Origin of the sequence: Streptomyces sp. NPDC090798 (assembly GCF_044768965.1) — a bacterium.
GTDB lineage: Bacteria > Actinomycetota > Actinomycetes > Streptomycetales > Streptomycetaceae > Streptomyces.
Map to the genome: position 1 here is coordinate 446338 of NZ_JBIVXA010000001.1, position 224610 is coordinate 670947.

Here is a 224610-nt window from a genome sequence, read left to right on the forward strand (position 1 = left end):
ATGATGACGACCTGCGGCGGCAGCATCATCATCGAGATGACCAGCATCAGTGACAGGTTCCGGCCCCGGAAGCGGAACTTGGCGAGGGCGTACGCGACGGGGATCGACGACACGACCGTCAAGGCGGTACCGGCACCGGCGTACAGCAGTGTGTTCTTCCACCAGGTGAGGAAGCCGGGGGTGTCGAAGACCTTCTTGTAGTTGCCCCACTCCCAGGTGTGCGGGATGAGATCGCGGCTGAGTGCCTGCGAGTCGCTCATCAGGGAGGTCAGGAAGACGAAGACGAAGGGGAGGACGAAGAAGAGGGCGGCGGCGACGCCGAGGGAGTGGATCGCGACCCACTCCAGGAGGGCCTTGCGGCGGGCGGTGCGCTCGGCGGGCGAGACCGGGGCCCGCAACTCCACGGGCTTGTCGAGTACTTGTGTCATGGGTGTCAGTCCCCTGCCTGGATGAGACCGCCCCGGCGCCGCATCAGGAACGCGGTGAACACCATGGACAGGGCGAAGAGCACGAGCGCGACCACACAGGCGGAGCCGTAGTCGAAGCGCTGGAAGCCGAGGTTGTAGACGAGCTGCGGCAGGGTGAGCGTCGACTTGTCGGGGTAGCCGGGTTCGAACTGCGTACCGGCGCCCTGGATGACGCCCGACGCGACCTTCCCGGCGATCAGTGGCTGGGTGTAGTACTGCATGGTCTGGATCACTCCGGTGACCACGGAGAACATCACGATCGGCGAGATGTTCGGCAGCGTGACGTACCGGAACCGCTGCCAGGCCGAGGCGCCGTCCAGCTCCGCCGCCTCGTACTGCTCCGTCGGTACGTCGAGCAGCGCGGCCATGAAGATGACCATCAGGTCGCCGATGCCCCACAGGGCCAGCAGGGTGAGGGCCGGCTTGGACCAGCTGGGGTCGTTGAACCAGCCGGGGGCCGGGATGCCGACCTTCTCCAGGACCGAGTTGACCGGTCCCGTACCGGGGTTGAGGAGGAAGGCGAAGGCCATCGTCGCGGCGACGGGCGGGGCGAGGTAGGGGAGGTAGAAGAGGGTGCGGAAGACACCCGTGCCCGTCTTGATCTTCGTGATCAGCAGGCCCACGCCTAGTCCGAAGACGACCCGCAGGGTGACCATGACCAGCACCAGCCACAGGGTGTTGCGCAGCGCGGGCCAGAACAGCGGGTAGTGCTCGAAGACGTAGGTCCAGTTCTTCGTCCCGCTCCACGTCGGCGGTTTGAAGCCGTCGTAGTGCATGAACGAGAAATAGACGGTCGAGATCAGCGGATAGGCGAAGAAGACCGCGAAGCCGATCAGCCACGGCGACATGAAGGCGAGGGTGCGCAGCGCCGATCGGCGCCGCTTCGAGGCCAGTGTGACGGTGCTCATGTCCGTGCCCGTCTGCTACTTCGCCTGCGCGATGTCCGTGTCGATCTGCGCGGCGGTCTTTTGCAGACCCGCCTTCAGATCCTTCGCCTTGCCGCTCTCGTAGTCGTATCCGAACTGCTGGATCGTCACGAGGTAGGTGCCGCCGTTGATGGACGCGGGAGTCGTCGTCGAGTTCGGGTTCGACGCGATGTCCAGGAACGTCTTGAAACGCGGGTCGTACTTCAGCTTCGGCGACTTGAGCGCGGCCAGTGTGGAGGGCACATTGTGAATGGCGTTGGCGAAACCGACCACCGCGTCCGTGTCCGTGGTCATGTATTTGACCAGTTCCCAGGCCGCGTTCTGCTTCTTGCTGGTGGCCGCGATGCCCGCGATGGTGCCGGTGATGTAGCCCTTGCCGTACTGGTCGGCCTGGTCGTCGGGAACGGGCAGCGGGGCGACGCCGATCTCGAAGTCCGGCTTGGCGTCCTCGGCCATGCCGAGCCGCCATTCGCCGTCCAGCTGCATGGCGACCTGGCCGGTGTGGAAGGGGTGCTTGGGGCCCCATTCGTCACCGAGCTTGGAGCGGTACTTCTCCAGCTTCTGGTAGCCGCCGAGTTCGTCGACGAGCTTCTTCTGGAGGGTGAATCCGGCGGTGAACGCGGGGTCCTTGGCGAGGTTCGACTTGCCGCTGCTGTCGAAGTACGTCGGGGAGAACTGGCCGAAGTAGTGCTCGGTGGTGGACTCCCAGCCGTGGTAGTTCGGCATGAAGCCCAACTGGGAGTAGGAGTCGCCCTGGGAGACGGTGAGCTTCTTCGCGTCCGCCTCGAATTCGGACCAGGTCTTCGGGGGGCCGGCGATCCCGGCCTTCTTGAATTCGTTCTTGTTGTAGTAGAGGCCGTACGCGTCACCGAGCAGCGGCACCGTACAGCGGTTGCCGTCGAACTGGGTGTACTCGTTCATCGCCTTCGGGAAGGTCGTCGCCGGGTCGATTCCCGCCTTCTTGAAGAAGGGGCTGAGATCGACCAGCGCACCGGAGGAACAGAACTTGCCCACGTTGTTGGTGGTGAACGAGGAGATCACGTCGGGAGCCTTGTCACCGCCGGAGCGCAGGGCCTGGTTGATCTTGTCGTCGGTCACGTTGGCGACGATGTTGACGTGGATGTTGGGGTGCGTCTTCTCGAAGCCCGCGACCAGGGCCTTCACGCCCGCGATCTCTCCGGGCGCGCTCCAGGCGTGCCAGAAGTTGATCGTCGTGTCCTTGGAGGCGTCGTCGCTCGCGCCCGAGGACGACTGGCCGGTACAGGCGGTGGTGAGGAGGGCGAGCGAGGCGGAAGCGGCGAGAGCAGTGGCGACTTTCCTGGATATTCCGGGCATGACGGGGTCTCCCTAGGGCAGGGCGGCGGTGGTGGTGTTCGCGGGACGGTTCGCGGGACGGGGAAGTCGGTCGAGGGGTGGGGCTCAGCGGGAGGTGTCGAAGACCTCGTCGCGGGTGGCCGCCAGCGCGCTCTCCAACGCGCCGCGCAGCACGGGGTGTTCGTGTACGTCGCCGACCACGAGGCGCGGTCGGGAGGCGGCCAGCTCCTCCAGCTCGGCCTGCACCAGGGTGCGCAGTGGTTCGCCGCCGGCGGTGAGCGAGGCGCCGCTGAGCACGACGAGTTCGGGGTCGAGCACGGAGACGAGTGAGGCGAGACCGGTGGCGAGACCGGTCGCGTACGTCTCCAGGAGCCGCAGGTGTGGCCCCTCGTTGATGCGGGCGGCCTGTGCGACGAGGGCGGCGGCGACCTCGGCGTAGGGCCCGGTCGGCACCGGCTGGATGCCCAGCTCGCGGGCGAGCTGGGGAATGGCCTGGGAGCCGGCCAGCTCCTGGTAGCCACCGCTGTTGGCCTTGGTTACCTGGCGTACCAGGGGTGCGCCGGGCACGGGCAGGAAGCCGACCTCGCCCGCGCCGCCGGTCCAGCCGCGGTGCAGCCGCCCGCCGAGGACGAGGGCGGCGCCGAGGCCGCCCTCGTTCCACAGCAGTACGAAGTCCTCGTGTCCCCGCGCCGCCCCGAGCCGCTGCTCGGCGATGGCCACCAGGTTGACGTCGTTCTCGTACTCGACGGGCATCGGCAGCGCGGCCGCGAGCTCGTCGAGGAGGCTGGGGGAGTGCCAGCCGGGCAGGTGGGAGGCGTACCGCAGGCGGCCGGTGTTGGGGTCGAAGGCGCCGGGTGTGCCGATGACGAGCCGGTGGACGTCGCCGCGGGCCAGCCCCGCCGCCTTCACCGCGCCGTCGAGGGCGTCGGTGACCTGCCGTACGACGGGCTGCGCGGGGCGCCGGCCCGGGGTGGGCAGCTCGTACTCGCCCACGGTGCGGCCGGTGACATCGGCGACGGCGGCGAGGATGCGCTCGGGCGTGACGTCCAGGCCCGCCGCGTGGGCGGCCCTCGGATCGACTGCGTACAACTGGGCGTTGGGACCGGGCCGCCCCTCGCTCGTGCCGGTGGCCAGCACGAGTCCGGCGGCCTCCAGCCGGGCGAGGAGCTGGGAGGCGGTGGGCTTGGACAGCCCGGTCAGCTTCCCGATCCTGGTCCGTGAGAGCGGTCCGTGCGCGAGCAGCAGATCGAGGGCGGCGCGGTCGTTCATGGCGCGCAGGACGCGCGGGGTGCCCGGCGTACCGGCGGATCCTGCCATGTTTGTCGACACCTGCCTTTCAACTGCCCAGTCGCTCAGCTTCCCAGGGTGGCCACGGGGAAGTCCACTGCAAGATCATTGTTAGGAAAGTTTCCTATTGGTGGGAGGAAGGTAGGCCGCGGGCCCTGGGGCCGTCAATGGCGGGCGCCGTCGGGCAATCAACTCGTTACCTGGATGGGGTGGTGGAACCGGTCATCTCTTGGGGGCCTGTTTCGTGGGAGTTCCTTGGGGTTCATGGTGTGTGATGTGCAATCCCATGACTGGCGCTTGGCGTGACGAGCTCGGCTCAACCGGCGCGGCGAGCGGTCGCGGAAGGGAAGGCGCGCCGCGTACGGGCGAACTGGCCGTCGGCGCCACCCGCGGCGCCGTCACCCAGCGGCGCGGCGATCCTTACGGTGCCCCTCGCGGCAAACTCACGCCCGAGAACGGAAAGTGGCCCGGGGAAACGGGTCCGCGTACGCGAGCGACACCCCCGTCCCTCTGTCCGATCCCTCCGGCCTGTACGAATGCCGCAACGGCCGTTCGATGAACTACGACGTCCACGGCAACGCCCGGGGCGACGGAGCCTGGTGCCCCAGCGCCAACGACCCCTACTGCCCCGGTGGCAGCTCAGAGGTGGGCCAGGCGGCCCAGGCTGTCGGGGAGGCCGAGGCCCAGCACTCCCGGGCCCAGCAGCAGGTCAGCTCGGCGGCCAAGGTGCTGGTCGAGACCGTCAAGGACATCCTCGGCGTCAACGCCGCGATGGACTGCGACCTCTTCGGCGGCCTCAAGGAGGGGCCGAAGAGAAGTGAGGCAGCCAAGTGGTGCGCGCTCGTGCCGCTGGTTCCCGGCGGGCGTATGAAACGCACCCCGCAGCGAACGAGTCCGCCTGCTGCGGGGGCCGGATGAGGCCTGGGGACTGCCTCGGGCCCGTCTACTTCACGTCGACGTAGTCGCCCGTGGTCGCGGCACCCGTGGTGGTCGTGCCCGCGAAGCTGTAGCGGTACGAACCGTCGGCTGAGGCCTTGATCGTGGTGGTCAGGGCGCCCTTGGAGCCGGAGGTCACCGTCTTGACCGTCTTGTAGGCGGTGGCGCCCCTGGCCTTGAACTGGAGGGCGACCGATGGCGTAGGACGCACCGGACGCCGTACCACGACAGCTCAGCCACGAGCACTCCCGGACGCCGGCCCGGCGACCCCGGCTGTCTGACACACCGCGAGCTGCCTCAGCCCTCCAGGAACGGAGCCGTCTCAAGGATCGGGGAGCACCGGTACGCCGTACGACCTGGGGAACGGCGTGAGCGTTCACTCGAGCGAGCGTGCTGAACCGTTACGACGGTCAAGGTGTCGTACAGGCGAGGGGCGGCTCCCGGAACACCCGGGAGCCGGCCCCTCTCACGTACGGCCGCGGCCTACTTCGGCGTGGTCGACGGAGCCGAGGCGGGGGCCGGGATGGGGGCGGTCGCCTCCGACTGGGGGGAGGCCGGGTTGCCGAGGACCGACGGGGCCGCCACCGCGGCGGTCGGGTCGATGGGCTCCTCCTCCGGGGGCACCGTGGCGCCCCCGACGATGCGGATGTCCGCGGCGTCGAAGGCGCGCTTGACGCGCCAGCGGAGTTCGCGTTCGACGGAGAGGGACTTGCCGGGCATGGTCTTCGCCGAGAGGCGGACGACCATCGAGTCGAGCAGGACGCTGTCCAGGCCGAGGACCTCGATCGGGCCCCACAGGCGCTCGTTCCAGGGCTCTTCCTTGGTCATCGCCTCGGCGACCTCGTTCAGGACGGACTGGACGTGGTCCAGGTCCTCCGAGGAGCGGACCGTGACGTCGACGCCGGCCGTGGCCCAGCCCTGGGAGAGGTTGCCGATGCGCTTGACCTCGCCGTTGCGGACGTACCAGATCTCGCCGTTGTCGCCGCGCAGCTTCGTCACGCGCAGGCCCACCTCTATGACCTCGCCGGAGGCGACCCCCGCGTCGATCGTGTCGCCGACGCCGTACTGGTCCTCGAGGATCATGAAGACGCCGGAGAGGAAGTCCGTGACCAGGTTGCGGGCGCCGAAACCGATCGCCACACCCGCGACACCGGCGGAGGCGAGCAGCGGGGCCAGGTTGATCTGGAACGTGCCCAGAATCATCAGCGCGGCGGTGCCCATGATCAGGAAGGACGCGACCGAGCGAAGGACCGAGCCGATCGCCTGCGAGCGCTGCCTGCGGCGCTCGACGTTCACCAGCAGGCCGCCCAGGGCCGTGCCGTCGACCGCCTGGACCGTGCGGGTCATGCGATCTATGAGCTTGGTGATAGCCCGCCGCACCACCACTCTCAGTACCCCTGCGATCACCAGGATCAACAGGACGCGCAGACCGATCGCCAGCCACGTGGACCAGTTCTGCTCGACCCAGCTGGCGGCGTTGGTCGCGCTCTGCTGGGCGTCCTGAAGCGTGGCGGTCGTCGGGTCCGTCGTCGCCGAGGGGGACGGCGACGGGGTGGACCCCGAAGCCAACAGGGCGGTCAAGAACACGGCAGGTACCTCCAGGGCGTAGCGGTCCGCCCGCGGCTCGGGGACATGTGAGGGCAGCGGCGGGCAGAACCACCACACTAACGGGGCATCGTGTGTGGATCGTTGCAATGTTCGGGGGAGAGACCGTACTCACCTGGGGATGAAAGAGGGTGTGGTCGAAAACACTCCCAGCCCGTTACCGGGACATGGTGGCGCTTCCACCAGGCAAGAGGGGAGACTGACTGCAGATCGTCCCGGCGCGAGCCACGCGCCGCCGGCGTACAAGGAGGCATCCGTGCCGCATGTCCTGGTCCTCAACGCGTCGTACGAGCCACTCGGCGTCGTACCGCTCCGCCGCGCGCTCGTCCTCGTCCTCGAGAACAAGGCCATCTGCCTCGAGGAATCCGGCGCCTTTATGCACAGTGCAACCGTTACTGTCCCCGCACCCAGCGTGGTCCGGCTGAAGAGGTTCGTACGGGTCCCTTACCGGGGGCCCGTTCCGCTGACCCGTCGGGCACTGTTCGCCCGCGACGGCGGCCGGTGCATGTACTGCGGTGGCGTCGCAACCAGCGTCGACCACGTCATCCCGCGCTCCCGCGGAGGTCAGCACGCCTGGGACAACGTGGTGGCGTCATGCCGCCGCTGCAACCACACCAAGGCCGACCGCCACCTGGTCGAGATCGGCTGGCGCCTGCGCCACAAACCCGCCCCGCCGACGGGGCTCGCCTGGCGCATCATCGGAACGGGGCATAGGGACCCGCGCTGGCTGCCCTACCTGCAGCCGTACGGCGCGGAGGATGCGATGGCCCGGATCGACGGCATTTCCGCCTGACGATCCGGGCCTTTGTGTTCCCCCGGCCCCGGTACCGGTGGTCCGCCCCGTGGCCCCGCGTCAGCCGCGGGGCCTTTCGGGGCGGGCGCCGCGCACCGCGTAGAGTGCCGCGCCCAGCACGTAGAGTGCGAGGGCGGCGGCCCAGGCGCCGGTCTGTGGGCCCGTCTGCATGGGCCAGGTGAGGATTGTCTCCCCGCTCATGCGCGGCGAGGCGGCCGACAGGTACACGGCGCTGAAGTACAGCATCGTCGGCATCCAGCTCGCCCGGGCGCCGAACACAACCGCCCCGGCCGCCGTGATGCCGACGGCGCCCAGTGTGTTGCGGACCATCCCCGCCGAACCGAACACCTGCGCTTGTCCCGGTACGGCGAGCGCGAGCACCGTCGCCGCGAGCGCGGTGAGGACCAGCAGATGAGCCAGGCGCCTCGGCCACCAGGGGCGTACGGCGGTGTCGTCCAGGTCCCGCGCGTACGAGTGGAGGCTCAGCCCGATCGCCGCCGAGGCCAGCAGCGGTGCGAGGGAGAGCAGCGGGACCCTGCGGTACGGGTCGAGGAAGGCGTCCGGGCGACCCGCCACCCAGAGGGTGAGAAGGGCGGCGCAGGCGAACGCGGCCAGGGTGGTCGGGATGGCGCGGGAGCGGGCGTACAGGGCGAGGGCGGTCGGCGGGGTGACTCTGCGCGGGGAGTTCACAGGGACGGGACCTCGCTCGGGTTCGGGTCGCAGTCGTGGGCCGTGGCGAAGTAGCGGCTGAGCAGGGAGCGGCGCTCGTCGTCGGTCAGGGCGGCGAGGTGCGCGTACGCCTTGTCCTCGGCACGCAACTTCGCGAGTTCCTTCGTGTCACCCCGCTGCCGGGCCGAGGCGGCGGAGCGCTCGCGTATGTCCTTCTGTACGGAATTCGGGGCCAGCCAGCGCAGTACGGCCTCGTCGGTGACCCGGATGCGTGCGGACGGCGACTTCTCGCAGTCCGGGCGGACCAGTACCACGGCGGCCTGCCAGACGTACCACTCCGGATCGGTCACCTTGCCGCGGACGGACCACCAGCCGATCGGGGTGAGCATCGGCAGTTCCGCCTCGTCCTTGTGCGGGCGGCGCGGCAGGTCCTCGAAGCGGACCGGCAGGTTCTGCACCCCGTTCAGGCGGCCGGTGAGACCGGACAGCACATGGGTCACCTCCGGCAGCATGCCCGGATGGACGGCACTGACGCAGACACGCGGGGTGGTGGACTCGTCGCACACCTGGCGGTGGGCGAGCGGGTTGTCGCGCAGCATGCCGTCGCCCGTGTGGACCAGGAGGGCGGCGGCGCCGAGCGCGGCCGCGAGCGGCAGGAGCGCGGTGGCACGGCGGTACGCGACAAGGGCCACGGCCGCGGCGGCGGCGAGCCCGGCCGGCCACAGGGCCGATACGAGCGGATACCACCAGACCGGGACGTCGTCGTCGCCGACCAGGCTCAGGTAGGCGGGGGCGAGGTTGTGGAAGCCCGACTCCGAGAGGCCGAGGGTGCCGTACAGGACGTATCCGCAGATCGCGAGCGCGGGAGCGGTCAGCCGCCAGGGCAGCAGCCGCCCGGCCGCATGGCCGAGCAGCGTGCACGCGGCGATCGAGAGCGCGGCCCCGGCGAAGACGGTAGGAACCGGGCCGCCCGCCGACGCGTACGGCGCGCAGGCGAGCAGCGCACCGGCCACCGCCACGAGATATGCCGCCGCCAGCCAGCAGGCGAGCGGCAGGGCGGCCGTCAGGAGCTGGGCGAGCGGGGTACGAGCGGTCGAGGCCCGCAGTTCCGTCATCCGCAGCCGCCGCTCCCGTCCGCCCTGCCATGCGCCGGCCGCGAGCGCGAACGGAACGCCGATCACGCCGGCCGCGGTGCTCAGCTTGCCCGTCGTCACACCCCAACTGCCCTGCCACTGCGCCGACGTGGCGGCGAGCGTCCAGGCGAGAGCGAGCAGCAGTGCCCCGGCCGCCCAGGGGGTGAACCCGCGCAGGGACTCGACGCGAAGGGGGTGGGGGGCGGAACCCGTCCTCCGGGCGGGCGCCTCCCGGGTCGGTGCGCTCATCCGGGGGCTTCCGTGGAACGGGGACCGGGGGCGCTCTTCGTCGGACTGGGGGTGCGTGGTCGGCGCGCGCTCCCCGTCGGGCTGGATGCGTACGTTCACAGGGCGACCCCCGTCGAGGCGCGGTGGCCGCGCAGGACCGTGGTGTAGCCGCGCTCGATCGCGTTGCCGTCGGACTCGTGGCCGTCGGCGCCGATGGCGGCGAGGGCCTGGGGTGTCCCGCGGTAGGCGACGTCGCCGGCCTCGATCAGGGTGACGTCCGTGCAGGCCGCGGCCACGTCCTCCACCAGGTGGGTGGAGACGATCACCGTGGCGGTCCGGCCCAGCTCCCGCAGCAGCGCCCGGAACTCCACGCGCTGCTCGGGGTCCAGACCCGCGGTGGGTTCGTCGAGGAGCAGGACGCGGGGGTCGTTCACGATGGCCTGGGCGATGCCGACGCGCCGGATCATGCCGCCGGACAGCGTTTTGACCTTCGCGTCGATACGGTCGGCGAGCCCGACCCGGGCGACAGCGTGCTCGACCGCGGCCGGGGCGGCAGCGGCCGGTACCTCTTTCAGCCAGGCCACGTAGGCCACGAACTCCCGCACTGTGAACCCCGGGTAGTACCCGAAGTCCTGCGGCAGATACCCCAGTTCGCGCCGGACCGCACTGCGCTTGTGCCGGTGACGGAGGTCGTTGCCGAGCATCCGCACCCGGCCCGCGGTGGGCTCCGCGATCGTCGCCAGGACCCGGATGAGGGAGGTCTTGCCCGCGCCGTTGGGGCCGAGCAGACCGTGGACGCCGGGACCGAAGTCCAGGTCGACGGCGTCCAGCGCGGTGGTCCTGCGGTGTCGCACGGTCAGCCCCGAGACTCGTATGGAGGCGGTCGCGGTGCCCACGCCGTCGTCCGTCATCGAAGTTCCGGGCATACCAAGGGGGTTCACATCGTCTCCAGACGGTCGTACGCGGAACGGCGCGCGGCGAGGAGGAGGGCACAGAGCGCGGACGCGGCCGCCCAGCCCCACTGGGGCGAGGCGCCGGTGAAGTAGAGGGAGAGCTGCTGTGCGAGACGGGCCGTCAGGCCGGGCTCGGGGACCGTGAGGAGGGGCGCCGCGAGCGCGAGCAGCCAGCCGCCGCCGACCACCGCGGAGGCGGTACGGCAGCCCACGTACCCGGACAGCGCCAGCGTGGCCAGTGTCAGGGCGAGCCCGGGCAGCAGCCAGGCGGCCGCCGCGGGTGCCTGCGGCAGGCGCGGGTCGGTGGCGGGGAGCAGCAGCCCTGCCACCGTCAGCAGCGGCACGCTCACCGCGAGCACGGCGGCCGTCCGCATCAGCACCAGCCGCAGGCCGCCGGAGGGCGACGTCGCGACGATCTCGTGCAGTGGATCGGCGTGCCGCCCGTACGAGAGGGCGACCCCCACCAGGGGCACGAGCGGAGCCACGGCCAGCAGCAACGGCCGTGTGCCGTCGAACCCGCCCCCGTAGGCGAGCGCGAGCGCCCCCACGGCGACCAGCGCGACGGCCCCCGCCCAGGCCCCGCGCAGGGCGGGCCCGGCCGCCCAGAGGATCCGCCCGAGCCGCCCCCCGACGGCTCGGGGGCGCCTAGAGGCGGCGGGTACGGGGAGTGCGATCGGTACGCCTGGTACGGGGGGTGCGGTCGGTACGGCGGCGGGGGCCGGCGCCGATTCGAGTACTGCCGCCAGCACCGAGTCCCGCACCTCTGCCAGCACCACCCCCGCCGCCCCCTCCCGGGCCGCGCGCGAGACCCGCGCGGCGCACGTGCCGCAGCCTTCGAGGTGTTTCTCCAGGGACCACGCGTCCGTCTCCGGAAGGGAACCGTCCGAGTAACGGGCGACGACTTCGTCGGACGCGTGCCAGCCGGTCATGCCGTGCCTCCCAGCAGCGAGGGGTCCCGGAACGGGGCCGAGGGCGGATTCAGGTGCGCGAGCGCCGCGCGCAGTTCCACGCGGGCGCGCCTCGCCCGGGTCTTGACCGTGCCCTCCGGGATACCGAGCAGCCGGGCGGTCTCGCGGGTGGTCAGCCCGTCGACGACCGTGGCCCGCAGCACCTCGCGGAGTTCGGGCGAGATGCGGTCCAGGGCCGTACCCACGTCCCCGTACTCCAGGCCCGTCAGCACGCGCTCCTCGGCGGAGGGCGCGGGCACGGGCGCCGCGTACTCGACGCGCTCGGCCCGCTCCTGCACCCGCTGCGCGTCGACGAGCCGTCGCGCCGCGATCGTCCACAGCCAGCCGCCCGCCTCCGCGCCGCGGTGCGTGGCCGCCGACCGCCACACGGCCACGAAGGTGTCCTGCAACACCTCCCGCACGACCTCGGGATCGTCGCACCGCCGGGTCAGCCGTGTGTGCAGCCACCCGGCGTGCCGGTCGTACAGCGCGGCCATCGCCGCCGAGTCCCCGTCCGCCACGGCCCGCAGCAGCGCCGCGTCCGTCACGTCCTCCCGGTGGCCCCCCATGGGGCGGAACAGTCTCACACCCTGTCTATCGGCCTTCGTGAGCCCATCGGTTCACACCACGGCACATTGCTTCACGGCAGTCCCGAGCCGTCCCGAGCCGTCCCGAGCCGTCCCGAGCCGTCCCGAGCCGTCCCGAGCCGTTCCGTACGCCACGTCCCGCGCGTCGCGTCCCGCACGCCGGCACTCGCGCGTGTCCGCGCGCCGTGCGGAGCGCCCCCGCGCCGGGTACGGTCTGTGACCGAACGCACCTTGTCCGTCCTGGTACGTCTGCCCCGGCGCCCGCTGGGTAGAGCTGCGATAACCCGCTTCCAGCCGTACGACGACAAGGAGTCCCCCGTGGCCGCATCGGCACACCTTCTGCTCTCGGCCCTCTCCAAACGCCCGACGGATCCCTCCGTCGAGCCCCACGTGTGCGTCTTCAGCGCCGAGGGCACCTCCGCCGAACTGCCGCTGACCAGCGAACCTCCCCTCCCCGACGCCGAGCCGCTGACCAGCGAACCGCCGCTGGCCGACGCCGCGCACCTGACCAGCGAGCCCGTCTCCACCGGCGCCGCCACGGACACCTCGGGGGTATAGATGGCGCCCAGCCCGCCCGCGGAACCCTCGCCCGCCGACCCCCCGCCGGCCGGCCCTCCCGACCCGCACGCACCGCTGGCTCGGCTGGCCGCACTGCACGGCGTCGCCACCTCCTACAGCCCCTCCCCGGCCCGCACGGTCGCGGCCACGGACACCGCGGTCGTCGCGGCCCTGGCGGCGCTCGGCGTCGACGCGAGCACCCCGGACGCCGTCCGCACGGCCCTCGCCGACCGGGAGGCCGAGACACGGGAGCGGCTGCTGCCGCCGACGGTGGTGTGCTGGGGCGGCAGCCCGCCCGCCGCGCTCGCCGGACTGCCGGCCGGTACCAGGCTGCGCATCACCACCGAACAGGGCGAGACCCGCGCCGCCGCCGAGCAGCTCCCGCCCGGCGTCCACACCCTGCACGCCACCGCCCCCGACGGCCGCACCGCCGAGGCCCACCTCGTCGCCGCCCCCGCCCGGCTGCCCGCGCCGCCCGGACGCACGTACGGACTCCTCGTCCAGCTCTACTCCCTCCTCTCCCGGCGTTCCTGGGGCATGGGCGACCTCGGCGACCTCGCCGAACTGACCGCCTGGGCCGGCCGGGCGCTCGGCGCCGGATTCGTGCAGGTCAATCCCCTGCACGCGGCCGTACCCGGCGCCCCCACCGACCCCTCCCCGTACCGGCCCTCCTCCCGCCGCTTCCCCGACCCGGTCCATCTGCGCGTCGAGGACATCCCCGAGTTCGCCTACGTCGACGACCCGGGCCGGGTCGGGGTGCTGCTGGAGCGCGCCGAGCGACTGCGCGCATCCGTGCTCGACAAGGGCGCGTTGATCGACCGCGACGCCGTGTGGGAGCTCAAGCGCGAAGCGCTGGAACTGGTGTGCCAAGTACCGCTCGGGCCCGGCCGACGCGCCGCCTACGTCGACTTCCTCGCCGAGGAGGGCGAGGCGCTGGAGGACCACGCCACCTGGTACGCGCTCGCCGAGGCGTACGGCCCCGAGTGGCAGCGGTGGCCGGTGGGCCTGCGTGACCCGCGCTCACCCGAAACCACCCGCGCCCGCGGCGAGTTGATGGACCGCGTCGACTTCCACAGCCGCCTCGCCTGGCTCACCGACGCCCAACTCGCCACCGCCCAGCGCTCCGCGCGCGACGCCGGGATGGCGGTGGGCCTCGTGCACGACCTCGCGGTCGGCGTGCATCCCGGCGGAGCCGACGCCTGGGCGCAACAGGAGTACTTCGCGGCGGGCATGTCCGTCGGCGCGCCCCCGGACGCCTTCAACGCGCGCGGCCAGGACTGGGGCCTGCCGCCCTGGCGCCCGGACCGCCTCGCCGCCTCGGGCTACGCCCCGTACCGCCGCCTCCTGCGCGCCCTCCTCCGGCACGCGGGCGCCCTGCGCATCGACCATGTGATGGGCCTGTTCCGGCTCTGGTGGGTGCCGCAGGGACAGCCGCCCACCGAGGGCACGTACGTCCGCTACGACGCCGAGGCGATGCTCGCGATCCTGACCCTGGAGGCCTCGCGGGCCGGGGCCCTGGTGATCGGCGAGGACCTCGGCACGGTCGAGCCCGGCGTGCGCGAGACGCTGCACGAGCGCGGGGTGCTCGGCACCTCGGTGCTGTGGTTCGAGCGGGACTGGGACGGCGACGGCAAGCCCCTGCCCCCCGAGCGCTGGCGCCCCGACTGCCTGGCCACCGCCACCACCCACGATCTGCCGCCCACCGCATCCCGGCTCACCGGCGACCACGTCGAACTCCGAGACCGGCTCGGCCTGCTCACCGGTTCACTGGAAGACGAGCGGACCGCGGCCACGGCGGACACGGGGGAGTGGCTGGCGCTGCTCGCCCGCCTCGGGCTGCTGCACGGGGCGGGCGACGCGGGTTCGGCGGTGTCGGAGGAGGCCGAGATCCAGGCGGTGCACCGCTTCCTGCTGCGTACTCCGGCCCGCATGATCGGCGTGTGGCTCCCGGACACGGTCGGGGACCGGCGACCGCAGAACCTGCCGGGCACGTGGGACCAGTACCCGAACTGGCGGCTGCCCATCGCCGACGCGGACGGCCGCCCGGTGACCCTGGAGGAGCTGGCGGCCTCGCCCCGGCTGTACGCGCTGATCGAGGTGCTGCGGGGGCGTGACGGAGGCGTGTGAGCCGGGCGTGCGGGCCGGGGTGAGATCTCCGTACGGCACCCCGGGCGCGCGACTCATTCAGGTGTTCGCTACGTTTGCACCGTGGACAAGAAGAACGCCCTGCGCGCCGGCGCCCTGGCTTCCGGTACGACGCTGATGATGCTGCTCATGTCGTCCCCCGCGCTCGCGCTGACCCGAGACGACGGTGACGACCCCGGCACGGGCCTGAGCGTGATCCAGACGCTCGGCCTCTACGTCGCGACGCCGATCGTCCTGTTCCTGGTCATCGCGGGTCTCGTGATGGTCCTGGACAAGTCCGACAAGCAGCCGAAGCGGAGCTGATTCCGGCTCGCTTCCCGGAGCCTCGGCAGCGCGCCGAGGTCTGGATCCTTCTCGATCGAGGGAGTCCGCGCACCCACCGGGTGCGGGGACTCCCTCGACGTGTTTTCGGAGTCCCTCGGCGTGCTTCCGGGGGAGCCTCTTCGGGGCCCGTCACGGATGCGGCGCCGTGAGATACCGCTGCACCGTCGGTGCCAGCCACGCCACGACCTCCTCGCGGGGCAGCGCGACGGCGGGCGGGAACCGCAGGACGTAGCGGGCCAGCGCCATGCCCAGCACCTGTGAGGCGGTCAGCGCGGCCCGTGCCGGTGCCTGCTCCGGGTCGGGGCACACGCGCAGCGCGACCGGCATGAGCTGGTCCCGGAAGATGCCCTGCATGCGCTCGGCACCGTCCGGATTGGTCACGCCGACCCGGAGCAGCACGGTGAGGACCTCGTTCTCCTCCCAGAGGTCGAGAAAGTGGCCCACCAGGACGCGGCCCACCTCGTGCGGGTCCAGCCCGTCCGGGCCCGGCAGCCGCAGGTCGACGTCGAGGACCGCGGCGAACAGTCCTTCCTTCGAGCCGTAGTACCGCATCACCATCGACGGATCGATCCGCGCGTCCTTGGCGATCGCGCGGATCGTGGCGCGCTCGTATCCGTCGGCGGCGAAGCGTTCGCGCGCGGCGGTGAGGATGGCGGTGCGGGTGGTGTCCGAGCGGCGGGCCGCGGGGGACTGGGCGGGTGCGGGGAGTTCCATGTCGGGCATGCCAACAACCGTAGGCCAACAACTGTTGACAGTCCAGAGTGGTCTCTCTATGTTGGTAAACAAGCGTTGGCCAACAAACGTTGACCAGCAAACGTTGACCAACGGGTGTTGGCATCAGGAGGCCGCCATGAACGGCAGGACGAACGGCAAGGTGAAAGGCACCACCGCGTCCCGGAGTGTGATCGTCGTCGGCGCCGGTCCCACCGGCCTCCTGCTGGCCGGGGACCTCGCCACCGCCGGAGTCCCCGTCACCCTCGTCGAGAAGCGCCCGCACAAGATCAGCAACCTCTCCCGCGCCTTCGTCCTGCACGCCCGTAGCCTGGAGCAGCTCGACGCCCGCGGTCTCGCCGACGAGCTGGAGGGGCACGGCCGGACCGTCGACCGCATCCGCCTCTTCGGCCGGCTCTCCGTCGCCCTCGACACGCTCCCCTCCCGCTTCAACCACCTGCTCGTGATCCCGCAGTACGAGGTGGAGAAGGTGTTGGAGCGGCGGGCGGTCGAGGCCGGGGTGCGGTTCGTGTACGAGACCGAGGTGACCGGACTGCGCCAGGACGCGGCGGGCGTCACGCTCGAACTCCGGGGCGCGGACGGGGAAGCGGGGGAGCTGGCGGCCGCGTACGTCGTCGGGGCGGACGGGATGCGCAGCGCGGTGCGTGAGGCGGTGGGGCTGCCGTTCCCCGGGAAGTCGGTCATCCGGTCCGTCGTCCTCGCCGACGTCCTGCTCGCCGAGGAGCCGGAGTCGATCCTCACCGCCAACGCCGTCGGCGACGCCTTCGCCTTCATGGTGCCCTTCGGCGACGGCTACTACCGTGTGATCGGCTGGCACCGTGACCGCGACGTCCCCGACAGCGCGCCGCTCGAACTCGACGAGGTCAAGGAGATCGTCCGGCTCTCCCTCGGCCGTGACTACGGCATGCACGACGCCCGCTGGATGTCCCGCTTCCACAGCGACGAGCGCCAGGCACCCGCCTACCGGGTCGGCCGGGTCTTCCTCGCCGGTGACGCCGCCCACGTCCACACCCCGGCCGGCGGGCAGGGCATGAACACCGGCCTCCAGGACGCGGCGAACCTCAGCTGGAAGCTCGCGCTGGTCGTCAACGGCCACGCGGACACGGACCTGTTGGACACCTACCAGGCCGAGCGCCACCCGGTCGGCAAGGCGGTGCTGCGCAGCAGCGGCGGGATCGTCCGGCTCGCGATGGCCAAGCACCCCTGGACGATGGCGCTGCGCTCCGCGTTCACGACCGTCCTCAACGGCGTCGGCCCCATGGGCCGGAAGGCAGCGGGCCAGATCACCGGCATCGGCTTCGCCTACCGGGCCCCGCGCGGCTCCCACGCCCTCGTCGGCACCCGCGTCCCCGATGTCGCCCTGAAGGCCGGCCGCCTCTACGAGGCCCTGCGCGGCGGCCGGTTCGTCCTCGTCGCACCGACGGCGGCCGCCCGGGCGTACGGCCCGGACGACCTCCAAGGCCGCAAGGACCGTCTCACCGTGGAGAGCTGGGCGAGCGACCGGCGTACGACACTGCTGGTGCGGCCCGACGGATACGTGGCGTGGGCCGCCGAATCCCCCGACGCGGCGGCCGTCGAGACGGCGTTGGCGGCGGCGCTGGGTGACTAGGACCCGCCTTCGGCCAGGGTCCGTCTTCGATCAGGGTCCGTCTTCCGGGGGGGGGCCGACGCCCGCGACCCCAACTCCGGTGACATGCTCCCCGCCCCGAGGGAACCGGGGTCCGGAGCGACGTACTCGGCCACGACGCGGCGTGTGGTTGCATCCGCGGAGAGAACCCGACGCTGCGGCCATCGGCCGCGGCTCCCTGGTCAAGATTGAGGAGAAGCAGCTCTCTTGGTTCCGACGAATCGCACGTACCGGCCGTGAGCGCGTTCCGGATGTACCTGAGGGTGGTCAGCGAGTCCCCGCAACCGGAGGAGATCTCCGCGCGGCTGGGGACCGGGCCCGCGAAGCGACCGCGATCGGCAGGGCCGCAGGCGCCCCGAGTCGCCGCCGCGCGCGCATGCGACCTGGATCCGGCATGTCTGGGCCGTGGGCGGGTCCGGGCGGCCGGAGGATCTCGAACCGGTGGTCCTCGGCTGGGAGATGGAGTTCGCCGCGGCCCTGGGGCGGCTGGCCGGCTCCGGGGCCGCCGATGTCTCCCTGGTGGTCGTCCAGGAGCTCTCCGATCCCGAGGACCCGCGGCAGAAGGGCATCTTCCTGGGCTCGGCCCTGCTGGCCTGGCTGGCCGAGGCCGGGGCGTCGTTGGACATCGACCAGTACGTGTACCACGACTGCGACGACCAGCGGGGCGACCGCGACCCCGGCCACGATCCATCATCTGATGATCTTTGAAGACGGACCCTGGATCTCAACCCGTGGGTTGAGTCGGAAACCCACCCTCGTTTCCACCCTGGAGCCGAGGTGGTTCCGTGTCGTGAAGCGCAAGCTCATGGGCATGACGACGACCGATTACGTGATCTCCGCGACCCTCATCCTCCTCGTGATCCCGCAGATCCGAGGCGTCCGGCAGACGCTGCACAATACGCTGCTGCCGCTCGTGGCCGTCGCCGCCGCGGCCGCCTACTACCTCAAGTCCTTCCCGACCCAGGGGCACGACCTCCGACTCGACGTCGTCGGTGTCGTCGTCGGCGCGGTCCTGGGTATCACCTGCGGTGCGTCCACCCGGCTGAGCCGCGCCTCGGACGGCACCGCGTTCGCCCGCGCCGGGATACTCGCCGCGCTCCTGTGGATCGTCGGCATGGCCTCGCGCGCCGGATTCGAGTACTGGGCCAGTCATGGCGGTTCCGGGAGCGTGGCCCGGTTCAGCCAGGACAACCTGATCACCGGTTCCGCCGCCTGGACCGCCGCGCTGCTGCTGATGGCACTGGCTCAGGTCCTGGGCAGGCTCACCGTGATACGCGTCAGGTCGACCCGGGTCGCCACGGCGAGCTGAGGCCCTGCCGGGCCGACCTCGGCGGCCCGTCCGAGGCTCTAGGTGCCGGTGCCCGTCAGCAACTCGCGCAACAGGTCGGCCAGTTGAGCTGCTCGTTGCTCGTCGAGGTGGGCCAGGGCCGCCGTCTGGACGGCGAGCCCCGCGCCGACGGCCTCGTCGATGAGCCGAAGCCCCTTGTCCGTGAGCGTCACCTGGAGTCCGCGCCGGTCGTGCGGGTCGGGGGAGCGCCGTAGCAGCCCCGCGCGTTCCAGCTTGTCCAGGCGCCCGGTCATTCCGCCGGTGGTGAGCATGAGCGTCGCCGAGAGCTGCCGGGGCGAGAGGGTGTACGGGGCGTCCGAGCGGCGCAGGGTCGCGAGCACGTCGAACTCCCCGCGCGAGATCCCGAAGGGCGCGTACGCCTTCTCCATCCGGTCGCCCATCGTGCGGGCGAGCCGGAAGACGCGGCCGAAGACCTCCATCGCGGCGGTGTCGAGGTCCGGCCGGACGGTGGCCCACTGCTCGATGATCGCGTCGACGGGGTCCTGGGGCGGCTTCATGGGGGCGAGTATCCGCCGGGGGGTCGATCGCCCGCAAGAAAGTAGATGCCGAGGAAGTAGATGACGAAGAAGTAGATGATGGAAAAGTGGGTGACGAGAAAGTTGCTTAGCTCTAAGCTACTTTTCGCTGACCTACTTTGGAATCGGGTGCCCCCATGGCCGCGAACGCGAACCGTCCCGCCCTCATAGCCCTGACCGCGCTGGCCCCCATCTCCTGGGGCAGCACCTACGCCGTCACCACGGAGTTCCTCCCCGCCGACCGGCCCCTGTTCACCGGGGTGATGAGAGCCCTGCCCGCCGGGCTGCTGCTCCTCGCGCTGGCCCGGGTGCTGCCGCGCGGCACCTGGTGGGGGAAGGCGGCGGTGCTGGGCGCGCTGAACATCGGCGCCTTCTTTCCGCTGCTGTTCCTCTCCGCGTACCGGCTGCCCGGCGGCATGGCGGCAGTCGTCGGTTCGGTCGGGCCGCTGTTCGTCGCGGGCCTCGCGGCGCTGCTGCTCGGCGACCGCCCGACCCTGCGGACGCTCCTCACCGGTATCGCCGCGGCCCTCGGTGTCAGCCTCGTCGTACTGAAGGCGGCGGGCGCGCTGGACGCGGTGGGCGTCCTCGCGGCGCTCGCCGCGACCGCGTCGATGTCCACCGGCACGGTGCTCACCAAGCGGTGGGGCCGGCCGGACGGGGTCGGTCCGTTGGCGCTCACCGCCTGGCAGTTGACGGCGGGCGGGCTGCTGATCGTCCCGGTCGCCCTCCTCGTCGAGGGCGCGCCGCCCGCGCTGGACGGCCGGGCGGTCGGCGGATATCTCTACCTCGCGCTGGCGAACACGGCGGTGGCGTACTGGCTCTGGTTCCGGGGCATCGGCCGGCTCAGCGCCACCCAGGTCACCTTCCTCGGCCCGCTGTCGCCGCTGACCGCGGCCGTCATCGGCTGGGCGGCGCTGGGGCAGGCGCTGACGCCGGTGCAGGTGGCGGGGATGGTGCTGGCGTTCGGGGCGACGGTGCTCGGCCAGGTCGGGCCGCGTGGGGGACGGCCGGCTCCGGCTGGATCGTTCAGTTCTCCTGAAAGGAATGGTCGAAAAGATTCGATGGACGTGACGGTTCCCGCCTTGCGACGGTAGTCGGGCCCCCGGGGACGCGGTCCCCGCCGGTGACCGCCCGCAACGGCATGTGGTCGCGGCGGTGCGGCGCGGGGCGGAGGACGGCGCGGCGGTGGGGCGGGTGCTGGAGGCTTTGCGGGAGGCGGCTGCGGGGCTGGGGGAGTGGCGATAACGTCACGTCGTCCGCGCGTGACGTAATTCCCGGATTCCCGGAGGTTCCTGTGGTCGACGACGTGTGTCCTGGCTGCGGGAAGCCGCTGGCCGGGCGGACCGGGCGCAAGGGGCGGAGTTCCGTGTACTGCTCGGCCGCCTGTCGGCAGAGGGCGTACCGGGAGCGGCGGGCGGCGCCCTCGGACACCGCCCAGGGGCTCATCGAGGAGGTCGGGCGGCAGGTCCGTGAGCTGGTTCCGGCGCCGCCCGCCGTTTTCTACTCCGGGGTGAGCGAGCTGGCCACCTCCGTGGGACGGTTGCGGCGCATCGCCCGGATGGCCCGCGACACGGCGGCCCCCGTCACGGCGCCCCCCGTCACGGAGGAGCCCGTCATGGACGAGTCCGGCGCGGCAGATCTCGTCACGGCAGGTCCCGTTACGGAGGTGGCCCTCGCGGAGAGCGACTTCGCCGCGCTCGTCGAGTCGTACGGGCGCGAACTGCGCGTGCACTGCTACCGGATGTCGGGCTCGTACGACGATGCCGAGGACCTCGTGCAGGAGACGTTCCTGCGGGCCTGGCGGGCCCGGGACGGGTTCGCGGGGCGGGCGAGCGTACGGACGTGGCTGTACCGGATCGCCACCAACGCCTGTCTGGACTTCCAGCGGCGCACGGCGCGCCGCCCGCAGCGGTACGAGCCGCTGCCCGGGATGAACCACGGCGCCGCCGAGCCCCCGGCCCGCATCACCTGGCTCCAGCCCTACCCCGACGACGACCTGCCCTCCACCGAGGAGCAGCCCGACGCGCTCGCCGTCTCCCGGGAGACCATGGAGCTCGTCTTCCTCGCCGCGATCCAGCATCTGCCGCCCCGCCAGCGTGCCGTCCTCGTCCTGCGCGACGTCCTGGGGCTGGCCGCCGCGGAGACCGCCGCGGCCCTGGACATGACCGTCGCCTCGGTCAACAGCGCGCTGCAACGGGCCCGGCCCACCCTGCGCGACCACCTGCCCCGCCGGCGCGCCGACTGGACCGCGGAGGCGGACGTCCGCGAGCGCGAGATCCTGGCGCGCTACATGGCCGCCGCCGAACGCCTCGACCTCACCGAGGTCGCCACCCTGCTCAGCGAGGACATCACACTCACCATGCCGCCGAACCCGTTCTGGTTCGTCGGCCGCGAGGCGCTCGTGGAGTTCCTGTCCGTCAGTCTCGACCCCGCCTCCCCGATGTTCCTCGGCCATTGGCGCCACCTGCCCGCCCGTGCCAACGGGCAGCTCGCGGCCGGGGGGTACGTCCGGCGCCCGGGTACGACCGTCTACCGCGCGCAGGTCCTCGACGTCCTCCGTGTCGAGGGCGACCGGATCGTGGAGATCACCTCCTTCGAGCCGCATCTCTTCCCGGCGTTCGGACTGCCGCTGCGGCTGCCCGCCGACCGATGAGTGAGAGACGGCGCGTACGTCTGCATGACCGACTCGTACGGCCGACTCGTACGGGCCGCGCCCACGACCCATCTCACGGAGGTTCACCATGCTGCTCACCGACAAGACCGCGGTCATCTACGGCGCCGGCGGATCCATCGGCGGCGCCGTCGCCCGTACCTTCGCCCGCGAGGGTGCCCACGTGCACCTCGTGGGGCGTACGGCGGCGACGCTCGACGCGGTGGCCAAGGACATCGAGGCGGAGGGCGGCCACGCCGTGACGGCGGTCGTCGACGCGCTCGACGAGGCGGCGGTCGAGGCGCACATCGCGTCGCTGGACGCCGTCGACATCTCCTTCAACCTCGTCACCCGGGGTGATGTGCAGGGCGCCTCGCTGCTCGACATGCCCGTCGACGACTTCGTACGCCCGGTCGTCACCGGTATCCGCGCCAACGTCGTCACCGCCCGCGCCGCCGCCCGCCGCATGGCCGAGCGGGGCTCCGGCGTGGTCCTCACGCTCAACAGCGGTTCGGCGCACGGCAGTCCGATGATGGGCGGGACGGGCCCGGCCGACGCGGCGATCGACACGCTGGTACGGAACCTGGCGATGGAACTGGGGCCGCGCGGGGTGCGGGCCGTGGGTCTGTGGGCGGCCGGCGTGCCCGAGACGCTGACCCGCGAGAAGCTCGCCGCGGTCGACAGCGGCATGGCCCTCGACGAGAACGCCCTCCAGGGACTGCTCGCCAACCTGGCCGGAATGCGCATGACCCGCCGCAACCCCACTCTCCCCGAGATCGCCGCGACCGCCGCCTTCCTCGCCTCCGACCACGCGGGCGGTATCACCGGCACCTTCGTCAACGTCACCGGCGGGATGTTCCCGGGCTAGGACGACCGGCCAGGACGACCGGCCAGGACGACCGGCCAGGACGACCGGCCAGGACGACCGGCCAGGACGACCTACTAGGACGACCGACGGCCGCGGCGGTCGCGCCACCACGTGCGGGCCCACAGCACATGCACCCCGCCGAGCGCGACCACGACGGCCGTCGCGTCGAGACGCACGGCGGCGGAGTTGCCGGGGCCCAGGTGCGCCACCGCGCGGGCGAACAGCGTGACGTCCGCGGGCAGGGTGACGGTCGCCAGGAACGCGAGACACAGCGTGGTACCGACGACGAGCACCACGCTGTACACGCGCACCGCCCGCCGTTCGTGGGCGGGGAGTTCGAGGCTGGGATCCGGGGCGGTGGTACGGCGCAGCGCCCGCCGTGCCGCGTACTTCGTGTACGCCACCCCGTCCCCGTACAGATCGCGGCAGCGCGTCAGGTCCTGGAGCACGAAGTACAGGTCCGTACGCATGAAGACCATGAGCTGGAAGGGGAGGGGGAGCAGGGCGAGCAGGGCGACCGCGGCCAGGATCCGGCGGGGGGTGCCGTGCGTGGCGCCCGCGGCGAGGGCGGCCAGGGAGGCGACAGTGAGGTTGGTCGCGATCCCGGCGAGGTAGGCGGTCAACCGGTGGCGGCGCGGGGCGAGTTCGATGCCGCTGATGTCCGTCTGCATGACCAGGAACTGCAGGCGCGTGCCGAGGCGCATCCGGCCGGGCACGCCGGTCGCCCGGGCGGTCACCAGGTGCGCGCACTCGTGGACCAGCAGGAGCGTCCAGCCGAAGCCCGCGCCGAGCGCGATCACCGCGCTGCCGTGCGGGCTCCACAGGAGGGTGTGGTAGCCGAGGGGAACGGGTGGGCGGGTGAGCAGGGTGGTGGTGATCAGCAGGGCGATGAGGACGGGCAGGACCGGGCTGAGCGCCCAGCGCACATGGCGCGGCCTGATCCGGGCGAGCGTCGGCTTCGGCGGGGGTGGCGAGGGCACTTCCCGTCCGTCCACCTCGGCGACGAACCCGAGGTCCACCAGCGCCTCGACGAAATCGGGTACGTCGATGTCGTCGCCGGTGGTCTCCCGCAGCCGCTTTCCGACCTCGGCGGTGCTCAGCCCCTGCCCGAGCAGGTCCAGTGCCCGCTTGCCGACCTCGGGCAGCGCGACGAACCGGCCTGTCGCCAGCCGGCCGACGATCCACTCGTCGCCGTCGGGGCGGGAGTCGAGGATGTGCAGACGTACGTGGTTCACGTGTGTTCCCCGGCCGCGCCGGCGGATCCGCCCGCGCCGCTCGCCCCGCTCGCGGGTCTGTCGCCGCACGCCGGGCAGTCGGGCCGCCGGGGGAATCTCTGCAGCACCGGGTCGCCCGGAAGCATCAGGTTCATCCCGAAACGGAAGCCCGGGTCGAGGGCGGGGACGCCGGTCAGCAGGGCCAGGGCCGCGTGGGCGAGCAGTCCGCCGGACAGGCCCGCGGTGACCGCGGTCGCGGGGTTCCACGGCAGGTGCGGGGAGGCGACCTCGTCGTCCTGGCCGGGCGCCAGGCGCAGCTCGCGGCGGGCCACCTCGCCGGCCCGCAGACACTCCCAGCAGGCACCCCGGCCGGGGACGTGGACCCCGGCCGTCACCAGGGGGCCGCGGTAGCCGGCGTCGACCCAGGGCAGGTCCGCGGCCAGACAGACACGGTTCGCCCAGCGGCGGATGTCGTCGGGACGGTCGGCGGCGAGGACGAGAAGGTCGTAGGAGTCCCGCGACGGGTACGGGACCTCGGGCGTCCCGGCCTGTTTCGGCTGGCTCGGGGCTCGGGACGGTCCGGCCTGTTTCGGCTCGCTCGGGGCTTCGGGGGCCCCGGCCCGTATCAGCTGTGCCAGGTCCGCCGGGTGCCGTATCTCCCGGCGCTCCCCGGTCACCGTCACGTCCGAGTTCAGTGCCCGCAGGGTGGCGAGCGCTGCCGTCACCTTCGGGTGGCCGAGGTCGGACTCGCGGAAGAGGGGCTGGCGGTTGAGGTTGGACAGCTCCACCACGTCCGGGTCCACGCAGTGCAGATGGCCGACCCCGGAGGCGACCAGGCTCTGCGCGGCGTACCCGCCCGTGCCGCCGACGCCGACCAGCAGCACCCGGGCCCGGCGCAGCCGGAGCTGGGCGTCCCAGGGGCTCGTCCGGGGGCCGAGGTCCATCCAGCGCAGCAGCGGCACACCCCGGCTGTAGCGCAGCCGTTCCCGCTCGGAGACCGGCACGGGCGCCGCCGCGTCCTCCACGAACCCGGCGTCGAGCAGGTCCGCCATCGCCTGCCGGGCGTCCTCGGGTGTGAGGTCGGGAAGTTCGGGATGCGCCCGCAGCACCTCGCCGACCACCGCCGACGGCTCTCGCGTTCCGTCCATCGTCTCGACCAGCGTCCAGACCCAGCCCTGCGGGTCCTCGATCTCGGCGCCGATGCCGTGGATGACGCTGCCGATGCGGACGTTGCCGTCGATGGTGCGGTACGGCCGGTGCTCGGGCTTGATCCGGGGCCTGCGGAGCGTGTCGACCGGCACCGTCACCAGGACCCCTTCCCGTTACACGTACATGCCTTGACACTCTGGTCCCCCGAGCCGAGCCTTGACAAGACGCGGTCGGCGATCGCGCCCGCAACGCTCAACGTCCCTATTGGCGAGAGGAGTTGGGGTGCCCACCAAGATTGTGATCCGCCCGTTGGACAAGAAGGAGACCACGGGCGACAGCAGCGGAGGCAACGGCGGCTGATCCGCTTCGCCGGGCAGGACCCAGGCAATGCGACGACAGGACCCAGGCCACCGCGGAGCCCACACAGAGAGGGGGCCACATGGCCGCCAAGATCGTGATCCGTCCGCTGGACAAGAAGGAGACCACCGGGGACAGCAACGCGAACGGCACCTGACCGGAGCACGGCATGCGGGGAACCCCGTATCCCACCCGCGGTGAGCTGCCGCGGCCCCCGGCACGTCCTCGGATCGCCCACTTCCCGCCGCGCGCGAGCTCATGGACATCGGACCGGACCTCACGCGCGCTCACACGCCCTCACGCGAGCCATGCGAAAGGGGGCCCCGGCACAACGCCCGGAGCCCCCCACTCACGTACGACCGACTACGCGGACGCCGCCGCCGCGTCCGCCGCCTGGGCCTTCAGCGCGCGCTCGACCCCGGAGCGGGACTCCGAGATCAGGCGCCGCAGGGCCGGGGTGGGCTCGGCCGAGGCCAGCCACGCGTCCGTCTTGGCGAGGGTCTCCTCGGAGACCTGGACGGACGGGTAGAGACCGACCACGATCTGCTGGGCGATCTCGTGCGAACGGGCGTCCCAGATGTCCTTCACCACGGAGAAGTACTTGTCCGTGTACAGGGCGAGCAGTTCGCGCTGGTCGGTCTGCACGAAGCCGCCGATCACCGCTTCCTGCACGGCGTTCGGGAGCTTGTCGGACTCGACGACCGCGGACCAGGCCTCCGCCTTCGCCTCCTCGGTGGGACGCGAGGCCCGGGCCGTCTCCGCGTGCCGCTCACCGGCCGCCGTCTTGTCGCGCTCCGCCTCGGCGCCGATCTCCGCCTCGTCGTAGCGCCCGACCGCCGCGAGCCGCTGGACGAACGCCCAGCGCAGCTCGGTGTCGACGGCGAGGCCCTCGACGGTCTCCCGGTCCTCCAGCAGGCCCTCCAGGAGGTCCAGCTGCTCCGGCGTGCGGGCGGTCGCCGCGAAGGCACGCGCCCAGGCGAGCTGGTGGTCGCTGCCGGGCTCGGCGGCGCGCAGGTGCGCGAGCGTCGCGTCCGTCCAGCGGGTCAGCAGTGCCTCGCGGGCCGTCGGGTCGGCGTACAGCTCGATCGCCAGTTTCACCTGGCGCTGCAGCGACTGCACGACACCGATGTCGGACTCCTTGCCGATGCCCGACAGGACCAGGGACAGGTAGTCGCGGGTGGCGAGCTCACCGTCGCGGGTCATGTCCCAGGCCGAGGCCCAGCACAGGGCACGGGGCAGGGACGACTCGAAGTCGCCGAGGTGCTCGGTGACGAAGGCGAGCGAGTCCTCGTCGAGGCGGACCTTGGCGTACGACAGGTCGTCGTCGTTGAGCAGGAAGACCGCCGGGCGGCGCTTCCCGACCAGCTCCGGTACGGCCGTCAGCTCGCCGTCGACGTCCAGCTCGACACGCTCGTCGCGCACCAGTTTGCCGCTGTCGTCGTCGAGGTTGTAGAGGCCGATCGCGATGCGGTGCGGGCGGAGGGTCGGCTCACCCTTGGCGCCCTCCGGGAGCGCCGGAGCCTCCTGACGGATCGCGAAGGAGGTGATGACCCCGTTCGCGTCGGTCGTGACCTCCGGCCGCAGGATGTTGATGCCGGCGGTCTGGAGCCACTTCTCCGACCAGGTCTTCAGGTCGCGCCCGGAGGTCTCCTCCAGGGCGCCCAGCAGATCGCTGAGGCGCGTGTTGCCGTAGGCGTGCCGCTTGAAGTACGCCTGCACGCCCTTGAAGAACTCGTCCATGCCGACGTACGCGACGAGCTGCTTCAAGACGCTCGCCCCCTTCGCGTACGTGATGCCGTCGAAGTTGACGAGGACGTCGTCCAGGTCGTTGATCTCGGCCATGATCGGGTGGGTGGAGGGCAGCTGGTCCTGCCGGTAGGCCCACGTCTTCATGGAGTTGGCGAAGGTCGTCCAGGAGTGCGGCCAGCGCGACTGGGGGGCGTAGGCCTGGCAGGCCGCCTCGGCGTAGGTGGCGAACGACTCGTTCAGCCACAGGTCGTTCCACCACTCCATGGTGACCAGGTCGCCGAACCACATGTGGGCCAGCTCGTGCAGGATCGTGGCGGCCCGCACCTCGTACGCGGCGTCGGTCACCTTCGACCGGAACACGTACTGGTCGCGGATCGTCACCGCGCCCGCGTTCTCCATCGCACCGGCGTTGAACTCCGGCACGAAGAGCTGGTCGTACTTCTTGAACGGGTAGGCGTAGTCGAACTTCTCCTGGAACCACTCGAAGCCCTGCCGGGTGACCTCGAAGATCGCGTCCGAGTCGAGGAACTCGGCGAGCGAGGGCCGACAGTAGATGCCGAGCGGCACGCTCTGCCCGTCCTTCTCGTACACGCTGTGCACGGAGTGGTACGGCCCGACGATCAGCGCGGTGATGTACGTGGAGATCCGCGGCGTCGGCTCGAAGACCCAGGTGTCGTCCTTGGGCTCGGGCGTCGGGGAGTTGGAGATCACGGTCCAGCCGGAGGGCGCCTTCACGGTGAACTGGAAGGTGGCCTTCAGGTCGGGCTGCTCGAAGGACGCGAACACCCGGCGCGCGTCCGGGACCTCGAACTGGGTGTAGAGGTAGGCCTGCTGGTCGACGGGGTCGACGAAGCGGTGCAGGCCCTCACCGCTGTTGGTGTACGCGCAGTCGGCCACGACACGCAGGACGTTGCGGCCCTCCAGGAGCCCCGGAAGCTCGATCCGCGAGTCCTTGAAGACCTCGGCGGGGTCGAGAGGGTCCCCGTTCAGGGTCACCTCGTGAACGGCGGGAGCCACCAGGTCGATGAAGGTCTGCGAGCCGCTCTCCTCGACGTCGAAGCGCACCGTGGTAACGGACCGGTAGGTGCCGCCCTCCTGCGCGCCCGAGAGGTCGAGATCGATCTCGTACGAGTCAACGGTGAGCAGCTTCGCCCGCTGCTGCGCCTCTTCGCGGGTCAGGTTTGTGCCAGGCACGCGGTCATCTCCTCGTTATGTGACGGTTGCGTCATCCTTCCATGGGACCTGCACGGATGCGATGTCCGTTTCCCGCCGGTACCAGGCACGCGCGGGCGCGAGCCTGGAGACATGACGACGCACACGACGACGCACTCGACGGACGCGACGACGGACATGACGACATACGCGACGACATACACGGCACGTCCCATCGACCCGGCGGTCCTGAAGGATCTCCGCACAGCTGACGATGCGGGCCGTCCGATGGTTCCCTTCGCGGACGAGGAGGGCGGGGCGCCGCTGCGCTGCTGTCTGCGCCGCAGCGAACCGGGGGAGCGGATCGCCCTCGTCTCCTACGCGCCGCTGCGCCGCTGGGCCGCCGGGACAGGCGTCGACCCGGGCGCGTACGACGAACAGGGCCCGGTCTTCGTCCACGCCGACGACTGCCCGGGCCCCGACCCGCACGGACGTCCCTTCCCGGGCGCCCACCGCACGGTCCGCCGCTACTCCGCCGAGGGCCACATCCTGGGCGGCCGTCTGGTCGAGGACCCCGACGCCTTCGACGAGGCCTTCGCGGAGGCCTTCGCCGACCTCGAGGTGGCGCTCGTCCACGTACGGGCCGTGGAGTACGGGTGCTTCCTCTACGAGGTGCGGCGGGCGTGAGAAGGGGCGGTCACCGTGCGGTGACCGCCCCCGGGGCACGCGGTAGGGGTGTCAGCCCTTGAGCTCCGCCGCCACCAGCTCCGCGATCTGGACCGCGTTCAGTGCGGCGCCCTTGCGGAGGTTGTCGTTGGAGACGAACAGGGCGAGACCGTGCTCGGCCGTCTCGTCGGTGCGGATGCGGCCCACGTAGGACGCGTCCTGTCCGGCGGCCTCGAGCGGGTTCGGGATCTCGGAGAGGGCGACGCCCGGGGCGCCGGCCAGCAGCTCGGTCGCGCGCTCCACGCTCAGCGGACGCGCGAAGCGGGCGTTCACCTGGAGGGAGTGGCCGCTGAACACCGGGACGCGGACACAGGTGCCGGAGACCTTGAGGGCGGGGATCTCCAGGATCTTGCGGGACTCGTTGCGGAGCTTCTGCTCCTCGTCCGTCTCGTGCAGACCGTCGTCGACGATCGACCCCGCGAGCGGGAGCACGTTGAAGGCGATGGGGCGCTTGTAGACCCCCGGCTCGGGGAAGTCGACCGCGCCGCCGTCATGGGTCAGCTTGTCGGCGTCCGCGGCGACCTTCAGTACCTGGCCGTGCAGCTCGGCCACGCCCGCGAGGCCGGAACCGGACACCGCCTGGTACGTCGCGACGACCAGCGCCTCGAGCCCCGCTTCCTCGTGCAGCGGCTTCAGGACCGGCATCGCGGCCATCGTCGTGCAGTTCGGGTTGGCGATGATGCCCTTGGGGCGGTCCGCGATCGCGTGCGGGTTCACCTCGGAGACCACCAGAGGCACCTGCGGGTCCTTGCGCCACGCCGAGGAGTTGTCGATCACGACCGCGCCCTGCGCGGCGACCTTCTCGGCCAGCGCCTTGGAGGTCGCGCCGCCCGCGGAGAACAGCACGATGTCCAGGCCGGAGTAGTCCGCCGTCGCCGCGTCCTCCACCGTCACACCGTCGAGCACCGTCCCGGCCGAACGCGCCGAGGCGAACAGCCGCAGCTCCTCGACCGGGAACTCCCGCTCGACGAGGATCCTGCGCATGACCGTGCCGACCTGACCGGTGGCTCCGACGATTCCGACCCTCACGGCGACTCCCTTAGCGTGCGTTTTACGTGGTCCAGCGCTTCCATCATGCGTCTGACCCGTGCCCGCGTGTCCAATCCTTTGCTCGTGGCGCCCGAGGAATGGGACGCGTCCGCCCTTCGGTATCCGTTCGGCATCCGAAAGAAAACCGTCCGTCGGCCGTCGGGGACCGCAAGCCGTACGGCGTGGGCGTCCTCGCGGCCCCCGGGCCGGTGTGACGTACGACTCTTTGGCGTGCGGCCGAACGTTTTGGCCCGCACCGGCGTCGTAGGGGAAACGCGGGAGGGGAGGGGCGGAGTGCTGCGCAGAAAGGCACGCCGTGCCCAGGGGGCGGACGATCCCCTGGACGCGGCCCAGGAACGCCGGGTGCGGGCGGTGCTCGCGCTCGGTGGCGTACCGCAGGCGGACCTGCCGGACGGGGTGCAGCAGGTCCGCCTGCGGTTGCTGGAACGCGCGGCGAAGGGGGACGAGGCACCGCGTGACGTGTCCGCGTGGGCGGCGGTCGTCGCCTCGAACCTGGCGATGGACTGGCACCGGGCCAAGCGGCGCCAGGAGCGGCTCGGTGAGCGGCTGGCCTCGCTGCGGCAGCCCGCGGACGCCCGTGACGAGGACTCCAGCGTGCTCTCGCTCGCCGTGGCGCAGGGCCTGGACGAGCTGCCCGACGCCCAGCGCCAGGTCCTCGTCCTGCGCTTCTACGCCGATCTGTCCGTGCGCGGGATCGCCGAGGAGCTCGGCATTCCGGAGGGCACGGTCAAGAGCAGGCTGCACTCGGCGGTCCGCGCTCTGCGCGCCCGCCTGCACGAGGACGAGGTGGTGTGACGTGGCCGAGTATGAGGGAGTGGACGCGCTGTTGGCCGCGATCACTGACGAGGCTCTGCCCGAAGGGGCAGGCGACGACCCGGAGTTCATGGCCGAGCACCGGTCGGCGGTGGCCGATGTGGCACTGCTGCGGGAGCAGTTGGCGGTCATCGGGGACGCGTTGGCGGACCGTGCGGAGGAAACGAAGCCGGTCCCGGTACGGGCCCCCAGGAAGCGCACCCGCCGCCCCGAAGGCGCCCCCAGGAACCGCGGGCGCCGTCCCCTAGCCCTCGTCGTGGGCACCCTCGCCGTGACCACCGTGGCCGCGATGGTCGTCGGCATGGGCTGGCTCCTCGCGCACAACGGGGGAGGCGCGTCGGAGACCAGCGGGGCCAAGGCGGCCGACAGCGGGAGCGCGGGCGGGGGGGCCTCGCTCAGCGCCCCTGGTCTGGCCTGCGCCCGGCTCGTCGCGGAGGGCACGGTCGCCCACGTCGAGCCGCTCCCCGGCACCACGGAGAACCGGATCACCCTCCACGTGGACCGCTACTACAAGCCGGAGAAGGGGAAGGCCGAGGTCGTCCTCGTACTGGAGGCGGAGGTGGCTCCCCGGCCGCGCGAGGGCGAGCGCGTGCTCGTCGCCCTCCACGACGACCCGGCGACACCGACCGGCTGGACCACGGGGGCGAAGGCCATCGCCGACGAACGCGCGTGGATCGTGAAGGCGCTGCCCGAGTCCCGCACTCTCACGTGCCCGTGATGAAGGCACGTGCCCGTGAAAAAGGCACGTGCCCGTGAAAAAGGCACGTGCCCGTGAAAAAGGGCGGGCGCCCGTTCCCGGACGCCCGCCCCTGCCATCGATCAGCCGGTTGCTACGGCGTGACCTTCTCGATCTTCACGCTGCCGAGGCCGGCGGCCGTGCCGCGGGCGTTCACCAGCTGGACCCGGCCGAAGAACTCGCGTCCCTCGGGGGCCGGCGCGGCCGCGGTGACCTCGCCGGAGACCGTCGCCGTACCGCCCGTGGCGAGCTTCACCGGCGCCGACTCGTCGACCTTGACCGAGCCGAGCGCGGAGGAGAAGAACACGTCACGGTAGTCGTACGCGGTCGAGCCCGACGGGACCGAGTAGCCCACGACCTTGATGGTGTACGTACCGGCGGCGGGGTTGGGGATGGAGACCGCCTCCTCCGAGTCGCCGTCCGCGGACTGCGCGACCTGCTTGCCGGCGGAGTCGTACACCGTCAGGTCCAGGTCGGCGGCCGTGTCCGAGACGTTGCCGATGGCGACGTCGAGCGACGCGGCGCCGGCCGGCACGTCGACCGTGCTGGTCTGGGTGGCGCCGCCCGCGATGGTCGGCCGGGCCGTCTTCGAGGAGCCGAGCGGGCCGCCCTTCAGGGTGCCGTCGAGCGCCGCGAAGCCGTTCGTCACCTTCCAGGAGGCGGTGACCGGCGTGCCGACCTTGGCCTCGGGGACCGTCACCACGGCCGGGTCGAAGGCCGCGCCGAGCACGGTGGCCTCCAGCTTGTACGGGTTGTCGAGCAGCGGCGAGGTACGGCGCGCCTCGACCTCGACCTCCCAGACACCGGGCTGCGGGTCCGCGTACGAGCGCACGTCGGGCTTGCAGCCGTTGGTGTTCGGGTAGTTGCTGTAGCAGTACGGCGTGCCGGTGTCCTCGACCGGGACACCGTAGGGGTGGATGGAGATGAACCGGGTCTGGCTCAGGTCCTTCAGCCCGCCGATCGCGACCTCCAGCGCCTTCGCGCCCTCGGGCACGGTCAGGAAGTACGACCGCGTGCTGTTGCGCTGCACCGAACTCGACGCGGAGTAGCTGTACTTGAGCGGCGTGGAGACCACGACCGTCGTCAGGATCTGCTTGTCGAGGCCCTCGGTCCGCGGGTCGTCGACCTCGAGGATCGCGCTCTTGATGCCGGCCGAGGAGGCCTTCGCGGCGACCTTGACGGTGACCGGCTTGTTCAGCTCGAGCTTGACCTCGTCGGAGCCGACGATCCTGAAGGTGTCACCGGCGTTGTTCTCGAAGTGCAGCTCGTGGCGGATCGCCTTGTCCGGGCCGGACGTACGCGTGATGGTGATCTCGTACGACTTCTTCACGCCGACCTCGAGGCCGCCCTCGCGGTCGTAGAGGCCGGTGCCGAAGCCCGGGGTCTTCAGGGCGTAGTCGATCGCGGTGTCGACCGGGGCCTTGACGGTGTAGTCGTGGGCGGTCACGTCGTCCTTGATCGACTTCCACGCGTCCACGATGTTGATGAGGCCCGCGCCCTCCTCGTACGCCTGCACACCCTTGATGTGGTGGGCGGTCGAGGTGAGGGCCGTGCGCAGCTTGGCGGGCGTCAGGGCGATGCCCTTCTGCTTGGCGGCGCTCAGCAGCAGCGCGGACGCGCCGGCGGCCTGCGGGGAGGCCATCGAGGTGCCCTGGAGCATCGAGTAGCCGGCCGGCAGGGAGTAGCCGGCCTGGGCGACCGGGGAGCCCGGCAGCCAGGTCTGCGTGGTGTTGATCGCGGCGCCGGGCGCGGTCAGCGTCGGCGTGAAGCCGCCGTCCTCACGCGGACCGCGCGAGGAGAACGGCATCATCGCGTACTTCTTCTCCACGCCGGAGCCGTAGTTGGCGGCCCAGGTGTCCTTGGAGATGGACGCGCCGACCGAGATGACCTTGTCGGCCAGGCCGGGGTCGCCGATGGTGTTGGCGCCGGGGCCGGAGTTGCCCGCGGAGATCACCAGCTGGACACCGTAGGTGTCGATGAGACGCGTGTAGAGCTCGGAGCGCGCGTTGTTGCCGTCGTTGAGGGCCGGCAGACCGCCGATCGACATGTTCACGATGTCGACGCCGTGGTTGACGACGAGGTCGATCATGCCCTCGGTGAGCGCGACGTTGGTGCAGCTCGGGCCGAACACGCAGGCGCGCGACGAGACGATCTTCGCGCCGGGAGCGGCGCCGTTCATCTTGCCGCCGAACAGGCCGTTCGCGGAGGTGATGCCGGCGACGTGCGTGCCGTGCTCGCTCGCGATCAGACCGATGTTGACGAAGTCGGCCTTCTTGCCGACCCAGGTGCCCCCGTAGGGGTCCATCGGCACGTCCTTGCGGATCTGCACGACGAACGGCTGGCTCTCGACGACGTCGGTGGCCGGGTTGTCGGTCCCGAAGTGACCGATCTGGTAGCCGTCCTTGTACGGCTTCATCGCGGTGTCGTCGCTGAAGTCGTGGTTGTTGTTCACGTCGACGGTGACGGTGCCGGCCGCCGGGTCGTACAGGACGCCCCACGAGTCGGTGGTGTCGCCGTCACGGTTCACGTCGCCCGCGGCGTCGCCGCCCGCGGTCGCGGACTCCTTGAACGTGCTGATCTCGTACGAGCCCGCCGGGGACGTCCAGCTCTGGCCGCCGTAGCTGAAGGCGGGGCCGGAGACCGCGCTGACCATGGGCCGCCAGCTCAGGTCGTTGTCGAGGATCGGGTCGGTCGAGGTGACCCAGTCGACGATCTTGCGCTCGCCGGTGGTGGTCTTCTGCAGCGCCGGGTGGCTCAGGTCCACACCGGAGTCGAGGATGCCGATGGTGACGCCCCGGCCGTCCGCCTTCGGGTTCTTCTTCACGAAGTCGACGGCGCCCGTCTCGAAGGACGGGTTGTAGGGGTTCTCGGCTGGGGTGTTCTTGTCGGGCGCGGCGTAGGTCTTCGTGGCCTTCGAAGAGGCGCCCTTGACCGTGTCGGCGCTCGGCGTCGGGTCGTCGAGCGCGATGTCCTGGCGCAGGTCGATGCCGTGCACCGAGGTCAGCTTGGTGGCGGCGGCGATGGCCGCGTCGGCCTTGGCGGTCGGGACGGTGGCCCGGACGTAACCGACCTTGTCGTACGTCTGGCCGACGGAGCCGCCCTTGACCGCGTCCATCTCCTGGGCGACCTGCTCGGTCTGCCCGGGAGCGGTGGCGATCATCATCGTGACGTTCTTGGCGCCGTCGGCCTTGGCCTCGGCGAGAAGGTCCGCGTCGTCCGAACCGAGCTTGGCGCTCGCGGACTTGGTGCCCGGGTCGGGCGTGGCGGGTGCGTGGTCCGCGGAGAAGGCCATGGGTATCGGCCCGGCCGCGGAGAGCGCGGCCACCAGGCCCGCGGCCACGGCGATGCGGGCCACGCGTCTCGCGCCCGATATCGGTGCGCGCTGAGGATCGGTCATCAGCATCCCTTGTAGGTAAAGGAACGAGCGTGGAGTGACCGGTCCCGACGTTCCCACGGGACGCGATCACATCAGTCCGGTATGTGAACCCGGATGACCGCTCAGCTTTACCTAAGGGGCAGTTGTTTGGGGAGAGTTGACCGGGGCGGGATGGAGCCATGGCGTACTTCCGCCATACGCCATGACGGTCAAAGCGCACTATGACAGGACATTGACAAGCAAGGTCAATCAATCCCCGGTCGCCCGGCGCCCGCTCCCGGCCGCTCAGGCCTCCCGTGTGCGCGCGTAGTGGCGGGACGCCTTCGCGCGGTTACCGCAGGCCGCCATCGAGCACCAGCGGCGGGTGCCGTTCCGCGAGGTGTCGAAGAAATGCAGGATGCAGGTGTCGTGGGCGCAGCGGCGGATGCGGTCGGGGGCGGTGGCGAGCAGTCCGAGGTAGTCGCGGGCGGCGAGCCAGGCGGGTCCCCAGGAGGGGTCGCCGAACTCCGCCTCCTCGCCGGGTCCTTGGCCGGTCAGTGTCACGCGGACGCGGCCGTGCGCGAGGACGGCGTCGATCCGGGCGGCGGCTTCCTCCAGGGTGCCGTCGACGGCCGAGCGCAGGGCGTCGCGGGCTTCCCGTACGTGCAGCAGTACGGCGTCGTCGGCCGGGAAGTCCAGTCCGTTCGCCGCCAGCCAGACCGCCAGGCCCTCGGTGTCCGTCAGCAGGTCCCGCGTCACTCCCTCGCGGTTCCAGCGGGTGTTGAGCAGGTCGAGCGAGACCGGCTCCCCGGTGAGCGGACGCGGATCGGCGGTGGTGGACATGAGGGGCTCCCATCAGTGCTAACCGCTCAAGAGTAGGTCACTGGTTGACGCCTTTCACCCTAACCCTTAATGTCAATGACAACGGTTAGCCCTTCTGTGGGGCGGCCAACGGCAGACGGGACCGTCATGACCTTGCGCACCGGCCACATCGGCCTGAACGTCACCGACCTTGACCGCTCGCTCGCCTTCTACCGCGACGTTCTCGGCTTCGGAGTGATCGCCGAGGGCAAGGAGGAGGAACGGCGCTACGCGTTCCTCGGCTCCCTCGCCGGCGACGGCCGCCCGGTGCTCACCCTCTGGCAGCAGGCACAGGGGCCGTACGACAAGGCCCGCGCCGGCCTGCACCACCTCGCCCTCGAAGCGGACTCGCTCGACCAGGTCAGGGAGTACGAGACGGCCTTGCGCGAGTACGGCGTCGACTTCGCGTACGAGGGCGTGGTCGCCCACCGTGAGGGTTCGGCGTCCGGCGGTGTCTTCTTCCACGACCCCGACGGCACCCGGCTCGAGATCTACGCGCCGAGCGGGGCGGAAGAGGCCCCGGTGCCGTCCGCCACCGCCCCCACCTGCGGTTTCTTCTAGGGGTCAGGGAGAGCGGGGCGCGTCATGACGTACCACTTCGGCTCACGGGCCGTACAGGACCGGGTGGGTGTGCGCGAGGTCGCCGACCATGTGGGGCGATCCGTCGGACAGGGCATCCGCCCCGTGGCCGCCGCCTTCCTCGAACTCCAGCCGATGCTGGTGCTGGGCGCGGCCGACCCGGCGGGCGGAGCGGTGTGGGCCTCGCTGCTCACCGGCGAGCCCGGGTTCGTGCGGGCGACGGGCGTCCGGCAGATCTCGGTCACGGGCGGCGGCCTGCGCGAGAGCGACCCACTGGCGCGGGCGCTCGCGACCCCGGGCACCTCCGTCGGCACGATCGCGCTCGACCCGCGCACCCGACGCCGAATGCGCCTCAACGGACGGGCCCGCCCGACCCCCCGCGGCTTCACCGTCGAGGCCGACCAGGTCTTCTCCAACTGCCCGAAATACCTGCAGAAGAGGGAGTCGTACGAGAAGGCCGAGCGTCCGCCCGGCACGCCCCGCCGGTCCGCCGGACTCTCCGCCGGGCAGCGCCGGTTCGTCGAGTCCGCCGACACCTTCTTCCTGGCCACCGTCCACGCGCACGGCGCCGACGCCAGCCACCGGGGCGGCAACCCCGGTTTCGTCCACGTCACTTCACCGCACGAGCTGCACTGGCGCGACTACCCCGGCAACTCCATGTTCCTGACCCTCGGCAACCTGGAGACGGATCCGCGGGCGGGGCTGCTCTTCCTGGACTGGGTGTCGGGGACGGTGCTGCAACTGACGGGCACGGCGCGCACGGAGTACGCGGCCGACGGGGAGCGCACGGTCGGCTTCACCGTCACCGAGGTCGTGCAGACGCCTGCCGCCAGCCCGATCCGCTGGTCGCCGCCGGAATACTCACCGGCCAACCCGTCCCTGCCGTAGGCGACTTGCCCTGCCCTGGTGCCGTAACGTCTGGGCATGCCGAAGCAGTTGAGGGTGGCGGCCTACGCCGTATGTGTGCGGGACGGGCGGATGCTGCTGGCCCGCTGGGTCGCGGGTGACGGAAGCAGGCGGTGGACCCTGCCCGGCGGTGGCATGGACCACGGCGAGGACCCCTACGACACCGTCATCCGCGAGGCCGAGGAGGAGACGGGCTACGCCGTAGAGCCCCTCGCGCTGCTCGGCGTCGACTCCGTACTGCGTTCGCACCCGCGCCGGCTCGGCTCGCCCAACGACTTCCACGCCCTGCGGATCGTCTACGAGGCCCGCGTCACCGGCGGCGAACTCCGCCACGAGACGAACGGCTCCACCGACATGGCGGCCTGGCACCCGCTCGACGAGGTACCCGCCCTCGACCGGGTCGCGCTGGTCGACGTGGGGCTGCGGCTGTGGCGGGAACGACCGCCCCTCGGCCGCGTCGGCTCCGAGGAGGCGGGGCGGTAGCCACAGGGGACCTGGCGGGGAACTGGTCCCCTACCCCGGAAAATGAACACGGAGTGACCGCGTCCCGGCCGTTCGGAGAGGGGCGGTGGACGCGCAGGGTGCTCCAAGATCCACGTACGGTGATCGGCGTCGGCAGTTGCCGCCTCGTTAACGTCCAGGTCACCCACGGTGCCAACGATCCAGTGTGAGCGGGGAGTTACCGCAACGAACCCCCCGCGACCACTGCCGACGCGTTCGCACTCGGGGAGACCGCGCCATGTCGCGCATACGCTCTGTCGCCACTTCCGCCGCCATGAACCGCCGTACCCTGCTCGCCGCCACCGGGGCGGTGACCCTCTCCGCGGGCATCGGCTATGCCCTGCGGCCCGACGCCGAGGCGCACGCCGCCACCACCGGCACCGGTGAGTCGGCCGTCGCCGTGTCACTCCCCCACTCTCGGCTTCGCTCGAGCGGGGGGACCCCCGCGGCACCCCTCGCTCCCTACGAGCGCGGCACCACCCTGGAGAGCGTGGCCGCGCCGCGCTCCGGCTCGGGCGGCTACCGGCGGCTCGGTGACGGCCCCGCCTGGAAGCGGGTCGTACGCGGCGACCTGGCCGCTGCCAAGTCGGGCCGGGCCGACCGGCGCACCGCGCTCGCCGCGTTCGTGCAGTTCACCGACCTGCACCTGATCGACGTCCAGCACCCGCTGCGGCTCGAGTACCTGCGCACGGGCGCCGCGAACGCCTGGCGCCCGCACGAGTCGCTGACCGTGGCCGGCGCCGTCTCGCTCGTCGAGCGGGTCAACGCGCTGCGGGGCGCCCCCGTCACCGGCTCCCCGCTGCACTTCGTCATGACCACCGGCGACAACACGGACAACAACTCCAAGACGGAGCTGGACTGGTTCCTGAAGGTCATGAGCGGCGGCCGGATCAGCCCCAACAGCGGCGACCCGCGCCACTACGAGGGCGTCCAGAACAGCGGCCTCAAGCTGTACTGGCAGCCGGACGCGGCCCTGCGCGACGCCGACAAGCAGCGCGGCTTCCCGCACCTGCACGGCTTCCTCGCGGCCGCCATCCGTGAGCTGCGCAGCCCCGGCCTCGGCCTGCCCTGGTACTCCACGGTCGGCAACCACGACGCGCTGCCGCTGGGCTGTTACCGGCACGGCGACTCCTTCCTCGCCGAGTTCGCCGTCGGCGGCAAGAAGCTGATGACGCTGCCCGCCTCGGCGAGCGTCGCGCTGCGCGCCGCCATCAAGAACGACAAGGACCCCAAGGGCACCCAGCTCAGGGACCTCCTCAAGACGCACGCGCGGGAGCTGCGCCCGGTCACCCCGGACGAGTCGCGCGCCCCCTTCACGCCCGCCGAGTACCTCAAGGCGCACCTCGACCCCGCGCACACCGGCCCCGGCCCGATCGGCCACGGCTACTCACAGGCCAACCTCGCCGCGGGCACCCAGTACTACGCCTTCCGCATCTCCGACGACATCATCGGCATCAGCATCGACACCACCGACCCGGGCGGCCACTACATGGGCTCCATCGGGACGACCCAGCTGCGCTGGCTGGACAAGACGCTGAGCGACAACAAGGACTCGTACGCCATCGTCTTCAGCCACCACACCAGCAAGTCGATGACCAACCGCCGCACCGACCCCGCGCACCCGAGCGACAAGCGCCACGGCGGCGAGGACGTGGTCGCCACGCTCGCCAAGCACCGCAACGTGCTGGCCTGGGTGAACGGCCACACCCACAAGAACGAGATCATCGCGCACTCCGCGCCGGACCACGGCTCCTTCTGGGAGATCAACACCGCCTCCCACGTCGACTTCCCGCACCTCGCCCGCATCATCGAGGTCGTCGACAACAAGGACGGCACGCTCTCCCTCTTCACCACCCTCATCGAGTCCGCGGCCCCGCACCGCACGGACTTCTCCGACCTCAGCCAGACCGGCCTCGCGGCCCTCTACCGCGAGCTCGCCTACAACTCCCCGGGCCGCAGCACCGAGCTGGCCGGCGCCTCGCGGGACCGCAACGCGGAGCTCGTACTGAAGAAGGCCTGAGGAAGCCCGAAGAACGGCCGAAATCCACTCAACTGGCATACAGGCGGGCAACCTTCGCACCGGCCCGCCGAGTCACTCCCCCCGACCAGGTTCACCGGTGAAGGGGGAACGGCATGTCAGTGCGTACGGGACTGGTGGCGGCGACGGCGGTGGCGCTCGCGGCCGCTCTGGCGGGGCCGGCGGTGGCGGCTCCCGCCGGGGCCGGCCACCACGGCGCGACCCGCGGCGCCATGGACGCCGCGGTGAAGGCCGGAGTGCCGGGCGTGACGGCGACGGCGCGGGACACCGGCGGCACATGGTCGGCCACGGCGGGCGTGGGCGACGTACGCACGCTCGCGCCGCGCGGCACGGCCGACCACTACCGCGTGGGCAGCATCACGAAGACGTTCGTGTCGACGGTGCTGCTGCAACTGGAGGCGGAGCGGCGGCTGTCGCTGGACGACACGGTGGAGAAGTGGCTCCCGGGCGTGGTCCGGGGCCACGGCCACGACGGACGCCGGATCACCGTCCGCCAGCTCCTCAACCACACCAGCGGCATCTTCAACTACACGGCGGACGACGACTTCGCCCGCACGTACTTCCTCAAGGACGGCTTCCTCGAACACCGCTACGACACGAAGACACCCGAGCAGCTCGTGGCGATCGCGATGACCCACCAACCGCTCTTCGCGCCGGGCGCGTCCTGGAGCTACTCCAACACCAACTACGTGCTGGCCGGCATGGTGATCGAGAAGGTGACCGGCCACTCCTACGCCGCGGAGATCCGCCGCCGCGTCATCGAACCGCTCGGCCTGCGCGCCACGTCCGTCCCCGGCACCAGGACGACGCTCCCACGGCCCAGCAGCCACGCGTACTCGAAACTTGCCCGCACGACGACGGGCCCGACGTACGACGTCACGCGGCTCAACCCCTCCCTGGCCTCCTCGGCCGGGGAGATGATCTCCGACTCCGCCGACCTGAACCGCTTCTACACGGCCCTGCTGGGCGGCCGGCTCCTTCCGCCGAAGCAGCTGAAGGAGATGAAGACCACGGTGAAGGCCGACGAGATCCCGGGCGCCCGCTACGGCCTGGGCCTCATCGACCGCAGGCTCAGCTGCGGGGTCCATGTGTGGGGCCACGACGGCGGCATCCACGGCTCGACGTCCTCCGCCGTGACGACGGCGGACGGCCGCCACTCGCTGGCCTTCAACTTCAACGGGGACTGGTCGGGGGACAGCGACGCGGTGATCGAGGGGGAGTTCTGCGACAAGTAGGTCCCTGAACGGCCTCCTTGACACAGGTCCGAGCTCGACGTTCCCCGCGGGCGCACACACGAGGAGGGGCCGCCGGATCGCCGACGGCCCCTCCTCTCCCCTCCTGATACCGCCCCGGTCCCTCACTACCGGGGCAGGACCACGACATACGCCGCCGGATCCCGGTCGTTCGCCGCCATCAGCGCGGTGCGGACCACCGCCGCCTGCTGCTCCATCGCCTCACGCAGCTTCCGCGGGGTGACGTGGACGACCGTGATGCCCAGCCGCTCCAGGTGCTCGCGCTTGCGGGCGTACTCCGACCAGAGAGCGTCGTCGTCCAGCCCATGGCCTTGCCCATGTCCTTCCCGATGTCCCTGCCCCGGCGCCCGGGTGTCCAGCTCCACGGCCACCGCCTGCTCGGGCCAGTACGCGTCGAGGCCGCCCAGGTGCGGCCCGCCCGGCAGGCGCAGATCGACGTTCCAGACCGGGTCGGGCAGGCCGTACTCCCGCACCATCCGGTAGAGGCGGTCCTCCGCGATCGCCCGGCCCTCCGCCAGCAGCGAGTCCACCGCGTCCACCACGTGCGGCCGGCTCAGCAGCCGCGCCTGCGTCAACTCACGTACCACCGAGGCCGGTTCGCAGTGCCCGGCGCGCACCGCCTCCGTCAGCAGCCGCCGTACAGCGCCCGCGTCCGACAACTCCGCCACCGCGTCGGCGAGGGCGCGCGGCACCGGGGCGACCGGGACACCCGTGAGGTACGAGGGGGCGGGCAGCGAAGGCGTACGGACGATGTGGGCGCAGCCGTGCGAGCGCAGCCGGCGCAGCCGGGGGACCAGGACGTCGATCTTGTCGAGGGAGGTCAGCGGGGGCGCCGAGGTGAACCCGTGCAGGGTCAGCGCCGCCAGGCCCGTGATCAGCGCGTCCGCGTACGGCCGCGGGGCGTGCGGCTCCTCGGCGCCCGGCTGGACGGGGATGCCCGGCGCCGGCTCGACTGCGGGGGTGCGGCCCGCGAACAGCAGGACGGCGTGCAGGCGTTCCTCGGAGGTGGGCGGCCCCGGGTGGAGGAGGAAGACGCCGGGGAGGATCTGCTGCCAGGGACCGCCCGGCCGGCACTGCTCGTTCGTGTCGGCGGCCGTGACGCCGTGGGTGCGCAGCTGAGCGGCGGTCAGGACCCGCCGCTGCGTGTGGGACAGGTGGCGGAGGGGGCGGGGGGAGAGCGGGGTGTTGTGGTTCATGACCGGGGGTTTCCCGCGCCCGATCCGTCCCCTAACCGCTGTTACACGCCCGTCGACAAATCCGGACAAGCTCGTCCTAAAGTACGGACGTTCGACTGCCGAAAGACGCTGGTCCGGATCGGGGTTACGGGGCCCGGTGCGCGGGTTCGGTAACGGGGCCCCGAGCGGCCGCATGGGCGACCCGGGGCCCCGTCACTCCCGGCCGTTGTCGCTACGAGCCCGCCGCCGTGTCGCACGTCTGCCCCCGCAGGGTGCGCGCCAGGTCGTCCCGCGCCTCCAGGACCAGACGGCGCAGAGCCGGTGCCGCGTCCTCGTGGGCGGTGAGCCAGGCGTCCGTCGCGTCCAGGGTCTCCTGGGAGTCCCGCAGGGACGGGAACAGGCCCTTGACCACGTCCATGCCGATCTGGATGGACCGCTCGGCCCAGACGCGCTCGATGGCCGCGAAGTACTTCGCGGCGTAGGGATCCAGCAGCTCCCGCTGGGAGGGCTGCGTGAAGCCCGCGATGGTCGCCTCGACCAGCGCGTTGGACAGCGCGTCCGACTCGACGACCTGCGCCCAGGCCTGGGCCTTGACCGCCGCCGATGGGCGGGCGGCGAGGCAGCGGACCTGGTGGCGCTTGCCGGAGGCCGTGTCGTCGCGGGCCAGTTCGGCCGCGAGAAGGGACTCGTCGGCGACGCCGTGCGCGGCCAGCGGCTCCAGGAACGCCCAGCGCAGCTCCTGGTCGACGTCCAGGCCGTCGACCTTGGCGCTGCCCTCGAGCAGGTGCAGCAGCAGCTGCAGATCGGCCTGGTCGGAGGCGACCGTGGCGAAGAAGCGGGCCCAGGTCAGCTGATGCTGGCTGCCGGGCTCGGCGAGCCGCAGCTCCTTCAGGGCGCCCTGGGCGAGGAGCCGGCCGCCCTCCGCACGCCAGTCGGGTGCCGCGTAGTGGACGAGCGCCGAGTGCGCCCAGGCGTGCAGCATCTGCAGGACGCCGATGTCGGACTCGCGGCCCGCGAAGCGCAGCACCAGGCCCACGAAGTCCCGGGCCGGCATCAGCGCGTCCCGGGTGAGGTTCCACAGCGCCGACCAGCACAGCGCGCGGGCGAGCGGGTCGGTGATGTCGCCGAGCCTCTCGCGCAGCGTGGCCAGCGAGTTCTCGTCGAAGCGGATCTTGCAGTACGTGAGGTCGTCGTCGTTGACGAGGACCAGCTCGGGGGCGTCCGCGCCGACCAGCTCCCCGACCACCGTACGGGGGCCGTCGACGTCGACCTCGGCACGGGCGTACCGCACCAGGGAGCCGCTGACGTCCTCACGTCGGTACAGGCCCACGGCGACGCGGTGCGGGCGCAGTTCGGGGTGCGACTCGGGGGCCTCCTGGAGCACGGCAAGCTCCGTGATGCGGCCCTCGGCGCTCAGGATCACCTGCGGGGTCAGGGAGTTCACCCCGGCCGTCTGGAGCCACGCCCGCGACCAGGTGGCCAGATCGCGCCCGCTGGTCTCCTCCAGCGCCGACAGCAGATCGCCGAGGCGCGTGTTGCCGTACGCGTTCCGCTTGAAGTAGCGGCGCGCGCCCTCCAGGAACGCGTCCTGGCCGACGTACGCGACGAGCTGCTTGAGCACGCTCGCCCCCTTCGCGTACGTGATCCCGTCGAAGTTGAGCTTGGCGTCCTGGAGGTCGCGGATGTCGGCCGTGATGGGGTGGGTGGAGGGCAGCTGGTCGGCACGGTACGCCCACGCCTTGCGGCGGTTGGCGAAGGTGATCCAGCCGTTCTCGAAGCGGGTCGCCCCGACCAGCGCGAACGCGCCCATGAAGTCGGCGAAGGACTCCTTGAGCCAGAGGTCGTCCCACCACTCCATGGTGACGAGGTCGCCGAACCACATGTGCGCCATCTCGTGCAGGATGACGTTGGCCCGGCCCTCGTACGACGCCTGTGTCACCTTGCCGCGGAAGATGTACTCCTCGCGGAAGGTGACGAGCCCCGGGTTCTCCATCGCGCCGAGGTTGTACTCGGGCACGAACGCCTGGTCGTACTTCCCGAACGGGTAGGGGAAGTCGAAGTGGTCGTGGAAGAAGTCGAGCCCCTGCTTGGTCACCAGGAACACGTCGTCGGAGTCGAAGTGGGGCGCAAGCCCCTTGCGGCACATCGCGCCGAGCGGGATCTCCAGCGTCGTACCGTCGTCGAAGGTGCGCGCGTAGCTGTCCGTGACGTAGTGGTACGGGCCCGCCACGAACGCGGTGATGTACGTGGAGATCGGCTCGGTCTCGGCGAACTTCCACACACCGTCGACGAGTTCACCGACGCCGTTGCTCCAGACCGTCCACCCCTCCGGGGCCCGCACCTCGAAACGGAAGGGGGCCTTGAGGTCCGGCTGCTCGAAGTTCGCGAAGACGCGCCGGGAGTCGGCGGGCTCGTACTGGGTGTAGAGGTAGACCTCGCCGTCCTCGGGGTCGACGAAGCGGTGCATGCCCTCGCCGGTGCGGGAGTAGGCACACTGCGCGTCGACGACCAACTCGTTGTCGGCCCGGAGGTCCTCAAGCCGGATGCGGGAGCCGTCGAAGACCTCGCCGGGGTCCAGGTCCTTGCCGTTGAGCGAGACGGAGGTGACGCTCGGTGCGAGCAGATCGGCGAAGCTCGCGGCGCCGGGCTCCGCGCAGCGGAAGCGGATCGTGGTCACCGAGCGGAACGTGCGCGGCTCGGCCTCGATGTCGCCCAGGGCGGAGCGCAGGTCGAGGGAGACCTCGTACCCGTCCACGGACAGCAGCGCTGCCCGCTCCTGGGCCTCGTCGCGGGTCAGATTCTCACCGGGCACGGGCGGCACTCCCTCGGGGCGTCACGGAATGGACGTGGATACTGCGGAACGGATGTCCGGCATCCGACGGCGGATACGGCTGGACAGGAGCGATCCTGCCATGTGCCCCTGACGCGGGACACCCGGGAACGAGGCGGGACACCCGGGAATGAGGCGAGCCGCCTCCGGTGTTGCTGCGGGAAACACCGCTTTCCGAGGAGAACCATGCCCGAGACCGCGTCCCCCAAGACCCCCGTCGACTTCTGGTTCGACCCGCTGTGCCCCTGGGCCTGGATGACCTCGCGCTGGGTGCTCGAAGTGGAGAAGGTCCGGGACATCGAGGTCCGCTGGCACATCATGAGCCTCGCGGTCCTCAACGAGGACAAGCTGGACCAGCTGCCCGAGGAGTACCGGGACATGCTCGCCACCAAGGCCTGGAAGCCGATCCGGGTGGTCACCGCCGCCTGGCAGAAGCACGGCGAGGACGTCCTCGGCCCGCTCTACACCGCGCTCGGCACCCGCATCCACAACCAGGGCGAGGGCGCGACCATCGAGGCGATCGCGGGCGCGCTCGAGGACGTGGGCCTCCCGGCCTCCCTGCTCGACTACGCCGACCAGGAGGACTTCGAGTTCGACGCCGAGCTGCGGGCCTCCCACAAGGAGGGCATCGAGAAGGTCGGCCAGGAGGTCGGCACCCCGGTGATCGCGCTCCCCGGCGACGACGGCGAGCAGATCGCCTTCTTCGGCCCGGTCGTCACGCCCACCCCGAAGGGCGAGGCCGCGGCCAAGCTGTGGGACGGCGCGCTGCTGGTCGCCTCGACCCCCGGCTTCTACGAGATCAAGCGGACCCGCACGAAGGGCCCGGACTTCAGCAACCTGTAAGGGCCACCGGGAGTCATTCCGGCTCGGGCATCTTCTGGGGCGGGTCGAACGGCTTGACCCTCGATGCCGTGCGGATGTTGCGGCAGTCGAAGTCGGTACGGCCGCAGATCCAGTAGTCGTCCACATAGGCGTTCGGCTTCTGGAGATTCGCCAGCTTGCGGATGATGTCCCGCTCCCGGTCGTCCCGGGGCTGGCGGTGCGGCTGGTAGGACCCACACGTGTAGCAGGGGTACGTCATTTCCCTCGGCATCCCGCAACGATGCCCCGGAAGCCCGCATACCGTAAGGCCCCGTGAGGCTCCTTTCCGCTCCTCACGGGGCTGCCGGACAGACCCGGACGGCGGGCTTCCGCCGGAGCGCGCACGCGAGCGCGGCCCGACCGGAATACTGGCGGGTCATGAGTACGACGAACATGACCCACAGCGCCGTGGGTCCCGCAGCTTCAGTGAGCACGACCCTGCTGCTCGCCCGGCACGGCCGGACCGTCTGGCATGCCGAGAACCGCTACGCCGGATTGAGTGACGTCCCCCTCGCCGACGAGGGCCACGCCCAGGCCGAGGCCCTCGGCCGCTGGGCCGCCGCGCACCCCGTGGACGCCGTCTGGACGTCGACCCTCTCGCGCGCCGCCGCCACGGCCGAGCCCGCCTGCCGCGCCCTCGGTCTCACCGCGCACCGCGAACCCGCCCTGCGCGAATGCGACTTCGGGGTGGTGGAGGGCCGTACCCTCGCCGAGTTCGAGGCCGAGAACCCCGTCCGGGCGAAGGCGTTCCGGGTCGACCCGGTGTCGTACCCCTTCCCGGAGGCGGAGGACCCGCGCACCGCGGCGGCCCGCGGAGCGGCCGTCCTGCGCCGGATCGCGGCCGCGCACCACGGCGAACGCGTCCTGGTCGTCGCCCACAACACCCTGCTCCGGCTGGTGCTCTGCTCGCTGCTGTCCATCCCGCTGGGCGAGTACCGCAGGGTCCTCCCGCGGCTGCGCAACGCCGCGATCACCGAACTTCGCATGACGGACGGCGCCGCCGCGCTGCTGTCGCTCAACGTGCCCTGCGCGTGACGCGAGCCGTGTACACAGGAGGGCCCCCGCGAGTCACGTCCTCGCGGGGGCCCTCCTTCTCTCCGCCTGCCACGTGAAAGGTGAGAAGACGATCACGAGCAGGACGTTTCATACCTGCCTCAGGGGGTCGGCAGCAAGACGTTCGCGCGGGACCTGGCCGCCTCGTGACGCCGGGCCACGTCCTGCCAGTCGACGACCTGCCACATCGCGTCGATGAAGTCGACCTTCTGGTTCTTGTACTGGAGGTAGAAGGCGTGCTCCCAGGCGTCGAACACCAGGATCGGCACCGAGCCCTGCCCCACGTTGCCCTGGTGGTCGTAGATCTGCTCGACGACGAGGCGACCGCTGAGCGGCTCGTAGGCGAGGACGCCCCAGCCGGAGCCCTGGGTGGTCGCGGCGGCCTTCGTCAGCTGCGCCTTGAACCCGGCGAAGGAGCCGAACGACTCGGTGATCGCGTCCGCGAGCTCCCCCACACCGTCCACGGCGAGGGGCTCACCGCCGCCGTTCCCGGTCATGTTCGTCCAGTAGACGCTGTGCAGGATGTGGCCGGAGAGATGGAAGGCCAGGTTCTTCTCCAGGCCGTTGACCGCTCCCCACGACTCCTGGTCACGCGCCTCGGCGAGCTGCTCCAGCGTGTCGTTGGCTCCCTTCACATACGCCGCGTGGTGCTTGTCGTGGTGCAGCTCGATGATCTCGGGGCTGATCACGGGTGCGAGCGCGGCGTAGTCGTACGGCAGCTCAGGGAGTGTGTAAACGGGCATGGCGGGGTCCCCTCCGGCCTCGTAAGACCTTATTGCACATAGGTTGCAACTGCACGTTAGCAACAAGAAGGCCCTCGTGTGCATCACACGAGGGCCTCAGGCGGAGCGGGAACGGTCGAAACGGCCGGCCGGAACGGTCGGACGATCAGCGGGCCGCGCGGGCCCGCTGCCACACGTATCCGACGGCCGCCAGGAACAGCGTCATCCCGCCCGTCGAGTACAGCTGCACCCGGGTGTCCGGCTGCCGGGCCATCAGGATGAAGATCGCGGCCATGCCGGCCAGCGCCACCCAGGTCAGCGCCGGGAACAGCCACATCCGCACGACCAGCTTCTCCGGTGCCTCGCGCTCCACCCGGCGCCGCAGCAGCAGCTGGGAGACCGCGATGAAGATCCACACGACCAGGATCACCGCGCCGATCATGTTCAGCAGCCAGGGGAAGACGTCGTCCGGCCGCCAGTGGCTCAGCAGCACGCACACGAAGCCGAAGACACAGGAGACGAGCACCGCGACGCGCGGGACCCCGGCCGAGACCTTGCCGAGGGCCTTCGGGCCCTGGCCGCGCTCCACCAGCGAGTAGGCGATGCGCGAGGAGCCGTAGATGTTGGCGTTCATCGCCGAGAGCAGCGCGACGAACACGACCACGTTCATCAGCTGACCGGCGCCCGGGATGCCCAGGTGGTCGAGGGCGGCGACGTACGGGCCCTTCTCGACGACCTCCTTCGAGTCCCAGGGGACCAGCGTGACGATGACCGCCATGGAGCCGATGTAGAAGAGCGCGATGCGCCACATCGCCGTACGGACGGCGCGTGCGACGCCCTGGACCGGGTTCTGCGACTCGGCCGCCGCGATGGTGACCGTCTCCAGACCGCCGTACGCGAAGACCGACGCGAGCAGACCGACGACGAGCCCCTCGCCGCCGTGCGGGAGGAAGCCGCCCTGGCCGGTGAGGTTCGAGGCGCCGGGGGAGTCCGTGCCGGGGAGCACGCCCGCGACGGCCAGCACACCCAGGACCAGGAACAGGCTGATCGCGCCGACCTTCAGCGCGGCGAACCAGAACTCGAACTCGCCGAAGTTCTTCACTGCGGCGAGGTTCGCGACACAGAAGACCACCATGAACAGGGCGACCCAGGCCCACTCGGGCGTACCCGGCAGCCAGCCGGTGACGATCTTCGCCGCCCCGATCCCTTCGAGCCCCACGGCCGTGCAGAGCAGCACCCAGAAGGACCACCCCGCGGTGAAGCCCGCCCACGGTCCGATCGCCCGCTCGGCGTGGGCCGAGAACGAGCCCGAGGACGGATACGCGGCGGACATCTCGCCGAGCATCCGCATCACCAGCATGACCAGCAGGCCGGAGACCGCGTACGCGATCACGATCGACGGTCCCGCGGCGGCGATCCCCGCGCCGGACCCGACGAAGAGACCGGCGCCGATCACGCCGCCGAGGGCGATCATCGACAGATGGCGCTGCTTGAGGCCGTGGGAGAGCGGGGCGTGCGGGTCGGGAGCGGTGGGCGGGGTGTCGAGGGTGGTGCGGGACATGAGAGCGGGTGGTCCCTTACGTGCGAGTGGGCAAAATCGCCCACAGTCTGGGCAGCCTCTCCGCTCAGGGGGAGAGGCTGCCCAGAATGCGGACACCCACGGTACGGAGCGTGAGACTTCCTTTACTCGGCTCCCTCACTCGGCCACGGACGTGCGGTGCGTGTCACTCGGCCACGGACGTGTAGTGCGAGGCGTCGCCCTCGATCGAGTAGCTCTCCTTGCCCTCGATGCCGACCGGCACGTCACCGGCGACGGTCACCCGGTGCAGGCGGCGCGGCCGGCCGTCGTAGTTGTCGACCGCGTAGTGCTGGGTGATCCGGTTGTCGAACAGGACCAACTGGTTCGGGGACCAGCGCCAGCGCAGGATGTTCTCCGGCCGGGTGACGTACGACTGGAACAGGTCGAGCAGCTTGCGGGACTCGCCCACCGACAGCCCGACGATCCGCTGCGCGAACCCGCCGATGAACAGCCCGCGCTCGCCGGTCAGCGGATGGACCCGGACGACGGGATGGGCCGTACGGAACTTGATGGACGTGAACTGGGCGCGCTGGGCGGCCTGTTCCTCGTCGATCTGCTCGTCCGGCACCGTGTAGTCGTAGTCGTTGGTGTGCTCGGCCCACAGGGTGTCGGCGAGCGCGCGCAGCGGGGCGGGCAGGTCCCGGTAGGCGCCCGCCGAGCTGGAGATCAGCGTCTCGCCGCCGTACGGCGGGATCGTGATGCTGCGCAGGGTGCTGGCCTGGGGCGGGTTGAGGACGAAGGTCACGTCGGTGTGCCAGTGGTTGGCGCGCCCGCGCTCGCTGTCGACGGGGAGCACGTTCGGGGCGCCGTCGACGGCGGCCACCGTCGGGTGGGCGGTGGTGAGGCCGCCGAAGTGGCGGGCGAAGGCCTGCTGGCCCTCGTCGTCGAGGTGCACGTCGTCGAAGGCCAGGGCCTTGTGGACGTTGAGGGCCTCGCGGATCGCGGTGACCTGTTCCTCGTCGAGCGGCTTGGAGATGTCTACGCCGGAGACCCGTGCGCCTATGTTCGCGGTGACCTTGCTGATCTCGATGGACATGCGGGGTCCTTTCAGACGAGAGCGGGCTGGAGGTACTGGTTGGCGGGGCGGGGGAGGCCGTAGCGCTCCCGGAGGGTTTGGCGCGGTCCGTACTCCGTGCGGAGCAGGCCGCGGGCGCGCAGGATCGGGACGACGTGGTCGACGAACAGACCGAGGCCGGAGGGAAGTACGGCGGGCATGATGTTGAAGCCGTCGGCGGCGCCGCGCGTGAACCACTCCTCGATCGCGTCGGCGACCTGCTCCGGCGTGCCGGCGAAGGTGAGGTGCCCGCGCCCGCCGCCCAGCCGCCCGATCAGCTGCCGTACGGTGAGCCGTTCGCGGCGGGCGAGTTCGACGACGAGGGTGTAGCGGCTCTTGGCGCCCTCGATGACGTCCTCGGGAGGCAGGTCCGCGGGGAGCTGGGCGTCCAGCTCCAGGGTTCCGGGCTCCAGTTGCAGCAGGCGCTCCAGACGGTCCACGCCGTGCGTGTACACGATGTGGTCCTCCAGGACCCGCTCGTTCGCCCGCGCCTCGGCCTCCGTCGAGCCGAGCACCGGCACGATGCCGGGCAGCACCTTGATGTGCTCGGGGTCCCGACCGGCCGCCGTGGTACGGGACTTGAGGTCCGCGTAGAAGGCCTGGGCGTCGGCGAGGGTCTGCTGCGCGGTGAACACCGCCTCCGCGTAGCGCGCCGCGAACGTCTTGCCGTCCTCGCTCGACCCCGCCTGCACCAGCAGCGGGTAGCCCTGCGGCGAACGGGGCACGTTGAGGGCGCCCTCGACACTGAAGTACGTGCCCTGGTGGCGCGGCGGGTGGATCTTGGCGTCGTCGCCCCACACGCCGGCCGCCTTGTCGGCGACGATCGCGTCGTCCTCCCAGCTGTCCCAGAGTTTGAGCGAGACGTCCAGGAACTCGGCGGCGCGTGCGTACCGTTCGGCGTGCGCGGGCTCGGCGTCGAGGCCGAAGTTGCGGGCGGCCTCCGCACCGGCCGTGGTGACGATGTTCCAGCCCGCCCGGCCGCCGCTGATGATGTCGAGGGAGGCGAACTTGCGCGCCAGGTTGTAGGGGGAGTTGTAGGACGTGGACGCCGTGGCGATCAGGCCGATGTGCTCGGTGGCCGTCGCCAGTGCGGTGAGCAGGGTGAGCGGTTCCAGGGCGCCGGCCGGGCGCTGGGCCAGGTTGCTCCACAACTGGGGTCCGTCGGCGAGGAAGAGGGAGTCGAAGGTGCCGCGTTCGGCGATCCGGGCCAGCTCGACGTAGTGGGCGAGTTCGACGTGGGCGTACGGATCGCTCTCCGGCAGCCGCCACGATGCCTCGTGATGGCCGGTGTTCATCAGGAAGGCGTTGAGGTGGAGCCGGCGGGCCTGGTGGGTCTGGCGGGTCATGCGTGGTCCTCCGTCACACCGAGGGCGGCGAGGAGGCGCTCCCGGTATTCACCCAGTACCGGCTCCCGGTAGGAGCGCGGGTGGGGGCGGTCGATGGTCAGGTCGAGGCCGATCCGGCCCCGGTCGAGCACGAGCACCCGGTCGGCGAGGACGATCGCCTCGTCCACGTCGTGGGTGACCAGGAGCACCGAGGGGCGGTGGCGCTCCCACAGCTCCCGGAGCAGCACATGCATCCGGATCCGGGTGAGCGCGTCCAGTGCGCCGAACGGCTCGTCGGCCAGCAGGAGTTCGGGTTCACGGACCAGCGAGCGGGCCAGGGCCGCGCGCTGTGCCTCGCCGCCGGACAGCTCGTTGGGCCAGGCGCGTTCGCGGCCTTTCAGGCCCACCTCGGCGAGGGCTTCGCGGCCCTTCTCGGCCGCTTCCTTGCCGTTCGTGCCGAGCAGCACGTTGTCGAGGACCCGCCGCCAGGGCAGCAGCCGGGAGTCCTGGAAGACGACCGACACCCGCTCCGGGGCGGCGAGCCGGCCGCTTCCGACGACCTCGTGGTCCAGGCCCGCGATGGCCCGCAGCAGCGTGCTCTTGCCGGAGCCGCTGTGCCCGAGCAGGGCCGTGAACTGTCCGGGCGGCAGGTCGAGGTCGATGTCGTCGAGGACGGTACGGCCGTCGAACGACCGTGTGAGACCCCTGAGTCGGACGGCGGGGGCGGCGGTCAGCTGCTGAGTGTGCGGCGCCATGACAGCACCCTCCGTTCGACGAGACGGACCGCGCTGTCGGAGACCAGGCCGAAGACGCCGTAGATCAGCAGGCCGACCAGGATGACGTCCGACTGGCCGTAGTTCTGGGCCTGGAACATCATGTAGCCGAGGCCGCTGGTGGCGTTGATCTGCTCCAGGACCACCAGGCTCAGCCAGGAGCCGGTCACCCCGAGGCGCAGCCCCACGAAGAAGCCGGGCAACGCGCCGGGGATCACGATCTGGCGGATGAACCGGAGCCTCGACAGGCCCTGGACCTCGGCGAGTTCGACGTAGCGGTGGTCGATGCCGGACAGCGCGGCGTGCAGGTTGAGGTAGATCGGGATGTAGACGACGATCGCGATGATGGCGATCTTGAAGGTCTCGCCGATGCCCAGCCAGAGGATGAACAGCGGGATGAGGCCCAGGGTCGGGATCGCCCGGTTGAGCTGCACGGTCCCGTCGATCAGCGCCTCGCCGATCCGGCTGAGCCCGGCGGCCAGTGCGAGGACGACACCGGCGGTGAGGCCGAGAGCGAAGCCGTAGGCCGCGCGCTCCAGGGAGGTCAGCATGTCCGTGGGCAGCGTGCCGTCCGTCCACAGGTGGCCGGTGGTCCTCAGGACCGTCCAGGGCGCCGGGATCGCACCCGGGTCCAGCTGTCCGGCGGCGGAGGCGGCCGCCCACAGGGCGAGGAAGAGGGCGGGGCCGATGAGCCGGGAGGCGGGCAGGCGCTTGCCGGGAGCGAGGCCGCGGCGTCGCCCGCGCCGTACGGCAGGTGTGTCCTCGGCTGCGGTCACCGGCACGGCGGTCGTGGTGGTCGTCATGGCCGTCACTTCCGGTACTCCGCCGGGACGGCCTTCGCCGCGATGCCCTCGAAGCGCCGGTCGAAGAGCGAGCCGACCTTGAACGCCTTCACGAAGCCGCCCTCGGCCAGCAGATCGGCGGTCTCCTGCTCCCACTTCACCGCCTCGTCCCAGCTCGGCGGGAAAAGCGGCTTGTTGGCGAGCTCGGTGATCGACCGGGCCTGCGCGAGCGTCAGGTTCTGCGTCTTGACGTAGAACTCCTCGTTCCAGGCGTCCGGGTGCTCGTACGCCCACACCTGCCCCTGCGCCCAGCGCGGGATGTACGCGGCGACGGCCGCCGCCTTCGCCGGGTCGGCCAGCACGGAGGTGGGCGCCCACAGCAGGTTGAGCAGGTCGACCACGTCGGTGGTGATCGCGCGGGCGCCCTTCGACTCGTACTGCTTGAGGTACGCCGGTGCCTGGCTGTTGGCGAGCGGGGCGATGTCGACCTGGCCCGACTGCAGGGCCGTGAAGAACTGGTTGCTGGTCAGCGGGACCAGCTTCACCTCGTCGTACGCGAGCCCGGCCTCCTTCAACGCCCTCAGCAGGACGACGCCTTGGGCCTGACCCTGGGAGAACGCCAGCTTCTTGCCCTTGAAGTCCGCGACGGCGCGGATGTCGCTGCCGGGCTTGGTCGCGAAGAGATAGTTGGGTTTGCGGGTGACGTCGATCGCGACGATCTTGGCGTCATAGCCCTGGTAGTGCGCCTGGATGGGCGGGATGCCCGCGTTGTTGGCGACGTCCAGGGACTTGGCGCGGAAGGCGTTGATGACATCGGGCCCGGCGCCGATGTTCACCCAGCTGGAGACGGCGAACGGCAGGTCGGTGAGGCCCGCGAGCTTGAACTGGAGCTGCTGGACGTTCTGGTACGAGGCGATCTTGAGGCTCGTACCGGAGGGGACCTTGGCGGACAGCGGGGCGGACAGGGACCCCTTGGACTTGCTGTCGGCGGCACTGGCCCCCGCGCAACCGCTCAGTCCGGCCGCGGCGGCCACGCCGAGCAGGGAGGACAGGAACAGCCGCCGGTCGACACCGGGCGCGAAAGGGGACGACGAAGGAGACAGTGGTGGCATGGGAGGACTCCGGGGATCCAAGTGGCGGAAATGCGCGCGGAATTCCGGGCAGGGGAATTCGCCAAGGGGAGGGAAGTGAAAGAAGCGAAATACGCGCGCATGAGGAAGAGCGGGAGGCGCGCGCCGAAGGCGCGGCAGAGGAAACCGGGTGACCGCCGACGCGCCAACGCGTCAGCAGGTCACCACATCAGCGGGCCGACACTTCAGCGGGCCGACACATCAGCAGACCGGCACACCGGCAGGTCAAGGCGTCGACGCGGCAGTGACCCGGCGTCAGCAACAACGCGTGCGTGCGACCCGCATAAGGTCGACGACGCGGCACTTGGTCAGCGGAACCTGCACCCGCGAGCTGCTCATGAGAAGGATGCTCCTGTCCCCGTACGACCGCTGTCAACATTCCGAGTTTCTGAATTAATTCGTCCCCGGTGACAGGCTCAGCGGATCCCGGTACACCACGTCGAGTGCCACGGATCCACCCGCCACGGCGAGTACGGATTCCGGAAAACTCGTCGGCAGGACGGAAGCCGCCCGGTCCGCACCCACCTCCGCGCGCAGCGCCCCGAGGCAGTCCTCCCGATGCACGGTCCCGACCTCCGCGACGACGACCGTGTCCGGGTTGAGCACGTCGAGCAGCAGCCGGGCCGCCCGCCCGACCGTCCGGGCCCGCTCCAGCAGCAGACGTACGGCGACGGGGTCGCCGTCGGCCGCGGCGCCGACCACGTGCATCGGGTCGGCGACGGTGATGACCCCCGCCTCCAGTGCCCGCCGGCACAGCGTCCGCTCGCTCAACTCGGCCTGAAGGCAGCCGGTCCGGCCGCAGTCGCACCGCTCCGAGCCGCCCGGCAACGGCAGATGGGCGATCGCCCCGGCCTGGGAGCGGGGGCCGTGGTGCACCTCGTCGTGGGTGGCGAAGGCGGCGTCCACCACGTTGCCGACGAACAGGTGCAGCACGCTGCGGCTGCCGCGCGCCCGCCCGAACAGCCGCTCTCCGTTGACCAACGCCCGCGCGTGCCCGTCCACGTGGACCGACAGCCCGGTCCGCGTGCCGAGCGCGTCCCGGACGTCGACGTCACGCCAGCCGAGCAGCGCGTGCTCCACGATCGTTCCGGAGTCGCGGTCCACCCAGCCGCCGGCCGCGACGCCGACGCCGAGGGGGGTGCGGCCGGGGTGGTCGGTGAGCAGGGCGGCCAGCCCAGCCGCGGCGTTCGCGAGTACGCGGCCGGGCTCCGTGCCGTCGTCGTGGGCGAGCCGTCGCTCCGTGACGACCCGGCCGCGCAGGTCGAGCAGGGCGACGGTGGTGTACGGGACGGCCACGTGGACTCCGCCGACCACGAACCGGGAGTCATCCAGGTGGATGGGGACGTGGGGACGTCCGACGCCGTTCGACTGCCGGGGCGTCGGAGCCTCCCGGATCAGGCCGAGCGCGGTGAACCGGGCGCAGTAGTCGGTCACCGAGGCGGGGGAGAGGCCGGTCAGCCGGGCGACGGTGCTGCGGGCGACCGGGCCGTGTTCCAGGACGGAGCGCAGGATGACGCTGGCGCTGGTGCGGCGGCGGTCGCCGGCGCTGGCGCGGTGGGGTGTCGTGGGCGGGGAGGGGGCCAGGGAGGTACGAGGCATGGCGCTTCCTAGGGAGCGAGTCCGAAACGGTCGCGTCTCGGCGAGCCGGATGCGCTCCGCCCGCCCTACCCGGGGCGACAGGTGGCGGTGCCCTGGCGTCGCAGATCGACATAGCGACGCGACGCGAAGTTCTCAGCCTGGGCAACCATGCCCTGAAGGGTAGGTCTTACCCCCGATTCCGGCCAGAGGAGCCGTCCCTCGCCCGCCGGCCGACCCGAGGCTTTCAGGGGCGCGGGGAACCGCGCGACCAGCCCCTATCGGCCCGCAGCCGAACAAAGACGCCCAGCGGGGCGAATTGGTGGGACCCTACAGCCCGCGCTCGAACCTCCCCGTTGACAAAACCATCCCACCTCAGTGACCAGCATCACGCCCCGATAGGTGTACGCGGCCTCCTTTGTAAGGGCTCCACCAAGCCCCGGATCCCCGCTTTGTCGATCGCACACGGTGATCCGCCCGCCTCCCTGGGATAGCGTCACCGTGTCCCGACCCCCCGTCACCGCCGGAGTCCCCATGAGCACCGCTGCCGTCACCCCCCGCCAAGGCATCCGCCCCGGCGAGGTCCTCGCCGACCTGCTCCCGGCCTCCCGCGTCAGGGACATCACCCTCGTACTCGGCGGAGCCGCCCTCACCGGCCTCGCCGCCCAGATCTCCCTGCCCGTACCGGGCTCCCCGGTCCCGGTGACCGGCCAGACCTTCGCCGCCCTCCTCGTCGGCACGGCCCTCGGCGCGGGCCGCGGCTTCCTCTCGCTCGCGCTCTACGCCCTCGTCGGCATGGCCGGCATGCCGTGGTTCGCCGACGGCGGCTCCGGCACCGCCGCCCCGTCCCTCGGCTACATCCTCGGCATGATGCTCGCCTCCGCCGCCGTGGGCGCCCTCGCCCGCCGCGGCGCCGACCGCTCGTTCCTGCGCACGGCGGGCACGATGCTGCTGGGCGAGGCGATCATCTACGCGGTCGGCCTCCCGTACCTGGCCGCCGCCACCGGCATGTCGCTGAGCGCGACCCTCGCGGCGGGGTTCACCCCGTTCCTGATCGGCGACGCCCTGAAGGCGGCGCTGGCGATGGGCCTCCTGCCGACCGCCTGGAAGTTCCTCGACCGCTGAGGCCGTAGTCCCCTCGGAAGAGGTTCGCAGTCCCCTCGGAAGAGGCAGAGGTTCGCCGGGTCGTACTCCGACTTCAGCCCGGCGAACCTCTTCCGCGTTCCGGGTCCGTACAAGCCGCACCGCACTGTCCCCGCTGTCCCCACGTCCCCACCGTCCCCGTAGTACGTGTGCGTGCGCGGAAGGCGGCCCGGGACGCCGCGCACATGGCGTCCCGGCCCCTGGTCACGTCACGACCGCGGCTGTCGGCGAGGCCGCCGCTGGGCCCACCACATCCCCGCCGCCCCGACGCAGACGAGCGCCGCCCCCGCCGCCCCGAGCGGCAGAAGGTCACTCCCGGCGCCGGTCCTGGGCAACTGGTCGCCGCCGGGTGTCACCGGCTTGTTCTCGGTGTCGAGCAGCAGCGGAGTGGCCGGGGCGTTCGGCGACGGGTTCGTCGTACCGAAGGGCACCGGGCCCTGCTGCCAGAACGTCTTCTTTCCGTCGCTGTCCTGCACCGGCAGACAGATCTTTCCGGTCTTGCTCAGATCGAAGGTCGCGGCGACGGCGTACGACTGCGACTTTCCGGCCGCCAGATTGCCGACATCGCACACGAATCCACTGTTCGAACCCTTGGGCAGATCCTTGTCCGCCATGGCGGAACAGCCCTTGACGTTCTTGACCTGTAGGCCGTCGAATCCGACCACCAAAAGCCGGATCTTTCCGCTTTCCTTGGTTCCCTCATTCTTCACCGTGGCGGTCAGCGCCGTTTCGTGCGAGCTGTTGTCCACCGAGATCTTCTCGGGCAGCAACGTGGTCAGCTTCACGCCCGCCGACGCCGGGTCCATGGCCTTTCCCCCCTTGCTGCTCCCCGGTCCCTGGTCGTCCGCGACGGCGGTGAAGGAAAGGATCATCACGGCCGAGAAAGATGCCGTGAGCAGCGATCCCGCGATGGTCGTCGTGTGACGAGAACTCATGTTCGCCCCCCTTGGCTGCGCCTGAATTCGCAGTACTTGAAGAGGTACCACAAGATTTCTCCGCACTATGCTGGTACGGCATGAAGTGTGACCATTGTGTTTCTGTTGTGGCGGACGATTGTGGCGGGTGTTGAGGGGGTGCAGGGGATTGACGGGGAATACGACTGGCGGTGCTCCGGGATTATTGGTGACGGGTCGATATCGGCTGGCCGAGAGTATTGGCCAGGGGGGAATGGGACGGGTGTGGCGAGCCACCGACGAAATGCTCGACCGGCAGGTCGCCGTCAAGGAAATGCGCATCGACGGACTCGACCCGGAGGACACCCGAACCCGCCGCGAACGCACCCTGCGCGAAGCCAGGGCCACGGCCCGGATCGACCATCCCAATGTCGTGCGCATCTACGACGTCGTGGACCAGGGCGAGCGGCTGTGGATCGTCATGGAACTCGTCGCCGGCCGCTCCCTCGAACAACTCGTGGTCGAGGACGGCCCGCTCGACCCGCCCGCCGCGGCCCGCATCGGGCTCGAACTGGTCGCGGCGCTGCGCCAGGTGCACGCCGGGGGAGTACTGCACCGGGACATCAAGCCGGGCAACGTCCTGGTCGAGCGGCGGGGCCATCGTGTCGTCCTCACTGACTTCGGCATCGCCGCGCTCCAGGACGCGGAGGCGCTCACCATGGTCGGGATGTTGGTCGGCTCCCCGGACTACATGGCACCCGAGCGTGTCTCCGGACGCCCCCAGGGCCCGCCGTCCGACGTCTGGTCCCTGGGGGCGACGCTCTGTGCGGCCCTCGGCGGCCGCTCTCCGTTCTCCCGTTCGACCACCCTGGCGACGTTGCACGCGGTCCTGTACGAGGAGCCCGAACTTCCCTCCACCGTCGGTGACCTGGGGGAGATTCTGGCCGCCCTGCTGGAGAAGGAGCCGTCGACCCGACCGGGTCTGGCGGAGCTGGAGACGGCGTTGCGCCCGATCGCGTTCTCCCGACCGGAAGAGACCGAATCCCCGGAAGCGGGGCTCGTACCCGACCCCGCGGCGGGAACACCGGAATCACCGGGAGCGCCAGAGACGCGGGAGACATCGGGAGCGCCAGAGGCACGGGAGTCACCGGGAGCACCAGAGACACGGGAGACACCGGAAACGGCAGAGACACCGGATACACCGGATGCAGTGGAGGCATCCGAGACGCCAGAGGTGAGAGGGACGGCTGAAGCTCCGGATGCACAGGTGATGCCGGAGACACCGGAATCCGCGCCGCCCCCCGTCCCCCCGTTCCACCAGGAGTCGCCCACGCGCGCGCTCCTGGACGTGGGCCTCATACGCGCCGCGCAACACCCCCCGCTCCAGCTGCACCCCGAACCGACCCCCGAAGCGACCCCCGAGCCGGACTCCGAGCCGGACTCCGTACAGGACGCCATCCCGGAGCCCGCCCCCGCACCCGATCCAACCCCCGACCCCCCACCCACGCACACTCCCGCCCCCGTCCCCGCCCCCGAAGCCACGCCCACACCCGCCCCCAAGCCCAGCGCACCCCCGCCGCTTCCCGAACCCCCCTCCCTCGCCACGCACACCACGGTCTCCCGCGCGGTGGTCATGCCGCCGGGCGAACTCCCCGGCCCCGCCGTGCCCTCCGTCCCACGGCGGCGCCGGATGGGCCTGGCCGCCGCCGGTGGCGTGGTGATCGTGGGAACCGTCGTCGGGCTCGTTATGACGCAGACCGGCGGCTCCTCCCACGACACGACCGGCGCATCCACCTCCACCTCCACCTCGACTTCGGCCTCGACCTCACCATCGGCCTCGTCGACGTCACCGAACTCCGCGCAGACCTCATCCGCCGGCCCCTCCTCCCCGCCCCCCACCGTCGACGGCACGTCACGCCCGCCGAGCCTGCCGGCGGGCGCCCGGAAGGAGGCCGGGCTGTATGCGTGGGTGCCGCCGCAGGGCTGGCAGCGGGTGGCGCAGAGCGGTTCCGAGGTGCACTACACCTCGCCCGACCGTGCGCAGGAGATCGTGGCCAACGCGACCCCGGCCCGGGGTGACCTGCTGGCGCAGTGGCAGCAGGCGGAGGTGGACACCAGCAAGGGCCTGAACTACCGCCGGATCCGCCTGGAGCGCACCACGTTCCGCGGCGCGCCCGCGGTCGTCTGGGAGTACACCGTCACGGCCAAGGGCCGGCTCTGGCACGTCCGACTGCTCGGCTTCCGCTCCGGCGGCACGTCGTACGAGATCAGCACCTGGTACCACCCCGACATCGAGGCGACCGCGCTCCCCGTCTACGACGAGGTCAAGAAGAGCTTCACGCCCCTGTGAACGGGGAGGGGCCCGGCGGCAGCTGCCGCCGGGCCCCTCCCCGTTACCGATTCCGCCGGATTCCGCGTCCGCGTGCTCAGGCCTCCGACGTGGCGTCGACCGGCTCCCCGGCGGCCACCGGCGCGCCGACGTCCGTGGGCTCGGTCGCCGCGGCGCCGCCGAGCTTCTGCTTCACGAGGGCGATCGCGAGCACGATCGCGGCGACGAGCAGCGACAGCAGTACGGTCTCGCGTCCGTCGTGTTCCGTGTCGGTCAGCATGTAGCCGAGGACGAAGACGATCAGCGCGGCCGTCGCCCAGGTCAGGTAGGGGTACAGCCACATCTTCACGACGAGCTTCTCCGGCGCCTCGCGCTGGATGATCTTCCGCATCCGCAGCTGCGAGAAGCAGATGACCAGCCAGACGAACAGGGCGACCGCGCCGGAGGAGTTGACCAGGAAGAGGAAGACCGAGTCCGGGAACTTGTAGTTGAAGAAGACGGCGACGAAGCCGAAGACGACCGAGACGACGATCGCGGCCATCGGGACACCGCGCGAGGTGGTCTTCGCGAACATCTTGGGCGCGTCGCCGCGCTCGCCGAGCGAGAACGCCATCCGGGAGGCCGTGTAGAGCCCGGAGTTCAGGCAGGACAGCACGGAGGTCAGCACGATGAAGTTCATGATCTGACCGGCGTGCGCGATGCCGAGGGAGTCGAGGGCGGCGACGTAGGAGCCCTTGTCCTTGATGGAGGGGTCGTTCCACGGCAGCAGGGACACGACGACGAGGATCGAGCCCAGGTAGAAGACGGCGATGCGCCAGATGATGCTGTTGGTGGACTTGGTGACGGCCCGCTGCGGGTCCTCGGACTCACCGGCGGCGAGGGTCGCGATCTCGCTGCCCATGAAGGAGAAGACGACCAGGAGCACACCGGTGAGGATCGCGCCGGGCCCGTGCGGCAGGAAGCCGCCGTGGTCGCTCAGATTCCCCAGGCCGGCCTTCGGGGCGTCGACACCCGGCAGCACGCCGAAGATCGCGAGCGCGCCGACGATGATGAACGCGCCGATCGCCACGACCTTGATCCCGGCGAACCAGAACTCGAACTCACCGTACGAGCCGACGGAGACCAGGTTGGTCGCGGTGAGCACGACCATCACGATGAGCGCCCAGCCCCACTGCGGTACGCCGGGCATCCACCCTTCGAGGATCTTGGCTCCCGCGGTCGCCTCGACGGCGAGCACGACCACCCAGAAGAACCAGTACAGCCAGCCGATCGAGAAACCGGCCCAACGCCCGAGCGCGCGGTCCGCGTGCGCGGAGAACGAACCGGAGGTCGGGTTCGCGGCGGACATCTCGCCCAGCATTCGCATGACCAGCACCACGAGCGTGCCGACGAGGGCGTAGGAGAGCAGGATTCCGGGGCCCGCGGTGGCGATACCCGAGCTGGAGCCCACGAAGAGGCCGGCTCCGATGACGCCGCCAATGGCGATCATGGTCAGATGACGGTTCTTGAGTCCGGCCTGGAGGCCTGAACCGGGTTCTCCGGGGCCTCCGTGGCCGCTTGCGGCCTTTGCGGGGGTCGGCTGCGAGGTCATGAGGGGGATTCCTTTGCGCCGGGTGAGCAGATTTCCGTACGAGCGGTGTACGGACCCGAGCGAGTCCTTGTAGGGACCCTGTAACGAGCCGGTCCAGTGAATCGGAGGCAAAGGAATTCGTGAACCTTTGAATCCAGATTGTTACTTGAGGTTTCCTTGAGGTTTGTAGCCTTGCTCACAGTTTTCGCTGGCGGCACCCGGCGAGGCCGATCCGAAACAGCCGTGTCACACTCGGACCATGCGCGTGTATCTCGGCTCCGATCATGCCGGTTTCGAACTCAAGAACCACCTCGTCGAGTGGCTCAAGGCCGCCGGGCACGAGCCCGTCGACTGCGGGCCCCTCATCTACGACGCCCAGGACGACTACCCGCCGTTCTGCCTCCGCGCGGCGGAGCGCACGGCGGCCGACCCCGAGGCCCTCGGCATCGTGATCGGCGGCTCCGGCAACGGGGAGCAGATCGCGGCGAACAAGGTGGACGGGGTCCGTGCCGCGCTCGCCTGGAGCGAGGAGACGGCGTCGCTGGGGCGGCAGCACAACAACGCCAACGTGGTGGCGGTGGGTGCGCGTATGCACTCCGAGGAGGAGGCGACGAAGTTCGTGGAGGTCTTCCTCTCCACGCCCTTCTCCGGTGACGAGCGTCACATCCGCCGCATCGACATGCTCTCGGCCTACGAAGAGACGGGCGACCTCCCGCCCATCCCGCCCCACCACCCCCAGCAGTCCTAGGCTTTCCGCCCACACCCCGGTCGGCATCTCCAGCCTGTCCGGCGTTTGAGGACTAGGCCGTTCAGGCCGATGCGGGAGGTCCGGGCGGAGCCCTGCGGGGGTCCAGGGGCGGTAGCCCCTGGTGGGGTGCAGGGGCGGAGCCCCGCGGGGGGTTTGGGGGCGGTAGCCCCCGGTGGGGTTGAAGGGGCGGAGCCCCTGGGGATGGGACGGGTAGGGGCGGCGGGGGCGCAACAAGTCCCGAGCCCCGAGCCGTCCGCACCGTAGAAGACACCGCTGCACGAGGAGGACCCCGTGCCCGAGGGGCACACGATTCACCGGCTGGCCGAGGACTACGCGGCCGCATTCACCGGCGGCCCCACCCGCGTCACCAGCCCCCAGGGCAAGTTCACCGACGCCGCCGCCCTCCTCGACGGCACACCCCTCGAACACGCCGACGCCCACGGCAAACACCTCTTCCTCGGCTTCCGCGCCGCAGACTGGGTCCACATCCACCTCGGCCTCTTCGGCAAGGTGAACTTCGGCGACGCCCCCGCCCCACCCCCCACCGACACGGTCCGCCTCCGACTCGCGAACGCCACGTCGTACGTCGACCTCCGCGGCCCCACCACCTGCGCCCTGATCACGGACGACGAGAAGCGGGCGATACACGCCCGCCTCGGCCCGGACCCCCTCCGCGCCGACGCGGACCCGTCGGCGGCGTACCGCCGCGTCTCCCGCAGCCGTACGACGATCGCCGCGCTCCTCATGGACCAGAAGATCATCGCGGGCGTCGGGAACGTCTACCGCGCGGAAGTCCTCTTCCGGCACGGCATCGACCCGTACCGCCCGGGGAAGGACATCACCCCGACGCGGTGGGACGCGATCTGGACCGACCTGGTGGCACTCATGCGCGAGGGCGTCCGCAACAACCGCATCGACACCGTCCGCCCGGAACACACCCCGGAGGCCATGGGCCGCCCACCGCGCGTGGACGACCACGGCGGCGAGGTGTACGTGTACCGCAGGGCCAACCTGCCCTGCCACATCTGTGGCGGCGAGATCCGCACCGCCGATCTCGCCGCCCGCAACCTCTTCTGGTGCCCGACCTGCCAGAAGAGCTGAACCGGGATCTCCCCAGGGGGGCTAGAACCCGTGCGGCAACCAGGGCGCGACCGCCGACGAGAAGCCCACCGAGGCCTCCATGAGCGTGCCCTGCCGCAGCTCCCGCACCCGCCCCGCCGCCGCGAGCGAGGCCAGGGACACCCCGCCGAGATACGCCGCCCCCAACTCCCGTACGGACAGCGCGAGATCGGCGGCGTCCGACGTACGTACACAGGTCGCGCCCTTGGTGTCCCCGGTGAGCCGCCAACGCCCCTCGTTCCAGGGGCAGAACACGTCCTCCACCTCGAACACCACGTCCACCGGCGCCTGATACGTCCGCGCCTCCAGCGCGGCACCGACGTCCACGAGCCGCACGTGCAACGCGTCCCGCATCCGCACCGCGCACCGGCGGATGTCGGACACCATGTACTGCCATGCCTCGTCGACAGGGCGGCCGAGGGCGTGCACCGTGGACGTCAGATCGATCTCGAAGAGGAACCGCCACAGCGCCGCGTGCGCCGCCGGGTCGAGCGCCTCCAGCTGGTCGAGGCGGACGGTGAACCCGGCCCCGCGGTGGTCACCGTCCCGCTTGATCCGGTACCGGGCGTAGCCCACGACCTCGTCGTCCCGCTCGGCGACCACGCACTGCAACGGCGACGCGCCGTCCCGCTCGCTCTCCGGATCGAGCAGCATCGCCCGGTCCCAGCCGGGCCGCCGCGCCAGCATGCCGGGCCGGCGCGGGACCAGCCGCGCGTACACCGCCTCGCCGGCGTCGAGTACGTCGGCCGGCGCGGCGTACCGAAGGCGTACGTCATCGGTGCCGGGCGGTACGGACAGGCGTACCCGGGTCGTGTCGATCTCGACGTTGTACTGGTGGGTCGCGATGCCGTAGCCGAACCGGCCGTAGATCACCGGCTCCGACGCGGTCAGCACGGCCAGCGGTTCGCCCCATGAGCGGATGTCGTCCAGCTGCCGCCGCATCATCGACCTCAGCAGCCCGCGCCGCCGGTGGGTGGCCGCGACGCTCACCATCGTGATGCCGGCGGCCGGTACCGAGGCGCCGCCGGGGACGGTGACCCGGAAGGAGAACGCCCCCGCGGTGCCCACACACTGGTCGCCGTCCCAGATCCCCAGGGAACGGTCGTACTCTGTGAGCGCGTTCATCATTTCGCGCTCCTCGGACGACTCCGGTACGCCCCCGAACGCGCGGAGCAGACTGTCGTACCACGTGTTCCACTCGGGCTGCCGCAGCACCCGCAAGTCAGTCGTCATACGCCATGCCTACCAGGGCAATGCGGTACGAGCGAGGGAATTTCCCCCACCTCCGGAGGCGCCGTTCACTGTGATGTTGAGCGCTCGGACGGGGGACAAGTGGGACCTCCCGTGCCAAGCACCTGGTCCGATGGATAGGGTCCCGAACTAATGGCAGCAGGACGAGCGCGGCGCGCGGAAGCCGAGACGTTCACGGCCCGGTTGAAGAAGCAGTGGCACCGGGCTCGCATCGGCCTGCGCAGATCCGCCGTCGACTACTTCCGCGGTGACGGTTCGGACTGGATCGCACTGGCCGGTCTGCTGCTGACCATCCCCGTGATCGCGGCCACGACACTGATGAACTCGGTCTGGTGCTCCCCGGCCGCGCTGGTCCTGCCGATCGTCGCGGGCGGCCTCCTGCTGCGCCCCGCCAGCCTGCTCGGCCTGTACGCGGCCGCCGCCACCGCGCTGATAGTGGAGTCCGTGAAGCTGGGCCCGTACACCGAGGGCCCCTCCCGGGTCACCCCGGGCGTGGTCCTGGTGGTCGCGGCCTGTGGCTTCTTCGGTCTGCTGATCGCCCAGTTCCGCAGCCGGGTCGGCGTGCCCTGGCGGCGCGGCGGCACCATGCTCTTCGACCTGCGCGAACGCATCCGGGTGCAGAGCAAGCTGCCGAGCCTGCCGCTGGGCTGGCACCGGGAGATGGCGTTGCGCCCGGCGGGCGGTCAGTCGTTCTCGGGGGACTTCGTCGTGGCCGCACGTACGAACAGCGGCCGAACCCTCGAAGTCGTCCTGACCGATGTGTCCGGAAAGGGCATGGACGCGGGGTCGCGCGCCCTGCTCCTCTCCGGGGCGTTCGGCGGTCTCCTGGGATCGCTCCCACCCCACGCCTTCCTCACCGCCGCGAACGGCTACCTCCTGCGCCAGGACTGGGACGAGGGCTTCGCCACGTCGATCCACCTGGTCCTGGACCTGGACTCCGGCGACTACGAACTCTTCTCCGCCGGACATCCGCCGGGCCTTCAGCTCAGCGCGGGCAGCGGGCGCTGGGAGGAGAAGGCCGCGGAGGGTCCGCTCCTAGGGGTGTACGACGGTGCCCAGTTCGACCCCGTCAAGGGTTCCCTGCGGCCCGGGGACGTCCTGATGCTCTTCACGGACGGTCTGGTGGAAACCTCCGACCGGGACATCGTCGAGGGCATCGACCGCCTCACCGGCGAGGCCGACCGCTATGTCGCGGGCGGTTTCCACGGCGCCGCGTGGCACCTCATCGAAGCGGTCGCCAAGGACGTCAACGACGACCGGGCCCTCCTGCTGATCTGCCGAGAGGGCCCCACGGCGACCCGCTGACGACGGCCCTGAGCTCGGCCGCGGGTCACAACACTGCCGATGATGAAGGGGCTGACCGGGAAGGGACCGTACATTCCGCCCCTTTTGTGCGGGTCCTTCGCCGGGGTGGTTGTGGTGGTTGTCATGCTCGGTCTGACGGTGGTCACCGTCCCCGCCCGCGCGGCGCTGCGGCGGGAGACACTGGAGGGGTGACGCAGACTCTCCTGACCCTGGCCGAAATAGAGGCCCTCGCCCGTACGGCGCATGCCGCCCAGACCGACAAGGCGGGGCGGCCGTACGCCGAGCACCTGCAGGCCGTCGCGGACGGGGTCCGTGAGCGCGGGGGCGACGACGAGCAGATCGCGGCGGCCTGGCTGCACGACGCCGTCGAGGACGACGTGCTCTCCGAGGACTGGCTGCGCGAGGCCGCGCTGACCCGGCGGACGAAGGACATCGTGCTGGCGCTGACCAAACGAGAGGGAGAGCACCCGGAGTCGTACGCGAAACGCATCCGTACGACCCCCGGTGCTCTCGTGGTCAAGGCGTCGGACCTGGCGCACAACGCCGATCCGGCCCGGCTCGCGGTCCTCGACGAGCACACCCGCGCGCGGCTGACCAAGAAGTACGCCGCGATGCGGGCGCTGCTCGGACTGCCGCCCGGCTGACGGTGACGATGCCGGGTTGACGTTGGTTGCTCCGGATTGACGCTGGTTACGCCGGGGACTTGGTCCGTTCGCGGGCCAGCTCCGTGGCGTCCCGCTTGAACGCCCACTCCATGCTGGGCTCCATCGCGAAGCGGAAGACCCGCCGGACCGGCGCCGTGCACAGCAGGGTGACGGCCGCGCCCGCGACGAGCGTCACGAAGATCTCGCCGAGCGGTTGGTGCAGCCACTTGTGGTCGAACCAGCCCCAGTAGCCGCCGCCCTTGACCAGGAATCCGTGCAGCAGATAGCCGTACAGCGTGCCCGCGCCGAGCGCCGTGAACCACATCCTGCGGCGCGGCACCCAGGCGAAGAAGCACGCGGTGAGCACCAGCGAGCAGCCGAGGAGGGCGAGCACCATGACGGGGCCGACCCACCAGGGGACACCCAGCTCCTGGGCGCTGTCGCGGTGGTAGAACCAGCCGGGGTTCATCCGCGGTACCGCCCACCAGCTCACGGCCAGCGCGGCGGCGAACACCGGCACCGACAGGATGCGCACCTCGCGGCGGCGCACCAGCTGGAAGTGCTCGGGCTTCATGCACAGGCCCAGCACGAAGAACGGCAGGAACTGGAGCGTCCGCTGCAGATCCAGGTCGTCACCGATGGACGGCGAGGTGGTGGCGAGCATGGCCACGAGGAGCGCGAGCGGAAGCGGCCAGCGGACCAGCTTCCACAGCGGCGTCGTCAGCCGCCAGATGAACAGCGCGCACAGGAACCAGGTGAGGAACCAGGGGTCGAGCAGGCTGACCGGCAGCGACGGATCGTCGTCGGCCCAGCGCTTGAAGAGGACGTACGCCACTTCGAAGACGACGTACGGCACGGCGACACCGGTGACCAGCCGCTTCAGCCGGTCGGCGCGCATGTCGAAACTGCGGGAGAAGTAGCCGGAGATGATGATGAAGGCCGGCATGTGGAAGGCGTACACGACCATGTAAGCGGCTTCGAGGACGCGGCTTTGACCCTTCAGGGGCTCCCATGCATGGCCCATGGCCACGAGCACGATGGCCAGGTACTTGGCGTTGTCGAAGAAGGCGTCACGCGGCTTGCCGGGCTGGGTGGCCGTTGCCGGGGCGGCGGTGGTGGCCGTGGCGGTGGCGGCCGTGGGGCCGGCCGGCTTCGAAGTCCGGTCGGACGGCAGGCTCGGGGCTGAGCGCGGGGTCGGCACTCCCTCCATCGGCCGCTCTGCCGGGGGGAGCGGCGTTCGACGGGGCCCGTTCGGGTGGAGCGAGTTCGTCACGGACCCTCCCACCAGGAACCGCGGGAAGCGGAGGGGGCGGGGGAGACGATCCAGGACCTTGCTGCTCTTGCGGGGGACGGGGCGGCGTGGAACATCTGAGGCACCCTAGCGTTGTCTGTGTGTCTTCGTAAAACTCCTGGCGTTATTCCTGCTTATCACGTGTGAGTTCGTCCGTGAGTAACGTTTCGAGTACCCCGGATTTGAGGATTACCCCTTACCGCATACGGCAGTTATGGCGCCGTTCTGTCCGCATTCGTCATGACTAATTGGCGCATAACACTCGCGGGCGACTCTGGTGAAATGTCCAGTCTTCGGCGTCTTCGAGGTCATCTTCCGGGCACCCTCCGAGGCTTCTTCGCCGCGCCTGTGGCAACAATTCGAAATTCCTGCGAACGGGGTGTGTGGACAGGGCAACGATCCCTCGGAATTTCCCATGCGGGCGCACGGTCGAATTGCCGTACGGGGCCGCGCAGTTGGTCTGCCCCTGGGTGGTGGGGGAGTGTGGCTTCCGGGCGCCCCCGACCGACGATGTGTCACCTGCGGCATACGGGGGCCGGGTTGGTGGCACGATGGTTCTGGCGGGGGTGTGCGGGGCTGCACCCCCGGGCCGGGAGAGCGGACCGACCGTAGGGTGTGATCAGTTGTGGCCATCTCGCTGTCAGTGGTACTGCTGTTGGCGATCATCCTCGTGGTGCTGATCCGAGGGGGATCGATCAAGGCGGGGCCCGCCATCGTCGCGGTGCTCTTCGGCTTCTTCCTCGCGTCGACCGGAATGGCTCCGTCCATCCAACGGTTCCTCGACTCGATAGCGCAGACGATCAACTCGATCAGTTTCTGATCCCTGGTTCTGATCTCCGGGCGGGACGGGCCGGTGCCTTCACCGCCCCCATTCGCGGACGCGGACCCGACGGCCGCGCCCCGGGCCGACCGCGCTCTCGTTGGCGGGACGGAAGTGGATCGTTGCGGCACATCTGAGGCAGATGGGTGGTTCGATCCATGACGCGTCGTCGGGCTCGGGGTCGGGCCGCGCGGTGGCTGCGGCCCCACCGACTCAACCCATTGGCGCGGAAGCCCCGTTGGTCCCCTGTCCTGCCGCACCAGCGTGTCCCGGTCGGCCTGGGGTACCTCGTGCGACGTTCAGCCACAGGCCCCGGTCGGCCATCCACGGGCGAAGCAGCCCAAACCTTGGCCGATGGGCTACAGCCAGGGCATAACGCCCTACTGTCGTCGACATGACGGAGCCAGTGGCAAAGACGCACCCACGCGAGAACAACCCGGGCGCGGCGCGCTTGATCGCTCTGTCCGACGGCATCTACGCCATCGCGATGACGCTGCTCGTCACTCCTGGCCGAGTACGCCTCCCAGCCCGAAACCGTCGCCCTCTACGCGGCTGCCATGGCCGCGATCCATGCGGTGCGCGCAACCCTGCTGCCGCTCACGCGACGCCAAGTGCACCCTTCGCCGGCATCATCCGCCGCCGCGGCCCGGCGCCGCTTCACCGCCCAACTCAGTGAACTCTCCGGCCCGGGTCTGAGTGCCGTGTCCGGCGAGACCCGCCAACCGGCACGCGCGGCCACACATGCCCGGACCACTACCCCGAGGAAGCTGCCGGCGCATCCCGCAGGGTGGTTTTGCCCCCTGCCTCAAGGGCACACGACCAGTGAGACTGTGCGGAGGTGCCGAGATGAGTGCCGGAGAACGAGCCAAGGCAAAGGCCGAACAGGTCGTCGGAAAGACCGTGCGGAAGGCGGCCCACGCGGTGCACAAAGAGACCCTCGCAGCGAAAGGCGCCGCACTCGAAGCACGGGGCATGATGCGGGGCGCGAAAGAACGGTCCAAGAGCTCCTTCAAGAACTGACAAGGTCACGGCATCGGCGCACTCGTGGACGTGTTCCCTCGGGTCTGCCCGGGGCGACTGCTGGCCGGAGCCGGCGGAATGGCCCTGACCAGGTAACTCTGTCTGTCCAGGCCGGCCGCGTGTGCTCAGCTCTGGAAAGCCCAAGGGGCACGAGGGGGACACGCGGGACGGATCGGAGTCCCGGAAAGCGATCAGGGCCAGGCGGAGGAATGAACCTCCGACCTGGCCCTGAGCCGTGCAGAGCGGGCGACGGGAATCGAACCCGCGTAGCTAGTTTGGAAGACTAGGGCTCTACCATTGAGCTACGCCCGCACAGAGAGCGCCGCAGGTCAGTGACCCCGGCACAGGAGGCATCGTAGCGGGTCGCACCCCATCCCCGCACACCCCGCTCCGCGAGCCCGCGGACGCTCGTGAAATGCGGCAACCTCGCTGTCTCCGGGCATGTACCCTACGTGTCGCACCGACGGGGTGTGGCGCAGCTTGGTAGCGCGTCCGCTTTGGGAGCGGAAGGCCGTGGGTTCAAATCCCGCCACCCCGACCACCAGCCGGTTCCGGCGACACGTCAGCCACGGATCAGGCGAGAGAACAGACGCCCCACGGCCGATGGCCGGGATCGGAAGATCGCCTTTTGGGGCGTGTACCGCCTGCGGTTACTATGCAGGTTGCGCGCCCGTGTGTCTGCACTGTTACGTCTCTCAAGGGCCGCGAATCCGCTGAGGCTCTGCCTGATCTCGGCAGAAACAAACAGCAGAACCCCGCAGCAGTACCCCCAAGAAGTCAGCCACAAGGAGACCGAACCGTGAAGAGCGCCGTGGAGAACCTGAACCCGACTCGGGTTCGGCTCACTGTTGAGGTGCCCTTCGAGGAGCTCAAGGACAGCCTCGACGCGGCGTACAAGAAGATCAACCAGCAGGTCACGGTGAAGGGCTTCCGGAAGGGCAAGATCCCGGCGCGCGTCATCGACCAGCGGTTCGGTCGCGGTGCCGTGCTCGAAGAGGCCGTCAACGACGCGCTCCCGAAGTTCTACACCGAAGCGGTCAACGAGGCTGAGCTGAACGTCCTCGGCCAGCCCGAGGTCGACATCACGGAGCTGAAGGACGGCGAAACGCTGAACTTCACCGCCGAGGTCGACGTCCGCCCGACGATCGAGATCCCGGACTACTCCGGCATCGAGGTCGAGGTCGACGCAGTCGAGGTCGCCGACGAAGACGTCGAGAAGGCCGTCGAGGAGCTCCGTGAGCGCTTCGCGTCCACCTCGCCGGTCGAGCGCGCCGCCCAGGACGGCGACGTCGTCACGATCGACCTGGAGGCCAAGGTCGACGGAGAGGTGCTGGAGGACGGCGTCGCCTCCGACGTCTCCTACACCATCGGCTCCGGTGAGCTGCTGGACGGCATCGACGAGGCCGTGAAGGGCCTGGAGGCCGGTGGCGAGGCCACCTTCGCCTCCGAGCTCAAGGGCGGCTCGGCGGCCGGCAAGGAGGCCGAGGTCACCGTCAAGGTCACCCAGGTCGCCGCGCGCGAACTGCCCGAGCTGGACGACGACTTCGCGCAGCTCGCCTCCGAGTTCGACACCCTCGACGAGCTCAAGGCGGACAGCCGCAAGCGCCTCGAGAACATGAAGCAGTACGACCAGGCCACGCAGGCCCAGGAGCGTGTCCTGGAGAAGCTGCTCGAGCTGGTCGAGGTCCCGGTCCCCGAGAAGCTGCTCGAGGACGAGATCAACACCCGTAAGCACAACCTCGAGCACCACCAGCTCGGCCAGATGGGCCTCGACCTCGGGAAGTACCTGGAGATCCAGGGCAAGACCGAGGAGGAGTTCGACGCCGAGACCAAGGAAGCGGCGATCAAGGGCATCAAGACCCAGTTCGTCCTGGACGAGCTCGTCAACAAGGAGAAGCTGAACGTCAACCAGGAGGAGCTCACCGAGCACCTCATGCGGCGTGCGGCCTCCTCCGGCATGTCCCCCGACCAGTTCGCCCAGGCGGTCGTCGAAGGCGGCCAGGTCCCGATGCTGGTCGGCGAGGTCGCCCGCGGCAAGGCCCTCGCGGTCGTCGTCGAGGCCGCCACGGTCAAGGACACGAACGGCGAGGTCGTCGACCTCGACGACGAGGAGGACGAGACGGAGACGGCCACCGAGGTCGTCGCCGAGGTCACCGACGGTGACGAGGCTTCCGAGGAGAAGCCCGAGGCGTAAGCCCACGGCGCTCCAGCAGCTGTACGACGGCCCCCGGGGACATTTGTGTCCCCGGGGGCCGTCGGCCTTCAGGGGCGCGCGGAACCGCGCGTTCAGCCCCCACAGGGCCGCAGACGCGTCTGCCACGGACGGTCCATCGGCGGGTGTGGCTTGTGGTGGGTCGCTCGCGCAGTTCCCCGCGCCCTTGAAGGGGTGCGGGGCCGCCGAACGCCCTGTCCAACCCAGCGGAGCGCATGCGCTCACAGCGAACAGTTCCTTCTGCGGGATTCCCCGGAGGGACCCGCGCGTTAGGGTCCATGAATACGAGGGCAGGGGAGTCCCCGAAGCCGCCCCGGGCGGTTGTCGCACCGGGGTCCCACGCCCCCAGCAGAAGACGTGAGACGGCCCGGCGCCGTCGTAAGACGAGCAGGTGGATACGTGACGAATCTGATGCCCACAGCTGCCGGCGACCCTATCGGTGGTGGCCTCGGCGACCAGGTCTACAACCGGCTGCTCGGCGAGCGGATCATCTTCCTCGGCCAGGCGGTCGACGACGACATCGCCAACAAGATCACGGCGCAGCTGCTGCTCCTTGCCTCCGACCCGGACAAGGACATCTACCTCTACATCAACAGCCCCGGCGGGTCGATCACCGCCGGCATGGCGATCTACGACACCATGCAGTACATCAAGAACGACGTGGTGACGATCGCCATGGGCATGGCGGCCTCGATGGGTCAGTTCCTGCTCAGCGCGGGCACCCCCGGCAAGCGCTTCGCCCTGCCGAACGCCGAGATCCTGATTCACCAGCCCTCGGCCGGCCTCGCGGGCTCCGCGTCGGACATCAAGATCCACGCCGAGCGGCTGCTGCACACCAAGAAGCGGATGGCCGAGCTGACCTCCTTCCACACCGGTCAGTCGGTCGAGCAGATCACTCGTGACTCGGACCGTGACCGTTGGTTCGACCCGATCGAGGCCAAGGAGTACGGCCTCATCGACGACATCATGCCCACCGCCGCCGGTATGCCGGGCGGTGGCGGCACCGGGGCGGCGTAAGCCCCTCAGCGCCCCCCAGGGCGGCGCGTGGCCCCTCTGCCGCTCTCCGGGCACACCCAGTGCCCCGGAGCGGCGCAGACGGCCCTCCAGCGCCCCCAGCCGTACCGCCTCAGGCTCTTACAGGCTCTTCAGGAGACACAGTGAACGACTTCCCCGGCAGCGGCCTCTACGCCCGCACGCAGGCCGAGTACACCGGTCCTCGTGCGGAGTCCCGCTACGTCATCCCGCGCTTCGTCGAGCGCACCTCGCAGGGCGTGCGTGAGTACGACCCGTACGCGAAGCTGTTCGAGGAGCGCGTGATCTTCCTCGGCGTGCAGATCGACGACGCCTCCGCCAACGACGTCATGGCGCAGCTGCTGTGCCTGGAGTCGATGGACCCCGACCGTGACATCTCGGTCTACATCAACAGCCCCGGTGGCTCGTTTACGGCCCTCACGGCCATTTACGACACGATGCAGTTCGTGAAGCCCGACATCCAGACGGTCTGCATGGGTCAGGCCGCCTCGGCCGCCGCGATCCTGCTGGCCGCCGGTACGCCGGGCAAGCGCATGGCGCTTCCGAACGCCCGCGTGCTGATCCACCAGCCCTACAGCGAGACCGGCCGCGGCCAGGTCTCGGACCTCGAAATCGCGGCGAACGAGATCCTCCGGATGCGTGCGCAGCTGGAAGAGATGCTGGCCAAGCACTCGACCACGCCGATCGAGAAGATCCGCGAGGACATCGAGCGCGACAAGATCCTCACCGCTGAGGACGCGCTCGCGTACGGCCTGATCGACCAGATCATCTCCACCCGCAAGATGAACAATTCCGCGGTCGTCTGACGTATCGCTGTATCGTCTGCCGCTCGTCTGTCGCCCGTTGGCGTGGTTCACGACAAAGTGAACCGCGCCAAGGGGGGCCCGAACGGGGGGCTCGGCAAGGTACCGTCGGACATAAGGCAGCACCAGGAGCCGCTGGACCTAGGCGTCTCCCAGGCGAAGGGGAAGCACACCGTGGCACGCATCGGTGACGGCGGCGATCTGCTCAAGTGCTCGTTCTGTGGCAAGAGCCAGAAGCAGGTCAAGAAGCTCATCGCAGGCCCCGGTGTGTACATCTGCGACGAGTGCATCGATCTCTGCAACGAGATCATCGAGGAAGAACTCGCGGAAACGAGCGAGGTCCGCTGGGAGGAGCTCCCGAAGCCCCGCGAGATCTACGAGTTCCTCGAGGGGTACGTGGTCGGCCAGGAGTCGGCCAAGAAAGCCCTCTCGGTCGCGGTGTACAACCACTACAAGCGGGTCCAGGCCGGTGAGAACGGCGGCGGTCAGAACCGGGACGACGCCATCGAGTTGGCGAAGTCCAACATCCTCCTGCTGGGCCCCACGGGCTCCGGCAAGACTCTGCTCGCCCAGACGCTCGCGCGCATGCTCAACGTCCCGTTCGCCATCGCCGACGCGACGGCGCTGACGGAGGCGGGGTACGTCGGCGAGGACGTCGAGAACATCCTGCTGAAGCTCATCCAGGCGGCCGACTACGACGTCAAGAAGGCCGAGACGGGCATCATCTACATCGACGAGATCGACAAGGTGGCCCGTAAGAGCGAAAACCCGTCGATCACGCGAGACGTGTCCGGCGAGGGCGTCCAGCAGGCGCTGCTCAAGATCCTGGAGGGCACGACGGCCTCCGTTCCACCCCAGGGCGGACGCAAGCACCCCCACCAGGAGTTCATCCAGATCGACACGACGAACGTCCTGTTCATCGTGGGCGGCGCCTTCGCGGGCCTGGAGAAGCTCATCGAGTCGAGGGCGGGTGCCAAGGGCATCGGCTTCGGCGCGACGATCCGCTCCAAGCGCGAGCTCGAGTCCAAGGACCAGTTCGAGGCCGTCATGCCCGAGGACCTGGTGAAGTTCGGCATGATCCCCGAGTTCATCGGCCGGCTGCCCGTCATCACCTCGGTCCACAACCTCGACCGGCCGGCGCTCCTCCAGATCCTCGTGGAGCCGCGCAACGCGCTCGTGAAGCAGTACCAGCGCCTGTTCGAACTCGACGGCGTGGAGCTGGACTTCGAGCGCGAGGCCCTGGAAGCCATCGCCGACCAGGCGATCCTCCGCCAGACCGGCGCGCGCGGCCTGCGCGCCATCATGGAGGAGGTCCTCCAGGCGGTGATGTACGAGGTTCCCTCGCGCAAGGACGTGGCGAGGGTCGTCATCACGGCGGACGTCGTCCTGTCCAACGTCAACCCGACGCTGATCCCCCGTGACGCCCGCGGTCGCGGCCCGGGCGAGCAGAAGACGGCGTAGGCGGTACGTATACGCGAAGAGGGGCGCTCGGCGGATGTCGTCGAGCGCCCCTCTTTTTTTGCCGTACGAGGTACGGGCGCGCACTGCCCGTACCTCGTTGGGAAACGCTAAGCAGCCCATCATGTCCGACGCGAACAACCGTATCCTCGCCGAGGTGTGCGATCGGCCCGCTGAGTCCCGTCGGGTGCGGCAACGCGCTGGCCTCGCGTCTGATCCACCGTGCGCACGAGCAGCAGGGCTGGTGTTGCCGAGCACAACACCCCGTATGCGGCCGAACCGACCTCTGACCGCCGTGACGGCGCGATCGTCGTCACCGCCGATCCGGAACGCTGGAAGGGCCTGCCCGTCCGGACACTCGACCTCACTTGCAGGGCTTCGCAGGAGCAGGAGGGGGTGTGGGCTTGGCAGCCTGGCGCGTGCCCGCCGACTTCACGCCGGAGAAGCGCTTCCGCATCGACGAGATCAAGCGGGAGATGGTCGATGCGGAGCGAGGCCATGAACTCGCCCCTCTGCGCAAGGCTCAGGGGATGACGCAGGTCCAGGTGGCCAAGGTGATGGGTGCGACGCAGGGGCGCATCAGTCAGATCGAGCGCGAGGGCGCACGCCTCTCTCCGGCACGCACGATGGTGTTATCGGGGGGCGGAACCACGATGCGCTGTTGTGCTCTCCGGCGCGCAGCGAGGGCACTGGCGCGACGGGAGACGCGCGGGGCTCTCCAGGATCAGAGCTGCTCCGTAGCCCGCCCGTACGGTGTGGACCGGCCCCCCAAGTCTGGCCGCCGTCGCGTGACACTCGTCATGTCATTCGCGACTGGCCGTCCCGTCTCATGCCGACTCCTCCGCCCCATGCTCCTCGCTCCGGTGGCGGCGAAGCTCCAGGTTGGCGTCCGACATGCCGCTGTAGTTCCTGGCGGATCTCGTGCCGTCCTTCGCCGGACTGGTCGCGGATGGAGAGATCACGCCAGGTTCACGACAAATCCTAGAATCGGACTCTGTCTCATGATCTGGCACCACCGACCGCATCGGTCATTCGTTCGCATGACCGGTGAGCTGAAAACGGGAGGGTGCTACATGAAGATGCACATGATCAAGCGGGTTCTGGTAACGGCAAGCGCCGACCAGAGCCGCTGCGTGAACTACATAGGTGACCACGGCTACTTGGTTGGCCCCAAGGTTAAGGGAGCATGCAGCCATGCCGCTTGGCATGCGGGTAGCGTGGTGGCGAACCCGGCCTGCCTCTCGGGGCAACGGCAGAGTGGCAGGAGTGGGGGCGCCTGGCAAAGCTTGCCGGGCGCCCTCATCTTGGTTCAGCGGTTACTTTGCGACGCGCACGTCGTTGCGGAGCTTGGCGGCGAGGGACGCCACGTCATCGATCGAGCCCCCGTTGCCGGCGGCCAGGCCGGCGAGGCTGAATGCCGACACCTGCGCGACGGTGCTGTGGTCGCCCCAAATGCAGAAAGGCACCCTGATGGTCTTCGCGGCGCCGGCGCTAGTGGACGACGAGCTGGTGTTGTCGATCTGGGCCACCTGGCACTTCATGATGCCGTTGGAGAAGCCTGACGGGTTGACCGTCTCCGGGCTGCCGAGCAGCTTGCCCTTGGTGCTGTCACCGCTCTGGTCCTTCTCGGACTCCGACTTGACCTTGGCGAACATGGCGTCCACGGCGGCCTCGGGGTCGTCGATGGTGCCGTAGACACCCTTGAAGGACAGGCTCTTCTGGGACAGGCCGGTGCCGTTCGTATAGCTCCCGTTGGCACCCTTCGCGTTCTTCACACCGAACTTCTGGAAGTCCGCGACATCGCTGTCGCTGAGGGTGTCAGAGGAGGATTCGCTTTCCGCCTTCTTGTACGTACCGTTGATCACCGTCGCCTGCGCGACCAGCTTGTGCGGGCCGTCGTCCGCGACCGAACCGCTGCCGCTGCCACCGCCGATGACGAGGTAGGCGGTCACGGCGATCGCGGCGACGACCGCCACCGAGCCGATGATGAGCGCCGTCTTCTTCTTGCCGCCGCCGGGCGCGGGCGGCTGCGGGGCGCCGTAGGGCTGCTGGCCGTAGGGAGGCTGCTGGCCGTACGCGGGCTGCTGACCGTACGGGGGAGTCTGCGGCGGGACGCCCTGGGGAGCCTGCTGGGGGTAGCCGTAGCCGGGCTGCGGAGGAGCCTGCTGCGGGTAGCCGTAACCGGGCTGGGGTGCCTGCGGCGGCTGGCCGTAAGGGCCCTGCTGCCCCGGCTGACCGTACGGTCCGGGCTGCTGGGGCGGCCCGCCGTACGGGCCCGGCTGGTTGTAGCTCATCTCTGGGTTCCCCTCCAGATGCTTATGTGTTCCTGACATCTTGACGGAAGGGCGAAGGGTGCGAGACACGTGGGGTCTATTGATGCCTAGTTGTTGACAGGCTGTTCCAGATGTTCGACGTACTGGTCGAACTTGGCGCCCGACCGACCCGCCCCGCACCCGTGCGGGGCGTAGGCGTGTAAGGAAAGGGGGGATGGCAAGAGAGAATCCTGTTTCGGGACACGGTCGCGGCACCTCTAAACTGACCCCGTGACCGAGAACTCTCAGCAGCCGCCATCAGAGCCCACTCCCGAACTGCCGACCCAGTACGCGCCGGCCGACGTAGAGGGGACGCTGTACGAGCGCTGGGTAGAACGCGGTTACTTCGAGGCGGACGCGAAGAGCGACAAGCCGCCCTACACCGTCGTCATTCCGCCGCCGAACGTCACGGGCAGCCTGCACCTCGGGCACGCCTTCGAGCACACCCTCATCGACGCCCTGACCCGCCGCAAGCGCATGCAGGGCTACGAGACGCTGTGGCAGCCCGGCATGGACCACGCCGGCATCGCCACGCAGAACGTCGTCGAGCGGGAGCTGGGCAAGGAGGGCAAGTCCCGCCACGACCTGGGCCGGGAGGCCTTCGTCGAGCGCGTCTGGCAGTGGAAGGCCGAGTCCGGCGGACAGATCTCCGGCCAGATGCGCCGCCTCGGCGACGGCGTCGCCTGGTCCCGCGAGCGCTTCACCATGGACGAGGGCCTGTCCCAGGCCGTCCAGACCATCTTCAAGAAGCTCTACGACGACGAGCTGATCTACCGCGCCGAGCGCATCATCAACTGGTGCCCGCGCTGCCTCACCGCCATCTCGGACATCGAGGTCGAGTACCAGGACGACGACGGCGAGCTGGTCTCCATGAAGTACGGGGAGGGGGACGACACGATCGTCGTCGCCACCACCCGTGCCGAGACCATGCTCGGTGACACGGCCGTCGCCGTGCACCCCGACGACGAGCGCTACAAGCACCTCGTCGGCAAGAACATCCGCCTCCCGCTCACCGAGCGTTTCATCCCGGTCGTCGCGGACACCCACGTCGACCCGGAGTTCGGCACGGGCGCGGTCAAGGTCACCCCGGCCCACGACCCGAACGACTTCGAGATCGGCCAGCGCCACAACCTGCCGAACATCGCCGTGATGGACGAGCACGCGGTCATCACGGTCCCGGGTCCGTTCCAGGGCCTGGACCGGCTGGAGGCCCGCTCCGCCATCGTCGCCGCGCTGCGCGCCGAGGGCCGGATCGTCGCCGAGAAGCGGCCGTACGTCCACTCGGTCGGCCACTGCTCACGCTGCAAGACGACCATCGAGCCGCGGCTGTCCATGCAGTGGTGGGTCAAGGTCGGCCCGCTCGCCAAGGCCGCGGGTGACGCGGTCCGTGACGGCCGGGTCAAGATCCACCCGCAGGAGATGGAGAAGCGGTACTTCGACTGGGTCGACAACCTCCACGACTGGTGCATCTCGCGGCAGTTGTGGTGGGGCCACCGCATTCCGGTCTGGTACGGCCCGAACGGTGAGGTCGTCTGCGTCGGCCCCGACGACGAGGCCCCGACCGGCGAGGGCTGGCACCAGGACACCGACGTCCTCGACACCTGGTTCTCCTCCGGCCTGTGGCCCTTCTCGACTCTCGGCTGGCCCGAGCAGACCGAGTCGCTCGCGAAGTTCTACCCGAACTCCGTCCTGGTCACCGGCTACGACATCCTCTTCTTCTGGGTCGCCCGGATGATGATGTTCGGCCTGTACGCGATGGACGGCACCCCGCCGTTCCACACCATCGCCCTGCACGGCATGGTCCGCGACCAGTTCGGCAAGAAGATGTCGAAGTCCTTCGGCAACGCGGTCAACCCGCTGGACTGGATGGACAAGTACGGCTCGGACGCACTCCGGTTCACGCTCGCGCGCGGCGCCAACCCCGGCGTCGACGTCCCGATCGGCGAGGACTGGGTCCAGGGCTCGCGCAACTTCGCCAACAAGATCTGGAACGCCACGCGCTTCGCGCTGATGAACGGCGCGACGGTGGAGGGCCCGCTGCCGGACGCCTCGGAGATGTCGGCGACCGACCGCTGGATCCTCTCCCGTCTCAACGCGACGGTCGCCGAAGTCGACGCGCTCTATGACGACTTCCAGTTCGCCAAGCTCTCGGACGTCCTGTTCCACTTCGCGTGGGACGAGGTCTTCGACTGGTACGTCGAGCTGTCCAAGACGACGTTCATGGCGGGCGGCGAGCCGGCGAAGGTCTCCGGGCGTGTCCTGGGCGAGGTCCTCGACGTCACCCTGCGCCTCCTCCACCCGATCGTCCCCTTCGTCACCGAGACGCTGTGGACGACGCTGACCGGCGGCGAGTCGGTCGTCATCGCCGAGTGGCCGACCGACTCCGGTTTCCGTGACGCGGGCGCCGAGCGTGAGATCGAGACGCTTCAGCAGGTCATCACGGAGGTCCGCCGCTTCCGTGCCGACCAGGGCCTGCAGCCCGGCCAGCGCGTCCCGGCCCGCCTCACGCTGGACGGCACCGCCCTCGCCCCGCACGAGGCGGCCATCCGGCAGCTGCTGCGGCTGCAGCCGGAGGGCGAGGCCTTCGCGGCCACGGCGACGCTTCCCGTCGCCGGGGCCACGGTGGCGCTCGACCTCTCCGGCACGATCGACGTCGCGGCCGAGCGCAAGCGGCTCGCCAAGGACCTCGCCGCGGCGGAGAAGGAGAAGGCCCAGGCGAACGCCAAGCTCGGCAACGAGGCGTTCCTCGCCAAGGCGCCGGACCAGGTCGTGGACAAGATCCGTACACGGCTCGCCAAGGCGGACGAGGACATCGCCCGCATCCAGGCCCAGCTGGAACGCCTCCCGGAGGCGTAAGGGCTCTGCCGTAGGTGAACGAAGGCCCCCGGGACCCGTGCGGTCCCGGGGGCCTTCGACGTCTGTGGTCTGCGGGTGGGTGGGGGCTGGGGGCGGAGCCCCCGGGGATGGGACGGGCAGGGGCGGCGGGGGCGAGAGACCCGGGGACGGTTCGGCTCCGTAGACTGGCAGCGTGAGTGAGCTCCCCCCGCACGACAGCAGCGAGCCAGCCGAGCCGGACCCCAGCGACCCGCATGGTCTCTTCGACGAGATCATCGCGGCCGAGACCGACCGCGACCCCGACCTCGCGGTGATCGAGGCCGGCAGCCGTACCCTCCGCGCCCAGGGCGCCGACGCGGGCCGGCAGGCCGACGTGCCCACGCGCCCGGCCGACCCCGAGGTCGACAAGGCGCTGCGCGAGGTGGAGGCCGAGCTCGCCACCCGCTGGGGCGAGACCAAGCTGGAGCCCTCCGTCGGCCGCATCGCCGCGCTGATGGACGTCCTGGGCGAGCCCCAGCGCGCGTACCCCTCGATCCACATCACGGGTACGAACGGCAAGACCTCCACCGCCCGCATGATCGAGGCCCTCCTCGGCGCCTTCGACCTGCGCACCGGCCGGTACACCAGCCCCCACGTCCAGTCGGTCACCGAGCGGATCAGCCTCGACGGCGCCCCGATCTCCGCCGAGCGGTTCATCGAGACGTACAACGACATCAAGCCGTACATCGAGATGGTCGACGCCCAGCAGGAGTACCGGCTGTCGTTCTTCGAGGTGCTCACCGGCATGGCGTACGCCGCCTTCGCGGACAGCCCCGTCGACGTCGCCGTCGTCGAGGTCGGCATGGGCGGCAGCTGGGACGCGACCAACGTGATCGACGGGGACGTCGCCGTCGTCACCCCCATCGACCTCGACCACACCGACCGGCTCGGCGAGACGCCCGGCGCGATCGCCACCGAGAAGGCCGGCATCATCAAGCAGGACGCGACGGTGATCCTGGCTCAGCAGCCGGTGGACGCCGCCCAGGTGCTGCTGAAGAAGGCCGTGGACGTCGACGCGACCGTGGCCCGGGAGGGCCTGGAGTTCGGGGTCGTCGCCCGGCAGGTCGCCGTCGGCGGGCAGCTCATGACACTGCGCGGGCTCGGCGGGGAGTACGAGGAGATCTTCCTGCCGCTGCACGGCCCCTACCAGGCGCACAACGCCGCCGTGGCGCTGGCCGCGGTCGAGGCGTTCTTCGGCGTCGGCTCGGCGCACGCCCAGCGGCTCGACATCGACACCGTGCGGAAGGCCTTCGCCTCCGTCACCTCGCCGGGCCGCCTGGAGGTCGTACGCCGCTCGCCGACCGTCGTTCTGGACGCCGCGCACAACCCGGCGGGCGCCCGTGCCACCGCCGAGGCCGTGGGCGAGGCCTTCGACTTCAGCCGGCTGATCGGGGTCGTCGGCGCGAGCGGTGACAAGAACGTACAGGGGCTGCTCGAAGCCTTCGAGCCGATCTTCGCCGAGGTCGTGATCACCCAGAACTCCAGCCATCGCGCGATGGACGCCGACGAGCTCGCCGGGATCGCCGTCGAGATCTTCGGCGACGATCGGGTGCAGGTGGAGCCGCGGCTCGACGACGCGATCGAGGCGGCGATCACGCTGGCCGAGGAGGAGGGCGAGTACGCGGGCGGCGGCGTTCTCGTGACCGGCTCCGTCATCACCGTCGGCGAGGCCCGACTGCTCCTGAGGAGGGGCTGACCGCTGTGCGTACGCTCTGTGCTTCCACTCTGATCGGCGAGTTCTTCGTCATCGGCTTCGCCGGGCTCGTCGCCATGAAGGATCCCGATCTGTCCATGGCCACGGTGTGGACCGTCAGCGGGATCTTCATGGCGATGAGTGTGCTGCTCTGCGGGATGATCACCCGGCCCGGGGGTGTCCAGCTCGGCTGGGCCCTGCAGATCGCGCTGATCGCCAGCGGGTTCGTCGTGGGGTCGATGTTCTTCCTGGGGGCGATCTTCGCCGCGCTGTGGTGGGCCTCGGTGCACTACGGGCGGAAGATCGACGAGGCCAAGGCGAGGTTCGCCGCGCAGGCGGAGGCCGGGGGAAACGCGGCGTAGGCGTTTCGCTCCCCGCCCGCCAGGCCGCCCCGCGGCCAAATCACTCCGGGCGGGCGGGAGATGCGGGGCGCGGCCCCCGCCCGAGGGGCGCGGGGAACCACGCGCTCAACCCCCACCGGCCCGCAGCAAGACTCCACCTGCCCGCCCCACCCGCCGCGGTAGACACTCCGCCCACCCGCCCCACCCACCCGCAGCCGAAGACCTCGAAGCCCCCCGTCCACCTGACTCTGCGTGACACCCACCCGGACACGCCCTGTAGCCTCGGTCACCCGCACACTTGTGACCCGAAGGAGCCACCACCGTGAGCCAGCGCACCCTCGTCCTCCTCAAGCCCGACGCCGTACGTCGCGGCCTGACCGGCGAGATCATCAGCCGTATCGAGCGCAAGGCCGGCTGGCAGATCACCGCGCTGGAGCTGCGCACGCTGGACCAGGACACGCTGGAGCAGCACTACGGCGAGCACAAGGGCAAGCCGTTCTACGAGCCGCTGGTTGAGTTCATGGCGTCCGGCCCGGTCGTGGCGCTGGTCGTCGAGGGCGAGCGGGTCATCGAGGGCGTGCGCGCGCTCGCCGGGCCCACCGACCCCATCGCCGCCGCCCCCGGTTCCATCCGCGGCGACTACGGTGTGATCGTCCGCGAGAACCTGATCCACGCCTCCGACTCCGAGGAGTCCGCCGAGCGTGAGCTGAAGATCTTCTTCCCCGGCCGCGTCTGACACCTCCTGGCAGCCGCGTCCGACGCCGCGTCCGACACCTCCTCGCAGTCGCGTCCGAGTCACTTCCCGGACACTTCCAAGTCGCGTCCGAGCCGCCGTCCAAGTCGCGTCCGGGCCGCACAGACATCACGATTCCAAGATGTTCTTGTAACGGCTTGCAAAGGCTTGTAAAGGACTTACGTCCCGGCCCGATGCCTGATCGGGGACGGCCGTGGAAATTCCGGCCGTCCCGCGGCATATGCGTGCCGATCGGGGGAACGCGTGCCCCCGTTGGGCCGTCTCCACAAGCGAGGCGGCGCCACGCATGCTGACAATGGCGAAGACCCTCGCGCAGTGTTCGTGCAGGCGCGTCTACGATGGAGACCTTCACGTCACTGCACCCACCTCGCCGTTCCTAAAAAGCCGTCAAAGCTCCGCTTGGGAAGGCCAGACGAATCCTGATGGGGAACTCAATGTCGTTCATCGGCCGTGACATGGCTGTCGACCTCGGGACCGCCAACACGCTGGTGTACGTCAGGGGTCGCGGGATCGTACTCAACGAGCCGTCCGTCGTCGCGATCAACACCAACACCGGTGGCATCCTCGCGGTCGGCGCGGAGGCGAAGAAGATGATCGGGCGGACCCCCGGCAACATCGTTGCCGTGCGCCCGCTGAAGGACGGTGTCATCGCCGACTTCGAGATCACCGAGCGCATGCTCCGCTACTTCATCCTGAAGATCCACAAGCGGCGCTATCTCGCCCGTCCCCGTGTCGTCGTCTGTGTGCCCTCGGGCATCACGGGCGTCGAGCGCCGTGCCGTCATCGAGGCGTCGTCCCAGGCCGGCGCCCGCCAGGTGCACATCATCGAGGAGCCCATGGCCGCGGCCATCGGGTCCGGCCTGCCGGTCCACGAGGCCACCGGCAACATGGTGGTGGACATCGGCGGCGGCACCACGGAGGTCGCGGTCATCTCTCTCGGCGGCATCGTCACCGCCCAGTCCATCCGCGTCGCGGGCGACGAGCTGGACAACGCGATCATCCAGCACATCAAGAAGGAGTACTCGCTCCTTCTGGGTGAGCGGACGGCCGAACAGATCAAGATCACGATCGGTTCGGCGTACGACCTCGACAATGACGAACACACCGAAATCCGCGGCCGGGACCTCGTCTCCGGACTGCCCAAGACCGTTGTCATCTCCGCGGCCGAGGTCCGCAAGGCGATCGAGGAACCGGTCAACGCGATCGTCGACGCCGTGAAGACGACGCTCGACAAGTGCCCGCCGGAGCTGTCGGGTGACGTGATGGACCGCGGCATCGTTCTGACGGGTGGCGGAGCGCTGCTGCGCGGCCTCGACGAGCGCCTGCGCCGCGAGACCGGTATGCCGATCCACATCGCCGAGGATCCGCTGGACAGCGTGGCGCTCGGCTCCGGCAAGTGCGTCGAGGAATTCGAGGCGCTCCAGCAGGTTCTGGACGCCCAGCCGCGCAGATGAGGTAACTCTTCGATTCCGCCGTACGGGATGATCGCCTCTCGTACGGCGGATCGTTGATATTGAGGCATAAGCTCCCCCATAACACCCTTGGGCGTCAGCACTCGCTCGGGGTGCGTTCCTGTTGACCTGTTCGGATCCGACTCCGATCCATTCCGGCTCCGACTCCGACTCCGACCCATTCCGACGAGGAAGGCACGGCCGCCGCACGTGAGGGACACACGAGAGAGCCGGCTGCTCCTGGTGCTGCTGATCGCCATCGCGTTCGCTTTGATCACGGTGGACATCCGCGGTGGACAGGACTCACCGGTCCAGGGTGCCCGCCAGGCCGCCGCGGCGGTCTTCGGCCCGATCGAGAACGGGGTGTCCTCCGCGGTCGACCCCGTCGGCAACGCGATCGCCGCGGTCCGCGACTCGGACAGCCGACACGATCGCATCGCCCAACTCGAGCACGACAACACGGCGCTGAAGGCCAAGCTCGGCAGTGACGACCGCAATCGCAGCCGTCTGAACCAGCTCGACAAGATGCTGAAGACGGCCGGCGCCGGCCAGTACGGCATCAAGGGCGCCGAGGTCATCGCCATAGGAGCCGCCCAGGGCTTCTCCTGGACCGTGACCATCGACGTCGGCAGCCACGACGGCATCCAGCGCGACATGACGGTCCTGAACGGCGACGGGCTCGTCGGCCGCGTCACCACCGTCGGCCCGGACACCGCCACGGTGCTGCTCGCCAACGACCCCGATTTCACCGTCGGTACGCGGATGGAGTCCAGCGACGAGCTCGGCTTCGCCTCCGGTCAGGGCGACCGCCCGCTGCGGGTGGAGATGCTCAACGGCAAGGCGAAGATCAAGAAGGGGGACCGTCTTGTCACCTTCGGCTCGCAGGCCGACAAGCCCTTCGTGCCCGGTGTCCCGGTCGGTGTGGTCTCCCGTGTCGACCCGTCAGGCGGCGACCTGACCCGCACGATCTACGTCACGCCGTACGTCTCGTTCTCGAAGCTCGACATCGTCGGTGTCGTCGTCGAGGCCCCCCGCAAGGACCCACGTGACACGGTGCTGCCGGCCAAGCCCAAACCGACGCCCACGCCGACCGTGACCGTGACGGTCACCCCCTCGGCGTCCGAGCCCGTCACCGGCCAGACGCCGTAGGAGCTGAATCCCCATGCGTTTCAATCGGATGCTGCTCTCCGCCACCCTGGTGGTGGTCGCCCTGGTGATCCAGGTGAGCGTCCTCGCCCGTCTGCACCTTCCGGGCGCCGTCCCGGACCTCGTCCTGCTCACCGTGCTGGCCCTCGCCATGGTCTACGGCCACGTCGGCGGCGCCCTCATCGGCTTCGCCGCCGGCCTGCTCGCCGACCTCGCCCCGCCCGCCGACCACGCCGCCGGGCGCTACGCCCTCGTGCTGTGCGTCATCGGCTATCTCGCGGGGCTGGCGAAGCCGGACAACGGCCAGCTCAAGTCGGCGACCGGCCCGATGGCCGTGGTCGTCGCCGCCGCGATCGGCTCCACCCTCCTGTACGCCGGTGTCGGCGCCCTCGTCGGCGACACCGCCGCCCGCCATGTGGGCCTGGGCAGCCTGCTGTTCACGGCCGCCCTGTACGACCTGCTGCTCGCGCCGTTCGTGGTCCCGGGGCTGATGGCCCTGGCCCGGCGCTCCGAGAGCAATCCGCTCGCCGACAGCAACAGCGCGAAGGCCGCCGACGTCTCCTCGGGCTGGCTGGCCTCCGGCACCGGCCTGCGCATCGGCAGCCAGCGCGGCCACCGGGTCAAGGCCGCCCGCGCCCGCGTCGCCCGCGCGGGGCGCATCAAGGGGGTCAAGCGTCTGTGAGCGCACGTCAGTTGACCGACCCCGGGGTCAAGGCCCCCAGGTTCGCCGTGTACTCGTATGACTTGTATGACTCGTACGCATGTGGCGCCCCGTACGCACACGGCTCGCGCGCCCGTGTCCCGTACCCACTCTGAGAGGGGGAGGCAGCACCAGTGACCAACATTCCCGAGACCGGCAGGACCCCACGGGTACAGATCCGACTCGTCGTCATCCAGATCCTCGTCCTCTCCCTCCTCGGCACCCTCGGCGGGCGTCTCTGGTACCTCCAGATCCGCAACGGCCAGGAGTACGCCAAGGAAGCCTCCGGCAACCACGTCCAGCAGGTCGTCCAGCCCGCCGTACGCGGCTCGATCCTCGACGCGCGTGGGGTGCCGATCGCCGACAACGAGACCCGGCTCGTGGTCTCCGCCTCGCGCACCGACCTGCTGAAGATGAAGGACGACGGCAAGGCGGTCCTGACGAAGCTGGCCGGCGTGCTGGACATGAAGCCCGAGGACGTCATCCAGAAGGTCCGGCTGTGTGACGCGAAGACGCCGCAGCCCTGCTGGAACGGCTCCCCGTACCAGCCCATCCCCATCACCGACGAGGCCACCGCCAAGCAGGCCCTGCAGATCCGTGAGCGCTCCGAGGACTTCCCCGGCATCAGCGCCGAGCCCGAGGCCGTACGCCGCTACGCCAGCCCCGGCAAGGCCAACACCGCTCAGGTCCTCGGCTATCTCTCGCCCGTCACGGACTCCGAGATCACCCAGGCCAAGGACAGCAGTTCGCCCTACCTCCGCTCCGACCAGGTCGGCCGCTCCGGACTTGAACGCCAGTACGACAAGGAGTTGCGCGGCAAGGCCGGCGTCACCCGTTACGAGGTCGACAACCTCGGCCGCGTGATCGGCAAGGCCAAGAGCGACGCGGCCCAGTCCGGCTCCAACCTCGTCACCAGCATCGACTCCCGCGTCCAACGGGTCGCCGAGTACGAGCTGGACACGGCGATGAAGGCCGCCCGTCAGCAGTTCGACAAGATCACCGGCGAGAACTACAAGGCCGACTCGGGCGCCGTCGTGGTGATGGAGGCCAAGACCGGCCGGATCGTCTCCATGGCGTCCGCCCCGACGTACGACCCGAACGCCTGGGTCGGCGGCATCTCCGCCAAGGACTACAAGGACCTCACCGGGAAGAACTCCGACTACCCGCTGCTCAACAGGGCCATACAGGGTCAGTCCGCGCCCGGTTCGACCTTCAAGGTGGTCTCCACGGCCGCCGCGGTCGAGGCCGGCTACGAGTGGGACGGCGGCTACCCCTGCACCAGCTCGTACTCGGTGGGCGGCCAGGTCTTCAAGAACTTCGAGGGCGAGAACTTCGGCCCCATCTCGCTCGGCCGGGCCCTCGAGGTCTCCTGCGACACCGTCTTCTACGGCCTCGCGGACAACGAGTGGAAGAAGGACGGCGGCATCAACCCCAAGAAGGGGGAGCCGAAGGACTACTTCTTCAAGGCCGCCCACCAGTTCGGCCTCGGCAAGGAGACCGGAGTCGACCTGCCCAACGAGGTCACCGGCCGCGTCCCGGACCGCCAGTGGAAGCAGAACTACTGGAAGGCCAACAAGGACGTCTGGTGCAAGACCGGCAAGAAGGACGGCGACTACGTCCAGAAGATCGCGTACGAGAACTGCCTCGAGGGCAACAAGATGCGCGAGGGTGACGAGATCAACTACTCCATCGGTCAGGGCGACACCCTCGTCACCCCGATCCAGGAGGCCATGATCTACGGGGCGCTCGCCAACGGCGGCACCATCCACACGCCGACCATCGGCAAGGCGATCGTCAGCGCCGACGGCAAGACCGTCCAGGAGATCAAGCCCAAGGTCAGCGGCAAACTGCCGATCAGCAAGGCCACGCTCAAGGGCATGAACTCGGCCCTGGAAGGCGTCGTCACCCGTGGTACCGCGGCCTGGAAGTTCGGCGGCTGGCCGCAGGACAAGATCGCGCTGCACGCCAAGACCGGTACCGCCGAGGTCTACGGCAAGCAGACCACGTCCTGGTTCGCCACGTACACCAAGGACTACACGGTCGTCATGACCATCGCCCAGGCCGGTACGGGTTCCGGCGCCTCCGGTGAGGCCGTGCGCAACATCTACAACGCGCTGTACGGCGTCCAGGCCGACGGTTCCATCGACAACTCGAAGGCCCTCCTCCCCACCCCCCAGAAGGGCCTCCCGAAGATCCAGACGGACGGTTCGATCGACACCCCGGAGATCTCCAAGGACCCGGTCAAGGACCTCCAGGCCAGCGAGTCGCCCTCACCCGGGGCCACCGACCAGCAGCTGCCCGCGGGCACCACGCCGTCCCCGACGGCCAGTAACCGGAACACCCGAAGGCGTACGGACCGTCCGAAGAAGCGGCGGGGGACGAGGATCCTGACATGACCGGAGCGAACAACTTCTCCGTCTCCGGCTACGGCCCCGCCCGCGGCGGGATGTCGCGGCTCTTCGCCCGTGACTCCCTGGCCCGCCGCCTGGACTGGCCGATACTGCTCTCGGCCCTCGCGCTCTCCCTGATCGGCTCGGCCCTCGTCTACTCGGCGACCCGCAACCGCACCGAGATCAACCAGGGCGACCCGTACTACTTCCTCATCCGCCACCTCATGAACACCGGCATCGGCTTCGGCCTGATGGTCGGCACGATCTGGCTGGGCCACCGGACCCTGCGCACGGCGGTCCCGATCCTGTACGGCCTCTCGGTCTTCATGATCCTGCTGGTGCTCACCCCGCTCGGCGCGACGATCAACGGTCAGCGCAACTGGCTCGTCGCGGGCGGTCTGTCGCTCCAGCCCGCCGAGTTCATCAAGATCACGATCATTCTGGGCATGGCGATGCTGCTGGCCACCCGGGTGGACGCGGGCGACAAGCAGTACCCCGACCACCGCACGGTGCTGCAGGCGCTGGGCCTCGCGGCCGTCCCGATGATGATCGTGATGCTCATGCCCGACCTGGGCACGATCATGGTCGCGGTCATCATCGTGCTCGGTGTGCTGCTCGCCTCCGGCGCCTCCAACCGCTGGGTGTTCGGTCTGCTCGGTGCCGGTGCGCTGGGCGCGGTGGCGATCTGGCAGCTCAAGATCCTCGACGAGTACCAGATCAACCGCTTCGCCGCCTTCGCCAACCCCGACCTCGACCCGGCAGGCGTCGGCTACAACACCAACCAGGCCCGTATCGCCATCGGTTCCGGCGGGCTCTTCGGCACCGGGCTGGGTCACGGCTCCCAGACCACGGGCCAGTTCGTCCCGGAACAGCAAACGGACTTCGTCTTCACGGTCGCGGGCGAGGAACTGGGCTTCGTGGGCGCCGGCCTGATCCTGCTCCTGCTGGGCGTCGTCCTGTGGCGGGCCTGCCGCATCGCCCGCGAGACCACCGAGCTGTACGGCACGATCGTCGCCGCCGGCATCATCGCGTGGTTCGCCTTCCAGGCCTTCGAGAACATCGGCATGACCCTGGGCATCATGCCGGTCGCGGGACTTCCCCTGCCCTTCGTCTCCTACGGCGGTTCGTCGATGTTCGCGGTGTGGGTGGCGGTGGGGTTGTTGCAGTCGATCAGAGTCCAGCGCCCCATGTCGGCGTAGGCCTCCGGCGGTTGGGCGGGAGGGGGGTGCGCTGGTGGCTGGGGGTTCCTTGTCCGCGGGTGGGTGGGGGCTGGTCGCGCGGTTCCCCGCGCCCCTGATCCGGGGCTGCGCCCCTGGCTCCGGGGGTTTTTCGGCTGCGGGTGGGTGGGGGCTGGTCGCGCGGTTCCCCGCGCCCCTGAAAGCCCTGGGCGTCCGGTGTTCGAGGGGTGCCCGATCCAGCCCCACCCGCCCGCCCACCCACCCGTCCCGGCCACGCCATTCACCCCGGCCCGCAGCCTCAAGTCCGTCCGGGCTTGAGGACGAGGCGGCTGCTGCCCCACCCACCCGGCCCGCGTCTTCAGCCGGTTCGGTGTTTGAGGACGAGGCCGGGGGCCGTGCCCTTACCCGCCCCCATGTCTAACCCGCCCACCCGGGCCCGCGTCTTCAGCCGGTTCGGTGTTTGAGGACGAGGCGGGGGGCCGTGTCCCCACCCGCCCTCATGTCCTACCCGTCCACCCGGCCCGCATCTTCAGCCGGTTCGGTGTTTGAGGATGAGGCCGGAGGCCGTGCCCTTACCCGTCCCCATGTCCAACCCGCCCGCCCCGGCCCGTATCACTCAGCCCGTCCGGCGTTTGAGGACGAGCCCTTCGGGCGATGCGGGGGTCCAGGGGGCGCGGCGCCCCTGGCGGGGGTGAGGGGGCGGAGCCCCTGGGGATGGGACGGGTAGGGGCGGCGGGGGCGAGATCCGGTCGTTCACGGAGGTCCCCGACGGGGCTGGTACTGCCATCCCGGCCCGACAGCCACTAGATTCAGTTCATGGCGGACACCAAGCGCGAAATCGAGCGAAAGTACGAGGGTCCCCCGGCCGGCGGCGACGCGCCACTCCCGGACCTGACCGACGTCCCCGGAGTCTCGCGCGTCATCGACAAGGGCGTAGCCGAACTGGACGCCACCTACTACGACACGGCCGACCAGCGGCTCGCCACCGCCTCCCTCACCCTCCGCCGCCGCACCGGCGGCGACGACGCGGGCTGGCACCTCAAACTCCCCGTCTCCGAAGGCGTCCGCGACGAAATCCGCGCCCCGCTCTCCGACACCGTCCCCGAAGACCTGACCGCCCTCGTTCGCTCCCGCATCCGCGAGGCCGAACTGGTCCCCGTCGTACGTCTCCTGTCGGCCCGCGACATCCGCCACCTCGTCGACGCCTCCGGCACCCTCCTCGCCGAGGTCAGCGTCGACCGCGTCCGCGCGGAGCGCCTCAGTGGCGGCGCGGGCAGCGCGGAATGGACCGAGATCGAGGTGGAACTCGCCGACGACGGCGATCCGGCCTTCCTCGACAAGGTCGAGAAGAAGCTCCGCAAGGCGGGCCTCAAACGCTCCGCCTCCGCGTCCAAACTGGCCAAGGCACTCGACGAAACGGCCTCCCGAAAGTCCGCGAAGCCGGAGAAGCCGGAGAAGGCAGGCAAGGCGGGGACGACCGGCAAGATCGCTGACGCGTCGAAGGCGACGACGGCCGCGAAGCCCGAACCCCCCGATTCGGCCCCGCGCACCGCCGGCGACCACGTCCTCGCCTACGTCCGCACCCAGCGCGACGCGATCGTCGAGCTGGACCCCGCCGTCCGCCGCGACGTGCCCGACTCCGTGCACCGTATGCGCGTCGCCACCCGCCGCCTCCGCAGCACCTTCCGCTCGTACGGCAAGATCCTCGACCGCACCGTCACCGATCCGATCGGCGTCGAGCTGAAGTGGCTCGCCGCCGAGCTGGGCGTCGACCGCGACCAGGAGGTCCTCACCGAGCACCTGACAGCGGCGCTCGACGAACTCCCCTCCGACCTGGTCACGGGCCCCGTCCGGGCCCGTGTGAGCACCTGGTCGGAGGCCCGCCGCTCCGGCTCCAGGCAACGCCTGATCGCCGTACTGGACGGCAAGCGCTACCTGGACCTGCTGACGACGCTGGACACCCTGGTGGCCGGACCGCCCCTGCTGGAGGCGGCCTCGAAGAAGCCCGGGAAGGTGATCGCCAAGGCCGTACGGAAGGATTTCAAGAAGGTCGCCGGCCTGGTCGGCGACGCCCTCGAGCTGCCGCCCGGCTCCGAGCGCGACCTCACGATGCACGACGCCCGCAAGAAGGCCAAACGCACGCGCTACGCGGCCGAGGCGGCCACCCCCGCCCTCGGCAGACCCGCCGCCGACCTGGTCAGGTCGATGAAGTCCCTGCAGACGCTGCTGGGCGACCACCAGGACAGTGTGATGGTCCGTGGAGCCCTGCGGGAGCTGGCGACCGAGGCGCACGAGGCCGACGAGAACGCGTTCACGTACGGGGTGCTGTACGGCCGCCAGGAGCAGCGCGCGGCGGCGGTGGAGGCGGCGCTGCCGGGGGAGTGGGAGACCATCGAGGACAAGGGCGCCGTCTGAGGCGTACGGGGGCGGGTCCCGGCCGCGTTAGTCTGGATGGTCACCCCTGTCAGTACCTCCCAGCTCACGAAGGTTCGCGAGATGCCTGCCGAAGCCGCTGTATCGGTGTTTCCACAGCTCGAAGCTCTGCTCCCGCATGTGCAGAAGCCGATCCAGTACGTCGGCGGAGAGCTCAACTCCACGGTCAAGCCCTGGGAGACCTGCGACGTCCGCTGGGCGCTGATGTACCCGGACGCGTACGAGGTCGGACTGCCCAACCAGGGCGTCATGATCCTCTACGAGGTACTGAACGAGCGTGAGGGCGTCCTCGCCGAGCGCACGTACAGCGTCTGGCCGGACCTGGAGGAGCTGATGCGTGAGCACCGGGTCCCCCAGTTCACGGTGGACAGCCACCGCCCGGTGAAGGCCTTCGACGTCTTCGGACTGTCCTTCTCCACGGAGCTGGGCTACACGAACATGCTGACGGCGCTGGACCTGGCCGGGATCCCCCTGGAGTCCAAGGACCGCACCCTCGACGACCCGATCGTGCTGGCCGGCGGCCACGCGGCCTTCAACCCCGAGCCGATCGCCGACTTCATCGACGCGGCGATCATCGGCGACGGCGAGCAGGCCGTGCTCGACATGACCGAGATCATCCGGGCCTGGAAGGCGGAGGGCCGCCCGGGCGGCCGTGAGGAGGTCCTCTTCCGCCTGGCGAAGACGGGCAACGTCTACATCCCGGCGTTCTACGACGTCGAGTACCTCGCCGACGGCCGGATCGCCCGTGTCGTGCCCAACAAGTCGGGCGTCCCGTGGCGCGTGTCCAAGCACACGGTCATGGACCTCGACGAGTGGCCGTACCCCAAGCAGCCGCTGGTCCCCCTGGCCGAGACGGTCCACGAGCGGATGTCGGTGGAGATCTTCCGCGGTTGTACGCGCGGCTGCCGCTTCTGCCAGGCGGGCATGATCACCCGTCCGGTGCGCGAGCGCTCGATCACGGGCATCGGCGAGATGGTGGAGAAGGGCCTGAAGGCGACGGGCTTCGAGGAGGTCGGCCTCCTGTCCCTCTCCTCCGCCGACCACTCGGAGATCGGCGACATCGCCAAGGGTCTGGCCGACCGCTACGAGGAGGACAAGATCGGTCTGTCCCTCCCCTCGACGCGTGTGGACGCCTTCAACGTCGACCTGGCGAACGAGCTGACGAGGAACGGCCGTCGCTCCGGTCTGACCTTCGCGCCGGAGGGCGGCTCCGAGCGCATGCGCAAGGTCATCAACAAGATGGTCTCGGAGGAGGACCTCATCCGGACCGTCTCCACGGCGTACGGCAACGGCTGGCGCCAGGTGAAGCTGTACTTCATGTGCGGCCTGCCGACGGAGACGGACGAGGACGTCCTGCAGATCGCCGACATGGCGATGAACGTGATCGCCGAGGGCCGCAAGGTCTCCGGCCAGAACGACATCCGCTGCACGGTGTCCATCGGCGGCTTCGTCCCCAAGCCCCACACCCCCTTCCAGTGGGCGCCCCAGCTGTCCGCCGAGGAGACGGACGCCCGCCTGGAGAAGCTCCGCGACAAGATCCGCGGCGACAAGAAGTACGGCCGGTCCATCGGCTTCCGCTACCACGACGGCAAGCCCGGCATCGTCGAGGGCCTGCTCTCCCGCGGTGACCGCCGCATCGGCGCCGTCATCCGCGCGGTCTACGAGGACGGCGGCCGCTTCGACGGCTGGCGCGAGCACTTCTCGTACGACCGCTGGATGGCCTGCGCCGAGAAGACCCTCCCCGCCTTCGGCGTGGACGTCGACTGGTACACCACCCGCGAGAAGACCTACGAGGAGGTCCTCCCCTGGGACCACCTCGACTCCGGCCTCGACAAGGACTGGCTCTGGGAGGACTGGCAGGACGCCCTCGACGAGACGGAGGTCGAGGACTGCCGCTGGACCCCGTGCTTCGACTGTGGCGTCTGCCCGCAGATGGACACCAGCATCCAGATCGGCCCGACCGGCAAGAAGCTTCTGCCGCTGACGGTCAAGAACGCTGGCCCGGCGCCGGCATCGAGCGGTCACTCTCACTGACGCTGGGCACTCGATCGGATGATTGGGGTGCTGGCGGGGGCTGGCGAGGACGAGGTGACGGCTGCACTGTCCGCGGCGGACGCCTCGGCTCCTCGCCCGTCGGCGCCGTCAGTGCCCCTTCGGACGCCGCTTTCGGGCCCTGAGGCATCGCTACACATCGCCTCTGAGGTGGAGTGGGTATGAGGTCCGTATCGGCTTGTGCGTGACTGTGTGTCGTGAGCCCCCTTTCTCACCGGGAAGGGGGCTCGTTGACGTCTGGCGGCACGTGAGTTCGTGGGCTTTGACGCTGCGGAGTGCCCCGCCGGGGTGGCCGGCCCGCCGAGACAGCGATCCGATGAGGTGACAGTCGGATCGGTGGGCAAAATCCCAGGGCTTACGCTCCCGGGCATGACCAAGTTCTACGCCACTGTGTGTCTGCCGCCGACCGCGCCCCGGAAGGTTCCGCAGGCGGTAGCTGCCACCATGGCGCCCTATGACGCCAACCTCACCGAGGAATGGAATCCGGTCGGCCACTGGGACTGGTGGGCCATCCACTCCAGCCCGGGCAATGCCTACCTCGTGTTGCCTCCGCACGACGGCGACCGCAGGCTCGTCACGGCCTCAACCGTGCCGCGCAGGAAGGCCAAGCTCGATCGCCTCGGGCCGCTGGAATGCTACGGCGGGCCTCGGGGTTTGCTGGACTTCGACGGTATGCGGGAACGAGCGGCGCGCACGCATGACGCCCTGCTCTCCGCTTGGACGGAGCTGACGGCGATACACCCGCCGGCCCGCCCGCTCGCCGACTTCCTCGCTCGCCACGAGGCCGATTCTGAGAGGTACTCCCCGGCAGACGCCAGGAAGGAGCATCTGGCCCAGCCGCTGGTGCAGGACGTGGCCCAGAGGGCCGTCGCGGGAGACCCGCACTTTGATACGTCGTTCCTGCTCAACGACCCAGTCGCGTACTTCGCGCAGGAACATGAGGAAGCCCGGCTGTGGTCGGTCCGGTGCGCCGTGCCCGGCTTCGCCTTGGTCACCCTTGACGGCTCGTGGATGGACGCGGACACAGACGGCTACTGGGAACAAGCCAACCGTTACCTCGACGGCCTCGACGCCGAGGCCATCGTCCTTGACCTGCTCTGTCACTCTTGAGTAGGCAGCAACTTGCAGGTCAAGTGGGCTGGTGTGCGAACCGCGAAGTCGCCCGCTGACCTGACCGACGATCTTCACGAGAGTCGTCCGCCCGTGACCAGCCCGAGTATCCCGAAGCCGACGCACACCAGCCCACTTGACCTGCGGCTTTCACGATGAACACCACTCATTGCTGCCCCGGCACATCGCCCGGGCAGCAATGAGGTCGGTCGAAAGGCCGACTTACCGCTAGTCGGTGAACTGAGGGTCCTTCTTCTGGTTGTAGATCTCCGCGCCGGATGCGTTGTAGGCATGCACGTAGGGGCTGGGGCCCACATAGTGCGGGCCGGGGGCGTTGGTGGAGAGAGCCGCCGCGTAGACGAACGCGCCGCCTGCCATGACCGCCGGGTACTGCTTCGGGTTGTCGCCGTAGCTGATGGTGATCTTGGCAATGTCGGAGGTGTAGTGCCCGGCGCCCAGCATGAGGTACTGCCCCTTGCCGGCGGGCTCGCGGTTGGAGTCGAAGTACTCGATCATGTGACCGGTGCCCCACAGGCGATTGTTGATGAATGTGGGCGGGGAGTCCTGGCTGTTGCCCTTGTCGCCCTTTGACTCGCATTGCACGTACTGATCGGCTGAGTCGACGGCGATGACCACGCCGTCCCCGTCCTGCGAGGCGATGGGTGCGCGGACCGCGACCACCGCGTGGAATCGCGATGCATCCGAGCCCAGGCAGGAGGCCAGGATCTTGGCGACGGTCCCGGCGTCGATCGGCGTCGTCCTCCCGCTGGTGATGGAGAATGCGCCCGGGGCGGAACTCGCGCTAGCCGAGGACGACGCGGAGCCGGCTCCGGCCGACGTGGAGCCGTGCGTTGTGCCCGGACTCGGTGACGCGGCGGTGTTCGTCGGGTTTCCGGCGGGGTCGGCGAGAAGCGGCTTGGCATCCCCTATCCCGCTGAAGACGGCCACGGCCGCGACGCTCATCGCCGCAACGCCGGTGGCGACGCCCAGCGGCACTCCCCACCTGCGTCGCAGCGAAGCACGGTTGTTCTCTGGGCCGATCTTCATCAGCAACTCCTCTCGGGTCCGCCGGTGGTTCGGCAGATCACGATCGGAAGGAGCCGCAGGAATGCCCTGCGTGTGATTCATCGTGCGACCTCTTCCGCATTGACGGGATTCTTCGAACTGAATGACGCCGGAGCCTCAGCTCCGCCAACGAGGTCGCCCCCCAGCCTCCGCCGCGCCCGGTGCAGTCTGGACTTCACGGTTCCGACCGCCACCCCCAGCGTTGCCGCAGCCGCCTGCTGATCCAGGCCCGACCACACGCAGAGCTCGACGACATCGCGTTCGTGGCGCGGCAGCCGAGCCAACGCCCGGTGGATTTCCGACATGCGACGCTCGTCGTCGACCAGGCCGGCGACACGGTCCGCGTGGTCGCCCACCGGCTCGTCATGCGAGACGAGCCGGCGCAGCAACGCCTCGGCCCGCCTCAGCCGCCGCCTGGTGTTCGACAGCAGGCGGTCGGCGATGCCCAGCAGCCACGGCAAGGCCGAGTCGCGGTCCAGCACCGTCTCCGCTCGCCGACGCCAGGCGTGCAAGAACACGGTCGACGTGAGGTCTTCAGCTTCGGACCAGTCGGCCGTGCGCCGGAACAGGTGGTTGTAGACGGTCTTCCCATGACGGTCGAACAACCGACCGAACGCCTCCCGGTCGCCGTCGACGGCCCTCGCCCACAGCTCTCGGTCAGATGTCCCTCCGACCGGTACGGCGGGACCAGCATCGTTCAGTTCCATGCTCTATACGTGTCCGGCAACCGGCCGGAGGTTCCCGCTGAGCCGGCTCCGCTTTGACGGACGGATCTGGCCCTGCTGTGAAGACACGTCCTCAGTCGGTATCGGGCTGCCGATGACGGGGGCCTCGCCGGTGCGACGGCCCCACTGCGTCTGCGGCACCGGGCGCGACGGGTCAGAGTCGGGGACTGCGCGGGCGAACGGAATCAGCAGCACCGCCCGCCCCGCCACCTGCGCTTTCACCGGAGCCGCCGCGACGGCGGCCTCCACCTCGATGCGGTCCTGCGCGGCCGGGCGGTGCGGCACCCGCTCGGCGATCACCAACTCCTCGCGCTCGGAGCAGACCTTGTCCACGCGCTTGCCCAACTCCTCGGCGAGCGCGTCAAGCTCGCTCCGACGGGCGGTGATCCGCTCCAGCTCCCGCACCCCGTCCCCCAGAAACCCCGCATCGTTCCGACTCGGCTACGGATCGTAGGCCGCGGCCTTGTGGCCTGCGCAGGGGAACTCCGAACCGCCCCAGCCCGCCAGACAGACGATCTCCCTGCGCTGTTGCGGAGGGGAGTGCCCCGGCGTTGGAATCAAGTGTGAGGCACTTTGGCGGCGCCGAGTCCGCCGGCCGCCCCGCTCCCGGGACGGGGTCCGGCCGGAAAGGGCTCAAGAACGACGCCCTGGGCATGTTCTCCTCGGTGGCCATGGGCCTGGCCTCCACCGGCCCGGCGTTCAGCCTTGCCGCCACGCTGGGCATCATCGTGGCCGGGGTCGGACTGCAGGCCCCGATCGTCACCATGCTGGCGTTCCTCCCGATGCTGCTGGTCGCGTGCGCCTTCCGGGAGCTGAACGCGAGCAACGCCGACTGCGGGACCACCTTCACCTGGGCCACCCGCGCCTTCGGACCGCGCACCGGCTGGATGGGCGGCTGGGGCCTCATCGTCGCCAACATCATCGTCATGGCGAGTCTCGCCGAGGTCGCCGCCGCCTACGGCTTCCGGCTGGTGGGCCTGGACGGACTGGCGGAGAGCCGGCTGTGGACCACCGTGGCGGGCATCGCCTGGATCGCCGTGCTGACCGCGATCTGCTACGTCGGCATCGAGTTCTCGGCGGCTGTCCAGCGCTGGCTGCTGTGCCTGGAAGTGGTGATGCTGATCCTGTTCGCCGTCGCCGCACTGGTCAGGGTCTACACCGACCCTCCCCCGACGGCGATCCAGGTTTCCGCCTCCTGGTTCAACCCGTTCGAGGTGCCCTCGGCAACGGCGCTGACCTCCGGCATCCTCGCGGGGGTCTTCATCTACTGGGGCTGGGACACCTCATTCGCGGTCAACGAGGAAACCGTCGACAGCACGTGCGTCCCCGGGCGCGCCGCGGTCATGTCCACCGTGCTGCTCCTGATCTTGTACGGGCTGGTGTCCACTTCGGCGCAGGCGTTCGCGGGAGTCGGCCCCTCGGGCATCGGGCTCGGCAACGCGCACAACTCGGACAATGTGTTCTCCGGACTGGGCGACGCCGTGTTCGGGAGCGACGGCACGGGGCTGCTCCTGTCGAGACTGCTGATCCTGATGGTGCTGACCTCGGCGTTGGCCTCCGCTGAGACCACCATCCTGCCGCTGGCCAGGACCGTCTTCTCCATGGCGGTCCACAAGGCCGTCCCCGCCCGGTTCGCCCGGGTCCACCGCAGGTTTCTCACCCCGACCTGGGGAACCGTCGGCATGGGCGCGGTGTCGATCGCCTTGCTGGTCCTGTTGAAGTCGTTCAGCCATAACGTCCTGGCCGACTCGATCGACTCGGTCGGTCTCGCGATCGCGTTCCAGTACGGACTGACCGGCTTCGCCTGCGTCTGGTACCACCGCAAGGTCCTCACCCGCAGTGCCAGAGACCTGGTCTTCAAGGGCGTGTTGCCGGGGCTCGGCGGGCTGATCATGCTCCTGTTGTTCCTCTACGCCGCCTTCGTCGTCTACGCGAACCCCGGATACGGCATCACCAGCGTCGACCTGCCGCTGATCGGCAGGACCGGCGGCGTCACGGTCCTGGGCCTGGGCGCCCTGCTGCTCGGTCTCCTGCTGATGCCACTGGTCACCCGTGGCCATGCCGTAGCCCTCAAACTCCAGCGGAGCCTGCTTCCGGGCCGGCTGCCGCCGCACGCCGCCGTTGACGCGGCGAGCCGCTACCTGCCTGCCGACAGCGGGTCCGGGGTGGGCGGCGACTGGTACGACGTCATCCCCCTGTCGGGCACCCGGGTCGGCCTGGTCGTCGGGGACGTGCTGGGTCACGGCCTGCGCGCCGCGGCCACCATGGGCCGCCTGCGCACGGGTGTACGCGTGCTGGCCCGGCTGGACCTGAGCCCGGACGAGCTCCTGTCCCGCCTGGACGACCTGGTCGAGCAGACCGCGCACGAGCGCGGAGCCGGCCAGGGCCCGGGCAACCTGAGGCCGCAGGCCGACGAGGCCCTGGGCGTGACCTGCCTGTACGCCGTGTACGACCCCGTCTCGGGGAAGTGCAGTCTGGCGCGGGCCGGGGAGTCGGTGCTGGTGGTCGTCGAACCGCACACGGGTGTCGTCGACCATCCGGAGCTGCCCCCCGGACCGCCGCTGGGAATCGGTGGTCTGCCCTACCAGAGCACGGATCTCGAGCTCCCACAGGGCAGTCTCGTCGCCCTCTTCACGGGCGGCCTCCTCCAGGCGGCCGACGCCCGCGACGCCGGGCTGGCGCTGCTGTCCCGGGTCCTCGCCGACCACCGAGCGTCCCTCGAAGAGCTGTGCGACCGGGCCGTGACCACCCTGCTGCCCGGGGCCGTGGACGAGGACGCGACCCTGCTCCTCGCCCGCACACGCCTGCTCGACCGGAACCAGTTCACCCAGTGGGAACTGCCCCCGGACCCGGCGGCGGTGGCCACCATCCGCACCGCCGTCGGCAAGCAGCTCCGCGACTGGGGTCTGGACGACCTGACGTTCGCCAGTGAGCTCATCGTCAGCGAACTGGTCACCAACGTCATCCGCTACGTCGGCGGCCCGATCCAGGTACGCCTGATCCGCGACCGGACCCTGATCTGCGAAGTCTCCGACACCGGCCACACCACGCCCAATCTGCGGCACGCCGCGAACGACGACGAGGGAGGCCGGGGTCTGTTCATCATCGCCCAGATGACCCACCACTGGGGCACGCGCTACACACCCACCGGCAAGACGATCTGGACCGAGCAGGACCTGCCGCCGGCGGACGGCCGATAGCACTCCCGGCCAGGCGGCAGCGCACGTGGCGACGCCCTCCGACCGCGCCGGCCTCGCGCCGGCCGCGCCGGCGTCCCATGCCCGAGTCCGACTCCACGGAAAGACGCCTGCCGTGAGCGCTGCCGGCCCGCGCCCGTCCGTACCGTTCGTCGGCACACCGAGTGGTGCGGCCCGCGACCAGCGGACACCGTCACTGAGGTGAGCCGGCCGTAACGGAAAGGACAAGATCGCGCGTGGCGTGATCGACTTGCCTACCCTGCCTGGCATGGGCGGGATCGATGTGGCCAACGGAGTTGTGGGCGCCGTACTCGGGATGCTGTGTGCGGTGCTGTTCCAGCAACCGTTGCAGGACGGCTGGTTCAGGCTGCGCACTCGCTCCACCCGCGCGGTGCGCGGCCTGCGGCAGCGGGAGGAGTCCAGTCCCGCGTGGAGGACCTTCTCCCTGGGCCCCCTGCACACGTCTGCCCTGATCGTGGAAGGCGACGGCGAGTCGTCCATACCCGCCGAAGCCGTCCATGTCCAAGTGCTCGACCCGGAGATCGAACTGCCCTCGGACATGGACGGCTGGCGGACCGAGATCGAGGGGGAGAGCGAGCGTTTGCGGGCGGAGGGGCGGACTCCGATCTGGAACGGTCCCCGTTACGCGGTCGAGTCGTTCGGCGTCTCGCGCACCGCTCTCGAAGAGCAACCCGTAGTCCACCTGAGGCTCCGCCCGACGGACTACTACACCTTTCTCGCCGCTCAGCAGCTCGACCGCCGACTGGCCGACGGGACAACCCCCCGTTCCCGCTATCTCACGCCGGACGATCCGCTGCGGGCACCCGCGTTTCTGCAGTGCAGCTTCGCCGTGAATGTGGCGGTGGTGACCGCCGACGACCTGCTGGTCGTCAGCCGGCGCAGTGACCGGGTCCGTATGGCCCCGGGTGTCTGGAACTCCTCTGTCAACGAAGGCATGTCCCGGCACATCGACTCGTCCGGCAGGAACGCCCCCGAAGTGCACGCGGTGGCCCGGCGCGGCATGCGGGAGGAGCTGTCCCTCGAGCCCCACGAGTACGCACTGGAGTTGCTTGCCTTTGTGCTGGACGTCGACAAGCGCCACTGGAGCGCCCACTTCTACGCCAGGCTGAAGGACTTGACGCGAGAAGGCCTGCAAGCACGTATGAGCCGAGGGGTCGCGGATCGGTGGGAGCATCAGACCATCGATTACGTGCCTTTCCGCCCCGCGGCAGTGGCCAAGTACATGCTGCGGGCGGATCGGATCCACCGCTGGGCCCCTCTAGCGCCCGCCCTGTTCCACCTCGCCCTGGTCCATGTCTACAGCCGCACGCCGGTCGAGAGAGCGGAGGCACAGATCATTCGGCGTATGTAGTACCCGGGGTCCTTGCAGAGAACCCCGGGCACCTCGTCCTACGTGCTGATGGCGGACTACGTAACAATGCTGGACTACGTAACAATGCCGGACTACGTACCGATGCCGGACTACTTGCTGACGGCGAAGCGCATCAGGGCGTGCTCGTCACCCTGCTTGATCTTCCCCGTCACATTGATGACCTCGAGCTTCCAGCTGCCGTCGACACGAACGGCCTTGGCCACGGCGCACCCGTTGTCCTGGGTGAGCATGCTCGGCCAGATGTCGGCGACCTGCTGAGTGGTGCCGCCGGTCGCGTCGTACACCTTGAAACTGATGTTGCGGGCCTTCTGGAAGGAACTGCCCTTCTTGAAGGCGGCGGCGATGAACACGATCGACGTGATGTTGGGCGGTATACGGGCGAACTCGACCGTCAACGTCTCGTCGTCGCCCTCCCCGCGTCCGGTCTGGTTGTCACCGCTGTGGACCAGGGAACCGTTGCCCATGGGGTCGAGCGAGTCGAGGCCTGCCAGGCGTACCGGGTCCATGCCCTGCATCGCGATGGCGATCAGGTCCAGGTCGGTGCCGGTCTTGCGGCGGAGTACGCCCATCACTCCACCGCTGCTGCCCGCGGTGGGATCCCAGGACACTCCGATGGACAGATGGGTGACTCCGTCCAGATCCGCCGGGCCGTCTTCTTTGGTGAGCGTAATCATGCGTGGATCATCCTCTTGGAGACGGGACTGCGACAGGCAAAGTGTGCACGGAGCTCCCGGTGTTCCCTCGGCAGGGGTCCCTTCATAAGCGGACAAGGGGACACATGAGGCACTGATCGCCGACTAGAGTCGTGTGATCACTGCTGGTTGTGGGGCCGGGGCGGTGCGGTGGCAGGGCGCCGAAGTTCCGGGGGAGGGCCTGTAGAGCATGAGTCGTCGCTCCAGTGGGTTGGTCGGTATCTGGGCTGAGGCACAGCGTCAGCAGCAGCGCCAGTTGGCGGCGCAGTCCAGACAGCAACGGGATCGGGAGCGACAACAGCGCGCGCTCCAGAGGGAGTTGGCACGCGGCCAGCGGGAGCAGCGGGCGGCCTACCGGCAGCAGCGGGAGGCCGAGGCGCGGCGGCGGACCGAGGAGTTGGAGGCCCGGGTCGCCTCCTTGCAGGGCTTGCTGGCCGCCGGATGCCGGGCGCCCGCGTTCCGGGCCGCCATGCTCACCCGTTCCCAGCGGGTCGAGCCCTTCGCTCCGGGGCAGCTGGCGCATCCGACGCCCATGCCCGACCCGAACCACTACCAGGCCCAGAGTGGTTGGGGGCTCGGCGCCGCCCGCCGCGCCCAGGCGCAGGCGGACGCTCGGGCCCGCTTCGAGCGCGACTGGGGGGCCGCGCAGGCGGCGGAAGCCCGTCGGCAGCAGCAACTGGCGGCCTACCAGAGGGAGTACCAGCGGCGGGCCGAGGCCCAGCAGGCGGAGGTCGGCCGGCACAACGCCGCCGTGTCCGAGATGGCGGCGGCGCTGCGCGACGGCGACCCCGACGCCACGGTGGAGTACTTCTCCGCGGCCCTGTACGCCTCCTCCGCATGGCCCGAGGACCTGCCCCGGCAGGTTTCCGCGGCCTACGACCGGGCCGCACGCCAGCTGGTGCTGAACTGGGAGCTGCCCAAGTACGACGTCGTCCCCGAGGTGAAGTCGGTGCGGTACATGCCCACCGCCGACCAGGACAAGGAGACGCCGCGGCCGGCGGCGCAGAGTCGGGCCCTGTACCGGGACGTACTGGCGCAGTGCGTTCTCCTGGTGCTGCACGCGCTCTTCGCGGCGGACGAGTCCGGGGTGCTGGAGTCGGTGGCGCTGAACGGGTTCGTGGACGACCACGATCCGGCGACCGGCAGGGAGGCCCGGATCTTCCTGGCCACCGTCATGGCTCCGCGTGCCGTCTTCGCGCGATTGCGGCTGGAGCAGGTCAACGCCGTCGACTGTCTGGTGGACGGGCTCCGGGGGCAGCTGTCGGCACGCCCCGACCAGCGTGCGGCGGTACGTCCGGGCCGGCACCCCGAGGACGTCGGCGACGGCGTCGTCACCCACGGGGGCGGCCACGGGGGTGCGCAGGGATCGGACCTGGACGGTCCGGACCTGGACGAGCCCGATCTCTACGAGATGGATCCGATCGCCTTCGAGGCGCTGGTCGCTGAGCTGTTCCGCGCGATGGGCATGCGGGCGGTGACGACCCAGCGTTCGAACGACGGCGGTGTGGACGTCGACGCGCTGGATCCGACCCCGATCCGCGGCGGCAAGATCGTCGTCCAGGTGAAGCGCTATCGCAACACCGTGCCTCCGACCGCCGTCCGGGACCTGTTCGGCACGGTCCAGGACGCGGGCGCCAACAAGGGGGTTCTCGTCACGACCTCCGGCTTCGGTCCGGGATCGCACGCCTTCGCCGACGGCAAGCCCCTGGAACTCGTGTCGGGCGGCGAACTCGTCGACCTGCTGCACCGCCACGGGCTGCGCGGGCGTCTCGGAAACGCCGGCCGCCCGGTTCCCGCTCCCCGAACGCCGGAAGCGGTGGACGAGCGGGGCGAGAGGGGCGAGCGGGACGGCGCGGACGACTGGAACAGGCTCGGCATGTTCTGGACCGGCCAGGTCGCCCTGGACGTGTGCGCGCTCGTCTGCCACGGCAACCGGGCCCTGAGCGACGACCACTTCGTCTTCTTCAACAACCCCCGGACACCCGACGGAACGGTCCGGGCGCTCGCCGCCACCGCACCGGACAAGGCGGCCATCCGGGTGTCCTTCGACGCCCTGCCGGAGCGGGCCGACCGGCTCGTGCTCGTCGCCGCGGTCGACCCGGAGGCCAATCCCGGAGCGGATCTGTCCGGCTTCACCGAGGCGGGCATCCGGCTGCTGGACCGATCCGGGACCGAGCTCGGCCGACTCGACGTGTCCGACGGCCGCGCCCACGAGACCGCGCTGGTCCTCGGGTCCTTCCGCCGTCGCGCGGGCGGCGACTGGGACTTCGTGGTCGGCGGCAAGGGATATACGGGCGGCCTGGAAGAGCTCATCAGGGAGTACGGCATCGAAGTTGACTGACACCTCGCCACTTCGCCCACCCGGCCGACCCGCGCGAAACCGTACGCGAGAGCGCCGCCCTGTGAGTCAGGTCACACAGCGACATCGTGCGGGCGCGATGAATCGGGGCGGGCGGCGCGGTCTTCCTGTTGTAAACCCGGAGCGTGACAGAGGAGATGAGTCCCGTGCGTATCGTCATCAGCGAGTTCATGAGCCTGGACGGCGTCGTGCAGGCCCCGGGCGGCCCGGACGAGGACACCGAAGGCGGCTTCGCCCACGGCGGCTGGTCGCACCCGTTCTTCGACCCGGAGGTGGTGGGCGGGTTCTTCTCCGACGCGCTGGCCAACGCCGAGGCACTGCTGTTCGGGCGCCGCACCTGGCAGTCGATGGCCGCCGCGTGGCCCGAGCGGGGCGGTGACCCGTTCGCCGACCGGATGAACGCCATTCCGAAGTACGTGGTGTCCGAGACACTGGCCGACACGGCGCTGACCTGGAACAACACCACCCGTATCGCCGGCGACAAAGCCGTCGGCCGTATCCGGGAACTGCGCGAGAGCGACGGCGGGGACCTGCTGGTGATGGGCAGCCCCACGCTCGTACGGACCCTGCTACGCGAGGGCCTGGTCGACGAGCTGCGGCTCGTGATCATGCCGGTGCTCCTCGGCGGCGGAAAGACGATCTTCCCCGACGACGGCGCGCTGCGCACGCTCGAACTGGTCTCGACGGACACCAGCGGCACGGGAGTGCACGTGTGTGTCTACCGGCCGGCCGACGCACGGTAGACCGGGAGGACGGCGCGACCGCCAGGAGTTTCGATCGGGAGCGCAACCGGCCTCAGGGGTGTGCATCCAGATGGCGCCCTGATGCGTCTACGTCGGTATGGATCTGGAAAAGTCGCCTGCTGAGCGACCCGCAGTACCGGCCGAGGGGTGCCTCACGGTCGCGATCCGCCTGCCCGTGCGGATCGTCGTCCTCGTGCTCGTCGTGCCGGTGCGCATGCTGTGGGACGCCCTGGTGGTCGGCGGAAGGTTTCTGCGGGACGCCGTGCTGCGCCCCGTGGGGCGGGTGCTCCAGTGGGTGGCGTGGGCGGTGTTCGTCTGGCCGTGGGTGACGCTGTGGCGGTACGCCGTGGTGCCGGTCGGAAAGGCGCTGGCGTGGCTCGGGTACATGCTGCTCGTCGTGCCCGCCGTGTGGATGTACGAGACGGTGCTCACGCCGGTCGGACACGCGATCGCCTGGGTGGCGCGGGGCGTCGGCGGCGGGCTCATGTGGGTCCTCCGCGGTGTCGTCGCCGGGTTCGCCTGGGTCCTTCGTGGCATCGGCGCGGTACTCGCCTGGGTGTACGCCCGGGTGCTGACCCCCGTCGGGCGGGCCGTCACCTGGCTGCTCAGGGGCCTCGGGACCGGGTTCGGGGCGGTCGCGCTCGGGGTGTACCGGGTCGTGGCCTGGCTGGTCCGCCAGCTGATCGTCGTACCGGCACTGTGGTTGTACGAGTGGGTCCTCGCCCCCGTCGGACGGGCGATCGCGTGGGCGGCGCGCGGGGTCGGATGGCTCGTACGGATGATCTTCACCGGGATCGGCGCCGCGCTCTACTGGACCCTGCGCGTGCTGCTCGTGCTGCCCGCGCTCGCCCTGTGGCGCTGGGTGCTCGTGCCGGTCGGACGGGTCCTGGCCGTCGCCGCGCGGGAGGTCGGGGACGCGCTCGGGCACGCCTGGCGGGTGGCCGGACACCTTTCGCTCGCCGTCGGCCGGTTCCTCGGACGACTCTTCCGGTGGATCTTCGTGGAGCCCGTGCGCTGGGCGTACCGCAGCGTGCTGACGCCGGTCGGACACGTCGTCCGGGACACGCTCCTGCGGCCCGCCGCCGAGGCCGCGCGCGGCGTGGGCCGCGTGACCCGGCAGGCCCTGGCCGCCGCCCGCGAGTCGGCCCGGCAGACCCGCGCCGACATCCGCCGCATGCTCTTCGGCACGCCCCGGGAGACCGAGCGGGTGCCCCTGGCGAAGGTTCCGCGGGAACCGGGAGCCGCCGGGACACGTACTCTAGGTAGCAGTACGACCGCTCTCACGAAGGACTGAACGACACTGGGCAAGCGACAGCCCGAAGGCCCGCCGCCCGCACCCGCGGTGCAGCGCATCCGACTGCGCTACACCAAGCGCGGCCGCCTCCGGTTCACCAGCCACCGTGACTTCCAGCGCGCCTTCGAGCGTGCGTTGCGCCGTGCCGAGGTGCCGATGGCGTACTCGGCGGGGTTCACGCCGCATCCGAAGGTGTCGTACGCCAATGCCGCACCCACCGGTACAGGCAGCGAGGCGGAGTACCTGGAGATCGCGCTCACCCAGACGCGTGACCCCCAGAAGCTGCGTGAGCTCCTCGACGAGTCGCTGCCCGACGGGCTCGACATCATCGATGCGGTCGAGGCCCGCACGTCGGGTCTCGCCGACCGGCTCACCGCGTCCGTGTGGGAGCTGCGCCTCGACGGCGTGGCGCCCGAGGACGCGGAGCGCGCGGTCGACGCCTTCACATCGGCCGACACGGTGGAAGTCCAGCGCAGGACCAAGAACGGGATGCGCACCTTCGACGCCCGCGGTGCCGTGGCGAGCCTCGAGGCGCACAGTCCGCAGGCCGATAGGCCGACCGACCAGCCCTGTGCGATACTGCGCCTGGTTGTTCGGCACGTGACGCCTGCCGTACGACCCGACGACGTCCTGTCCGGTCTTCGCGCCGTGGCCGACCTGGCGCCGCCGGTCGCCGCAGCGGTGACCAGGCTGGCGCAGGGGCTGTTCGATGAAGAGACCGGCACGGTGACCGACCCGCTCGCGCCCGACCGCGAGGCAGTCACGGCCGCCCCAGCCGATCGCACAGGGGCCGCCGAAACTGCCGCCGCGAAGGCGTCGGCGTAAGGAAGGTCCCGCGTAAGGACGGACGTCGTAGCGCCGCCCTCGGATCCGGGAGCCACCTGGGTCGGGCAGCGCACCGACCAGAAGACTTTCGCCAGGCCGTACGCACACATGGCGTACGGAACCGGCGAGACAGGACACAGAGAGCTCCCGTGCGGCGCCCGCGCCCCGGACGGCGGCACCGCGCATCGCGCGAGCCGCGGACGTCACCGGCACTGCCGGACCAGGCGCGGCGCCCGGGAGCCTGACGGGAGATCCACCCGCATGCTCGAGCCGACCGAACCCACCGAGGGTTCCGACAACAACAACACTCCGAGCGACACCCTGCCGCCGCGGCGCCGCCGCCGTGCGGCGTCGCGTCCGGCCGGCCCGCCCACGGGCGCGGCCGAGTCCCAGTCCGTGGCCGAGACCACGGCTCCGGCCATACCGCCGGTGGCATCCGCCGAGGCCATGGCATCCGCCGAGGTCGTCGAGGCCCCCGAGGCTCTCGAGACCGAAGAAACCCAAGACACTGAAGAGACGGTGGAGGAGGCGGTGGCTCAGGCCGCTGCCGCCGAGCCGGTCGAGCCCGCCGAGGACGCCGCTCCGCGCCGTACGCGGCGCCGTGCCACCCGCCGGGTGTCCGCGCCCGCCGGGGCGCCGGTGACGGCAGGGGCCGCGGAGAGCGTGGCGCCCGCGTCCGCCGAGACCGAGGCCCGGGTCGAAGAGGCCCCCGCTGCCGAAGCGGCCCCCGCCGTCGAGGAAGAGGCGGCGCCCGCCGCCCGTCCGCGTCGTCGTGCGACCCGTCGCGCCTCCGCGCCCACCGGTGCGCCCAAGGCGGCCGAGGCCGCTCGGACTCCCGAGGCTCCTGAGGTCACTGAGACCCCTGAGGCCGTCAGGGAGCCCGTCGAGGCGCAGGCCGAAGAGGCCCCCGCCGCCGAGGACGCCGCACCCCGCCGCACCACCCGTCGTCGCGCCACCCGGCGTGTCTCCGCGCCCGCCGGTGCGCCCGAGGGCGACGCCGCCGACGAGCGTGTGGAGGCGCCCGTGACCAGCGAGACCAGCCCCAGCGAGAGCAAGCCCGCCGCCGAGGCCGAGACCAAGCCCGCGGCCGAGACCAAGCCCGAGGCCGAGGCCGAGACCGCCGAGGACGGCGCCCCGCGCCGGACCCGCCGCCGTGCCACGCGCAAGGCCGCTGTCGGTTTCTCCGCCCCCGCGCCGAAGGAGGCCGAGTCCGGGCGACGGCCCGCGCGTCCGGCCGTCGCCGTGTTCCAGGCGCCCGTGTTCACCGAGCCGATGTTCCAGACGCCGGAGCGGGCCGCCGCCGCGGCTGCCGCCGAGGCGGCGGAAGTGGCCGCCGAGACCGCCGAGGCCCCCGCGCCCGAAGAGGTCGTCGAGGCACCCGTGGCCGTCGAGGAGGAGACCGGCGGACGCCGTCGTCGTCGCCGCCGGACCGTCGAGGAGGCGCCTGCGGCCCCGGCCGCGGAGCCCGTCGACGAGGCGGAGGAGCCCGCTGAGTCCGCCGAGGACGCGGAGGACGGCGTCGAGGACGACGAGTCCGAGGAGGAGTCCGCGGGCTCGCGCCGCCGCCGCCGTCGTGGTGGCCGTCGCCGTCGCCGCGGCGAGTCCGCCGAGGCGGACGGTGAGGCCGGTGACGACGAGTACGCCACCGAGCAGGCCGCGCAGGACGCCGAGGACACCGCCGAGCAGGCCGAGGAGGACGCCGAGGAGGCGGACGAGCGCGACGAGCCGGGCGGTTCCGGCTCCAGCAGCAGCCGTCGCCGCCGCCGGCGTCGTCGTCGCGCCGGTGACGCCGGTCCCGAGTCCGAGGCCGGCGAGAACGACCCCGAGCGCACGGTCGTCAAGGTCCGCGAGCCGCGCGGCAAGAAGGACGAGCACCCGTCCGACGAGGTGCAGTCCATCAAGGGCTCGACCCGCCTCGAAGCCAAGAAGCAGCGCCGTCGTGAAGGGCGCGAGCAGGGCCGCCGTCGCGTTCCGATCATCACCGAGGCCGAGTTCCTGGCCCGCCGTGAGGCCGTCGAGCGCGTGATGGTCGTCCGCCAGAGCGGCGAGCGCACCCAGATCGGCGTCCTCGAGGACAACGTGCTCGTCGAGCACTACGTCAACAAGGAGCAGTCGACCTCGTACGTCGGCAACGTCTACCTGGGCAAGGTCCAGAACGTGCTGCCGTCGATGGAGGCCGCCTTCATCGACATCGGCAAGGGCCGCAACGCCGTGCTCTATGCCGGTGAGGTCAACTTCGAGGCGCTCGGCATGGCCAACGGGCCGCGCCGCATCGAGAGCGCGCTGAAGTCCGGCCAGTCGGTCCTCGTGCAGGTCACCAAGGACCCGATCGGCCACAAGGGCGCCCGCCTCACCAGCCAGGTCTCCCTGCCCGGCCGCTACCTGGTCTACGTGCCCGAGGGCTCGATGACCGGCATCAGCCGCAAGCTGCCCGACACCGAGCGCGCGCGCCTGAAGACCATCCTCAAGAAGATCGTCCCCGAGGACGCGGGCGTCATCGTGCGCACCGCCGCCGAGGGCGCGAGCGAGGACGAGCTGCGCCGCGACGTCGAGCGCCTGCAGGCGCAGTGGGAGGACATCCAGAAGAAGGCGAAGAACGGCGGCAGCTCGAACGCGCCGTCGCTGCTGTACGGCGAGCCGGACATGACCGTGCGTGTCGTCCGCGACATCTTCAACGAGGACTTCACCAAGGTCATCGTCAGCGGCGACGAGGCGTGGGAGACCATCCACGGGTACGTGTCCCACGTCGCGCCCGACCTGGCCGACCGCCTCTCGAAGTGGACCTCCGAGGTCGACGTCTTCGCGACGTACCGCATCGACGAGCAGCTGATGAAGGCCCTGGACCGCAAGGTCTGGCTGCCCAGCGGCGGTTCGCTGGTGATCGACAAGACCGAGGCCATGGTCGTGGTCGACGTCAACACCGGCAAGTTCACCGGTCAGGGCGGCAACCTCGAAGAGACCGTGACCAGGAACAACCTGGAGGCGGCCGAGGAGATCGTGCGCCAGCTGCGGCTGCGCGACCTGGGCGGCATCGTCGTCATCGACTTCATCGACATGGTCCTCGAGTCCAACCGGGACCTGGTGCTGCGGCGCCTCCTGGAGTGCCTGGGACGCGACCGTACGAAGCACCAGGTCGCCGAGGTCACCTCGCTGGGCCTCGTGCAGATGACCCGCAAGCGCGTCGGACAGGGCCTCCTGGAGTCCTTCTCCGAGACCTGCGTCCACTGCAACGGCCGTGGCGTGATCGTGCACATGGAGCAGCCGACCTCCGTCGGAGGCGGCGGCAAGCGCAAGAAGCGCGGCCGTGGTGGTGCCGAGCAGGTCCACGAGCACGACCACGAGCTCGAGCACACGCACGAGATCGCGGAGGAGCCGGAGACGGTCGAGAGCGAGGCCGAGGTGGCCGCCGAGGTCGCCGCGCCCGTCGCACTGGTCGAGTCGGAGTTCCAGCCGGACGAGGAGCTGTACAGCAGCGCCGCCGAGGCGGAGGCCGCGGCTTCCCGTGGCGGCCGTTCGCGGCGCCGGGCGACCCGGCGCGCGTCGGCTCCCGCGGGTGCGCCGAAGGCCGAGGAGCGTGCTCCCCGGGGCCGCCGTGAGGAGCGGGCCGAGCGGACCGAGCGGGCTCTGACGTCCCGTGAGGACGCCGAGTCCGTGCCGGTCGCGGTCGAGGACCCGGTCGTCGAGGCGCCGGTCGCCGAGGCTCCCGAGGTCACGCCGGCTCCCGAGGCCGCTCCGGCCCCCGTGGCCGCCGTACCGGAGGACGAGGCCGCTCCCAAGGGCCGTACGCGTCGTCGTGCCACCCGCAAGGTGTCGGCTCCGGCCGGTTCCCCGAAGGCGGCGGAAGAGGCCGTGGTGACGGTCACGGAGCCGGTCGCGGCGCCCGTGCCCGAGGCCGCCGCCGAGGTCGTCGAGCCGCAGCCCGAGCCGGTCGCCGAGAGCGCCGCGCCGGCTCGCCCGCGTCGCCGCGCCGTCCGCAAGGCCACCGCGCCCACCGCGTCCGAGGAGGCGGCCGTCGTGGTCGTCCCGTCGGCCTCGGCGGAGCCGGCCGAGGCGGTCGGGTCGTCGGCCGAGACCGCGGTCGAGACGGACACCGAGGCCGCGGCCCCGGCCAAGAAGACGGCCGCCCGCAAGACGGCCAAGAAGGCGACGGCCAAGAAGGCCGCCACCAAGAAGACCGCTGCTGCCAAGAAGACGGTCGCCAAGAAGGCCACGGCCAAGAAGGCGACCGCGAAGAAGACGGCCGCCAAGACCACCGCGAAGAAGACCGCGGCGGCCGAGCGGCAGGACCGTTCGACAGTCTCGGCGACCACCGAGGACTGACGCGGAACCGGCGGAGGGCCGACGAAAGTCGGTCCTTCCGCGGCTCCGACAGCATGACGGCGGCCCGGTTTGACCCCTCAAGCCGGGCCCCGTAACCTAGACCGTCGGCGTGTCTCCTGACGCGCCGCACCCCCGTAAACCTCTTCCTCCCGGAATTCTGCGTGTCGTGCGTGTTCGCATGCCGTGCGCTCCGGGAGAGGCCGCTCGCGCAGCGCGTGGCTGGACTGCGGGGTTCCGTTCCGAGCGAGAGAGAGATCCGCGTGTACGCCATCGTGCGCAGCGGTGGTCGCCAGCACAAGGTTGCTGTCGGCGACATCGTTGAGGTTGACAAGATTTCCACTGCCAAGGTTGGCGACACGGTCGAGCTCTCGACCCTGCTCGTTGTCGACGGCGACGCCGTGACCAGCGACCCCTGGGTCCTTGCCGGCATCAAGGTCCAGGCCGAGATCGTGGACCACCACAAGGGCGTCAAGATCGACATCCTTCGCTACAAGAACAAGACCGGTTACCGCCGTCGTCAGGGCCACCGCCAGCAGTACACGGCGATCAAGGTCACTGAGATCCCCGCGGCTGCGAAGTAAGGGACTGAGGAGAGATGGCACACAAGAAGGGCGCATCGTCCACTCGGAACGGTCGCGACTCCAATGCTCAGCGGCTCGGCGTGAAGCGCTTCGGCGGTCAGGTCGTCAACGCCGGTGAGATCCTGGTCCGCCAGCGCGGCACCCACTTCCACCCGGGCAACGGCGTCGGCCGTGGCAAGGACGACACGCTGTTCGCCCTTGACGCCGGTGCGGTGGAGTTCGGTACCCACCGTGGCCGCAAGGTCGTGAACATCGTTCCGGTCGCCTGACCGGTTCTTTCGCGAGGCGGACCTCACTTCCCGTACGGGAAGCGGGTCCGCCTTTCGCGTGTTTTGAATAGAAGCGGCTCTGTGGCATACAGGGCTGCGCAGGACTTTCGTACGTAACTGGAGGCACATCCCATGACCACCTTCGTGGACCGCGTCGAGCTGCACGTCGCCGCGGGTAGCGGAGGCCACGGCTGTGCCTCCGTACACCGGGAGAAGTTCAAGCCGCTCGGCGGCCCGGACGGCGGCAACGGCGGCCGGGGCGGTGACGTGATGCTGGTCGTCGACCAGTCCGTCACCACGCTGCTCGACTACCACCACAAGCCGCACCGCAGCGCCACCAACGGCAAGCCCGGTGAGGGCGGCAACCGCTCCGGCAAGGACGGGCAGGACCTGATCCTGCCGGTGCCGGACGGCACGGTCGTGCTCGACAAGGCGGGCAACGTCCTCGCGGACCTCGTCGGCCACGGCACGTCGTACATCGCCGCGCAGGGCGGTCGCGGTGGCCTCGGCAACGCGGCGCTGGCCTCGGCCCGCCGCAAGGCGCCCGGCTTCGCGCTGCTCGGTGTCCCCGGCGACTTCCAGGACATCGTCCTGGAGCTGAAGACCGTCGCTGACGTGGCCCTCGTCGGCTACCCCAGCGCCGGCAAGTCGTCCCTCATCTCCGTCCTGTCGGCCGCCAAGCCGAAGATCGCGGACTACCCCTTCACGACTCTCGTCCCCAACCTGGGCGTGGTGACGGCGGGCGAGACCGTCTACACGATCGCGGACGTGCCCGGCCTCATCCCCGGCGCCAGCCAGGGCAAGGGCCTCGGCCTCGAGTTCCTCCGCCACGTCGAGCGCTGCAGTGTGCTGGTCCACGTGCTGGACACGGCGACCCTGGAGTCCGAGCGTGACCCGGTCACCGACCTCGACATCATCGAGGAAGAGCTGAAGCAGTACGGCGGCCTCGGCAACCGTCCGCGCATCGTCGTCCTCAACAAGATCGACGTGCCCGACGGCAAGGACCTCGCCGAGATGGTCCGCCCCGACCTGGAGGCCCGCGGCTACCGCGTCTTCGAGGTGTCGGCCGTGGCGCACATGGGCCTGAAGGAGCTGTCCTTCGCCCTCGCCGAGCTGGTCGGCACGGCGCGCGCCGCCAAGCCCAAGGAGGAGGCGACCCGGATCGTCATCCGCCCGAAGGCGGTCGACGACACCGGCTTCACCGTGGTCCAGGAGGAGGACGGCCTCTACCGCGTGCGCGGCGAGAAGCCCGAACGCTGGGTCCGCCAGACCGACTTCAACAACGACGAGGCCGTCGGCTACCTCGCCGACCGTCTCAACCGCCTCGGCGTCGAGGCGGAGCTGATGAAGGCGGGTGCCCGCTCGGGCGACGGCGTCGCCATCGGCCCCGAGGAGAACGCGGTCGTCTTCGACTGGGAGCCCACCGTCATGGCCGGCGCGGAGATGCTCGGCCGCCGTGGCGAGGACCACCGCCTCGAAGCCCCGCGGCCCGCGGCGCAGCGCCGCCGCGACAAGCAGGCGGAGCGGGACGACGCGGAGAAGGAGTACGACGACTTCGAGCCCTTCTAGGCCGACGCTCGGTTGCGGGTGGGTGGGGTTTGTTCGCGCAGTTCCCCGTGTCCCTTTTAGGGGCGCGGGGGACCGCGCGATCTTTTTGGGGGTCCGGGGGCGGAGCCCCCAGGCAGGGAGGGGACGGGTAGGGGCGGCGGGGGCGTGGAGAGCCGGTGGCGTCCCTGCCGCGACGGTTCGCCCCTTCGCTTGTTTGTCATGCTCTTGCCGAATTCCGTTCAGCGGGCGGGCCACTGCGGCGTGTGAGCCTCCCGGTGTCCAAGGGGCCACCGACGCAGGGGAGTTCACCGATGACCGGAACCGTCTCGCGCGATCGACGCCGCTTTCTCACCGCCGGTGCCGCGGCCCTGGGCGCCGCGGCGACCAGCCAGTTGTGGCTGCCCGGCACCGCCCGCGCCGCCGAACCCCCGTTGCCCGACGGGGTGTTCACCCTCGGCATCGCCTCCGGCGACCCGCTGCCCGACGCCGTCGTGCTGTGGACCAGGCTCGCCCCCGACCCGCTGAACGGCGGCGGCATGCCCGACCGCGTGGTACCGGTGGAGTGGGAGATCGCCGAGGACGCCCGTTTCGGAAAGCCGGTGCGGCGGGGCGTCGCACAGGCGCTGCCCGAGTACGGGCACAGCGTCCACGTCGACGTCCGCGGACTGCGCCCCGACCGCGCGTACTGGTACCGCTTCCGCGCCGACGGCCGGCTCTCGCCGACCGGCCGCACCCGCACCGCCCCGCACCCCCACAGCTCCGGCGGCACGCTGCGCGTCGCGCTCGCCTCCTGCCAGAACTGGCAGAACGGCTACTTCACCCCGTACGCCGACATGCTCGCCCAGGACCCCGACCTCGTGCTCTTCGTCGGCGACTACATCTACGAGTCCGCGCCGGCGGCGACGGCGGTCCGCCGGCACGAGGGCAACGGGGAGCCGTACAGCCTCGTCCAGTACCGCAACCGCTACGCGCAGTACCGCACCGATCCGCACCTCCTGGCGATGCACGCCGCCGCGCCCTGGGTGGTCACCTTCGACGACCATGAGGTCGACAACGACTTCGCCGGGGAGATCCCGCAGGACCCGGCCAAACAGTCGCACGACGCGTTCGTGGCCCGGCTGACCGCCGCCTACCAGGCGTACTACGAGCACATGCCGGTCCGGGCGACCGCTGTGCCCGACGGCCCGCACATCCGGATGCACCGGCGGCTCGACTTCGGCCGGCTGGTGCGGCTGAACGTCCTGGACACCCGGCAGTTCCGCAGTGACCAGGCCACCACCCAGGCGGGCGCCGAGGACCCCTCGATGACCATGCTCGGCGCCGAGCAGAAGGCCTGGCTGCTGCGCGGGCTGCACCACTCACCGACGCGCTGGAACCTGATCGCCTCGCAGATCATGATGGCCGAGACCGATTTGCAGATCGGCCCGGGCAAGCTCTGGTTCTACGACGCCTGGGACGGCTACCAGGCCGAACGCAACACGCTCATGGGGGAGTTGGCCACCGTGCGCAACCCCGTCGTGCTGACCGGGGACCGTCACCTCACCATGATCAGCGACCTCAAGAAGGACTTCGCCGACCCGGAGTCCGACGTCGTCGGCGCCGAGTTCGTCGGGACCTCCGTCTCCAGCGGCGGTGACCAGGACCAGGTGGCCTTCCACAACGAGTGGGACCCGCGGATGCCGGACAACCCGCACTGGAAGTTCATCGACGCCCACCGCGGCTACCACCTCTTCGACATCCGGCGCGACGGCATCGACGCCACCGTCCGTGCCCCGGAGACCGTGCTGCGGCCGGACGCTGCGTCCAGCACGCTGACCCGGCTGCGGGTCGACGCGGGGAAGCCGGGCGTACGTCTGGTCTGAGCAGCGCTGTTCTGGGACTCCTGGGACTCATGTGAGTCCCAGGACATTCTCAGGTAAGGCTCAGGTAAGAGATTTAACCTCCGTTGACCATGGAGACCGACTGTTCGCATCACGACTCGGCGGCCCCTGAGGCGGAGACCGGCGAAACCGCCCCGAAGAGGGCCCCCACGCCGCTGCCCCCCGGCACCCGGCTGCTGCACATCGGCCCGCACAAGACCGGGACCACGTCGATCCAGGGCGCCATGTTCGCCGCGAAGGACGCGATGGCCGGGCACGGCGTCGACTTTCCGGCCCACAGCAGGCACCCGATGGAAGCCGCCCTCGCGGTCTGCGCCCGGCCCGGGATGATGGGCGACGCCAGGCCCACCGAGGGGCACTGGAAGCGGCTCACCGACGCGGTGCACGCCACCGGCGGGCGCACCTCCGTGGTCAGCAGCGAGTTCTTCGCCGACGCGCCCGACGACGAGGCCATCGCCCGGATCGTCGACGACCTCGACCGGGGTCGGGGTCGGGGCCGGGGCCGAGTCCATGTCCTGGTCACCCTGCGCCCGCTGGCGAAGATCATGCCCTCGCAGTGGCAGCAGTACGTGCAGAACGGTCTGCGCATGGGCTACGAGGACTGGCTCGAACACATGCTGCGCAAGGCCCCGTACGAGAAGCCCAATCCGAGCTTCTGGCGCCGCCACCGCCATGACCGGCTCGTCGAGCGCTGGGTTCGGGTCGGCGGCGTCGAGAACGTCACCGTCGTGGTGGTCGACGACCGCGACCGCGACGGTCTGATGCGCACCTTCGAATCCCTCCTCGGCCTGCCCGACGGTCTCCTGGTACCGGTGCCGGAGACGGCCAATCGCTCGCTCACGCTCGCCGAGACCGAAATGCTGCGGAAACTCAATATGGAGTTTCGCGGCAATGGGCTGCCCGATGAGCTGTATTCCAAGATGGTGCGCGGCGGCGCCGTCATGCATATGAAGAACGCCTGTCGCCCGGCCCCGGACGACGCGCGGATCACCACACCGCGCTGGGCGCTGGAGGCGGCTGCCGCTATCGGCGCGGAGATGGCCGAGCGGATCGCCGCCATGGGCGTACGGGTGCTCGGTGACCCGGCGTTGCTGTCCGTCGTACCCAGCGTCGCGAGCGCCGAGGAGACGGGGTCGCCGCGGATCGATCCCGAGGTGGCGGCCCACGCGCTGTACGGGGCGCTCGCCGTGGCTGCCGCGACTCCCGCCCGTCCCCCCGCGCCCGGGCGCTCGGTTCACCAGACCCCGTCCAGGGAACTCGTCCGGGTTCTCGGTCACCGGGTCCTCAAGCGTCTGAAGCGGGCGTGAAGAGCGCACGTAAAACGTGTGCAGTTACTCACAGCAAATCCGGACAATACGGTTCGGGATCTCGGAAGTCACCCGCATGCAAGGTGAATAACCGGTTGCGCGCACATAAGCAGCAGAGGGCGCTCACCTTGCATGGCAGTAACGGAAAGTGGGAGCATTCCCAAGTTCCCTGTCGCCCCAAGGTAGGTCACCTGTGTCTGAGCACTTTGCCAAGCCCCGTACCACCGCAGTGATCCTGGCCGGCGGCACCGGTCAGCGCGTGGGTCTGTCGATTCCGAAGCAGCTGCTGAAGATCGCAGGCAAGGCGGTCATCGAGCACACGCTGACCACCTTCGAACAGGCCGAGTCGATCGACGACATCATCGTGCTGATGGCTCCCGGTTATGTGCCGGACGTCGAGAAGATCGTGGCGAAGGCGGGGCTGAAGAAGGTCACCAAGGTGATCGAGGGCGGCTCGACGCGGAACGAGACCACCGAGCGCGCGATCGCCGCGCTCGGCGAGGGTCTGGCCGAGGGCGAGGACGCCAACGTCCTCTTCCACGACGCCGTGCGCCCGCTGCTGTCCGAGCGCGTCATAGACGACTGCGTCACGGCCCTGGAGCGTTACCAGGCCGTCGACGTCGCCATCCCCTCCGCGGACACGATCATCGTGACCCGCACCCACGGCGAGGACGGCGAGTTCATCACCGAGATCCCGGACCGCTCCCGGCTGCGCCGCGGCCAGACGCCCCAGGCGTTCAAGCTGTCCACGATCCGCCGCGCCTACGAGGTCGCGGCCGGTGACCCCAACTTCCAGGCCACCGACGACTGCTCGGTCGTCCTCAAGTACCTGCCGGACGTGCCGATCCACGTCGTCGCGGGCGACGAGTACAACATGAAGGTCACCCAGCCCGTCGACGTCTTCATCGCCGACAAGCTCTTCCAGCTGGCCTCCACCGCCGCCCCCGAGCAGGCCGGCGAGGCCGCCTACCGCGAGCTGCTCAGCGGCAAGACCGTGGTGGTCTTCGGCGGTTCGTACGGCATCGGCAAGGACATCGCCGAACTCGCCGAGGGCTACGGCGCGAAGACCTACGCGCTCGGCCGCTCGACCACCGGCACCCACGTCGAGAACCCGGAGGAGGTCGACGACGCGCTGTCCACGGCGTACGCCGAGACCGGGCGCATCGACTACGTCATCAACACCGCCGGGGTGCTGCGCATAGGCAAGCTCGCGGAGACGGACAACGCGACGATCGAGGAAGCGCTGAAGGTCAACTACCTGGCCCCGGTGCAGATCGCCCGCTCCGCGTACAAGTACCTCGCCGAGACCAACGGCCAGCTGCTGCTCTACACCTCCAGCAGCTACACCCGCGGTCGCGCCGAGTACAGCCTCTACTCCTCCACCAAGGCCGCCATGGTGAACCTGACCCAGGCACTGTCCGACGAGTGGGCCGGCGACGGCATCCGCGTCAACTGCATCAACCCCGAGCGCACCGCGACCCCGATGCGCACCAAGGCCTTCGGCCAGGAGCCCGCGGGCTCGCTGCTCTCCTCCGAGGCGGTCGCGCGCACCTCGCTCGACGTCCTCCTCTCCGAAATGACCGGTCACGTCATCGACGTACGCCAGCAGGACCCGACCGCCGGCGCCGGACAGGCCTCCGGATTCGAGGCGGCGCTGGCCAGCGTGCTGGACCGTCAGGACGGCGTGGCATAATTAGCACCCATTAGTTTTCTTGGAATTCAGGCCTCTGAGTCTGCGCGTTTGCCGCGTATTCACAGAGGCCTGAGTCCGTAAAATTCCCGGATTGTCCGCGATCGCCCGCAAGGCCCTTTTCGTTAATCAAGCAGTAACAAAACCGGCATACACCCCTCAAGAGCAGGTTTATCCGTGATATCCACCGCTATACGCGTTGCCCGGGTGGGCAGTGCGGCCGAGCTGGCCGCGGCGGCCCTCATGATGCTGGGCTTCCCCTGCCTGATGCTGGCCGCGCTCCTCCCGAGCGTCGGTGCCTTCGCGGCCACGGCCGCTGTGACGTACCTGGCGGACCACTATCTGCACCGGCGCGGCAGCTACCTGATCAACCGCCTCAGCAAGGTGCGCGCCGGTCTGTCCATCAGGTTCCTGATCCGACAGCTGCTGCTGGTCCTGCTGCTCGCACGCCTGGACCTGTCCGACAGCATGGTCTTCTACGCGGCGATCGCGTGCTTCCTCGCCTTCTACGGCTTCCAGGCGCCGCACAGCGCGCTGATCACCCTGATCCGGCTGCGCCGCAAGATGCCGGTCGCCACCCGCAACGTCGACCTGGCCTCGCGCATCCGGATCCCGGACGCCCCGCCGCGCGCCCTGCTCAACCGGGCCGCCGAGAAGATGCTCCACCTCGACCTGCTGGCCGTCGCCGGCGTCCTCGTCACCGGGGCCACCGACACCAACGTGTACGGCTTCGCGGGCATCGCGGCCACGCTGGTGCTGGCCTTCGTCTACGTCGTCGCGCTCGTCCCGTACATCCGCGGCAAGAAGACCCCGCCGAACGCGGACACGGTCCTTGCGGCGGTCGACGGCTGGCTGCGCGAGTACCGCCCGGAGACGGTGCTGTACTTCTCGGGCTCCAAGGACTCGGCGTACCAGGTCAACATGTGGCTGGAGACGATGGAGCAGCTGGACACCCGGCCGCTGATCATCCTGCGCGAGCGCGCCATCCTGGAGCGCATGGCGCCCACTACGGTGCCGGTCATCTGCGTGCCCGGAGGGGTGCACCTGATGAACATGGACCTGTCCACGGTGCGCGTCGCGCTGTACGCGGCCAACGTCGGCAAGAACATCCACATGCTGCGCGTGCCGACCATGAAGCACGTCTTCATCGGCCACGGCGACAGCGACAAGCTGGCCAGCGTCAACCCGTTCAGCAAGGCGTACGACGAGGTGTGGACCGCCGGCCGCGCGGGCCGCGACCGCTACGCCATCGCCGACGTCGGTGTCCGCGACGACGACATAGCGGAGGTCGGCCGCCCGCAGCTCGCCCCGATCCAGACCTGGCAGGGCGTGCCCGAAGGACCCCGTGGCGCAGCCGCCGACGGACGCTGCCCCACCGTCCTGTACGCCCCCACCTGGGAGGGCTGGGACGACAACCCGGGCAACACCTCGATCCTGCTGGCAGGCGCGAATATCGTTCGTCGCCTGGTGCAGGCCGACCCGCCCGTCCGCGTCCTCTACAAGCCGCACCCGTTCACCGGCACCCGCAGCCCGCAGGCCAAGTCCGCGCACGAGAAGATCGTCGCGCTGGTCGAGAAGGCGGCCGCCGAGCGCGCCGCCGACCCACGCTTCACCGTCGACGCGGCGGCCCGGTCCGCGGCCAAGGCGGAGCTGGTCCGCATCGAGGCCCGCATCGAGAAGCTGACCGGTGTCACCGAGAGCGGTGACGAGGCCGAGGCCACCCGCGACGGCATGGTCGACACGGCCGCGCACGCCGAGGTCGCCCGGCTGCGCGCCGAGTGGAACGACGCCTACTGGCGCTCGTTCGGCAGCTGGGAGCACCGGGTCATCACGGGCGCCGAGCCGCGCCTGTACGACTGCTTCAACGTCTCCGACGCGATGGTCTCGGACATCTCGTCCGTGGTCTCCGACTTCATCGCGAGCGGCAAGCCGTACGCGGTCACGGACTCCGCGGAGCTGGGCGTCGAGGAGTTCAAGCGGCAGAACACGGCGGTGCGTGCCGCCGTGATCCTGTCGAACTCGGCGAGCGAGCTGGGCGAGCTGCTCGCCCAGGTCACCGACCCGTCCTCGGACGCGCTCGCCGTCGACCGCCGGGAGCTGAAGGAGTATCTGCTCGGTCCCGACGAGCCGGCGTCGATCGACCAGTTCAACGCCGCGGTGCGCGGCCTCGCGAAGAAGTCCCGGGCGCGCAACCTCGGCCAGGAGACCGGTGCGTCGGCCGCCGCCGTGGAGCTCGCGAACGGAGTTCCCGGGCAGCGGAAGGCCTCGGCGGACGAGACGGGCGGCGCGGCCGTCAAGGGCGGATCCACCGCTTGAGCCACCCCTGCTGATCCACTTCGCCGCACCAGTGACAGGGCCCGGCCCCGAGGAGCACCCTCGGGGCCGGGCCCTGTCCCGTTCCCCGTAAACCTGTGAACCGCATCACATTTGGGGTTCAGTGAGGCAACCTCCTAGTACTTTCAACCGTCTTTGAGGTAGCCCTTGAGCTGATACGGGGGAAATGTTCGGATGACAATGGAGAAACGTGACCGTGACGCAGCCTGATGTGAGCGTGATCATCGGGGCGTACGAGGCCATGCCCTACCTGGTCAAGTGCCTGGAGTCGGTCGAGGCCCAGACGCTCGACCCCGCTCGTATCGAGGTCATCGCCGTCGACGACGGGTCGAAGGACGGTACCGGCGAGTACCTCGAGGAGTTCGCGGAGCGTGCGGCCATGGCCGTCACGGTGATCCGACAGGCCAACTCCGGCGGCCCCAGCGGCCCGCGCAACGTCGGCCTCGACAAGGCCCGCGGCCGGTACGTCTTCTTCCTCGACGCCGACGACTACTTCGGTCCCGAGGCCCTGGAGCGCATGGTCGCCATGGCCGACGAGCACGGCACGGACGTCGTGCTGGGCAAGGTCATAGGCGTCAACCGCAACGCCCCCAAGTCGATGTGGGGCAAGAACCAGCCCCGCACGGACGTCTTCTCCTCGCAGATCAAGTTCACGCTCAGCGCGCAGAAGCTCTTCCGGCGCGAGCTGCTCACCCGGCACGACATGCACTTCGACGAGTCGCTGAAGACCGGCGAGGACGCCCTCTTCACGATGGAGGCCTACCTCCGCGCCGACGGTGTCTCCGTGGTCGCCGACTACGACTGCTACTACCTCGTCGGCCGCGACGACGGAAAGCACGTCACCAAGAGCGGCAGCTACACCCTGCGCTTCGACTCCGCCCGCGCCCTGATGAGCCTGATCGCCGAGCACGTGCCCGCGGGCAAGCGCCGCGACGGCCTGATGGTCCGCCCCTTCCTCGTCACGCTGCTGCCGCAGTTCGGCCCCGTCTTCCTCAGAGACGACGAGGAGGTCAGACAGAACAAGCTCACGCTGGGCAAGCCGCTGATCGACGCGTACTGGACCGAGGGGGTCGCCGACCGCCTCAAGGTCAACGAGCGGCTCCGGGTGAACCTCGCCGGTCAGGGCCGGGGTGACCTGCTGGTGGACGTGCTGGACTTCATCAAGAAGAAGAAGGCGCCCACCCTCCACGTGGACCCGCGCAGCCGCAAGGCCTACCTCGCCTACCCGCACTTCCGGGACAAGGCGGCGCCGCTCCCGGACAGCTGGTTCATCCCGACCTCCCGTGAGACGGTCACCATCGAGAGCTTCAAGTTCGCCCCCGCCGCCCACTTCCCGGGCATGCGCACCGCCCGCAAGATGGCGCGCAAGGTCCTCGGACCGCGCCGCGCGGGCTGACGAAGACGCCCGTTCCACGGCCCTCAGGGCCGTGGAACGGGCGTTTCGGTGAACCGTCCGGCCATCAAGGCCGCCGATGAGGGCTGCCCGAGGCCGGTGAGGGCTACTGGCGCCCCGACTGCAGAGCCTTCCGCAGCGGGCGCCCCACCGCTCGCCGGGCCATGCGGTAGACGGAGCGCTGCGGCGCCGCAGCGCCCGTCGGCTTCGCGGCGGTCCTGCGGGCCTTGTCGAGTTCGCGCTTGAGCTGCGCGTTGTCCGTGGACAGTTCGCCGATGCGGGTCTGGAGCCAGCCGAACCTGCTGGTCAGCGAGGCGACGTCGGCGTCGTTCCAGGGGCGGATGCCGGCCGGGAAGGCGAGTGAGCGCAGCCGCTTCTCGTGGGCAGCGCCCCCGTCGCCGTGCGTGAACGTGTTCTCCAGGCCGTTGCGCTCCAGGAAGCCCATGAAGCGGTCGAAGCGCTCCTGATGGCCCCCCGTGAGCGCGCCGAAGTCCGCCTCCGCGTACAGCTCGGCCGGGTCGAGATCCTGCGGCAGCGCGTTGATCCTGCGGTGCGGGATGCCGAAGTAGCGGCACAGCTCCAGCGTGCGGGAGTCGCCGCACAGCACGGTCGCGGGCGTACCCGCCAGCAGCGCCGCGATATTGCCGTGGATGCGGGAGCCGAACGAGAAGTCGAAGTCCCGCAGGTCGTCGATCCAGGTCACCGGGTCGATGTACACACGGACCTTGTCCTCGCGGTACATGGGGTGGTCCGGGTGCGTGGGCATCGCGGTGACCGAACCGTTCGGATCCGACAGGTCGCGCCAGTGCAGCTGGCGGGCGTCAGAGAGGTTCTGCCCGACGAACCGCAGGTGGGGGTAGCGGGCATGCGCCCGGCGGATGACCCCGTCCAGGCCCTGGGACTTCACCGCACTGTGCGAGCCGTTGATCGCGACCCGGGACTCGGGACCGAGCGCGGGCGCGTTCTTGCGTACGTCGAGCTCCCTGCCGTACATGAACATCGACGGGCAGCCGATGACCTCGACATCACGGAAGCCCATGTCCTTCAGGTACCGCTCGGTGAACTCGCCGCGCACCCCGATGGACGCGCTGCGCTCGAGCACCGCGGCGACGAACTCCCGGACGGCCGGTTCCATGGGCTTGAGCCTGGCCGGGTTGTAGTCCAGACCGGTCTGCGCCCCGATGCCCGGCACGACCACCGGGATCTTCAACTTGCTGATGAGCTGCGTCAGCCGCCTGAGCTGGGGCTCGAACGAGGGCCGGAACGCGTTGGCCAGCGGAACGACGAAGGCGTCGTACTCCTCGTTGATGCGGCCCGCGGCGGCGACGTTGGTACGGATGCCGTTCGACACGACCTCGGCGCGAGGCGTCTCGAGGATCTTGTGCGCGGCGTCGCTGAAGATCAGGTTTCCCGCGTTGGTGGCGATGACGTCCTGGTGGAGGGCCTGCTCCACAGGGACGACGTCGTACGGGCTTTTCCCTGATCTCAGGAGTATGCGCTTCACCGGATGAACATTAGATGCCACATTGGTCAACTTATCTTTGCGTCATCTTTAAGTTCTATGAGGAACCTGCACAACCTTTTTTGCATACGCGGGACGTGAGCGAGTGGCTACGCGCTGGTGATCATGGGGGGCCTGGCGCCGTCCGCAGACTGGACCGACGGGCGCCGCCCCCGCCCCTTCGCGTAGATTGCCGGGCGGGACCGACGCGAGGGGACACACCGCAGGTGGCAGGGCAGGTGACTGGGCACATGGCAGGCCAGGTGGCAGGGGCGAGGCAGGCCGTGGCAGGGGCCCACAGAATCGTCGTCAAGGTGGGTTCCTCGTCGCTGACCACGGCCGCGGGCGGACTCGACGCGGACCGTGTCGACGCGCTCGTCGACGTTCTCGCCAAGCACCGCAGCGGCGGCGAGAAGGAGATCGTCCTCGTCTCGTCCGGCGCCATCGCAGCCGGCCTCGCCCCGCTCGGGCTGCGCCGTCGCCCCAAGGACCTGGCCCGGCAGCAGGCCGCAGCCAGCGTCGGCCAGGGCCTCCTGGTCGCCCGCTACACCGCCTCCTGCGCCCGCCACGGCGTCCGTGTCGGCCAGGTGCTCCTCACCTCCGACGACACCAGCCGGCGTGCCCACCACCGCAACGCCGCCCGCACCCTCGACAAGCTCCTCGCGATGGGCGCCCTGCCGGTCGTCAACGAGAACGACACCGTCGCCACGGACGAGATCCGTTTCGGCGACAACGACCGGCTCGCCGCGCTCGTCGCCCACCTCGTACGGGCCGACCTGCTGGTCCTGCTCTCCGACGTGGACGGTGTGTACGACGGCGACCCCAGCAAGCCCGGCACCTCGCGGATAGCGGAGGTCCGCGAGCCGCGGGATCTCGCGCACGTCGACATCGGCAGCGCGGGCAAGGCGGGCGTCGGTACCGGCGGCATGGTCACCAAGGTCGAGGCGGCCCGGATCGCGGCGGCAGCGGGCATCCCCGTGGTGCTCACCTCCGCCGTGCACGCCGCCGAGGCCCTCGCGGGCGGGGACACCGGCACGTACTTCCACCCCACCGGCAAGCGCTCCGCGGACCGGCTGCTGTGGCTGCAGCACGCCTCGACCCCCCAGGGCGCGCTCGTCCTGGACGACGGGGCCGTGCGCGCGGTCGTCGACCGGCGCACCTCGCTGCTGCCGGCGGGTATCGCGGCCGTCGAGGGCGACTTCACCGCGGGCGACCCCGTCGAGCTGCGCGACAGCACGGGGCGGGCGGTCGCGCGGGGCCTGGTGAACTTCGACGCCAAGGAGATCCCCCAGCTCATCGGGCGCTCGACCCGCGAACTGGCCCGCGAGCTGGGCCCGGAGTACGAACGCGAGGTCGTACACAGGGACGACCTCGTGCTCCTGCATCCGTAAGACGCCTGTTCCGCACCACCTCTGAAACAGCTGTCCAGTGCACCCGTAAAAGGCCGATTCCGAGGCCCCTGCCGGGGGACGTTGGGTAAAAGCGCCACACGGCGGCTCCCCACCTGCTCAACTTTGTTGCGGGGAGACCCCGATGCAGTACGACGATCACAGACCATTCACGGACCATTGCGGACCATTGCGGACCATTGCGAAAAGGAGGCCGTCGTGAGACGAGTGCGCCCTGGGGCGGCGACGTCCCGCGGCGGTGCCGCCTCCCGGGCGGGTGGTCCGGCTTCCCGCGCGGCGGGCGAGGAACGGGCCCTGACGAGCGTCGCGGCGGGTGACACCTACGCGGGTGAGGAGCCGGCCGACCAGCCCCGGCTGTGGCACGTCACGCTGAGCGTCTCGGGTGGCGAGGCCCCGCTGAAGGAGGTCAGGCGGGCCCTCGAACAGCTGGCCCACGACCACCCGTTCCTGCTGACCAGCCGTTACGCCAACGACCACGCGGAGATCCGCTACTGGGAAGAGGCCCGCGACTTGCACGACGCGGCGGCCGTCGCCCTGCGCCTGTGGGGCGAGCACCGCCAGACCGCCAAGCTCCCGCCCTGGGAGATCGTCGGCCTGGAGGTCGTCGACCGCGAGACGTACCATCAGCGGATCGCGGAGGGATATGGGCCCCTTCCGGCCACTCCGGTCGGAGTCCATCCCTTTTGACCCTGTCTCGGGGTGTGGGACGGCCGCTGGACGGGCCCGTCCGGCGCACTACCCTTCCGATATGACCACGCTCTCGCCGTACGACTCGATGTCCCCGGTCACCGAGGCCGCCTACCGCGCCAAAGCCGCCGCCGCCGATCTCGCGCCCCTGCCGCGGGCCGAGAAGGACGACGCGCTGCTCGCGATCGCGGACGCGCTGGAGGTCCGTACGAGCGAGATCGTCACGGCCAACGCCAAGGACATCGCGCGCGCCCGCGAGGCCGGCACCAGTGAGACCGTCATCGATCGGCTCACGCTCACGCCCGAGCGCGTGCGTGCCATCGCCTCGGACGTGCGGGACGTCGTCTCGCTGCCCGACCCGGTCGGCGAGGTCGTGCGCGGCTCGACCCTCCCGAACGGCATCGACCTGCGCCAGGTCCGCGTCCCGCTCGGTGTCGTCGGAATCATCTACGAGGCCCGCCCGAACGTCACGGTCGACGCCGCCGCCCTCTGCCTGAAGTCCGGCAACGCCGTCCTGCTGCGCGGCTCGTCCTCGGCCTTCGAGTCGAACACCGCCCTGGTCCGGGTGCTGCGCGACGCCGTGGGGGGCGCCGGACTGCCCGCCGACGCCATCCAGCTGGTGCCCGGCGAGGGCCGCGAGTCGGTGCGCGAGCTGATGCGCGCCCGCGGTCTGGTCGACGTCCTCATCCCGCGCGGCGGCGCCTCGCTGATCCGCACGGTCGTCCAGGAGTCCACCGTCCCCGTCATCGAGACCGGCACCGGCAACTGCCACGTGTACGTCGACGCCAACGCCGACCTCGGCATGGCGATCGACATCCTGATCAACTCCAAGGCGCAGCGGCCCAGCGTCTGCAACTCCGCCGAGACGCTCCTCGTGCACCAGGACATCGCCCCCGAGTTCCTGCCGCGCGCCCTGGACGCCCTCGCGGACGCCGGGGTCACCGTGCACGCCGACGAGCGCGTCCTCGCCTACGCCAAGGACTCCAAGGCCACCGTCGTCGAGGCCACGCCCGAGGACTGGGAGACCGAGTACCTCTCGTACGACATCGCCGCCGCCGTCGTCGACTCGCTCGACCGGGCCGTCGAACACATCCGGCTGTGGACCTCCGGCCACACCGAGGCCATCGTCACCACCTCGCAGCAGGCGGCCCGCCGTTTCACCCAGTTGGTGGACTCCACCACGGTCGCCGTGAACGCCTCTACGCGGTTCACCGACGGCGGCCAGTTCGGCTTCGGCGCCGAGATCGGCATCTCCACGCAGAAGCTGCACGCCAGGGGTCCCATGGGGCTGCCGGAGCTGACGAGCACCAAGTACATCGTCACGGGAGACGGGCACATCCGGCGCTGAGCCCGCGCTCCGCGTGAGGCGCGTCCCGTCAGCGTGAGCCGCGTCTCGTCAGGCGGATGAATTTCCGTACCGTCTGCCCAAAATGACCCCCCAGGTCTACTCTGGATCCGTGCCGGAGGACGTGGGGGGCACGCCGTTCCCTGACGGCTGGGAGCCCGACGACGACCGCGACCGCGGGGGTGCGGACGAAGAGTTCGCCTCCGTGGTCTTCGACGAGGACTTCGTACGTGCGGCGGTGATCCACGAGCCGACCGCCGTCGAACGCCTCCTAGCAGCCGCGCAGGCCCGCGCGGAGGCCTCAGAGGCCGAGGCGCGCCGGACGCGCTCCCGGGGTGCCCGCGGCGACGACGAGCGCTACGAGGACGGTTTCGGGCCCGACGGTCCTGACGATTTCGACCATGACCCGGACCTGGACGACCTCGACGACACCGAGATCCTCGAAGGCCGCTACGGAGCGCCGGGCTCGTACGGCAGATACGGCAGGGCCTACGGGAAGCAGGCCCGCTGGCACCGCCCCGTCGCCTGGGTGCTCGCCCTCGTGATGGGCGTCGGCATGGTCGCCCTGGCCTTCACGGCGGTCTACCGGGGGGCCTCCTCGGGCCGCCAGGACCAGGTCCCGCCACCCGCCTCCACGGGCCTCGAACAAGGCCAGGACAAGGTCACCGGCACCAGCCCCTCCGCTTCGGCCGACTACTCCAACCCGGCCGTGTCGGCGTTCCCCCGGACGCCCTGACACCCACGGCGCCCGCGCCGCCCCCGACGGCCCTTCGAACACCCTGGCGATCCCGGCGGTGCCCGGCGATCCTGGTGAGAACCTGTCAGAAGTTGTCGTGTACCACGGCGTTTACCTGAGCCCCCGGAGACCTACCCTGAAGGTATGGGCGGGCCTGGAGACCCACCTGAGGGGACACCCGAGGGCGCTCCCGCTGGTGGAGAGGACGAGTACCGATCCGTCGTCTTCGACGAGTCGTTCGTCCGTGCTGCCCGCCTCCAGGAGTTCTCCGCGCAGGAGCGGATGGCCGACCACGCCCCGGCCGTACGCCGCCGCCCCACCCTCCAGCGCGGTCTGCCCCGGCAGGCCCTGATCCTGGTCCTGCTGATCGCCGTCGCCTTCGGCACCGCGATCTACATGGGCGTGCGGCACCCGTACCAGACCCCGGTCGCCCAGCCCCCCGAACCGCTGCGGATGACCGTCATACCCCTCGCGCCCCAGACCGCCGTGCCAGGGGCCACGAGCGCCGAGGAGCTGTACGCGCACAGCCCGGCCGCCCAGTTCGCCGTCGGCGCCGACGGCATCGCCCTGCCCGCCTACCGGCGCACTTCGCACTTCTCCGACAGCCAGGTCGTGGCCGCCCTGACCACCGCCAAGGACTACCTCGTGAAGTCCTCGCTCGACCCGGAGGTGCTCACGGGCGTCACCAACCGGCCCGTACGGATCCTGCTCGCCCCCCAGCAGCTCGACCAGTTCGACCAGAGCTTCGACCACCCGGCCGCCGACGGCCGGCACGCGCCCACCGGCTGGCTGGTCCGCTTCGACCCCACCCGCGCCCAGCTCGCCGACTCCAGGATCAGGGTGCAGGGCACCCTGCAGGCCGCCGAGTTCGACTCCAGCACCCTTGAGGTCGTCGCCGACCACACTTTCGTGTACGCCCTGAAGCCGGCCGGCTCGGACGCCAAGGCGAAGGCCTCGCTGTTCACCGTCCGGCGCGAGCTGCAGTTCCGCTTCGACCGTGACGACCTGCGCATGCACCAGGCCGAGGTGGTCGTCTCCTACGTCCAGGCCGGACCGCTCGCCTGCTCCGAGGACTCGATGACCCATCTGCACCCGCTGCTCGCGGGCCAGACGGCGAAGGCGGGCGGCCCGGCCGGCACCGACCCTTACGCGACGGGCAGCGCGACGGCACTGTGCGGCTCACTGGCGACGAGTTCGCAGCCCAAGGTCTGACAGCCGAGGATCTGACAGGCGAAGAGCTGGTCTGTCGGTCGAAGGTCTGACGGTGGCCGTCGCGTTCCCGGCTCCCCTGCGTGTCAGTCGTCGTCCTCGGGGGTGCTGTCCCGGGGCGGCTGGTCCTTCGGCGCGGTGTGGTCGTTCGGGGCGGTCTCGTCATTCGGCGCGGTCCGGTCCTTCGAGGCGGTCTGGTCCTTCGGGGTGCCGCCGGCGAAGCCCCCGAACCCGCGCCGCACCCGCCCGCCGAGGTCACCCGCGCCCCCCGCGATGTCGCTGACCAGCTTCATCAGTGGGTCCTTGGAGTTCTTGACGTCCGTGGCGTAGCTCGCCGCCGACTGCCGGAAGGAGTCCGAGACCGAGGTGTCCCCGTCCTCGCTGCGCCGCGGATAGTGACCGTCCATGATCCGCTGGTAGTCGCGGGACTCGGCCCACTTCTTCAGCTCGGCGGCGCGCACGGTGGTGAAGGGGTGCGTGCGGGGGAGGGTGTTGAGGATCTTGAGCACGGAGTCGCGCAGGTCGCCCCCGGCCTCGTACTCCTCGGCCTGCTCGAGGAACGCGTCCACGTTCATCTCGTGCAGGTGATTGCCTCCCGCGAGCTTCATCAGGCCGCGCATCGAGGCCTTCAGGTCCTGCCCGACGAGGAGCCCGGCCCGGTCGGCCGACAGCTCCGACTTGCGGAACCACTCGCGCAGCGCGGTCACGATCGCCATGATCGCGATGTTGCCCAGCGGGATCCAGGCCACCCGGAGCGCCAGATTGGTCAGGAAGAGCAGGATCGTGCGGTAGACGGCGTGGCCGGAGAGCGCGTGACCGACCTCGTGCCCGACGACGGCCCGCATCTCCTCCTCGTCCAGCAGCTCGACGAGCCCGGTCGTCACGACGATGATCGGCTCGTCCAGGCCGATGCACATCGCGTTCGGCTGCGGGTCCTGGGCGACGTACATCGGCGGGACCTTCTCCAGGTCCAGGATGTAGCAGGCGTCCCGCAGCATGGTGTTGAGGTGCGCGAACTGGGCGTCCGAGACGCGCACCGAGTCGGACAGGAACAGCAGCCGCAGGCTGCGCTCGGGCAGCAGGCCGCTCAGGGCCTTGAAGACCGTGTCGAAGCCGCTGAGCTTGCGCAGGGCCACCAGGGCCGAGCGGTCCGCCGGGTGCTCGTAGGTGCGCGAGGAGATCCCCTCGAAGCGCCTGCGCTGCCTGCTCGGCACGTTCTCGTGCCCGTTCCCCTGCCCGCTCTGCTGGTGGCCGTTGTCGGACATGTGTTCCCCCATGTGCGTCTGAGTGCCCTTTGTGCCCCCAAGGCACGGCCCAGCCTAGGCGGAGATACCGTGGACGGGCAGTACAGAGAAGGAGTCCATCACCATGGAGCACATCCCCGCAGCCGCCTGGCTCACCGAGGCCGCGAGCGCGGCAGACAAGCAGGGCCCGGGCAATCTGCTCCGCGTCGTGCTGATCGTGATGATCGTGGGAGTGGGCCTGACCGCCTGGTTCCTGCTGCGCGGGTACAAGCGGGACGACTGACGCGGGTACAGGCGGGACGGCTGACGCGGGTACAAGCGGGACGACTGAGGCGTGTGCCGGCCGGGGAGGCCTGAGCAACGGGCGTCCCCAACGGCGGAGTCGGCGTGATCGCGACCGAGGCCCCCGCATACGATGGGCCGACGTCTTTATCCCGCCCACACCGGATAGGTCCTGCCGAGATGAGCTTCCACAGCACCGCTGCACAGTTGGTCACCGTTGCCGCCGAGGGCGAGCAGGGGGGCAACCACGAGAGCCTCAGTCCGTTCCTGACCGGCGGTGGCGCGCTGTTCGTGCTGCTCCTGCTGCTGTGGATCACCACGCGTTTCAACCGCGACCGCTGAGCCTCTTCGGCCGTTCTGAGCCGTCCCGGGGACCCCTGTCGGGCGGAGCCCGTCGACCGGGCCGGTAGGGTCTGCACGCATGGGAGAGCAGGACATGCCTACCGGTCCGGTGAGTGACACGGCGAGCGGCGCCGTCGGCGGCGCCGCGGGTGACGCGCTCGGCGGCCCGGTGAGAGACGGGGCGAGCCGGCTGACGGCCGGCCCCGGGAACGGCCCCTCGAATCCGGGCAAGCGCCGCCTCGGCGTCATGGGCGGAACGTTCGACCCGATCCACCACGGGCACCTCGTGGCGGCCAGCGAGGTCGCCGCGCAGTTCCACCTCGACGAGGTGGTGTTCGTACCGACCGGGCAGCCGTGGCAGAAGTCCGACCGGAAGGTCTCACCGGCCGAGGACCGCTATCTGATGACGGTCATCGCCACCGCCGAGAACCCGCAGTTCTCGGTGAGCCGCATCGACATCGACCGCGGCGGCCCGACCTACACCACGGACACCCTGCGCGACCTGCGCGCCCTCAACCCCGACACCGATCTCTTCTTCATCACCGGTGCCGACGCGCTGGGCCAGATCCTCACCTGGCGGTACGCGGAGGAGCTGTTCTCCCTCGCGCACTTCATCGGAGTCACCCGGCCCGGTCACACGCTGACCGACCCGGGCCTGCCCGAGGGCGGCGTCTCGCTGGTCGAGGTTCCCGCGCTGGCCATCTCCTCCACAGACTGCCGTGCGAGAGTCGCCAAGGGCGACCCCGTCTGGTATCTGGTGCCGGACGGTGTGGTGCGCTACATCGACAAGCGCGAGCTGTACCGCGGCGAGTGAGGCGAGTGAGCCGAGAGGGGCACCGGTGAACGACCGATACGACGGATACGCGGGCGGCGACCCGTACGAGCTCGTCGGCTACGACGAGTTCGGGCAGCCTGTGTACCGGCAGGTGCCGCCCCAGCAGCCCCAGCAGGGCTACGACCCGTACGCACAGCCGCAGCAGCCCCAGCAGCACCAGGGCTACGGCTACGACCCCTACGCGACCGGCGCGGGGGGCTATGACACCGGTCAGCAGCAGCCCGTGTCCTCGTACGACACCGGTCAGCAGACCGCGGTCCCCGCCTACGACCCCTACGACCCGTACGGAGCCGGCGCGCCCGGCGCCGCCGGGACGACGACGTCGTACGACCCCTACGGGCAGACGGCACAGACGGCGCAGTCGGCGCACACGGGTCAGGCCGGGCAGGCTGGTCAGGCCGGGCAGACGGGGCGGGCCGGGCAGACGGGGCGGGCCGGGCAGGCGGGCCGGTCCCGGAGCGGGACCGGCGCCGCGGGTACGAGCACCGGGCAGCAGCCGCGGGTCGCCGAGCAGACCGCCTACATCCCGCAGCAGGCGCGCCCCCCGGAGGAGAACGAGCCCCGGGCCGACCGGGACTACCGCACCGAGCAGTTCGCCTTCGTCGAGGAGCAGGAAGCCGAGCCCGAAGACGTCATCGACTGGCTCAACTTCACCGAGAACCGCACCGAGCGCCGCGAGGAGGCCAAGCGCCGCGCCCGCAGCAGGGTCGTCGCCCTGGTTGTGGTGCTCGCCCTGGTCGTGGTCGGCGGCGTCGGCTACCTCTGGTACGCGGGGAAGCTGCCCGGCACCTCCTCCGGCGGCAAGTCCGCCGCGACGACGGCCACGGGTGCCCAGAACCGCGATGTGATCGTCGTCCACCTGCACAACACGAAGGGCGGCGGCACCTCCACGGCGCTGCTCGTCGACAACACCACCACCAAGCAGGGCACCACCGTCCTGCTGCCCAACTCCCTTGCCCTGACGGACGACAGCGGTTCGACGACCACGCTCGCCAAGTCCGTCGGCGACGACGGCTCCTCCGGGACCCGGGACGCGATCGACACGGTGCTCGGGACCGACATCCAGGGCACCTGGCGCCTCGACACCCCCTACCTCAACAACCTCGTCGACCTCGTCGGCAACATCGACCTCACCACCAACGCCGATGTGCCGGACCCCGATGCGAAGAAGAAGGGCGGGGAGCCCCTCGTGAAGAAGGGCGAGAACCAGACCCTCAGCGGCAAGATGGCCGTCGCCTACGCCACCTACCGGGCCTCCGGCGAAGCCCAGAACGCGCAGTTGGAGCGGTTCGGGCAGGTCATGCAGGGCGTGCTGCGCAAGCTGTCCTCGGACAAGCAGGCCGCGACCACCACCGTGCAGACCCTGGCGCAGATCCTCGACCCCTCGCTGACCGACCAGGACCTCGGCGCCTTCCTCGCCAAGCTCGCCGACCTCGCCAAGGGCGGCGACTACAAGACGGCACTGCTGCCCGTGCAGCAGGACGGCACCCTGAGTGAGAGCGCCACCAACAGCGTGGTCAAGGACGTCCTCGGCGGCACCGCCAAGAGTCCCGCCGCCGGCGCCGCGGTCCGTGTCGGTCTCAAGAACGCCACCGGGAGCAAGGACGCCACCGAGAAGGCCCGCGTCGTCCTGGTCAACGGCGGCTACACCTTCCTGGACTCCGGCACCGCCGCCACCGCCCAGAGCGTGTCCCGGATCACGTACACCGACGCTGCCAGGAAGAACGACGCCATCGAGGTCGCGAAGACCCTCGGCCTGCCCACCAGCGCCGTGAAGAAGGGCAGTGGCTCGTCCAACGCGGACGTCTCGGTGGTCCTCGGCCAGGACTACAAGGTGACCACCTCCACCGGGTGATCACGGTGACCACTCCCCTGGGCGATCACGAGGAGTGGTAACGGGTGACCCTCCGGAGTGGTCGGCCCCACGTTCCGGGGCCTCCGGGACGTGGCCACGGAAACGCGTGGGGTGCCGTCGGCGGTCCGTGAGACCCTTGAGTCATTACTGACCGCCGACGGAAAGCCGCGTAGTGACCGCCACGGACCGCTCCATCGAGCTCATCACCACCGCCGCGCAGGCGGCCGCCGACAAGCTCGCGCACGACATCATCGCCTACGACGTCAGCGACGTTCTCTCGATCACCGACGCCTTCCTGCTGGCGTCCGCCCCCAACGACCGCCAGGTCAAGTCGATCGTCGACGAGATCGAAGAGCGGCTGAACAAGGAGCTCGGCGTCAAGCCGGTGCGCCGCGAGGGCGACCGCGAGGCCCGCTGGGTACTGCTCGACTACGTCGACATCGTGGTGCACGTGCAGCACAGCGAGGAGCGTGTCTTCTACGCTCTGGAGCGGCTGTGGAAGGACTGCCCGGAGCTTGACCTGCCCGCCGACGCCAAGGCCACCCGCGGCAAGGCCGCCGAGCACGCCAAGCTGCAGGCCGAGGAGGACTCCGCCGAACTCGGGGAGCTGCGGTGACCGCGGCGGGGGCCGAGGCGGCCAGGACGTCCGTCACGGGTGACGCTCAGGGGCAACGGCAGCCGACCGTCGCGGGCGTCGAGGCCGGGACGAAGCCGGGCCGCGGTCGCCGCATCATCCTGTGGCGGCACGGCCAGACGTCCTGGAACGTGGATCGCCGCTTCCAGGGCACCACGGACGTCGAGCTCACCGAGACGGGCCTCGGCCAGGCCCGCCGCGCCGCCCGGCTGCTCGCCTCGCTGAAGCCCGACGCGATCGTCGCCTCGGACCTCCAGCGCGCCGCGAACACGGCCGCCGAGCTGTCCGCGCTCACCAGCATCGACGTCATCCACGACGAGGGCCTGCGCGAGACCTACGCGGGCGTCTGGCAGGGGCTGACGCACGAGGAGATCATCGCCCAGTACGGCGACGAGTACGCCGCCTGGAAGCGTGGTGAGCCGGTGCGCCGCGGTGGTGGCGAACTGGAGACCGAGGTCGCCGACCGCGCCGCCCCCGTGGTGCTGCGCCACGCCGACAAGCTCCCCGAGGACGGCACCCTCGTGGTGGTCAGCCACGGCGGCACCATCCGCACCACCATCGGGCGCCTGCTCGGCCTGGAGTCCCGGCACTGGGAAAGCCTCGGCGGCCTCTCCAACTGCTGCTGGTCCGTCCTCGGAGAGGGCGCGCGGGGCTGGCGGCTGCTGGAGCACAACGCCGGCACACTGCCGGAGCCGGTGCTCGGCGACGACGACTGAGCGGCCCCCTGTCCGGTCCCGGGGGCCAGGCGGGACCGGATTTCACTTTCTGGCAGGTCGCAGGCTAAAGTTCTTCTTGTTCGCCCCGCCGGGCGGGAAGAACACAAGGGGCTATAGCTCAGTTGGTAGAGCGCCTGCATGGCATGCAGGAGGTCAGGAGTTCAATTCTCCTTAGCTCCACAATCAACTCTCTTGAGTTGTCAAAGATCAGCACAGATCAGTGATGAGAATCCCGTTCCCTTCGAGGGGCGGGATTTTTCTCTTGTCTCCCAGGTTGTCTCATGTCCCCCAGGTTGTCGGTGACATGGGCGACATCGGTCCCCGGGATGCCGTGGCCGCCGCGAGTGACGGTGGCCACAACCCCTCCCGCCGCTCTCGCAGAACCGCCAGCCCCTTGCGCGCCTTCTCGTCGTCCGGTGCGTAGGCGACGATCCGGCACTCCGGCATCCCGTCGATGGACAGCGACACTGAGGTCATCCGCAGCTCGCCCACCGCCTCATGGCGGAACGTCTTCACGCGCGGTCCCGGCGGGAGGACGTCACCGCCCGCCCACAACTCGGCGAAGCGCGTGCTGGCGGCCGACAGCCTGCGTATGTAGTCCTCCCAGGCGGGCTCGCCGACATGTCTGCCGTACGCGGAGCGCAGCGTCGCCACCATCAACGGCAGTTCGCTGTCCAGGAACACCACGGGGCAGCCGGGCTCGGGCACGGTGAACAGGGTCCACAGCACGTTGGGAACGCCGATCTCGAGCGTCTGCGGCACGAAGAACAGGTCGCGGTAAGGGGGGTTGGCGGCCAGGATGTCGTACCGCGAGTTGTAGACCGCCGCCGGGCGCGGATCGAGGGCGTCGATGATGCCCTGGATCTCCGCGCTCACGGTCTGCGCGGGGAGCTCCGCCTCGGACTCGTAGGGCACTTCGGCCAAGTGGTACAGATGCTCCCGCTCGGTCTGGTCCAGGCGCAGGGTGCGCGCCACCGCGTCCAGGACCTGAGGAGAGGCATTGATGGGGCGGCCCTGCTCCAGCCATGTGTACCAGGTCACACCGACCCCGGAGAGCTGCGCGACCTCTTCGCGGCGCAGCCCCGGCGTACGGCGTCGCAAGCCCGGGGGCATCCCCACGTCGGCGGGTGTCACCCGCGCCCGCCGGCCGCGCAGAAAGCCGGCAAGCTCCGGCCTGCGGCGCTGTGTCGTGTTCATCGGCTTCACTTCCCCCGTCTTCCATCGTCCGCGCCGAACCCGTCCGCTGCCAGGTGCTGTCAGTACCAGCATCGGCGGGCTCTCGGCACCCGTATCCGGCCGCCGCCAGGCTCGAAGCCATGACGACGACAACCCCCGCGGGCCCAGGTCCCGCAGCGGATTCAAGTCCTGCGACCAGTAAAGCCCCCGGCACTGACAATCGCGCCGGACGGCTGCTCGCGGTCGTGCTCACAGCCCAGTTCATGGCACTGCTCGACGTTTTCATCGTGAACGTCGCGGTGCCCACGATCGGTTCCGAACTCCACGCGTCCGGCGCCGGAATGCAGTTGGTGGTCGCCGGATACTCCATCGCGTACGCCGTACTGTTGATCACCGGCGCGCGCCTCGGCGACCTGCTCGGCCACCGCCGCGTCCACCTCGCCGGGCTCGCGCTGTTCACCGCGGCCTCGCTGGCGTGCGGACTCGCGGGGGGAACGGGGGAGTTGATCGCCTTCCGGCTGGTGCAGGGCGCGGGCGCGGCCGTGATGATCCCGCAGGTGCTCAGCCTGATCCAGCGCCACTTCACCGGCGAGGCCCGGGCCCGTGCCCTCGGCGCGTACTCCGCCGTCGTCGCGACCGGCGCCGCGGCCGGACAGGTATTGGGCGGCGTCCTGGTCAGCGCCGACCTGTTCGGCACCGGCTGGCGGCCGGTGTTCCTGGTCAACGTGCCCGTGGGCCTCGTACTCCTGGCCGTCGGCCGCCGCGTGCTGCCGCGGGACGCCCCCGGAGCCGTGGAGCGCTCACGCGGCCTCGACCTGTCGGGCCTCGTCCTGCTCGGCGCCGCCGTGTCGCTGCTCACCGTGCCGCTCGTGCTCGGTCAGGAGGAGGACTGGCCGCTGTGGTCCTGGCTGTCGCTCGGCGCGGCCGCGGTCCTCTTCACCCTTTTCTGTCTGTACGAGTCCCGGCTCGCCCGGCGGGGTGGGGCGCCGCTGATTTCACCCCGGGTGCTGCGCCACCCCGGCATGGGCCTCGCGGTCTTCCGCCTGCTCGCGGTGATGGCGGTCAACGCGGGTTTCCTGTTCGCTCTGACCCTGCACGTTCAGGGCGGCCTCGGGTACAGCGCGCTGCGCGCCGGACTCACCTTCGCGCCGACCGCGGTGGTCTTCGGCCTGGTCGGTCTGACCTGGCGCAACTGGCCGGCCGCTCTGCAAGGTGTCCTGATCCCGGCCGGCTTCGCCGTCGCCGCCGTTTCCGTGGCCGGCGTCGGAGCCGTGCTGAAGGGCGGGGGTGACGGCGGTCCCTGGCTGTACGTGGCGTTCGCGGGTATGGGGACCGGCCTCGCGCTGGGCTTCAGTCCCACGCTGACCAGGGCTCTGGCCACGGTACGGGCCGAGGACGCGGCGGACGCCAGTGGACTGCTCGCGACGGTCGCCCAACTCGGTCAGCTGATCGGTGTCGCGGCCTTCGGCACACTCTTCTTGAACCGACTTGAGTCACTTGGCGCTCCTGGGGCGTATACCTCTGCGGACGCGCTCCTCACGTGCACGTATGCGCTGGCCGCGACGGCCACGTCGGGTGCCGTGTCCGGACTGGTACGAAGGCGTCGCTGACCGTATTGCTCCGGCCGTGGCAGAATCAAACGGCCGGAAGGGGGCGCGGCCCGACGGGAGGGAGAAGCGATGCCTGCGAGCATCATCGAGGAGGTCGACGATCTCCTCGATGTGGCACAGACACGTAGAAGTGCCACTCTCCACGGCTGTCCTTCCTGCGGATCGGTCCACGTCGCCCAGGTCCTCGGCGACAACGGCGGGATCTCCTACGTGTGCACGGCCTGCGGCCACAGCTGGAGCTGATCGATGGGTGCACACAGGCGGAAGTGCGATTGGTGCGGCAGTGGTACGCCGATCGTCCGCGACATGGAGCCGGTCAACCACGACTACCAGTACTGGTGCGAGGAGTGCGCGCGGGCGCTGATCATAAAAGGCGACCCGATCGAGACGTACCGCGAGCTGGAGGGCGAGCCGATCTACGGCCGGCTCCTCGACGAGCACTGCACGCTCAAACGGTTCTATTCGTTCGCCACAGCCTGACCCCGATCAGGGTCAGGAAGACGAGACCGGCTCCTTCGTAGAGGGCCGACAACGTCACCTGGGCGCCCGTCTGTTGCAGTTCGAGCCGTCCCGGGCCGTGTGGCACCCACCACAGCGCGTACGAGCAGAAGACCAGCGCCGTACCTGCGGCGGTCACCAGCGCCGTACCGACGGCGGCCGCCCGGCCGCGCGTGCCGAGGATCAGCACCATCGGCACGCACCACACCCAGTGGTGCGACCACGACACCGGACTGATCAGCAGCGCCGTGACCGCGCAGGCGGCCACCGCCCAGGCGCGCCGCCCGCGCAACTCCGCCGCCACGGCGACCCCGAGGCCCAGGGAGCCCGCCACGGCCGCCGCGGCGACCCACCACAGGCCCGGCTGAGTGGTGTGCAGCAGCCGGGCCAGTACCCCGCGCAGCGACTGGTTCGCGGTGTCCTCCACGAGCCCGACCCGGCCCGTCTCGAAGACCATGCGGCTCCAGAAGCGCCATGAGTCGTGCGGCAGGGCGGATGCCGCCAGCAGGGTTGCCCCGGCGAATGTGACGGCCGCCCCGCGCGCGTGCCGCAGCCAGGGGCCTCCGGGGACCCGCCGTGCGTATGCCACGACACCGGTGACCAGCAGGAACACCGCGAAGAGCGCGGGCGTCAGCTTGATCGCCGCCGCGAGTCCGATGCCCACTCCGGCCCAGCGGTGCCAGGGCCGCCGCGTCAGGTCCCACAGCACCAGCACGCCGAGCAGCAGATTGATCTGCCCGTACCGCACGGTCGTCCACACCGGCTCGCACCACACGGCCGCCGCGGACACCCACCAGACGCTCTCCACGCGCGCGTGGTCGACGAGCCGTAGTGAGAGGGCCACGAACACCACAAGAAGGGCCAGATTTCCGGCCGTCGCCAGGGTCCGCATGGCCGACGTGCCCAGCAGTGTCAGCGGCGTGAACAGCAGCGCCGCGAACGGCGGGTAAGTGGTCGGCAGATGGGCCTCGGTCGTACGCAGCGCGTAGAGGTCGCCGCCCGCGCGGACGGTCTCGCCCTCCGCCCGGTACACCATCAGGTCGATCATCGACACGTGCGCGGCCCGCTGCGCCCACCAGAAGGCGGCGAAGGACAACAGGCACGCCCCCAGGGCGACGGGCGCACGGCGGCGGACACGGGGGAGCGCGATCACGGTCACGAAGGCCGACACTATCCCTCATGTCCGCATTGTCCGCACGGCGCGGAATCGATTTGGTGGTCCACGGGGAGGACCGTGTAATGTTGGCGTCGCCGCCGGGGAAACCGGGCGACACGGTCGATATGCGGCTTCGCCGCATGGCCGCGAGGGGCTATAGCTCAGTTGGTAGAGCGCCTGCATGGCATGCAGGAGGTCAGGAGTTCAATTCTCCTTAGCTCCACAAGTATTGAAGGCGGGTCACCCGGTCAGGGTGACCCGCCTTCGTCGTGTTCAGCGGCCGCTGCCCAGCGCCCGACGGCCACGGCGCTGGGAGAGGACCGGCAGGTTGTTGCGTGCCGGGGCGGAGGAGCGGGTGTCCTCCTCGATGCGCAGGGCGAGCGCCGGGCAGCGGCGTACGGCCCGCAGCGCCTTCGCCTCCGCGTACCGGGGCACCTGGGCCTGCGCGACGGTGGGGAAGCCGTCGGCGCCCAGTTCGAAGACCTCGGGAAGGATGTCCGCGCACAGGCCGTGACCGCGGCACAGTGTCCAGTCGACGTAGATCTTCTGGCGGCTGGGGCCCGCCTCCTCGACCGCCTGGCCGCCGGGGATGCCGGTGGGGAGCTGGCCGCCCTCGAAGAGCGGCAGAACGCCCTCCACGGGCCTTCCGCAGCCATTGCCGAGGACATGGGCGGCCAGGTCGTCCGTGAACGCCTTGATGGTCGACTCGATGAACATCGCCGAGCCGTCGGGGTGTGAGCAGGCGCCGCGTCTTTTCACGGCCTTGGCGACCTGCTTCACGGCCTCCAGGGCGGCCGGTCCGCCGCCGTTGAGGATGTCCTCCAGACCGCGCGCCGCGGCGGGCAGGCCGAGGTAGCAGGGACCGCACTGTCCCGCGCTCTCCTCGGCCAGCCACTGGGCCACCCGGAGCGACTCGCCCAGGGGGCACGTCTCCTGGGTGATCGGGAGGATCGCGCCGGCGCCGAGCGCGCCGCCCACCGCGTCCAGGGAGTTGCGCGAGACGATCGCCTCGTTGACCGTCGCCGCGTCCAGCCACTTGCCGTGGTAGCCGCCGGTCAGCACGCCCTGCGGCATCGGCGGGGCGCCCGCCAGCTGGAGCACGTAGCGCAGCGGCACGCCGGTGGGGACCTCGATCACCATGGGGCGGGCGACCGCGCCGGAGACGGTGAGCATGACGGTGCCGGGCTCGTCGTACAGACCGGTGTTGCGGTAGCGGTCGGGGCCGATACGGGCGGCGATGGCCAGCTGCGCGTACGTCTCGGCGTTCGACAGCAGGGTGGGTGCACCGCCGACGCCGCTCTGCGACGCGCTGATCTTGCGGCCCGGCGGGATGGCCGGGCCGCCGTCGATGGAGCGGATGAGCGAAGCGGCCGCTCCGGTCACCATCCGCACCGGATTGCGCTGCACGCGCGCGCGGAGCGGCGATCCGCGCCGGTCGCTCAGGCCGCGCTCGGCCAGCGCGGCCTCCATGGACCGCTGGGTCGACTCACGGGTCACCCCGATGACCAGGGTGCGGGCGCCCATGGCCTCCGCGGCCAGCAGGGCGCCGTCCAGGATGAGGTGCGGGGCACGGTTGATGAGCACCGTGTCCTTGCGGCAGGCGGGTTCGTCCTCACTTCCGTTGACGACCACGACGGGTCGGATGCCCTTGCTGATGGCCGACTCGGCGACCGAGCGCAGTTTCTTGGCGAAGGGGAAGCCCGCGCCGCCGCGGCCCTTCAGTCCGATGGCCTCGGCGAGGCCCGCGAGCTGTTCACCGCCCATCGGCTCGAGCGGCCCGTGCACCTTGAGGTGCATGGGCAGATCGAGCCGTTCAACCAGGTCGAAGCCCGACGTGAGCTGCGGAAGCCCGACGACGCGGACTTCCGGGACGTCGGGCAGGGCCTCGTTCACTTAAAGCCTCCGGAAGGGGCGTTCCATGGTTCACCGGAGCCAGGAGCGTCGAAGGCGCCCGGCAGTACGTCAGGCGTGGGACCGCTGTCGTACGTGTCGTTGGTGTTGTACGTACCGAAGGCGGGGTTCGTCTCACCGTTGTTGTACACATCACTCGTGACGTACCCGCCGGTGGCCGAATTGTCATAGACGGGGATGTTGTATCCCGTGTCGGCGAGCGGGTCGTACGCGGAGCGGGGCGCCTCGCCGACCGGCGGCGGCGAGGGGATGGGCCAACTGCCCGAGGTGCTGCCGCCGGCGTCGGCGCGGGGGAACGCCTCCGTCGGCTGCATGTCCATGGGCATCTGGACGCGCTCGGTCGGGGCCGCGCCGGCGGGGTTCGCGCCGGGTGTGCCCGAGACGGCCCGGTAGGCGGCCGCGAAACCGGACGTCGCGTCCGCGGCGGCGGGGTCGGCCGGGGTCTGGTACAGCGACTGCTCGGGGGACGGCGTGCGCTGCGGGGGTACGAAGGGGGCGCCGGAGGGCTGCTGCGAGGGGCGCGGGGCGAAGCCCGGCAGGGAGTTCTCCGACAGGGCGGCACGGGATGCCGTCAGGTCCTCGCGGGCCATGCGGCCACCGGCGCCGCCGCCCTCGCCGAGGATCGCCAGGATCCGGTCGGCGACCTTGCGCTTGAAGGGGTGGGGAGCCGCGCGCAGGGCGAGGGCCGCGCCGACCGCGACCAGGCACAGTTCGTACGACACCATGAAGAACGGCTTCGCCGCCCGTCCCGCGAAGAGACCGTGGATCAGCGCCGCGCACAGGGCCGGGTAGGCCAGCATGTGCATCGCGCGCCAGCGCGCCGCGACCGGTGCCGGGGCCGCGAACTGGTTGCGCAGTGCGCCGGTGATGCCCACGAAGATCATGAGCAGCCCGGCCAGGGAGCCGAGTCCGATGAGTCCGGCGCTGCCCTTGACGCCCAGGCTGAAGGGGATCAGTGCGGCGATCAGGACGGTGTGGTCAAGCGCCAGTTTGATGGTGATGTGCACCAAGAGGAACGCGATCGAGCCGACGGCCGTCACCCGGTGGATGCCCTGCGCCACGATCCGCTGACGCGTGTTGAGGATGAGCCGGTCCTGGGCGATGAGGCCCCAGATGACCGAACACGTGAGGGAGACGAGCGACAGGACGCCCGCACCGAAGTTGAGGAAGTCCTGGACTTGGTTGCCTCCGGCCAGCACGACCACGGGTATGAGCAGCAGGACGGCAGCCGTCGCCACCCCGTAGGCCGAGCGGCCCGGTCGGGGAAGCGTGCTGCCACTGCGACGAGGGTTCATAGGGGGTACTCCCAACGGTTCGGGGAAGCGGTCCCGAAGCCGAACTCTAAGTCGAGCCATACCGATGGGTACGAGGTTTGAGTTATTGCGTTGTTACCAAAGGGCGACCAGGTCCTTGTGTTGTCCCGTAGCGTCCCCTTACGCGAAGTAATATTTGAATATTGTTCAAATTTTTTGGCGTGATTGTGACGAGCGGCACGGCGTGTCCGGCGTGTCCGGCCCGCCCAAAGCTCGTCGCGGCGCGCGCGGGGGCTGCGGTACCCTGACGCCATGCGTGCCGTACGCCTTCTGCTTAGCGAGCCGCGCTGATCAGCCCCGACCACTGACGACCCGTGGTCGGAATCGGCGCGGCGTCCCCTCCTGTGCGAGGGGATTTTTCATTTCTAAGCCGCTGGCAGAGACGATCGATGGAGCTTTGAGGATCATGAGCGAGACGAACCCCGCTGCCGCCTCCGAGGTGGCAGCGCCGCACCGCTACACGGCCGCGATGGCCGCTGAGATCGAGGCACGCTGGCAGGACTTCTGGGACGCCGAGGGCACGTACGAGGCGCCGAACCCCAGCGGTGACCTGGCGGGCGACCCCGAGCTGGCCGCCAAGCCCAAGAAGTTCATCATGGACATGTTCCCGTACCCCTCGGGAGCGGGTCTGCACGTCGGCCACCCCCTGGGCTACATCGCCACCGATGTATTCGCCCGGTTCCAGCGCATGACGGGCCACAACGTCCTGCACACCCTGGGCTTCGACGCCTTCGGTCTGCCCGCCGAGCAGTACGCCGTGCAGACGGGCACCCACCCGCGCGTGTCCACCGAGGCCAACATCGAGAACATGAAGGCCCAGCTGCGCGCGCTGGGCCTGGGTCACGACAAGCGCCGGTCGTTCGCCACGATCGACCCGGAGTACTACAAGTGGACCCAGTGGATCTTCCTGCAGATCTTCAACTCCTGGTACGACGACGAGGCGGACAAGGCCCGTCCGATCTCCGCGCTGATCGCCCAGTTCGAGAGCGGCGAGCGCGCCGTACCGGGCGTTGACGGCGCCACACGCGCGTGGAACGAGCTGACCGCGGCCGAGCGCGCCGACGTCCTGAGCGAGTACCGACTGGCCTACGCCTCCGACGCGCCCGTCAACTGGTGCCCCGGGCTGGGCACGGTGCTGGCCAACGAGGAGGTCACCGCCGACGGCCGCTCCGAGCGCGGGAACTTCCCCGTCTTCAAGGCCAAGCTGCGCCAGTGGAACATGCGCATCACGGCGTACGCCGACCGGCTGCTGGACGACCTGGAGGCGCTGGACTGGCCCGAGGCGATCAAGCTGCAGCAGCGCAACTGGATCGGCCGCTCCGAGGGTGCCCGCGTCGACTTCCCGATCGACGGCGAAGCCATCACGGTCTTCACCACGCGCCCGGACACCCTGTTCGGCGCCACCTACATGGTGCTGGCGCCCGAGCACCCGCTGGTCGACAAGTTCGTCCCCGAAGCCTGGCCCGAGGGCAGCCACGAGGCGTGGACCGGCGGTCACGCCACGCCCGCCGAGGCCGTCGCCGCCTACCGCGTGCAGGCCGCCTCGAAGTCCGACGTCGAACGGCAGGCCGAGGCCAAGGACAAGACCGGTGTCTTCACCGGCGCCTACGCGACCAACCCGGTCAACGGCGAGCGGGTCCCGGTCTTCATCGCCGACTACGTCCTGATGGGCTACGGCACCGGCGCGATCATGGCCGTCCCGGCGGGCGACCAGCGTGACTTCGAGTTCGCGCGCGCCTTCGAGCTGCCGATCCACTGCATCGTCGAGCCGACCGACGGCCGCGGCACCGACACGTCGACGTGGGAGAACGCCTTCGGGTCGTACGACGCGAAGATCATCAACTCCTCCAACGACGACTTCTCGCTGGACGGCCTGGGTGTGGCCGAGGCGAAGGAGCGCATCACCGAGTGGCTGGCACGCAAGGGCATCGGTGAGGGCACCGTCAACTTCCGTCTGCGCGACTGGCTGTTCAGCCGCCAGCGCTACTGGGGCGAGCCCTTCCCGATCGTCTACGACGAGGACGGCGTCGCGCACGCGTTGCCCGAGTCGATGCTGCCCCTGGAGCTGCCGGAGGTCGAGGACTACTCGCCGCGCACCTTCGACCCGGACGACGCGAACACCTCTCCCGAGACGCCGCTGTCCCGCAACGAGGACTGGGTCGACGTCACCCTGGACCTGGGTGACGGCCGCGGTCCGCGGAAGTACCGCCGCGAGACCAACACCATGCCCAACTGGGCCGGTTCCTGCTGGTACGAGCTGCGCTACCTGGACCCGCACAACGACCGGAAGCTGGTCGACCCGGCCATCGAGCAGTACTGGATGGGCCCGCGCGAGGGCCAGCCGCACGGTGGCGTCGACCTGTACGTCGGCGGCGCCGAGCACGCCGTGCTGCACCTGCTGTACGCGCGCTTCTGGTCGAAGGTGCTGTACGACCTGGGGTACGTCTCCTCGGCCGAGCCGTTCCACAAGCTGTTCAACCAGGGCATGATCCAGGCCTTCGTGTACCGCGACAGCCGCGGCATCGCGGTGCCGGCCGCCGAGGTGGAGGAGCGCGACGGCGCGTACTACTACCAGGGCGAGAAGGTCTCCCGACTGCTGGGCAAGATGGGCAAGTCCCTGAAGAACGCGGTCACTCCGGACGAGATCTGTGACGAGTACGGCGCGGACACCCTGCGCCTGTACGAGATGGCGATGGGCCCCCTGGACGTGTCGCGGCCGTGGGACACGCGCGCGGTGGTGGGCCAGTACCGGCTGCTGCAGCGGCTGTGGCGCAACGTCGTCGACGAGACCACGGGCGAGGTCACGGTCGTCGACGCCCCGGCCGACGAGGACACCCTGCGGGTGCTGCACAAGGCGATCGACGGCGTGCGCCAGGACCTGGAGGGCCTGCGCTTCAACACCGCCATCGCCAAGGTCACCGAGCTGAACAACCACCTGACCAAGACCGGCGGCCCCGTGTCGCGCACGGTCGCCGAGCCCCTGGTGCTGCTGGTCGCGCCGCTGGCCCCGCACATCGCCGAGGAGCTGTGGCGCAAGCTGGGCCACACCGACTCGGTCGTCCACCAGGACTTCCCGGTGGCCGACCCGGCGTACGTGGTGGACGAGGCCGTGACCTGCGTCGTGCAGATCAAGGGCAAGGTCAAGGCGCGCCTGGAGGTCTCCCCGTCGATCTCCGACGCGGAGCTGGAGAAGATCGTGCTGGCCGACGAGAAGGTCGTCGCCGCGCTGGACGGCGCGGGCATCCGCAAGGTGATCGTGCGGGCGCCGAAGCTGGTGAACATCGTCACGGCGTAGCCGCTTGCCACGGTCCGGCATGGATCGGTGGCCTGGCTAGGGGTAGTCCCCTACGGGCAGGTTCGGGGTTCTTCCGGAACTCCGGACCTGCCCGTTGCGTTTACCGTTGAAGAGCGACGCGGCGGCTGCCGCGACCGTCCGGAGGAGGAGCGTGGTGGAAGCCGTGATCACAGTAATCGCCCTGCTCTTCCTGCTGTTCGTGGTGCTGGGCGCATACGCCACCGTGAAGGTGATCGGCGCCGCCAAGCGCGGTGTGGACCGCACGATCTCCCAGGCCCGCCGCACGGTCGAGGACACCACTCTGCGTGCCAAGACCTTCACTCAGCCGGGCCCGGCGGGCGAGATCGCCCAGCTGAGGCTGACGCTGCGCACCTCGATGCGGGCCACACAGGACGCGCTGCACTCGGGCGTGGCCGAGGACGAGTCCCTGAAGGAGTCCCTGGGGCTGTTCGAGCGGCTCAGTGTGCACGGGCGCGAGCTGGACGACGAGCTGAGGCGCCTGGAGAGCGAACCGGACAAGAGGACGCTCTCCACGCGGCTGCCCGAGCTGCGCGAGCGCACCGAGCGGATCACGCAGTCCGCGGACTCGCTGCGCTGGGCCGCGCGCGACCGGGCCCGCCGGTTCGCCGACGACGACCTGGAGTCGCTGAGCGAGCAGATCGACGTCGAGGCGGGCGCCCTGCGGCACTGGACGACCGAGCCGGGGCCCACGGCCTCCTGGCCCGAGGCGCCGGCACCGGACACGGTCACTTCCAGCGGCCAGACCTGGCCGGAGCCCCCGCAGTCCCGCCCTGCCGACGAGCCGCGGCGCTCCGCCATCACCCCGCCGGTACAGCGGCCCACCTACCCCTGGCAGAAGAAACCCCGTCCCGAGAGCACGACTTGACCCGACCTAGACCGCAGGTGAGAGGGGCCGGGCTGCCGTCCGCGCTCCCCGGCAGGTAACCTCCAGCTCATGTCCCGCCATGTCGCGATCGTCACCGATTCAACGGCCTACTTGCCGCCCCGGACGATGGAGCGCCACGGCATCACCGCGGTGCCCCTGACCGTGGTTCTCGGCGATCAGGCGCTCGAAGAGGGCACCGAGATCTCGGCCCGCTCCCTGGCGCAGGCACTGCAGAAGCGGCGCCCCGTCACCACGTCCCGGCCCAGCCCCGAGGTCTTCGCCGAGGCCTACCGCAGGGTCGCCGAGTCGGGCGCGACCGACATCGTCTCGCTCCACCTGTCCGCCGAGCTCTCCGGCACATACGACGCCGCCGTTCTCGGTGCCCGTGAGGCCCCGGTCCCCGTGCGCGTGGTGGACACCGGGATGGTCGCGATGGCCCTCGGGTTCTGCGCGCTGGCCGCGGCCGAGTCCGCGGAAGCGGGGGGCACCGCCGACGAGGCGGTCACGGCCGCGGAGAAGCGGGCCGCCGGCACCTACGCGTACTTCTACGTCGACACGCTCGACAATCTGCGCCGTGGCGGCCGGATCGGCGCCGCGCAGGCGCTGTTGGGCTCCGCGCTCGCGGTGAAGCCGCTGCTCCAGCTCGACGGAGGGCGGATCGAACTCCTGGAGAAGGTACGGACGGCGTCCAAGGCGATCGCCCGGCTCGAGGAGATCGTGGCCGAACGCGCGGGCAGCGCCCAGGTCGACATCGCCGTCCACCATCTCGCCGCCCCCGAGCGGGCGTCCGCCCTCGCGGACCGGTTGCGGGCGCGGGTGCCGGGCGTGGTCGAACTGCATGTGAGCGAGGTCGGTGCGGTGATCGGGGCGCACACGGGCCCCGGTCTGCTGGGGGCGGTCGTCTCGCCTCGATGAGGCCGCGGAATTCGGGGGTGGCGGAGTGGGAGCGCCCGCGTCTGATGGGACTGCTGCGTCTGCTGGGCCAGGTGTGACTCGTGTGGGTGACAGAGTTATCCACAACTGGGTAGTTTTCCCCGGGATTTGAGCAAGATCATCGCGAGGGTGGCGAGTTGCCCGATCCTCGACGCATGGCACTTCGATCACGCTCACGCACCGCCACCCCGACCAGCGGCCCGGGCCGCGGTCCTGTCTCCGACGGCCGCACCCGCCATCGCCGCCATCGCTCGCCAAGCCCCGCGGGCGCGGGCGCGGGTGCGGGTACAAGCGCAGGTGCGGGTACAGGCGTCCGCGCCCGACGCCGCGAGGCCTCGGCCGAGGCGCTCCGCCTGCGCGCGCAGGCACTCTTCTCCGAAAAGCCCGGCACACGAGGGGAGTTGGGGGACGGACCGCCGGGCGTGGACCGGGATGTGGGAGGCCCAAGGGGGAGCACCTCGGCGGGGGTCGGGGTCGCCGTCGTCCGGGGAAATGGCGGCTCCTCGCTCACCGGGGTCCTGGACCGTGACGAACCGAGCACGAGCCCAGGTGTGCTTGCGAGTGCGGGCGACCGTGCCGAGCGCGGCGCTCCCGCGCCCGGGGCGACGGCGGCATGGCGGGAGCGGGCCGGGCTTGCCGTGCGGGAGCGGATGCCGCTGTGGTTGCAGTCGAGGTGCGGTCTGGAGCGCAGGAGTGTGACCGCACTCGGTGTGCTGCTCGTTGTCGCCGTGGTCTTCGCCGTGCAGCAGTTCTGGGGTGGCAGGACGCAGTCGGTGCGGGCTCCAGAGGTGGTGCGGGCAGTGGCGCCCTACGGCGGGCAGAGCGGCGCGGTGGAGCGGAAGTCGGCGGAGCCGGGAAGCTCGGCCGGGGCACCGCCGAGCCCGGCCGGTTCGGGCGGTTCGACCGGGACCGCGATCGTGGTGGACGTCAGCGGCAAGGTGCGCAGTCCCGGCCTGCAACGACTGCCGGCCGGGTCGCGGGTCGAGGACGCGCTGCGGGCCGCGGGTGGGGTGCGGCCGGGTGCGAACACCGAGGGGCTCAACCGGGCCCGCCTCCTGGTGGACGGCGAACAGGTCCTGGTGGGCGTCCCCGCCGCCGTGACTGGACCGGTCATGGGTGGCGGCTCCAGTATCACCGGGGGCGGCGGATCCGCTTCAGGAGCGGTTCCTTCGGCTCCGGTCTCCCTCAACACGGCCACCGTGGACCAGCTCGACACCCTGCCGGGCGTCGGTCCCGTTCTCGCCCAGCACATCGTCGACTACCGCACCCAGCACGGCGGCTTCCGCTCGGTCGAAGAGCTCCGCGAGGTCAATGGAATCGGCGACCGCCGGTTCTCCGATCTGCAGAAACTCGTACGGCCGTGAGCGGGCCCACCCTGCCCTCGGCGGCTCCCGCGACCTCTTCGGCTCCTTCGCCTCCTTCACCCCACGCGGCCTCCACGCCGACGGATGCCACGCGGAGCGCCCGGCACTCCCGGAGCCGCCGAGCCGTGCACGCCGCCTCGGGAAAGCGGCTCGGCACCGCGCACCCCCGGGAGGAAGGGCCGACGGATCTGCGGCTCGTGCCGCCCGCGCTCGCGGCCTGGGTGACGGCGGCGGTGACGGTGGGCGCACCGCTCGGACGGGTCACAGCCGCGGTGGTGGGCTGCCTGGTCCTGGCCGGCGCGTTGCTGGCGTCGGGGCGGACCAAGGAGCGCAGGGCGACGGAGTACGGCGCACGACCATCCCGTGCCTGGCCGCGGGTCTCCGTCGCCGCCTCACTGCTCTGTGTCGCGGCGGCCGCCGCCTCCGCGGGGCTGCACGGGGCGGATGCGCGCCGCGGCCCGATCCCGGCCCTGGCACGGCAGTACGCCCAGGTGACCGCCGAGGTGGAGGTCACCTCCGACCCACGGCTCACCCGGCCTCGGATCAAGGGCGATCACGCGGCCCCCACGGCCGTGCTGCTCGACGCGGAGGTCCGGCGGGTGACGCGGGCGGGCGGAGACGGGGCCGTGGTGGCGACGCGCACGCCGGTGCTGGTGATCGTCGACGCGAGTTCGCCGAGAGGCTCGCCCCGGCTGCCCGGCGGCCGCTCGCCCTGGCTGTCGCTGCTGCCGTCCACACGGTTGCGGGTGGCCGCGCGGCTGGCCCCCGCGCTGTCGGACGGGGACCGGATCGCGGCCGTGCTGCGCGTGCGGGGGAGCGGGCCGCCGCAGGTGGTGGGGCAGCCGTCCGGGCCCCAGCGGTTCGCCGGCCGGTTGCGCGAGGGACTGCGGCAGGCGACCGACGGGCTGGAGGCGGACGCGCGGGCGCTGCTGCCGGGGCTGGTCGTGGGAGACACCTCACGGGTCACACCGGAGCTGGACGAGGCGTTCAAGGCGACGGATCTCACGCACCTGCTGGCGGTCAGCGGTGACAATGTGGTTGCGGGGGGTGGGTGACTCTTAGAGATCACCCTTGCTTCTTAGCGAGGATCAAGTCGCCGACCTGCGGTTATTGCTGCGTGATCTCGTCGATGAGTTGCAGCGCGTCATCGAGGCGCAGGCGGAGCCGTTCAATGACCAGGATCAGGCCGGCAGCCGGGATGACACCGAGATCGGTGGCGCGCGCCGTTGCGAGGTCGCGTCGCGCGTAGTCGATTCGGGCTTTCTGCTCCTCGGTCAGGCTGCAGTCGGCAGGGTGCTCGTACATGTGGGGGGTCACCTATTGCTGGGCGCGGGAGGTGCGGCGCGCCGAGGTGGGCGGCCGATACATGGGCAATGCAGGTAATTGTGTGTTCAAGTTTTGCATATGTGCAACAGTGCCAAGCTCACATCACTCGAACGGGCGTTTTATTCGAGCGGGGGTTGCGGCGTGACCGGAACCTGATCTCGCAAATGTACCAACGCTGGTACAGACAACGATCACGGCTCCCACCAGCGTGTATGCGTGCCCACCGATCCCCTGCCCGCCCGGGTACTCGCCCGCCGACAGGCCATCGGAGACCACATCCGTGACGCCCGCCACGAGCGGAAGCTCACACAGGAGAAGCTCGGCGAGCTCACAGGCCTCGACCGCAAGACGATCAACCGGATTGAGCAAGGCGCGCATGCGACGAGCATCGACCACCTGATCCTCATCGCCGATGCCCTCGACACCCCACTCGCCAACCTCGTGAGGTGACCCGCCGCAGGCCCAGGGGGAGCACTGCGGCGGGTCAAGACGGCCACCCTTCGGATAGGCGACCGCCCTCCCGCAGCCGACCGTGGGGCCGTCCCGGCAGCGGGAGAATTTGGGGCTACTGCTTCGCGTCGCGCCACGCCGCCGCCAGCTCATCCGCCCGCGGGCACCGCGTCGCTCCGTACCCGCAGGCGCTGCACGAGATGGCGTGCTCCATGAACGAGGCGTGCGCGGCCTGCACGGGCCCGTCAGCGCTGGTGCGGACGACCTGCTGCATGCGGCCGGATGTGCTTCCGGAGTCGCTCCATTCCCACCCGGTGCCGGTCACGACTTGCCGCCGTGGGCGGGGTGGCGGCGCATCTCCTGCTCGCACGTCGTGGCCAGGCTGATGTTCCCGGAATGTTCGGCCGCCGCGCGCTGCTGGTCTAGGGCCTCGCAGACATCGCAGCCCGCGGCCGGCATGGGCGGGCGGGTCGGATCGGGCAGCGTGACGGGGCGCTCGTCGGGTTTCGTCTGCTGCTTCATCGGCTGGCCTCCACGGTCACGGTGATCCGTCTCACATGCGGGACCGTAAGCGGGGGCAGGAAGCGGCAGGGGCACAAACTGTGCCCCCTCGCTCACGCGGCCAGCAGACCCAGCTTCACCGCCAGGTCGGAAGCGCGCCGCCGCCGGGCGGGACTCTTCGCTTCGGTCTCTTCCAGGACGATGCGCTTGGCGTAGCCGTTGTACCGGATGGTCTCCGGGGCGGCCTCGTGCGCCTGCGCCAGCGTGGCCAGGGCGACATCGGGCTGTCCGTCGAGCTGGTAGCCGCGCGCCTCCTCGATACGGTGCCGGGCCCGCCGTGGGCGGGACGGGATCACCACGGCGTCCGCGGCAGCCGCCTGCCGTACGGACTCCCCGCCCTGGTGTAGCTCGACGGCCACGGTGACCGCGTGGGCGCCCATGATGGCCTGCGAGAAGCTCGTGATCGGGTGGTAGTAGTCCGCAGGCAGACGGGCCGCCATGCTGCGGGCCTGGTCCCAGTAGCGCCATGCCGTGCCGGTCTCCCCGCGGCGGGCCGCGGTGTATCCGGCCTCGAACGTCAGCGCGCCAGTGATGGCCAGGACATCGTCCGGTGCGTCGGGCAGGAGCGGTTCGAGGAACGCCAGGGTCTGGAGGTTGACCTCGTCGGCCGCGTCGTAGTGCGCGGGACCGGAGTCGCGGTGGGCCTGCGCGGCGAGCCATGCGGCGACGCCGATCGCGTGCGGGTCCTCGGACTCCTGCGCGGCGATGAGGCCGCGCTCGGCGACGCGCCACAGCAGGGCAGCGTCCGGCTGGTACGCCACGAAGAACTGGCTGAGGCTGTACACCTCGGCGAGGACTGCGTGCGCCGCCCTCCGGTCCGCCCCGGTCTCGGCCTGGCGGACCGCGGCCTGCGCGTCACGGATCAGGTCGGGCAGCAGCGCGCCCACAACATCGCGGTGGTTGGGCGCGGAGTGGCGGGCCGCCCAAGCGCGCGCCAGCCGGGCGCGGAGGTGCGCGGCCGGCGGCGCCTCGCGGCGGGAGCCGAGCGGGAACGCGTCGATCGCTGCTTTCACCTCGGGGAGGCGGATGTGCCCAGGGCCGGTGAACAGGTCGACGTGCACGGACTGGTCCCCGGTGAGGTCGGACAGATCGCGGACGCGGAGGATCTCAGCCAGCCGCAGCACGACCTCCAGCCGCGGTGTTTTCAGCCGGCCGGTCTCTACGCCCTTGACCCAGGACCCGGAGCGTCCGGCCAGTCCGCCGAGTTGGTCGCGGGTCAGGCCGCGGCGGGTACGGAGGATTTGCAGTCTCTGGCCGAACACCAGCGGGTCGGCGTACGGGTCGGGGGTAGCATCGGTAGGCACGGTCTCGCCCCTCTCTGAACAGCTCGTCACTGTCAGGGTATGGGGCGGGACCTTTTCCATGTGAGGGCTCGGGGCAGGCCGCTGCTCGACTGGGTGGCTTGTCGGTGTCTGCGGCTACGCTTGTCGCATGTCCCCCACCCCTCTGCCTAGCGGCTCCGTGCGGCCTGCTGCGGTCGTGAACGAGGCGATCCGGGCGCTGTGGCCGTGTGAGGGGACGGAGCTCACCGCGTTGGAACGGGCCGAGTACGAGCGGCTGTTGGTGGAGTGGGCGACCGCGGTCCGGGCCGAGATCGTCGAAGCGGCCTAGACGTACTGGCGACGGGTCGGGTCCAGCCCCAGCGACAACAGCCCCGACGGCGACGGGCTCGGCTGCGGCGCCCCATCCTTCCGGCACACCCGCGCATCCGGGTCATACGACGGGGCCTGCAAGCTGTATCCGTCCGGGCAGGTCTGCCCATCCCGCCCGTCCTGCCCGTCCGCCCCGTCCTGCCCCGCAGGCCCAGCCGGGCCCTGCGCGCCCTGAGCCCCCGCAGGACCGGCAGGACCAGCCGGACCGCTCGGACCGACCACTCCAGGACTGCCAGCGGACCCCGGCACACCTGCCGCCCCCGTCGCACCCGGAGAACCCGGGGAACCAGACGGGCCGGGGCTTCCTGCCGGCCCTGTCGGGCCTGGTATCGGCACCGGGACTGTCGTACGGGCGGGCAGATCCGCCACGGCCTTGCTCGGGTCCGGAGCCACCGGAGTCCCACCCCGCGCCCTCACCTGCGCCCGCAGCGCGCGCACGTCCCCCGCGAGCGTGGACACCGCGTCGCCCCGCTTGTTCGCCTCGGCCGTGGCCGCCGCATAGTTGCGGTCCGAGGTATCGATGCGGTGCCACAGCGCCCACGAGATGCCGAACAGAGCGACGATCGCGCACGCCGTGGCGATGCCGCGCCAGTGCAGGACAATCGTGCGCTCGGTTCGGGTCATGGGGTGGGGTTTCCTCCGAGTCGGATGTTCTCTATCTCTAGCTGGGTGATCCTGACGAGGTAGTCGTGGCGCTGTTGCTCCAGCGCGGCGATCTGCACGTCCTTCTCAGCGAGGCGCCGCGCCAGGCCGTCGCGTTCCTCTTGGACTTGGTCCGTGAGCGAGTTGCGGGTCTCTCCCCGCTTCCCGATGAACGCCACCACCGAGCCGGACAGCACGCCCACGCAGGCGAGGACCGCGCCGAGGGTGGTGGCGTCCAACAGGGCCTCCTATATGGACGCGGTCAGGCCACCTTGACGAACGAGTCCTGCGCCCGGCCCGCGACGCCGACGGGCTTCCAGAACCCGAAGTGGCTCAGCACGCCCGTACCGAAGGAGACGAGGGCGAGGACGGCCGCCGTACCCACGCTGTACCCGGCGTCGTGCGGGCCCGCGTACTCGACGACGAACCCAGTCGCCGTGGACAGCGCGAGGAGCAGCACGGCCTTTATGCCCGGGCTGGTGACTCTCGTCGTGACCAGGCCGACGAGGACCGGGAGGACGACGGAGACGAGCAGGCCGAGCCAGTACGCCTTGTCGAGGTTGACGTTCATGAGGAACTCCAGTTCGGTGAGATGGGTCAGACGTTGGGGACGTGCAGCTTTGACCAACTCGCCGGGCCCGGGATGCCGTCCGCGGCCGAGCCGGTGTAACCGAGCTTCCGCTGCCAGGCCGCGTAGGAGCGCTCGTCACCAGGGCCCCAGACATCGGCGTTCGCGGACGACGCGTACTGGTTGCAGCCGACCGCGACGAGCCTGCGGTGCATGGCCGCGATGATCGGGGACCGGTGGCCGGCCCTGAAGAACGGCGTCCCGGGGAACGGCTCGTCCGTCGGCTTCTGCGGGGGCTTCGGCGCCTTGATGAACTCGGGCCAGGAGCCGGGGTCCACGTGCGTGTTCTCGGGGACCTGGCTGTGGCCGTACCAGCCGTCCTCGGTCTCCCACACGTGCTCGTTGCGGTGCGGGGTGAAGTCGGTGGGACGGCCCATGGGCCACGCTTGCGGGACGCCCCACGAGGTGACCCAGTCCTGGAGCTGCTGCCAGCCCTTGCACGGGGTGTCGTCGAGCTGCGCGTAGACCTTGCCGTCGACCCGGCAGTACGGGAAGAAGACGGCCTCGATCTGGATGACCACCTTCCCCGCGCGGTTCGTTCGCGTCCCGCCGGCGAGGTCGACCACGGACTTCGAGCGGGAGTCGGCCGGGTAGAACTGCGCGAACGCACCGGTGAAGGGGTCCCACAGGATGTGCGGGGCCACCCCGATGCCGCCGCCGGTGAAGTAGGACTTGAGGTTGGCGAACGGCACCAGGTCGACAGGCTTGGCCGCGGTCGCGTTCTTGTCCCAGGTGATGTGCGCAATCGCCTTCGCCGGGTACTGCGTGTCGCATGGGGCGTGGTCCCCGACGTCGGCCCGTATTGCCCCGGGCATCCAGAGTTGAGGCATGGTCAGAGTCCCTTCGCGTTGAGCCAGGAGCGAGCGGCGAGCGCCATCGCCAGATCGGGGTCCGCCGGCGCCGGAGTTGGGGTCGGGGCGGTCGCCCACGCGGGGACGGTGACGTCGCCCTGCTGCGACAGCAGCCACGTCAGGTCGGCCGCGGTGAAGTAGCCGCAGCCCTTCGCACCCCACGACGTGCCCCACGAGTTCGTGATCCAGTACTCGCCGGCCGCCGCGTCGAACCGGTTGAGTTCGATCTCGTGCCCGCCCGCGACACCGGATGACCGGTCGACGAGGATCCGTCCGTCGGTGGCCGTGTCGAACATGCTGTTGAGCCACTCGATGCCGATCATCACCGGCCCGGACTGGAGTGCCGAGTTGAGCGCGGCCATCGAGAACGCGTGCGTGTACGAGGTCGCCAACCCCAATACCTTCAGGGCCTTCGCCACCCCGATCCCCGTGGAACCGGTGTCGTCCGGCGGGTACGTGCCGGACACCCCGTCGAGGACGGTTGCCAGCGCGTACAGGGAGATCGCGAACGCCTCGTCCAGCGGGTGGACTCCCGCGGTGAACGCGCCGTGCGACGCTGCGGCCGCGGCCGGTGTGATGGTGACCGAGGTCCACCCGGTCCGGCCCGCGGAGTCCGTGCCGAGCAGGCCCGTGCCTGCGTTGCCTGTGCACGAGCCCAACTGGCCCTGGTCGAGGATCGGCGTGCGTCGCGCCCATTCGACGGTCTTGATCGCCGAATGAGGCAGCACGCCGTGCGCGTACGCGAGGGACCGGGGATCGTGCTCGACGTGGCGACCGAGCCGGTATGGCTGGCCGGGCTGCTCGGTGATGTGGTGGGTGGTCATGGGGCTCCTCGGACGGCGGGTCCTGCTCACTACTGGAGACGATACGGTTCGTCTCGCCAATGTGCCTGAGTGGTCCTGGTGTGGATCTTCTTAAAACCGGGGGGGTCAGACGACCGTGATGACCTGCTCGTACTTCTGCGCCACCACTGAAACCACACCAGCCGTCCCAGCAATGAACACGCGGACCGCGTTCACCACATCGACCTCATCAACGACAGGCGGTTCCTGACTTATGGCGTCGATGTTCACCGACAGCACCGGCTCGCCACTCTTATTGCGTCCCGTGATCACATAACTTGCCATAACGGAAAGGCCCCTTCAGGCGATGCGCTGGGACGAAATCCAGCTATCCGTGAAAACAGTCGTTGCAGTGGCACTCGACACGCTCTGCGCCCACGTCATACCCCACGTGCCGCCCGTGGCCCCGACACGCAAAGTCCCATTAAGCATCACCGTGAGCGCATTTCCTGCGCCAAGACCGCCGTATGTGCGGGTATTTCCGATGTCGGTCCACTCGGTACGAACGGTGTAACCCCATGTCGACCCGGCGTTCTGCTGAGTGCCGCCGCCCGCAGTGCCGGAAATGACAGTGGTACCGGCACCAGAGCCGACCCACGCACCGAGCGACCCGGACGGCACGGAAAAACCAACGATGATGTCCCCGGTGAGGTCAGCATCGAATTTCAACCAGCCACTCCACGCATACACCGCGCCCGCGACCGCAGTGAATTGGATGTGCGGGTCAAGCGCCAGCGTCGTCGTCGCGAAACGTGCAGTGTCAGCGGTCTTGCGGGCCACCTGTGGCTGCATCGACCGCAGCAGGCCTGCGGTGAGCCGCTGCCCTGCGAGGGGCGTGGGATAGGCCTCGGGCACGATGGCTCCTTACAGGGAGATGATGGTCGGGTTGGCGAGGCGGACGTCCTCGCCCGCGGCGTGGGCTTTTGTGATGCCGTTGATAGAACGGGTCATGGTGAAGGTTTGCGGGTTGATGATGTTGGCGTTCTCGTAATTCACGGACGGATTCACGTTCGTGTTCGAAGACGCTGAGAACGATCGCAGCCCGATGAAATTCGCTGTGGAAATGTCTCCGTCGACGACGGAGATCTGCCACTCCGGAGTCTCGACACCGGACGCCAGCCACGCCTTCGTCCTGAACACCGAGCCCTGCGCCTGGAATCGGATCCGGAAGAACGTTCCGGGGGCGTAGGTGTCGGGAAGGTTGTACACGCCGAGGCTGGTCTCGTTCCCGTTCACGAGCTTGCGGAGCGACAGAATCAGCGTGTTCGACGTGGTGAACTCCATGCGCGCCGTATAGAGGTTGGCAGAATCCATGTAGCGTCCGGCGGGGCCGCCGAAAAGGGAACCGCCCGTCGCGGTCGCGCTGGTCGTGATGTCCACATAGAAGTCGAAGTTGGTGAAGAGGAACGGATCGATGAACGACCTACGCGTGGTCGTCACTGTGGTCAGGATGTGGGAGCCCACCCCGCTTCCGACCGCGTAGTCCGAGGCCGTGCCGGCAACCGACCACGCCTGCCCCGTATCTGCGCTGCCCCAACCGTTCGACACGGTGCGGCTGAACGCGTCCGACAGCCACGGCGTCGCTCCGGTCGCCCGTACTACCTCGCCTCCCAGCCGCAGATCGAACGGGAACTCGGCCGGGTCCGTGGTCCACAGCACCCACTGTCCTGGGGACAACACGGTCTGGGTCGGCGACGGGACGACGACCATCGACGTGTCGGCCGGGCCGATCGCAGTCAGCAGCTGCGAGCCGTCCGTGTCGAAGCGGGCGGTTGTGTCGAGGTAGCCGATCGTGTTGTAGGGGCTCGCGGGAGCACAGGTGAACGTGATCCGGTGCTCGAAGTGCGTGATGGACTCCTCGAACCCGAGGACCAACTGGTCGATCGTGTCCCCACCCAGCCAGGCTGGCGGGTTGATGACCTGCACCCGGTCGCCCATCCGCAGGCTGAGGATCGCCCGCCGCATCTCCGGGGTGATGCTTGCGTGCGCCAGGTTCACGGAGATCTGCGGGTGCCTGGCTTCGTCCACGGTGCCGATGTGCACCCGCCACGCGGCCTGGTCCAGCAGCGTCGGAGTGTCCGAAGTCGCAAGGTTCAGCGACAGCGCCGAGTCCGCGTTCGGTCCGTACACACCGACCCCGGTCGGTGGGGGCGCCGTCGACAGGGGGCCGGCCGTTTCCTCGTAGGTGGCGGTGACCCCGAGCACCGAGATGGTGACCTTATTGGCGAGGTAGCGGTCGTCCTCTACCGGGGTGGGGACCTCGGCGAGGTTGAACCCGGTGTAGTTCAGGATCAGCGCTGGGTCCTGGTTGTACAGGCTGGCCCGGGTGCGGTAGCCGAGACCGAGCGCGGCCAGGTTCTCGTACAGCAGCCCGTCGTCGGCGAGCACGGCCTCCTGCATCAGCGACAAGGGATTCGTCTTGCCCTGCGCGCCCATGTCGACGGTGTCATCGAGGTCGCCGATCCAGTCGACGGCGATGCCGTTTTCGCCGCACAGGCGTTGGATGCGGCGCCCGGCTGCCTCGCCGATCGGGTTCAACCGCACCCCGAGTGCTCCCACCGCGGTGATCGCGTTCTCTACGGTGACGTGCCCAATGGCCACTCCGGGCAGGAACTGGGTCCCGTTCGGGCCGACCGCGGACCGGCTGGCCGGGCCGAACTGGACCTTCGTCACCCTCGACAGCTGGGTGACATTCGCGGTGTCGGTGACGGAGTACGTGAGCCCCGTGTTGACGTCCGTGATCCGCACCGCGCGGGTGATCGCCGTCCCCGACTCCTGGAACTCCACCGACACGTACATCTGCCGGCCCCGCACGTCGAGGGTGTGCGGCAGCTCGATCCCGAGGAAACTGCCGTCCGAGGCGTTCATGCGCAGCGTGAGGCTGGTGGACGTCGCGGAGTAGTACAGCTCCCAGAACTGCGCCGAGCCCGGGCTGTAGTCGACCTGGTCGATCGAGCAGATCACCTTGCCGTCGGACAGGCCGATAGCGGGGATGAAGCACAGGAAGCGGACCTGTGTCGCGGTGGGTTCGTCGTAGGCGACGACGCCGCCGGACAGTGAGCTCGTGGTGAGGTCGGGCAGGGGATCCGATGCGCCGAACCCGGAGTAGCTCGCCAGGGTCGGGGTTCCGGAGATCGTCATCCGGGAGCCGCTGACGAGGGCGGACGCGATCGTCGTCGCATCCGAGGGGTCTTCGCACGGCCAGTACGCGACCACGCTCGACGGCAGCGGGTTCGCGACCGCGTTGTAGATCACCGACCGTTCCGGTGCCGGGCCCTGCGCGAGGCGCTGCAAGATCCCGTTGACGCTCACGTCGACCCACACGTCGTTGCCTGTCGGGTCCCACGACGCAGGCCACTTCGGGATTTCACCCCACAGCCGGTAGCTTTTGCCGCCCATCCCGTCCGGGACCGAGATACGGATCGGCTGGTTACGCCCGATCAGCCCGTACCAGATGCCCATGGCGTTGCGGGGGGTGAACCTTCCGTCCTGGTTTTTCAGCGGCAGCGTGCCGGTGGCCTGTTCGGTCTGGTTGCCCTCGTCGCGGAGACCCCGGGTGAGGGTGATCTGCCCTTGCTCGTCGCGGACCATGACGTACGGGGTGATGTCCACCCACACGCCGTTGACGAGCAGCTCCACCGTCACGGGGGCGCCGGTCGAGGCCTCCCCGGACGCGCCGAGGGGACCCGGCGCACCGCCCATGCGGCGCTGCCAGGCCATCGACCGGGCGGCAACACTCCCTGGCATCTGTCACTCGTCCCAGCAGATCCACGTCGACATGTTCACGGCCGCGCCGAATGTGCACCGCACCCGCAGGAACTTTGAGATCGCGACGATCGGCCGCTCGTCCGGCATCCACTGGTAGACGTAGTTGATGTCCGTCGCGCCGGCCGTCGGCGGGACGAGGTTGACGTCGAAGGTGCGGGACGCAGTGGTGGTGCCTTCGGCCGAGGCGGTGTAGCCGGTGCCCGTTGTGCTCAGCGTCATCAGCGACGCGGGCGCGTTCGGGTCCAGCGGCTGGACACCCGCGGCAACGTGAGCCGTGACGGTCGCGGCCACATCGGTTTGGACGAGTTCGACCTGCCCGGCCGCCCCAGGCACCCCGTCGAGGGTGAACCCCCACGAGATGAGCTGAATCTGCCTGGTGCTCGGCGTGGCGATCTGGAGCATGGTCTTGATTGCCGTGCCGGTGGTGACTTTCTGCTGGGCTGCGATCGTGGGCATCGGCCCGTTGAAGCACTTGTAGCGATGCATCTCTCTCCCCTTACGGGCGCCCCATCAGGGCGACTTGAACGTTGCCTCCGCGGACGCGGACGAACTGACGCAACTCCCGGGCCAAGAACTCGTCGTAGCGGGACGAGCCGCTGGAGCGGATCTCCAACTCCACCCGCACCACGCCGCCACCCCCGCCGGCCATGCGGCGCGAGTCCGGACCGGACCACACCCGCGACCCGACCGGGAGATCGAGGAGCTCGGGCTCGTGCTCGCCCACCCACGTCAGACCCCCGCGCAGGCCGCCCGACGCGGCGGCGCCGACGATGCCGCCCGATGCCTTCCCCTTGACCGCTTTCGCGAGGGCCTTCTCCATGACCTTCGCGAGATGGCTCATGGCTTTTTCGAGCTTGTCCTGCTGCTTGGTCAGCGAGCTGACGAGCTTCTCCTGCGCCTTGATCGCAGCCCCGTACACCGCGTCCGAGGTGGTTTTCCCCGCAGACCCTGCGGCCTTCGCGATCTGCCCCTGAAGGGAGTTGATCGAGGAGATCTCCGACCCCGAAGCCCCCAGCAAAGCGCCCGCGGTCTCCAACCCGCCCCCGTTGACACCCGCTTCGGCGATCTGCTGGATCAGCCCCTTGTCCAGGCCCTTCGACTTGAGGCCCTTGAGCGCGTCTGCGAACGCGGTGTCCTTGTCGCGGGACTGGGTGAGGCCGCCCATGAGGGAGGCCACGGTGACGGTGCTCCCCGCGGAGACGCCCTGGGTGATGCTCGACGACGACAGCACGTTGCCCTTGACGCTGTCCGACAGTTGCGACGCGCTGTTCTTCAGGCCGTCGAGTTTCGTCTTCGCGCTGTCGAGGCTGCGGGTGACGCTGTTCAGCTGCTTGTCGTAGCGGATCAGGGACTTGCCGACCGAGTTGAGTTCCTTCTCCAGGCGGGCCTCGGTGCGGCCATGGAACGCGGCCCGGATCTGACTCGCGGCCTCGTTCAACGCCTGCGTCAGGCTGCCCAGGTCTGCGGGGCTCCCGAGGGACCGCTCGAACGGGGTCGTGTGATAGCCGGCCATCCGGCCGAAGTGGCTGATGCCGAACTGCCCGGACAGTGCAGAGCGGGCGGTCTTCTCCGCTGCGGTGACGCCGCCCTTCGCGAAGTGCGGCACCCGGTCTTCGTTGATCGCCTCCAGCATGGACCGGTACTTCTGTGTCTGCCGCTTGTTGACGATGAACTCTCCGCCCATCGCCAGCAGCGGCACGTCGTCCTCGACACCGGAGCCGCCGGTGATGTGGCCGCCGGTCGCGTACTTCGACACCCCGCCCTGGCCCTGCGCAGGCCGGCCGATGGTGCTGTACTTCGCGATCGTTTCCCGGACGGTCGTGACGGTCACCGTCTTGCTGCGGAGCGCGTTGATTGCCGCTTGGATCGCGCGTGCCGCCGCGCTGGCGCGGTCCCGCGCCGACAGCGTGATGCTCTTGTCTTTCAGGCCGTCCCGCGCCCGCTGTACCGCGTCGATCGCACTCTTCGCGGGCTTCCCGTTCGCGGTGACCTGGAAGCGTCCGTCCTTCAGGCGGGTCACCTTCAGGCCCAGGTCGCGCAGCATCCCCACCGCGTCATCCGTGAGCGCGGACACCGTGACGCTCTTCGCGTTCGGGGTCTTCTTCAGTGCCCCGAGCACCGAGTCGAGTCCGGCGACCGCGTCTTCCGTGCGCATTTCCAGCGTCGTGGCCTTCTTGTCTGGAATGCCGAGGATCTGGTCCGCGAGCTGCTTGGCCTCGGTTTTGTTGAGGCCCATCGCTATCGCCGAGTCGATGAACGCTTTCCGGCCCCGGGTGTAGATCCCGTTGACGGTCTCCCACGAGGAACCGGACTCCCGCGCGGAGGTGGCCGCGCCGTCGGTCTTGTCCGCGAGGTCTTGGAGGGCGGACGCGGCGTTCCGTGCCTTCTCGCTGTTGAGGTCGAGGACCCCGTGATTCATCGAGAGGGCGCCTGCGTTGTCCTTCGCCGCCGTCGATGCCGCGTCGATGGCCGCCTCGAAGCCGATCATCCCGCCCAAGCCTCGGCGCTGCGCTTCGTTGAGGGCCTGGATTGCGCCGCGCAGCCCGTCAGCCGATGCCTTCTGCGCGTCCAGCTTCGTGGCCGCGTCCTGAGCCGCCTGCCCGAACAGGCCCTGCGACTGGGCCGTCAGCTTCGCTTCGAGAGCCTGGTCCGCCAGCGCGGACTTGTAGTCGTCGAGCTTGCCCTTGAACTTGGCGATCTGATCGGGCCGCATGCCCTTGATCATGTCCGCGAGGGCAGTCTTCGCCAGATCCGCCTTACCACCGTGGACCAGATTGGAGAGGGAACTGTCGATCGCATCAACGGACTTGGTGAACTCCTCCGTGGCATCGCCAGGCTTCAGCAACCCCCCAGAGACCTTGGCACCCCAGTTGTTGACGCTCTCCGCCACGCTCGGATCGAGCACCCTGTCGAGTTGGGACTTCAGCTTCTCAAAGTGCGTCCCGAACTTGCTCGCTGCCTCACCAGTGACTTGCCCGGTGGCGCCGAGCCTGCCCAGCGCCGTGGTGAGCTTGTCGACGTCCGGAGGCGCCGACTTGCCCATCGACGACAGCTTCGAGAACACCGCGACCACCGCAGCGATCCCCGCAACCACGAGCGTGGCCTTCGTCGCCGTGCCCAGCGACGCGAACGCGGCCCGCAGGCCCGCCACTCCGCCGCCCGCAGCAGCCGACGCCGTAGTCAGCCCCGTGATAGCAGTCCGGAGGGAGGTGATGCCCTCCGCTGCCGCACCGATCCCCGCACCCGCCAGCTTGATCAGCTTGAACGCGGCGTACACCTGCATCAGGGTGCCGATCAGCGACGGAGGCACCGCCGCCACCAGCTTCGCGAAAGCATTGACCAGCGACAGCAGCCCCGGACCCGCCTGCGACGCGCCTTGCAGCAGGTTGGAGACCGCCCTGGCCACGTTCGTCAGGAGCTCCTTGACGGCCGGCCCCTGCGCCTTGGCGTAGGCGAAGAAACTCGCGATCGGCCCGGACGACTTCCCCTCCGACATGACCCGCATGAAGTGAATCGCACCGTCCGTCGCACTCTTCAACGACGAGTTCGCGAAGGTGCCGACCTTCTTCGACAGCGCGTCGAACCCGCTCGTGTTGACCGCGCCGCCCGCGACGGTCACCAGCCGGTCCAACTGCGTCGACGCGCCCCGAGCCATCGGGGTCAGCTTCGGGATGATCTGGCCGAGGACCGCGAACGAGTGCTCGACGGGAGCCATCGTGAACTTTGCGTTGCTGTCGGAGAACTCGTGGAACGTGTCCCGCAGATTCGAGTACGCGGCAGACGCCCGCTGCGTTGCCGCAGGCATCGACGCCAACGAGTCCGCGACGAACTGCTGCGCCTGAAGCGCCTGCTTCGACTGCGCCCCGTACTTCGTGACCGCAGCCGTGTACTTGTCCTGCGCGCCGGCCGCGTCCTTCAGATTCCCGATCTGCGGAATCACCGCAGCGCCGAACGCCGCGACCGCCAGCCCGGCCGCCCCGGCATGCACTGCGATCGGAGCGAGGGAGGCAGCGACCGGGACCGCAGCCGGGGCGAGCGACAGCATCGTCGCCCGCATGTCGACCATGGCCTTATCGGCCTTCGACGACGACTGCTGCATGCCCCCGGCCGCCGTCGCGAACCGGCCGTGCATGTCGCGAAGTCGCCCGTCGACGTCCCGAAAACCGGCCCCGGTCTGGTCGTTGACCCGCACTGTGATTGTCACGGCATCAGACATTGCCCACCTCCCCTCCTGGCTCCTCGGATGCTGTGCCGAGCCGCTCGATCGCGATCAGGCGCAGTAGATCCGTGTCCTCCTCGTACAGCTGGCTGGGTAGGCACTTGAACCGTTCGCACAGTCCGAGCACCCACCGCGCCCGTTTCAGCTCGCGAGGCTCTCGGACAGGGGTTCCATCGGAATCGACGGCACCGGGGACTGTTCGCCAGAGGTCGAGCTCTCGGGCAAAGGGTCGGCGCTGTGGACCCCCGTGAGGGTCTGGATCCACGCGTTGTTCATGGCCACGATCAGGTCGTGGTCCATCGACAGGACGCCCTCCTCGGTGGGCGGGACCGGCTGCCCGGTGTCCTCGTCTTCGAGGTTCCAGCTGACAAGGTGGCTGATGAAGTTCTTCAGACTTCCGGCGTTCCCGTCGCCGTCGCCTCCGTCGAGGCCGGTGGCCTCCATGTACTCGCCGAGTGACATGCCGCGGATCTTGGCCTCGGCCCCGTGGTGCTCGTGGCCTTCGGCGAACCGGATGGTGTAGGTCTTGACCTTGGTCCTGTAGCCCATGCTCATCTCTCCTGATGCGGGCAGGTGCCGCCGTTGATCTGTCGGCCGAAGTTGCAGTTGTGGCAGAGAATCCGGAACCCGGCCGGGTAGTTGTGGCGGCGCAGCCAGCTGTAGAAGCCGCCCCCGCCTGTCTCCTGGCGGTGCTGTCGACCGCCTCCGTTGATGTGGTCCAGTGCGAGGAACTGGAAGGTCCGCTCGCCGCAGCAGACACACTTCGGTTCCTCGCCGCCATACGCCTTCAGAGCTTTCAGGCGCACCGCCTTGCGGGCCTCGCGCCGCTGGTCCTCCAGCGTCGCGTCGCGGCACTCCGGGGAGCAGTACCGTCGCTGTTCCATCGAGCCCACGAAGTCCTTGCCGCAGCGGGCGCAGGGCTTGGTCACCGGCGGTCGGCAACGGGCGCAGAGGTTCCGTTCGGTGGTGCTCTGGCGGGCGAACGTGCTGCCGCATCCGCTGCAACGCGACGCCACCTGGCTGGAGTTGCGGCATGCCATGCACTGGTTGCGGTAGCCGCCCGTGTCGCTGCGGCGCGCGAAGGCACTGAGCGGCTTGGTCTCCTGGCACGCCCGGCAGACCTTCATTCCTTCCGGGGCCTCGACGCCGAGGCACGCGTCGCAGCGTCCGCAGTTCCTGCATGGCTTGTCGTGCTCCTTCCTCGGCTTCGGTGGCTTCCGCTGTGCGGCCGCCTGTGCGGGGCGGCATTCGGCACACCAGGCGTGTGCCTTGCCGCAGGATTTGACGGTGAACTTCCCGGACGTTGCTCCGCCCATGACCTGGCCTCCAAGCCTTGATGACTTGGATATTCTATCGACCAACTCGCAGACGGATTGCATTACTTGGGCCTAGCTCCAGGTAGGTACATTGCCGTCGGCGAGGACTCCGGGCACCGACGCGGTGAGTTCGCCGGAGTTGGACCGCTGGAGCGGGTAGTCCGTGTACAGCACTTCGTTCGCGAGGGTCTTGCCAGCGACGGTGAGCGTCGTGCTCCGGGCCACCGACGTGGACGGGACGGTCTTGAACACGTCGTGGGCCTGGTTCGCCGTGAAGTTCGCCACGATGTTCAGCGTGATCGAAAAATCCGCGAGGAGCAGGAGCCGCTCGATCGCGCTCTTATCGATACCGGTGATGTCCTGGACAGCGCGCGGGGTCGCGAACTGCAAGTTCGTGACGTCGTTGATGATCGCCCGGACGACGCCGGCCGAGTCATCGACCGAGCACACTGACCACCCGAGACCCGAGGTCTTTGCCATGGCTGGTTATCCCTTCTCTTGCAGGTCGACGATGCGGCCCTGGTTTTCGGTCATGTCCTCAACCCAGTCCGCAGGCCGGGTGTGCTGCCGCTGCCGGCCGGTGGGGTTACCCCGCCAGTCACCGTCGCGGACGAGGTAGATCTCCGGGCGGGTGCGGTGCTCTTCGAAGCAGCGCTGGTGGGCCTCGAAGCGGAACACGGTCAGCCCGTCGCCGCGCTTCTGCTCGCGGAACGTTCGCCGGGACTGGCCCCGGATGTACGCGGCCTGCCGCTGGCCGAGCTCGGTCCGCTCGTCGATGACGGAGTCCCAGCCGTTCAGCCAGGCCGGGCAGGCGACCTGCTCGCACGCGGCCACGATCGTGGTGTCCTGAGGCGCGGTGATGCTGTACGTCTGGTAGGCGCCGACTGGCATCGCCGGGTCGATTCGGTTCACCATCTGCATCACAGGCCCCCTAGAAGACAGTCGAGACGTCGTTGCGGACGGCGGCCACCGCGAAGGTGCACGAGGTGAACCCGCCGGTCGTTGTGGTCACGGCGCGGAGGTAGCGGCGGATCGTCGCACCCGACGCCGTGGCGATCCGCTGCGTCCCGGGCGCCGCGGTCACCGCGGTGAAGGAGAACCCCGCGACATCGGCGAACGTGACGTTGTCCGCGGAGTCCTGCACCTTCACGGTGACGTCGGTGCCGGTGAACGCGAACACCTGCAAGTACGCCTGCGCGCCGAACAGGCCCTGCCCGTTGAACAGCGGCGGGCTGCCGAGACCGAAGTCGACGCCCGTGCCGTTCGTCGCGGCGACGTCGACGCGCTTGCCTGCGGTGAGGAGATAGCCCCACTCCACGCCGAACCCGTTGGCCTGCAAGGACGTAGCAAACGTGAAAGACCCGTCCTGGCCGCGGGTCCCGTCGTAGTTGACCTGCTTCCCAACGATGTTCGCGGCCGGGCTTCCCAGCGTCGTACCGCGGCAGTACATCGCAGTCGCGTCCGCCGTCGGGAGCGCTGACAAAACGGGGTGGGACAGCGTCGGGTTGAACCACGACGAGGCCTCCAGCCGGCCGTCACGCGCGCCGCCGATCCGCTCCATCGCGCCCTTGTCGATGCCGGTCGTCGTGAGCGCTGCGGGTCCGCCGCCGACGTTGCCGATCGCGGTGAAGTCACCAGATAGGTCGCTGCCCCCGATGTAGAGCGCGTCCCCAAGGCCGCCTGTTTTGGCCACCTATGCCACCTCATTCCAGACGTCGTTCAGGACCAGCGGGATGGTGAGCGTGGCCACCCGGTATGTCGTTGAGTCGAGCCGCGTGTAGCCGAACCGGGCTCGCAGCGGCGTGCCGTACGCGCCGAGCAGGTCGACTTCCGCGACGGTCCCGCCGAGTTCGAAGTCACCTGCGTAGGCGTTCATCAGCCCGTTCACGGCGTCCGTCACGGTGGTGTCGACGCCGCCCTGCGGCTCTGTGTCCGCGGGCATGAACACCCGTCCGTTCAGTTCCAGCCGTACCGACACCGAGGTGAGGCCGGACCGGGCCGGGATCGGGGCTGCGTCGGTAACCCACAGGGCGTAGATCAGCCCGCTACCGGGCGCCGATACCGGCTCGTGATCTAGCACTTGCTCGAACAGGCCGAGGCTCTGAGCTTGCGACATGGCCGCGTTGCGGTAGGCGAGGAGATCGAGGGCCACGGCGATCACATCCGTCCCGTGTACCGGCGCAGGAGCCGCTCGCCGATGCCCTGCTTGCGCGCGTTGAGCTTGTCCCGGGTGACGGTCCAGTGGTCGTAGCCGCGGAATTTCGTCGCGGGGAAGTTCCGGGAGCCGATGCCGGCGAGCCACGGCCCGTACACGACGCGGCTGTCGGAGATCTTGTGGCCTTCGATGACCTTGCAGCGGGACTCGTAGTATCCAGTCGGGTTGCGGAACACGCGGTGCATCTCGCCGCGCAGGATGTTCAGGCCTTCTTCGGCGAGGTCGCGTTCCAGCCTGTTGATGTAGGCGTTCGCGGCGGCGCGGGCCCGTCCGTCGAAGAGGGGGCCGCGGCTGCTGGTGGAGACGTCGAGGAGCATGGTCACACGCTCCGAACTCGGGCCTTGCGGCCGTGGCTGGTGTACACGCGGGCCCGCAGGTCGGCGAGGCCCTTGCCGCTGGTCTCGCGCTCGTTGTCCCCGGAGCCTGCGGTCCGCGCGTACCCGGAGCGGCCCTGCAATAGGTCGACGAGGGCCTCCGCGATGCACAGCTGCCGGACGCTTCCGGGCGGGTCGCAGCGGGCCACGGCCGCCCCGTTGCTGTGCGCGGCGGCCGTCGTACCGAGCGCACCGCGGACCACGGTGAGGATCCGGGGCGCGTAGATCGCCGAGTCGGTGTGTGCGGCGAGGACGGACCCGTCCCACGCGCGGGTCACTGTGAGCGTGTTGCCTGCGATGTCGGTGATCAGCATCCGCTCGGAGTCCCGAAGGATCACCTCGCCGACGGCGTAGGCGCTGCCGTTGGCCGCGCCGATCGACACGTCATTGCTGGTCGCGGTCATCGAGTCACCGAAACCCTGCCCGGTGTCCAGCATCGACCGGCCGGTGACGATCATCCGCTCATCGTCAATGCGGAGCAGCGAGCCGATACCGAGCGCCGCGGACGCGGGCCCGTCGACAGTGATGGTCGTCGCACCCGCGGAGGCGACCTGCGCAGCCAACGTGCCGGCCGCTGTCTCGTCGTTGCGGTAGCCGAACAGCCCGGTGACGGTGATGTCCTGCTGGTAGGTGCGGCCCCCGCTGAACGATGCGTTGGAGCCGAGGTTGACTTCGATGCGCGTGTACGGGGGCTCGGCCTTGTCGTCGGCCCGGCGCAGGAGGTAGTTCCCGGGGGCGATGGTGACGCTTCCGGAGGTGAGGGAGGTGACGGAGATGAGTTCGTTTGCGTCGAGGCGCAGGATCCACGGGGTGGCCCCGGTGCGGGGCGGCCAGTCGAACTTGCGGGTGTCCTGCACCGGGTAGAACACGCGGTGTGTCAGGCCCTCGACGGCCTCAGTCGCGTCGGCCAGCGCGCGGTCGATCCGGGCGTTACTGCGCGCGGTCTCTTTCACGTCCAGCTCCGCTTTGATCTCCTCGCGAGTCGCGTACCAGGGTGTCGTCATCTCTCGTCACCTCCTCTCGATGTGCGTAGTCGGAACGGGTCAGGACTCGTCAGCAGCCGACGTACCGTCCGCCTGGCCGCCACCCGTCCCACGGGCAGTAGAGGCCTTGTCCGTCCCCGCCTTCTTGGAGCGGCTCCCCGTCGTTCGGGCAGGCGACGGGCTGGACTGCTCGCTCGGTTCGGGCGAACTCGGCTCCTTCTCGGACGATGTCGATGAGCTGTTCCCAGCTGATACGTCCTCACCTGCCTCCTGCTCGTCAGCGGCCGCATTGCTGGCGCCGCCGTGCACGGTCACCTTCGCCATCTCTGACTCCTCCTCGGGCTGGGTGTTCTCGTTGACCCGCACCACCGAGTCGCACTGCGGGCACTGCGGGGCGCCCACCGAGTACTTGGTGGTGCATTCCGCGCACTCCCACAGGGCCATGTCAGGCCCCCGTGGCGGGCAGGCTCGCCGGGGCGCGCATGACGCCGAGGTCCCGCTGAATCGCGGTGACGGTGCCGGCGCCGGTGCTGGTGAGCTTCACGTACCGGTAGCCGTCGCTGAGGCTGGTGCCCTCCACCTCAACCACGGCCGCGTTCTGCGTCGCCGCAGCAGCGGTGACCATCGTGGCCGCGGCCGCCTGCGTCCTGCGGGTCCACGCGTCCGACGCGTTCCCGGTGTTCGTGTGGTACTCGGTGATGATCGCGAGGTTCTGGGCGCCGGTGCCGCCGGAGTCCTTGGCCTCCTGGAGCGTGTAGGTGTCGCCGACTGCGCCCGCGAGGTAGCAGGAGAACGTCACGCCTGCCGCGGCGCCCTTCAGCGCGATCCACACGCCGTCTGCGGCGGGGGTGGGGTTGAACAGTCGACCGAGTGCTCGCTGAGACATGGGGTGTTCCTTCCGTCTAGGGTCCGGTCCGGGGCGACACTGCCGGCCCGGTCGTGGCCGCCGCCGGGGTGTGAATGCCGGCGGCGGCCGAGGGGTGTTACAGGAGCTCGACGAACGGGGAGAGCGTGCTGGTGGAGCCGTTGGCGGGGGTGATCGCGGACTGGATCCACGGGCGGCCGTCGACGCGCTGGATGATGCGGAACGTCGTCTTGTCGGTGCCGAAGTTGTAGTCCGTGGAGCTGTCGGCGGTCATGATCTGACGGTCGCCCACCAGGTAGTACGACAGGTCGACGAACGCGAGGTCGCCTCGGGAGCCGAGGATGCCGCCCTTTTCGGTGATGATCAGTGGCCTTCCGAAGATGCTCATCGGCATCCCGGCTGCGGCGTTGACGACGAAGACCGAGTTACCGCCGGTGCCGACGGTGAGGGACAGCTGGAGCAGCTGCGGCAGCGCGTCCGGGGAGCACATCCACACGGCGTTGCCCAGCGAGGAGGGCAGCATCCGGGCGTACATGGCGACGACGTCCAGGTACTGAATCTTGCTGGCGGTGGTGCGGGTCACCGTGACGGCGGCCGAGTTGCCCGCGCCGCGGAAACCGAGGGGCTCGCCTGTACCCGACCCGGTCTGGAACTTGTTGTCCTCTTCGAACGCGAGGGCCTTCGGCCACAGCGTTTCGATGAGCGCGGAGAACGAGGTGATGGAGTCCTGGAGCAGCTCGTTCGGGACGGCTGACAGACCAGTCAGTTTCTTCGCGTCGAGTTCGACGCGGCCGAACTTGGGGTTGGAGTCCTGGAGGGCTGCGCCTTCCTCACCCCAGTAGGCGACCATGCCGCCGAACACGCTGCCTGCGTTCGTGGTGGTGTCGATCATCGGGAACGGGACCCGGGCCGACTCCATCGGGACGACGGTGGCGAGCGGCCGGACGACGGCCTGCTCCAGCGCCAGCTGCAAGAGCTGCGAGCGGAGCGTCTCCGGGACGAGGAACCCGCCGTCGGCCGGGCTGACGCTGCTCGCGGCGTTGCGGAGCGCGCCGAGCTTCTCGGCGTCGGGGCTCGCGTTCTTGTGCCAGATGTTGCGGACGTAGTCGATCGAGTTCTCGAAGTGCTTGTCGACCGCAGCACCGGGCGCGGTCGGGTTGTGGGCGGTGCCCTGCCGGTGGGAGGTGAGCATCCCGCCCTTGCGCTTGGCCTGCGGGTCCAGGTCCAGACGCTGGATGCCGTCCTTCGCGTCGGACATGCCGTTCTCGCGCATCATCTGCGCGAAAACCTTCTGCGTCTCCTCGGCCACCAGCCTGTTCAGGTCAGTGCCCTCGCCCTGGAGAGCGTTGCCGTACGCGGTGATGAACTCGGTCAGGGACTCCTTGCTGGCCATGACCTCGCGGAGCTTCGCGCCGTCCGCGAGCATCTCCGCCAGTTCGTCGGCGTTGCGCGGGATGGTCATCGTGGGTGCCACAGTTGCCTCCTTCAGGCCGTCGCCGCGCTGGACGACGTGTCGGGCTCGATCAGGTTGGAGACGAGCGCCGACCAGCCGTCGGTGTCGTCGGGGATGAGGCTGGCGACCATGGCCGTCCAGTCGTCGTTTGCGGGCTCCGGTTGGGGTTCCGCGGGTTCGGCAGGTTTGATGGGCTCGGGCTCGGCAGCAGGCTCGGGCTCGGCCGGGGCTTCCGGCTCCACCACCGGCTCCGGCTCGACAACGGGCTCGGCGGCCGGGGGCTGAACCGCGGCCCGCAGCCGCGCCATGGTGTCCTCGTCGAGGGCGTCCGCGATGCTGATGACCAGCGTCGGCGTCGGCTCTGGCGCCTTCGGCTGCGACGGGCCCTGGTAGCCGTAGGCGGTGAGGTCGTACTCCTGCCGCATCTCCGGGTCAGGCTCGGCGTCCGGCTCAGCCGCAGCACCACGCTGCGCGCCCACCTCATCCGCGAGCCCCGCTTCCACCGCCCCGTCCGCGCTGTACCAGGTCTCGGCCTGCATGAGGGCCCGCCAGTCGGCCGCAGTCCCTCCGGCCTTCGCCGCATACGCGGACGCGATGTTGTCCGAGATCGCGTCGAGGAGCCCGGCCATCTGCTGCATGTCCGCCGCGTCGCCAAGGCACATGCCACTCGCGTCGTGAATCATCAGCATGCTGTTCGGCTGCATCACCAGCCGGTCGCCCGCAAGGGCAATCACGGACGCGATCGACGCTGCGAGGCCGTCGACCTGCACCGTGACATCCGCCGGGTGGCCCCGGAGCGCGTTGGCGATGGCGATGCCCTCGAACACTGACCCGCCAGGCGAGTTGACCCGCACCCTCAGGCGCGGCGCGGTGATCTGCGCGAGCTCGTCGATGAACTCGTCGGCATACGCACCGAACCACCCGCCAACCTCGTCGTACAGCATTACCTCCGCCTCGTCCGATGCAGCGGCGTTGGTGATGCGGTACCAGCGCGGCGGTTCGACCCCGTACTGCGCGCGCAGCTTGTCCGCCTGCTCGCGATGCCGCGCAGCAACCTGGGTGAGGTTGGCGGGCAGCATGAGGCCCGACATCCGGCTCATTCGTTATCTCCCGTCGTGTCCCACGTCGCCACGACAGTCCCGCGGCAGCGAATCCCGCCCTGGCACAGCCGATACGGTCCGGCGCCGTACGCGGCACGCACCGCGTCCAAGTCGGCGAACTGGGTACCGTCGATCTCCGAGCAAGGTGTGCACCGGTTCGCGTCGTTGACTTCACTGGCCGTATAGGTGGCGACCGGAGCGGCCTCCAGCGTCGCGACCCGGCCTACGTTCGTGGCCCGGTGCAGCGCCCCACCCAACTGATCGAGCTTCAAACGGTTCGACAGGCCCCGCAGGAAGCTCTTCACCTGGCGTGCCACGCCCGCGCCGTCCGCGCCCGGCGTGAGCAGCCGCAGCGCCTCACGTCCCGCAGCCGACGCCAGCCCGGACCCGAGGAGCCCAGCCGTCGCCGCAGCGATCCCTACCAGCTCAGACCCGAACACCGCCCGCAGCACTCCGGCATCCAGCCGGTTCGTCACAGCCTCGTCCAACTCCGGTGCGTCCACGGTGACGCCCTGCGCTGCCGCCTCATCAACCATCCGGCCGGCCGCGCGCTTCGCCATCCCGCCGAGTGCTTCCCGCAGGACATCGGCCGCGTGGTCGCTGTCGACGGTGAGGGAGGCGAGGGCGGCGGTGTCGTCGTCGTCGACGGCGGTGCGGATCTGGTCGCCGAGGGCGTTGATCCACCTGTCTTCGATGGGGATCCACCGGTCGAGGAGTTGTGAGAGGGCGTCGTCGTGGTCGGCGCGGACCTGGTCGAGGGCGCTCGTGTCTTGGGTGTTGAGGAGTTGCGCGACCGCGATGTCCCACTCGGTCCGGGCCGCGGGGAGCGCCGCCTGCGGACGGTGGAGCAGCGCCGCCGGGGCGGGGCCGGCCGCGGCGGGCGGTGCCGCGGGCGGTGTGAACGCGATGTCGGGGAGGCCGACCGCAGACAGGGTGCCCGCAGGGTCGAACCCGGCCTGCACCAGGGCTGCGGCAGCGTTGGAGCGGGAGGTCAGTTGGATTGCGTCCTTGTCGACGTCCTCCGGGACCGGGTTGGCGTAGTCGAACTCCAGGCCCGCTGCGGTCGGCCCGTACAGCGGCAGGAGCTGGTTGTTGAGCGCGTCTTTCATCGCTTCGAGGTCGGGGACGATCAGCCAGCGGGCGAACATGCGCTCGCCGGACTCGCCGTTGGCCCGGTTGACGTCGTCCGTGCTGCCCAACATCGGCTTCGGGAATCCGAACGCCTCGCGGATGATCTCGCGGCCGACGTCGCGGAGCTCAGCGAACTGCATGTCCCGCTGGCTGAACTTGCGGTCCTTCCACTGCCCGTGTTCCAAGATGGCGACGCGGTGCGCGTTGGCGACGCCTTTGTGCTGCTCGTTCCACCGGTCGCGGAGCTCGTTGAACTCGGCGTCGGACAGGCCGTTGGGGACCTCGATGATCCCGCCGGGCTCAGCCGAGTTGAGGAAGAAGTTCCGGTTCCACTCAGCGCTGTAGCGCACCGCGTCCAAGTCGGTGAGGAGGGCCTGCACCGGGCCGATACCGCGGTACGGGTCCTCCGGGTGCGGGGTGCGGATGAAAATGACGTCTTCTTTCCGCAACGCGACCTGCTGCCCGTCGGGGCCCGTGTACATGTACCCGGACAGGAACGTCTCCGGGTCCGGGACGGGTGTCATCCGGTCCGGGCGCACCGGCCACAACTCCAGCGGGATCGTGGAGCGCTCGTTGTAGCCGATCACCCACCACTGCTCGCCCGTGAGCTGCTTGTGCTGCGCCACAGCTTCCACGAACACGCTCTGGGTGTAGAACGCGTTCGGCTTGTCCCACAGGTCAAGGGCCGCGTGCGAGGTGACCTGGACGCGGTCTTCCTTCTTCCCGGACTTCGCCTTCCGGTACAGGCCCCACTCGACTCCGGCCTCGGCCTTCGCGGTGCGGTTGACGATGGCGAAGAGGGTGGAGACGGAGCCCATGGCGCCGAGTTCGGCGGTGGTTCCGCGGTTGGAGCCGAAGAGGCTGTGTCCGTAGGACTGGTGGCGGGAGGCGAAGGGGACCGGGGTGGCGGTGGGGCGGGTGCGCAATGCGTTGGCGAGGGAGCCGAAGAGGGTTTTGCCCACCGGCCACCTCCCTCATCAGTCGCTGTCGAGCACCCATTGCAGGACGCAGGTGAGGACTCCTCCGGCGATGAGACCAACCCCGGTTCCGAAGATATTCCAGCATCCTGCTGTGATGAGTGTAAATCCTCCTGTCAACATGGATGCTGGCCGCAAATCTTTCAGCTTCTTGGGGTTCACGCGAAGGTCCCTCATCACAGCCACCTCACTCGTGTCCGGCCCGCGGCATAGAACGCCAGCAGCAACGCATCCGCGTTATCCGGCGACCGGCCGAGCCGCTTCCTGATCTCGTCCTTCGGCTCCACCCGGATCCGCCCCTTCGGGTCCACGTCCCACCGCGGCTCCAGCAACTGCGCCACCGTCGTATCCGCGTTGTCCATCGTGGCCAGATGCCAGCCGCCCGACTCCGACAGGCCCCGGCCGAGCTCCCACCACAGTTCGGCCCGCAGGTTCATGAACTTGTCCGACTGCGACGCCGCCTCAGCCACGTTCACGCCGACGACCCGCGCATTGTGCTCGCCCCGGTTCGCCGCATTCCGCAGCTCGCCGATCACACCGAAGCCGATACCGATGCTGTCGACCTTCACCGCCGTCGCCCCGGACTCACGGATCGCCCGCAACACCAGCGGGGCAATCTGCTCGGGCCGGTCCGTGTGCGCCCGCCACTCCCTGCCGGCCTGGAACCCGCGGCGCTCCCGGATGACGGTCTCGTCTCCGCCGCCGCCGACGTCGACTCCGAGCTCGACGGGAAGGAACTTGTCGGCGGGCGGGCGGCTGTCCCATGGGAGGCGGCAGCGGGCAATGTCGGAGCCGCGGACGACCTGGTTGGGGCCGTCCTCGGAGAACTCGCCCAAGACTTTGGAGCGGTAGACGGGGTTCTCCTCGCCCCACTCCTTCGCCTTCTCCTCCACCCACTCCCGGCCGACCAGCGCCGCGGACATCTCGTGCGGGACGTCCTCGCCGGTCAGGTTCGGGGAGTCGAAGGCGCTGATCGCCATCTGATGCCAGCCCGACCCGGGCGTGCACACACGCCTGAAGTGCGACGCAGGGTTGTCCGGGTTACCGATCGCGACGATCCGGCAGTCCGGGCCGGTAGCGAGCGCGTCGGCCGCGGTCCACAGCTGCTCGGGGATGCCGCACGCCTCGTCCAACACGACCAAGACATAGCGGGCGTGGATGCCCTGGAAACCGTCCGTGTCGGTGTCTGCGGGCTTCCGGCCGTAGCCGACGAGTTCGTCGTCGATGAGCCACTCGGTCTGGTTGACCCGGCCCGCGAGCTGTCCGGCGCGGTGGTGCTTGCGGATGTACCGCCACAGGATCGCCCGCACCTGCGAGAACGTCGGCGCGGTGGACACCACGAAGGCTTCACCGGGCGGATGCGTGTCGAGCCACCAGCACGCGATGAGCGCGGCCGTCCACGACTTCCCCACACCGTGCCCGGAGCGGACGGCGACACGACGGTGGTCGCGGACCGCGTTGAGGATCTCCCGCTGTTTCGACCACACCGTCTGACCCAGGCGTTCCTCCACCCAGCGCACCGGGTGCGCCCCGTACTTCGCGGTCCGGCCGGCGAGGGCGTTGCGGTCGACGAGGGTCTTCAACTGGTCGCGGAGCATCTTCAACTGGCGGGTGTCGCCCGCGCGCACAAGCTGGCCGACTTGGGAGCGGATCCGCTCGATGTCAGCTGCTGGCGTCGTCACTGGCGGTGCCGCGGTCGAGGAGGGCGCTGATCTCGTCGCCGAGCTGCTGCGCGTCGACGCTCACGCGGGAGGGCGCGTCGAGGCCGAGGAGTTTGCGGTACGACTCGCGGACCTTGACGAGGCGGTCGATCGCGGCGAGTTTCGGTCCGTCGTCGAGGAGCACGTTTCCGTCGTCGTCCTTGATGACCTTGCCGTGGGAGACGGTGACGTGGTCGCGCAGGAGGACTTCGAGGGCTTCCTCGTACAGGGTGTCGAGGCGTTCAGCTTCGTGGGCGATCAGCTTTTCGGCTGGCTCGCGGACGATCTCGCGGAGGACTCCGCGGATGGCCCTACGTGCGGTGCTCTTGTCGTAGTAGCCGAGCTCTTCCGCGATCGCGGCCAGGGTCCAGCCTTCGGCGCGGAGTTGGGCGGCTTGGGCGTCGCGGGCCGCGCTTTCGAGGGTGCGGACAAACCGGTTTTGCCCGTCGCGGGCCCTGGCTTGACTGTCGCCGGTGGTGTGGCCGGCGGGCTGCTCGTGGGCGGGCTCGGCCGGTACGGGTGGCTCGTTACCGGTTTCCATGGTCTGATGGTAACGAGGGTGTGCAACTGGTGGACGGTGGTGCACGCGGTGAAGGCCCGCTTCCCTGACTGGGCGTCCGGGGAATGCGGGCCTTCGGCGTGCGCGGGGTTAGCGCTGCGTGCTCTTGTCGAACTGGGGGGCCAGCGCCCAGAAGTCGACTGCCTCGAACGCTGCGGCGATATCGACGTCCACGACCGGGTGCGGCCCGTAGAACTCGTCGCCGTGCATGCTCACGCCGGTGGGCTCCAACTCCTTGTTGATCGCGTCCCGGTAGGCGTCGGCGAGGCCGTCGATGTCGTAGGCGCTGGCGTACTCGCCGAGCGCGACGGCCACGTAGTCGTGGAGGCTGCGGGTGGTAGAGGCGTCGGGGCAGTGCAGGGCGAAGCTTCCGTACTGGGCGCCGGTGGTCATGGGGTTCCCTTTCGGTGGTGGCTGAGGTCTGGTCTACCGGATGGGTGCGACAGTGCGTGGGGACGGGGCGGTCTACCACCAGCCGTTGCGGGACCGCCAGACGGGCGTGTTCCGCCCGGTGACCTTCCGGTGGACGAGAACGCCGAGCAGGTAGAACGGCTTGACGCACCACCAGGCGAGCCACGCTTCCGCGACGACGATGTAGCCGATCAGCTTGAAGACATCGGCCGCTGAGCTGGAGCCGGACCGGCGCCGGCGCCGGCGGCTGATGAGCGGGATTGATCCGCCGATGGAGAACGGGCCGGGGAGCGGGATGGAAATCCGAAGACGCACGGGTGCAACCTCTGTGGACGTTGGGCGCGGAGTCGCTGCGGAGCATCTTCTCGTGCTCGGGCGGGCGATCGCGGTGGATTCGGGTGGATAGGTCAGGCCGCGAACGACATGCTCGCGGCCAGTTGGCGTGCGGTGAATCAGAAGCCGCCGCCGGGGAACGTCGGGGTCGGGCGGCGCTTGCCCGCGTCGATCGCCCATCCGCCCATGCCAGTGGGCCGGAAGTCGTTCGGGGCGTCCACGTCGCGGGGCCGCTGCTCTTCGATGATCTGACTCAGCCACTCCGGCATGTCGGCGACGGGCGGCCAGTGTTCGGCAGCGTCGTCGTACTCGATGGTGATGTCGACTCGGGTGATGTCGGCGCGCAGGCCGTAGATGAGGCGCAGGCCGAGGGGCCGGCGGGTATTGCCGACGATGTTGGTGAGCTTGGGGGCGTCGGTGAGGTCGATGCGGACCTCGTGGCGGATCTCGCGGACGGTGGCAGTCATGGCGGGCTCCTTCGGGTTCAGGCGGCGAGCAGGAGGCGGGCGGCGAGCTGGTGGTAGCAGCGGGAGCCCTTCGTGCCGGCGGGGCAGGTGCAGGCGGTGGGGGCGGTCTTGTAGGTCTCGGTGCCGTCGGTGCTGACTGCGATGAAGATGACGCTGCGGAGGGGGATGATCGCGCCGTCTTCGATGAGCTCGCGGGCGGAGGCGATCTGGTGGGCCTTGTAGTCGGTGGTGTCGACGGTGGCGGTGCGGATGTGGCGGGCGCACCTCGGGCCGTAGCCCAGAGCGGCTGACTTGGCGGAACGGAGGGTGCGGCCGCAGCGGAGGCAGTTGGTGTGCTGGTGGGTGGTGGCTGCGGCGTTCATGTGGTCCCCCTCGTTCGCTTCCTTGTGGCTACAAAGCTACGCCATTTGTGGCCACAAAGCAAGAGGATGAAGACACTCGTTTGTGGCTACAATCTCGGGTAAGCTGCCAGCATGGAACCCACCGCCGAAACCGAGTACGACACCCCCCGAAAGTTCCGCGCCCCCGACGACGAATGGGAGCCGTTCGAGGCCGCCACCCGCGCCGTGCACCCCGAGGGCCGCAGCCCGCGCGGCCGTGTCATCCGCGAGTTCATGCGCTGGTACATGCGCCGCCCCGGAGCCAAGCTCCCGGAGCGCCCGGCCGCCGGACCGTGGACCCGCAGCGCCAACGCGTGCAACGCCCCGGGCGACGCGCCGAACAGCAGCGGCAAAGAGCGCTGCGAGCTGCCTGCCGGGCATGCCGGACGCCACTACGAGGGCATCACGACGTGGCCGCAGAGGAAGCGCCCGGTGGGCAGCGAGGAGAAGAACGCATGAGCGTGGAGATCGAACTGCTCGGCGGCCCGGCCGACGGCCGCCGCATCGCAATCCAGGGTGACCCCCTGGACCCGCCGCTCACACACAAGGTGTTCCAGGCGGTGCACTCCGGAAACGTGTGGACTACGGGCCGTCAGGACCAGTCATCGAGCGCCGGGATGACCCTGCACCTCTATCGGCGTGAGGTCAACCGGGGCGATGACGGCGCGCTGTGGCTGTACCGCCACGACCCCAGCGCGGGCCCGGTGCGTCCGGGCGAGGAGCCGACCACATGAGCAGCACGCCGCAGCGCGGCTACCGGCACGAATCCGAGGAATGCCTCGCAGCCCTCACCGACGCAGCCATCAGCGTCCAGACGGCACTGAGGCGCCTGAGCGCTGCACCCAACGCCGACGGGCTCACGAAGAACGCCATTGAGATCCAGCTCACGGAGATCCGGCGGGGACTCGACGACCTAACCCGCCGCCTGGACGAACTGCCCACCGCATGACGAAGGCCCCGCCCGGAACCCTCCCGGACGGGGCCTTGCTGCGCCACGGTCAGTACTCGCCCGACGCCCGCAACTCGTCTGTCACTACTTTCAAGTTGCCTGGGCAGTACGCCTTCACTCCGGCCACGAGCAGCGAGTTCGCATCCTGGCTCACCGTCCCCCAATCATCCCCGACCGGGTACAAGTTGCCGCCCCCAAGATCGAATGTCCACTTCGTGCTGTGCCCTGCATCGAGCGCATCGCACCACTTCGGCGGAAACACGAGCAAGTCAGCATCGGTCGGGCTGCCGTTGAACGTGATCCCGTGGGCGACCTTCAGATACTGGTCGGCCTTGCTGACGGTTGGCGACGGGCTCGGCTTGGCAGCTGCTTTGCTGCCGCCGCTACCCCCGCACCCGGAAAGAGCGAGCACGGCAGTGAGTAGCAGGGCGGTGGTGGTGTGGCGCATGGTCCCCCCAAGGACGGTGTGTGGCCCGGATCGTAGCGCCGGCCGCCGACAACCGGCCCCGGAACGACGACAACCCCCACCGCAGGGGGGAAGTGCGGTGAGGGTCGTCTCCCAGGGTGCCGGGCGCTACCCGGCGTGCAGCCTCCAGTGTCGCAGGCCCGGTCAGTCGTCGTCCTCGGCGACCGCAATCTCAACCTGCTTGATCTTCCCGCTCGTCGACAGCTCCGCACGGATCACGTTGCCGCCCGGCACCCGTGCGTTCCGCGCCGCCTCCACGAACGCGGCAAGCTCGTCGAGCGTCAGATCCTTCTCTTCCCCCGTGAACTTCAGCGTGGCCGGCATGAGCTCAGGATGACGCACGAAAGCCCCGCCGCGGGAGGGGTTCACGGCGGGGCCTCGACGTGGTGGGGCAGCGTCATGCGTGTGGAAGTTCCAACTCCTCGAACTCCGCGCGTACGTCGGCCGGGTCCATCCGGCCGTCTGCCAGTTCGTAGATCAGCCCTACGGCATGCCATACGTCGCCGTCGGTCGCGTCGCGCAGTGCAGACGCGATGGTCTTGATCAGTGCGAGGCGTTCGGTCTCCATCGTGGGCTCCTCAGTTGCGGACTTGGTGGCGGCGGCGGGTCTCGCTGCCGTCCTTGACGACCACTCCCGCGAGCCCGATCGGCTCGCTGGACAAGCCCTGTTGGTTGGTTGGTTGTCCCTGGTCAACGCCACCAACAGGGGTCTCCTGAACGGGGCGGGGGAGGGGCGGCAGGTCGTCCTTATGTACGCCCACCCCCGTGCTGTCCCCGTTGCGCACCGCACGCCGCACCCGGACCTGGTGGCCTTCGAGGAGCGCCCGCGCGGCGCCCGTGTCGAGGTCGAACGCGGCCGCGAAGTCGGCGAGGAACACGTTCGGATTGGCGACCTCGTGCAGCGTCTCGACGACGTCCTCCGCGGTCACCTCGTCCGCCGTAGACGGCGCCTCGTCGCTGCTCCCCTGGCGCCGGCCGATCCATCCGCGGGTCTTCTGCCAGCCTCGGCACGCCATGATCCCGGCGACGAAGTAGGCGACGTACGGGAACACGATGACGACTGCGGCCAGCGCCGCGAGGGCGACGGAGGCGAGGATGAGTTTGGCGGTCCGCTCGCTCATCCCGGCCGGCTCCCCCGGTTGCTTGGACTCCCCCGGTGCTTCGGTCTCCGGGTCCTCGTCGGCGCTCACCCGAACACCCCGGTGAAGCCGACGCCAGCGAGGTTCACGCCGCTGCCCAGCGGGATCGCCGCGACCCCGGCGACGTTGCCCGACAGGGCCACCAGGATCCCGGCCACACAGCCGAGGAGGATCTTGCTCTTGGACTGGCGCGGCCCCCACTTGAGCAGGGCCAGCAGCACGATCGTCAGCAGGAACACGACCGCGTACCCGCCGGGCGTCAACGCCAGCTGGTGGGCGCGGGTCACGTCCGGTGCGGTGCCGCCGATGCCCCAGACGAGCGCGGTGTATCCGGCGACGTTGCCCGCCCACAGGGCGAGCCACGTGGCCACGCCGAGGACGGAGAACGCGCCGAGCGCGGCGAGCGCGGCAAGCATCCCGTAGAGCAGGGCGAGGACGAAGGGGACGAGGGCGCCCCATCGCTTCTTCTCTTTGAGGTACCAGCGCATGAGGAAGGCGAGGACGATGCCGACCCCGAGGGCGACGCCGCCGAGGTTGATGGCCATGTACGGCATTTCAGTGGCTCCAGACGGCCGCGACGAATGCGGTGATGGTGGTGATGACGGCGACGGTGCGGGCGGCGGGCAGCAGGTACTCGCCGCGGTAGTGGTGGGGCGCGATGGCGTGGAGGCCGGCCGCGGCGAGGAGCGCGACGAGGGCGAAGACGATGAGCCAGGCGACGTTCACAGGTACTGCCCCGTTCCGTCGCTGATCCGGACGCGCGCGTCCTTGAGCCGGCGCCCGGCGGTGGCCTGGCTCACGCCGAGGAGTTGAGCCGCGGTGGTCTTGGTGAGCTGCTCGCCGCACCTGAGCCGTGAGGCGAGGGTGACGATCTGCTGCTCGATCTGATCCGCCTGATCCGACTCCGGCTCAGGGCTCGGCTCAGCGGGGCTCACGGTGACCGGCTCAGCCGGGCTCAAGACGGGCTCACGTGATCCCTGCTGGTCAACGGGCAGTACAGGGAGCGGGAGCGCCGTCAGAGTGGGCTCGGGTGCGGCGACGGTGAGCGCGGTCTGCACGGTCGTCTCAAAACCCGGCTCACGGTCTGAGCCGGGCTCAGGCTCATGAGCCGCGGGCTCAGCCGGGGGCAGTACAGGCTGAGCCGAGGGTGAGCCGAGCATCGTTGCGAGCGCCGTGTCCGCGCCCTCGGTGAGCCGCTCCCGCTGCACCTCGACGAGCCCTGAGCCGAGCGCCGTGTCCTCCTCCCCGACCTTCCCCAGGAGGCGCCAGGCCGTGAGCTGAGACCACTTCTGCACCCAGCCCCACGGGTGCCGTGCCGCGCGCGCCTGGTGGTACGCGATCCTCCGGAGCGTCACGGCGTTACGACGCTGCACCTCCATGTCAACGCCCGTCGAGTACACGACGATCCGGCGAGCGAGGAGCCCGAGCCCTTCCGCGGACACGGTCATGGCCATCGGGGTGACGGCGAAGACGACCGCGTCCCGGGCGCCGGGCGCGACGATCGCACCGGTGACGGACGCCGCCATGGGCAGGAGCCAGAGCCCGGCCCGGACTGCGCGCGGTGAAGCCTGACCAAGCATGGTCAGCCCGACGAGGACCAGGGCGAGAACCAGGGTGGCGCCTTCCCCTGCGGCGACGACGCCAGCCGCGGTGGCCTTGCGGTGGAACACCGAGGTGATGTTGGCGTAGGTGCCCCAGGCTCCGAGGCCACCGGCCCCGATCATCGGGAGTGTGGCGGCGGCGAGGACGGCTTTCTGTCCTCTGGTCAGGGTCTTCACGGTGGCTCCCGGGTGGCGTACGGGGGTGGCGGGGTCAGCGCTGCGCGCACTTCGCTTCGACGAGTACGGCGGCTCTGTCCCAGTCGAGGGAGTCGTCGCCGCCCGCGCCGGCGCGCATCTGGTCAGCGCCCCAACTGGTGCCGTAGAGCGCCAGGCCAAAGCACATGGCGTTCTTGTCGGCTTCGGTCTGCTGGTCCCAGGAGAGGTCGACGAGGTTCTGCGTCGTGTCGTCGGCGGTGGGGGCGGGGTCGGTGGTTTCGATGACGGTGGTGGTGGCGGGGTTGTCGCTGCTCCCGGCCGATGTGCAGGCGGTGAGGGCGAGCACAGCGGCGGCGCATATGGCGGCGAGGGCGTGGCGGATCTTCATGAGCGTGGGTCTCCGTGGGATGAAGCCGTCCCCCGCGGGGGGATGGTCGCGGGGGACGGCGGTCTGGTGGGGCGGTTGGTCTAGCGGGGCCGGTACCAGCCGCCCTTGCGGTCCTGCTGCCGGTCGGCGTCCTCCCAGGCCTGGCCTTGGCGGGCCGTCTTGGTGACGTTCTTCCGGTAGCTCTGCCGGCGTTTCCGCGCGGCGGCGTCGCTGGCCGACTCGCGGCCGGGCCGGGCGGCGGCGCGCTCGTGGTCGTTGCCGAAGACGCGATCGAAGAGGCCCATCAGCTGCGCCCTCCTGCCGCGTTCATGCGGGTCTCAGCGAGCTGGGTGCGCGCGGCACCGGCTGCTGCGGCCTGCTGTCCGGGGGTGCGGAGGTCGGAGGCGCAGGCCTGCACGGTCGCGGGCTGCGCCAAGATCTGGTTCGGCTTCGGCGTCCGGTCCTTGCTCATCGGACGACTCCGATCTCACGCAGCCGGGCCGCGTACTCGCCGCGGGTGATCGGTGCGGTGACCTCGGGGATGAACTCCAAGAGGAGTCCGGCGTATCCGTGGGTGACCTCGGCCGCGAGCGCGCGCCGGTCGGCCGCGGTGAACTCGGCGTCGGCCGGCTGTTCGGGGTCTTGGTCGAGGCGGTCGGCCATGGTGATGAGGTGCGCGCGGGGGACGGTGTAGGTCGGGTGGTCGCTCATGCCGCGGCCCCGGCGATCTCCCGCAGCGCGGCCGCGTACTCGGTGGTGCTCCCGGAGACCGGGGGCAGCGCGGCGAGGGCGGCGGCGCGGGCGTGGGTCCGAACCCACTTGCTCGTCACGGGGTTGAGGACGGTGGTCGTGGCGGCGAGTACGGCTTGGGCGCGCCGGCCGTCGGTCATGCTCGCGGTCGGCGGGATGGTGTCAAGGCGGTCGGCGGCGTGGGTGAGGATCTGCGCGGCGAGGGTCTCGGCGTCAGTGCGGGGGGTGTGCTGGTCAGGGGCTTGGTCGCTAGGCTTCGGCATGCCTGCCTCTTCGTGGAGTTGAAGGTGGGTGCCCCCGGTCCATGTGGCGTTCGCAGCGCCGGGCCGGGGGCTTTGTGCATCAGCAGTGTTGGGCTGCTTCCGTCACTGTATGGCATGCCATACGCTTGGGGGAAGCGGCCCGCCCGAACGAGATGAGGCCGGGTGTGATCGAGGAGGTTCAGAGGGTGGTCGACGCCGTGAACGCAGTGCGTGCAATCGAGGACCCGGTGCGGCGGGCGCGAGCCATCAGCGAACTGCTGAAGTCGCAGACCGAGAAAGAGCCTGAACTGCGAGATGAGCGGCGGGAGATCGTGCTGCGGATGCGCGAGGAGAAGATCTCGTTCCGGAAGATCGCCGCCGCGCTCGACGTGTCGCTCGGCACGGTGCAGGACATCGTTCGTGGCCACTCTGGCCCGTGGGGTTCGAGGCCGAAGAAGGAGGCGTCGGATGGATGATCTCGTGCAGTGGCTCGGCGGGCAGCTCGACGTGGACGAGCAGATCGCGCGGGAGGCGACCCCGGGCCCGTGGCGGAACGCTCCGACGGCTCGCCATCACGCCACAGCGTCCGGCCGGTCCGAGGAGGCAGTGTTCGGGGCGCCGCCGGAACTGGGCGCCACGATCGTCGCCACGACCGGTGAGGCAGTGGATCGGCGACACCTGGTCGATGCCGAGCACATCGCCCGTCATGATCCGGCTCGGGTGCTGCGGGAGATCGACGCCAAGCGCGCCATCGTCGCCCGCTACGAGTTCGCCTGCCGCGAGGCCAGTCGCGTCGACATCGCCGAGGACGAGCGTGAGACGTGGATCCGGGTAGGTGGGGCTCTTCAGTCCGTGGTCATCCAGCTCGCTGCGCCGTACGCTGGCCGTCCTGGATTCAAGGCAGAGGAGTGGGCACCGTGAGCGACACCACCTGGGGCTGAGCCCCGAACACGACGAAGGCCCCTGCTGACTTGGGAGCAGCAGGGGCCTTCGTGCTGTCCGTCATCTTCCGCTACCCGACTGCCCGGGCGTACGGTCGTGCGCGAGGGGGGGCGCCCACTCGAACCGTGGCCCGCCGGCCTGTATGGGACGGCGGGCCACGGCATGTCCGGAAGCTGATCGGCGCCCCGTTGCCTAGGACGGGGCGCCGCCACGGTCCTTGCGGATACCGCATCCCTCGATTGCTGCCGGGTGCACCACGTTGCAGGAGAGCGGCAGCCCCGTCCGGGACCTCTATGGGCCCGCTCGGCTGTGGGCCGACTGGTTCTCGGGTGCCCGGGTTTCCCACGAGCAGACGAGCGGGCGTTCCCTCGACGCGATTTGAACGCGCACATCCCCGCCGGGCGCTCTGCCTAGTTGAGCTACGAGGGAACCCACTCAGGATGCCACGCCCGTCAAGCCGCGCGTTCGAGCGTGATCACCCCGGGGTCTGCGTCCACGGGGATCGCCCGACGACGGAGCCTCTGCCGGAAAATGGCCACCTCGTACGCAGCGCGCAGCAGAGCCACGGACATGTCGACCGTCCTCTTCGCGAGCCCCGTCCCGTCGCGCTTCCCGCAGGTCAACAGGTACTCGGTCATGAAGTCGACGTCGTCCTTAGTGAGGTGCTGCGCCCGGTACTGGCCAATGAGCTCCCGAACGTACCGCAGGCCGCGCCGGTAGTTGTCGCGGGTGCGGTCGCCGCAGGTCAGTCCTTCCATGTAGTCGTCGAGGATCTCGTCGACCGTGGGCCCGTCACATAGCACCTGGACGAGGGCCTGCTCGCATTCCTGCGCGGTGCCGTACGGCCCGATACGCGGCTGGCGGCGGCGCCCATTGGGAGCGCGTTGTACCTCGTACCGGGCGTACCAGGCCCCATGGTCCTCGCGGTCGAGGCACGGACACCTCTTGCCGAGGAGCCGCGTAGTCCCTGGCGCCCGACACGAGCATGCCTTGTACGGCTTCGGCATCTTCACGACTGTGCCTTCCAGTTGGGGCCGCGCAGTGCCGGCGGGACCTCGGACATCGGGGTGACCTTCCGGCCGAGCGACTTGCTGAGCTCGGCCGCGAAGTACTCGTCCATCCACGCGATCTCTTCGTTCATCTGCGCGCACGTGATCCCGGGGTGGTGGGCGTGGCGGCCGGTGTCGCAGGCGGGGACGAGCACGGTCAGCTTCCGGGCGTGCAGGTCAGGCACCGGGCTGCTCCTCGCTGTTCGTGGCCGGGCGGCGTAGCACGGTGCACTGGTGGCAGGTGCAGTGCTTGACGCAGCGGACCCCGTTCCAGCACCCGCATGCCTGCTCGTCGTCGACCGGGCGCAGCTCCACCACGGGGTGCGCGCCCTGATTGTTGCCGTACGCGGCCAGCCACCGCGCCTTCAATTCCTCGTACTCCGCATCCGACATACGCCGGTCGAAGGTGATCACGCCGCCCCTGTTGGCCACGGCGAAGGTGCGGTCGCGTGCCCGCTGTAGGTCCCGTGCGGTGTGACGGATGCGAACCAGCGCGGTGATGGCCACGAGGGCGGCGGTCCACGCGATGGCGCAGGCGAGGATCTGGCCGGTCGTCACGAGGGCTGCTCCTTGGTACGGCCGGGGCACGTGGGGCAGAGCTCCAGCCCGGCGTTTGTGGGCGGGCAGTCGCACCGCTCCTTGGGTGGGTCGGAGGTGGCGGTCGGCCGCCAGTCCTCCACCAGCTCCAGCAGCAGCGCCGCGTGCTCGGGGTCGTACCCGACGACCTGGTACAGGACTTGGTCGCCGATGTTGATGCAGTCGGCGCCTTGGACTCTGGCGCCCCAGCCTGTGTTGGCGAGGACGGCGAGCGCCATGCGGGTGCGGGGTGGGGCAGTCTCGACGATGAGGCCGTGGCCGAGCTTGCGGGTGAGCTGAATCTCGCCGACGTCAGACACTGGGCTGCTCCCCGTCCGCACGGTGCGGGACGGCACCGATCGCGCTGTCGTTCCACACGTGCCGGCCGTACGGGCTGGCCTTGCCGGCGTGCCATTCGCCGTACTGACCTTCGGTGTGGTTGGCGCGGAACGCGCAGCTTTGGACGCCGTCGGTGGTGGTGTTGGTGATGGTGGCGGTGCATGGCGGGATGTCGGCGTGGGTGGTGGCCACGTGTTCGTCGAGGCGGTTGCGGAGAATGTGGTCGGGGCAGTGGGGGCAGCGTTCGCGGACGAAGTCGTCGGGGGTGGCCGGGGCGCCTTCGACTGTCACGGCGTGGCCGGGCTCGGTCGCTTGGGTCGCTGCCGGGGTGGGCTCGTCGTGGTCGAGGGCGGCGCGCAGCAGCTCGGCTCCGCGCTTGAGCTGATCGGTGCGCTTGGCCCAGTAGTCCATGAGGGTGCGCACGCGGGCGAGCGCGGCCTCGGCACGGGCCCGTGGTTCCCTGTCAGGGCAACGCTCGTGCCAGGCGCGGAGTTTGTCGTTCTCCGTCTCGGCCGCTTCCAGTCGGTCGTACAGCTGGTCGAGTGCGTCGCTGTTGATCGTGTCGGCGGTGTGGCGGTCGGTCATCGGTTCCTCCGTGCTGCGCGCTGCATGGCACGCCGCGTCTTGCGGTTCGGTGCGGGGTCGGGTGCGTCGTCGTCGATGACGGTCTCGGTGCGGACGAGGCGCTGCTCCCACGTGCTGCCCGGGGCGGGCGTGTGCTCGCCCCGGGGCGTGGACGACGGGCCGGTCACGCGGCTGTGTCCTCGTCGTAGTGCGCGGTGATCTCAGCGAGTGCCTGCTGCTCGGCAAGGCTGAGGCTCGTCCGGGCGGCGGGCGGGCGGGTGCAGTCGTGCCCGTGGACGGCGCCGTCCGAGCTGGCCCAGAAGGAGCAGCAGGGTTGCGGGGGTTCGATGACGGCCTCACCGCGGGCCAGACGCTCCAACCTGATGGCGATCTCCCGTTGCCGGGCGCGCCGGTGATGCCGCTCCCGGGACGCGCCCTCAGCAAGGAACGCGGCGACTCCGAGGAACACGGTGGTCTCCCACCACAGGTGGTGGCTGGCGGCGGCGATGCCGGCGGATGCGAGGGTTGCGGCGCCGAGGGTGAGTGCGGTTTCGAGTCTGGTCATCGCTGCTCGCCTCCGTTGATCTGGCGGGCCACGGCGAGGGCGGGCTTGGCGGACTCGGGACACGGCCCGTTGTCGCAGCACAGGTAGTGGCCTCGGCAGTGCTCGGCCGCGACGTCCAGCCAGTCGGCGAGGGCGAGGCCGACGCCGGGGCCCATGGCGGCGATGTACGCGGCGTCGGGCCACGCGTTGCGGGTCTCGTCCCACGGCTCCTGCGACATCGACGGCAGCCAGGCGCGCAGGTCGGTGTCGTTCCCTTCGCCTGACAGGACGGTCGCGGCGTAGCCGTACTGGCCGAGGTGAGTGTCGTGTTGGCGCCACGGGCCGGGCGTGGCTGCTTCGGCGCGCTGCCTCAGCGTCTGCGCGGCGGTGCGGAGTTCGTCGGCGGGTGCGGTCATCGGGTCCTCCGGTTGCGGATCGTGTGGGTGAGGGCGCGCCCGCCCCGCCGGATGGCGAGGAGGGCGCAGAACGCGAAGGGCCAGAGGATGACGGAGACTCCGAGGACCCAGCCCCAGTCGACGCGGCTCACAGCGCTCCCATCTGCGCAGCCAGCCGCTCGGCCGCAACGACGCGCTGGACGCACTGTTCGGCGTCGGCGCGCTTGGTCTCCACGAGGAAGCAGCGGCGGCCTTCGAGGACCGCGGCGACCCCAGTGCTCCCCGAGCCCGCGCACGGGTCGACGACCAGCTCGCCGCGCACGGTGGACGATTCGATGAGGTCGGCCATCAACGGGACGGGCTTCTCGTTCGAGTGCCGGGCATAGCCCCGCCCAGGGCGCTGGTAGCGGAGGACCGATCCGCGGCGCAGGCGGGCCGACAGATTCCCGGCGCCCTTCTCCCGGTCACTGCGCCTCTTCACGTGCACACCGAACGTGAACGACTCGTGTCCGGGCCCCCACGGGGACGTGAGGTCGCCGCTGCCGAGGTCGAGCTTGTCCCACACCAGCTCGGCCGTCCCGCCCAGCCGCAAAGGTGCGGTGAGCTCATCAGGCCGGTAGCCGAAGACGTAGACGTGCCGGGACGGGGCGAGCCCGCCGTTGAACGTCCCCTCCGGCCCGACCCACTGGCCGAGGACGGCAGGCCAGTCGACGGTGCCGTCGTCTCCAGGGATCTCCGTGAACCGGCCGCTCCGCCCGGAGTTGTAGCGCATGCCGTAGGGCGGGTCGGTGCACAGCAGCCCGTACCAGTCGGGGACGGAGGCGATGATCTGTGGGTCGCGGCAGTCGCCCCAGATGACCGTGGCCCGGTCGGAGGCGTGGAGGATCTCGCCGCCTGGGGGTGGGGTCAGTGTGAGTGCGAGTGGCTCAGCGGTGGTCACGCTGCCTCCCGGTAGGTGTGTGTCTCTGTGGGCTCGCTGTGGCGCCTGCGGGCACGGTGCGCGTGGATTCGGGCGCGTATCCGTCCACGCGCCCACGACGGCCCGCGCAGTACGCGCCGTGCCGTCTTCCAGCCCTGCGCGACGGCGAGCATGGTCGTGAACAGGGCGACGGTCGCGACGAACGCGAAGGCGATGATCCAGGCGACGATGGCCCAGCCGATGGAGACAGCGGTGTCGATGGCCTCGGGGATCACTGGGTGGACTCCTCGGTGTGCTCGGCCTCGACGGCGGTGGTGGTGTGGAACCGCACGAGGCGCCACGCGTGCTTGCGATCCTTCGCGCGCTCGAACTCGTTCAGCGCTTCGTCGTGATCGGTGCGGAGAGCCCAGCTGCGCCAGGCGCCGTCGTGCCAGCGGGTTTCGATCTGCCAGGACGTTTCGGGCGGGTACGGCGTGGGCTCGGGCTGCTGCGCCTCGTCGGCCATGCGGCTCGGGCTGGTCCCGCAGTCCGGCTCGCACAGCTCGTGGTCGCCCTCGGCGTGGGCCATCAGCCGCTCGTGCGTGGTGCACGGCTCGCCGCCCGGCTCGCAGCCTCCGACGCTGCACGGCGTGGCCACGTACTCGGCCTCGTCCGCCTTGCGGAGGAAGCGCTCCATGAGCGTGAAGGCCCCGTCGGCGTGGTCGTTGAGCGCCTTCGAGGCGTACACCGCTCCGGCCTCGTCGCAGATCTCGGCAACCTCCCGCAACACGGCGGCCCGGTCGGCGGGCGCAGACGGCACGGCGGCATGAGCACGGGCCACAGCAGCGGCGAACGCAGCGATGGTCCGCGGGTCGTCGCACACCAGCTGCGGCGTGTTCTCGTCGTCCCGAGCGCAGCGCTCCCAGACGGTGATGGCGATGACCTCCATCAGCGGGTCGCCGTCCACCCAGATCGCGTTGTCGATGTACGGCTTGGCGGATGCCTTGAGTGCGAGGCGGGCTTTGAAGTCGTCGATGGCCTTGCGGTCTGCGGGGGTGAGTTGGACGTTCGGGTTGTTGCCGCAGCGCGGGCCTACGGATCGGTCGGTCATGGTGTGGCTCCCTGGTGGTGTGGAAGGCTGACGGCACGGCCGCCCCGAGTCCCGCGGGGCGGCCGGCCCGTTGGTCAGGCGCAGATGACGCACCGGTGATCCGCGATCTCGTTGTCGTGGCAGCGGTCGACGCAGCCGCGGCAGTACGGCGTCAGGTGGTAGCGGGCCCGCCCATCGAACCGGGTGTCGGCCGGGTCGAACGGCTGCTTGCACTTGCCGCACGACTCGGACGCGGCGACGGCCGACTGCTCTGCGGCCGCCGTGCGGCGGTCGATGGCCTCGACCCACGCAGCCGCGACGGCCGCAACCTGGATCAGCTCGGCGCGGAGCCGGGCCGGGTCCCGCTCGGCGTTCACCTCAGCGACTTCCTCCGCGAGGATGTCGGCCCACGTGCCGTACCCGGACCCGAAGGCGGCCTCGCACCACTTACGCGCCTGGGCCGCGTAGTCCTGCTGCGATTTGTTGCCGGTGCCGTCGGGGTGGTTCTGCTCGCCCCATTTGGTGTTCTGGCGGACGCGTTCGGCGCCGATGTCGGCGAGGACTCGGGCGATGGTCATGGGGTGTGCTCCTGACTGGTGGTTCAGTATGGGCGGTGGTGTTACTGGCTGGTTGTTCAGTAGTGGACGGCCTGTTGGTAAGGGGTGGGGCGGTGTGCGGGGGGTTACGTGTGCGCGGTCAGGTGGTGGACTGCGGCTGGTTGGCGATCTCCAGGAGGACGTCGGCGTGGCAGGGCTGGTCGGTGGGGCACCAGCACATGAGGTCGCGGCCGGCGAGGTGTTGGCGTGCTGCGGCGGCGAGGTCGGCGCGCTGGTCGATCCACTGGCGGTACATGGCGACGGCTTGTTCGGGGGTGGCGTCCTGGACGAGGTGCGAGGTGATCGTCTTGTCGGGGTGGACGAAGCCGTGGTGCAGGCCGCTGGTCTTGCCGAGGCGTCCTTCGCGCTCCCACTCGGATCCGTCGAGGGCGGGCATGCGGACCTGCGTGCAGGGGTTGCCCCAGCGGGTGCCGCGGCCGACGTAGATGGCGCCGTGGGGTGCGCGCCATCCCTTCGTGCGGCGGCGCTGGATGCGGCGGGGCTCGTCGAGGGTGGTCTGTCGGGGTGTCATGCGCTGTGCCTCTCCGTGTGGTTGTCGACGGGGTGGGTGGGCTTGTCGGGGTGGCTGCCGGTGGCGGGGTCGCAGCCGAGGTGGGTGTCGTATCCGCGGTCAGCGTTCGGCTCTGATGAGTTGGATCACCTCGTGTCGGCGTTGGCAGAGGCCGCCGCATCCGTGGCTGTCGATGAGTTCCTTGGCTGCTGTGGCGTCTTCGGCGGTCTGGCTGAGCTGGACGGTGGTGCCGCGTCCGCAGCGGGCGACGGAGGCGTATGGGCCGTTGCCGTGGATCCAGAGGGCTTTGGGCCAGATGCATTTGGCGAAGGTGGTGAAGGTGCGGTGGGTGCGGGTGCAGTTGTGGCGGCGGTAGGTCTTCAACGGGGGGCTCCTGGGGTGGCTGTGGTGGATGCGACCCCCTCCCTCTACGTAGTAGAGGGGGGTCGCGTGAAGCTGTGCGTGAAGCGAGCGTGAAGCTGTGACCTGCGGGTTCCTTGATCAACGTGAAGCGCGTGAAGCGGAGCGTGAAGCGGAGCGTGAAGCTGGGGTGCGTGAAGGTGCGTGAAGCTCTGCGTGAAGCTGTGACCTGCACGGACCTTGATCGACGTGAAGCGCGTGAAGCGTTCGTGAAGCAGATTTCTCAAGATCAACGTGAAGCGCGTGAACAGGAGCGTGAAGCGGAAACGGTCCTTACTCCTCATCGGGGAGGACCCCCTGCTCGTCGAACGCGGCGAAGTACGCGCTCGCCGCGGTACGGCCCGAGCCGAGCTTCTGGACCACGGCAAGGCGGTTCTCGACGTACGTGTCGAGGCGCCGACGGGCCTTCTCGATCTCACTCTGGGTCGGCTTGGCCTTCGGGTTGGGGTACAGATTCACGGCCAGCGCGGCAGGAGTGAGGCCCTGCGGTCCGGCGGCCCTCAGAAGGGCGAGGATGTCGACCTGGTGCCACACCTCGGTGCGGCCCACCGGGTGGTCGTGGCGCAGCTTCCACGGCCCGCACTCGCCCGCCGGCTGCTTGAGGTGACGCATGCTGACGATGGGCTCGCCCGCGGCGCCCCACAGGGAAACAACGGATCCGGCACCGGCGGTGATCCATGTGGAGCCGTACAGCTCATCGAGGGACGTGGGCTCCTTGCTGCCCTCCTTGCCGCCGCCCTGCTTGCGGTGGTGGTGCAGGCCGATGACTTCCTTGCCCTCGACAAGGGTCCGCTGGATCGCGCCGTTGATGGCCTGCCCGCCTTCCTCGGAGGCAAGTTCACCGGCCATGTCCTTCAGGGAGTCAAGGCACACGGCGTCGGCTCCCGCGGCCTCGCACAGGCGCAGCAGGATGCCGGGGTCCTTGATGAAGTCGGACGGCGGCGGGCCAGGCCAGAACACGAGGTGCTCGTCGAGGAGTTCGCGGTCCTCGGGACGGACCATGCGGGCCATGGAGCGGGCGGCCTGCTGGGGGCGGTCGGAGGCGAGGTAGAGGAATCTTTTGAAGCGGCGGACGGGCATACCGAAGACGCCGCCGTGGTGGACGCCGATGGCGTTGAGGATGACCTGCTGCGCGACGGTGGTCTTGCCGACGCCGGACGGCCCGGCGATCAGGAGCGCTTCACCTTCCGCCCACAGGACTTGCTCGCCGTCTCCCCACAGGGTGGGCACGGTGTCGGGCCGGTCGAGGATGAACGACCCGCCGGGCAGGAGGCGGGAGGTGATGGGGTTGGCGCTGGTGTTGCCGGTGCGCTGCTGGAGGTATCCAGCGATGTCTTCTTCGAGGTCGTCGGGGATGCCGCCGCTGAGGACGCCGGAGCGTAGCCGGATTGCGAGCTGTTCGATGCTGCGGAGTCGGGTCTTCTCGCGGAGGATCTCGGCGTAGTGGGCTGCGGAGCCGCCTCCGGCTTCGTTTGCGATGTCCCAGATGAGGGTGCCGTCGCCGCCGACTTGGCGGAGCTGGCCGAGTTTCTCGACGGCGGCGCGCAGGGAGACGGGGTCGGTGGGCTTGTGTTCGGCGAGTTGGTGGCCGATGACGTCCCACAGGAGCTGGTGCGCGGGGCGGGTGAAGTCGTCGCTGGAGACGATCTCGGCAGCCTCGGTGTACTCGCTGGCGCGGTGGATGCACTGCGCGAGGAGCGCTCGTTCGGCAGCCACGTCCGCGGGCGGGGGCGTCCTGTTGAGGCCGTCGTCGTCCGCCGTGTCGCGCGGGTTCATCTGGCGGACGTTGGTCACGTGCGGGCTCCTGTCGAAGAGGTGGTTCTTGTGCGGGAATCGCTGGTCAGGGCATGGGCGTTGGCCTCCGGATCAGGGCGGCTCGTGGGGCGTCACTCGCCGTCGGGAAAGCGCGGCAGAGGCGGGGCGAGACGGCACAGGTTCTTCACTGGGACGCGCTGGATCTTCTTGTTGAAGCGAGGGCGTTCCCGCGTGATCGCTGCGGTCTCGAAGTAGTGCAAGGGGTTTCGCGAGCCCGGGTAGAAGGACAGCGCCACGAAGTCGGCAAGCATCCACCATGGGGCGGTGAGCCTGTGGCTGTTCCAACGCGTCTCGAACGTCCAAGTGATGCCGACGTAGAGCAGGTGCCGGTTGGCGTCGTAGAAGCGGTACAGGCCGCCGTGTCCGAGTGTCTTTTCCTCGGGGGTCATCCGCTGGTACGTCGGCGCATGCCTGTTGAACCGGCGCGCATCGGTGTGGATCGCACTCATAGGGATGAGAATACCGTTCGCGGTCGCCGATCGCGAGCGCCATTAGCGTACGCGTAGCGCGACCGTGACAACCTGTGTCACGATGAGCGACATGGACGACCTCGACACGGAGATTCAGGCCGCAGCCAAGAAGCGAGCGCGGGCCGAGAAGGCCTTCAGCGACGCCGACGCTGAGCTGCGCCAACTCCTGGTGAGAGGTCGCGCAGAGGGCAAGGGCCCGTCGCACATGGCGAAGCTGACCGGCTTCACCCGCGAGTGGGTTGCGAAGATCGCACCCGCTCCGAAGTCTTGACGCGTTCACCACAGCGTTCCCTCCGGCCGGCGCCCGGCAGGTGTCCCCGCCGGGCATCGGTGTTCAATGACGACCTCGTGTCGGCACGTGGCCTTCGCCAGGCACCGCCACCGCAGTTCCACCCCGCCGCTGTGCAGCACGGTCAGGCACCACACGAGCCGGTTCGGCTCCCACAGGGCGAGCGCGTCAGCAGCCGGGATCGGCTCGGCGTCCGCGGTCACCTTCAACGCCGCGCGGTGGCCTACTTCTTGACGCAGCACGGGGGCGCCGCACCGGTCACATGACCGGTGCGACGCTCCGTTTGTGCTGGTCCGGTACGTCACGCGCTGCGTGCCTCGCTGCCCTCGAAGAGGGTTCCGCCGGAGGTGCGGCGGTCGTACATCTCGCGCTGGAGGCCGCGGAGCCGTCCGCCGGTGATCTCGTCTGCGGCGACCTCGATGCTCGTGACGCGGACCTTGACGGCCGGTGCCTTGTCCTCGTCGGGACCGGGCTCGGTGCGCTCGACGTGGGACAGCTCGACGACGGCCATCCACCGGCCGCGGCGCTGCTTGAACATCTCGGTGGCGTGGGGTTCGAGGGCTTCGGCGACGTCGGTGAGGACCTTGCTGTCGAACTTGACGTCGGCGTCGATGTGAAGGGTCATGCGGCCTTGGCTCCTTGCCGGTTGGTGGTGTTGTGGATGGCCGGGCAGACGGCCCGGTGGTCGGTGGGTTCGTTGGCCACGAAGTCGCGGACGTCAGCGGGGCCGGTGACGGTCGGGGAGGCGTAGCCGCAGCGGACGCACTCGAAGCGGGCGCGGGGCTGGCGGGTGTAGGTGATCTGGCCGGCGCGGGCGCCGTGCTTGATCTCGCGGCCTTCGCCGAGGTCGACGAACAGGGCGTCGTTCACCGTCACTCGGCCGGTCATGCGGCGGCCTTCCCTCTGCGGGCGCGGTCGCGGAGTCTCTGGTGCAGGCGCGCCCGCTGCCTCGGTGACAGACCCGCGAACACCCCGAACCGCGAGGCTGCCGCCCGGCCGCCCTCATGGCGCATGCAGTCGGCGAGGCATTCCCGCCGGACGGGACACGCCGCGCAGATCGCGCGGGCTTGGCCGATGCCGTCGACGGTGTTCGTGGGATAGAACCAGTCGGGATCCACTCCCTCAGCGCGGCAGGCAGCCTTCGCCAGCCAGGTGCGGGCGGGTTCGGTGCCGGGGACGGAGCCGGTGTAGTGGTTCATCGCGCGGTCACCGCCTCGCGCTCCGGCCACCGCACCGACTTCAGGGCCCGCCGGTGGGTGTCTGGCACCACGGCCAGCGGGTGCCCGAGCCAGTGCAGGCCCATCGCCATCAGGATGTAGGCGTCCGCCTGGTCGTACTTCGCGTCGCCCTCGGTCGTGATGCCGTAGGTGTCGGCGACGGCCTGCCGCAGGATGGCCTTGAGCGCAGTGCCCTTGAGGCGCTGGCCGGTGTCCGGGTCCACAGGTGCGGCGGTACCGACCGCGTAGATCATCCGCTGTCCGGGGGTGACCACGGCGTAGGGGATGCGCCGCTTCCACAGGTCGTGGCGGACCATCCACCGCATCGCGGCGAGGGCGTCGGCGCCCTGGTTGTTGTGGCCGTAGGCGGCGCCTTCGATGACGGCGAAGTCGGCGTGGCGGGTGTGGTCGGCGATCCCGGCGAGCTGCTGCTCGAAGCGGGAGTGCTGGCTGGAGCCTTTGGCTTTGACGTAGTCGGTCCAGCCTTCGCCGGCGATGCCGGAGATGCCCATGGCGACATCGAGGCCAATGACCTTGGGGATCTGGAGGCCGGCCGCCGCGGGGGCGGCCGGGGTGGTGGTGTCGAAGAGGGTGGGCGCGGTGGTCACTTGGCACCGTCCTCGTCAGGCCAGACGATGCGCGGCTCGACCCGGACGGCCCTGCCGTCGCGGACGACGACCCGCCACAGGTCGGTGTTCTCCTCGCCCTCGCACTCCAGGCGGCCGGTGAACGCGTGGCCGGGGAAGGAGTCGACCGCGGCCTGCACCTCTTCGACGAGGCCGCGCTCGCGGTACTCGTCGATCTCCCGCATGACCAGCGCGGTTGCGGTACGGCGGAAGAACACGCCGTCCTCGGTGTCGACCCGCTCCTCGCTCACGCGGAGGATCAGCGACGGGGTGTAGCTGTTCGCAACATTCTCCGGGGCGAACTTGCTCTCGTTGAATTCGCTCCAGGCGAGGGGCGGTTCGATGGCGAACTCGCCGCGGACGTGGGTGGTGTAACTCATCGGTCAGTCCCCCTTGACGGTGGCGGTGGTGGTGTTGAAGTGGCCGCAGCTCCGGCAGATGAGTTCGCCCGTCACCCGGGTCCGCGCGTGGACCGTGTCGCGGCCCTCGGCCCGGCAGCGCACCGTCACCTGCACGAGGGCTTCCACAGGCCGAAGCAGTGGGGCGCGGTGCCGGCCGCGGACGGTCGCGGGCCATACGCGGGCTACGGCGGTGAGTCCGGCGAGGCTGACCATGAGCGCGCTCGCGCCGATGGCGATCTGCTCGTTCACGAGGTGCTCCCCTCGCGGAGGTCACGCAGTTCCTGCACCTGCGCCTCGTTCGAGGACTGCAAGGTGCGGCACTGCTGGTCGAGTGAGGCCAAGGCCCTGCGTGCGAGGTGCAGTTGGCGGCGTAGTTCCGTATCGCCCTGGACGGGTCGGGGCTGCGGGAGTGGGGTGTCCGGGGTGTGGTCGCGGAGCCGGGTGATTTCCTCGGCCTGGCGGGTGATGGTCGACAGGCGTTCCGCGGCGAGCTTCTCCGCCTGCTCGCGGGCCTCGGTGACGCGCTGGTAGCGGTACAGGAGGTCGGCGTACTTGGCGCCGGAGACGAGCCTCATGCGACACCCCCGGCCGGGATAAGCGGCCATGAGCCGTCGATCACCTTGTTCGGGTCGCCGCCCTGCTCCGGCGTCGCCTTCTTCCGGAACCAGTCCTGCAAGCTCGCCTGCTGCGCCGCCCGCCACTGCTGCTGCGCGGCGAACAACTGGTCCGGGCCCATGAAGCCGAGGTGCTGGCGGAACCGCACGAACTGTGACTCGGCGATGAGGAGCGCGGCGAGCGCGTCCGCGTCGGCCGTGTGCCAGTCGTTGAGCGCGACGTTGTATCGCTCGGCTGTGGGCTTCAGCTTCCGGTTGCCCTGGCCGCGCACGTACTTGAAGAACTCCTTGTCGATCACGTGTGGATCGATCAGGGGCAGCGGGCCCGGGCCGACGCGCTCAGCCATGGTGGGAAGGCCGTTGCGGAGCAGGTCGTAGTGGAGGATCGACCAGTCGAAGGACTGGTTGAACGCGATGACCGGCATGCCCTGTCCGATGGCGTGCGCCAGGTAGGAGGCGATCTCCTCCAGCGCTTCCTTAGGCTCGCGTCCGTCGGCCTGCACCATGGCGTCGGTGACCTTGTGGACTTCGGTGGCCTCGGCTGGGATCGGGATGCCGGGGTTGATGAGCCAGTTGAAGACGCGGTCCTCGGTGCCGGGGGTGCGGACGATGAACGCGGCGGTGACGATGCGGTCTTCGAGGGGGTTCGGGCCGGTGGTCTCGGTGTCCCAGGCTGCCTTGCGGAGGTCGGCGAAGGTGCTCATGCGCGGGCCCCCGATCCGGGAGCCGCAGCCGACGGCCAGTCCGTCGAACCCTCAGCACTCGCCGGAGGCGCCTCGGTGGCCTGCTGCTTGATCTCGTCGACCGTCACCCGCGGGAGCGGGAACTCCTCGTCCGCCGTGACCTCGCCACGCTGAATCGACTGGAACGCCACCAGCAGCTGCGCGACGTCGTGCTCCGTCCACTTCCCCGACGGCCGGCCGAGCTTCGTCTCGATGCGGTCCTGCGTGATCCCGATGCCCTCGAACGCGCGGATGGCGTCGGCGATGCGCTGCGGCAGCGGCTTCCCACCGCCGTCCGCCAGGGTCCTCGTGCAGATCTGCTTGGCCTCTTCGACGAACCAGGGCGGGAGGATCGCGAAGATCGCCTCACGGACGCGGCGGGCACCGTTGTTCGCGTTGTTCTCGTAGATGTCCCGCATGTCGGTGAGCTGCTTGGGGCCGCCCTTCTGGTCCCTCTTGTGCGGGACGATGAACGTCGAGGAGTTGCGGGAGTTCTTCTCGACGTCCCAGGCGAAGGCCTGCATCTCGGACTGGCCGAACTCGTCGTCGCGGCGCATCTCGACGAGCCCGTATTGGATGTTGCCCCAGCAGCGGGCGAGTTCGCGGGCGAGGTGCACACTCGCGCCGGTGATGTTCCCGGAGCCTCGGGAGTAGCGGAAGAACGCGCGCTCGGCGAGGAACATCTGCTGGCAGGACTGGCGCATCTCGGAGATGGCCGAGTTGATGTCGCGGGGTACCTGCTGCGCGACGACGATCGCGGCCTGGACCTCGGCGACGGCGCGGGACTGTTCGACGGCGGTGCCCTGTCCGATGCGGGCAGGTGCGGCGGCCGGGGCCGGGCGCTCGACGGGGTAGTTCACAGGTACTCCTCGGTGTCACGGATGGCGGCCCACGCGGGCAGGGAGAGGTAGGCGATCTCGTCGCTGTAGCCGGGCCACACGCCCGTCTCGGTGCACTCGGCGAAGACTTCGAGTGCGCGCCGGTTGCGGGCGGCGCCGATGCGGCGGGCTTCGGCGTCCATCTCGACGACCGACACGACGTAGGGGGCGGTCTTCTCCTGGCAGACGAAGACGAACGCGGCAGAGTCGTCGGCGAGGTTGAGGGCGCGGGCTGCGGCCCGGTACCAGTCGTCTTGCTGGTGGTAGCCGAACTCCTCGACGGCCCGCGCGAGCGCGGACGGCTCCGCGCTGCGGCACGTCTTGTAGTCGGGGATGATCAGGCGGCCGGAGCGGGCGTCGGGCAGCCAGTCGAAGCGGGCCCGCCGCATCACCCCGGTCGGCCGGTCGCGCCAGAACAGGGACTGCTCGGGCTTCCCGCGGGCCGGGTCGAACAGGACCGAGGCGATGGGGTGGCGGCGCAGCGCGTCGGCCATCGAGTGGACCTGCTCGTACTCGGCCGGCTTGAGCGGGATGCCGCCCTCTTCGCGGATCGCGGCGACTTCGGCCTTGACGGCGTTCGTCGTCCACTTGTCGGCGTCGACCCGGACGAGGTCGGGGCCTTCGCCGAGGACGAGCTTGTGAGCGGCGGTGCCCAGCTCGAACGTCTTCTTCGGCTCCTGCGGGGTGTCCTGCGCATGGCGGAAAAGGGCGGGGCAGGACGGGGGGAGGAGCATGCGGGCGCCGCTGGAGGAGAGGCTGCCACGGTCTGCGTGGTACTCCTCGTTGGTGAGGTCGTAGATGCCGGGCTCGGTGATGGGAGCCGGGCCGGCGGCCGGGGCCGAAGCCCCAGCCAGCGCGGTCGTCATCAGGCGTTGTCCTTCCTGACGGTGTAGAAGCGGCGCGGGGTGCCGTCGCCGTGGCGGTCGAGGTGGCCGTCGCGGTGCAGATCGGCGAGGAGGCGGCGGGCGGTCATGCGGAGGACATGCGTGCCGACCAGCCGGTGCCACGTGTGCCTGGTGCGGCCGGTGGTCCACTCGCCGCCCTCCGTCTGGATCGCCTCCAGGACGAACTTCCGGGCGCCGCGCGCGGGGTGGGCAGGACGGGGGTCGTTGCCGAGCTTGTAGAAGCGGGCCCCACGGTGCTCGGCGGGTACGAGGTGTGCGCGCCGAGCGAGGTCCCGGAGGTCACGGCGGGCGGTGTTCCGACTGGCCGTGGCCCACTCGCCTGACTTGGCGTAGATGTTCAGCGCCCGCTTGGTGGTGACCGGGCCGCCGAAGTTCCGGAGGACGGCGAGCAGGTAGGTGCGGCGGGTCTCGGTCTCGGTCACTGCTCGCCTCCCTTCCGGGTGGGTGTGGGTGCGAGTGCGATGCCGATGAGGCAGACCGCGGCCGCGGCGAGGGTTCCGATGGCGGAGGCTGCGCCCCCGGTGAAGGGGATTGCTGCGACCGTGCTGGTGATGGCGGCAGCGGTGGTGACGGTGGTCCAGTGGATGGCGAGGCGGAGGCTCATCGGTCGTCACCGGCCTTGGCCTGGAGCCGGGCGACTTCCGCGATGGCCTTCCGGTAGGCCGCGTACAGGGCCTGCTCGTACTGGGATCCGGCTTGGCCGATGGCGTTGAGGTAGTCCGGAAGCGGGTCGAACGCGGGGGCCTCGGGAGTGGCCGTCGGCGCCGGGGTGGCGGTGGCCTTCTTCCGGGTCTCCTCGTAGATGGCCAGGAGCCGCTGCACCTCGGCCATGTCCTCCTTGCGGAGGGCCGCGACCCGAAGGCCGAGGACCAGGGCACGGAGCCTCTGCAGCTCCCCGGGGAACGCCTCGTCGTCCGGGGTCTGGTACTCGGCGATCTCTTCCAGCACGGTGATCGCGGAGTTCCATCCGTCGCCGTACCAGACGGGCCCGGTGAGCGCGGTGCACGTGACGGGGATGGCGCGCAGCCGGCCGATGGCCTTGGCCAGCACCTCCGTGCGGTGGGCGTCGACCAGCTGCTCGGCGTGGGCGACGTCGTGCAGGGTGGCGATTCCGCCCATGCTGTCCTCGGACAGCGCGGCGATGATCTGACGGCGGGCGCTCATGCGGCGCCCGCCTTGCGCTGCGACGGAAGCGACACCACAGAAGCAGTCGGGACCGCGGCCCGCAGCCGGTCCGCGAGCCGGGCCAGAGCCTTGCCACGAACCGGGATCTCGTGGCCCACCATCTCGATGAGCCGCTCCATCGACAGCTTCTCCGGCGTCCATCCGTCGTGCTCGCGGGAGAGGTTGCGGTCCTCGACGATCTCCAGCAGCAGGGCGAGCGCGTCCTCGTCGTCAGTGATCGTGGTGACGACGTGGAGGAAATAATCCTCAAGGTCGAGGAGGACGCCGTCGGGGAGGCGACGGGTGTGGAACCGCATGGGCCCGGTGATGGACGGCCTGCGGATGAGACGGTGCCAGATCAGGCGAATGCGGTTCATCGGAGTGCGCCCTTCTTCGGAGCGGTCGTGAGCAGGACGATCAGCGCGGCCGCGTCGAGGGCCGTGTTCCGCACGGCCACCCACACCGGGCCGGCCGCCGCACGACGGACAGCCGGACGCGGGTCAAAGTCCGCGAGGTCGGCGTCGATGAGGAGGAAGAACGGGACCAGCGACGCGGAGAACACGCCGACCGCGAGGGACAGGCAGGCGACGACGTCACCCGGAGTGGTCTGGCACGTCATCGGGCACCGCCGATCTCGGGCAGGTCCCGGCCCACGCGGTACTGATGCGCGAGCGGCCCGTCATGCGGGTCCTCAACCGCCGCACGCTGCCCGTCCAGCAGAGCCCGCATCGCCTGCATTCGGGGCGTCGCGGCCTCGGCGACAGGCTCCTCACGCAGCGACGCCACCGGCGCGAAGAACGCGGTCAACCGGTCCGCAGACTCGGCCGCCGACGGCCCCTTGGCGGGCTCGGGCCGGTCCCCGCGGAGGGCCTGCACCGCGTCGTCCAGCGCCTCGTTCGTGGTGTGCCGCTCCGCCTCCAGCTCGGCGATCCGAGCCTGCAGCCGCTCCACTTCGGCATCCCGCACCGCGAGCACCGCATCCGCGCGCCGCTCCGAGTGCGTCCGCCCCGGCCGGTCCGGGTGATAGCACGACGACCAGATCTCAGAACCACACGAGCACGGCTGCGTCTTGTGGGCGGTAGACAGCGCAGCCACGAACGCGGCCCGCAGGCTTTCCCGCTCCGACGGCCCCGTACCGACCGGCATCGGCAGCACATCCGCCGACCCCGCGATCCCGTGTTCCGCGAGCTCCGCCTCCGTCGCCATCACGAACTCCGGGCACCGGCACACGTCCTGCGGGGCATACAAGGCCAGCCCGCCACGCGTCGCAGCACGACGCAGCCACACCGTCCCGTCCACCGTGTTCACCACCAGCGGCGCGCTCATGCGGTCACCGCCGGCAGGACCGCCAGCGGACCGAAACCCGCATCAACCAGACGGAGCGTCCAGGCGAACGACTCGCCCTCACCCGCGTCCTCCGGGTCCAACGGCTGCGGGCAGGCGAGCAGCAGCTCACCCGACGCGGTGTGCCCATTCGGCACCCACACGTCGCCGTCGCGGTCGACGAACACCGAAGCGGGCGGCGCCTCGTGCAGGGGGAGGACTCTGATCTGACCCGAGTCCGGGGTCTGGGATGATGCGGTCATGGCCGCCTCGCTTTCACAGTGGTGGGGTGCGCCGTAGAGGGGTCGTCCGGGCCGGCAAGCAACGGGCGGCCCTTCGGCGCGTGGTGGGTCAGGCGGCGTCGGCCGCCGGCGCCGTCGGCTCCGCAGTGCGGGCGACAGGCGCGGTCTCCGCGATTCGGCCCGCGGGCCGCGTGAGGATCCGGCGGAGCTTGTCGATGAGCTCGGGGCTTGCCTCCGGGGCGGCTGCGACGCGCTCGTGGATCTGCGCGATGACGGCGTCTCCGAGGAGCGCTCGGCGCTGGGCGGCGTTCATGCGGCGGCCTCGATGGCGACGCGCTTGATGACGTCGCGCAGGTCAACGTCATATGCCTCGGCAAGTCGCATGGCCGAGTTCAAGTCAGGCTGGGTCTCGCCGGCGAGGATCCGATAGACGGACGATTCGTTGATCCCGGTGCGGCGGAGGATGTCGGCTCGGGTCTTGTCGCCGTGGCGTGCGGCCACTTCGAGGACCTTGGGGATGTCCAGACGGAACACGTAGTCACCTCCCTCGGTGGGCGGTTGGCAGGGGTTGTTGCTGGTAGCAGGGTGTTCCTTGCTCACGAGGGAGACTCTGTCATGGAAACACCCTCCCTCGCAAGGGAGGATGTTGCCTGTAAGGTATGAATTTTTTCTAGAACGTGCGTTCGAGTGTGGGAGTGAACTGCGTTGATGCAGGTGAGTGGCCTGATCATCACTCTTGCGCGCTAGGGATTTTCTGGATACTCCCTATCTAGGGAGCTACAGTTCCGGGACATGGACGCCCCCACCCCCACGCGTGCGCAGCGATTCGCGGAAATCGTTGTCCCAGCCGCCGAACGCGCCGGATATACCGGCCACGGGTTCAAGGCCCGCTTCGCGCGGGACACCGGTATGACCGAAAGCAGCGTCGGCCGCATGTGGCAAGGGGCCTCCCTGCCAGAGGCCCGGTTCTACGAGGCCATCGCCGAAGTCACAGGCGTCCCACTGGGGCAACTGCTCGTCGAGAGTGGCATCCTGAAGGCCGAATCTCTTCAGTCACTGTCCGAAACTGATCGACCACCGGTAAGCTCCCGTCTCACTCCGGAAGAAGCAGCAGACCGGCTGGGTATCAAAGACGAAGTTGGCCGCCAGATGTTCCTCGCAACGTACGAGCGGCTCATGCGTCTACAGAATGAAGATGCCCCCGCCGATCACGCCGCCGACGACCACGGAGGAACAGCAGCACAGATGTGAGGCGGGTTGCGCATGGATGTCACGGCCGGCACGAGAGCTACCGCAATCTCCGCGGCGGTAGTCATGGCGGCAGGGCTCACGATCATCCTCTACGGCGTCGTACGCAACGACCTAGCACGGTCCCTCGGTGGGGCCTGCCTGACCATGACGTCGCTGACGCTGATAGCCCTGGTCGCGATCAAGCGGTGGGTCACTGACACCAGCGAGGACCGGCGCCTGCTCGCCGCATCCATCAGGGAAGCGCAAGCGGAGAAGTCCCGGTACTTCGCGGCCAAGGCCGCGCTGGAGAACGAGCAGGGGCGCCTCACTCGGGATGCAGCAATCGACCGTAGGCGTGCTGCTGTAGCGGCCATGGCTGAACGTGAGGCGCTTCACCAGCAGTTCGAGGAGAAACGGGCTCAGCTCGTCTGCGAGACGTTCGAGATGGCCTTCGAGATGGCGCGCCAGGTCCCCGATGAGCACGCGCGGGCCGACGACAAGAGGGACGTGGTCATTCAGTTCCCGGTTCAGCAGCAGGAGCAGGCCCCTGCGCGGGCGCGGTCGCGCGGGCATAACGTGGTCGGTCCCTGAACCCCAGCTCGCCCGCGAACGTCAGCGTGATGCGGCCCGGCTCGATCGAGCGCACCCCGCGCACCCTGGATTTGTTCAGCTCGATGTTCACCACCGCCCGCAGCACCGTGCGCCGCTGCTCGATGGACAGCTCACCCCATCTGCGGTCCGCCTGAGGGTTCCCCAGCAGACTGCGCACCAACGGCGGCGCCGTAGTCACCTCCGCTTCCTCATTGGCCGCCGCGATCTGCGGCAACAGGCTCTCCTCGATCCCCGCGAGAGCCGTGATCGACAGCCTCGGCGTGTTGTCCGGACGGAGCGTGGACGCCAACTCCCGCGCCTCCGCCAACTGCTGCTCCAGCGCGGCCTTCCGGGCGCGCGCGGCCGTGGCCTTCTTCTCCAGGCCGTCCGACTGGAACGCGGCGACAGACGCCTTCGAGACGAGCCAGTTGACCACCGCCTCTTCCACATAGGCGTCGAGTTTGTCCTCGTGCATCTGCGTATCGAAGGCCGTCGAGCAGTGGTAGACGGTGCGGCCCCGTGAGCGGCCGTGCTTGAGCGGCGGCTGCCCCTCGCACTCCCCGCACCGCGCGATCCCCGACAGTAGATGCTTCACCGACCAGTCCCGCACCGTCCGCCGCCCCTCGTTCTTGACGATGGCCTGCACCGCGTCGAACAGCTCGTCGGACACGATGGCCGGCCACGTCGCCTTGCCGACGTCCTCCCCCTGGAAGACGCGGCGCCCCTTGTAGCCGACGTTCCGCAGCATGGTCGGCAGGTGGTAGTAGTCCCACGGGATGCCGGGCAGCCGGTCGCCCCTGCTCTTCAGGTCCTGAAGGATGGAGTATTCGGTCTCGCCCGCGGCGACCCGTTCGAAGACCTCCCGGACGACGGGGCCGCGTTCGGGGTGTTCGTACTGCTCGATGAGGTCGCCGCTGTCGGGGTCGTAGTGGCGGGCGTAGCCCCACAGGATCCGGCCGTGCGGGAGGCCCTTCTTTGCGTGGGCGCGGGTCGTCCGGAGCACGCGGTCGCGGATGCCTTCGGCTTCGTCCTCGGCGGCGAGGGCGTCCTGCGCGGTGGCTTTGCGGTCCTCGCGCTTGGAGAGGTCGAAGACCTGCCCGTTGTAGCAGAGGAGGACGTTGTTCTCCATGCAGGCGTTGCGCAGCCGGATGTAGGCCTCGATGTCGCGGTAGTAGCGGGAGGCCTCCCAGGCGACGACGATGCGGCCGCGGCCGGATTCGATGGCGGCGAGGAGGGCTTCGAAGTCCTTGCGTTGGCGGCGGGCGTGGCGGGACGCGGAGCGGTCGACGTCCTGGTCGAAGACCTCGGCGACTGGCCAGTTGTACGTGTCGCAGATCTCGCGGCCGGAGTTGATCTGGTCGGCGACGGAGCGGCCTTTCTTCTTCGGGTCGCGGGAGGCGCGGCCGTATAGGAGGGCGTCGAAGACGGTGTCGGGGTAGACCATGTGCAGGTACTCGGGCGCGATGGGCATGCCCTTGAGGGTAGCGAGAAAGCAACCTCCTCGGGCCACATTGTCAGGCGGCAACTTCACGATCTTGCTCGCCCTGTTCGTCGGACCACCGGGTCTCGCCCAGCGCGCCGAGCGGCGTGGCCTCGCACCGTGGCTCGGTATCCCGCTGCGGGCCACCGCCCTGCTCGGTGGCGCGGTCACGGTCGGCTTCGTGATCGTGTGCCGGCCTGACCCGAGCGTGCTGCGGGCCGCGGCCTGCGGATCGATCGCGCTGCTCGCCCTCGCGACCGGCCGCCGCAGATCGCTGATCCCCGCCTTGGCCACGGCCGTACTGCTGTTGGTGCTGTACGACCCCTGGCTGTCACGGAGTTATGGCTTCCTGCTCTCTGTGCTGGCGACCGGCGCCCTGCTCATGCTCGCCCCGCGGTGGAGTGCGGCGCTCCAAAGACGCCGGATGCCGCCGCGCCTGGCCGAGGCGCTGGCCGCCGCGGGCGCCGCACAGGCCCTGTGCGCGCCGGTCGTAGCGGTTCTGTCGGCCCGGGTGAGCCTGGTGGCGGTGCCGTGCAATCTGCTCGCGGAGTTCGCCGTCGCGCCGGCCACGGTGCTGGGGTTCGCGACGCTGGCGACGGCGCCGGTGGCATTGCCCGTGGCCAAGGGGCTCGCGTGGTGCGCGAGTTGGCCGGCCCGGGGGATCGCCGACATCGCCCGGACCGGCGCCGCGCTGCCCGGCGGGGGAGTGGACTGGCCCGCGAGCTGGCCGGGGGCGCTGCTGCTCGCCCTGGTCACGGGGGTCGTCGTGCTCGTCGGCCGACGGCTCCTGAAGCATCCTTGGCTGAGCGGTGCCTGTGCCCTGGTGCTCCTGCTGGTCGTGGTGCAGCCGGCCCCGCTCACCAGGGTGATCACGGGATGGCCGCCGCCCGGCTGGCGGTTCGCGATGTGCGACGTGGGACAGGGCGACGCGACGGTCCTCGCGGCAGGCGACGGCACCGCTGTGGTGGTGGACGCGGGACCCGATCCGGCGCTGGTCGACCACTGTCTGACCACGCTCGGCATCACCCGGATCCCGCTCGTCGTACTGACGCACTTCCACGCCGACCATGTGGCGGGGCTGCCGGGGGTGCTGCGGGGGCGTGCGGTGGGGGCGATCGAGACGACGGGGTTCGCGGAGCCTCCGGACCAGGCCGAGTTCGTACGGAGGGAGGCGGCCGCACGCCACATCTCGGTGACGTCGGCCGTGGCGGGTGAACGGCGGCGCATCGGCAGTCTCGACTGGCAGGTGCTGTGGCCGCCGCCGAGCCCGGCGCCCACCCCGGACGGGCCGAACGACGCCAGCGTCGCCCTCCTCGTACGGTCGGCGGGGCTGCGGCTGCTGTTGCTCGGCGACCTCGAACCGCCGGCGCAGCAGGCGCTGCTGAGATCGCCGGCGGCCGGGGAGCTGACGGCCGTGGACGTGCTCAAGGTCGCCCACCACGGCTCGGCCTACCAGGACCCGGAGCTCATACGGAGGGTGGCCCCGCGGCTCGCCCTGATCTCGTGCGGCAGGGACAACCCGTACGGGCATCCCGCGCCGAGCACGCTCGCGGCGCTGCGCGGCGGGGGTGCCGTGGTGCTGCGGACGGACAAGGACGGGGCGTTGGCCGTGGCCGGTGCGGGCGGAGGGCTGAGCGTGGCGAGAGACTGAGGGTATGAATTCCGCACAGGCCGACGCCTACCTCCGCCGGATCGGCGCCCATCACCCCGCGTGGCCCACTTCAGGTGTGCTGCGCGACCTGCACCTGCGCCATCTGAAGGCGGTGCCGTTCGAGAACCTGTCGATCCATCTGGGTGAGGAGATCGTGCTGGAGGAGAAGCGGCTGCTGGACAAGGTGGTGGGCGGCCGCAGGGGTGGCTTCTGCTACGAACTGAACGGGGCGTTCGGGGCGTTGCTCGGGGCGCTGGGCTTCGACGTCACCCTGCTCGCGGGGCGGGTGTACGGGGAGGAGGGGCGGCTCGGGATCCCGTACGACCATCTCGCGCTGCGGGTACGGACGGTGGACGGGGGCGACTGGCTGACGGATGTCGGGTTCGGAGCGCACAGTCACTATCCGCTGGCTTTCGGAGCGCGGACCGAACAGGTGGACCCGGGCGGCACGTTCAGGGTGCTCGAGGCGGGGCCGGACGCGGCGGGGGTGCGGGGCGTCGGCGGGCGGCGGGAGGCCGAGGACCTGGACGTCGTCCGGGACGGTGGCCCCCAGTACCGCCTGGAGGTGCGGCCGCGGGTGCTGGGGGACTTCGCCGCCGGGGCCTGGTGGCACAGCACCTCGCCGAAGTCGAATTTCACGCGGTCGCTGGTCTGTTCGCGGGTGACGGAGGACGGAGGGCGGATCACGCTCAGCGGTCGGAACCTGACGGTGACGGCGCCGGACAGGACGAAGGAGGTGTCGGAACTGGCAACGGACGAAGAGGTGTTGGCGCTCTACCGGGAGCGCTTCGGGATCGAGCTGGACCGGGTGCCGGAGGTACGGAAGGGATGATCCGGTGTACTGGGGGAGCGGGTCGGGATCGAGCTGGACCGGGTGCCGGAGGTACGGAAGGGATGATCCGGTGTACTGGGGGAGCGGGTCGGGAGCGAGCTGGACGTGCGGATCGTTCAGAAGGACTGACCCCGGTGTCGGCCCTGTCCGGCGTGGCGGAAAATGTCCTCGTGAGCGATGTGAGACATGTGCTGGTGCTGCCCGACCGCGATGCCGCGGAAGAAGCGGCGGAGGTGATCGGTGACCGGTTCGGGCTCGACGAGGAGCCGCAGCTCGTCAGGGACGCGCTGGCCGGTGAGGACGATGCCGAGGACGCGCAGTGGCTGGTGGTCCTGACGGATCCAGGGGAGCGGCTCGATCCGAAGGAGCTGGACGAGTTCGCGGGGGAGTGGGACGGCTGGCGCGAGGAGCCGTAGCGCTCCGCCGGGGGCGGGGCCGGTCGTGCGGGTTCCCGTGCGGGACGCGTTGTCAGTGGCGCGTGGGATGCTTTCGGTGATGGCCAAGAAGACCGCACAAGACGACCCTCTCGCCCCCGTCACACTTGCCGTGGGCCAAGAGGACCTCCTGCTCGACCGTGCCGTGCAGGAGGTGGTGGCCGCCGCCAGGGCCGCCGACGCCGACACGGACGTCCGGGACCTCACTCCGGACCAGCTGCAGCCCGGCACGCTGGCCGAGCTCACGAGTCCCTCGCTCTTCTCCGAGCGCAAGGTCGTGGTCGTACGCAATGCGCAGGATCTGTCGGCCGACACCGTCAAGGACGTGAAGGCGTACCTGGACGCGCCGGCCGAGGAGATCACCCTCGTGCTGCTGCACGCCGGTGGGGCCAAGGGCAAGGGGCTCCTCGACGCCGCGCGCAAGGTGGGGGCGCGGGAGGTGGCGTGCCCCAAGATGACGAAGCCCGCGGACCGGCTGGCGTTCGTGCGCGGCGAGTTCCGGGCGCTCGGGAGATCGGCCACGCCCGAGGCGTGCCAGGCGCTGGTCGACTCGATCGGGAGTGATCTGCGGGAGCTGGCGGCCGCGGTGTCGCAGCTGACCGCGGATGTCGAGGGGACGATCGACGAGGCCATTGTCGGGCGGTACTACACCGGGCGGGCCGAGGCGTCGAGCTTCACCGTGGCCGACCGGGCCGTGGAGGGGCGGGCCGCGGAGGCGTTGGAGGCGTTGCGGTGGTCCCTGTCGACCGGGGTCGCGCCCGTCCTGATCACCAGTGCGTTGGCCCAGGGGGTGCGGGCGATCGGGAAGCTGTCCTCCGCACGCGGGGGGCGGCCGGCCGATCTTGCCCGTGAGCTGGGGATGCCGCCGTGGAAGATCGATCGGGTGCGGCAGCAGATGCGGGGGTGGACGCCGGACGGGGTCGCGGTTGCCCTGCGGGCGATCGCCGACGCCGATGCCGGGGTGAAGGGCGGGGGAGATGATCCCGAGTACGCGCTGGAGAAGGCGGTCGTGGCGATTGCTCGGGCGGCTCGGTCTCGTCGGGGGTAACGCCCGGCTGGGCTGAGCCCGGTTTCTTTCGCCCCCGCCGCCCCTACCCGTCCCATCCCAGGGGGCTCCGCCCCCGGCCCCCGGGTGGGTTGTTGGGTGCGGGTGGGTGGGGGTTGTGCGCGCAGTTCCCCGCGCCCCTAGAACGGGGCTTCGCCCCGGTTTCCCCCTGCCTGCGCGCCAGACGGCGCACCCCCCTCACGCCAAAGGCCCCGTCCGTCTCCTGGGGAAGGAGGGGAACGGGGCCTTCGGTTCACGATGGTGGATCCACGCCCGCGTGGCGAACGCAGGCCGCGCGTGGGTCCGGGGGTGCCGGTCAGGAGCGGAAGAGAGGGCCCGCTTGGTCCTTTCCGGCGGTCAAGTCAGGGGTTGAGCCCGAGGGCTCAGCCGACTCAGCCCTTGAGGGAGGAGACCTTCGAAGCAAGCGCCGACTTCTTGTTGGCGGCCTGGTTCTTGTGGATGACGCCCTTCGAGACGGCCTTGTCGAGCTGGCGCGACGCAGCGCGCGTGTACTCGGTGGCCTTCTCGACGTCACCCGCGGCAGCAGCCTCGCGGGCCTTGCGGATCGCGGTCTTCAGGGAGGACTTGACCGACTTGTTGCGCAGTCGAGCCTTCTCGTTGGTCTTGATCCGCTTGATCTGGGACTTGATGTTCGCCACGAATGAGCCTTTACAGGTTCAGGCGCGCGAGACGGTACGTCTCACTCGCCGTTTGATTTCCTTGGGGTGTGCCTCCTGCAGAGAGGGCACGAGACACAGCCACCCAGGCTACCAGTAGCCGCACGACCGGCCCAAACCGGTCGCAGCTCCCCACCCGTGGGACCATGGAGCCTACGTATCGATCCGACCCGAGGCGACAGGCGCCTCAAGAGACAGGACCCTGCGTGCCCGCGACCCCTAACAATGTGCCCGAGCCGAGCCGTACCGCCCCGGCTCTGATCCGCAATTTCTGCATCATCGCGCACATCGACCACGGCAAGTCCACGCTCGCCGACCGCATGCTCCAGCTGACCGGGGTGGTCGAGCAGCGGCAGATGCGTGCTCAGTACCTCGACCGTATGGACATCGAGCGCGAGCGCGGCATCACGATCAAGTCCCAGGCGGTCCGGCTGCCCTGGGCCCCGACGGAGGATCCGGGCAACACCCACATCCTCAACATGATCGACACCCCCGGGCACGTGGACTTCACGTACGAGGTGTCCCGGTCGCTGGCCGCCTGCGAGGGGACCGTCCTCCTCGTCGACGCCGCCCAGGGCATCGAGGCGCAGACCCTCGCCAACCTCTACCTGGCGATGGAGAACGACCTCAAGATCATCCCCGTACTCAACAAGATCGACCTGCCGGCCGCGCAGCCGGAGAAGTTCTCGGAGGAGCTCGCCAACCTCATCGGCTGTGACCCTGATGACGTGCTGAAGGTCTCCGCCAAGACGGGGCTGGGTGTCGAGGCCCTGCTCGACAAGGTGGTCGCCGAGATCCCCGCCCCGATCGGCGTCCAGGACGCCCCCGCTCGCGCGATGATCTTCGACTCCGTCTACGACTCCTACCGCGGTGTCGTGACGTATGTGCGTGTCATCGACGGGCAGCTCAACAAGCGTGAGCGGATCCGGATGATGTCCACCGGAGCGACCCATGAGCTCTTGGAGATCGGCGTCTCGTCCCCCGAGATGACGCCGGCCGACGGGCTGGGTGTCGGTGAGGTGGGCTACATCATCACCGGTGTGAAGGACGTCCGGCAGTCCAAGGTCGGTGACACCATCACCACCCTCAACAAGGGGGCGACCGAGGCGCTCGGCGGGTACAAGGACCCCAAGCCCATGGTCTTCTCCGGGCTCTATCCGCTGGACGGGTCCGACTACCCCGAGCTGCGCGACGCCCTCGACAAGCTGCAGCTCAACGACGCCGCGCTCGTCTACGAGCCGGAGACCTCCGCCGCGCTCGGCTTCGGTTTCCGCGTCGGTTTCCTCGGGCTGCTGCACCTCGACGTGATCCGGGAGCGGCTCGAGCGCGAGTTCGGGCTCGACCTGATCGCGACCGCGCCGAACGTGGTCTACCGGGTCGTCATGGAGGACCGCAGCGAGCACATCGTCACCAACCCGAGCGAGTTCCCCGAGGGCAAGATCGACGAGGTGTACGAGCCCGTCGTACGCGCCACGATCCTCGCGCCCTCCGAGTTCATCGGCTCGATCATGGAGCTGTGCCAGACCCGGCGCGGCACCCTGCTCGGCATGGACTACCTGTCCGAGGACCGGGTCGAGATCCGGTACACGCTGCCGCTCGCCGAGATCGTTTTCGACTTCTTCGACCAGTTGAAGTCGAAGACGCGGGGTTACGCCTCGCTCGACTACGAGCCCACCGGCGAGCAGACCTCCAGCCTGGTCAAGGTCGACATCCTGCTGCACGGCGACAAGGTGGACGCCTTCTCGGCGATCACCCACAAGGACGCTGCGTACGCGTACGGTGTGCGGCTCGTCGCGAAGCTGCGCGAGCTGATCCCGAGGCAGGCCTTCGAGGTGCCCATCCAGGCCGCCATCGGATCGCGCGTCATCGCGCGCGAGACCATCCGCGCCATCCGCAAGGACGTCCTCGCCAAGTGCTACGGCGGTGACATCTCCCGTAAGCGGAAGCTGCTGGAGAAGCAGAAGGAAGGCAAGAAGCGGATGAAGATGGTGGGCTCTGTGGAGGTTCCGCAAGAGGCCTTCATCGCCGTGCTGTCCAGCGACGACAGCGGTGGTTCGGCGAAGGGCAAGAAGTAGCCACCTGTTACCCCCGGAAACTCGGGCACAATGCGGGCTCGTCGCGCTTCGGCGCGGCGAGCCCGTACGCGTGCGTAGGGTCGCTCTCTGTAGGAAGTGACAGGCCGCCGCCTCTTACGCACCGGCCGGACGCGCCTTACTCTGATCTCTGCTCGATGGTTACTCGCGAGTTAAACAACAGCCGAACCAGCCAGCCGCACAGCAACAGTCAGCAGTCGGTCGAGCCAGACGCACGCACTGTCGCGGGCCCCGGAGGATGTCGTGAGCGACACACAGACCCTGATCGAGAACCGTCCGCCGTCCGTGGCGGCCCTCTTCCTGGAGCGCGTGGCGGCCACGCCGAACGCCGAGGCCTACCGCTACCCGGTCCCCCCTGCCTCAGGTGAGGGCTCGGACGAGTGGAAGTCGCTGAGCTGGGCGCAGGCCGCCGAGCGGGTCTACGCCGTCGCGGCCGGGCTGATCGAACTGGGCGTACAGCCGGAGCAGCGCGTCGCGCTCGCCTCCTCCACCCGGGTCGAGTGGATCCTCGCCGACCTCGGCATCATGTGCGCGGGCGCGGCCACGACGACGATCTACCCGCAGACGAACGCCGAGGAGTCGGCGTTCATCCTCTCCGACTCCGACAGCAAGGTCCTGATCGCGGAGGACGCGGCCCAGCTCGCCAAGGCGCGGGAGAAGCGGGCCGAGCTGCCCGAACTCACCCACATCGTCGTCATCGACCCGGCGGGCGTCCAGACCGGCGACGGGGTGCTCACCCTCGCCGAACTGGAGACGCGCGGTTCCGCGTACCTGGAGAAGAACCCCGAACTGATCAAGGAGCGCGTCGGTGCGATCACCGCCGACCAGCTCGCCACCCTCATCTACACCTCCGGTACCACCGGCCGCCCCAAGGGCGTGCGCCTCCCGCACGACAACTGGTCGTACATGGCGAAGGCCATCGCCTCGACCGGGCTGCTCGGCCCCGACGACGTGCAGTACCTGTGGCTGCCGCTCGCCCACGTCTTCGGCAAGGTGCTCACCTCCGGCCAGATCGAGGTCGGGCACGTCACGGCCGTCGACGGCCGCGTCGACAAGATCATCGAGAATCTGCCGGTCGTGCAGCCGACGTACATGGCGGCCGTCCCGCGCATCTTCGAGAAGGTCTACAACGGGGTCGCGGCCAAGGCACGGGCAGGCGGCGGCGCCAAGTACAAGATCTTCCAGTGGGCCGCCGAGGTCTCCCGCGAGTACGCGAAGGCCAGCCAGGACAACTTCCGCCGCACCGGCACCGCCGCCGTGCCCTTCGGGCTGGGCGCCAAGCACAAGGTCGCGGACGCGCTCGTCTTCGCCAAGATCCGCGAGGCCTTCGGCGGCCGGCTGCGCGCCTGCGTCTCCGGCTCCGCCGCGCTCGCCCCCGAGATCGGCTACTTCTTCGCGGGCGCCGGTATCCACATCCTGGAGGGGTACGGCCTCACGGAGTCCTCCGCGGCCTCCTTCGTGAACCCCGGCGAGGCGTACCGCACCGGCACGGTCGGCAAGCCGCTGCCCGGCACGGAGGTGCGCATCGCGGACGACGGCGAGATCCTGCTGCGCGGCCCCGGCATCATGGAGGGCTACCACGGGCTGCCCGAGAAGACCGCCGAGGTCCTCGAATCCGACGGCTGGTTCCACACCGGCGACATCGGCGAGCTGTCGCCCGACGGGTACCTGCGCATCACCGACCGCAAGAAGGACCTCATCAAGACCTCGGGCGGCAAGTACATCGCGCCCGCCGAGGTCGAGGGCCAGTTCAAGGCCGTCTGCCCCTACGTCTCCAACATCCTCGTGCACGGCGCCGACCGGAACTTCTGCACCGCCCTCATCGCCCTGGACGAACCGTCCATCCTGGAGTGGGCGAAGGAGAACGGGCTGGAGGGCAAGTCGTACGCCGAGGTCGTCGCGGCCCCTGCCACGGTCGCCCTCGTCGAGGGATACGTCAAGGAACTCAACGAGGGTCTCCAGCGGTGGCAGACCATCAAGAAGTTCCGGTTGCTGCCGCGGGATCTTGATGTGGAGCACGGGGAGATCACGCCGAGTCTGAAGTTGAAGCGGCCGGTTGTGGAGCGGGAGTACAAGGGGCTGATCGAGGAGATGTACGCCGGTACGCGCGAGGCGTGAGGCTGTCCTTCGGCTGCGGGTGAGCGGGGGCTGGTCGCGCCCACGCGGCGGAGCCGCACATGTCACGGCCCCGCGCCCCTAAGGGGCGCGGGTGCCAGCCGCCCTGGCTATCAGGTGCTGTAGCTCTGCTACCTGCCTGCGGAGGTCCGGCACGTTCGGAGGGTCCTCTGTCGCCAACTGCTTCTCCAGAGCCGTCAGCCGTGTGCTGATCTGGGCCGCGTGGGTGTGTTCCTGGGTCAGCAGGCGTTCCAGCTGCTGGTTCTTGCGGTGCAGGTCCAGGAAGACCGTGACCTTGGCGCGCAGGACCCAGGGGTCGAAGGGCTTGGTCAGGTAGTCGGCGGCGCCGGTGGCGTAGCCGCGGAAGGCGTAGCCCGCGTCGGCGTCGGTGCCGGTCAGGAAGATGATCGGGACGTCCTTGGTCTGGTCGAGCCGCTTGATGTTGGCGGCGGTCTCGAAGCCGTCCATGCCGGGCATGCGGATGTCGAGGAGGACGACGGCGAAGCGTTGCCTGAGCAGCGCCTTCATCGCCTCCTCGCCCGAACGCGCACGTACGAGCGGCTCGTTGAGGGACCCCAGGACGGCCTCCAGCGCGATCAGGTTGTCCTCCATGTCGTCGACCAGGAGGATGCTGGCGCGCTCGTAGGTCGTTTCCTCAGCGCTCATGGTGACTGTCCTCATTCGGTCGTCGGCGGGGCCGCGGCCTCCTCGGACGACGTGCTCGGCCCCGGAACAACGGATCCTTCGGAGTCGTCCTGCTCCGCGTCGTGCGCGCTCTCCGGGTCGAGGAGGGCGCAGACGACCGTGAGCAGCTGATCGACGTCCACCGGCTTGGGTACGTAGTCGTTGGCACCGCGCGCGATGGACTTCTCGCGGTCCCCCGGCATCGCCTTCGCGGTGAGCGCGACGATCGGCAGGCCCGTCCAGCGGGGGGTGCGACGGATGGCGGAGATCGTCTCGTAGCCGTCCATCTCCGGCATCATGATGTCCATCAGGACGAGTTGCACGTCGGGGTTGCGCTCCAGGGTCTCGATGCCCTCGCGGCCGTTCTCCGCGTACAGGACGGGCATGCCGACGCGGCCCAGCACATGGGTGAGCGCGAAGACGTTGCGGATGTCGTCGTCCACGATCAGCACCCGCCGCCCCGGCAGGACCTGACCCGCCCGGCCGGCCTTCCACGCCTCCAGCTTGGTGGGGGTGGGCCAGGAGTCGTCGGTGTCGTGGGAGGCGTACGGCTCGGTGGACAGCTGCTCGGGCACGAGCGGCCGATGGTCCTCCGGCGTGGCGCCGGTCGCCGTGTGGCCGGGGCTGATGACAGGGACGTACAGCGTGAAGGTGGAGCCCTTGCCGGGGGCGCTCTCCGCGATGATGCGGCCGCCGAGCAGCCCGGAGATCTCCCGGCTGATGGACAGGCCGAGGCCGGTGCCGCCGTACTTGCGGTTGGTGGTGCCGTCGGCCTGCTGGAACGCCTCGAAGATCACCGGGAGTTTCTCCGCGGCGATCCCGATGCCGGTGTCGGAGACGGCGAAGGCGATCACGTCGTCGCTGTTCTCCCGGGTGAAGGCGTGCTCGGGGTCCTTGAGACGGTTGACGCGCAGTTCGACCCGTCCGGTCGCGGTGAACTTGATCGCGTTGGAGAGCAGGTTGCGCAGGATCTGCTGGAGCCGCTGCTCGTCCGAGTACATCTCCCGCGGTACGTCCTCCCCGACCGTCACCTCGAAGGCGAGACCCCGGTCGAGGGTGAGCGGGCGGAAGGTGGCGTGGACGTAGTCGAGGAGTTTGATCAGGGGGAGCTTCTTCGGGCGTACGTCCATACGGCCCGCCTCGATCTTCGACAGGTCGAGGATGTCGTTGATGAGCTGGAGGAGGTCCGACCCCGAGCGGTGGATCGTCGCCGCGAACTGCACCTCCTGGTCGGAGAGATGGCCGTCCGGGTTGTCCGACAGCAGCCGGGCCAGGATCAGCAGCGAGTTCAGCGGGGTGCGCAGCTCGTGTGACATGTTCGCCAGGAACTCCGACTTGTACTGCGAGCTCGTCGCCAGGAGTGCCGCCTTCTCCTCCAGTTCGGCGTTCGAGCGCTGCAGCTCCGCCTGCTGCGACTGGAGTTCGTCCGAGCGGTCCTGGAGCTGGATGGCGAGGCGCTGGGACTCGCCGAGCAGGGACTCCGTACGGGAGTTGGCGATGATCGTGTTGATGGCCACGCCGATGGTGTTCACGAACTGGTCGAAGAAGGCCAGATGGACGTCGGAGAAGCGGGAGAAGGAGGCGAGCTCGATCACACCGAGCAGCTTGTCCTCGAAGAGGATCGGGATGATGACGACGCTGGCGGGGGCGGCTTCCCCCAGACCGCTGTTGATCTTGATGTAGTCCGGCGGGGCCTCCTCGACGAGGATCCGCTTCTTCTCGCGGGCCGCCTGCCGGACCAGGCCGTGCACCGGCATGCCGCCCGTGTCGACCGTGGCGCCCTGCGCCGAGCCGTAGCCGGCGATGAAGGCGAGTCCCTTGGCGGGGACGGCGGTGTGGAGGGAGGCCCCGTCCTCCTCCGGGTCGGCCAGGAAGAAGGCGCCGTACTGGGCGTTCACCAGCGGGGTCAGCTCGCGCAGGATCAGGTCGGCGACCTCCATCAGGTCGCGGTGGCCCTGCATCAGCGCGGCGAGGCGGGCGAGGTTCGACTCCAGCCAGTCCTTCGCGCGGGTCGTCTCGCGGAGGTTGGCCACCATCAGGTTGATGTTGTCCTTCAGCTCGGCGACCTCGCCCTGGGTCTCCACGGTGATCGAGCGGGACATGTCGCCCTGGGCCACCGCGGAGGCCACCTCGGCGATCGCGCGGACCTGGGTGGTGAGGTTGGAGGCGAGCTCGTTGACGTTCGTCGTGAGGCGTTTCCAGGTGCCGTACACGCCCTCGACCCGTGCCTGACCACCGAGTTGGCCCTCCGAACCCACCTCGCGGGCCACCCGGGTGACCTCGGAGGAGAAGGAGGAGAGCGTGTCGACCATCGTGTTGATCGTCGTCTTCAGTTCGAGGATCTCGCCGCGGGCGTCCACGTCGATCTTCTTCGACAGGTCGCCCTGCGCCACGGCGGTGGCGACCTGGGCGATGTTCCGCACCTGCGAAGTCAGGTTGTCGGCCATGTAGTTGACGTTGTCGGTCAGATCCCGCCAGACGCCGGAGACGCCGAGAACCTGGGCCCGTCCGCCGAGCCGTCCGTCGGTGCCGACCTCGCGGGCCACCCGGGTCACCTCGTCGGCGAAGGCCCGCAGCTGCTCCACCATCGTGTTGACGGTGTCCTTCAGCTCCAGGATCTCGCCGCGGGCGTCGACCGTGATCTTCTTCGACAGGTCGCCGTTGGCGACGGCCGTCGTCACCTGGGCGATGTTGCGGACCTGGGAGGTCAGGTTCAGGGCCATGAAGTTGACGTTGTCGGTGAGGTCCTTCCAGACCCCGGAGACGCCTCTGACCTGGGCCTGGCCGCCGAGGTTGCCCTCGGTGCCGACCTCGCGGGCGACGCGCGTGACCTCGTCGGCGAAGGCGGAGAGCTGGTCGACCATGGTGTTGATGGTCGACTTGAGTTCGAGGATCTCGCCCTTCGCCTCGACCGTGATCTTCTTGCCGAGGTCGCCCTGCGCGACGGCCGTGGAGACGAGGGCGATGTTGCGGACCTGCGAGGTCAGGTTGTCCGCCATGAAGTTGACGTTGTCGGTGAGGTCCTTCCAGACCCCGGAGACGCCTCTGACCTGGGCCCGCCCGCCGAGGTTGCCCTCGGTGCCGACCTCGCGGGCGACGCGCGTGACCTCGTCGGCGAAGGCGGAGAGCTGGTCGACCATGGTGTTGATGGTCGACTTGAGTTCGAGGATCTCGCCCTTCGCGTCCACCGTGATCTTCTGGCTGAGGTCGCCGTTGGCGACGGCCGTGGTGACCTGGGCGATGTTGCGGACCTGGGAGGTCAGGTTCGAGGCCATGAAGTTGACGTTGTCGGTGAGGTCCTTCCAGACTCCCGAGACGCCTCTGACCTGGGCGCGGCCACCCAGTTGCCCTTCGGTGCCGACCTCGCGGGCCACGCGCGTGACCTCGTCGGCGAAGGCGGACAGCTGGTCGACCATCGTGTTCACGGTGAGCTTCAGTTCGAGCAGCTCACCGGTCGCCTCGACCGTCACCGTACGGGTCAGGTCGCCGCGCGCCACCGCCGTGGTCACCAGGGCGATGTCACGGACCTGGGCCGTCAGCCGGGACGCCATCGTGTTGACCGCTTCGGTCACATCGCGCCAACTGCCCGACAGACCCTGTACCTTGGCGCGCCCGCCGAGACGGCCTTCGGTGCCGACCTCGCGCGCGACCCGGGTCACCTCGCCCGTGAAGAGGGAGAGCTGATCGACCATCTTGTTGACGGCGCGCCCCAACCTCCGTAGATCGCCTCTGAGCTGACGGTTGCCGTCGTGCAGGTCGACCCGTTGGGTGAGGTCGCCGCCGGCCACCGCGTCCAGGACGCGCGTCGCGTTCGCGGCGGGCGCCACCAGGGCGTCGAGCAACTGGTTCACGTCATTCACGCGGGTCGTCCAACTGCCCTGGCCCGGGCTCGCCGACAGCCGCTCGTCGAGCCGTCCGTGCCGGACCAGCTCGCGTCGTACCCGCTGCACTTCCGTGTTGAAGTGGGTGCTGCGGTCGATGATCTGGTTGAACGCCGCGCTCAGATCGGCCACCAGGCCGTGCCCCGTCTCCGGCACCTTGGTGAAGTCACCGTCGCGTGCGGCGGTCATCGCGGCGAGCAGCGGACGCAGATCGGACGCCGGGATCCGGCCGTCGTCGAATGCCCGAATCTGTCCGTCTTCGAGCACACGCGTAGCACTGTTCTCACTCATGGCGGCCCACTTCGGTAACTCGGCGCTTATGGGCGTGGCCAGTCTGTCACTCTGTCCGTGTCGCCTGAGGCGTATTCGTCCGAACTGCTCAGGGAGCCGCACAGTGGGGGCCATTCCGACGCAACGGGAGTCGCAACCGGACTCCATGGCGCTTGCCCCTGGTACGCCCGCGCACTACCGCGCGGGTCAGGAGGCCATGGGGCGCGCCGCGCTGCCGGGCACTCCGCTCGCGCCCGGCGCCGCCCGCCGCATGGTGCGCGAGACGCTCGCCGACTGGGGGGAACTCGCCCTGCCCGGCGCCGAGATCGTCCGTGAGCGCCTCGCCGAGGACGCCGTCCTGGTCGTCAGCGAACTCGTCACCAACGCCGTCGTGCACGCGGGTACCGACGTCGAGCTGCTGTGCCGGCTGGAGATCACCGACGGCGGTGCGGTGGGCGCGGTGGTCGTCGAGGTCTCCGACCACCATCCCGCGCGGGCGGTACGCGAGGAGTCGGCCGAACGGGCGTACGGCATACCGGAGTACGGGCGGGGGCTGCGGTTGGTCGCCTCCCTGTCGGAGGCGTGGGGGATCACGTATCGGACCGGGGTCAAGACCGTGTGGGCGCGGCTGCCCGTGGACGGGGGGCTGGGCGTCGACGAGGGATTGGGCGTTCAGGGTGGGTTGGGTATCGAGAACGGGCTGAGTGTCGAGGGTGGTTTGGGTGTTGAAGGCGGGCTGAGTGCCGAGGGTAGGTTGGGTGTTGAGCGCGGGTTGGGTGTCGAGGGTGGACTGGGCGTTGAAGGCGGGCTGAGTGTTGGTGGTGGGTTGGGTGTTGAGCGTGGGTTGAGTGCGGGTGGAGGGTTCGGTGTCGACAGGGGGATGGGTCTCGGGCCGGGAATGACGGACGCCGTGGGACTGTCCGCCGGTTCGGGGCTGGCCGACGGAATCGGACTGCCGGGCGGGACGGGACTGGTCGGAGAGACCGGACTGGTCGGAGAGAGGGGACTGATCGGCGAGACCGGACTGATCGGCGAGAGGGGACCCTTCGGCGAGAGGGGACCGGTCGGCGAGACGGTCGCCCCCGGACCGCGGCAGAGGCCGCGGCAGGACGGCGACTGGCTCAACCGCGGCGCCCTCTCCTTCCTCGCCGAGGCCTCCGACCTGCTCGCCGGGCAGCTCGACGAGGACCTCGTCGCCGCGCTCGCCGGACAGCTCCTCGTGCCGCGGCTGGCCGACTGGTGTGCCGTATGGCTGGAGGACGAGGCCACCGACCGAGGGGGTGGGCTCGGGCTGGCCCTGGGGCCCCGGCTCGCCCGCGTCTGGCACGGCAGTGAGAACCGGATCGAGGAGCTGCGGCGGGCCCTGGAGAAGGACCCGCCACGATTGCCGGACTCGGTGCGGTCCCGGGCGGTGCCGGTGCCCTGGCCGGGCGAGGCGTTAGGACCGGGGGAGGCGTTAGGACCGGGGGAGGCGTTGGGCACGGGGCAGGCGTTGGGCACGGGGCAGGCGTCGGGTCAGACGGGTGGCGTGGGCGGGGTGAGCGGGGCGGCGCTCGCGTACCGGCTGATCGCGGGCGGCCGGCCGCTCGGCACCCTCGTCATCGGCCGGGCCGGACTGACCGCCTTCCCCGACGAGATCACCGGGCTCGTCGAGGACCTCAGCCGGCGGATCGCCCTCGCCATCGGCGCGGCCCGCCAGTACGCGCGCCAGGCCACCATCAGCCGGGTCCTCCAGCGCGGCCTGCTGCCCGGCGCGGTCGCCGAGATCCCCGGGGTGCGCAGCGCCCTCGTGTACGAGCCGCTCGACAAGGGCGGACCCAGCGGCGACTTCTACGACCTGTTCCCCGCGGGCGACGGGCGCTGGTGCTTCGTCCTCGGCGACGTCCAGGGCAAGGGGCCCGAGGCCGCCGTCGTGATCGGCCTCGCCCGGCCCTGGGTGCGACTGCTGGCCCGCGAGGGCTACCACGTCGCGGACGTCCTCGACCGCCTCAACCAGCTCCTCCTCGACGACGCGACGGAGGCGGCGGACGCGGCGGCCCGTGCGCTGGTGGCGGCGGGCGGGCCGGGTCTCGGCCCCGACGAGGGTCCGCAGACGCGTTTCCTCTCCATGCTGTACGGCGAGCTGGTGCCCTTCGAGGGCGGCGTACGCTGCACCCTCGCCTCCGCCGGGCACCCGCTGCCGCTGATCCTCGGTCCCGACGGCGATGTACGGGAAGTGGCCGAGCCGCAGACCCTCCTCGGTGTCTTCGAGGACGCGACCTACGTCTCCGAGACCTTCGACCTGTACCCCGGCGACACCGTTCTGTGCGTCACCGACGGGGTGACGGAGCGGCGCAGCGGGCCCCGCCAGTTCGATGACGACGAAGGGCTCGCGGAGGCCCTCGCGGGCTGTACGGGGCTGAGCGCGGAGCTCGTCGCGGAACGGATCCGGCGGCTCGTGCACGAGTTCGGCAGCAAGCCGCCGGAGGACGATCTGGCGTTGTTGGTGCTACAGGCGGAGTGGGCGGAGTAGGGGGAGCGGGGGCCGGCGGGGAAGCGGGGGAGCGGGGGAGAAACGGCAGGTGAGGGGCTGGAAAGGGGTATGCGGCCGGGTACGGGACAATGGAAGGCATGCCTTCCGCACTTCCCGACGGTGAGCCCGTCCCCGACGACGGGGCGCTGCCCGCGCACGCCCTGGCCGGAGCCGCCGAGCGACCCCTCGGTTTCTACCTCCACGTGCCGTACTGCGCGACCCGCTGCGGCTACTGCGACTTCAACACCTACACGGCGACCGAGCTGCGGGGCACCGGAGGCGTGCTCGCCTCTCGCGACAACTACGCGGACACGCTGATCGACGAGGTCCGGCTCGCCCGCAAGGTCCTCGGCGACGACCCGCGACCCGTCCGTACGGTGTTCGTCGGCGGCGGTACGCCCACGTTGCTGGCCGCCGACGACCTCGTACGGATGCTGGGGGCGATCCGGGACGAGTTCGGGCTCGCGGACGACGCGGAGATCACGACCGAGGCGAACCCGGAGTCGGTTGATCCGCGGTATCTGGAGACGCTCAGGACCGGAGGGTTCAACCGGATCTCCTTCGGCATGCAGAGCGCCCGGCAGCACGTCCTCAAGGTGCTCGACCGTACGCACACCCCCGGCCGGCCCGAGGCGTGTGTCGCGGAGGCGCGTGCGGCCGGGTTCGAGCATGTGAACCTCGACCTGATCTACGGCACGCCCGGTGAGTCCGACGACGACTGGCGGGCCTCGCTGGACGCCGCGCTCGGCACCGGGCCCGACCATGTCTCCGCGTACGCGCTGATCGTCGAGGAGGGGACGCAGCTCGCCCGCCGTATCCGGCGTGGCGAGGTGCCGATGACGGACGACGATGTGCACGCGGACCGGTATCTGATCGCCGACGAGGTGCTCTCCGGGGCGGGGTTCGACTGGTACGAGGTGTCGAACTGGGCCACCTCCGCCGCCGGGCGGTGCCTGCACAACGAGCTGTACTGGCGGGGTGCCGACTGGTGGGGGGCCGGGCCCGGGGCCCACAGTCATGTGGGCGGGGTGCGGTGGTGGAACGTGAAGCATCCCGGGGCGTATGCGGGGGCGTTGGCCGCGGGGCGGGCTCCGGGGGCGGGGCGTGAGCTGCTCTCC

226 protein-coding genes, 5 tRNA genes and 2 pseudogenes (2 of these 233 cut by a window edge) are annotated in these 224610 nt (G+C 70.0%); 100 read left to right on the plus strand and 133 right to left on the minus strand.

Going from position 1 to position 224610, the window contains the following annotated elements:
• From ACIQTP_RS01900 to ACIQTP_RS01915, 4 genes are all read right to left on the minus strand, one after another.
• Positions 1 to 428, minus strand: the 5' portion of a protein-coding gene (locus tag ACIQTP_RS01900) for a carbohydrate ABC transporter permease (protein WP_403395294.1). The gene continues 466 nt to the left of window position 1, outside the view; only the first 428 of its 894 coding nucleotides appear in the window; its start codon is at positions 426 to 428; its stop codon lies beyond the left edge, outside the window.
• A 5-nt stretch (positions 429 to 433) separates the two neighbouring features.
• Positions 434 to 1375: a carbohydrate ABC transporter permease gene (locus tag ACIQTP_RS01905; protein WP_402051657.1), complete on the minus strand. Its 942-nt coding sequence runs from the start codon at positions 1373 to 1375 to the stop codon at positions 434 to 436.
• A gap of 15 nt (positions 1376 to 1390) precedes the next feature.
• Positions 1391 to 2728 carry an ABC transporter substrate-binding protein gene (locus ACIQTP_RS01910; protein WP_403395296.1) on the minus strand — a complete coding sequence of 446 codons (1338 nt, stop codon included), beginning with the start codon at positions 2726 to 2728 and terminating at the stop codon, positions 1391 to 1393.
• A gap of 84 nt (positions 2729 to 2812) precedes the next feature.
• Positions 2813 to 4024 (minus strand): ROK family transcriptional regulator, encoded by a 1212-nt coding sequence (locus ACIQTP_RS01915; RefSeq protein WP_403395298.1) that lies wholly within the window; start codon positions 4022 to 4024, stop codon positions 2813 to 2815.
• Positions 4025 to 4456: 432 nt separating this feature from the next.
• On the opposite strand from ACIQTP_RS01915, the gene ACIQTP_RS01920 reads away from it, so the two are divergent.
• Positions 4457 to 4912 carry a hypothetical protein gene (locus tag ACIQTP_RS01920; RefSeq protein ID WP_403395299.1) on the plus strand — a complete coding sequence of 152 codons (456 nt, stop codon included), beginning with the start codon at positions 4457 to 4459 and terminating at the stop codon, positions 4910 to 4912.
• Between the two features lie 25 nt (positions 4913 to 4937).
• Here ACIQTP_RS01920 and ACIQTP_RS01925 read toward each other — a convergent pair.
• Together ACIQTP_RS01925 and ACIQTP_RS01930 are read right to left on the minus strand one after the other, a co-directional pair.
• Positions 4938 to 5123: pseudogene (locus tag ACIQTP_RS01925) on the minus strand (hypothetical protein); the annotation flags it as partial.
• Between the two features lie 290 nt (positions 5124 to 5413).
• Entirely contained in the window at positions 5414 to 6532 is a 1119-nt protein-coding gene (locus tag ACIQTP_RS01930; protein ID WP_403396071.1) for a mechanosensitive ion channel family protein, read from the minus strand.
• A gap of 259 nt (positions 6533 to 6791) precedes the next feature.
• Between ACIQTP_RS01930 and ACIQTP_RS01935 the strand changes: the two genes are divergently transcribed.
• A complete protein-coding gene (locus ACIQTP_RS01935; protein ID WP_067370302.1) occupies positions 6792 to 7328 on the plus strand; it encodes an HNH endonuclease in 537 nt (178 codons plus the stop codon).
• 60 nt (positions 7329 to 7388) lie between these two features.
• Here the strand turns inward: ACIQTP_RS01935 and ACIQTP_RS01940 are convergent, their stop codons facing one another.
• From ACIQTP_RS01940 to ACIQTP_RS01960, 5 genes are all read right to left on the minus strand, one after another.
• Positions 7389 to 8018 (minus strand): hypothetical protein, encoded by a 630-nt coding sequence (locus ACIQTP_RS01940; protein ID WP_403395301.1) that lies wholly within the window; start codon positions 8016 to 8018, stop codon positions 7389 to 7391.
• Entirely contained in the window at positions 8015 to 9379 is a 1365-nt protein-coding gene (locus tag ACIQTP_RS01945; RefSeq protein ID WP_403395302.1) for a hypothetical protein, read from the minus strand. The genes ACIQTP_RS01940 and ACIQTP_RS01945 overlap by 4 nt, the downstream gene beginning before the upstream one ends.
• A gap of 95 nt (positions 9380 to 9474) precedes the next feature.
• Entirely contained in the window at positions 9475 to 10284 is an 810-nt protein-coding gene (locus tag ACIQTP_RS01950) for an ATP-binding cassette domain-containing protein (protein WP_403395303.1), read from the minus strand.
• A gap of 11 nt (positions 10285 to 10295) precedes the next feature.
• Positions 10296 to 11240 carry a zf-HC2 domain-containing protein gene (locus ACIQTP_RS01955; RefSeq protein ID WP_403395305.1) on the minus strand — a complete coding sequence of 315 codons (945 nt, stop codon included), beginning with the start codon at positions 11238 to 11240 and terminating at the stop codon, positions 10296 to 10298.
• Positions 11237 to 11827, minus strand: a complete 591-nt coding sequence (locus ACIQTP_RS01960; protein ID WP_403395307.1) for an RNA polymerase sigma factor — start codon at positions 11825 to 11827, stop codon at positions 11237 to 11239. Before ACIQTP_RS01960 ends, ACIQTP_RS01955 begins: the two co-directional genes overlap by 4 nt.
• A gap of 336 nt (positions 11828 to 12163) precedes the next feature.
• Here ACIQTP_RS01960 and ACIQTP_RS01965 point away from each other — a divergent pair, with 336 nt between their 5' ends.
• The 3 genes from ACIQTP_RS01965 to ACIQTP_RS01975 all read left to right on the plus strand — a co-directional run bounded on the left by ACIQTP_RS01965 (position 12164) and on the right by ACIQTP_RS01975 (position 14851).
• Positions 12164 to 12403: a hypothetical protein gene (locus tag ACIQTP_RS01965; RefSeq protein ID WP_403395308.1), complete on the plus strand. Its 240-nt coding sequence runs from the start codon at positions 12164 to 12166 to the stop codon at positions 12401 to 12403.
• Entirely contained in the window at positions 12404 to 14530 is a 2127-nt protein-coding gene (gene malQ / locus ACIQTP_RS01970; RefSeq protein ID WP_403395310.1) for a 4-alpha-glucanotransferase, read from the plus strand.
• Positions 14531 to 14611: 81 nt separating this feature from the next.
• Positions 14612 to 14851, plus strand: coding sequence for a hypothetical protein (locus ACIQTP_RS01975; protein ID WP_402051687.1), 240 nt, complete (start codon positions 14612 to 14614; stop codon positions 14849 to 14851).
• 150 nt (positions 14852 to 15001) lie between these two features.
• On the opposite strand, the gene ACIQTP_RS01980 is transcribed toward ACIQTP_RS01975, so the two are convergent.
• On the minus strand, positions 15002 to 15595 hold the full coding sequence (locus tag ACIQTP_RS01980; RefSeq protein WP_403395312.1) for a TetR family transcriptional regulator: 594 nt from the start codon (positions 15593 to 15595) through the stop codon (positions 15002 to 15004).
• Positions 15596 to 15722: 127 nt separating this feature from the next.
• Here ACIQTP_RS01980 and ACIQTP_RS01985 point away from each other — a divergent pair, with 127 nt between their 5' ends.
• From ACIQTP_RS01985 to ACIQTP_RS01995, 3 genes are all read left to right on the plus strand, one after another.
• Positions 15723 to 17213, plus strand: a complete 1491-nt coding sequence (locus tag ACIQTP_RS01985) for an FAD-dependent monooxygenase (RefSeq protein ID WP_403395314.1) — start codon at positions 15723 to 15725, stop codon at positions 17211 to 17213.
• Positions 17214 to 17618: 405 nt separating this feature from the next.
• Positions 17619 to 17939: a hypothetical protein gene (locus ACIQTP_RS01990; protein WP_403396073.1), complete on the plus strand. Its 321-nt coding sequence runs from the start codon at positions 17619 to 17621 to the stop codon at positions 17937 to 17939.
• 103 nt (positions 17940 to 18042) lie between these two features.
• Positions 18043 to 18540, plus strand: a complete 498-nt coding sequence (locus ACIQTP_RS01995) for a hypothetical protein (protein WP_403395316.1) — start codon at positions 18043 to 18045, stop codon at positions 18538 to 18540.
• A 38-nt stretch (positions 18541 to 18578) separates the two neighbouring features.
• On the opposite strand, the gene ACIQTP_RS02000 is transcribed toward ACIQTP_RS01995, so the two are convergent.
• On the minus strand, positions 18579 to 19076 hold the full coding sequence (locus tag ACIQTP_RS02000) for a MarR family winged helix-turn-helix transcriptional regulator (RefSeq protein ID WP_403395318.1): 498 nt from the start codon (positions 19074 to 19076) through the stop codon (positions 18579 to 18581).
• A gap of 155 nt (positions 19077 to 19231) precedes the next feature.
• On the opposite strand from ACIQTP_RS02000, the gene ACIQTP_RS02005 reads away from it, so the two are divergent.
• The 3 genes from ACIQTP_RS02005 to ACIQTP_RS02015 all read left to right on the plus strand — a co-directional run bounded on the left by ACIQTP_RS02005 (position 19232) and on the right by ACIQTP_RS02015 (position 22612).
• Complete coding sequence (locus tag ACIQTP_RS02005; protein WP_403395320.1) at positions 19232 to 20188, plus strand: EamA family transporter; 957 nt, start codon at positions 19232 to 19234, stop codon at positions 20186 to 20188.
• 200 nt (positions 20189 to 20388) lie between these two features.
• Positions 20389 to 21747, plus strand: a complete 1359-nt coding sequence (locus ACIQTP_RS02010; protein ID WP_403395322.1) for an RNA polymerase subunit sigma-70 — start codon at positions 20389 to 20391, stop codon at positions 21745 to 21747.
• Between the two features lie 88 nt (positions 21748 to 21835).
• Positions 21836 to 22612: an SDR family NAD(P)-dependent oxidoreductase gene (locus ACIQTP_RS02015; RefSeq protein WP_403395323.1), complete on the plus strand. Its 777-nt coding sequence runs from the start codon at positions 21836 to 21838 to the stop codon at positions 22610 to 22612.
• Positions 22613 to 22686: 74 nt separating this feature from the next.
• Here the strand turns inward: ACIQTP_RS02015 and ACIQTP_RS02020 are convergent, their stop codons facing one another.
• The 3 genes from ACIQTP_RS02020 to pepN (ACIQTP_RS02030) all read right to left on the minus strand — a co-directional run bounded on the left by ACIQTP_RS02020 (position 22687) and on the right by pepN (ACIQTP_RS02030) (position 28275).
• Positions 22687 to 23847 carry a hypothetical protein gene (locus ACIQTP_RS02020; RefSeq protein WP_403395325.1) on the minus strand — a complete coding sequence of 387 codons (1161 nt, stop codon included), beginning with the start codon at positions 23845 to 23847 and terminating at the stop codon, positions 22687 to 22689.
• Entirely contained in the window at positions 23844 to 25127 is a 1284-nt protein-coding gene (locus ACIQTP_RS02025; RefSeq protein WP_403396075.1) for a HesA/MoeB/ThiF family protein, read from the minus strand. Before ACIQTP_RS02025 ends, ACIQTP_RS02020 begins: the two co-directional genes overlap by 4 nt.
• A gap of 568 nt (positions 25128 to 25695) precedes the next feature.
• Complete coding sequence (gene pepN / locus ACIQTP_RS02030; protein ID WP_403395327.1) at positions 25696 to 28275, minus strand: aminopeptidase N; 2580 nt, start codon at positions 28273 to 28275, stop codon at positions 25696 to 25698.
• Positions 28276 to 28386: 111 nt separating this feature from the next.
• On the opposite strand from pepN (ACIQTP_RS02030), the gene ACIQTP_RS02035 reads away from it, so the two are divergent.
• Complete coding sequence (locus ACIQTP_RS02035) at positions 28387 to 28920, plus strand: DUF1203 domain-containing protein (RefSeq protein ID WP_403395329.1); 534 nt, start codon at positions 28387 to 28389, stop codon at positions 28918 to 28920.
• Positions 28921 to 28971: 51 nt separating this feature from the next.
• On the opposite strand, the gene ACIQTP_RS02040 is transcribed toward ACIQTP_RS02035, so the two are convergent.
• On the minus strand, positions 28972 to 29988 hold the full coding sequence (locus tag ACIQTP_RS02040; RefSeq protein WP_403395331.1) for an aspartate-semialdehyde dehydrogenase: 1017 nt from the start codon (positions 29986 to 29988) through the stop codon (positions 28972 to 28974).
• Between the two features lie 294 nt (positions 29989 to 30282).
• Here ACIQTP_RS02040 and ACIQTP_RS02045 point away from each other — a divergent pair, with 294 nt between their 5' ends.
• Positions 30283 to 30804, plus strand: coding sequence for a sigma-70 family RNA polymerase sigma factor (locus ACIQTP_RS02045; protein ID WP_168508699.1), 522 nt, complete (start codon positions 30283 to 30285; stop codon positions 30802 to 30804).
• A gap of 1 nt (position 30805) precedes the next feature.
• Positions 30806 to 31540, plus strand: a complete 735-nt coding sequence (locus ACIQTP_RS02050; RefSeq protein WP_403395333.1) for a hypothetical protein — start codon at positions 30806 to 30808, stop codon at positions 31538 to 31540.
• A gap of 112 nt (positions 31541 to 31652) precedes the next feature.
• Here the strand turns inward: ACIQTP_RS02050 and ACIQTP_RS02055 are convergent, their stop codons facing one another.
• Both ACIQTP_RS02055 and ACIQTP_RS02060 read right to left on the minus strand, forming a co-directional pair.
• Positions 31653 to 34955, minus strand: a complete 3303-nt coding sequence (locus ACIQTP_RS02055) for a S8 family serine peptidase (RefSeq protein ID WP_403395335.1) — start codon at positions 34953 to 34955, stop codon at positions 31653 to 31655.
• A gap of 264 nt (positions 34956 to 35219) precedes the next feature.
• Entirely contained in the window at positions 35220 to 35756 is a 537-nt protein-coding gene (locus ACIQTP_RS02060; RefSeq protein WP_402051726.1) for a CGNR zinc finger domain-containing protein, read from the minus strand.
• A 126-nt stretch (positions 35757 to 35882) separates the two neighbouring features.
• Between ACIQTP_RS02060 and ACIQTP_RS02065 the strand changes: the two genes are divergently transcribed.
• The 5 genes from ACIQTP_RS02065 (at position 35883) to ACIQTP_RS02085 (ending at position 41033) form a co-directional block, all read left to right on the plus strand.
• A complete protein-coding gene (locus ACIQTP_RS02065; protein ID WP_403395338.1) occupies positions 35883 to 36335 on the plus strand; it encodes a VOC family protein in 453 nt (150 codons plus the stop codon).
• A 24-nt stretch (positions 36336 to 36359) separates the two neighbouring features.
• Complete coding sequence (locus ACIQTP_RS02070; RefSeq protein WP_403395340.1) at positions 36360 to 37241, plus strand: pyridoxamine 5'-phosphate oxidase family protein; 882 nt, start codon at positions 36360 to 36362, stop codon at positions 37239 to 37241.
• 36 nt (positions 37242 to 37277) lie between these two features.
• Positions 37278 to 37742: an NUDIX hydrolase gene (locus ACIQTP_RS02075; protein WP_402051735.1), complete on the plus strand. Its 465-nt coding sequence runs from the start codon at positions 37278 to 37280 to the stop codon at positions 37740 to 37742.
• 256 nt (positions 37743 to 37998) lie between these two features.
• Positions 37999 to 39780, plus strand: a complete 1782-nt coding sequence (locus tag ACIQTP_RS02080) for a TIGR03767 family metallophosphoesterase (protein WP_403395342.1) — start codon at positions 37999 to 38001, stop codon at positions 39778 to 39780.
• A 113-nt stretch (positions 39781 to 39893) separates the two neighbouring features.
• On the plus strand, positions 39894 to 41033 hold the full coding sequence (locus ACIQTP_RS02085) for a serine hydrolase domain-containing protein (RefSeq protein ID WP_403395344.1): 1140 nt from the start codon (positions 39894 to 39896) through the stop codon (positions 41031 to 41033).
• A gap of 125 nt (positions 41034 to 41158) precedes the next feature.
• Here the strand turns inward: ACIQTP_RS02085 and ACIQTP_RS02090 are convergent, their stop codons facing one another.
• Entirely contained in the window at positions 41159 to 42247 is a 1089-nt protein-coding gene (locus tag ACIQTP_RS02090; RefSeq protein WP_403395346.1) for a hypothetical protein, read from the minus strand.
• Between the two features lie 211 nt (positions 42248 to 42458).
• Entirely contained in the window at positions 42459 to 45038 is a 2580-nt protein-coding gene (gene pepN, locus ACIQTP_RS02095) for an aminopeptidase N (RefSeq protein ID WP_403395348.1), read from the minus strand.
• A gap of 204 nt (positions 45039 to 45242) precedes the next feature.
• Here pepN (ACIQTP_RS02095) and ACIQTP_RS02100 point away from each other — a divergent pair, with 204 nt between their 5' ends.
• Complete coding sequence (locus ACIQTP_RS02100; protein WP_402051750.1) at positions 45243 to 45899, plus strand: DsbA family protein; 657 nt, start codon at positions 45243 to 45245, stop codon at positions 45897 to 45899.
• Positions 45900 to 45912: 13 nt separating this feature from the next.
• Here ACIQTP_RS02100 and ACIQTP_RS02105 read toward each other — a convergent pair whose 3' ends face one another.
• The gene (locus tag ACIQTP_RS02105; RefSeq protein WP_168491554.1) at positions 45913 to 46149 is read right to left on the minus strand and encodes a hypothetical protein; all 237 of its coding nucleotides are present in this window, start codon (positions 46147 to 46149) and stop codon (positions 45913 to 45915) included.
• Between the two features lie 146 nt (positions 46150 to 46295).
• Between ACIQTP_RS02105 and ACIQTP_RS02110 the strand changes: the two genes are divergently transcribed.
• Positions 46296 to 46952: a histidine phosphatase family protein gene (locus ACIQTP_RS02110; RefSeq protein WP_403395351.1), complete on the plus strand. Its 657-nt coding sequence runs from the start codon at positions 46296 to 46298 to the stop codon at positions 46950 to 46952.
• 119 nt (positions 46953 to 47071) lie between these two features.
• On the opposite strand, the gene ACIQTP_RS02115 is transcribed toward ACIQTP_RS02110, so the two are convergent.
• From ACIQTP_RS02115 to ACIQTP_RS02150, 8 genes are all read right to left on the minus strand, one after another.
• On the minus strand, positions 47072 to 47713 hold the full coding sequence (locus tag ACIQTP_RS02115; RefSeq protein WP_403395352.1) for a superoxide dismutase: 642 nt from the start codon (positions 47711 to 47713) through the stop codon (positions 47072 to 47074).
• A gap of 145 nt (positions 47714 to 47858) precedes the next feature.
• On the minus strand, positions 47859 to 49253 hold the full coding sequence (locus ACIQTP_RS02120; RefSeq protein WP_403395354.1) for an amino acid permease: 1395 nt from the start codon (positions 49251 to 49253) through the stop codon (positions 47859 to 47861).
• Positions 49254 to 49416: 163 nt separating this feature from the next.
• On the minus strand, positions 49417 to 50307 hold the full coding sequence (locus ACIQTP_RS02125; protein ID WP_403395356.1) for a TauD/TfdA dioxygenase family protein: 891 nt from the start codon (positions 50305 to 50307) through the stop codon (positions 49417 to 49419).
• Positions 50308 to 50318: 11 nt separating this feature from the next.
• Entirely contained in the window at positions 50319 to 51671 is a 1353-nt protein-coding gene (locus tag ACIQTP_RS02130) for an LLM class flavin-dependent oxidoreductase (RefSeq protein WP_403395358.1), read from the minus strand.
• On the minus strand, positions 51668 to 52405 hold the full coding sequence (locus ACIQTP_RS02135; protein ID WP_403395360.1) for an ABC transporter ATP-binding protein: 738 nt from the start codon (positions 52403 to 52405) through the stop codon (positions 51668 to 51670). Before ACIQTP_RS02135 ends, ACIQTP_RS02130 begins: the two co-directional genes overlap by 4 nt.
• Positions 52381 to 53226 (minus strand): ABC transporter permease, encoded by an 846-nt coding sequence (locus tag ACIQTP_RS02140; RefSeq protein WP_403395362.1) that lies wholly within the window; start codon positions 53224 to 53226, stop codon positions 52381 to 52383. The genes ACIQTP_RS02135 and ACIQTP_RS02140 overlap by 25 nt, the downstream gene beginning before the upstream one ends.
• 5 nt (positions 53227 to 53231) lie before the next feature.
• A complete protein-coding gene (locus ACIQTP_RS02145) occupies positions 53232 to 54317 on the minus strand; it encodes an ABC transporter substrate-binding protein (protein WP_403395364.1) in 1086 nt (361 codons plus the stop codon).
• Between the two features lie 411 nt (positions 54318 to 54728).
• Positions 54729 to 55934 carry an ROK family protein gene (locus ACIQTP_RS02150; RefSeq protein ID WP_403395366.1) on the minus strand — a complete coding sequence of 402 codons (1206 nt, stop codon included), beginning with the start codon at positions 55932 to 55934 and terminating at the stop codon, positions 54729 to 54731.
• Positions 55935 to 56444: 510 nt separating this feature from the next.
• Between ACIQTP_RS02150 and ACIQTP_RS02155 the strand changes: the two genes are divergently transcribed.
• Complete coding sequence (locus tag ACIQTP_RS02155) at positions 56445 to 57035, plus strand: biotin transporter BioY (RefSeq protein WP_403395368.1); 591 nt, start codon at positions 56445 to 56447, stop codon at positions 57033 to 57035.
• A 227-nt stretch (positions 57036 to 57262) separates the two neighbouring features.
• Here the strand turns inward: ACIQTP_RS02155 and ACIQTP_RS02160 are convergent, their stop codons facing one another.
• Positions 57263 to 57988 (minus strand): hypothetical protein, encoded by a 726-nt coding sequence (locus tag ACIQTP_RS02160; protein WP_403395370.1) that lies wholly within the window; start codon positions 57986 to 57988, stop codon positions 57263 to 57265.
• A 232-nt stretch (positions 57989 to 58220) separates the two neighbouring features.
• Here ACIQTP_RS02160 and ACIQTP_RS02165 point away from each other — a divergent pair, with 232 nt between their 5' ends.
• Complete coding sequence (locus ACIQTP_RS02165; RefSeq protein ID WP_403395371.1) at positions 58221 to 60296, plus strand: protein kinase; 2076 nt, start codon at positions 58221 to 58223, stop codon at positions 60294 to 60296.
• A 76-nt stretch (positions 60297 to 60372) separates the two neighbouring features.
• On the opposite strand, the gene ACIQTP_RS02170 is transcribed toward ACIQTP_RS02165, so the two are convergent.
• Entirely contained in the window at positions 60373 to 61866 is a 1494-nt protein-coding gene (locus ACIQTP_RS02170; RefSeq protein ID WP_403395373.1) for an amino acid permease, read from the minus strand.
• A 238-nt stretch (positions 61867 to 62104) separates the two neighbouring features.
• Between ACIQTP_RS02170 and ACIQTP_RS02175 the strand changes: the two genes are divergently transcribed.
• A complete protein-coding gene (locus ACIQTP_RS02175) occupies positions 62105 to 62593 on the plus strand; it encodes a ribose-5-phosphate isomerase (RefSeq protein WP_402036094.1) in 489 nt (162 codons plus the stop codon).
• Positions 62594 to 62884: 291 nt separating this feature from the next.
• Positions 62885 to 63694 carry an Fpg/Nei family DNA glycosylase gene (locus tag ACIQTP_RS02180; protein ID WP_403395375.1) on the plus strand — a complete coding sequence of 270 codons (810 nt, stop codon included), beginning with the start codon at positions 62885 to 62887 and terminating at the stop codon, positions 63692 to 63694.
• Positions 63695 to 63715: 21 nt separating this feature from the next.
• Here ACIQTP_RS02180 and ACIQTP_RS02185 read toward each other — a convergent pair whose 3' ends face one another.
• On the minus strand, positions 63716 to 64945 hold the full coding sequence (locus ACIQTP_RS02185; protein ID WP_403395377.1) for a GNAT family N-acetyltransferase: 1230 nt from the start codon (positions 64943 to 64945) through the stop codon (positions 63716 to 63718).
• A gap of 150 nt (positions 64946 to 65095) precedes the next feature.
• Here ACIQTP_RS02185 and ACIQTP_RS02190 point away from each other — a divergent pair, with 150 nt between their 5' ends.
• Entirely contained in the window at positions 65096 to 66268 is a 1173-nt protein-coding gene (locus tag ACIQTP_RS02190) for a PP2C family protein-serine/threonine phosphatase (protein ID WP_403395378.1), read from the plus strand.
• 188 nt (positions 66269 to 66456) lie between these two features.
• Entirely contained in the window at positions 66457 to 66912 is a 456-nt protein-coding gene (locus ACIQTP_RS02195) for an HD domain-containing protein (RefSeq protein ID WP_402036106.1), read from the plus strand.
• A 46-nt stretch (positions 66913 to 66958) separates the two neighbouring features.
• Here ACIQTP_RS02195 and ACIQTP_RS02200 read toward each other — a convergent pair whose 3' ends face one another.
• On the minus strand, positions 66959 to 68185 hold the full coding sequence (locus ACIQTP_RS02200; RefSeq protein ID WP_403395379.1) for an acyltransferase family protein: 1227 nt from the start codon (positions 68183 to 68185) through the stop codon (positions 66959 to 66961).
• A gap of 643 nt (positions 68186 to 68828) precedes the next feature.
• On the opposite strand from ACIQTP_RS02200, the gene ACIQTP_RS02205 reads away from it, so the two are divergent.
• Both ACIQTP_RS02205 and ACIQTP_RS02210 read left to right on the plus strand, forming a co-directional pair.
• Positions 68829 to 69023, plus strand: coding sequence for a hypothetical protein (locus tag ACIQTP_RS02205; protein WP_054231893.1), 195 nt, complete (start codon positions 68829 to 68831; stop codon positions 69021 to 69023).
• Positions 69024 to 69869: 846 nt separating this feature from the next.
• Complete coding sequence (locus ACIQTP_RS02210) at positions 69870 to 70043, plus strand: hypothetical protein (RefSeq protein ID WP_403395380.1); 174 nt, start codon at positions 69870 to 69872, stop codon at positions 70041 to 70043.
• A gap of 241 nt (positions 70044 to 70284) precedes the next feature.
• On the opposite strand, the gene ACIQTP_RS02215 is transcribed toward ACIQTP_RS02210, so the two are convergent.
• A tRNA-Gly gene (locus tag ACIQTP_RS02215) sits at positions 70285 to 70355 on the minus strand.
• 152 nt (positions 70356 to 70507) lie between these two features.
• Between ACIQTP_RS02215 and ACIQTP_RS02220 the strand changes: the two genes are divergently transcribed.
• The 5 genes from ACIQTP_RS02220 to clpX all read left to right on the plus strand — a co-directional run bounded on the left by ACIQTP_RS02220 (position 70508) and on the right by clpX (position 75551).
• A tRNA-Pro gene (locus ACIQTP_RS02220) sits at positions 70508 to 70584 on the plus strand.
• A gap of 258 nt (positions 70585 to 70842) precedes the next feature.
• Entirely contained in the window at positions 70843 to 72237 is a 1395-nt protein-coding gene (tig, locus tag ACIQTP_RS02225) for a trigger factor (protein WP_402036114.1), read from the plus strand.
• A gap of 429 nt (positions 72238 to 72666) precedes the next feature.
• On the plus strand, positions 72667 to 73272 hold the full coding sequence (locus ACIQTP_RS02230) for an ATP-dependent Clp protease proteolytic subunit (protein ID WP_402037478.1): 606 nt from the start codon (positions 72667 to 72669) through the stop codon (positions 73270 to 73272).
• 140 nt (positions 73273 to 73412) lie between these two features.
• Positions 73413 to 74093, plus strand: a complete 681-nt coding sequence (locus tag ACIQTP_RS02235; RefSeq protein ID WP_362087703.1) for an ATP-dependent Clp protease proteolytic subunit — start codon at positions 73413 to 73415, stop codon at positions 74091 to 74093.
• 171 nt (positions 74094 to 74264) lie between these two features.
• On the plus strand, positions 74265 to 75551 hold the full coding sequence (clpX, locus tag ACIQTP_RS02240) for an ATP-dependent Clp protease ATP-binding subunit ClpX (RefSeq protein WP_054231969.1): 1287 nt from the start codon (positions 74265 to 74267) through the stop codon (positions 75549 to 75551).
• Positions 75552 to 76864: 1313 nt separating this feature from the next.
• Here clpX and ACIQTP_RS02245 read toward each other — a convergent pair.
• Positions 76865 to 77842: a hypothetical protein gene (locus ACIQTP_RS02245; protein WP_403395383.1), complete on the minus strand. Its 978-nt coding sequence runs from the start codon at positions 77840 to 77842 to the stop codon at positions 76865 to 76867.
• A gap of 249 nt (positions 77843 to 78091) precedes the next feature.
• On the opposite strand from ACIQTP_RS02245, the gene ACIQTP_RS02250 reads away from it, so the two are divergent.
• The 12 genes from ACIQTP_RS02250 to ACIQTP_RS02305 all read left to right on the plus strand — a co-directional run bounded on the left by ACIQTP_RS02250 (position 78092) and on the right by ACIQTP_RS02305 (position 95982).
• On the plus strand, positions 78092 to 80716 hold the full coding sequence (locus tag ACIQTP_RS02250) for a valine--tRNA ligase (protein ID WP_403395385.1): 2625 nt from the start codon (positions 78092 to 78094) through the stop codon (positions 80714 to 80716).
• 172 nt (positions 80717 to 80888) lie between these two features.
• Positions 80889 to 82430, plus strand: coding sequence for a bifunctional folylpolyglutamate synthase/dihydrofolate synthase (locus ACIQTP_RS02255; protein ID WP_403395387.1), 1542 nt, complete (start codon positions 80889 to 80891; stop codon positions 82428 to 82430).
• A 5-nt stretch (positions 82431 to 82435) separates the two neighbouring features.
• Positions 82436 to 82789, plus strand: coding sequence for a DUF4233 domain-containing protein (locus ACIQTP_RS02260; protein WP_403395389.1), 354 nt, complete (start codon positions 82436 to 82438; stop codon positions 82787 to 82789).
• A gap of 301 nt (positions 82790 to 83090) precedes the next feature.
• The gene (ndk, locus tag ACIQTP_RS02265; protein ID WP_054231901.1) at positions 83091 to 83504 is read left to right on the plus strand and encodes a nucleoside-diphosphate kinase; all 414 of its coding nucleotides are present in this window, start codon (positions 83091 to 83093) and stop codon (positions 83502 to 83504) included.
• A 452-nt stretch (positions 83505 to 83956) separates the two neighbouring features.
• Positions 83957 to 84976, plus strand: a complete 1020-nt coding sequence (locus tag ACIQTP_RS02270; RefSeq protein WP_037747701.1) for a rod shape-determining protein — start codon at positions 83957 to 83959, stop codon at positions 84974 to 84976.
• Positions 84977 to 85183: 207 nt separating this feature from the next.
• Positions 85184 to 86122: a rod shape-determining protein MreC gene (gene mreC / locus ACIQTP_RS02275; RefSeq protein WP_402036127.1), complete on the plus strand. Its 939-nt coding sequence runs from the start codon at positions 85184 to 85186 to the stop codon at positions 86120 to 86122.
• 13 nt (positions 86123 to 86135) lie between these two features.
• Positions 86136 to 86801, plus strand: a complete 666-nt coding sequence (gene mreD / locus ACIQTP_RS02280; RefSeq protein ID WP_402036129.1) for a rod shape-determining protein MreD — start codon at positions 86136 to 86138, stop codon at positions 86799 to 86801.
• Positions 86802 to 86953: 152 nt separating this feature from the next.
• Complete coding sequence (gene mrdA, locus ACIQTP_RS02285; protein ID WP_403395392.1) at positions 86954 to 89215, plus strand: penicillin-binding protein 2; 2262 nt, start codon at positions 86954 to 86956, stop codon at positions 89213 to 89215.
• Positions 89212 to 90408: a rod shape-determining protein RodA gene (gene rodA, locus ACIQTP_RS02290; RefSeq protein ID WP_403395394.1), complete on the plus strand. Its 1197-nt coding sequence runs from the start codon at positions 89212 to 89214 to the stop codon at positions 90406 to 90408. Before mrdA ends, rodA begins: the two co-directional genes overlap by 4 nt.
• Positions 90409 to 91203: 795 nt before the next feature.
• Complete coding sequence (locus ACIQTP_RS02295; RefSeq protein WP_403395396.1) at positions 91204 to 92802, plus strand: CHAD domain-containing protein; 1599 nt, start codon at positions 91204 to 91206, stop codon at positions 92800 to 92802.
• Between the two features lie 81 nt (positions 92803 to 92883).
• Positions 92884 to 94854: a TIGR03960 family B12-binding radical SAM protein gene (locus ACIQTP_RS02300; RefSeq protein ID WP_403395398.1), complete on the plus strand. Its 1971-nt coding sequence runs from the start codon at positions 92884 to 92886 to the stop codon at positions 94852 to 94854.
• A gap of 387 nt (positions 94855 to 95241) precedes the next feature.
• On the plus strand, positions 95242 to 95982 hold the full coding sequence (locus ACIQTP_RS02305) for a hypothetical protein (protein ID WP_403395400.1): 741 nt from the start codon (positions 95242 to 95244) through the stop codon (positions 95980 to 95982).
• 228 nt (positions 95983 to 96210) lie between these two features.
• On the opposite strand, the gene ACIQTP_RS02310 is transcribed toward ACIQTP_RS02305, so the two are convergent.
• The 3 genes from ACIQTP_RS02310 to ACIQTP_RS02320 all read right to left on the minus strand — a co-directional run bounded on the left by ACIQTP_RS02310 (position 96211) and on the right by ACIQTP_RS02320 (position 98177).
• Entirely contained in the window at positions 96211 to 97029 is an 819-nt protein-coding gene (locus tag ACIQTP_RS02310; RefSeq protein WP_403395402.1) for a hypothetical protein, read from the minus strand.
• Between the two features lie 77 nt (positions 97030 to 97106).
• Positions 97107 to 97754, minus strand: coding sequence for an RNA polymerase sigma factor (locus ACIQTP_RS02315; protein ID WP_403395404.1), 648 nt, complete (start codon positions 97752 to 97754; stop codon positions 97107 to 97109).
• A 3-nt stretch (positions 97755 to 97757) separates the two neighbouring features.
• Positions 97758 to 98177, minus strand: a complete 420-nt coding sequence (locus ACIQTP_RS02320) for a hypothetical protein (RefSeq protein ID WP_403395406.1) — start codon at positions 98175 to 98177, stop codon at positions 97758 to 97760.
• 158 nt (positions 98178 to 98335) lie between these two features.
• On the opposite strand from ACIQTP_RS02320, the gene ACIQTP_RS02325 reads away from it, so the two are divergent.
• Both ACIQTP_RS02325 and ACIQTP_RS02330 read left to right on the plus strand, forming a co-directional pair.
• Positions 98336 to 100972, plus strand: coding sequence for an amino acid permease (locus tag ACIQTP_RS02325; RefSeq protein WP_403395408.1), 2637 nt, complete (start codon positions 98336 to 98338; stop codon positions 100970 to 100972).
• A gap of 265 nt (positions 100973 to 101237) precedes the next feature.
• Positions 101238 to 102341, plus strand: coding sequence for a hypothetical protein (locus ACIQTP_RS02330; protein ID WP_403395409.1), 1104 nt, complete (start codon positions 101238 to 101240; stop codon positions 102339 to 102341).
• A 110-nt stretch (positions 102342 to 102451) separates the two neighbouring features.
• On the opposite strand, the gene ACIQTP_RS02335 is transcribed toward ACIQTP_RS02330, so the two are convergent.
• A complete protein-coding gene (locus ACIQTP_RS02335) occupies positions 102452 to 103036 on the minus strand; it encodes a TerD family protein (protein WP_351434973.1) in 585 nt (194 codons plus the stop codon).
• Positions 103037 to 103244: 208 nt separating this feature from the next.
• Between ACIQTP_RS02335 and ACIQTP_RS02340 the strand changes: the two genes are divergently transcribed.
• The 13 genes from ACIQTP_RS02340 to ACIQTP_RS02400 all read left to right on the plus strand — a co-directional run bounded on the left by ACIQTP_RS02340 (position 103245) and on the right by ACIQTP_RS02400 (position 123600).
• Entirely contained in the window at positions 103245 to 105395 is a 2151-nt protein-coding gene (locus tag ACIQTP_RS02340) for a restriction endonuclease (protein ID WP_403395412.1), read from the plus strand.
• Between the two features lie 164 nt (positions 105396 to 105559).
• Positions 105560 to 106156, plus strand: coding sequence for a dihydrofolate reductase family protein (locus tag ACIQTP_RS02345; RefSeq protein WP_403395414.1), 597 nt, complete (start codon positions 105560 to 105562; stop codon positions 106154 to 106156).
• A 97-nt stretch (positions 106157 to 106253) separates the two neighbouring features.
• Positions 106254 to 107450, plus strand: a complete 1197-nt coding sequence (locus tag ACIQTP_RS02350) for a hypothetical protein (RefSeq protein ID WP_403395416.1) — start codon at positions 106254 to 106256, stop codon at positions 107448 to 107450.
• Between the two features lie 48 nt (positions 107451 to 107498).
• Positions 107499 to 108275, plus strand: coding sequence for a TIGR03936 family radical SAM-associated protein (locus ACIQTP_RS02355; RefSeq protein ID WP_403395418.1), 777 nt, complete (start codon positions 107499 to 107501; stop codon positions 108273 to 108275).
• A gap of 261 nt (positions 108276 to 108536) precedes the next feature.
• Positions 108537 to 112595: a ribonuclease E/G gene (locus tag ACIQTP_RS02360; protein WP_403395420.1), complete on the plus strand. Its 4059-nt coding sequence runs from the start codon at positions 108537 to 108539 to the stop codon at positions 112593 to 112595.
• 260 nt (positions 112596 to 112855) lie between these two features.
• A complete protein-coding gene (gene rplU, locus ACIQTP_RS02365; RefSeq protein ID WP_006374708.1) occupies positions 112856 to 113176 on the plus strand; it encodes a 50S ribosomal protein L21 in 321 nt (106 codons plus the stop codon).
• A 14-nt stretch (positions 113177 to 113190) separates the two neighbouring features.
• A complete protein-coding gene (rpmA, locus tag ACIQTP_RS02370; RefSeq protein WP_028802588.1) occupies positions 113191 to 113445 on the plus strand; it encodes a 50S ribosomal protein L27 in 255 nt (84 codons plus the stop codon).
• A 132-nt stretch (positions 113446 to 113577) separates the two neighbouring features.
• Complete coding sequence (gene obgE, locus ACIQTP_RS02375; RefSeq protein WP_403395422.1) at positions 113578 to 115014, plus strand: GTPase ObgE; 1437 nt, start codon at positions 113578 to 113580, stop codon at positions 115012 to 115014.
• A gap of 290 nt (positions 115015 to 115304) precedes the next feature.
• Complete coding sequence (locus ACIQTP_RS02380; protein WP_403395424.1) at positions 115305 to 116855, plus strand: alkaline phosphatase D family protein; 1551 nt, start codon at positions 115305 to 115307, stop codon at positions 116853 to 116855.
• An 89-nt stretch (positions 116856 to 116944) separates the two neighbouring features.
• Positions 116945 to 118180, plus strand: a complete 1236-nt coding sequence (locus ACIQTP_RS02385) for a hypothetical protein (protein WP_403395425.1) — start codon at positions 116945 to 116947, stop codon at positions 118178 to 118180.
• Positions 118181 to 118373: 193 nt separating this feature from the next.
• Positions 118374 to 119873 carry a D-ribitol-5-phosphate cytidylyltransferase gene (locus ACIQTP_RS02390; protein WP_403395427.1) on the plus strand — a complete coding sequence of 500 codons (1500 nt, stop codon included), beginning with the start codon at positions 118374 to 118376 and terminating at the stop codon, positions 119871 to 119873.
• Positions 119874 to 120047: 174 nt separating this feature from the next.
• Positions 120048 to 122186 (plus strand): hypothetical protein, encoded by a 2139-nt coding sequence (locus ACIQTP_RS02395; RefSeq protein ID WP_403395429.1) that lies wholly within the window; start codon positions 120048 to 120050, stop codon positions 122184 to 122186.
• Positions 122187 to 122394: 208 nt separating this feature from the next.
• Positions 122395 to 123600 carry a glycosyltransferase family 2 protein gene (locus tag ACIQTP_RS02400; RefSeq protein WP_403395431.1) on the plus strand — a complete coding sequence of 402 codons (1206 nt, stop codon included), beginning with the start codon at positions 122395 to 122397 and terminating at the stop codon, positions 123598 to 123600.
• A 103-nt stretch (positions 123601 to 123703) separates the two neighbouring features.
• Here the strand turns inward: ACIQTP_RS02400 and ACIQTP_RS02405 are convergent, their stop codons facing one another.
• Complete coding sequence (locus ACIQTP_RS02405) at positions 123704 to 125101, minus strand: polysaccharide pyruvyl transferase family protein (protein ID WP_403395433.1); 1398 nt, start codon at positions 125099 to 125101, stop codon at positions 123704 to 123706.
• A gap of 248 nt (positions 125102 to 125349) precedes the next feature.
• On the opposite strand from ACIQTP_RS02405, the gene proB reads away from it, so the two are divergent.
• From proB to ACIQTP_RS02430, 5 genes are all read left to right on the plus strand, one after another.
• Positions 125350 to 126489, plus strand: coding sequence for a glutamate 5-kinase (proB, locus tag ACIQTP_RS02410; RefSeq protein WP_403395435.1), 1140 nt, complete (start codon positions 125350 to 125352; stop codon positions 126487 to 126489).
• Positions 126490 to 126705: 216 nt separating this feature from the next.
• A complete protein-coding gene (locus tag ACIQTP_RS02415) occupies positions 126706 to 127194 on the plus strand; it encodes a hypothetical protein (RefSeq protein ID WP_403395436.1) in 489 nt (162 codons plus the stop codon).
• Between the two features lie 61 nt (positions 127195 to 127255).
• On the plus strand, positions 127256 to 128542 hold the full coding sequence (locus ACIQTP_RS02420; protein WP_403395438.1) for a glutamate-5-semialdehyde dehydrogenase: 1287 nt from the start codon (positions 127256 to 127258) through the stop codon (positions 128540 to 128542).
• Positions 128543 to 128624: 82 nt separating this feature from the next.
• Positions 128625 to 129275: a hypothetical protein gene (locus ACIQTP_RS02425; RefSeq protein WP_403395440.1), complete on the plus strand. Its 651-nt coding sequence runs from the start codon at positions 128625 to 128627 to the stop codon at positions 129273 to 129275.
• A gap of 144 nt (positions 129276 to 129419) precedes the next feature.
• Positions 129420 to 130487 carry a hypothetical protein gene (locus ACIQTP_RS02430; RefSeq protein ID WP_403395442.1) on the plus strand — a complete coding sequence of 356 codons (1068 nt, stop codon included), beginning with the start codon at positions 129420 to 129422 and terminating at the stop codon, positions 130485 to 130487.
• An 83-nt stretch (positions 130488 to 130570) separates the two neighbouring features.
• On the opposite strand, the gene ACIQTP_RS02435 is transcribed toward ACIQTP_RS02430, so the two are convergent.
• Complete coding sequence (locus ACIQTP_RS02435; protein ID WP_403395444.1) at positions 130571 to 131749, minus strand: M48 family metallopeptidase; 1179 nt, start codon at positions 131747 to 131749, stop codon at positions 130571 to 130573.
• Between the two features lie 103 nt (positions 131750 to 131852).
• On the opposite strand from ACIQTP_RS02435, the gene ACIQTP_RS02440 reads away from it, so the two are divergent.
• From ACIQTP_RS02440 to ACIQTP_RS02470, 7 genes are all read left to right on the plus strand, one after another.
• Complete coding sequence (locus ACIQTP_RS02440; RefSeq protein ID WP_168491460.1) at positions 131853 to 132011, plus strand: hypothetical protein; 159 nt, start codon at positions 131853 to 131855, stop codon at positions 132009 to 132011.
• A 179-nt stretch (positions 132012 to 132190) separates the two neighbouring features.
• Positions 132191 to 132352 carry a hypothetical protein gene (locus ACIQTP_RS02445; RefSeq protein WP_402036200.1) on the plus strand — a complete coding sequence of 54 codons (162 nt, stop codon included), beginning with the start codon at positions 132191 to 132193 and terminating at the stop codon, positions 132350 to 132352.
• Between the two features lie 247 nt (positions 132353 to 132599).
• Entirely contained in the window at positions 132600 to 133166 is a 567-nt protein-coding gene (gene nadD / locus ACIQTP_RS02450; protein WP_248297702.1) for a nicotinate-nucleotide adenylyltransferase, read from the plus strand.
• 25 nt (positions 133167 to 133191) lie between these two features.
• A complete protein-coding gene (locus ACIQTP_RS02455) occupies positions 133192 to 135042 on the plus strand; it encodes an LCP family protein (protein ID WP_403395447.1) in 1851 nt (616 codons plus the stop codon).
• Positions 135043 to 135214: 172 nt separating this feature from the next.
• Positions 135215 to 135658, plus strand: coding sequence for a ribosome silencing factor (gene rsfS / locus ACIQTP_RS02460; protein ID WP_101405206.1), 444 nt, complete (start codon positions 135215 to 135217; stop codon positions 135656 to 135658).
• Between the two features lie 113 nt (positions 135659 to 135771).
• Positions 135772 to 136392: a histidine phosphatase family protein gene (locus ACIQTP_RS02465; protein WP_402037482.1), complete on the plus strand. Its 621-nt coding sequence runs from the start codon at positions 135772 to 135774 to the stop codon at positions 136390 to 136392.
• Between the two features lie 107 nt (positions 136393 to 136499).
• A tRNA-Ala gene (locus ACIQTP_RS02470) sits at positions 136500 to 136572 on the plus strand.
• A 99-nt stretch (positions 136573 to 136671) separates the two neighbouring features.
• On the opposite strand, the gene ACIQTP_RS02475 is transcribed toward ACIQTP_RS02470, so the two are convergent.
• Positions 136672 to 137589, minus strand: a complete 918-nt coding sequence (locus ACIQTP_RS02475) for a helix-turn-helix transcriptional regulator (RefSeq protein WP_403395448.1) — start codon at positions 137587 to 137589, stop codon at positions 136672 to 136674.
• 224 nt (positions 137590 to 137813) lie between these two features.
• Here ACIQTP_RS02475 and ACIQTP_RS02480 point away from each other — a divergent pair, with 224 nt between their 5' ends.
• The 3 genes from ACIQTP_RS02480 (at position 137814) to ACIQTP_RS02490 (ending at position 139658) form a co-directional block, all read left to right on the plus strand.
• A complete protein-coding gene (locus tag ACIQTP_RS02480) occupies positions 137814 to 139178 on the plus strand; it encodes an MFS transporter (RefSeq protein WP_403395450.1) in 1365 nt (454 codons plus the stop codon).
• A 69-nt stretch (positions 139179 to 139247) separates the two neighbouring features.
• Positions 139248 to 139421 carry a hypothetical protein gene (locus tag ACIQTP_RS02485; RefSeq protein WP_403395452.1) on the plus strand — a complete coding sequence of 58 codons (174 nt, stop codon included), beginning with the start codon at positions 139248 to 139250 and terminating at the stop codon, positions 139419 to 139421.
• A 3-nt stretch (positions 139422 to 139424) separates the two neighbouring features.
• Positions 139425 to 139658: a hypothetical protein gene (locus tag ACIQTP_RS02490; RefSeq protein ID WP_010986886.1), complete on the plus strand. Its 234-nt coding sequence runs from the start codon at positions 139425 to 139427 to the stop codon at positions 139656 to 139658.
• Here ACIQTP_RS02490 and ACIQTP_RS02495 read toward each other — a convergent pair.
• On the minus strand, positions 139627 to 140835 hold the full coding sequence (locus ACIQTP_RS02495) for a glycosyltransferase 87 family protein (RefSeq protein WP_403395454.1): 1209 nt from the start codon (positions 140833 to 140835) through the stop codon (positions 139627 to 139629). The two genes, ACIQTP_RS02490 and ACIQTP_RS02495, sit on opposite strands and share 32 nt — an antisense overlap.
• A 147-nt stretch (positions 140836 to 140982) precedes the next feature.
• Here ACIQTP_RS02495 and ACIQTP_RS02500 point away from each other — a divergent pair.
• Positions 140983 to 141055 (plus strand) — tRNA-Ala (locus ACIQTP_RS02500).
• A 50-nt stretch (positions 141056 to 141105) separates the two neighbouring features.
• On the opposite strand, the gene ACIQTP_RS02505 is transcribed toward ACIQTP_RS02500, so the two are convergent.
• Both ACIQTP_RS02505 and ACIQTP_RS02510 read right to left on the minus strand, forming a co-directional pair.
• Entirely contained in the window at positions 141106 to 142725 is a 1620-nt protein-coding gene (locus ACIQTP_RS02505; protein WP_402036216.1) for an NADH-ubiquinone oxidoreductase-F iron-sulfur binding region domain-containing protein, read from the minus strand.
• Positions 142722 to 144038 carry a cytochrome b/b6 domain-containing protein gene (locus tag ACIQTP_RS02510; protein ID WP_403395456.1) on the minus strand — a complete coding sequence of 439 codons (1317 nt, stop codon included), beginning with the start codon at positions 144036 to 144038 and terminating at the stop codon, positions 142722 to 142724. The genes ACIQTP_RS02505 and ACIQTP_RS02510 overlap by 4 nt, the downstream gene beginning before the upstream one ends.
• A 424-nt stretch (positions 144039 to 144462) precedes the next feature.
• Here ACIQTP_RS02510 and leuS point away from each other — a divergent pair, with 424 nt between their 5' ends.
• Positions 144463 to 147351 carry a leucine--tRNA ligase gene (gene leuS, locus ACIQTP_RS02515; RefSeq protein WP_403395458.1) on the plus strand — a complete coding sequence of 963 codons (2889 nt, stop codon included), beginning with the start codon at positions 144463 to 144465 and terminating at the stop codon, positions 147349 to 147351.
• A gap of 36 nt (positions 147352 to 147387) precedes the next feature.
• On the opposite strand, the gene ACIQTP_RS02520 is transcribed toward leuS, so the two are convergent.
• Positions 147388 to 147615: a hypothetical protein gene (locus ACIQTP_RS02520; RefSeq protein ID WP_403395460.1), complete on the minus strand. Its 228-nt coding sequence runs from the start codon at positions 147613 to 147615 to the stop codon at positions 147388 to 147390.
• Between ACIQTP_RS02520 and ACIQTP_RS02525 the strand changes: the two genes are divergently transcribed.
• From ACIQTP_RS02525 to ACIQTP_RS02540, 4 genes and pseudogenes are all read left to right on the plus strand, one after another.
• Positions 147506 to 148237 carry a hypothetical protein gene (locus ACIQTP_RS02525; RefSeq protein ID WP_403395462.1) on the plus strand — a complete coding sequence of 244 codons (732 nt, stop codon included), beginning with the start codon at positions 147506 to 147508 and terminating at the stop codon, positions 148235 to 148237. The genes ACIQTP_RS02520 and ACIQTP_RS02525 overlap by 110 nt on opposite strands.
• Before the next feature lie 69 nt (positions 148238 to 148306).
• Positions 148307 to 149152, plus strand: coding sequence for a DegV family protein (locus tag ACIQTP_RS02530; RefSeq protein ID WP_403395463.1), 846 nt, complete (start codon positions 148307 to 148309; stop codon positions 149150 to 149152).
• 173 nt (positions 149153 to 149325) lie between these two features.
• Positions 149326 to 150534 (plus strand): helix-hairpin-helix domain-containing protein, encoded by a 1209-nt coding sequence (locus ACIQTP_RS02535; RefSeq protein ID WP_403395465.1) that lies wholly within the window; start codon positions 149326 to 149328, stop codon positions 150532 to 150534.
• A gap of 125 nt (positions 150535 to 150659) precedes the next feature.
• A pseudogene (locus ACIQTP_RS02540) lies at positions 150660 to 151568 on the plus strand (ComEC/Rec2 family competence protein); the annotation flags it as partial.
• Positions 151569 to 151641: 73 nt separating this feature from the next.
• On the opposite strand, the gene ACIQTP_RS02545 reads toward ACIQTP_RS02540, so the two are convergent.
• Positions 151642 to 151839, minus strand: coding sequence for a hypothetical protein (locus ACIQTP_RS02545; protein ID WP_403395467.1), 198 nt, complete (start codon positions 151837 to 151839; stop codon positions 151642 to 151644).
• Positions 151840 to 152076: 237 nt separating this feature from the next.
• Here ACIQTP_RS02545 and ACIQTP_RS02550 point away from each other — a divergent pair, with 237 nt between their 5' ends.
• Positions 152077 to 152310, plus strand: coding sequence for a helix-turn-helix domain-containing protein (locus ACIQTP_RS02550; RefSeq protein WP_403395469.1), 234 nt, complete (start codon positions 152077 to 152079; stop codon positions 152308 to 152310).
• 115 nt (positions 152311 to 152425) lie between these two features.
• On the opposite strand, the gene ACIQTP_RS02555 is transcribed toward ACIQTP_RS02550, so the two are convergent.
• The 3 genes from ACIQTP_RS02555 to ACIQTP_RS02565 all read right to left on the minus strand — a co-directional run bounded on the left by ACIQTP_RS02555 (position 152426) and on the right by ACIQTP_RS02565 (position 154175).
• Entirely contained in the window at positions 152426 to 152635 is a 210-nt protein-coding gene (locus tag ACIQTP_RS02555; protein WP_403395471.1) for a hypothetical protein, read from the minus strand.
• Entirely contained in the window at positions 152632 to 152832 is a 201-nt protein-coding gene (locus ACIQTP_RS02560; RefSeq protein ID WP_403395472.1) for a hypothetical protein, read from the minus strand. Before ACIQTP_RS02560 ends, ACIQTP_RS02555 begins: the two co-directional genes overlap by 4 nt.
• 92 nt (positions 152833 to 152924) lie before the next feature.
• On the minus strand, positions 152925 to 154175 hold the full coding sequence (locus tag ACIQTP_RS02565; protein ID WP_403395474.1) for a helix-turn-helix domain-containing protein: 1251 nt from the start codon (positions 154173 to 154175) through the stop codon (positions 152925 to 152927).
• A 127-nt stretch (positions 154176 to 154302) separates the two neighbouring features.
• On the opposite strand from ACIQTP_RS02565, the gene ACIQTP_RS02570 reads away from it, so the two are divergent.
• On the plus strand, positions 154303 to 154482 hold the full coding sequence (locus ACIQTP_RS02570) for a hypothetical protein (RefSeq protein ID WP_403395476.1): 180 nt from the start codon (positions 154303 to 154305) through the stop codon (positions 154480 to 154482).
• Between the two features lie 661 nt (positions 154483 to 155143).
• Here the strand turns inward: ACIQTP_RS02570 and ACIQTP_RS02575 are convergent.
• The 29 genes from ACIQTP_RS02575 to ACIQTP_RS02715 form a co-directional block, all read right to left on the minus strand.
• Positions 155144 to 155404 carry a hypothetical protein gene (locus ACIQTP_RS02575; RefSeq protein ID WP_403395478.1) on the minus strand — a complete coding sequence of 87 codons (261 nt, stop codon included), beginning with the start codon at positions 155402 to 155404 and terminating at the stop codon, positions 155144 to 155146.
• A gap of 23 nt (positions 155405 to 155427) precedes the next feature.
• Complete coding sequence (locus ACIQTP_RS02580; protein ID WP_403395480.1) at positions 155428 to 155736, minus strand: hypothetical protein; 309 nt, start codon at positions 155734 to 155736, stop codon at positions 155428 to 155430.
• A 26-nt stretch (positions 155737 to 155762) separates the two neighbouring features.
• A complete protein-coding gene (locus ACIQTP_RS02585) occupies positions 155763 to 156623 on the minus strand; it encodes a peptidoglycan-binding protein (RefSeq protein ID WP_403395482.1) in 861 nt (286 codons plus the stop codon).
• A 2-nt stretch (positions 156624 to 156625) separates the two neighbouring features.
• Complete coding sequence (locus tag ACIQTP_RS02590) at positions 156626 to 157468, minus strand: C1 family peptidase (protein ID WP_403395484.1); 843 nt, start codon at positions 157466 to 157468, stop codon at positions 156626 to 156628.
• A gap of 105 nt (positions 157469 to 157573) precedes the next feature.
• Positions 157574 to 157771: a hypothetical protein gene (locus ACIQTP_RS02595; protein WP_403395486.1), complete on the minus strand. Its 198-nt coding sequence runs from the start codon at positions 157769 to 157771 to the stop codon at positions 157574 to 157576.
• A 15-nt stretch (positions 157772 to 157786) separates the two neighbouring features.
• Positions 157787 to 158341, minus strand: a complete 555-nt coding sequence (locus tag ACIQTP_RS02600; protein ID WP_403395487.1) for a hypothetical protein — start codon at positions 158339 to 158341, stop codon at positions 157787 to 157789.
• 9 nt (positions 158342 to 158350) lie between these two features.
• Complete coding sequence (locus tag ACIQTP_RS02605; protein WP_403395489.1) at positions 158351 to 161233, minus strand: hypothetical protein; 2883 nt, start codon at positions 161231 to 161233, stop codon at positions 158351 to 158353.
• Positions 161234 to 161236: 3 nt separating this feature from the next.
• A complete protein-coding gene (locus ACIQTP_RS02610; protein WP_403395491.1) occupies positions 161237 to 161740 on the minus strand; it encodes a hypothetical protein in 504 nt (167 codons plus the stop codon).
• Between the two features lie 10 nt (positions 161741 to 161750).
• Positions 161751 to 165458, minus strand: coding sequence for a phage tail protein (locus ACIQTP_RS02615; RefSeq protein ID WP_403395493.1), 3708 nt, complete (start codon positions 165456 to 165458; stop codon positions 161751 to 161753).
• Between the two features lie 156 nt (positions 165459 to 165614).
• The gene (locus ACIQTP_RS02620; RefSeq protein ID WP_403395495.1) at positions 165615 to 166022 is read right to left on the minus strand and encodes a hypothetical protein; all 408 of its coding nucleotides are present in this window, start codon (positions 166020 to 166022) and stop codon (positions 165615 to 165617) included.
• A gap of 2 nt (positions 166023 to 166024) precedes the next feature.
• Positions 166025 to 166600, minus strand: coding sequence for a hypothetical protein (locus ACIQTP_RS02625; RefSeq protein WP_403395497.1), 576 nt, complete (start codon positions 166598 to 166600; stop codon positions 166025 to 166027).
• Between the two features lie 261 nt (positions 166601 to 166861).
• A complete protein-coding gene (locus ACIQTP_RS02630) occupies positions 166862 to 167269 on the minus strand; it encodes a hypothetical protein (protein ID WP_403395499.1) in 408 nt (135 codons plus the stop codon).
• Between the two features lie 6 nt (positions 167270 to 167275).
• Positions 167276 to 167704 (minus strand): hypothetical protein, encoded by a 429-nt coding sequence (locus ACIQTP_RS02635; protein WP_403395501.1) that lies wholly within the window; start codon positions 167702 to 167704, stop codon positions 167276 to 167278.
• A 16-nt stretch (positions 167705 to 167720) separates the two neighbouring features.
• Positions 167721 to 168482 carry a hypothetical protein gene (locus ACIQTP_RS02640; protein ID WP_403395503.1) on the minus strand — a complete coding sequence of 254 codons (762 nt, stop codon included), beginning with the start codon at positions 168480 to 168482 and terminating at the stop codon, positions 167721 to 167723.
• Positions 168483 to 168950 (minus strand): hypothetical protein, encoded by a 468-nt coding sequence (locus ACIQTP_RS02645; protein WP_403395505.1) that lies wholly within the window; start codon positions 168948 to 168950, stop codon positions 168483 to 168485.
• A complete protein-coding gene (locus ACIQTP_RS02650; protein ID WP_403395507.1) occupies positions 168947 to 169321 on the minus strand; it encodes a hypothetical protein in 375 nt (124 codons plus the stop codon). The genes ACIQTP_RS02645 and ACIQTP_RS02650 overlap by 4 nt, the downstream gene beginning before the upstream one ends.
• Before the next feature lie 2 nt (positions 169322 to 169323).
• A complete protein-coding gene (locus tag ACIQTP_RS02655; RefSeq protein WP_403395509.1) occupies positions 169324 to 170382 on the minus strand; it encodes a hypothetical protein in 1059 nt (352 codons plus the stop codon).
• A gap of 39 nt (positions 170383 to 170421) precedes the next feature.
• The gene (locus ACIQTP_RS02660) at positions 170422 to 170805 is read right to left on the minus strand and encodes a hypothetical protein (protein WP_403395510.1); all 384 of its coding nucleotides are present in this window, start codon (positions 170803 to 170805) and stop codon (positions 170422 to 170424) included.
• Position 170806: 1 nt separating this feature from the next.
• Complete coding sequence (locus ACIQTP_RS02665; RefSeq protein WP_403395512.1) at positions 170807 to 171247, minus strand: hypothetical protein; 441 nt, start codon at positions 171245 to 171247, stop codon at positions 170807 to 170809.
• Positions 171248 to 171344: 97 nt separating this feature from the next.
• Complete coding sequence (locus ACIQTP_RS02670; RefSeq protein ID WP_403395514.1) at positions 171345 to 172700, minus strand: phage major capsid protein; 1356 nt, start codon at positions 172698 to 172700, stop codon at positions 171345 to 171347.
• A gap of 11 nt (positions 172701 to 172711) precedes the next feature.
• Positions 172712 to 173779 carry a head maturation protease, ClpP-related gene (locus ACIQTP_RS02675; protein ID WP_403395516.1) on the minus strand — a complete coding sequence of 356 codons (1068 nt, stop codon included), beginning with the start codon at positions 173777 to 173779 and terminating at the stop codon, positions 172712 to 172714.
• Positions 173776 to 175872 carry a phage portal protein gene (locus ACIQTP_RS02680; RefSeq protein ID WP_403395519.1) on the minus strand — a complete coding sequence of 699 codons (2097 nt, stop codon included), beginning with the start codon at positions 175870 to 175872 and terminating at the stop codon, positions 173776 to 173778. Before ACIQTP_RS02680 ends, ACIQTP_RS02675 begins: the two co-directional genes overlap by 4 nt.
• Before the next feature lie 15 nt (positions 175873 to 175887).
• Complete coding sequence (locus tag ACIQTP_RS02685; RefSeq protein WP_376327258.1) at positions 175888 to 176049, minus strand: hypothetical protein; 162 nt, start codon at positions 176047 to 176049, stop codon at positions 175888 to 175890.
• A gap of 14 nt (positions 176050 to 176063) precedes the next feature.
• Positions 176064 to 177569 (minus strand): hypothetical protein, encoded by a 1506-nt coding sequence (locus tag ACIQTP_RS02690; protein WP_403395521.1) that lies wholly within the window; start codon positions 177567 to 177569, stop codon positions 176064 to 176066.
• On the minus strand, positions 177550 to 178128 hold the full coding sequence (locus ACIQTP_RS02695; RefSeq protein ID WP_403395523.1) for a hypothetical protein: 579 nt from the start codon (positions 178126 to 178128) through the stop codon (positions 177550 to 177552). Before ACIQTP_RS02695 ends, ACIQTP_RS02690 begins: the two co-directional genes overlap by 20 nt.
• A 108-nt stretch (positions 178129 to 178236) precedes the next feature.
• Entirely contained in the window at positions 178237 to 178539 is a 303-nt protein-coding gene (locus tag ACIQTP_RS02700; RefSeq protein ID WP_403395525.1) for a hypothetical protein, read from the minus strand.
• Between the two features lie 72 nt (positions 178540 to 178611).
• Entirely contained in the window at positions 178612 to 178872 is a 261-nt protein-coding gene (locus ACIQTP_RS02705; RefSeq protein WP_403395527.1) for a hypothetical protein, read from the minus strand.
• Positions 178873 to 179009: 137 nt separating this feature from the next.
• Complete coding sequence (locus ACIQTP_RS02710; protein ID WP_403395529.1) at positions 179010 to 179357, minus strand: hypothetical protein; 348 nt, start codon at positions 179355 to 179357, stop codon at positions 179010 to 179012.
• 17 nt (positions 179358 to 179374) lie between these two features.
• Positions 179375 to 179719 (minus strand): DUF6011 domain-containing protein, encoded by a 345-nt coding sequence (locus ACIQTP_RS02715; protein ID WP_403395531.1) that lies wholly within the window; start codon positions 179717 to 179719, stop codon positions 179375 to 179377.
• A gap of 111 nt (positions 179720 to 179830) precedes the next feature.
• On the opposite strand from ACIQTP_RS02715, the gene ACIQTP_RS02720 reads away from it, so the two are divergent.
• The 3 genes from ACIQTP_RS02720 to ACIQTP_RS02730 are packed head-to-tail and all read left to right on the plus strand — an operon-like array spanning position 179831 to position 180686.
• Positions 179831 to 180196, plus strand: a complete 366-nt coding sequence (locus tag ACIQTP_RS02720; RefSeq protein ID WP_403395533.1) for a hypothetical protein — start codon at positions 179831 to 179833, stop codon at positions 180194 to 180196.
• Positions 180193 to 180471, plus strand: coding sequence for a hypothetical protein (locus ACIQTP_RS02725; protein ID WP_403395535.1), 279 nt, complete (start codon positions 180193 to 180195; stop codon positions 180469 to 180471). The genes ACIQTP_RS02720 and ACIQTP_RS02725 overlap by 4 nt, the downstream gene beginning before the upstream one ends.
• Positions 180468 to 180686: a hypothetical protein gene (locus ACIQTP_RS02730; protein ID WP_403395537.1), complete on the plus strand. Its 219-nt coding sequence runs from the start codon at positions 180468 to 180470 to the stop codon at positions 180684 to 180686. Before ACIQTP_RS02725 ends, ACIQTP_RS02730 begins: the two co-directional genes overlap by 4 nt.
• A 49-nt stretch (positions 180687 to 180735) precedes the next feature.
• On the opposite strand, the gene ACIQTP_RS02735 is transcribed toward ACIQTP_RS02730, so the two are convergent.
• From ACIQTP_RS02735 to ACIQTP_RS02790, 12 genes are all read right to left on the minus strand, one after another.
• The gene (locus ACIQTP_RS02735) at positions 180736 to 181134 is read right to left on the minus strand and encodes a hypothetical protein (RefSeq protein ID WP_403395539.1); all 399 of its coding nucleotides are present in this window, start codon (positions 181132 to 181134) and stop codon (positions 180736 to 180738) included.
• A gap of 162 nt (positions 181135 to 181296) precedes the next feature.
• Positions 181297 to 181476 (minus strand): hypothetical protein, encoded by a 180-nt coding sequence (locus ACIQTP_RS02740; protein ID WP_390929254.1) that lies wholly within the window; start codon positions 181474 to 181476, stop codon positions 181297 to 181299.
• 73 nt (positions 181477 to 181549) lie between these two features.
• The gene (locus ACIQTP_RS02745; RefSeq protein WP_390929252.1) at positions 181550 to 181720 is read right to left on the minus strand and encodes a hypothetical protein; all 171 of its coding nucleotides are present in this window, start codon (positions 181718 to 181720) and stop codon (positions 181550 to 181552) included.
• A 10-nt stretch (positions 181721 to 181730) separates the two neighbouring features.
• Positions 181731 to 182342: a hypothetical protein gene (locus tag ACIQTP_RS02750; protein WP_403395541.1), complete on the minus strand. Its 612-nt coding sequence runs from the start codon at positions 182340 to 182342 to the stop codon at positions 181731 to 181733.
• The gene (locus ACIQTP_RS02755; protein ID WP_319750573.1) at positions 182339 to 182836 is read right to left on the minus strand and encodes a hypothetical protein; all 498 of its coding nucleotides are present in this window, start codon (positions 182834 to 182836) and stop codon (positions 182339 to 182341) included. The genes ACIQTP_RS02750 and ACIQTP_RS02755 overlap by 4 nt, the downstream gene beginning before the upstream one ends.
• 10 nt (positions 182837 to 182846) lie before the next feature.
• A complete protein-coding gene (locus tag ACIQTP_RS02760; protein WP_403395544.1) occupies positions 182847 to 183017 on the minus strand; it encodes a hypothetical protein in 171 nt (56 codons plus the stop codon).
• Positions 183014 to 184069 (minus strand): hypothetical protein, encoded by a 1056-nt coding sequence (locus ACIQTP_RS02765; protein WP_403395546.1) that lies wholly within the window; start codon positions 184067 to 184069, stop codon positions 183014 to 183016. Before ACIQTP_RS02765 ends, ACIQTP_RS02760 begins: the two co-directional genes overlap by 4 nt.
• Before the next feature lie 34 nt (positions 184070 to 184103).
• Entirely contained in the window at positions 184104 to 184436 is a 333-nt protein-coding gene (locus ACIQTP_RS02770; RefSeq protein WP_403395549.1) for a hypothetical protein, read from the minus strand.
• A gap of 80 nt (positions 184437 to 184516) precedes the next feature.
• Positions 184517 to 184720 (minus strand): hypothetical protein, encoded by a 204-nt coding sequence (locus ACIQTP_RS02775; RefSeq protein WP_403395552.1) that lies wholly within the window; start codon positions 184718 to 184720, stop codon positions 184517 to 184519.
• The gene (locus tag ACIQTP_RS02780; RefSeq protein WP_403395554.1) at positions 184720 to 184887 is read right to left on the minus strand and encodes a hypothetical protein; all 168 of its coding nucleotides are present in this window, start codon (positions 184885 to 184887) and stop codon (positions 184720 to 184722) included. Before ACIQTP_RS02780 ends, ACIQTP_RS02775 begins: the two co-directional genes overlap by 1 nt.
• Positions 184884 to 185126 carry a hypothetical protein gene (locus ACIQTP_RS02785; RefSeq protein ID WP_403395556.1) on the minus strand — a complete coding sequence of 81 codons (243 nt, stop codon included), beginning with the start codon at positions 185124 to 185126 and terminating at the stop codon, positions 184884 to 184886. The genes ACIQTP_RS02780 and ACIQTP_RS02785 overlap by 4 nt, the downstream gene beginning before the upstream one ends.
• Complete coding sequence (locus tag ACIQTP_RS02790; RefSeq protein ID WP_403395558.1) at positions 185123 to 185428, minus strand: hypothetical protein; 306 nt, start codon at positions 185426 to 185428, stop codon at positions 185123 to 185125. The genes ACIQTP_RS02785 and ACIQTP_RS02790 overlap by 4 nt, the downstream gene beginning before the upstream one ends.
• Positions 185429 to 185613: 185 nt before the next feature.
• On the opposite strand from ACIQTP_RS02790, the gene ACIQTP_RS02795 reads away from it, so the two are divergent.
• Both ACIQTP_RS02795 and ACIQTP_RS02800 read left to right on the plus strand, forming a co-directional pair.
• Positions 185614 to 185883: a helix-turn-helix domain-containing protein gene (locus ACIQTP_RS02795; RefSeq protein ID WP_403395560.1), complete on the plus strand. Its 270-nt coding sequence runs from the start codon at positions 185614 to 185616 to the stop codon at positions 185881 to 185883.
• Positions 185876 to 186328, plus strand: a complete 453-nt coding sequence (locus ACIQTP_RS02800; RefSeq protein ID WP_403395562.1) for a DUF6221 family protein — start codon at positions 185876 to 185878, stop codon at positions 186326 to 186328. The genes ACIQTP_RS02795 and ACIQTP_RS02800 overlap by 8 nt, the downstream gene beginning before the upstream one ends.
• A gap of 384 nt (positions 186329 to 186712) precedes the next feature.
• On the opposite strand, the gene ACIQTP_RS02805 is transcribed toward ACIQTP_RS02800, so the two are convergent.
• The 18 genes from ACIQTP_RS02805 to ACIQTP_RS02890 all read right to left on the minus strand — a co-directional run bounded on the left by ACIQTP_RS02805 (position 186713) and on the right by ACIQTP_RS02890 (position 195595).
• A tRNA-OTHER gene (locus ACIQTP_RS02805) sits at positions 186713 to 186778 on the minus strand.
• A gap of 23 nt (positions 186779 to 186801) precedes the next feature.
• The gene (locus tag ACIQTP_RS02810; RefSeq protein WP_403395564.1) at positions 186802 to 187356 is read right to left on the minus strand and encodes a hypothetical protein; all 555 of its coding nucleotides are present in this window, start codon (positions 187354 to 187356) and stop codon (positions 186802 to 186804) included.
• A gap of 2 nt (positions 187357 to 187358) precedes the next feature.
• The gene (locus tag ACIQTP_RS02815) at positions 187359 to 187583 is read right to left on the minus strand and encodes a hypothetical protein (protein WP_403395566.1); all 225 of its coding nucleotides are present in this window, start codon (positions 187581 to 187583) and stop codon (positions 187359 to 187361) included.
• Entirely contained in the window at positions 187576 to 187956 is a 381-nt protein-coding gene (locus ACIQTP_RS02820; RefSeq protein ID WP_403395568.1) for a hypothetical protein, read from the minus strand. Before ACIQTP_RS02820 ends, ACIQTP_RS02815 begins: the two co-directional genes overlap by 8 nt.
• Entirely contained in the window at positions 187953 to 188294 is a 342-nt protein-coding gene (locus tag ACIQTP_RS02825) for a hypothetical protein (protein ID WP_403395571.1), read from the minus strand. The genes ACIQTP_RS02820 and ACIQTP_RS02825 overlap by 4 nt, the downstream gene beginning before the upstream one ends.
• Positions 188287 to 188898, minus strand: a complete 612-nt coding sequence (locus ACIQTP_RS02830; RefSeq protein WP_403395573.1) for a hypothetical protein — start codon at positions 188896 to 188898, stop codon at positions 188287 to 188289. Before ACIQTP_RS02830 ends, ACIQTP_RS02825 begins: the two co-directional genes overlap by 8 nt.
• On the minus strand, positions 188895 to 189065 hold the full coding sequence (locus ACIQTP_RS02835; protein ID WP_403395576.1) for a hypothetical protein: 171 nt from the start codon (positions 189063 to 189065) through the stop codon (positions 188895 to 188897). The genes ACIQTP_RS02830 and ACIQTP_RS02835 overlap by 4 nt, the downstream gene beginning before the upstream one ends.
• Positions 189062 to 189442, minus strand: a complete 381-nt coding sequence (locus ACIQTP_RS02840; protein ID WP_403395578.1) for a hypothetical protein — start codon at positions 189440 to 189442, stop codon at positions 189062 to 189064. The genes ACIQTP_RS02835 and ACIQTP_RS02840 overlap by 4 nt, the downstream gene beginning before the upstream one ends.
• Positions 189439 to 189837, minus strand: coding sequence for an ead/Ea22-like family protein (locus tag ACIQTP_RS02845; protein WP_403395580.1), 399 nt, complete (start codon positions 189835 to 189837; stop codon positions 189439 to 189441). The genes ACIQTP_RS02840 and ACIQTP_RS02845 overlap by 4 nt, the downstream gene beginning before the upstream one ends.
• On the minus strand, positions 189834 to 189968 hold the full coding sequence (locus tag ACIQTP_RS02850; protein WP_403395582.1) for a hypothetical protein: 135 nt from the start codon (positions 189966 to 189968) through the stop codon (positions 189834 to 189836). The genes ACIQTP_RS02845 and ACIQTP_RS02850 overlap by 4 nt, the downstream gene beginning before the upstream one ends.
• Positions 189965 to 190756, minus strand: a complete 792-nt coding sequence (locus tag ACIQTP_RS02855; RefSeq protein ID WP_403395584.1) for a DNA methyltransferase — start codon at positions 190754 to 190756, stop codon at positions 189965 to 189967. Before ACIQTP_RS02855 ends, ACIQTP_RS02850 begins: the two co-directional genes overlap by 4 nt.
• Positions 190753 to 191010, minus strand: coding sequence for a hypothetical protein (locus ACIQTP_RS02860; protein WP_403395587.1), 258 nt, complete (start codon positions 191008 to 191010; stop codon positions 190753 to 190755). Before ACIQTP_RS02860 ends, ACIQTP_RS02855 begins: the two co-directional genes overlap by 4 nt.
• Entirely contained in the window at positions 191007 to 191825 is an 819-nt protein-coding gene (locus ACIQTP_RS02865; RefSeq protein ID WP_403395588.1) for a hypothetical protein, read from the minus strand. The genes ACIQTP_RS02860 and ACIQTP_RS02865 overlap by 4 nt, the downstream gene beginning before the upstream one ends.
• Before the next feature lie 74 nt (positions 191826 to 191899).
• Positions 191900 to 192382: a hypothetical protein gene (locus ACIQTP_RS02870; protein WP_403395589.1), complete on the minus strand. Its 483-nt coding sequence runs from the start codon at positions 192380 to 192382 to the stop codon at positions 191900 to 191902.
• A gap of 118 nt (positions 192383 to 192500) precedes the next feature.
• Positions 192501 to 192932 (minus strand): DUF4326 domain-containing protein, encoded by a 432-nt coding sequence (locus tag ACIQTP_RS02875; protein WP_403395591.1) that lies wholly within the window; start codon positions 192930 to 192932, stop codon positions 192501 to 192503.
• 99 nt (positions 192933 to 193031) lie between these two features.
• Positions 193032 to 193295, minus strand: a complete 264-nt coding sequence (locus tag ACIQTP_RS02880; protein ID WP_403395593.1) for a hypothetical protein — start codon at positions 193293 to 193295, stop codon at positions 193032 to 193034.
• Between the two features lie 309 nt (positions 193296 to 193604).
• Positions 193605 to 195125, minus strand: a complete 1521-nt coding sequence (locus ACIQTP_RS02885) for a DnaB-like helicase N-terminal domain-containing protein (protein WP_403395595.1) — start codon at positions 195123 to 195125, stop codon at positions 193605 to 193607.
• Positions 195126 to 195217: 92 nt separating this feature from the next.
• The gene (locus ACIQTP_RS02890) at positions 195218 to 195595 is read right to left on the minus strand and encodes a GIY-YIG nuclease family protein (protein ID WP_403395596.1); all 378 of its coding nucleotides are present in this window, start codon (positions 195593 to 195595) and stop codon (positions 195218 to 195220) included.
• Positions 195596 to 195686: 91 nt separating this feature from the next.
• Between ACIQTP_RS02890 and ACIQTP_RS02895 the strand changes: the two genes are divergently transcribed.
• Positions 195687 to 195887, plus strand: a complete 201-nt coding sequence (locus ACIQTP_RS02895; RefSeq protein ID WP_403395597.1) for a hypothetical protein — start codon at positions 195687 to 195689, stop codon at positions 195885 to 195887.
• Positions 195888 to 196206: 319 nt separating this feature from the next.
• Here the strand turns inward: ACIQTP_RS02895 and ACIQTP_RS02900 are convergent, their stop codons facing one another.
• From ACIQTP_RS02900 to ACIQTP_RS02990, 19 genes are all read right to left on the minus strand, one after another.
• Positions 196207 to 196530, minus strand: a complete 324-nt coding sequence (locus ACIQTP_RS02900; RefSeq protein WP_403395599.1) for a hypothetical protein — start codon at positions 196528 to 196530, stop codon at positions 196207 to 196209.
• Positions 196527 to 196793: a hypothetical protein gene (locus ACIQTP_RS02905; protein WP_403395601.1), complete on the minus strand. Its 267-nt coding sequence runs from the start codon at positions 196791 to 196793 to the stop codon at positions 196527 to 196529. Before ACIQTP_RS02905 ends, ACIQTP_RS02900 begins: the two co-directional genes overlap by 4 nt.
• Entirely contained in the window at positions 196790 to 197104 is a 315-nt protein-coding gene (locus ACIQTP_RS02910) for a WhiB family transcriptional regulator (RefSeq protein WP_403395604.1), read from the minus strand. Before ACIQTP_RS02910 ends, ACIQTP_RS02905 begins: the two co-directional genes overlap by 4 nt.
• On the minus strand, positions 197101 to 197730 hold the full coding sequence (locus tag ACIQTP_RS02915) for a hypothetical protein (protein WP_403395607.1): 630 nt from the start codon (positions 197728 to 197730) through the stop codon (positions 197101 to 197103). The genes ACIQTP_RS02910 and ACIQTP_RS02915 overlap by 4 nt, the downstream gene beginning before the upstream one ends.
• Positions 197727 to 198128 carry a DUF6205 family protein gene (locus tag ACIQTP_RS02920; RefSeq protein ID WP_403395609.1) on the minus strand — a complete coding sequence of 134 codons (402 nt, stop codon included), beginning with the start codon at positions 198126 to 198128 and terminating at the stop codon, positions 197727 to 197729. The genes ACIQTP_RS02915 and ACIQTP_RS02920 overlap by 4 nt, the downstream gene beginning before the upstream one ends.
• Positions 198129 to 198131: 3 nt before the next feature.
• Positions 198132 to 198398 (minus strand): hypothetical protein, encoded by a 267-nt coding sequence (locus tag ACIQTP_RS02925; RefSeq protein ID WP_403395611.1) that lies wholly within the window; start codon positions 198396 to 198398, stop codon positions 198132 to 198134.
• A complete protein-coding gene (locus ACIQTP_RS02930) occupies positions 198395 to 198724 on the minus strand; it encodes a hypothetical protein (protein WP_403395614.1) in 330 nt (109 codons plus the stop codon). Before ACIQTP_RS02930 ends, ACIQTP_RS02925 begins: the two co-directional genes overlap by 4 nt.
• Positions 198721 to 199467, minus strand: a complete 747-nt coding sequence (locus tag ACIQTP_RS02935; protein ID WP_403395617.1) for an exonuclease domain-containing protein — start codon at positions 199465 to 199467, stop codon at positions 198721 to 198723. Before ACIQTP_RS02935 ends, ACIQTP_RS02930 begins: the two co-directional genes overlap by 4 nt.
• Positions 199464 to 200345, minus strand: a complete 882-nt coding sequence (locus ACIQTP_RS02940; RefSeq protein WP_403395618.1) for a hypothetical protein — start codon at positions 200343 to 200345, stop codon at positions 199464 to 199466. The genes ACIQTP_RS02935 and ACIQTP_RS02940 overlap by 4 nt, the downstream gene beginning before the upstream one ends.
• Positions 200342 to 201229, minus strand: a complete 888-nt coding sequence (locus ACIQTP_RS02945) for a PD-(D/E)XK nuclease-like domain-containing protein (RefSeq protein WP_403395620.1) — start codon at positions 201227 to 201229, stop codon at positions 200342 to 200344. Before ACIQTP_RS02945 ends, ACIQTP_RS02940 begins: the two co-directional genes overlap by 4 nt.
• Positions 201229 to 201690, minus strand: a complete 462-nt coding sequence (locus ACIQTP_RS02950) for a hypothetical protein (RefSeq protein WP_403395622.1) — start codon at positions 201688 to 201690, stop codon at positions 201229 to 201231. Before ACIQTP_RS02950 ends, ACIQTP_RS02945 begins: the two co-directional genes overlap by 1 nt.
• Complete coding sequence (locus tag ACIQTP_RS02955; RefSeq protein ID WP_403395623.1) at positions 201687 to 201872, minus strand: hypothetical protein; 186 nt, start codon at positions 201870 to 201872, stop codon at positions 201687 to 201689. Before ACIQTP_RS02955 ends, ACIQTP_RS02950 begins: the two co-directional genes overlap by 4 nt.
• Entirely contained in the window at positions 201869 to 202432 is a 564-nt protein-coding gene (locus ACIQTP_RS02960; protein ID WP_403395625.1) for a hypothetical protein, read from the minus strand. The genes ACIQTP_RS02955 and ACIQTP_RS02960 overlap by 4 nt, the downstream gene beginning before the upstream one ends.
• Entirely contained in the window at positions 202429 to 202809 is a 381-nt protein-coding gene (locus ACIQTP_RS02965; protein ID WP_403395627.1) for a hypothetical protein, read from the minus strand. Before ACIQTP_RS02965 ends, ACIQTP_RS02960 begins: the two co-directional genes overlap by 4 nt.
• Entirely contained in the window at positions 202806 to 203051 is a 246-nt protein-coding gene (locus tag ACIQTP_RS02970) for a hypothetical protein (protein WP_403395628.1), read from the minus strand. Before ACIQTP_RS02970 ends, ACIQTP_RS02965 begins: the two co-directional genes overlap by 4 nt.
• Positions 203048 to 203758 carry a hypothetical protein gene (locus ACIQTP_RS02975; RefSeq protein ID WP_403395630.1) on the minus strand — a complete coding sequence of 237 codons (711 nt, stop codon included), beginning with the start codon at positions 203756 to 203758 and terminating at the stop codon, positions 203048 to 203050. Before ACIQTP_RS02975 ends, ACIQTP_RS02970 begins: the two co-directional genes overlap by 4 nt.
• Positions 203755 to 204018, minus strand: a complete 264-nt coding sequence (locus ACIQTP_RS02980; RefSeq protein ID WP_403395632.1) for a hypothetical protein — start codon at positions 204016 to 204018, stop codon at positions 203755 to 203757. Before ACIQTP_RS02980 ends, ACIQTP_RS02975 begins: the two co-directional genes overlap by 4 nt.
• Positions 204019 to 204106: 88 nt before the next feature.
• On the minus strand, positions 204107 to 204310 hold the full coding sequence (locus tag ACIQTP_RS02985) for a hypothetical protein (protein ID WP_403395634.1): 204 nt from the start codon (positions 204308 to 204310) through the stop codon (positions 204107 to 204109).
• Complete coding sequence (locus tag ACIQTP_RS02990) at positions 204307 to 204597, minus strand: helix-turn-helix domain-containing protein (protein ID WP_403395636.1); 291 nt, start codon at positions 204595 to 204597, stop codon at positions 204307 to 204309. The genes ACIQTP_RS02985 and ACIQTP_RS02990 overlap by 4 nt, the downstream gene beginning before the upstream one ends.
• 192 nt (positions 204598 to 204789) lie before the next feature.
• Here ACIQTP_RS02990 and ACIQTP_RS02995 point away from each other — a divergent pair, with 192 nt between their 5' ends.
• The gene (locus ACIQTP_RS02995; RefSeq protein ID WP_403395637.1) at positions 204790 to 205248 is read left to right on the plus strand and encodes a hypothetical protein; all 459 of its coding nucleotides are present in this window, start codon (positions 204790 to 204792) and stop codon (positions 205246 to 205248) included.
• Positions 205249 to 205260: 12 nt separating this feature from the next.
• Positions 205261 to 205818 (plus strand): hypothetical protein, encoded by a 558-nt coding sequence (locus ACIQTP_RS03000; protein ID WP_403395638.1) that lies wholly within the window; start codon positions 205261 to 205263, stop codon positions 205816 to 205818.
• Here the strand turns inward: ACIQTP_RS03000 and ACIQTP_RS03005 are convergent.
• Positions 205739 to 207289: a recombinase family protein gene (locus ACIQTP_RS03005; protein WP_403395640.1), complete on the minus strand. Its 1551-nt coding sequence runs from the start codon at positions 207287 to 207289 to the stop codon at positions 205739 to 205741. The genes ACIQTP_RS03000 and ACIQTP_RS03005 overlap by 80 nt on opposite strands.
• A 64-nt stretch (positions 207290 to 207353) precedes the next feature.
• Here ACIQTP_RS03005 and ACIQTP_RS03010 point away from each other — a divergent pair, with 64 nt between their 5' ends.
• The 4 genes from ACIQTP_RS03010 to holA all read left to right on the plus strand — a co-directional run bounded on the left by ACIQTP_RS03010 (position 207354) and on the right by holA (position 211263).
• On the plus strand, positions 207354 to 208949 hold the full coding sequence (locus tag ACIQTP_RS03010; RefSeq protein WP_403395642.1) for a ComEC/Rec2 family competence protein: 1596 nt from the start codon (positions 207354 to 207356) through the stop codon (positions 208947 to 208949).
• 4 nt (positions 208950 to 208953) lie between these two features.
• Positions 208954 to 209781 carry an arylamine N-acetyltransferase gene (locus ACIQTP_RS03015; RefSeq protein ID WP_403395644.1) on the plus strand — a complete coding sequence of 276 codons (828 nt, stop codon included), beginning with the start codon at positions 208954 to 208956 and terminating at the stop codon, positions 209779 to 209781.
• Positions 209782 to 209951: 170 nt separating this feature from the next.
• Complete coding sequence (locus ACIQTP_RS03020; protein WP_168491440.1) at positions 209952 to 210197, plus strand: hypothetical protein; 246 nt, start codon at positions 209952 to 209954, stop codon at positions 210195 to 210197.
• 79 nt (positions 210198 to 210276) lie between these two features.
• A complete protein-coding gene (gene holA, locus ACIQTP_RS03025; RefSeq protein WP_403395645.1) occupies positions 210277 to 211263 on the plus strand; it encodes a DNA polymerase III subunit delta in 987 nt (328 codons plus the stop codon).
• Between the two features lie 389 nt (positions 211264 to 211652).
• Here the strand turns inward: holA and rpsT are convergent, their stop codons facing one another.
• Complete coding sequence (gene rpsT, locus ACIQTP_RS03030; protein WP_054231951.1) at positions 211653 to 211919, minus strand: 30S ribosomal protein S20; 267 nt, start codon at positions 211917 to 211919, stop codon at positions 211653 to 211655.
• 224 nt (positions 211920 to 212143) lie between these two features.
• Here rpsT and lepA point away from each other — a divergent pair, with 224 nt between their 5' ends.
• The gene (gene lepA, locus ACIQTP_RS03035) at positions 212144 to 214012 is read left to right on the plus strand and encodes a translation elongation factor 4 (RefSeq protein WP_054231952.1); all 1869 of its coding nucleotides are present in this window, start codon (positions 212144 to 212146) and stop codon (positions 214010 to 214012) included.
• A 261-nt stretch (positions 214013 to 214273) separates the two neighbouring features.
• On the plus strand, positions 214274 to 216148 hold the full coding sequence (locus ACIQTP_RS03040) for an AMP-dependent synthetase/ligase (protein ID WP_403395647.1): 1875 nt from the start codon (positions 214274 to 214276) through the stop codon (positions 216146 to 216148).
• A gap of 78 nt (positions 216149 to 216226) precedes the next feature.
• On the opposite strand, the gene ACIQTP_RS03045 is transcribed toward ACIQTP_RS03040, so the two are convergent.
• Both ACIQTP_RS03045 and ACIQTP_RS03050 read right to left on the minus strand, forming a co-directional pair.
• The gene (locus tag ACIQTP_RS03045; protein WP_403395649.1) at positions 216227 to 216811 is read right to left on the minus strand and encodes a two-component system response regulator; all 585 of its coding nucleotides are present in this window, start codon (positions 216809 to 216811) and stop codon (positions 216227 to 216229) included.
• 11 nt (positions 216812 to 216822) lie between these two features.
• Positions 216823 to 220899, minus strand: a complete 4077-nt coding sequence (locus ACIQTP_RS03050; RefSeq protein WP_403396078.1) for a HAMP domain-containing protein — start codon at positions 220897 to 220899, stop codon at positions 216823 to 216825.
• 247 nt (positions 220900 to 221146) lie between these two features.
• On the opposite strand from ACIQTP_RS03050, the gene ACIQTP_RS03055 reads away from it, so the two are divergent.
• Positions 221147 to 223492, plus strand: coding sequence for a SpoIIE family protein phosphatase (locus ACIQTP_RS03055; RefSeq protein ID WP_403395651.1), 2346 nt, complete (start codon positions 221147 to 221149; stop codon positions 223490 to 223492).
• A gap of 98 nt (positions 223493 to 223590) precedes the next feature.
• A protein-coding gene (hemW, locus tag ACIQTP_RS03060; protein ID WP_403395653.1) for a radical SAM family heme chaperone HemW crosses the window boundary here: on the plus strand, positions 223591 to 224610 show its 5' portion. It continues 213 nt past the right edge of the window; only the first 1020 of its 1233 coding nucleotides appear in the window; it begins with the start codon at positions 223591 to 223593; its stop codon lies beyond the right edge, outside the window.

Bases quoted from the DNA above. Each gene is read 5' to 3' on its own strand.
- ACIQTP_RS01905 (WP_402051657.1), bottom strand. From the start codon at position 1,375: ATGAGCACCGTCACACTGGCCTCGAAGCGGCGCCGATCGGCGCTGCGC.
- ACIQTP_RS01910 (WP_403395296.1), bottom strand. From the start codon at position 2,728: ATGCCCGGAATATCCAGGAAAGTCGCCACTGCTCTCGCCGCTTCCGCC.
- ACIQTP_RS01915 (WP_403395298.1), bottom strand. From the start codon at position 4,024: ATGGCAGGATCCGCCGGTACGCCGGGCACCCCGCGCGTCCTGCGCGCC.
- ACIQTP_RS01945 (WP_403395302.1), bottom strand. From the start codon at position 9,379: ATGAGCGCACCGACCCGGGAGGCGCCCGCCCGGAGGACGGGTTCCGCC.
- ACIQTP_RS01950 (WP_403395303.1), bottom strand. From the start codon at position 10,284: ATGCCCGGAACTTCGATGACGGACGACGGCGTGGGCACCGCGACCGCC.
- ACIQTP_RS01955 (WP_403395305.1), bottom strand. From the start codon at position 11,240: ATGACCGGCTGGCACGCGTCCGACGAAGTCGTCGCCCGTTACTCGGAC.
- ACIQTP_RS01960 (WP_403395307.1), bottom strand. From the start codon at position 11,827: ATGGGGGGCCACCGGGAGGACGTGACGGACGCGGCGCTGCTGCGGGCC.
- malQ (WP_403395310.1), top strand. From the start codon at position 12,404: ATGGCGCCCAGCCCGCCCGCGGAACCCTCGCCCGCCGACCCCCCGCCG.
- ACIQTP_RS01980 (WP_403395312.1), bottom strand. From the start codon at position 15,595: ATGCCCGACATGGAACTCCCCGCACCCGCCCAGTCCCCCGCGGCCCGC.
- ACIQTP_RS01985 (WP_403395314.1), top strand. From the start codon at position 15,723: ATGAACGGCAGGACGAACGGCAAGGTGAAAGGCACCACCGCGTCCCGG.
- ACIQTP_RS01995 (WP_403395316.1), top strand. From the start codon at position 18,043: ATGACGACGACCGATTACGTGATCTCCGCGACCCTCATCCTCCTCGTG.
- ACIQTP_RS02000 (WP_403395318.1), bottom strand. From the start codon at position 19,076: ATGAAGCCGCCCCAGGACCCCGTCGACGCGATCATCGAGCAGTGGGCC.
- ACIQTP_RS02005 (WP_403395320.1), top strand. From the start codon at position 19,232: ATGGCCGCGAACGCGAACCGTCCCGCCCTCATAGCCCTGACCGCGCTG.
- ACIQTP_RS02015 (WP_403395323.1), top strand. From the start codon at position 21,836: ATGCTGCTCACCGACAAGACCGCGGTCATCTACGGCGCCGGCGGATCC.
- ACIQTP_RS02035 (WP_403395329.1), top strand. From the start codon at position 28,387: ATGACGACGCACACGACGACGCACTCGACGGACGCGACGACGGACATG.
- ACIQTP_RS02055 (WP_403395335.1), bottom strand. From the start codon at position 34,955: ATGACCGATCCTCAGCGCGCACCGATATCGGGCGCGAGACGCGTGGCC.
- ACIQTP_RS02060 (WP_402051726.1), bottom strand. From the start codon at position 35,756: ATGTCCACCACCGCCGATCCGCGTCCGCTCACCGGGGAGCCGGTCTCG.
- ACIQTP_RS02065 (WP_403395338.1), top strand. From the start codon at position 35,883: ATGACCTTGCGCACCGGCCACATCGGCCTGAACGTCACCGACCTTGAC.
- ACIQTP_RS02070 (WP_403395340.1), top strand. From the start codon at position 36,360: ATGACGTACCACTTCGGCTCACGGGCCGTACAGGACCGGGTGGGTGTG.
- ACIQTP_RS02075 (WP_402051735.1), top strand. From the start codon at position 37,278: ATGCCGAAGCAGTTGAGGGTGGCGGCCTACGCCGTATGTGTGCGGGAC.
- ACIQTP_RS02080 (WP_403395342.1), top strand. From the start codon at position 37,999: ATGTCGCGCATACGCTCTGTCGCCACTTCCGCCGCCATGAACCGCCGT.
- ACIQTP_RS02085 (WP_403395344.1), top strand. From the start codon at position 39,894: ATGTCAGTGCGTACGGGACTGGTGGCGGCGACGGCGGTGGCGCTCGCG.
- ACIQTP_RS02090 (WP_403395346.1), bottom strand. From the start codon at position 42,247: ATGAACCACAACACCCCGCTCTCCCCCCGCCCCCTCCGCCACCTGTCC.
- ACIQTP_RS02100 (WP_402051750.1), top strand. From the start codon at position 45,243: ATGCCCGAGACCGCGTCCCCCAAGACCCCCGTCGACTTCTGGTTCGAC.
- ACIQTP_RS02105 (WP_168491554.1), bottom strand. From the start codon at position 46,149: ATGCCGAGGGAAATGACGTACCCCTGCTACACGTGTGGGTCCTACCAG.
- ACIQTP_RS02110 (WP_403395351.1), top strand. From the start codon at position 46,296: ATGAGTACGACGAACATGACCCACAGCGCCGTGGGTCCCGCAGCTTCA.
- ACIQTP_RS02115 (WP_403395352.1), bottom strand. From the start codon at position 47,713: ATGCCCGTTTACACACTCCCTGAGCTGCCGTACGACTACGCCGCGCTC.
- ACIQTP_RS02120 (WP_403395354.1), bottom strand. From the start codon at position 49,253: ATGTCCCGCACCACCCTCGACACCCCGCCCACCGCTCCCGACCCGCAC.
- ACIQTP_RS02125 (WP_403395356.1), bottom strand. From the start codon at position 50,307: ATGTCCATCGAGATCAGCAAGGTCACCGCGAACATAGGCGCACGGGTC.
- ACIQTP_RS02130 (WP_403395358.1), bottom strand. From the start codon at position 51,671: ATGACCCGCCAGACCCACCAGGCCCGCCGGCTCCACCTCAACGCCTTC.
- ACIQTP_RS02135 (WP_403395360.1), bottom strand. From the start codon at position 52,405: ATGGCGCCGCACACTCAGCAGCTGACCGCCGCCCCCGCCGTCCGACTC.
- ACIQTP_RS02140 (WP_403395362.1), bottom strand. From the start codon at position 53,226: ATGACGACCACCACGACCGCCGTGCCGGTGACCGCAGCCGAGGACACA.
- ACIQTP_RS02145 (WP_403395364.1), bottom strand. From the start codon at position 54,317: ATGCCACCACTGTCTCCTTCGTCGTCCCCTTTCGCGCCCGGTGTCGAC.
- ACIQTP_RS02150 (WP_403395366.1), bottom strand. From the start codon at position 55,934: ATGCCTCGTACCTCCCTGGCCCCCTCCCCGCCCACGACACCCCACCGC.
- ACIQTP_RS02155 (WP_403395368.1), top strand. From the start codon at position 56,445: ATGAGCACCGCTGCCGTCACCCCCCGCCAAGGCATCCGCCCCGGCGAG.
- ACIQTP_RS02160 (WP_403395370.1), bottom strand. From the start codon at position 57,988: ATGAGTTCTCGTCACACGACGACCATCGCGGGATCGCTGCTCACGGCA.
- ACIQTP_RS02165 (WP_403395371.1), top strand. From the start codon at position 58,221: ATGGGACGGGTGTGGCGAGCCACCGACGAAATGCTCGACCGGCAGGTC.
- ACIQTP_RS02170 (WP_403395373.1), bottom strand. From the start codon at position 61,866: ATGACCTCGCAGCCGACCCCCGCAAAGGCCGCAAGCGGCCACGGAGGC.
- ACIQTP_RS02175 (WP_402036094.1), top strand. From the start codon at position 62,105: ATGCGCGTGTATCTCGGCTCCGATCATGCCGGTTTCGAACTCAAGAAC.
- ACIQTP_RS02185 (WP_403395377.1), bottom strand. From the start codon at position 64,945: ATGACGACTGACTTGCGGGTGCTGCGGCAGCCCGAGTGGAACACGTGG.
- ACIQTP_RS02190 (WP_403395378.1), top strand. From the start codon at position 65,096: ATGGCAGCAGGACGAGCGCGGCGCGCGGAAGCCGAGACGTTCACGGCC.
- ACIQTP_RS02210 (WP_403395380.1), top strand. From the start codon at position 69,870: ATGAGTGCCGGAGAACGAGCCAAGGCAAAGGCCGAACAGGTCGTCGGA.
- ACIQTP_RS02230 (WP_402037478.1), top strand. From the start codon at position 72,667: ATGCCCACAGCTGCCGGCGACCCTATCGGTGGTGGCCTCGGCGACCAG.
- ACIQTP_RS02245 (WP_403395383.1), bottom strand. From the start codon at position 77,842: ATGAGCTACAACCAGCCGGGCCCGTACGGCGGGCCGCCCCAGCAGCCC.
- ACIQTP_RS02270 (WP_037747701.1), top strand. From the start codon at position 83,957: ATGTCGTTCATCGGCCGTGACATGGCTGTCGACCTCGGGACCGCCAAC.
- mreD (WP_402036129.1), top strand. From the start codon at position 86,136: ATGCGTTTCAATCGGATGCTGCTCTCCGCCACCCTGGTGGTGGTCGCC.
- rodA (WP_403395394.1), top strand. From the start codon at position 89,212: ATGACCGGAGCGAACAACTTCTCCGTCTCCGGCTACGGCCCCGCCCGC.
- ACIQTP_RS02295 (WP_403395396.1), top strand. From the start codon at position 91,204: ATGGCGGACACCAAGCGCGAAATCGAGCGAAAGTACGAGGGTCCCCCG.
- ACIQTP_RS02300 (WP_403395398.1), top strand. From the start codon at position 92,884: ATGCCTGCCGAAGCCGCTGTATCGGTGTTTCCACAGCTCGAAGCTCTG.
- ACIQTP_RS02305 (WP_403395400.1), top strand. From the start codon at position 95,242: ATGACCAAGTTCTACGCCACTGTGTGTCTGCCGCCGACCGCGCCCCGG.
- ACIQTP_RS02310 (WP_403395402.1), bottom strand. From the start codon at position 97,029: ATGAAGATCGGCCCAGAGAACAACCGTGCTTCGCTGCGACGCAGGTGG.
- ACIQTP_RS02315 (WP_403395404.1), bottom strand. From the start codon at position 97,754: ATGGAACTGAACGATGCTGGTCCCGCCGTACCGGTCGGAGGGACATCT.
- ACIQTP_RS02330 (WP_403395409.1), top strand. From the start codon at position 101,238: ATGGGCGGGATCGATGTGGCCAACGGAGTTGTGGGCGCCGTACTCGGG.
- ACIQTP_RS02335 (WP_351434973.1), bottom strand. From the start codon at position 103,036: ATGATTACGCTCACCAAAGAAGACGGCCCGGCGGATCTGGACGGAGTC.
- ACIQTP_RS02340 (WP_403395412.1), top strand. From the start codon at position 103,245: ATGAGTCGTCGCTCCAGTGGGTTGGTCGGTATCTGGGCTGAGGCACAG.
- ACIQTP_RS02350 (WP_403395416.1), top strand. From the start codon at position 106,254: ATGGATCTGGAAAAGTCGCCTGCTGAGCGACCCGCAGTACCGGCCGAG.
- ACIQTP_RS02360 (WP_403395420.1), top strand. From the start codon at position 108,537: ATGCTCGAGCCGACCGAACCCACCGAGGGTTCCGACAACAACAACACT.
- rpmA (WP_028802588.1), top strand. From the start codon at position 113,191: ATGGCACACAAGAAGGGCGCATCGTCCACTCGGAACGGTCGCGACTCC.
- obgE (WP_403395422.1), top strand. From the start codon at position 113,578: ATGACCACCTTCGTGGACCGCGTCGAGCTGCACGTCGCCGCGGGTAGC.
- ACIQTP_RS02380 (WP_403395424.1), top strand. From the start codon at position 115,305: ATGACCGGAACCGTCTCGCGCGATCGACGCCGCTTTCTCACCGCCGGT.
- ACIQTP_RS02385 (WP_403395425.1), top strand. From the start codon at position 116,945: ATGGAGACCGACTGTTCGCATCACGACTCGGCGGCCCCTGAGGCGGAG.
- proB (WP_403395435.1), top strand. From the start codon at position 125,350: ATGGCAGGCCAGGTGGCAGGGGCGAGGCAGGCCGTGGCAGGGGCCCAC.
- ACIQTP_RS02420 (WP_403395438.1), top strand. From the start codon at position 127,256: ATGACCACGCTCTCGCCGTACGACTCGATGTCCCCGGTCACCGAGGCC.
- ACIQTP_RS02425 (WP_403395440.1), top strand. From the start codon at position 128,625: ATGACCCCCCAGGTCTACTCTGGATCCGTGCCGGAGGACGTGGGGGGC.
- ACIQTP_RS02430 (WP_403395442.1), top strand. From the start codon at position 129,420: ATGGGCGGGCCTGGAGACCCACCTGAGGGGACACCCGAGGGCGCTCCC.
- ACIQTP_RS02435 (WP_403395444.1), bottom strand. From the start codon at position 131,749: ATGTCCGACAACGGCCACCAGCAGAGCGGGCAGGGGAACGGGCACGAG.
- ACIQTP_RS02440 (WP_168491460.1), top strand. From the start codon at position 131,853: ATGGAGCACATCCCCGCAGCCGCCTGGCTCACCGAGGCCGCGAGCGCG.
- ACIQTP_RS02445 (WP_402036200.1), top strand. From the start codon at position 132,191: ATGAGCTTCCACAGCACCGCTGCACAGTTGGTCACCGTTGCCGCCGAG.
- nadD (WP_248297702.1), top strand. From the start codon at position 132,600: ATGGGCGGAACGTTCGACCCGATCCACCACGGGCACCTCGTGGCGGCC.
- ACIQTP_RS02475 (WP_403395448.1), bottom strand. From the start codon at position 137,589: ATGAACACGACACAGCGCCGCAGGCCGGAGCTTGCCGGCTTTCTGCGC.
- ACIQTP_RS02485 (WP_403395452.1), top strand. From the start codon at position 139,248: ATGCCTGCGAGCATCATCGAGGAGGTCGACGATCTCCTCGATGTGGCA.
- ACIQTP_RS02490 (WP_010986886.1), top strand. From the start codon at position 139,425: ATGGGTGCACACAGGCGGAAGTGCGATTGGTGCGGCAGTGGTACGCCG.
- ACIQTP_RS02510 (WP_403395456.1), bottom strand. From the start codon at position 144,038: ATGAACCCTCGTCGCAGTGGCAGCACGCTTCCCCGACCGGGCCGCTCG.
- leuS (WP_403395458.1), top strand. From the start codon at position 144,463: ATGAGCGAGACGAACCCCGCTGCCGCCTCCGAGGTGGCAGCGCCGCAC.
- ACIQTP_RS02530 (WP_403395463.1), top strand. From the start codon at position 148,307: ATGTCCCGCCATGTCGCGATCGTCACCGATTCAACGGCCTACTTGCCG.
- ACIQTP_RS02535 (WP_403395465.1), top strand. From the start codon at position 149,326: ATGGCACTTCGATCACGCTCACGCACCGCCACCCCGACCAGCGGCCCG.
- ACIQTP_RS02545 (WP_403395467.1), bottom strand. From the start codon at position 151,839: ATGTACGAGCACCCTGCCGACTGCAGCCTGACCGAGGAGCAGAAAGCC.
- ACIQTP_RS02560 (WP_403395472.1), bottom strand. From the start codon at position 152,832: ATGAAGCAGCAGACGAAACCCGACGAGCGCCCCGTCACGCTGCCCGAT.
- ACIQTP_RS02570 (WP_403395476.1), top strand. From the start codon at position 154,303: ATGTCCCCCACCCCTCTGCCTAGCGGCTCCGTGCGGCCTGCTGCGGTC.
- ACIQTP_RS02580 (WP_403395480.1), bottom strand. From the start codon at position 155,736: ATGAACGTCAACCTCGACAAGGCGTACTGGCTCGGCCTGCTCGTCTCC.
- ACIQTP_RS02585 (WP_403395482.1), bottom strand. From the start codon at position 156,623: ATGCCTCAACTCTGGATGCCCGGGGCAATACGGGCCGACGTCGGGGAC.
- ACIQTP_RS02590 (WP_403395484.1), bottom strand. From the start codon at position 157,468: ATGACCACCCACCACATCACCGAGCAGCCCGGCCAGCCATACCGGCTC.
- ACIQTP_RS02595 (WP_403395486.1), bottom strand. From the start codon at position 157,771: ATGGCAAGTTATGTGATCACGGGACGCAATAAGAGTGGCGAGCCGGTG.
- ACIQTP_RS02605 (WP_403395489.1), bottom strand. From the start codon at position 161,233: ATGCCAGGGAGTGTTGCCGCCCGGTCGATGGCCTGGCAGCGCCGCATG.
- ACIQTP_RS02610 (WP_403395491.1), bottom strand. From the start codon at position 161,740: ATGCATCGCTACAAGTGCTTCAACGGGCCGATGCCCACGATCGCAGCC.
- ACIQTP_RS02620 (WP_403395495.1), bottom strand. From the start codon at position 166,022: ATGGGCTACAGGACCAAGGTCAAGACCTACACCATCCGGTTCGCCGAA.
- ACIQTP_RS02625 (WP_403395497.1), bottom strand. From the start codon at position 166,600: ATGAAGGTCTGCCGGGCGTGCCAGGAGACCAAGCCGCTCAGTGCCTTC.
- ACIQTP_RS02630 (WP_403395499.1), bottom strand. From the start codon at position 167,269: ATGGCAAAGACCTCGGGTCTCGGGTGGTCAGTGTGCTCGGTCGATGAC.
- ACIQTP_RS02635 (WP_403395501.1), bottom strand. From the start codon at position 167,704: ATGGTGAACCGAATCGACCCGGCGATGCCAGTCGGCGCCTACCAGACG.
- ACIQTP_RS02650 (WP_403395507.1), bottom strand. From the start codon at position 169,321: ATGCTCCTCGACGTCTCCACCAGCAGCCGCGGCCCCCTCTTCGACGGA.
- ACIQTP_RS02655 (WP_403395509.1), bottom strand. From the start codon at position 170,382: ATGACGACACCCTGGTACGCGACTCGCGAGGAGATCAAAGCGGAGCTG.
- ACIQTP_RS02660 (WP_403395510.1), bottom strand. From the start codon at position 170,805: ATGGCCCTGTGGGAGTGCGCGGAATGCACCACCAAGTACTCGGTGGGC.
- ACIQTP_RS02665 (WP_403395512.1), bottom strand. From the start codon at position 171,247: ATGTCTCAGCGAGCACTCGGTCGACTGTTCAACCCCACCCCCGCCGCA.
- ACIQTP_RS02675 (WP_403395516.1), bottom strand. From the start codon at position 173,779: ATGAGCCGGATGTCGGGCCTCATGCTGCCCGCCAACCTCACCCAGGTT.
- ACIQTP_RS02695 (WP_403395523.1), bottom strand. From the start codon at position 178,128: ATGGAAACCGGTAACGAGCCACCCGTACCGGCCGAGCCCGCCCACGAG.
- ACIQTP_RS02700 (WP_403395525.1), bottom strand. From the start codon at position 178,539: ATGACCACCGGCGCCCAGTACGGAAGCTTCGCCCTGCACTGCCCCGAC.
- ACIQTP_RS02710 (WP_403395529.1), bottom strand. From the start codon at position 179,357: ATGACTGCCACCGTCCGCGAGATCCGCCACGAGGTCCGCATCGACCTC.
- ACIQTP_RS02715 (WP_403395531.1), bottom strand. From the start codon at position 179,719: ATGAACGCCGCAGCCACCACCCACCAGCACACCAACTGCCTCCGCTGC.
- ACIQTP_RS02720 (WP_403395533.1), top strand. From the start codon at position 179,831: ATGGAACCCACCGCCGAAACCGAGTACGACACCCCCCGAAAGTTCCGC.
- ACIQTP_RS02725 (WP_403395535.1), top strand. From the start codon at position 180,193: ATGAGCGTGGAGATCGAACTGCTCGGCGGCCCGGCCGACGGCCGCCGC.
- ACIQTP_RS02730 (WP_403395537.1), top strand. From the start codon at position 180,468: ATGAGCAGCACGCCGCAGCGCGGCTACCGGCACGAATCCGAGGAATGC.
- ACIQTP_RS02735 (WP_403395539.1), bottom strand. From the start codon at position 181,134: ATGCGCCACACCACCACCGCCCTGCTACTCACTGCCGTGCTCGCTCTT.
- ACIQTP_RS02740 (WP_390929254.1), bottom strand. From the start codon at position 181,476: ATGCCGGCCACGCTGAAGTTCACGGGGGAAGAGAAGGATCTGACGCTC.
- ACIQTP_RS02745 (WP_390929252.1), bottom strand. From the start codon at position 181,720: ATGGAGACCGAACGCCTCGCACTGATCAAGACCATCGCGTCTGCACTG.
- ACIQTP_RS02755 (WP_319750573.1), bottom strand. From the start codon at position 182,836: ATGGCCATCAACCTCGGCGGCGTCGCCCTCGGGGTCGGCATCGTCCTC.
- ACIQTP_RS02770 (WP_403395549.1), bottom strand. From the start codon at position 184,436: ATGAAGATCCGCCACGCCCTCGCCGCCATATGCGCCGCCGCTGTGCTC.
- ACIQTP_RS02775 (WP_403395552.1), bottom strand. From the start codon at position 184,720: ATGGGCCTCTTCGATCGCGTCTTCGGCAACGACCACGAGCGCGCCGCC.
- ACIQTP_RS02780 (WP_403395554.1), bottom strand. From the start codon at position 184,887: ATGAGCAAGGACCGGACGCCGAAGCCGAACCAGATCTTGGCGCAGCCC.
- ACIQTP_RS02785 (WP_403395556.1), bottom strand. From the start codon at position 185,126: ATGAGCGACCACCCGACCTACACCGTCCCCCGCGCGCACCTCATCACC.
- ACIQTP_RS02790 (WP_403395558.1), bottom strand. From the start codon at position 185,428: ATGCCGAAGCCTAGCGACCAAGCCCCTGACCAGCACACCCCCCGCACT.
- ACIQTP_RS02800 (WP_403395562.1), top strand. From the start codon at position 185,876: ATGGATGATCTCGTGCAGTGGCTCGGCGGGCAGCTCGACGTGGACGAG.
- ACIQTP_RS02810 (WP_403395564.1), bottom strand. From the start codon at position 187,356: ATGCCGAAGCCGTACAAGGCATGCTCGTGTCGGGCGCCAGGGACTACG.
- ACIQTP_RS02830 (WP_403395573.1), bottom strand. From the start codon at position 188,898: ATGACCGACCGCCACACCGCCGACACGATCAACAGCGACGCACTCGAC.
- ACIQTP_RS02840 (WP_403395578.1), bottom strand. From the start codon at position 189,442: ATGACCAGACTCGAAACCGCACTCACCCTCGGCGCCGCAACCCTCGCA.
- ACIQTP_RS02845 (WP_403395580.1), bottom strand. From the start codon at position 189,837: ATGACCGCACCCGCCGACGAACTCCGCACCGCCGCGCAGACGCTGAGG.
- ACIQTP_RS02865 (WP_403395588.1), bottom strand. From the start codon at position 191,825: ATGACCGACCGATCCGTAGGCCCGCGCTGCGGCAACAACCCGAACGTC.
- ACIQTP_RS02870 (WP_403395589.1), bottom strand. From the start codon at position 192,382: ATGACCATCGCCCGAGTCCTCGCCGACATCGGCGCCGAACGCGTCCGC.
- ACIQTP_RS02875 (WP_403395591.1), bottom strand. From the start codon at position 192,932: ATGACACCCCGACAGACCACCCTCGACGAGCCCCGCCGCATCCAGCGC.
- ACIQTP_RS02890 (WP_403395596.1), bottom strand. From the start codon at position 195,595: ATGAGTGCGATCCACACCGATGCGCGCCGGTTCAACAGGCATGCGCCG.
- ACIQTP_RS02895 (WP_403395597.1), top strand. From the start codon at position 195,687: ATGGACGACCTCGACACGGAGATTCAGGCCGCAGCCAAGAAGCGAGCG.
- ACIQTP_RS02900 (WP_403395599.1), bottom strand. From the start codon at position 196,530: ATGACCCTTCACATCGACGCCGACGTCAAGTTCGACAGCAAGGTCCTC.
- ACIQTP_RS02905 (WP_403395601.1), bottom strand. From the start codon at position 196,793: ATGACCGGCCGAGTGACGGTGAACGACGCCCTGTTCGTCGACCTCGGC.
- ACIQTP_RS02910 (WP_403395604.1), bottom strand. From the start codon at position 197,104: ATGAACCACTACACCGGCTCCGTCCCCGGCACCGAACCCGCCCGCACC.
- ACIQTP_RS02920 (WP_403395609.1), bottom strand. From the start codon at position 198,128: ATGAGTTACACCACCCACGTCCGCGGCGAGTTCGCCATCGAACCGCCC.
- ACIQTP_RS02930 (WP_403395614.1), bottom strand. From the start codon at position 198,724: ATGAGGCTCGTCTCCGGCGCCAAGTACGCCGACCTCCTGTACCGCTAC.
- ACIQTP_RS02935 (WP_403395617.1), bottom strand. From the start codon at position 199,467: ATGAGCACCTTCGCCGACCTCCGCAAGGCAGCCTGGGACACCGAGACC.
- ACIQTP_RS02945 (WP_403395620.1), bottom strand. From the start codon at position 201,229: ATGACGACCGCGCTGGCTGGGGCTTCGGCCCCGGCCGCCGGCCCGGCT.
- ACIQTP_RS02955 (WP_403395623.1), bottom strand. From the start codon at position 201,872: ATGAGCCTCCGCCTCGCCATCCACTGGACCACCGTCACCACCGCTGCC.
- ACIQTP_RS02960 (WP_403395625.1), bottom strand. From the start codon at position 202,432: ATGAGCGCCCGCCGTCAGATCATCGCCGCGCTGTCCGAGGACAGCATG.
- ACIQTP_RS02965 (WP_403395627.1), bottom strand. From the start codon at position 202,809: ATGAACCGCATTCGCCTGATCTGGCACCGTCTCATCCGCAGGCCGTCC.
- ACIQTP_RS02970 (WP_403395628.1), bottom strand. From the start codon at position 203,051: ATGACGTGCCAGACCACTCCGGGTGACGTCGTCGCCTGCCTGTCCCTC.
- ACIQTP_RS02975 (WP_403395630.1), bottom strand. From the start codon at position 203,758: ATGAGCGCGCCGCTGGTGGTGAACACGGTGGACGGGACGGTGTGGCTG.
- ACIQTP_RS02980 (WP_403395632.1), bottom strand. From the start codon at position 204,018: ATGACCGCATCATCCCAGACCCCGGACTCGGGTCAGATCAGAGTCCTC.
- ACIQTP_RS02985 (WP_403395634.1), bottom strand. From the start codon at position 204,310: ATGAACGCCGCCCAGCGCCGAGCGCTCCTCGGAGACGCCGTCATCGCG.
- ACIQTP_RS02995 (WP_403395637.1), top strand. From the start codon at position 204,790: ATGGACGCCCCCACCCCCACGCGTGCGCAGCGATTCGCGGAAATCGTT.
- ACIQTP_RS03000 (WP_403395638.1), top strand. From the start codon at position 205,261: ATGGATGTCACGGCCGGCACGAGAGCTACCGCAATCTCCGCGGCGGTA.
- ACIQTP_RS03005 (WP_403395640.1), bottom strand. From the start codon at position 207,289: ATGCCCATCGCGCCCGAGTACCTGCACATGGTCTACCCCGACACCGTC.
- ACIQTP_RS03015 (WP_403395644.1), top strand. From the start codon at position 208,954: ATGAATTCCGCACAGGCCGACGCCTACCTCCGCCGGATCGGCGCCCAT.
- holA (WP_403395645.1), top strand. From the start codon at position 210,277: ATGGCCAAGAAGACCGCACAAGACGACCCTCTCGCCCCCGTCACACTT.
- ACIQTP_RS03045 (WP_403395649.1), bottom strand. From the start codon at position 216,811: ATGAGCGCTGAGGAAACGACCTACGAGCGCGCCAGCATCCTCCTGGTC.
- ACIQTP_RS03050 (WP_403396078.1), bottom strand. From the start codon at position 220,899: ATGACCGCCGCACGCGACGGTGACTTCACCAAGGTGCCGGAGACGGGG.
- ACIQTP_RS03055 (WP_403395651.1), top strand. From the start codon at position 221,147: ATGGCGCTTGCCCCTGGTACGCCCGCGCACTACCGCGCGGGTCAGGAG.